The sequence below is a fragment of the Curtobacterium sp. NPDC089991 genome, from assembly GCF_044748425.1.
Classification (GTDB): Bacteria; Actinomycetota; Actinomycetes; order Actinomycetales; family Microbacteriaceae; genus Curtobacterium.
Genome location: NZ_JBIVGB010000002.1, coordinates 395,862 through 622,049 on the forward strand (window position 1 = coordinate 395,862; position 226,188 = coordinate 622,049).

Annotated in this window: 213 protein-coding genes and 3 tRNA genes (1 of these 216 cut by a window edge); 110 read left to right on the top strand and 106 right to left on the bottom strand. The window is 70.9% G+C overall.

Annotation, left to right across the window (positions count from 1 at the left end; genetic code table 11):
* Positions 1-70 precede the first annotated feature (70 nt).
* Both ACIPV1_RS07050 and ACIPV1_RS07055 read left to right on the top strand, forming a co-directional pair.
* Complete coding sequence (locus tag ACIPV1_RS07050; protein WP_221182563.1) at positions 71-826, top strand: SGNH/GDSL hydrolase family protein; 756 nt, start codon at positions 71-73, stop codon at positions 824-826.
* Positions 827-943: 117 nt separating this feature from the next.
* Positions 944-1,531 carry a VOC family protein gene (locus ACIPV1_RS07055; RefSeq protein ID WP_123292003.1) on the top strand — a complete coding sequence of 196 codons (588 nt, stop codon included), beginning with the start codon at positions 944-946 and terminating at the stop codon, positions 1,529-1,531.
* Positions 1,532-1,535: 4 nt separating this feature from the next.
* Here ACIPV1_RS07055 and ACIPV1_RS07060 read toward each other — a convergent pair whose 3' ends face one another.
* From ACIPV1_RS07060 to ACIPV1_RS07070, 3 genes are all read right to left on the bottom strand, one after another.
* Positions 1,536-2,039 (bottom strand): GNAT family N-acetyltransferase, encoded by a 504-nt coding sequence (locus ACIPV1_RS07060; protein WP_123938546.1) that lies wholly within the window; start codon positions 2,037-2,039, stop codon positions 1,536-1,538.
* A gap of 4 nt (positions 2,040-2,043) precedes the next feature.
* Entirely contained in the window at positions 2,044-3,447 is a 1,404-nt protein-coding gene (locus tag ACIPV1_RS07065; protein WP_220036386.1) for an LLM class flavin-dependent oxidoreductase, read from the bottom strand.
* A gap of 66 nt (positions 3,448-3,513) precedes the next feature.
* Positions 3,514-3,882, bottom strand: a complete 369-nt coding sequence (locus tag ACIPV1_RS07070) for a VOC family protein (RefSeq protein WP_123292001.1) — start codon at positions 3,880-3,882, stop codon at positions 3,514-3,516.
* A gap of 61 nt (positions 3,883-3,943) precedes the next feature.
* Here ACIPV1_RS07070 and ACIPV1_RS07075 point away from each other — a divergent pair, with 61 nt between their 5' ends.
* From ACIPV1_RS07075 to ACIPV1_RS07085, 3 genes are read left to right on the top strand one after another with little or no spacing between them, the layout of a single operon-like run.
* Positions 3,944-4,408, top strand: a complete 465-nt coding sequence (locus ACIPV1_RS07075) for a MarR family winged helix-turn-helix transcriptional regulator (RefSeq protein WP_402726019.1) — start codon at positions 3,944-3,946, stop codon at positions 4,406-4,408.
* A 52-nt stretch (positions 4,409-4,460) separates the two neighbouring features.
* Positions 4,461-4,703, top strand: a complete 243-nt coding sequence (locus ACIPV1_RS07080; RefSeq protein ID WP_402726020.1) for a hypothetical protein — start codon at positions 4,461-4,463, stop codon at positions 4,701-4,703.
* Positions 4,704-4,755: 52 nt separating this feature from the next.
* A complete protein-coding gene (locus tag ACIPV1_RS07085) occupies positions 4,756-5,331 on the top strand; it encodes an HdeD family acid-resistance protein (protein WP_173169265.1) in 576 nt (191 codons plus the stop codon).
* Between the two features lie 24 nt (positions 5,332-5,355).
* Here the strand turns inward: ACIPV1_RS07085 and ACIPV1_RS07090 are convergent, their stop codons facing one another.
* Positions 5,356-5,925: a uridine kinase gene (locus ACIPV1_RS07090; protein ID WP_123938543.1), complete on the bottom strand. Its 570-nt coding sequence runs from the start codon at positions 5,923-5,925 to the stop codon at positions 5,356-5,358.
* A 63-nt stretch (positions 5,926-5,988) separates the two neighbouring features.
* On the opposite strand from ACIPV1_RS07090, the gene ACIPV1_RS07095 reads away from it, so the two are divergent.
* On the top strand, positions 5,989-6,420 hold the full coding sequence (locus ACIPV1_RS07095; RefSeq protein ID WP_208320966.1) for a GNAT family N-acetyltransferase: 432 nt from the start codon (positions 5,989-5,991) through the stop codon (positions 6,418-6,420).
* Positions 6,421-6,436: 16 nt separating this feature from the next.
* Positions 6,437-6,589, top strand: a complete 153-nt coding sequence (locus ACIPV1_RS07100) for a hypothetical protein (protein ID WP_165901119.1) — start codon at positions 6,437-6,439, stop codon at positions 6,587-6,589.
* A 7-nt stretch (positions 6,590-6,596) separates the two neighbouring features.
* Here the strand turns inward: ACIPV1_RS07100 and ACIPV1_RS07105 are convergent, their stop codons facing one another.
* From ACIPV1_RS07105 to ACIPV1_RS07135, 7 genes are all read right to left on the bottom strand, one after another.
* Positions 6,597-7,064, bottom strand: coding sequence for a GNAT family N-acetyltransferase (locus ACIPV1_RS07105; protein ID WP_402726021.1), 468 nt, complete (start codon positions 7,062-7,064; stop codon positions 6,597-6,599).
* A 135-nt stretch (positions 7,065-7,199) separates the two neighbouring features.
* Entirely contained in the window at positions 7,200-7,649 is a 450-nt protein-coding gene (gene sufU, locus ACIPV1_RS07110; protein WP_402726022.1) for a Fe-S cluster assembly sulfur transfer protein SufU, read from the bottom strand.
* On the bottom strand, positions 7,646-8,938 hold the full coding sequence (locus ACIPV1_RS07115; protein ID WP_402726248.1) for an aminotransferase class V-fold PLP-dependent enzyme: 1,293 nt from the start codon (positions 8,936-8,938) through the stop codon (positions 7,646-7,648). Before ACIPV1_RS07115 ends, sufU begins: the two co-directional genes overlap by 4 nt.
* Before the next feature lie 134 nt (positions 8,939-9,072).
* Positions 9,073-9,327, bottom strand: a complete 255-nt coding sequence (locus ACIPV1_RS07120; RefSeq protein WP_402726023.1) for an antitoxin — start codon at positions 9,325-9,327, stop codon at positions 9,073-9,075.
* A gap of 54 nt (positions 9,328-9,381) precedes the next feature.
* Positions 9,382-10,665 carry a chloride channel protein gene (locus ACIPV1_RS07125; RefSeq protein ID WP_123338757.1) on the bottom strand — a complete coding sequence of 428 codons (1,284 nt, stop codon included), beginning with the start codon at positions 10,663-10,665 and terminating at the stop codon, positions 9,382-9,384.
* 60 nt (positions 10,666-10,725) lie between these two features.
* The gene (locus ACIPV1_RS07130) at positions 10,726-12,840 is read right to left on the bottom strand and encodes an alpha-galactosidase (protein WP_402726024.1); all 2,115 of its coding nucleotides are present in this window, start codon (positions 12,838-12,840) and stop codon (positions 10,726-10,728) included.
* Positions 12,841-12,854: 14 nt separating this feature from the next.
* Positions 12,855-13,838, bottom strand: a complete 984-nt coding sequence (locus ACIPV1_RS07135) for a magnesium and cobalt transport protein CorA (protein ID WP_243698069.1) — start codon at positions 13,836-13,838, stop codon at positions 12,855-12,857.
* A 164-nt stretch (positions 13,839-14,002) separates the two neighbouring features.
* Between ACIPV1_RS07135 and ACIPV1_RS07140 the strand changes: the two genes are divergently transcribed.
* Positions 14,003-14,803, top strand: a complete 801-nt coding sequence (locus tag ACIPV1_RS07140; protein ID WP_402726025.1) for a tryptophan-rich sensory protein — start codon at positions 14,003-14,005, stop codon at positions 14,801-14,803.
* 101 nt (positions 14,804-14,904) lie between these two features.
* Here the strand turns inward: ACIPV1_RS07140 and ald are convergent, their stop codons facing one another.
* From ald to ACIPV1_RS07160, 4 genes are all read right to left on the bottom strand, one after another.
* Positions 14,905-16,005 carry an alanine dehydrogenase gene (gene ald / locus ACIPV1_RS07145; RefSeq protein WP_402726026.1) on the bottom strand — a complete coding sequence of 367 codons (1,101 nt, stop codon included), beginning with the start codon at positions 16,003-16,005 and terminating at the stop codon, positions 14,905-14,907.
* A 128-nt stretch (positions 16,006-16,133) separates the two neighbouring features.
* The gene (locus tag ACIPV1_RS07150) at positions 16,134-17,522 is read right to left on the bottom strand and encodes an FAD-binding oxidoreductase (protein WP_402726027.1); all 1,389 of its coding nucleotides are present in this window, start codon (positions 17,520-17,522) and stop codon (positions 16,134-16,136) included.
* A 54-nt stretch (positions 17,523-17,576) separates the two neighbouring features.
* Entirely contained in the window at positions 17,577-18,536 is a 960-nt protein-coding gene (locus tag ACIPV1_RS07155) for an AraC family transcriptional regulator (protein ID WP_133937936.1), read from the bottom strand.
* Between the two features lie 49 nt (positions 18,537-18,585).
* Positions 18,586-19,548: a sugar-binding transcriptional regulator gene (locus ACIPV1_RS07160; protein ID WP_165901120.1), complete on the bottom strand. Its 963-nt coding sequence runs from the start codon at positions 19,546-19,548 to the stop codon at positions 18,586-18,588.
* 191 nt (positions 19,549-19,739) lie between these two features.
* Between ACIPV1_RS07160 and ACIPV1_RS07165 the strand changes: the two genes are divergently transcribed.
* Positions 19,740-21,518, top strand: a complete 1,779-nt coding sequence (locus tag ACIPV1_RS07165; protein WP_402726028.1) for an FAD-dependent oxidoreductase — start codon at positions 19,740-19,742, stop codon at positions 21,516-21,518.
* A 100-nt stretch (positions 21,519-21,618) separates the two neighbouring features.
* Here ACIPV1_RS07165 and ACIPV1_RS07170 read toward each other — a convergent pair whose 3' ends face one another.
* Both ACIPV1_RS07170 and ykgO read right to left on the bottom strand, forming a co-directional pair.
* Entirely contained in the window at positions 21,619-22,275 is a 657-nt protein-coding gene (locus tag ACIPV1_RS07170; protein WP_402726029.1) for a histidine phosphatase family protein, read from the bottom strand.
* Positions 22,276-22,303: 28 nt separating this feature from the next.
* Positions 22,304-22,426 carry a type B 50S ribosomal protein L36 gene (ykgO, locus tag ACIPV1_RS07175; protein WP_022905672.1) on the bottom strand — a complete coding sequence of 41 codons (123 nt, stop codon included), beginning with the start codon at positions 22,424-22,426 and terminating at the stop codon, positions 22,304-22,306.
* A 57-nt stretch (positions 22,427-22,483) separates the two neighbouring features.
* On the opposite strand from ykgO, the gene ACIPV1_RS07180 reads away from it, so the two are divergent.
* A complete protein-coding gene (locus ACIPV1_RS07180; RefSeq protein ID WP_402726030.1) occupies positions 22,484-23,512 on the top strand; it encodes a GTP-binding protein in 1,029 nt (342 codons plus the stop codon).
* A gap of 232 nt (positions 23,513-23,744) precedes the next feature.
* On the opposite strand, the gene ACIPV1_RS07185 is transcribed toward ACIPV1_RS07180, so the two are convergent.
* Positions 23,745-25,277: an MFS transporter gene (locus ACIPV1_RS07185; protein ID WP_123338750.1), complete on the bottom strand. Its 1,533-nt coding sequence runs from the start codon at positions 25,275-25,277 to the stop codon at positions 23,745-23,747.
* Between the two features lie 210 nt (positions 25,278-25,487).
* Here ACIPV1_RS07185 and ACIPV1_RS07190 point away from each other — a divergent pair, with 210 nt between their 5' ends.
* Positions 25,488-26,012 (top strand): DinB family protein, encoded by a 525-nt coding sequence (locus ACIPV1_RS07190; RefSeq protein WP_402726031.1) that lies wholly within the window; start codon positions 25,488-25,490, stop codon positions 26,010-26,012.
* 126 nt (positions 26,013-26,138) lie between these two features.
* Here the strand turns inward: ACIPV1_RS07190 and ACIPV1_RS07195 are convergent, their stop codons facing one another.
* Positions 26,139-27,101 (bottom strand): sugar-binding transcriptional regulator, encoded by a 963-nt coding sequence (locus ACIPV1_RS07195; RefSeq protein ID WP_402726032.1) that lies wholly within the window; start codon positions 27,099-27,101, stop codon positions 26,139-26,141.
* 25 nt (positions 27,102-27,126) lie between these two features.
* Positions 27,127-27,999 carry a GolD/DthD family dehydrogenase gene (locus ACIPV1_RS07200; protein WP_402726033.1) on the bottom strand — a complete coding sequence of 291 codons (873 nt, stop codon included), beginning with the start codon at positions 27,997-27,999 and terminating at the stop codon, positions 27,127-27,129.
* Between the two features lie 105 nt (positions 28,000-28,104).
* On the opposite strand from ACIPV1_RS07200, the gene ACIPV1_RS07205 reads away from it, so the two are divergent.
* Genes ACIPV1_RS07205 through ACIPV1_RS07220 form a run of 4 tightly spaced genes read left to right on the top strand, consistent with a single transcriptional unit; the run spans position 28,105 to position 32,812 of the window.
* Positions 28,105-29,235, top strand: a complete 1,131-nt coding sequence (locus ACIPV1_RS07205) for a zinc-binding dehydrogenase (RefSeq protein WP_123672438.1) — start codon at positions 28,105-28,107, stop codon at positions 29,233-29,235.
* Positions 29,236-29,262: 27 nt separating this feature from the next.
* A complete protein-coding gene (locus tag ACIPV1_RS07210; protein WP_207895492.1) occupies positions 29,263-30,579 on the top strand; it encodes an MFS transporter in 1,317 nt (438 codons plus the stop codon).
* An 11-nt stretch (positions 30,580-30,590) separates the two neighbouring features.
* Complete coding sequence (locus tag ACIPV1_RS07215) at positions 30,591-32,333, top strand: dihydroxyacetone kinase family protein (protein ID WP_402726034.1); 1,743 nt, start codon at positions 30,591-30,593, stop codon at positions 32,331-32,333.
* Positions 32,330-32,812 (top strand): ribose-5-phosphate isomerase, encoded by a 483-nt coding sequence (locus ACIPV1_RS07220; RefSeq protein WP_123938530.1) that lies wholly within the window; start codon positions 32,330-32,332, stop codon positions 32,810-32,812. The genes ACIPV1_RS07215 and ACIPV1_RS07220 overlap by 4 nt, the downstream gene beginning before the upstream one ends.
* An 86-nt stretch (positions 32,813-32,898) precedes the next feature.
* On the opposite strand, the gene ACIPV1_RS07225 is transcribed toward ACIPV1_RS07220, so the two are convergent.
* Positions 32,899-34,368, bottom strand: a complete 1,470-nt coding sequence (locus tag ACIPV1_RS07225; protein WP_131921827.1) for an FGGY-family carbohydrate kinase — start codon at positions 34,366-34,368, stop codon at positions 32,899-32,901.
* A gap of 533 nt (positions 34,369-34,901) precedes the next feature.
* Between ACIPV1_RS07225 and ACIPV1_RS07230 the strand changes: the two genes are divergently transcribed.
* From ACIPV1_RS07230 to ACIPV1_RS07240, 3 genes are read left to right on the top strand one after another with little or no spacing between them, the layout of a single operon-like run.
* Positions 34,902-35,978: an outer membrane lipoprotein carrier protein LolA gene (locus tag ACIPV1_RS07230; protein ID WP_402726035.1), complete on the top strand. Its 1,077-nt coding sequence runs from the start codon at positions 34,902-34,904 to the stop codon at positions 35,976-35,978.
* Between the two features lie 38 nt (positions 35,979-36,016).
* A complete protein-coding gene (locus ACIPV1_RS07235; protein ID WP_402726036.1) occupies positions 36,017-36,979 on the top strand; it encodes an ABC transporter ATP-binding protein in 963 nt (320 codons plus the stop codon).
* Positions 36,966-37,844, top strand: coding sequence for an ABC transporter permease (locus ACIPV1_RS07240; protein WP_173169249.1), 879 nt, complete (start codon positions 36,966-36,968; stop codon positions 37,842-37,844). The genes ACIPV1_RS07235 and ACIPV1_RS07240 overlap by 14 nt, the downstream gene beginning before the upstream one ends.
* A 25-nt stretch (positions 37,845-37,869) precedes the next feature.
* On the opposite strand, the gene ACIPV1_RS07245 is transcribed toward ACIPV1_RS07240, so the two are convergent.
* From ACIPV1_RS07245 to ACIPV1_RS07260, 4 genes are all read right to left on the bottom strand, one after another.
* On the bottom strand, positions 37,870-38,931 hold the full coding sequence (locus ACIPV1_RS07245) for an NADP-dependent oxidoreductase (protein ID WP_402726037.1): 1,062 nt from the start codon (positions 38,929-38,931) through the stop codon (positions 37,870-37,872).
* A gap of 228 nt (positions 38,932-39,159) precedes the next feature.
* On the bottom strand, positions 39,160-40,074 hold the full coding sequence (locus ACIPV1_RS07250) for a metallophosphoesterase (protein WP_402726038.1): 915 nt from the start codon (positions 40,072-40,074) through the stop codon (positions 39,160-39,162).
* 108 nt (positions 40,075-40,182) lie between these two features.
* Positions 40,183-42,762: a family 78 glycoside hydrolase catalytic domain gene (locus tag ACIPV1_RS07255; RefSeq protein WP_402726039.1), complete on the bottom strand. Its 2,580-nt coding sequence runs from the start codon at positions 42,760-42,762 to the stop codon at positions 40,183-40,185.
* 62 nt (positions 42,763-42,824) lie between these two features.
* Positions 42,825-43,685, bottom strand: coding sequence for an AraC family transcriptional regulator (locus ACIPV1_RS07260; RefSeq protein WP_402726040.1), 861 nt, complete (start codon positions 43,683-43,685; stop codon positions 42,825-42,827).
* Between the two features lie 143 nt (positions 43,686-43,828).
* Here ACIPV1_RS07260 and ACIPV1_RS07265 point away from each other — a divergent pair, with 143 nt between their 5' ends.
* The 7 genes from ACIPV1_RS07265 (at position 43,829) to ACIPV1_RS07295 (ending at position 52,725) form a co-directional block, all read left to right on the top strand.
* Positions 43,829-44,020 (top strand): ferredoxin, encoded by a 192-nt coding sequence (locus ACIPV1_RS07265; RefSeq protein ID WP_402726041.1) that lies wholly within the window; start codon positions 43,829-43,831, stop codon positions 44,018-44,020.
* Positions 44,021-44,022: 2 nt separating this feature from the next.
* The gene (locus tag ACIPV1_RS07270) at positions 44,023-45,255 is read left to right on the top strand and encodes an NAD(P)/FAD-dependent oxidoreductase (RefSeq protein WP_402726042.1); all 1,233 of its coding nucleotides are present in this window, start codon (positions 44,023-44,025) and stop codon (positions 45,253-45,255) included.
* A gap of 28 nt (positions 45,256-45,283) precedes the next feature.
* Positions 45,284-46,594: a cytochrome P450 gene (locus ACIPV1_RS07275; RefSeq protein ID WP_402726043.1), complete on the top strand. Its 1,311-nt coding sequence runs from the start codon at positions 45,284-45,286 to the stop codon at positions 46,592-46,594.
* A 165-nt stretch (positions 46,595-46,759) separates the two neighbouring features.
* On the top strand, positions 46,760-48,127 hold the full coding sequence (locus ACIPV1_RS07280; RefSeq protein WP_165918785.1) for an extracellular solute-binding protein: 1,368 nt from the start codon (positions 46,760-46,762) through the stop codon (positions 48,125-48,127).
* Positions 48,124-49,101 carry a carbohydrate ABC transporter permease gene (locus tag ACIPV1_RS07285; RefSeq protein ID WP_208320968.1) on the top strand — a complete coding sequence of 326 codons (978 nt, stop codon included), beginning with the start codon at positions 48,124-48,126 and terminating at the stop codon, positions 49,099-49,101. Before ACIPV1_RS07280 ends, ACIPV1_RS07285 begins: the two co-directional genes overlap by 4 nt.
* Entirely contained in the window at positions 49,098-50,042 is a 945-nt protein-coding gene (locus ACIPV1_RS07290; protein ID WP_131879473.1) for a carbohydrate ABC transporter permease, read from the top strand. Before ACIPV1_RS07285 ends, ACIPV1_RS07290 begins: the two co-directional genes overlap by 4 nt.
* Before the next feature lie 13 nt (positions 50,043-50,055).
* Positions 50,056-52,725, top strand: a complete 2,670-nt coding sequence (locus ACIPV1_RS07295) for a family 78 glycoside hydrolase catalytic domain (RefSeq protein ID WP_402726044.1) — start codon at positions 50,056-50,058, stop codon at positions 52,723-52,725.
* Between the two features lie 93 nt (positions 52,726-52,818).
* On the opposite strand, the gene ACIPV1_RS07300 is transcribed toward ACIPV1_RS07295, so the two are convergent.
* From ACIPV1_RS07300 to ACIPV1_RS07310, 3 genes are read right to left on the bottom strand one after another with little or no spacing between them, the layout of a single operon-like run.
* Complete coding sequence (locus ACIPV1_RS07300; RefSeq protein WP_402726045.1) at positions 52,819-53,250, bottom strand: hypothetical protein; 432 nt, start codon at positions 53,248-53,250, stop codon at positions 52,819-52,821.
* A gap of 36 nt (positions 53,251-53,286) precedes the next feature.
* On the bottom strand, positions 53,287-53,625 hold the full coding sequence (locus tag ACIPV1_RS07305; protein ID WP_402726046.1) for an L-rhamnose mutarotase: 339 nt from the start codon (positions 53,623-53,625) through the stop codon (positions 53,287-53,289).
* Positions 53,622-54,977, bottom strand: a complete 1,356-nt coding sequence (locus ACIPV1_RS07310) for an MFS transporter (RefSeq protein ID WP_402726047.1) — start codon at positions 54,975-54,977, stop codon at positions 53,622-53,624. The genes ACIPV1_RS07305 and ACIPV1_RS07310 overlap by 4 nt, the downstream gene beginning before the upstream one ends.
* A gap of 390 nt (positions 54,978-55,367) precedes the next feature.
* On the opposite strand from ACIPV1_RS07310, the gene ACIPV1_RS07315 reads away from it, so the two are divergent.
* From ACIPV1_RS07315 to ACIPV1_RS07365, 11 genes are all read left to right on the top strand, one after another.
* Positions 55,368-56,378, top strand: coding sequence for a LacI family DNA-binding transcriptional regulator (locus ACIPV1_RS07315; protein WP_123938523.1), 1,011 nt, complete (start codon positions 55,368-55,370; stop codon positions 56,376-56,378).
* A gap of 79 nt (positions 56,379-56,457) precedes the next feature.
* Complete coding sequence (locus ACIPV1_RS07320; protein WP_123938522.1) at positions 56,458-57,543, top strand: LacI family DNA-binding transcriptional regulator; 1,086 nt, start codon at positions 56,458-56,460, stop codon at positions 57,541-57,543.
* A 332-nt stretch (positions 57,544-57,875) separates the two neighbouring features.
* Entirely contained in the window at positions 57,876-59,225 is a 1,350-nt protein-coding gene (locus tag ACIPV1_RS07325) for an ABC transporter substrate-binding protein (RefSeq protein WP_123938521.1), read from the top strand.
* 4 nt (positions 59,226-59,229) lie between these two features.
* A complete protein-coding gene (locus ACIPV1_RS07330) occupies positions 59,230-60,165 on the top strand; it encodes a carbohydrate ABC transporter permease (protein ID WP_243649937.1) in 936 nt (311 codons plus the stop codon).
* Between the two features lie 89 nt (positions 60,166-60,254).
* Positions 60,255-61,058, top strand: coding sequence for a carbohydrate ABC transporter permease (locus ACIPV1_RS07335; RefSeq protein WP_243648916.1), 804 nt, complete (start codon positions 60,255-60,257; stop codon positions 61,056-61,058).
* A 120-nt stretch (positions 61,059-61,178) separates the two neighbouring features.
* Complete coding sequence (locus tag ACIPV1_RS07340; RefSeq protein ID WP_402726048.1) at positions 61,179-63,485, top strand: family 78 glycoside hydrolase catalytic domain; 2,307 nt, start codon at positions 61,179-61,181, stop codon at positions 63,483-63,485.
* A gap of 335 nt (positions 63,486-63,820) precedes the next feature.
* Positions 63,821-64,993, top strand: coding sequence for an L-rhamnose isomerase (gene rhaI, locus ACIPV1_RS07345; protein ID WP_123291971.1), 1,173 nt, complete (start codon positions 63,821-63,823; stop codon positions 64,991-64,993).
* 4 nt (positions 64,994-64,997) lie between these two features.
* Positions 64,998-67,097, top strand: coding sequence for a bifunctional aldolase/short-chain dehydrogenase (locus ACIPV1_RS07350; RefSeq protein ID WP_402726049.1), 2,100 nt, complete (start codon positions 64,998-65,000; stop codon positions 67,095-67,097).
* 51 nt (positions 67,098-67,148) lie between these two features.
* Complete coding sequence (locus ACIPV1_RS07355) at positions 67,149-68,627, top strand: rhamnulokinase family protein (RefSeq protein WP_402726050.1); 1,479 nt, start codon at positions 67,149-67,151, stop codon at positions 68,625-68,627.
* 128 nt (positions 68,628-68,755) lie between these two features.
* Positions 68,756-69,949, top strand: coding sequence for an alpha-hydroxy acid oxidase (locus ACIPV1_RS07360; RefSeq protein WP_123672509.1), 1,194 nt, complete (start codon positions 68,756-68,758; stop codon positions 69,947-69,949).
* Positions 69,950-70,224: 275 nt separating this feature from the next.
* Entirely contained in the window at positions 70,225-71,208 is a 984-nt protein-coding gene (locus ACIPV1_RS07365) for a glycoside hydrolase family 16 protein (RefSeq protein WP_402726051.1), read from the top strand.
* An 85-nt stretch (positions 71,209-71,293) separates the two neighbouring features.
* On the opposite strand, the gene ACIPV1_RS07370 is transcribed toward ACIPV1_RS07365, so the two are convergent.
* Complete coding sequence (locus ACIPV1_RS07370; protein ID WP_402726052.1) at positions 71,294-71,815, bottom strand: hypothetical protein; 522 nt, start codon at positions 71,813-71,815, stop codon at positions 71,294-71,296.
* Positions 71,816-71,928: 113 nt separating this feature from the next.
* On the opposite strand from ACIPV1_RS07370, the gene ACIPV1_RS07375 reads away from it, so the two are divergent.
* Both ACIPV1_RS07375 and ACIPV1_RS07380 read left to right on the top strand, forming a co-directional pair.
* Complete coding sequence (locus ACIPV1_RS07375; RefSeq protein WP_402726053.1) at positions 71,929-72,759, top strand: siderophore-interacting protein; 831 nt, start codon at positions 71,929-71,931, stop codon at positions 72,757-72,759.
* Positions 72,760-72,893: 134 nt separating this feature from the next.
* Complete coding sequence (locus ACIPV1_RS07380; RefSeq protein ID WP_402726249.1) at positions 72,894-73,616, top strand: NUDIX hydrolase; 723 nt, start codon at positions 72,894-72,896, stop codon at positions 73,614-73,616.
* Here ACIPV1_RS07380 and ACIPV1_RS07385 read toward each other — a convergent pair.
* Positions 73,522-74,778 carry an ROK family protein gene (locus tag ACIPV1_RS07385; protein ID WP_402726054.1) on the bottom strand — a complete coding sequence of 419 codons (1,257 nt, stop codon included), beginning with the start codon at positions 74,776-74,778 and terminating at the stop codon, positions 73,522-73,524. The two genes, ACIPV1_RS07380 and ACIPV1_RS07385, sit on opposite strands and share 95 nt — an antisense overlap.
* A 168-nt stretch (positions 74,779-74,946) precedes the next feature.
* Here ACIPV1_RS07385 and ACIPV1_RS07390 point away from each other — a divergent pair, with 168 nt between their 5' ends.
* From ACIPV1_RS07390 to ACIPV1_RS07415, 6 genes are all read left to right on the top strand, one after another.
* Entirely contained in the window at positions 74,947-76,209 is a 1,263-nt protein-coding gene (locus ACIPV1_RS07390) for an ABC transporter substrate-binding protein (RefSeq protein ID WP_243692426.1), read from the top strand.
* A gap of 11 nt (positions 76,210-76,220) precedes the next feature.
* Positions 76,221-77,168: a carbohydrate ABC transporter permease gene (locus ACIPV1_RS07395; RefSeq protein WP_123291962.1), complete on the top strand. Its 948-nt coding sequence runs from the start codon at positions 76,221-76,223 to the stop codon at positions 77,166-77,168.
* Entirely contained in the window at positions 77,168-78,073 is a 906-nt protein-coding gene (locus ACIPV1_RS07400) for a carbohydrate ABC transporter permease (protein WP_123291961.1), read from the top strand. Before ACIPV1_RS07395 ends, ACIPV1_RS07400 begins: the two co-directional genes overlap by 1 nt.
* A 68-nt stretch (positions 78,074-78,141) precedes the next feature.
* Positions 78,142-79,803, top strand: coding sequence for a glycoside hydrolase family 13 protein (locus tag ACIPV1_RS07405; RefSeq protein ID WP_402726250.1), 1,662 nt, complete (start codon positions 78,142-78,144; stop codon positions 79,801-79,803).
* A 145-nt stretch (positions 79,804-79,948) separates the two neighbouring features.
* A complete protein-coding gene (locus tag ACIPV1_RS07410; protein ID WP_123338726.1) occupies positions 79,949-80,875 on the top strand; it encodes an ABC transporter ATP-binding protein in 927 nt (308 codons plus the stop codon).
* Positions 80,872-82,095 carry an ABC transporter permease gene (locus tag ACIPV1_RS07415; protein WP_123291959.1) on the top strand — a complete coding sequence of 408 codons (1,224 nt, stop codon included), beginning with the start codon at positions 80,872-80,874 and terminating at the stop codon, positions 82,093-82,095. Before ACIPV1_RS07410 ends, ACIPV1_RS07415 begins: the two co-directional genes overlap by 4 nt.
* Here ACIPV1_RS07415 and ACIPV1_RS07420 read toward each other — a convergent pair.
* Together ACIPV1_RS07420 and pnuC are read right to left on the bottom strand one after the other, a co-directional pair.
* Positions 82,092-82,802 carry a hypothetical protein gene (locus ACIPV1_RS07420; RefSeq protein WP_123291958.1) on the bottom strand — a complete coding sequence of 237 codons (711 nt, stop codon included), beginning with the start codon at positions 82,800-82,802 and terminating at the stop codon, positions 82,092-82,094. The genes ACIPV1_RS07415 and ACIPV1_RS07420 overlap by 4 nt on opposite strands.
* Before the next feature lie 127 nt (positions 82,803-82,929).
* A complete protein-coding gene (pnuC, locus tag ACIPV1_RS07425; RefSeq protein WP_402726055.1) occupies positions 82,930-83,595 on the bottom strand; it encodes a nicotinamide riboside transporter PnuC in 666 nt (221 codons plus the stop codon).
* 356 nt (positions 83,596-83,951) lie between these two features.
* Between pnuC and ACIPV1_RS07430 the strand changes: the two genes are divergently transcribed.
* The 6 genes from ACIPV1_RS07430 (at position 83,952) to ACIPV1_RS07455 (ending at position 87,482) form a co-directional block, all read left to right on the top strand.
* A complete protein-coding gene (locus tag ACIPV1_RS07430; protein WP_123291956.1) occupies positions 83,952-84,506 on the top strand; it encodes an alternate-type signal peptide domain-containing protein in 555 nt (184 codons plus the stop codon).
* A 151-nt stretch (positions 84,507-84,657) separates the two neighbouring features.
* Positions 84,658-85,254, top strand: a complete 597-nt coding sequence (locus tag ACIPV1_RS07435; RefSeq protein WP_402726056.1) for a TasA family protein — start codon at positions 84,658-84,660, stop codon at positions 85,252-85,254.
* Positions 85,251-86,135 (top strand): hypothetical protein, encoded by an 885-nt coding sequence (locus ACIPV1_RS07440; RefSeq protein ID WP_402726057.1) that lies wholly within the window; start codon positions 85,251-85,253, stop codon positions 86,133-86,135. Before ACIPV1_RS07435 ends, ACIPV1_RS07440 begins: the two co-directional genes overlap by 4 nt.
* The gene (locus ACIPV1_RS07445) at positions 86,132-86,785 is read left to right on the top strand and encodes a signal peptidase I (RefSeq protein ID WP_402726058.1); all 654 of its coding nucleotides are present in this window, start codon (positions 86,132-86,134) and stop codon (positions 86,783-86,785) included. Before ACIPV1_RS07440 ends, ACIPV1_RS07445 begins: the two co-directional genes overlap by 4 nt.
* Positions 86,786-86,796: 11 nt before the next feature.
* Entirely contained in the window at positions 86,797-87,324 is a 528-nt protein-coding gene (locus ACIPV1_RS07450; RefSeq protein WP_402726059.1) for a hypothetical protein, read from the top strand.
* A 17-nt stretch (positions 87,325-87,341) separates the two neighbouring features.
* The gene (locus ACIPV1_RS07455) at positions 87,342-87,482 is read left to right on the top strand and encodes a hypothetical protein (protein ID WP_165901085.1); all 141 of its coding nucleotides are present in this window, start codon (positions 87,342-87,344) and stop codon (positions 87,480-87,482) included.
* Here ACIPV1_RS07455 and ACIPV1_RS07460 read toward each other — a convergent pair.
* The 3 genes from ACIPV1_RS07460 to ACIPV1_RS07470 form a co-directional block, all read right to left on the bottom strand.
* On the bottom strand, positions 87,476-88,324 hold the full coding sequence (locus tag ACIPV1_RS07460; RefSeq protein WP_402726060.1) for an ornithine carbamoyltransferase: 849 nt from the start codon (positions 88,322-88,324) through the stop codon (positions 87,476-87,478). The two genes, ACIPV1_RS07455 and ACIPV1_RS07460, sit on opposite strands and share 7 nt — an antisense overlap.
* Before the next feature lie 52 nt (positions 88,325-88,376).
* Entirely contained in the window at positions 88,377-88,760 is a 384-nt protein-coding gene (locus ACIPV1_RS07465) for a hypothetical protein (RefSeq protein ID WP_402726061.1), read from the bottom strand.
* 116 nt (positions 88,761-88,876) lie between these two features.
* Positions 88,877-89,002 (bottom strand): hypothetical protein, encoded by a 126-nt coding sequence (locus ACIPV1_RS07470; protein ID WP_402726062.1) that lies wholly within the window; start codon positions 89,000-89,002, stop codon positions 88,877-88,879.
* Positions 89,003-89,073: 71 nt separating this feature from the next.
* Here ACIPV1_RS07470 and ACIPV1_RS07475 point away from each other — a divergent pair, with 71 nt between their 5' ends.
* Positions 89,074-89,580 (top strand): hypothetical protein, encoded by a 507-nt coding sequence (locus ACIPV1_RS07475; protein WP_402726063.1) that lies wholly within the window; start codon positions 89,074-89,076, stop codon positions 89,578-89,580.
* Between the two features lie 6 nt (positions 89,581-89,586).
* On the opposite strand, the gene ACIPV1_RS07480 is transcribed toward ACIPV1_RS07475, so the two are convergent.
* Entirely contained in the window at positions 89,587-90,264 is a 678-nt protein-coding gene (locus tag ACIPV1_RS07480; protein ID WP_402726064.1) for a DUF402 domain-containing protein, read from the bottom strand.
* Between the two features lie 76 nt (positions 90,265-90,340).
* Between ACIPV1_RS07480 and ACIPV1_RS07485 the strand changes: the two genes are divergently transcribed.
* Genes ACIPV1_RS07485 through ACIPV1_RS07495 form a run of 3 tightly spaced genes read left to right on the top strand, consistent with a single transcriptional unit; the run spans position 90,341 to position 93,015 of the window.
* The gene (locus tag ACIPV1_RS07485; RefSeq protein ID WP_402726065.1) at positions 90,341-91,351 is read left to right on the top strand and encodes an ATP-binding cassette domain-containing protein; all 1,011 of its coding nucleotides are present in this window, start codon (positions 90,341-90,343) and stop codon (positions 91,349-91,351) included.
* Complete coding sequence (locus ACIPV1_RS07490) at positions 91,341-92,174, top strand: ABC transporter permease (protein ID WP_402726066.1); 834 nt, start codon at positions 91,341-91,343, stop codon at positions 92,172-92,174. The genes ACIPV1_RS07485 and ACIPV1_RS07490 overlap by 11 nt, the downstream gene beginning before the upstream one ends.
* On the top strand, positions 92,167-93,015 hold the full coding sequence (locus tag ACIPV1_RS07495; protein ID WP_123938497.1) for an ABC transporter permease: 849 nt from the start codon (positions 92,167-92,169) through the stop codon (positions 93,013-93,015). Before ACIPV1_RS07490 ends, ACIPV1_RS07495 begins: the two co-directional genes overlap by 8 nt.
* A 56-nt stretch (positions 93,016-93,071) precedes the next feature.
* Here ACIPV1_RS07495 and ACIPV1_RS07500 read toward each other — a convergent pair whose 3' ends face one another.
* Both ACIPV1_RS07500 and ACIPV1_RS07505 read right to left on the bottom strand, forming a co-directional pair.
* On the bottom strand, positions 93,072-93,251 hold the full coding sequence (locus ACIPV1_RS07500) for a hypothetical protein (protein ID WP_131845817.1): 180 nt from the start codon (positions 93,249-93,251) through the stop codon (positions 93,072-93,074).
* A 110-nt stretch (positions 93,252-93,361) separates the two neighbouring features.
* Positions 93,362-95,494 carry an acyltransferase family protein gene (locus ACIPV1_RS07505; protein ID WP_123291945.1) on the bottom strand — a complete coding sequence of 711 codons (2,133 nt, stop codon included), beginning with the start codon at positions 95,492-95,494 and terminating at the stop codon, positions 93,362-93,364.
* A gap of 135 nt (positions 95,495-95,629) precedes the next feature.
* On the opposite strand from ACIPV1_RS07505, the gene ACIPV1_RS07510 reads away from it, so the two are divergent.
* From ACIPV1_RS07510 to ACIPV1_RS07525, 4 genes are all read left to right on the top strand, one after another.
* A complete protein-coding gene (locus ACIPV1_RS07510) occupies positions 95,630-95,992 on the top strand; it encodes a hypothetical protein (protein WP_402726067.1) in 363 nt (120 codons plus the stop codon).
* Between the two features lie 38 nt (positions 95,993-96,030).
* Positions 96,031-97,506, top strand: coding sequence for a cryptochrome/photolyase family protein (locus ACIPV1_RS07515; RefSeq protein ID WP_402726068.1), 1,476 nt, complete (start codon positions 96,031-96,033; stop codon positions 97,504-97,506).
* Positions 97,507-97,535: 29 nt separating this feature from the next.
* Positions 97,536-98,855 (top strand): GNAT family N-acetyltransferase, encoded by a 1,320-nt coding sequence (locus ACIPV1_RS07520; RefSeq protein WP_402726069.1) that lies wholly within the window; start codon positions 97,536-97,538, stop codon positions 98,853-98,855.
* Between the two features lie 134 nt (positions 98,856-98,989).
* A complete protein-coding gene (locus ACIPV1_RS07525) occupies positions 98,990-99,967 on the top strand; it encodes a squalene cyclase (RefSeq protein ID WP_402726070.1) in 978 nt (325 codons plus the stop codon).
* Position 99,968: 1 nt separating this feature from the next.
* Here the strand turns inward: ACIPV1_RS07525 and ACIPV1_RS07530 are convergent, their stop codons facing one another.
* The 11 genes from ACIPV1_RS07530 to ACIPV1_RS07580 all read right to left on the bottom strand — a co-directional run bounded on the left by ACIPV1_RS07530 (position 99,969) and on the right by ACIPV1_RS07580 (position 114,343).
* Positions 99,969-100,967, bottom strand: a complete 999-nt coding sequence (locus tag ACIPV1_RS07530; protein ID WP_132099965.1) for an ABC transporter permease — start codon at positions 100,965-100,967, stop codon at positions 99,969-99,971.
* Positions 100,964-101,899 (bottom strand): ABC transporter permease, encoded by a 936-nt coding sequence (locus ACIPV1_RS07535; protein ID WP_402726071.1) that lies wholly within the window; start codon positions 101,897-101,899, stop codon positions 100,964-100,966. Before ACIPV1_RS07535 ends, ACIPV1_RS07530 begins: the two co-directional genes overlap by 4 nt.
* The gene (locus ACIPV1_RS07540) at positions 101,896-103,584 is read right to left on the bottom strand and encodes a dipeptide ABC transporter ATP-binding protein (RefSeq protein ID WP_402726072.1); all 1,689 of its coding nucleotides are present in this window, start codon (positions 103,582-103,584) and stop codon (positions 101,896-101,898) included. Before ACIPV1_RS07540 ends, ACIPV1_RS07535 begins: the two co-directional genes overlap by 4 nt.
* The gene (locus tag ACIPV1_RS07545) at positions 103,581-105,245 is read right to left on the bottom strand and encodes an ABC transporter substrate-binding protein (protein ID WP_402726073.1); all 1,665 of its coding nucleotides are present in this window, start codon (positions 105,243-105,245) and stop codon (positions 103,581-103,583) included. The genes ACIPV1_RS07540 and ACIPV1_RS07545 overlap by 4 nt, the downstream gene beginning before the upstream one ends.
* A 217-nt stretch (positions 105,246-105,462) precedes the next feature.
* Complete coding sequence (locus ACIPV1_RS07550) at positions 105,463-106,401, bottom strand: cation-transporting ATPase (protein WP_402726074.1); 939 nt, start codon at positions 106,399-106,401, stop codon at positions 105,463-105,465.
* Positions 106,402-106,906: 505 nt separating this feature from the next.
* A complete protein-coding gene (locus ACIPV1_RS07555) occupies positions 106,907-107,371 on the bottom strand; it encodes a DUF2510 domain-containing protein (RefSeq protein ID WP_123938488.1) in 465 nt (154 codons plus the stop codon).
* An 88-nt stretch (positions 107,372-107,459) separates the two neighbouring features.
* Positions 107,460-108,725: a D-arabinono-1,4-lactone oxidase gene (locus ACIPV1_RS07560; protein ID WP_402726075.1), complete on the bottom strand. Its 1,266-nt coding sequence runs from the start codon at positions 108,723-108,725 to the stop codon at positions 107,460-107,462.
* A 26-nt stretch (positions 108,726-108,751) separates the two neighbouring features.
* Entirely contained in the window at positions 108,752-110,281 is a 1,530-nt protein-coding gene (gene araA / locus ACIPV1_RS07565) for an L-arabinose isomerase (RefSeq protein ID WP_402726076.1), read from the bottom strand.
* Complete coding sequence (locus ACIPV1_RS07570) at positions 110,278-111,036, bottom strand: L-ribulose-5-phosphate 4-epimerase (protein ID WP_402726077.1); 759 nt, start codon at positions 111,034-111,036, stop codon at positions 110,278-110,280. Before ACIPV1_RS07570 ends, araA begins: the two co-directional genes overlap by 4 nt.
* The gene (locus ACIPV1_RS07575) at positions 111,033-112,724 is read right to left on the bottom strand and encodes a xylulokinase (protein WP_402726078.1); all 1,692 of its coding nucleotides are present in this window, start codon (positions 112,722-112,724) and stop codon (positions 111,033-111,035) included. The genes ACIPV1_RS07570 and ACIPV1_RS07575 overlap by 4 nt, the downstream gene beginning before the upstream one ends.
* A 605-nt stretch (positions 112,725-113,329) precedes the next feature.
* Complete coding sequence (locus ACIPV1_RS07580; RefSeq protein WP_123938485.1) at positions 113,330-114,343, bottom strand: LacI family DNA-binding transcriptional regulator; 1,014 nt, start codon at positions 114,341-114,343, stop codon at positions 113,330-113,332.
* A 172-nt stretch (positions 114,344-114,515) separates the two neighbouring features.
* On the opposite strand from ACIPV1_RS07580, the gene ACIPV1_RS07585 reads away from it, so the two are divergent.
* The 4 genes from ACIPV1_RS07585 to ACIPV1_RS07600 are packed head-to-tail and all read left to right on the top strand — an operon-like array spanning position 114,516 to position 119,809.
* Positions 114,516-116,513, top strand: a complete 1,998-nt coding sequence (locus ACIPV1_RS07585) for a glycoside hydrolase family 127 protein (protein ID WP_402726079.1) — start codon at positions 114,516-114,518, stop codon at positions 116,511-116,513.
* A gap of 4 nt (positions 116,514-116,517) precedes the next feature.
* Positions 116,518-117,825, top strand: coding sequence for a sugar ABC transporter substrate-binding protein (locus tag ACIPV1_RS07590; protein ID WP_123938483.1), 1,308 nt, complete (start codon positions 116,518-116,520; stop codon positions 117,823-117,825).
* Between the two features lie 58 nt (positions 117,826-117,883).
* Complete coding sequence (locus ACIPV1_RS07595) at positions 117,884-118,852, top strand: carbohydrate ABC transporter permease (protein ID WP_123938482.1); 969 nt, start codon at positions 117,884-117,886, stop codon at positions 118,850-118,852.
* A gap of 3 nt (positions 118,853-118,855) precedes the next feature.
* Positions 118,856-119,809 carry a carbohydrate ABC transporter permease gene (locus ACIPV1_RS07600; protein WP_123291928.1) on the top strand — a complete coding sequence of 318 codons (954 nt, stop codon included), beginning with the start codon at positions 118,856-118,858 and terminating at the stop codon, positions 119,807-119,809.
* Between the two features lie 53 nt (positions 119,810-119,862).
* Here ACIPV1_RS07600 and ACIPV1_RS07605 read toward each other — a convergent pair whose 3' ends face one another.
* Positions 119,863-120,912 carry a substrate-binding domain-containing protein gene (locus ACIPV1_RS07605; protein ID WP_123938481.1) on the bottom strand — a complete coding sequence of 350 codons (1,050 nt, stop codon included), beginning with the start codon at positions 120,910-120,912 and terminating at the stop codon, positions 119,863-119,865.
* 181 nt (positions 120,913-121,093) lie between these two features.
* Between ACIPV1_RS07605 and chvE the strand changes: the two genes are divergently transcribed.
* The 3 genes from chvE (at position 121,094) to mmsB (ending at position 125,045) form a co-directional block, all read left to right on the top strand.
* On the top strand, positions 121,094-122,224 hold the full coding sequence (chvE, locus tag ACIPV1_RS07610; RefSeq protein WP_123938480.1) for a multiple monosaccharide ABC transporter substrate-binding protein: 1,131 nt from the start codon (positions 121,094-121,096) through the stop codon (positions 122,222-122,224).
* A 102-nt stretch (positions 122,225-122,326) separates the two neighbouring features.
* On the top strand, positions 122,327-123,877 hold the full coding sequence (gene mmsA, locus ACIPV1_RS07615) for a multiple monosaccharide ABC transporter ATP-binding protein (RefSeq protein ID WP_123338695.1): 1,551 nt from the start codon (positions 122,327-122,329) through the stop codon (positions 123,875-123,877).
* Positions 123,864-125,045: a multiple monosaccharide ABC transporter permease gene (gene mmsB, locus ACIPV1_RS07620; RefSeq protein ID WP_111086259.1), complete on the top strand. Its 1,182-nt coding sequence runs from the start codon at positions 123,864-123,866 to the stop codon at positions 125,043-125,045. The genes mmsA and mmsB overlap by 14 nt, the downstream gene beginning before the upstream one ends.
* Before the next feature lie 78 nt (positions 125,046-125,123).
* Here mmsB and ACIPV1_RS07625 read toward each other — a convergent pair whose 3' ends face one another.
* Complete coding sequence (locus ACIPV1_RS07625) at positions 125,124-126,461, bottom strand: alpha-amylase family glycosyl hydrolase (RefSeq protein ID WP_260154930.1); 1,338 nt, start codon at positions 126,459-126,461, stop codon at positions 125,124-125,126.
* Positions 126,462-126,689: 228 nt separating this feature from the next.
* Between ACIPV1_RS07625 and ACIPV1_RS07630 the strand changes: the two genes are divergently transcribed.
* Both ACIPV1_RS07630 and ACIPV1_RS07635 read left to right on the top strand, forming a co-directional pair.
* Positions 126,690-126,941, top strand: a complete 252-nt coding sequence (locus ACIPV1_RS07630) for a DUF3253 domain-containing protein (RefSeq protein WP_235035881.1) — start codon at positions 126,690-126,692, stop codon at positions 126,939-126,941.
* A gap of 37 nt (positions 126,942-126,978) precedes the next feature.
* The gene (locus ACIPV1_RS07635) at positions 126,979-128,079 is read left to right on the top strand and encodes an SDR family oxidoreductase (RefSeq protein ID WP_123938478.1); all 1,101 of its coding nucleotides are present in this window, start codon (positions 126,979-126,981) and stop codon (positions 128,077-128,079) included.
* A 22-nt stretch (positions 128,080-128,101) separates the two neighbouring features.
* Here the strand turns inward: ACIPV1_RS07635 and ACIPV1_RS07640 are convergent, their stop codons facing one another.
* Positions 128,102-128,449 carry a DoxX family protein gene (locus ACIPV1_RS07640; RefSeq protein WP_123938477.1) on the bottom strand — a complete coding sequence of 116 codons (348 nt, stop codon included), beginning with the start codon at positions 128,447-128,449 and terminating at the stop codon, positions 128,102-128,104.
* 92 nt (positions 128,450-128,541) lie between these two features.
* Between ACIPV1_RS07640 and ACIPV1_RS07645 the strand changes: the two genes are divergently transcribed.
* Positions 128,542-129,198 carry a TetR/AcrR family transcriptional regulator gene (locus tag ACIPV1_RS07645; protein ID WP_123938476.1) on the top strand — a complete coding sequence of 219 codons (657 nt, stop codon included), beginning with the start codon at positions 128,542-128,544 and terminating at the stop codon, positions 129,196-129,198.
* Here the strand turns inward: ACIPV1_RS07645 and ACIPV1_RS07650 are convergent.
* Complete coding sequence (locus ACIPV1_RS07650; RefSeq protein WP_123938475.1) at positions 129,186-130,259, bottom strand: spore photoproduct lyase family protein; 1,074 nt, start codon at positions 130,257-130,259, stop codon at positions 129,186-129,188. The two genes, ACIPV1_RS07645 and ACIPV1_RS07650, sit on opposite strands and share 13 nt — an antisense overlap.
* 44 nt (positions 130,260-130,303) lie before the next feature.
* Between ACIPV1_RS07650 and ACIPV1_RS07655 the strand changes: the two genes are divergently transcribed.
* Positions 130,304-130,603 carry a biopolymer transporter Tol gene (locus ACIPV1_RS07655; RefSeq protein ID WP_123938474.1) on the top strand — a complete coding sequence of 100 codons (300 nt, stop codon included), beginning with the start codon at positions 130,304-130,306 and terminating at the stop codon, positions 130,601-130,603.
* Positions 130,600-131,064 carry a hypothetical protein gene (locus ACIPV1_RS07660; RefSeq protein WP_123938473.1) on the top strand — a complete coding sequence of 155 codons (465 nt, stop codon included), beginning with the start codon at positions 130,600-130,602 and terminating at the stop codon, positions 131,062-131,064. The genes ACIPV1_RS07655 and ACIPV1_RS07660 overlap by 4 nt, the downstream gene beginning before the upstream one ends.
* A gap of 88 nt (positions 131,065-131,152) precedes the next feature.
* Here ACIPV1_RS07660 and ACIPV1_RS07665 read toward each other — a convergent pair whose 3' ends face one another.
* The 4 genes from ACIPV1_RS07665 to ACIPV1_RS07680 form a co-directional block, all read right to left on the bottom strand.
* Complete coding sequence (locus tag ACIPV1_RS07665; RefSeq protein WP_402726080.1) at positions 131,153-132,982, bottom strand: beta-galactosidase family protein; 1,830 nt, start codon at positions 132,980-132,982, stop codon at positions 131,153-131,155.
* A 277-nt stretch (positions 132,983-133,259) separates the two neighbouring features.
* Positions 133,260-134,594 carry a sugar ABC transporter substrate-binding protein gene (locus tag ACIPV1_RS07670; protein WP_173169216.1) on the bottom strand — a complete coding sequence of 445 codons (1,335 nt, stop codon included), beginning with the start codon at positions 134,592-134,594 and terminating at the stop codon, positions 133,260-133,262.
* Between the two features lie 100 nt (positions 134,595-134,694).
* On the bottom strand, positions 134,695-135,684 hold the full coding sequence (locus ACIPV1_RS07675) for a carbohydrate ABC transporter permease (protein WP_228504860.1): 990 nt from the start codon (positions 135,682-135,684) through the stop codon (positions 134,695-134,697).
* Positions 135,681-136,628 carry a carbohydrate ABC transporter permease gene (locus tag ACIPV1_RS07680; RefSeq protein WP_131846757.1) on the bottom strand — a complete coding sequence of 316 codons (948 nt, stop codon included), beginning with the start codon at positions 136,626-136,628 and terminating at the stop codon, positions 135,681-135,683. Before ACIPV1_RS07680 ends, ACIPV1_RS07675 begins: the two co-directional genes overlap by 4 nt.
* A 191-nt stretch (positions 136,629-136,819) precedes the next feature.
* Between ACIPV1_RS07680 and ACIPV1_RS07685 the strand changes: the two genes are divergently transcribed.
* A complete protein-coding gene (locus ACIPV1_RS07685; RefSeq protein WP_123938317.1) occupies positions 136,820-137,851 on the top strand; it encodes a LacI family DNA-binding transcriptional regulator in 1,032 nt (343 codons plus the stop codon).
* 450 nt (positions 137,852-138,301) lie between these two features.
* Here the strand turns inward: ACIPV1_RS07685 and ACIPV1_RS07690 are convergent, their stop codons facing one another.
* Complete coding sequence (locus ACIPV1_RS07690) at positions 138,302-139,807, bottom strand: alpha-N-arabinofuranosidase (protein ID WP_131880615.1); 1,506 nt, start codon at positions 139,805-139,807, stop codon at positions 138,302-138,304.
* Between the two features lie 308 nt (positions 139,808-140,115).
* Between ACIPV1_RS07690 and ACIPV1_RS07695 the strand changes: the two genes are divergently transcribed.
* The 3 genes from ACIPV1_RS07695 (at position 140,116) to ACIPV1_RS07705 (ending at position 143,473) form a co-directional block, all read left to right on the top strand.
* Positions 140,116-141,471: an extracellular solute-binding protein gene (locus ACIPV1_RS07695; RefSeq protein WP_111086245.1), complete on the top strand. Its 1,356-nt coding sequence runs from the start codon at positions 140,116-140,118 to the stop codon at positions 141,469-141,471.
* Positions 141,472-141,585: 114 nt separating this feature from the next.
* Positions 141,586-142,557 carry a carbohydrate ABC transporter permease gene (locus ACIPV1_RS07700; RefSeq protein WP_111086244.1) on the top strand — a complete coding sequence of 324 codons (972 nt, stop codon included), beginning with the start codon at positions 141,586-141,588 and terminating at the stop codon, positions 142,555-142,557.
* A 1-nt stretch (position 142,558) separates the two neighbouring features.
* A complete protein-coding gene (locus ACIPV1_RS07705) occupies positions 142,559-143,473 on the top strand; it encodes a carbohydrate ABC transporter permease (protein ID WP_133937585.1) in 915 nt (304 codons plus the stop codon).
* Positions 143,474-143,656: 183 nt separating this feature from the next.
* Here ACIPV1_RS07705 and ACIPV1_RS07710 read toward each other — a convergent pair whose 3' ends face one another.
* Positions 143,657-144,496, bottom strand: a complete 840-nt coding sequence (locus tag ACIPV1_RS07710) for a siderophore-interacting protein (RefSeq protein WP_402726081.1) — start codon at positions 144,494-144,496, stop codon at positions 143,657-143,659.
* A gap of 28 nt (positions 144,497-144,524) precedes the next feature.
* Between ACIPV1_RS07710 and ACIPV1_RS07715 the strand changes: the two genes are divergently transcribed.
* Genes ACIPV1_RS07715 through ACIPV1_RS07730 form a run of 4 tightly spaced genes read left to right on the top strand, consistent with a single transcriptional unit; the run spans position 144,525 to position 148,568 of the window.
* The gene (locus tag ACIPV1_RS07715; protein ID WP_402726082.1) at positions 144,525-145,604 is read left to right on the top strand and encodes a FecCD family ABC transporter permease; all 1,080 of its coding nucleotides are present in this window, start codon (positions 144,525-144,527) and stop codon (positions 145,602-145,604) included.
* Positions 145,601-146,677: an iron ABC transporter permease gene (locus ACIPV1_RS07720; protein ID WP_260215155.1), complete on the top strand. Its 1,077-nt coding sequence runs from the start codon at positions 145,601-145,603 to the stop codon at positions 146,675-146,677. Before ACIPV1_RS07715 ends, ACIPV1_RS07720 begins: the two co-directional genes overlap by 4 nt.
* Positions 146,674-147,546 (top strand): ABC transporter ATP-binding protein, encoded by an 873-nt coding sequence (locus ACIPV1_RS07725; protein WP_402726083.1) that lies wholly within the window; start codon positions 146,674-146,676, stop codon positions 147,544-147,546. The genes ACIPV1_RS07720 and ACIPV1_RS07725 overlap by 4 nt, the downstream gene beginning before the upstream one ends.
* A gap of 11 nt (positions 147,547-147,557) precedes the next feature.
* A complete protein-coding gene (locus tag ACIPV1_RS07730; protein WP_123938322.1) occupies positions 147,558-148,568 on the top strand; it encodes an ABC transporter substrate-binding protein in 1,011 nt (336 codons plus the stop codon).
* 98 nt (positions 148,569-148,666) lie between these two features.
* Here the strand turns inward: ACIPV1_RS07730 and ACIPV1_RS07735 are convergent, their stop codons facing one another.
* Both ACIPV1_RS07735 and ACIPV1_RS07740 read right to left on the bottom strand, forming a co-directional pair.
* Positions 148,667-150,721 carry a transglycosylase domain-containing protein gene (locus ACIPV1_RS07735; protein ID WP_402726084.1) on the bottom strand — a complete coding sequence of 685 codons (2,055 nt, stop codon included), beginning with the start codon at positions 150,719-150,721 and terminating at the stop codon, positions 148,667-148,669.
* 148 nt (positions 150,722-150,869) lie between these two features.
* Positions 150,870-151,316 (bottom strand): NUDIX hydrolase, encoded by a 447-nt coding sequence (locus ACIPV1_RS07740; protein ID WP_123938323.1) that lies wholly within the window; start codon positions 151,314-151,316, stop codon positions 150,870-150,872.
* Between the two features lie 42 nt (positions 151,317-151,358).
* On the opposite strand from ACIPV1_RS07740, the gene ACIPV1_RS07745 reads away from it, so the two are divergent.
* On the top strand, positions 151,359-151,589 hold the full coding sequence (locus tag ACIPV1_RS07745) for a hypothetical protein (protein ID WP_123938324.1): 231 nt from the start codon (positions 151,359-151,361) through the stop codon (positions 151,587-151,589).
* On the opposite strand, the gene ACIPV1_RS07750 is transcribed toward ACIPV1_RS07745, so the two are convergent.
* Positions 151,586-152,542 (bottom strand): phosphotransferase, encoded by a 957-nt coding sequence (locus ACIPV1_RS07750; RefSeq protein ID WP_402726085.1) that lies wholly within the window; start codon positions 152,540-152,542, stop codon positions 151,586-151,588. The two genes, ACIPV1_RS07745 and ACIPV1_RS07750, sit on opposite strands and share 4 nt — an antisense overlap.
* A 62-nt stretch (positions 152,543-152,604) precedes the next feature.
* Between ACIPV1_RS07750 and ACIPV1_RS07755 the strand changes: the two genes are divergently transcribed.
* Positions 152,605-152,844 carry a hypothetical protein gene (locus tag ACIPV1_RS07755; protein ID WP_123938326.1) on the top strand — a complete coding sequence of 80 codons (240 nt, stop codon included), beginning with the start codon at positions 152,605-152,607 and terminating at the stop codon, positions 152,842-152,844.
* A 4-nt stretch (positions 152,845-152,848) separates the two neighbouring features.
* Here ACIPV1_RS07755 and ACIPV1_RS07760 read toward each other — a convergent pair whose 3' ends face one another.
* Positions 152,849-153,097 (bottom strand): hypothetical protein, encoded by a 249-nt coding sequence (locus ACIPV1_RS07760; protein ID WP_123938327.1) that lies wholly within the window; start codon positions 153,095-153,097, stop codon positions 152,849-152,851.
* Positions 153,094-153,600 (bottom strand): MarR family winged helix-turn-helix transcriptional regulator, encoded by a 507-nt coding sequence (locus tag ACIPV1_RS07765; protein ID WP_402726086.1) that lies wholly within the window; start codon positions 153,598-153,600, stop codon positions 153,094-153,096. The genes ACIPV1_RS07760 and ACIPV1_RS07765 overlap by 4 nt, the downstream gene beginning before the upstream one ends.
* 92 nt (positions 153,601-153,692) lie before the next feature.
* On the opposite strand from ACIPV1_RS07765, the gene ACIPV1_RS07770 reads away from it, so the two are divergent.
* Positions 153,693-154,622: an NADP-dependent oxidoreductase gene (locus tag ACIPV1_RS07770; RefSeq protein WP_185094218.1), complete on the top strand. Its 930-nt coding sequence runs from the start codon at positions 153,693-153,695 to the stop codon at positions 154,620-154,622.
* 6 nt (positions 154,623-154,628) lie between these two features.
* On the opposite strand, the gene ACIPV1_RS07775 is transcribed toward ACIPV1_RS07770, so the two are convergent.
* Positions 154,629-155,489, bottom strand: a complete 861-nt coding sequence (locus ACIPV1_RS07775) for a pentapeptide repeat-containing protein (RefSeq protein ID WP_123938329.1) — start codon at positions 155,487-155,489, stop codon at positions 154,629-154,631.
* A 224-nt stretch (positions 155,490-155,713) separates the two neighbouring features.
* On the opposite strand from ACIPV1_RS07775, the gene ACIPV1_RS07780 reads away from it, so the two are divergent.
* Entirely contained in the window at positions 155,714-155,905 is a 192-nt protein-coding gene (locus ACIPV1_RS07780; protein ID WP_123938330.1) for a hypothetical protein, read from the top strand.
* On the opposite strand, the gene ACIPV1_RS07785 is transcribed toward ACIPV1_RS07780, so the two are convergent.
* From ACIPV1_RS07785 to ACIPV1_RS07800, 4 genes are read right to left on the bottom strand one after another with little or no spacing between them, the layout of a single operon-like run.
* The gene (locus ACIPV1_RS07785) at positions 155,902-156,558 is read right to left on the bottom strand and encodes a response regulator (protein ID WP_402726087.1); all 657 of its coding nucleotides are present in this window, start codon (positions 156,556-156,558) and stop codon (positions 155,902-155,904) included. The two genes, ACIPV1_RS07780 and ACIPV1_RS07785, sit on opposite strands and share 4 nt — an antisense overlap.
* Entirely contained in the window at positions 156,555-157,841 is a 1,287-nt protein-coding gene (locus tag ACIPV1_RS07790; RefSeq protein WP_402726088.1) for a sensor histidine kinase, read from the bottom strand. Before ACIPV1_RS07790 ends, ACIPV1_RS07785 begins: the two co-directional genes overlap by 4 nt.
* A complete protein-coding gene (locus ACIPV1_RS07795) occupies positions 157,838-158,704 on the bottom strand; it encodes an ABC transporter permease subunit (protein ID WP_402726089.1) in 867 nt (288 codons plus the stop codon). Before ACIPV1_RS07795 ends, ACIPV1_RS07790 begins: the two co-directional genes overlap by 4 nt.
* Positions 158,701-159,612, bottom strand: a complete 912-nt coding sequence (locus tag ACIPV1_RS07800; RefSeq protein ID WP_132099929.1) for an ABC transporter ATP-binding protein — start codon at positions 159,610-159,612, stop codon at positions 158,701-158,703. Before ACIPV1_RS07800 ends, ACIPV1_RS07795 begins: the two co-directional genes overlap by 4 nt.
* A 113-nt stretch (positions 159,613-159,725) precedes the next feature.
* Between ACIPV1_RS07800 and ACIPV1_RS07805 the strand changes: the two genes are divergently transcribed.
* Both ACIPV1_RS07805 and ACIPV1_RS07810 read left to right on the top strand, forming a co-directional pair.
* Positions 159,726-160,721 (top strand): alpha/beta hydrolase, encoded by a 996-nt coding sequence (locus ACIPV1_RS07805; RefSeq protein WP_402726090.1) that lies wholly within the window; start codon positions 159,726-159,728, stop codon positions 160,719-160,721.
* A 9-nt stretch (positions 160,722-160,730) separates the two neighbouring features.
* A complete protein-coding gene (locus tag ACIPV1_RS07810; protein WP_402726091.1) occupies positions 160,731-161,297 on the top strand; it encodes a GNAT family N-acetyltransferase in 567 nt (188 codons plus the stop codon).
* 170 nt (positions 161,298-161,467) lie between these two features.
* Here the strand turns inward: ACIPV1_RS07810 and ACIPV1_RS07815 are convergent, their stop codons facing one another.
* The 7 genes from ACIPV1_RS07815 to ACIPV1_RS07845 form a co-directional block, all read right to left on the bottom strand.
* Entirely contained in the window at positions 161,468-162,028 is a 561-nt protein-coding gene (locus ACIPV1_RS07815; RefSeq protein ID WP_402726092.1) for a TetR family transcriptional regulator, read from the bottom strand.
* Positions 162,025-162,876, bottom strand: a complete 852-nt coding sequence (locus ACIPV1_RS07820) for an MBL fold metallo-hydrolase (RefSeq protein ID WP_402726093.1) — start codon at positions 162,874-162,876, stop codon at positions 162,025-162,027. The genes ACIPV1_RS07815 and ACIPV1_RS07820 overlap by 4 nt, the downstream gene beginning before the upstream one ends.
* The gene (locus tag ACIPV1_RS07825) at positions 162,873-163,601 is read right to left on the bottom strand and encodes an alpha/beta fold hydrolase (protein ID WP_402726094.1); all 729 of its coding nucleotides are present in this window, start codon (positions 163,599-163,601) and stop codon (positions 162,873-162,875) included. Before ACIPV1_RS07825 ends, ACIPV1_RS07820 begins: the two co-directional genes overlap by 4 nt.
* Before the next feature lie 38 nt (positions 163,602-163,639).
* Positions 163,640-164,011, bottom strand: coding sequence for a VOC family protein (locus ACIPV1_RS07830; RefSeq protein ID WP_402726095.1), 372 nt, complete (start codon positions 164,009-164,011; stop codon positions 163,640-163,642).
* Positions 164,012-164,118: 107 nt separating this feature from the next.
* Positions 164,119-164,826, bottom strand: coding sequence for a helix-turn-helix transcriptional regulator (locus ACIPV1_RS07835; RefSeq protein ID WP_402726096.1), 708 nt, complete (start codon positions 164,824-164,826; stop codon positions 164,119-164,121).
* The gene (locus ACIPV1_RS07840; RefSeq protein WP_402726097.1) at positions 164,823-165,323 is read right to left on the bottom strand and encodes an AAA family ATPase; all 501 of its coding nucleotides are present in this window, start codon (positions 165,321-165,323) and stop codon (positions 164,823-164,825) included. Before ACIPV1_RS07840 ends, ACIPV1_RS07835 begins: the two co-directional genes overlap by 4 nt.
* A 96-nt stretch (positions 165,324-165,419) precedes the next feature.
* On the bottom strand, positions 165,420-166,901 hold the full coding sequence (locus tag ACIPV1_RS07845) for a mannitol dehydrogenase family protein (RefSeq protein ID WP_402726098.1): 1,482 nt from the start codon (positions 166,899-166,901) through the stop codon (positions 165,420-165,422).
* A gap of 184 nt (positions 166,902-167,085) precedes the next feature.
* Between ACIPV1_RS07845 and ACIPV1_RS07850 the strand changes: the two genes are divergently transcribed.
* From ACIPV1_RS07850 to ACIPV1_RS07880, 7 genes are all read left to right on the top strand, one after another.
* The gene (locus ACIPV1_RS07850) at positions 167,086-167,724 is read left to right on the top strand and encodes a TetR/AcrR family transcriptional regulator (protein ID WP_165901448.1); all 639 of its coding nucleotides are present in this window, start codon (positions 167,086-167,088) and stop codon (positions 167,722-167,724) included.
* A 75-nt stretch (positions 167,725-167,799) separates the two neighbouring features.
* Complete coding sequence (locus ACIPV1_RS07855) at positions 167,800-170,493, top strand: MMPL family transporter (protein WP_402726099.1); 2,694 nt, start codon at positions 167,800-167,802, stop codon at positions 170,491-170,493.
* A 301-nt stretch (positions 170,494-170,794) separates the two neighbouring features.
* Positions 170,795-171,235, top strand: coding sequence for a MarR family winged helix-turn-helix transcriptional regulator (locus ACIPV1_RS07860; protein ID WP_111086213.1), 441 nt, complete (start codon positions 170,795-170,797; stop codon positions 171,233-171,235).
* A 52-nt stretch (positions 171,236-171,287) separates the two neighbouring features.
* On the top strand, positions 171,288-171,500 hold the full coding sequence (locus ACIPV1_RS07865) for a hypothetical protein (protein ID WP_173169183.1): 213 nt from the start codon (positions 171,288-171,290) through the stop codon (positions 171,498-171,500).
* A 41-nt stretch (positions 171,501-171,541) separates the two neighbouring features.
* Positions 171,542-172,633 carry an alkene reductase gene (locus tag ACIPV1_RS07870; protein ID WP_132099918.1) on the top strand — a complete coding sequence of 364 codons (1,092 nt, stop codon included), beginning with the start codon at positions 171,542-171,544 and terminating at the stop codon, positions 172,631-172,633.
* Positions 172,634-172,874: 241 nt separating this feature from the next.
* The gene (locus tag ACIPV1_RS07875; protein ID WP_402726100.1) at positions 172,875-175,001 is read left to right on the top strand and encodes an acyltransferase family protein; all 2,127 of its coding nucleotides are present in this window, start codon (positions 172,875-172,877) and stop codon (positions 174,999-175,001) included.
* 207 nt (positions 175,002-175,208) lie between these two features.
* Positions 175,209-175,532 carry a DUF4190 domain-containing protein gene (locus ACIPV1_RS07880; protein WP_402726101.1) on the top strand — a complete coding sequence of 108 codons (324 nt, stop codon included), beginning with the start codon at positions 175,209-175,211 and terminating at the stop codon, positions 175,530-175,532.
* A 47-nt stretch (positions 175,533-175,579) separates the two neighbouring features.
* Here the strand turns inward: ACIPV1_RS07880 and ACIPV1_RS07885 are convergent, their stop codons facing one another.
* Entirely contained in the window at positions 175,580-175,954 is a 375-nt protein-coding gene (locus ACIPV1_RS07885; protein ID WP_123938347.1) for an HIT family protein, read from the bottom strand.
* Positions 175,955-175,990: 36 nt separating this feature from the next.
* Here ACIPV1_RS07885 and ACIPV1_RS07890 point away from each other — a divergent pair, with 36 nt between their 5' ends.
* Positions 175,991-176,152 (top strand): hypothetical protein, encoded by a 162-nt coding sequence (locus ACIPV1_RS07890; protein WP_165901078.1) that lies wholly within the window; start codon positions 175,991-175,993, stop codon positions 176,150-176,152.
* Between the two features lie 97 nt (positions 176,153-176,249).
* On the opposite strand, the gene ACIPV1_RS07895 is transcribed toward ACIPV1_RS07890, so the two are convergent.
* The 3 genes from ACIPV1_RS07895 to ACIPV1_RS07905 form a co-directional block, all read right to left on the bottom strand.
* Positions 176,250-176,322, bottom strand: a tRNA-Arg gene (locus ACIPV1_RS07895).
* A 110-nt stretch (positions 176,323-176,432) separates the two neighbouring features.
* Positions 176,433-177,218, bottom strand: a complete 786-nt coding sequence (locus ACIPV1_RS07900; protein WP_123938348.1) for a dienelactone hydrolase family protein — start codon at positions 177,216-177,218, stop codon at positions 176,433-176,435.
* Positions 177,219-177,246: 28 nt separating this feature from the next.
* Positions 177,247-178,668, bottom strand: coding sequence for a glucose-6-phosphate dehydrogenase (locus tag ACIPV1_RS07905; protein ID WP_123291881.1), 1,422 nt, complete (start codon positions 178,666-178,668; stop codon positions 177,247-177,249).
* Between the two features lie 76 nt (positions 178,669-178,744).
* Here ACIPV1_RS07905 and ACIPV1_RS07910 point away from each other — a divergent pair, with 76 nt between their 5' ends.
* The 3 genes from ACIPV1_RS07910 (at position 178,745) to ACIPV1_RS07920 (ending at position 183,294) form a co-directional block, all read left to right on the top strand.
* Positions 178,745-179,902 (top strand): Gfo/Idh/MocA family protein, encoded by a 1,158-nt coding sequence (locus ACIPV1_RS07910; RefSeq protein ID WP_165901077.1) that lies wholly within the window; start codon positions 178,745-178,747, stop codon positions 179,900-179,902.
* Positions 179,899-180,822 (top strand): sugar phosphate isomerase/epimerase, encoded by a 924-nt coding sequence (locus ACIPV1_RS07915; protein WP_123938349.1) that lies wholly within the window; start codon positions 179,899-179,901, stop codon positions 180,820-180,822. The genes ACIPV1_RS07910 and ACIPV1_RS07915 overlap by 4 nt, the downstream gene beginning before the upstream one ends.
* Positions 180,823-180,933: 111 nt before the next feature.
* Positions 180,934-183,294 carry a bifunctional metallophosphatase/5'-nucleotidase gene (locus ACIPV1_RS07920; protein WP_402726102.1) on the top strand — a complete coding sequence of 787 codons (2,361 nt, stop codon included), beginning with the start codon at positions 180,934-180,936 and terminating at the stop codon, positions 183,292-183,294.
* Between the two features lie 329 nt (positions 183,295-183,623).
* Here ACIPV1_RS07920 and efeB read toward each other — a convergent pair whose 3' ends face one another.
* Genes efeB through efeU form a run of 3 tightly spaced genes read right to left on the bottom strand, consistent with a single transcriptional unit; the run spans position 183,624 to position 187,724 of the window.
* Entirely contained in the window at positions 183,624-184,925 is a 1,302-nt protein-coding gene (efeB, locus tag ACIPV1_RS07925) for an iron uptake transporter deferrochelatase/peroxidase subunit (RefSeq protein ID WP_402726103.1), read from the bottom strand.
* Complete coding sequence (gene efeO, locus ACIPV1_RS07930; RefSeq protein WP_402726104.1) at positions 184,922-186,142, bottom strand: iron uptake system protein EfeO; 1,221 nt, start codon at positions 186,140-186,142, stop codon at positions 184,922-184,924. Before efeO ends, efeB begins: the two co-directional genes overlap by 4 nt.
* Positions 186,129-187,724, bottom strand: a complete 1,596-nt coding sequence (gene efeU, locus ACIPV1_RS07935) for an iron uptake transporter permease EfeU (RefSeq protein ID WP_402726105.1) — start codon at positions 187,722-187,724, stop codon at positions 186,129-186,131. The genes efeO and efeU overlap by 14 nt, the downstream gene beginning before the upstream one ends.
* Before the next feature lie 69 nt (positions 187,725-187,793).
* On the opposite strand from efeU, the gene ACIPV1_RS07940 reads away from it, so the two are divergent.
* Positions 187,794-188,579 (top strand): trimeric intracellular cation channel family protein, encoded by a 786-nt coding sequence (locus ACIPV1_RS07940; RefSeq protein WP_123291876.1) that lies wholly within the window; start codon positions 187,794-187,796, stop codon positions 188,577-188,579.
* 258 nt (positions 188,580-188,837) lie between these two features.
* Positions 188,838-189,446: a TetR/AcrR family transcriptional regulator gene (locus ACIPV1_RS07945; RefSeq protein ID WP_159573171.1), complete on the top strand. Its 609-nt coding sequence runs from the start codon at positions 188,838-188,840 to the stop codon at positions 189,444-189,446.
* Between the two features lie 105 nt (positions 189,447-189,551).
* Here ACIPV1_RS07945 and ACIPV1_RS07950 read toward each other — a convergent pair whose 3' ends face one another.
* The 5 genes from ACIPV1_RS07950 to ACIPV1_RS07970 all read right to left on the bottom strand — a co-directional run bounded on the left by ACIPV1_RS07950 (position 189,552) and on the right by ACIPV1_RS07970 (position 196,611).
* Entirely contained in the window at positions 189,552-191,897 is a 2,346-nt protein-coding gene (locus ACIPV1_RS07950) for a transglutaminaseTgpA domain-containing protein (protein WP_402726106.1), read from the bottom strand.
* The gene (locus ACIPV1_RS07955) at positions 191,894-193,225 is read right to left on the bottom strand and encodes a DUF58 domain-containing protein (RefSeq protein ID WP_402726107.1); all 1,332 of its coding nucleotides are present in this window, start codon (positions 193,223-193,225) and stop codon (positions 191,894-191,896) included. The genes ACIPV1_RS07950 and ACIPV1_RS07955 overlap by 4 nt, the downstream gene beginning before the upstream one ends.
* Positions 193,225-194,217: a MoxR family ATPase gene (locus tag ACIPV1_RS07960; RefSeq protein WP_235035938.1), complete on the bottom strand. Its 993-nt coding sequence runs from the start codon at positions 194,215-194,217 to the stop codon at positions 193,225-193,227. The genes ACIPV1_RS07955 and ACIPV1_RS07960 overlap by 1 nt, the downstream gene beginning before the upstream one ends.
* Before the next feature lie 172 nt (positions 194,218-194,389).
* A complete protein-coding gene (locus tag ACIPV1_RS07965) occupies positions 194,390-195,394 on the bottom strand; it encodes a sugar phosphate isomerase/epimerase (RefSeq protein ID WP_194646862.1) in 1,005 nt (334 codons plus the stop codon).
* Positions 195,391-196,611, bottom strand: a complete 1,221-nt coding sequence (locus ACIPV1_RS07970; RefSeq protein ID WP_123673881.1) for a Gfo/Idh/MocA family protein — start codon at positions 196,609-196,611, stop codon at positions 195,391-195,393. Before ACIPV1_RS07970 ends, ACIPV1_RS07965 begins: the two co-directional genes overlap by 4 nt.
* A gap of 98 nt (positions 196,612-196,709) precedes the next feature.
* Between ACIPV1_RS07970 and ACIPV1_RS07975 the strand changes: the two genes are divergently transcribed.
* The gene (locus tag ACIPV1_RS07975) at positions 196,710-197,705 is read left to right on the top strand and encodes a LacI family DNA-binding transcriptional regulator (protein ID WP_402726108.1); all 996 of its coding nucleotides are present in this window, start codon (positions 196,710-196,712) and stop codon (positions 197,703-197,705) included.
* 64 nt (positions 197,706-197,769) lie between these two features.
* Here the strand turns inward: ACIPV1_RS07975 and ACIPV1_RS07980 are convergent, their stop codons facing one another.
* On the bottom strand, positions 197,770-198,219 hold the full coding sequence (locus tag ACIPV1_RS07980) for a MarR family winged helix-turn-helix transcriptional regulator (RefSeq protein WP_123291868.1): 450 nt from the start codon (positions 198,217-198,219) through the stop codon (positions 197,770-197,772).
* A gap of 171 nt (positions 198,220-198,390) precedes the next feature.
* On the opposite strand from ACIPV1_RS07980, the gene ACIPV1_RS07985 reads away from it, so the two are divergent.
* Positions 198,391-199,587, top strand: coding sequence for an MFS transporter (locus ACIPV1_RS07985; RefSeq protein ID WP_402726109.1), 1,197 nt, complete (start codon positions 198,391-198,393; stop codon positions 199,585-199,587).
* Positions 199,588-199,728: 141 nt separating this feature from the next.
* Here ACIPV1_RS07985 and ACIPV1_RS07990 read toward each other — a convergent pair.
* From ACIPV1_RS07990 to ACIPV1_RS08005, 4 genes are all read right to left on the bottom strand, one after another.
* Positions 199,729-199,817 (bottom strand) — tRNA-Ser (locus ACIPV1_RS07990).
* Between the two features lie 477 nt (positions 199,818-200,294).
* Complete coding sequence (locus tag ACIPV1_RS07995; RefSeq protein ID WP_402726110.1) at positions 200,295-201,629, bottom strand: LCP family protein; 1,335 nt, start codon at positions 201,627-201,629, stop codon at positions 200,295-200,297.
* A 170-nt stretch (positions 201,630-201,799) separates the two neighbouring features.
* Positions 201,800-202,480 carry a GntR family transcriptional regulator gene (locus ACIPV1_RS08000; protein ID WP_131846694.1) on the bottom strand — a complete coding sequence of 227 codons (681 nt, stop codon included), beginning with the start codon at positions 202,478-202,480 and terminating at the stop codon, positions 201,800-201,802.
* A gap of 170 nt (positions 202,481-202,650) precedes the next feature.
* Complete coding sequence (locus ACIPV1_RS08005; RefSeq protein WP_311316753.1) at positions 202,651-204,105, bottom strand: MFS transporter; 1,455 nt, start codon at positions 204,103-204,105, stop codon at positions 202,651-202,653.
* A gap of 284 nt (positions 204,106-204,389) precedes the next feature.
* Between ACIPV1_RS08005 and ACIPV1_RS08010 the strand changes: the two genes are divergently transcribed.
* Complete coding sequence (locus tag ACIPV1_RS08010) at positions 204,390-205,775, top strand: AAA family ATPase (RefSeq protein ID WP_123291862.1); 1,386 nt, start codon at positions 204,390-204,392, stop codon at positions 205,773-205,775.
* Complete coding sequence (locus ACIPV1_RS08015) at positions 205,768-207,768, top strand: VWA domain-containing protein (protein ID WP_402726111.1); 2,001 nt, start codon at positions 205,768-205,770, stop codon at positions 207,766-207,768. Before ACIPV1_RS08010 ends, ACIPV1_RS08015 begins: the two co-directional genes overlap by 8 nt.
* Before the next feature lie 362 nt (positions 207,769-208,130).
* Here ACIPV1_RS08015 and ACIPV1_RS08020 read toward each other — a convergent pair whose 3' ends face one another.
* The 5 genes from ACIPV1_RS08020 to ACIPV1_RS08040 are packed head-to-tail and all read right to left on the bottom strand — an operon-like array spanning position 208,131 to position 211,981.
* Positions 208,131-208,889 carry an SCO1664 family protein gene (locus ACIPV1_RS08020; RefSeq protein WP_123291860.1) on the bottom strand — a complete coding sequence of 253 codons (759 nt, stop codon included), beginning with the start codon at positions 208,887-208,889 and terminating at the stop codon, positions 208,131-208,133.
* Positions 208,886-209,413, bottom strand: coding sequence for a DUF3090 domain-containing protein (locus tag ACIPV1_RS08025; RefSeq protein WP_123291859.1), 528 nt, complete (start codon positions 209,411-209,413; stop codon positions 208,886-208,888). Before ACIPV1_RS08025 ends, ACIPV1_RS08020 begins: the two co-directional genes overlap by 4 nt.
* 33 nt (positions 209,414-209,446) lie before the next feature.
* Positions 209,447-210,169, bottom strand: a complete 723-nt coding sequence (locus tag ACIPV1_RS08030) for an MSMEG_4193 family putative phosphomutase (RefSeq protein ID WP_123291858.1) — start codon at positions 210,167-210,169, stop codon at positions 209,447-209,449.
* 10 nt (positions 210,170-210,179) lie between these two features.
* Positions 210,180-210,881 carry an ABC transporter ATP-binding protein gene (locus ACIPV1_RS08035; protein ID WP_402726112.1) on the bottom strand — a complete coding sequence of 234 codons (702 nt, stop codon included), beginning with the start codon at positions 210,879-210,881 and terminating at the stop codon, positions 210,180-210,182.
* Positions 210,878-211,981 carry an ABC transporter permease gene (locus ACIPV1_RS08040; RefSeq protein WP_402726113.1) on the bottom strand — a complete coding sequence of 368 codons (1,104 nt, stop codon included), beginning with the start codon at positions 211,979-211,981 and terminating at the stop codon, positions 210,878-210,880. Before ACIPV1_RS08040 ends, ACIPV1_RS08035 begins: the two co-directional genes overlap by 4 nt.
* Before the next feature lie 150 nt (positions 211,982-212,131).
* On the opposite strand from ACIPV1_RS08040, the gene ACIPV1_RS08045 reads away from it, so the two are divergent.
* From ACIPV1_RS08045 to ACIPV1_RS08065, 5 genes are read left to right on the top strand one after another with little or no spacing between them, the layout of a single operon-like run.
* Positions 212,132-213,301, top strand: coding sequence for a sensor histidine kinase (locus ACIPV1_RS08045; protein WP_132099875.1), 1,170 nt, complete (start codon positions 212,132-212,134; stop codon positions 213,299-213,301).
* Positions 213,298-213,918, top strand: coding sequence for a response regulator transcription factor (locus ACIPV1_RS08050; RefSeq protein WP_123291854.1), 621 nt, complete (start codon positions 213,298-213,300; stop codon positions 213,916-213,918). The genes ACIPV1_RS08045 and ACIPV1_RS08050 overlap by 4 nt, the downstream gene beginning before the upstream one ends.
* Positions 213,919-213,964: 46 nt before the next feature.
* On the top strand, positions 213,965-215,179 hold the full coding sequence (locus tag ACIPV1_RS08055) for an MFS transporter (protein ID WP_131921481.1): 1,215 nt from the start codon (positions 213,965-213,967) through the stop codon (positions 215,177-215,179).
* Positions 215,180-215,238: 59 nt separating this feature from the next.
* Positions 215,239-216,384, top strand: a complete 1,146-nt coding sequence (locus tag ACIPV1_RS08060; RefSeq protein WP_402726114.1) for an AI-2E family transporter — start codon at positions 215,239-215,241, stop codon at positions 216,382-216,384.
* 12 nt (positions 216,385-216,396) lie between these two features.
* Positions 216,397-216,825: a BLUF domain-containing protein gene (locus ACIPV1_RS08065; RefSeq protein WP_123338593.1), complete on the top strand. Its 429-nt coding sequence runs from the start codon at positions 216,397-216,399 to the stop codon at positions 216,823-216,825.
* On the opposite strand, the gene ACIPV1_RS08070 is transcribed toward ACIPV1_RS08065, so the two are convergent.
* From ACIPV1_RS08070 to ACIPV1_RS08085, 4 genes are all read right to left on the bottom strand, one after another.
* A complete protein-coding gene (locus ACIPV1_RS08070) occupies positions 216,788-217,420 on the bottom strand; it encodes a ScbR family autoregulator-binding transcription factor (protein WP_165932394.1) in 633 nt (210 codons plus the stop codon). The two genes, ACIPV1_RS08065 and ACIPV1_RS08070, sit on opposite strands and share 38 nt — an antisense overlap.
* 96 nt (positions 217,421-217,516) lie before the next feature.
* The gene (locus ACIPV1_RS08075; RefSeq protein WP_123938368.1) at positions 217,517-218,890 is read right to left on the bottom strand and encodes a sugar ABC transporter substrate-binding protein; all 1,374 of its coding nucleotides are present in this window, start codon (positions 218,888-218,890) and stop codon (positions 217,517-217,519) included.
* Between the two features lie 27 nt (positions 218,891-218,917).
* Entirely contained in the window at positions 218,918-219,859 is a 942-nt protein-coding gene (locus tag ACIPV1_RS08080) for a carbohydrate ABC transporter permease (RefSeq protein WP_123291849.1), read from the bottom strand.
* A 15-nt stretch (positions 219,860-219,874) separates the two neighbouring features.
* The gene (locus ACIPV1_RS08085) at positions 219,875-220,822 is read right to left on the bottom strand and encodes a carbohydrate ABC transporter permease (RefSeq protein WP_123292300.1); all 948 of its coding nucleotides are present in this window, start codon (positions 220,820-220,822) and stop codon (positions 219,875-219,877) included.
* A gap of 230 nt (positions 220,823-221,052) precedes the next feature.
* Here ACIPV1_RS08085 and ACIPV1_RS08090 point away from each other — a divergent pair, with 230 nt between their 5' ends.
* Entirely contained in the window at positions 221,053-222,285 is a 1,233-nt protein-coding gene (locus tag ACIPV1_RS08090; protein ID WP_333925394.1) for a Gfo/Idh/MocA family protein, read from the top strand.
* Positions 222,286-222,359: 74 nt separating this feature from the next.
* Complete coding sequence (locus ACIPV1_RS08095) at positions 222,360-223,373, top strand: LacI family DNA-binding transcriptional regulator (protein WP_243692417.1); 1,014 nt, start codon at positions 222,360-222,362, stop codon at positions 223,371-223,373.
* Positions 223,374-223,430: 57 nt separating this feature from the next.
* Here the strand turns inward: ACIPV1_RS08095 and ACIPV1_RS08100 are convergent, their stop codons facing one another.
* Positions 223,431-223,886, bottom strand: coding sequence for a helix-turn-helix domain-containing protein (locus ACIPV1_RS08100; protein ID WP_131880498.1), 456 nt, complete (start codon positions 223,884-223,886; stop codon positions 223,431-223,433).
* A gap of 85 nt (positions 223,887-223,971) precedes the next feature.
* Here ACIPV1_RS08100 and ACIPV1_RS08105 point away from each other — a divergent pair, with 85 nt between their 5' ends.
* Both ACIPV1_RS08105 and ACIPV1_RS08110 read left to right on the top strand, forming a co-directional pair.
* Positions 223,972-224,667, top strand: a complete 696-nt coding sequence (locus ACIPV1_RS08105; RefSeq protein WP_402726115.1) for an SDR family oxidoreductase — start codon at positions 223,972-223,974, stop codon at positions 224,665-224,667.
* A gap of 41 nt (positions 224,668-224,708) precedes the next feature.
* The gene (locus tag ACIPV1_RS08110) at positions 224,709-224,963 is read left to right on the top strand and encodes a hypothetical protein (RefSeq protein ID WP_123938372.1); all 255 of its coding nucleotides are present in this window, start codon (positions 224,709-224,711) and stop codon (positions 224,961-224,963) included.
* Between the two features lie 42 nt (positions 224,964-225,005).
* Here the strand turns inward: ACIPV1_RS08110 and ACIPV1_RS08115 are convergent, their stop codons facing one another.
* The 3 genes from ACIPV1_RS08115 to ACIPV1_RS08125 all read right to left on the bottom strand — a co-directional run.
* Positions 225,006-225,569, bottom strand: a complete 564-nt coding sequence (locus tag ACIPV1_RS08115) for a GrpB family protein (protein WP_402726116.1) — start codon at positions 225,567-225,569, stop codon at positions 225,006-225,008.
* Positions 225,566-226,108 carry a GNAT family N-acetyltransferase gene (locus tag ACIPV1_RS08120; protein WP_402726117.1) on the bottom strand — a complete coding sequence of 181 codons (543 nt, stop codon included), beginning with the start codon at positions 226,106-226,108 and terminating at the stop codon, positions 225,566-225,568. The genes ACIPV1_RS08115 and ACIPV1_RS08120 overlap by 4 nt, the downstream gene beginning before the upstream one ends.
* Positions 226,108-226,188, bottom strand: a tRNA-Ser gene (locus ACIPV1_RS08125) (it continues 7 nt past the right edge of the window). Before ACIPV1_RS08125 ends, ACIPV1_RS08120 begins: the two co-directional genes overlap by 1 nt.

Here is a 226,188-nt window from a genome sequence, read left to right on the forward strand (position 1 = left end):
TCGTGGTCGCTGTCCTGAAACGCTCGTTCCACACCAGAACGTGCACAGACATGTGCACGATGATGGCCGCATGCCCGACACCATCCGTTACGTCGCGATCGGCGACAGCTTCTCGGAGGGCATCGGCGACGCCGGCGCCGTACCGTTCCCCGGCTGGACCGGCCGACTCGCGAGCGGCATGGCCCGTGCGCACGACGCAGACGTCCGGTACGCCAACCTCGCGGTCCGCGGGCGCCTGCTCGCCGGGGTCCTCGGAGAGCAGCTCGACGCGGCTCTCGCACTCGACCCCGCACCGACGCTGATCACGTTCTGCGCGGGCGGCAACGACCTGCTGCGGCCACGGTTCGACGCCCACGCCCTCATCGCACCACTCGAAGCGGCGGTCGACACGGTCCTGGGCCGCGGGGTCCGGCTGGCGCTGCTGAGCCCCGCCGACCCGAGCGCACGACTCCCCCTCGGACGCCTCATCAACGCGCGCGGCGACGCCTGGGCGGACGCCCTCGCCGACCTCGCCGACCGGTACGACCTGCCCTTCGTCGACGTGTCCCGTGATCCGCACCTGCGCCGTGCCGAGTTCTGGTCCGAGGACCGGCTGCACATGAACGACACCGGCCACCAGCGCGTCGCGGACCTCGCCCTGCACGCGATCGAGGACGGACCGGCACCGATCGAGCCGGCGTCCGAACAGACCGGCCGCACCCGACTCTCCGAGGAACTCCGCTACTACCGCGAGCACGTCCTGCCCTGGGTAAAGCGCCGCGTCACCCGGCGGTCCTCGGGCGACGGACGCTCGGCAACCTACCCGGCGTGGACCCCCGTCGACTGATCACGCACGATCGCGGCGGTTCTCCGCACGCGTCCCGCGCTCCGCTTGTCCTCCCCCGCGAACAGCCGTTCTACTCGGGTGATCCACGTCCGAGCCGAACTCAGGGGAGACGGCACCATGCACACTGCGCCACGCCCATCCGGCACCACCGCGACACGTCCTGCAACCGTCACCACCCCGACGGGCACCCCCAGCACCGCACACGGCATCGACCACATCGGCCTCACCGTGCCCGACATCGACCAGGCCACCGACTTCTTCGTCCTGGGACTCGACGCCGTCCCCCTGTACGACCGGTTCCTCCGGAGCGAACCGCTCCGCGGTGAACCCGACGTCCAGCGGCGCCTCGGCATCCCGAAGACCATGGCCCAGGGGGCACTGCGTATGCTCGCGCTGCCGAACGGGCCGGGACTCGAGCTCTTCGAGTACCACGGCCCCGACCAGCGCCCGGCCGTCCGCGCGAGCGACCTCGGCTGGCAGCACGTGGCGTTCTACGTCGACGACATCGACCACGCGCTGTCGCACATCGAGACGGCGGGCGGCCAGCGGTACGCCGACCCGCGTGACCTCGGCGGCAACGAGGGTGGGTTCGGCAACCGGTTCGTGTACGTCGGAACGCCGTGGGGATCGACGATCGAGCTGATCACCTACCCGAGTCGGCAGTCGTACGAGGACCACGCCCCGCGACCGAAGTGGCGCGTCTGACGGTTCAGCGCGCCGGGGCCGTCGCGATGTACGTCCGCGTCGGCCCGCCCGTCAGGGCGTGCGGGAACTCGACCCCGTCCGCCCGGAACCCGCCGGCTTCGTAGAGCCGCAGCGCTCGCTCGTTGCCGGCGAGTGCGTGCAGGACCACCGCGGGGTGTCCCGCCGCCGACGCCGCGTCGACCGACGCGGCCAGGAGCGCACGCCCGACACCCCGCGCCTGCACGTCCGGGCGGACGGCGAGCAGCGACAGGTAGGCGGCGTCGGACGGGTCGGTCGACCGCCCGGACCCCGGCGCCGTCACGAGCGCGAAGCCGTCGATCGCACCGGCCGCTCCGACAGCGACGAGCAGGGCGACCCGAGGCACGGCGAACTTCGACGCCGCGCGGGCTCGCACCGCCTCGGATTCCGGCACGCCGTCCCGTGCCGCGACCGCTGCGACCCACAGGTCGACACACGCCGACACTTCGTCCGGGGCCGCTGGACGCACGGACACGGACGGTTCGATCACCCGGTCAGCCTACGACCGCGCTGCTGCCGATCCTGAACGACGCCCCACGGTGCTCGTCGGGCAGCCGGTCACCGCGGCCGTGCAGCTTGTGCCGCAGCGAACCGGGCTCGTAGCCGGTCGGGTACGCCCCGCGCGCCCGGAGTTCGGGGATGACGAACTCGATGACGTCCTCCCACGTGCCCGGCGTCACCGCGTACGCCAAGTTGAAGCCGTCGACGTCGGTGAGCTCCTGGATCTCCTGCAGGCGGTCGGCGATGGTCGCTCCCCCGCCGACGGCGACCGGCCCGAGTCCGCCGATCGCGGTGTGCCGGGCGAGGTCGCGGATCGTCCACGAGCTGCCGTCCTCGCCGGTCGCCGCCGCGATGTTGGCCGCAGCCGACTGGATCGCGTTCGACTCGACATCGCCGAGGGGCTCGTCGAGGTCCCACTGCGACAGGTCGACGCCCATCCAGCCGGAGTTGAGCACCAGGGCACCGAGCTCCGACGCGTACGACAGGTAGTCCTCGTACTTCGCCTGGGCCAGCTCGTCGGTGGCGTCCGTGATCACGGTGAGCAGTGTGTAGACGCGAGCGGCGTAGCGGTCGCGACCAGCTGCCTCCAGGGCGTCACGGACCTTCGCGACGGTCGACGCGAGCTGCTCGACGGTCGGTGCGCCCACGAAGACGGCTTCGGCGTTCTCCGCTGCGAAGCGGATGCCGCGCGGCGACGCGCCCGCCTGGTAGATGACGGGCGAACGCTGCACCGACGGCTCGGACAGGTGGATGCCCGGCACGTCGAAGTGCGTGCCGTGGTGCTCGATCGGGTGCACCTTCGCCGGGTCCGTGAAGACCCCGGACTCGCGGTCGGCGACGACCGCGTCGTCCTCCCACGAGCCCTCCCACAGCTTGTAGAGGACCTCGAGGTACTCGTCGGCCACGTCGTAGCGGTCGTCGTGCGACAGCTGGTCGGTCTGCCCCATGTTCCGCGCGGCGCTCGGCAGGTACCCGGTGACGACGTTCCAGCCGACGCGCCCCTTGGTCAGGTGGTCGAGCGTGGAGATCCGCCGGGCGAACGGGTACGGGTGCTCGTACGCGGTCCCCGCCGTGATCCCGAAGCCGAGGTGCTCGGTCACCGACGCCATCGCCGACACCAGCAGGATCGGGTCGTTGACCGGCACCTGCGAGCCGGTGCGGAGTGCGGCCTCGTTCGAGTCGCCGTACACGTCGTACGTGCCCAGCACGTCGGCGATGAAGATGCCGTCGAACGCCCCACCTTCGAGCGTCTTCGCCAGGTCCGTCCAGTACGTCAGGTCGCGGTAGTCCCGCGATCGGTCGCGCGGGTGCCGCCACAGCCCGGAGGACTGGTGGGCGACGCAGTTCATGTCGAACGCGTTGAAGCGGATCTGCCGGGGTTCGCTGCTGCTGGTCACGCTTGGCGACGCTACGTGCGGGGTCTGCGTCCGTCATCCATCGTGACGAAGCGTGACGGCCGCAGCTCAGGCGCGGTCGTGGAGCGTGACCTGGTAGCCGTCCGGGTCGGCGAACGTGAACGTCCGGCCGAACGGGCCGTCGATCGGTGCCGACACGATCGTGTGGCCGTCGGCCACCAGGGCGTCGTGGATGGCCTGCACGTCGGTCGCGTGCAGCCAGATCGCCGCGCCGATGCCCGGCTGCGAGACCGCGTCGAGGTCGGTGCCGGGGACGACGTCCCGCAGCGCGAAGGCGATGGGCGTCGTCTCGAAGACGACGGCGTGTGGCGGGCCGGCCTGGGAGCGGACGAGACCGAGGTACTGCTCGTAGAACGCCTGCGACGCCGCCAGGTCGCGGGTCTGCAGGGAGATGAAGTCGGGGCCGGTGACGGGCATGTGGTGCTCCTTCGGTTGTGTCAGTCTTCTGACACGGAGCAATCTATGTCAGACTCCTGACATGAGTCAAGACGGTATCGACCTCGAGACGTCCCTCGGGTACCTGCTCAAGGAAGCCGCGAGCGCGCTCCGCGCCGCGATGGAGGCCGTGCTGCGCCCACTCGGCATGACGATGACGCACTACTCGTGCCTCGAACTCCTGGCACAGCGGCCCGGGCTGTCGAACTCCGAGCTCGCACGCGGCGCCTTCGTCACGCGGCAGTCGATGAACGTGCTGCTGCAGGCCCTGGAACGGGACGGCTTCGTGACGCGGGCCACCGAGGCGCCGGTGGGCAAGGCGCTCCCGACGCGGTTGACGGCGAGCGGGCGGGCGAGCCTCGAGCTCGCGAGCGCGGCTGTCCGCGGCGTCGAGGTCCGGATGCTCGACGGGTTGTCGGGTGAGCAGCAGGTGGCGGCGCGGGGGGCGCTGCGCAGCATGGTGCGCTCACTCCGCCGCACCACCAACGACGAGGCCGACACGGTCTGAGGACGCGCTACCCTTCGACCGGTATTGATGTATCTCTCGAAGGGAACCGTTCGTGCACGAGGACTTCACCGGCCTGTACCTGTCGAGCCTCTGGCTCAGCGTCGCGATGCTCGCCGGCGGGTACGCCCGGACCCGGAACCGATCGGCGTGGACCTGGTTCCTCCTGACGCTGCTGTTCGGCCCGCCCGCGGTGCTGCTGCTCGTCACGTGGCCAGCGCGTCCGCCACGCCGCATCAACCCCGCGCGGACCGATGCGTCCGTATCGGCACCGGACACGGGCAGTTCCGAGGAGTAGCCCTGACGCAGAAGCGCGCAGGACCAGATCCTCTCAGGGAAGGGCGGACGCCATGGCGCTGCAGGACGACGTCGTCACCGACGTCGGCGGGGATCGACGACTACGGACCGCGCTGCTGATCGTCGGCATCGTGGCGGTCCTCGTCGGTGTCGCCTCACTCGTGCTCCCGCACGCGACGCTGTTCGCGGTCGCGTGGGTGTTCGGCATCTACCTGCTGGTGTCCGGCCTGTCGATGATCGTCCGTGCGTTCGCCCACGGGATCGGCACCGGCCGCCGCATCGGCTTGGTCGTCCTCGGTGCGCTGATCCTCGCCGGGGGCATCGTGGCGCTCGTCGCCCCGCCGGTCGGGGTGCGGTGGATCGCGTTCGTGATCGGCTTCGCCTGGCTGGTCGAGGGCATCACCCTGCTCTACGCCCCGACACCGACGAACCGTGCCCTGACGATCGGCGCCGCGGTGCTCAGCATCGTCATCGGCGTGCTCGTCATCAACCTGCCGTCCATCGGGGCAGCGCTGGCCGTCGTCGCCATCGCGGGCTTCCTGATCCTGTTCGGCATCGTGCAGATCGCCCTCGGGGTCACCGTCGGACGCGCTCACCGGTCCGCCACGACCGCCGGTCGAGCGGCCTGACCACGGCCTCTGTGCGGGGGTTCGTCACCCGTCGAAGACGACGTCGGCAGCGTCCCTCGGGGCGAACTGCGCTTCAAAGTCGCGTTCGTTGGGGATCCACACGTCCTGCCACAGGTCGTCGTGGTCACGTCCGAGCTGGCGGTCGCGGGCCATGCCGCGACGAGCGGCGGTGTGGAGGTCCACGTCGCACCAGACCGCCACGTCGATGTGCGGCATCGCGTCGGGGTGGAAGAGGCCGATGAGGTCGACGACCACGACGTCCGTCGTCGGCAGTGGCTCCGCGGGACCGAGTGCCCGGACCGACCAGTCGAACCGCTGGAACGTGCTCGCTCGCCCCGTCCGGTGCGGTTCGAGGACGGACGACGTCAGACGCTCCCGATCGACACCGTCCCAGTCACCCGACCGCCGGTGGGACCGCTCCGGATCGAGGAAGTCGTCTCCACGGATCCGCACCGCGCCCGGCACCGTCCCGGCCAGACTGCGCGCCAGCGTGGACTTCCCGGAGCCGCAGTACCCCGAGATGCCGACGACGATGGGGTGCCCGGCCGAGGCGCGGCGTGCCGCCACGAGGTCGATGACACCGTCCTGATCCATCGGACCAGGGTACGAGCCGATCACCAGCACGGGATCCACGCCGACGACTCCTAGGCTCGACGGGTGGACGTCACACTGCGGAACAGCATCCCCGAGGACATCGAGTGGCTCGTCGAGCTGCGTGCGCAGGTCCTCCGTGCCGACCTGGAGCGTCTCGGCCGCTTTGACGCGGTCCGGGTCCGCGGGCGGATGCGTGATGCCTTCGCGCCCGAGCACACCCGTGTCGTCGTGGTCGACGGCCGCGATGTCGGCTCGATCGCCACACGGATCGACGACGACACCTGCTGGGTCGAGCACTTCTACCTCGCGCCGGAGGTCCAGGGGCGGGGCGTCGGATCGACAGTGCTCCGGACCGTCCTGGCCGAACCCCACGCGGGTGCGACGCGACTCAACGTCCTGCAGGGCAGCGCCGCGCGCCGGCTCTACGAACGGCACGGTTTCGTCGTCGACACCGAGGGCGACGTCGACGTCTTCATGACGCATCGTCACGTCTGAACGATAGGTTCGCCGCATGAGCCACGTCCTGCGATCCATCGGCCGGGTGGTGCTGACCACGCTGCAGTACCTGGCCGCCGTACTGAGCGCCATCGGTTCCGGCGGTGCCACCGCACCGGCCCAGCCACCTACCCGATCCACGAAGCCGCGAGACGAGTACCGCCCCTGAGCCGGGGCTACAGCACCTTCGCGTACCAGCGGTCGGAGTACGGGTCGTCGTTGAACGGCGCCACCCGCACGAAGCCGAGCCGTTCGTAGAGGGCACAGGCCTCGGCGAGCTCGGCCCGGGTGTCGAGACGCAGCGACGTGATCCCGCGCGCTCGGCAGACCTCCTCGACGTGTCGCAGGAGTGCCGAACCGACACCCCGACCGCGGCGATCCGGCAGCGTGAACACCTTCGTCAGCTCACCGACGGCAGCCACGAAACGCACGCCGGCACACGCGACCACCGCTCCCCCGTCCGAGGCGACGACGAACAGCCCGGAGTCCCCTTGCAGGTCGTCGAAGGGCTCGTCGAGCATCGCGCGGTCGACCTCGGCCGGCGTCGCCGCTCGCCCGTACCACCGCGACGCGACCTCGTTCAGGTAGTCCCGCACGATCGCGTCGGCCCGGCCTGCGCCGGGTCGCTCCGTCTCGAAGATCATCGCGCTCCTTGAACAGGCACACCGTTCAAGCCCTCCGGGGCCCGGTCGGCGACCGACTGCGGTCGGGAGGCGCGGGGCGGGCCCGCCACGGGCCTCCTGGCCGTCACGTGGTCGCGATCGCGAGCCGCACCCGGCTCAGCGGGACGCCGTCGCCTCACGCGCGGCGGCTTCCGCCGCGACCCAGGCGAGCATGCCGCACTTGACTCGCATGACGAACTTCGAGACGCCGTGGAAGGCGATGAGGTCCTCGAGGGCGTCCTCGTCGGGCTCGCCGACACCGCGGGAGCGCATCATCGTGCGGAACTCGTCGGTCAGTGCGAGGAGCTCCGGGACCGTGCGGCCGACGGCCATGTCGGTGAGGACCGATGCCGAGGCCATCGAGATCGAGCAGCCGTCGCCCTGCCAGGCGAGACCGGCGATGCGGTCGGTGCCCGGTTCGAGACGGATGCGAACGGTGATCTCGTCGCCGCACGTGGGGTTGCGCTCGAAGTGGGCGGCGTCGGCGTCGGGCAGGTCACCGTCGCCGTGCCGGGCCTCGGCGTGGTCGAGGATGACCTGCTGGTACAGGCTGTCGAGGGAGTTCATGCGGTCGCTCCGAAGTAGCCGCGGACCTCGCCGACGGCCGCGATGAACCGGTCCACGTCGTGCTCGGTCGTGTAGACGTAGGTGCTCGCGCGGCTGGTGGCGACCAGGCCGAGGCGGCGGTGCAGGGGTTGGGCGCAGTGGTGCCCCGAGCGGACGGCGATGCCCTGCGCGTCGAGGTACTGCGAGACGTCGTGGGCGTGCACGCCGTCGACGTCGAACGACACCAGGCCCGATCGCGGGACGCCGACCGGCGGACCGACGACGCGGATGCCGGGGACGGCGGCCAGGCCGTCGAGCATGCGCCGGGCGAGGTGCTCCTCGTGCGCGCGGACACGCTCCATGCCGATGCCCTGCAGGTAGCGGACGGCCTCGGCCAGGGCGACGGCCTGCGACACGGGCTGCGTGCCGGCCTCGAACCGCTCGGGGGCCGGCATGAACTCCGACGCCTCCATGGTCACGGTGGTGATCATGGACCCGCCGGTGCGGAACGGGGGCAGCGCGTTCAACAGCTCGCTGCGGCCCCAGAGCACGCCGATGCCGTTCGGACCGAGCATCTTGTGCCCGGAGAACGCGGCGAAGTCGACGCCGAGCTCCTGCACGTCGAGCGGCCGGTGCGGCGCGGACTGGCAGGCGTCGAGGACGACCAGTGCGCCGCGGGCGTGGGCGAGACCGACGATCTGCTCGACGGGGGCGACCATGCCGGTGACGTTGGAGACGTGCGCGAACGCGACGACCTTGGTGTGGTCGGTGATCAGGGCCGCGGCGTCCTCGGCGGTCCAGGTGCCGTCGTCGGCGACCGGGACCCAGCGGAGCGTCGCACCGGTCAGCGCGGCGAGTTCCTGCCAGGGCACGAGGTTCGCGTGGTGCTCGGCCTCGGTGACCAGGATCTCGTCGCCCGGTCCGATGCGGAAGCGAGCGGCGTCGACCCCGCCGCGGCCACGGCTGGCGTTCGCGATGCCGTAGGCGACGAGGTTGAGGGCGTCGGTGGCGTTCGCGGTCCAGACGACCTCGCTCGGACCGGCAGCGCCGATGAAGTCGGCGACGGTGGCGCGGGCATCCTCGTAGGCATCGGTGCTCAGGGCCGCGAGCGTGTGCGCGCCGCGGTGCACGGCGGCGTTGTCGTGCTCGAGGAACCGGCGCTCGGCGTCGAGGACCTGGGTCGGGCGTTCCGCCGTCGCCCCGGAGTCCAGGTACGCCAACGGTTGCCCGTTCACGTCCTGCGCGAGGATCGGGAAGTCCGACTTGATCGTCTCGACCTCGGCCTCGGTGAGCGGCTGGTTCGGCGCCACGACTGTCACGTCTCGTCCTCCTGGTGTTGCTGTCCGGAGCAACCCGTCAATGGTGGCCGTTGTTCCCGACGGCGTCCAGTCGGCACGGCAACGGCCCAGGACCACGCCGGGTCCTGGGCCGTCGCACGGTGGGGCTACTCGTTGCCGATCTTCTTGTCCGCAGCGTCGCGGGCACCGTCGATCTTGTCGTCGTACTTGCCGCCGGTGGCCTTCTTGACCGCGTCGGCGACGCCCCCGAGGACCTGGTCGCTGATGTCCTCGGCCTTCTCGCTCTTCAGGGCGTCCTGGACCTTGTTGTCCTTCAGGAAGTCCTGGGCCTTCTTCGTGATGTCGTCGAACCCCGCCATGGCCTGCTCCTCAGCTCGGTGCGGAGCCCGTCGCTCCGTCATGCCGCAGATCGTAGGCCGCAGAACCGTCGTCTGTCCCGGACCGTGACGAAGTGTTCACACCATCTGTGCGCTGCGTCGACGTGCCAGGACGTACCCGACCGCGACCGCCCCGGACACCGCGAGGAGCGACGGGATGAGGATGTCGGTGCCCTCCTGGGTGAACTCGACCACCAGGACGAGCGCCGTGAACGGGGCCCGCATCGTGGTCGCCAGGAACGCCGCTGCGCCGACGAACGCGAAGGCCGCCAGGCCCGGGCCGTCAGCCGGCCAGAGCAGGAGCCACGCGCCCCCGAGGCCGCCGCCGATCGCCGAACCGATCGCGATCGATGGTGTCAGGGTGCCGCCGACCGCGCCGGCACCGATCGTGGCCGACGTGGTGATCGTGCGGACGACGCCGAGCAGCAGGAGCAGCACGATCGGCGCCAGGCCGGCGACGGTGTCGTCGTCGAGCGAGGCGTTCATCGCGACGATGCCCAGCGCCCGCCCGTTGCCGAGGATCTCGGGGAACGGCACCGCGATGAGCCCGACCATCGCGAACACCACCGGCAGCACGACGAGCAGGTGCCAGCCCTTGGGCGCGATGCCCTGCAGCCGGTTGGTGAGCTTCACGAACCCGACGCCCGCCAGGCCGAGGACGGGCCCGACGATGATCGCCCAGACGAGCAGCGACGGCGACATGTGCATCGCCGGCACGTGGTAGAGCACCTCGTCCGGGATCACGAGCCGGGCGACGAACGCGGCGACGGCACTCGTGGCGAACGCGGGCAGGGCCGTGGCGAAGCTGATCTCGCCGAGCAGGACCTCGACGGCGAAGAGCGCACCGCCGAGCGGGACGTCGTACACCGCGGCGAGGCCCGCTGCCGCTCCGCAGGCGACCAGGATCTTCGTCTCGCGCGGGGTGAGACCGGCACGACGGGTGACGAGTTGGGAGAGCCAGGCGCCGACCTCGCGCGGGGCGACCTCCTTGCCGATCGAGGCGCCGAGCCCGACCGCCAGGATCTGCACGCCGGCGTTCGCCAGGGTCGCGAGTGCGGGCATCCGCTTGCCGCCGACCGCCGCGGTGACCGACACGATCGGACGCCCCCAGCGCCGGAGCGCCCACCAGGCGAAGCCCGTCAGGACACCGGCGGCCACGAGGGCGAGGAACCGGTTCAGCGCCGACGGTGCGTCCGCCGCCTCGAGGTGCCCACCGAAGCCGTACCCGAAGGCCACGAACTGGATGAGCTGCAGCGCGAGCCACACGGCGATGCCGGCGATGCCGCCGGAGACGCCCACCAGGGCGGTGACGACGGCGAGCTTGAGCGCCCAGACGGGGGTCGCGTGTCCGGAGCGCGGCATGTCGGAAACCCTAGCGGCTCCGATCACCGGCACCGGGCCTCCCGGTCGTCCCACCTGCCGTCAGACGGCCGTCAGACGGAACGGGACCACGCAGTCGGCGGGCATGAGCGGCGGGTGCAGGCCGACCGTGCCGAGCACCCGACCGCTGAACACCCGTGCGCCGCTCCACCAGTCCGGCCGGACGATCCCGTGCCCGTCACCGACCACGATCGGGTCGACGCGGTACGAGACGTCCGGGTCGAGGTCGCGGAAGGTGACCCGACCGGTGCCGGACACCTCAGACCGCCCGATGCTCGCCAGGAAGAAGACGGCCTGCTGCCGGTCCGGCGTGACCGTGCCGTACACGAGCCGGGAGTCGTCGACCTCGTCCATGCGCACCAGGTCGCCGCCGTGCAGCAGCCCGCGCAGCTCCTTGTACAGCGCGATCCACTCGGCCAGCGACGCCGACTCCTCCGCCGTCGCCTCGGTGAGGTCCCACTCGATGCCCAGGTGCCCGACGAGCGCGGTGCCGGCCCGGAAGGCCAGGTCGTGGACGCGGCCCGTCGAGTGGTTCCTGCCGCTCGCGATGTGCGCGCCGAGGAGTTCCGGGGGCAGGAGCTGCTGCGTCCACCGGTGCATCTGCTGCCGCTCGAGGGGGTCGATGTCGTCGGACACCCAGACGCGGTCGGTGTGCTCGATCACGCCGAGGTCGACCCGGGCGCCGCCCGACGCGCACGACTCGATCTCGAGCGTCGGGAAGCGCTCCTTCAGGGTCGCCATCAGCCGGTACGTCGCCAGGGTTTGCTCGTGCACCGCCGCGCCGCCACCGGGGAACCCGGCCTCCACCAGGTCGCGGTTGTGGTCCCACTTGACGTACTCGATGCCGTACTCGCCGATGATCGCCGTCATCCGCTCGAGCACGTACTCGTACGCCTCGGGGATCGCCAGGTCGAGCACCTGCTGGTCGCGGGACCGCATCGGCAGTCGGCCGTCCGCCTGCATGATCCACTCTGGGTGGGCGCGGGCGAGGTCGCTGTCCTCGTTCACCATCTCGGGTTCGAACCACAGGCCGAACTCCATGCCGAGCGCCCGGACACGGTCCACGATCGGCCCGAGCCCGTCGGGCCAGACGTCCTCGTCGACGTACCAGTCGCCGAGCCCGAGGTGGTCGTTCCGGCGGCCGCGGAACCACCCGTCGTCGAGCACGTACCGCTCGACCCCGAGGGCCGCGGCGCGCTCCGCCAGGTCGGTCAGCCGGGCGAGGTCGTGGTCGAAGTACACGGCCTCCCAGACGTTGATCGTCATCGGCCGCGGCGTCGTCGGGTGCTGCGGCCGGCTCCGGAGCCACTGGTGGAAGCGTCGGGCCTGCTCGTCGAGCCCGTCACCGTGGGCGAACCACACCCACGGCCCCTCGTACGTATCGCCCGTGCCGAGCCGGACCTCACCCGGCAGCAGCAGTTCGCCGCCGCCGATCACCTGGCGCCCGGTCGACAGGCGTTCGGCGTGGTGCCGGTGGTTCCCGCTCCACCCGGTGTGCACGCCCCAGACCTGCCCGCGGGCGAAGCCGAAGCCGGGCTCCCCCACCGTCAGGACGGTCGCGGCGTCGGCGCCGGTCCGGCCCTTCCGGCTCTCGCGCTGGTGGGTACCGACGACGAGCTCGCGGCGCTGCGGGGTGCGTTCCTTGCCCCATCGACCGGCGAAGTCCAGGACCTCGCGCGCACCGGACGGGATCGGCATCGCCACCGTCAGGTCGTCCACCGTGTAGACGCCGTCGGCGGTGTTCGTGACGGCAGCCCGGGCACGGACGAGTCCGGAGACGAGCACCTCGATCGTCAGCCGGACGGCGAGCCCCGCGGTGTCGTCGGCAGCCTCGGCCGTGACGGTCGTGTCGGTCACGTCGAGCGACCGCACGGTGAACGCCGGCGACCAGTCGTGGCCGTCGCGGTGTCCGGCCAGGCCGGGTCGTCCGCTCCACCCGCGGTTCGGCTCGGGCAGCACGGCGACACGGACGGGGTCGTCCATCTCGTTCTGGGCCACGGGGGCGACGTCCGCGTCGGCGAGTGCGACGAGCGCGTCGTCGTCGAGTGGCCCGAGAGCTGCTCCCCAGTGCACCACCGCGGGCAACGCGTGGTCACGGCAGTCGAGGACGAGGGAGACGCCCCCGGCGGTCAGGTGGACGAGGTCGTACGAGGTCACGGCCCCAGTCTTCCTCAGAACCAGCGCTTGACCTTGAACACGACCCACAGGATCGCGGCGAACAGGACCATCCCGACGATCGACAGCGGGTAGCCCCAGGTCCACGTCAGCTCGGGCATGTGCGTGAAGTTCATGCCGTAGATGGCGGCGATGAGCGTCGGGGCGAACAGGATCGCCGCCCAGCCGGAGATCCGCTTCGTGTCGTCGTTCTGCTTCTGCGCCGCCAGGGTGGAGTCGACGGTCAGCGCGTTCTGCAGCAGCTGCCGGAACGTGTCCAACCGCTCCACCGTGCGGATGGCGTGGTCGAGGACGTCGCGGAACCGGCGCTGCATCTCGATCGGCAGGTGGTACTTCTCGGCGCCGCGGTGCAGGTTCTCGATGATGTGGATGAGCGGGCGCGCCGCACGCTGGAAGTCGACGACCTCGCCGAACAGTTCGTAGATGCGCCGCGAGACCCCGGCCTCGCCCGCGAACAGCTGGTCCTCGATCTGGTTGATGTCCTCTTCCAGCCCGTCGATCACCGGCACGTAGCCGTCGACGATCGTGTCCATGAGCGCCCAGAGCTGCGCCTGCGGTCCGACCGTCACCAGGCCGGGCTTGCCGCTCATCCGCTGCAGCGCTCGCGGGACGGTCGGCTTGCCGCGCGGGTCGGCCTTCACCACGACGAGGAAGAAGTCCTCCCCGACGAAGGCGTGCACCTCGCCGAACGCCACCTCTTCCTGCCCGTCGTTGTAGAGCGCGGGCTTGAGGACCACGAAGAGCGTCGAGCCGTACCGCTCGAGCTTCGGTCGCTGGTGCCCCTCGGCGGAGTCCTCGACCGCGAGCTCGTGCAGGCCGAGCGCGACCGCGACGTCGCCGAGCTCCTGCGCGTCCGGTTGGTACAGCACGATGCACGCGCTCGCGCCCTGCTCGTCGAGCATCCGGAAGGTGTCGTCCAGCGACGGACTCGCCATCGGGGCGATCCGGTCGACGTACACGGTGTTCATCTCGACGCTCACGCGACCACCGTACGCAGGTGACCGGCTTTCGGACGGGAGGCCCGTGGCGGGCCCGCCACGGGCCTCCAGTCCGCCGTCCCCCACAGGCTGAACGCACGCTGCGCGCCCGACAGGACCGCCCGCCTACGGTGCAGGTCATCAGCATGCTGACGAAGGGAACGGTCATGAAGAGGATCTGGAAGCGCATCGCAGTCGGCGTGAGTGCCGTCGTCGCGGTGGTCGGGGCGTTCGTCGGGTCCGGCGCGGCCGGCGGGACGCCGATCCAAGACGCTGCCGGCGGAGCACTGTCCGCGTCGTCGACCGCCATCGCACCGGACGGCCCGGCGTTCTCGATCTGGAGCGTCGTCTACGTCGGCCTCATCGCCTACGCCATCCGCCAGCTCTTCCGCACGTCGGACGATGACCGGCACGCGAAGCTGGCGGTGCCGGCGATCTTGTCCCTGCTGCTCAACGCGGCGTGGATCCTGTCGGTGCAGTTCGGGTTCCTGTGGGCGAGCGAGCCGATCATCGTGGCCCTGCTCGCGGTGCTGGTGTGGACGTTCACGATCCTGCGACGGACGAAGCCCTCCGGCGTCGTCGAGGCGATCGTCACCGACGGCACGTTCGGCCTCTACCTCGGGTGGGTGTGCGTCGCGACGGCAGCGAACACGGCCGCGGTGCTGACGGCAGCGGGCTTCCGGGGCTTCGACCTCGGGCAGGACGTCTGGGGTGTGCTCGTCGCAGCGGTGGCCGGGCTCGTCGGGCTGCTGCTGGCGGTGTGGGGTCGGGGTCGCCTGGCGCCGATGCTCTCCCTGGCCTGGGGGCTGGCGTGGGTGGCGGTCGCGCGGCTCGACGGTCCGCTGGTGTCGACGCCGACCGCCGTGGCCGCGGTGGTCGCAGCCGCCGCGGTCGTGGTGGTGACGGTCGCCGTGCGGGCGCGTGCGGGCTGGTCCGGCGCGCGTGGCCTGGCGGCGCGCACGGCGTAGCCAACATTCGCGCTCAGCGACAGTTCACGGCCGCGAGGCTGCGTGAACTGTCGCTGAGCGCGAAACAACGCGCGCCAGCGCCGGGTCCGCAGGCGGCCGGCCTACCGCGCGGACGCCACGAGGCCGTGCGCGGCCGCCACGGCCTCGTTCGTGACCTGGCCGGCGTGCACGTTCAGGCCGAGGGCGAGCGACGGGTCGGCGGCCAGCGCGGCCTCCCACCCGCGGTCGGCGATCGCGACGGCGTACGGCAGCGTCGCGTTCGTCAGCGAGATCGTGCTCGTGCGCGGGACGGCACCGGGCATGTTCGCCACGCAGTAGTACACGGTGTCGTGCACCGCGAACGTCGGGTCGTCGTGGGTGGTCGGGTGCGAGCCCTCGAAGCAGCCGCCCTGGTCGATCGCGATGTCGACGAGCACCGATCCCGGCCGCATGTCCGCGACCATGGCGTCGGTGACGAGCTTCGGCGCGGACGCCCCGGGGATGAGCACGGAACCGATCACCAGGTCGGCGTCCCGCAGGGCTTCCGCGATGGCGTGCGCCGACGAACGCAGCGTCGTGATCCGCCCGTCGAACCGGGCGTCGAGCGCGCGCAGGCGGGGCAGGCTGATGTCGAAGACCGTCACGTCGGCCCCCATGCCGAGCGCCATCGTCGCGGCGTGCTCGCCTGCGACGCCACCGCCGATCACGACGACGCGGCCCTTCGGCGTGCCGGGCACCCCACCGAGCAGCAGCCCGCGTCCGCCGTTCGTGCGCATCAGGTTGTAGGCGCCGACCTGGGCGGACAGCCGTCCGGCGACCTCGGACATCGGCGACAGCAGGGGCAGCGAGCGGTCCGGCAGCTGGACGGTCTCGTAGGCGATCGCGGTGGCCCCGGAGTCGATGAGTGCATCGGTCAGCGGGCGGTCGGCCGCCAGGTGCAGGTACGTGAAGAGCACCTGGCCCGGACGGATGAGCGGGTACTCGGACGCCACCGGCTCCTTGACCTTCGGGATCAGCTCGGCGCGCGCCCAGACCTCGGCGGCGGTGTCGACGATCTCGGCGCCCGCGGTGCGGTACTCGTCGTCGGGGAACGCCGACCCGGTGCCGGCGCCGGCCTGCACCAGGACCTGGTGGCCGTGCAGCGCCAGCTCCGCGACACCCGCCGGGGTGGCCGCCACGCGGTACTCGTTGTTCTTGATCTCGGTGGGGACGCCGATGCGCATCGCAGACTCCTTCGTGGGTGGTGCTCTCGTCCACACCATTCAGCGCCGGATTCGTTGCGGTGACGTTACGGCCGAAGATCCTGACGACGCACGGCGCATCCGTGCGATGAGATTCGGCGATCAGTCGCTCAGAAGACCTTGCCCGGGTTCAGGATGCCTGCCGGGTCGAACACCCGTCGGATCCCCCGCTGCAGCTCGAGCACGTCGTCGCCGAGCTCGTCACCGATCCACCGACGCTTCAACACCCCCACGCCGTGCTCGCCGGTCAGTGTCCCGCCCAACTCGATCGCGGCACGGAACATCGCATCAGCGGCGTCCCAGACGTGAGCCGGCACCTCGTCGCCGTCGAAGACGAAGTTCGGGTGCAGGTTGCCGTCGCCGGCGTGCGCCACGGTCGGGATCGGGACACCGTGTTCGCGACCGATCTCCTCCACGCGGGCGAACATCTCGGCGAGCCGGCTGCGCGGCACCGCGACGTCCTCGATGAGCACCCGGCCTCGCGACTCCATCGCGGCGTGGAAGGACCGGCGGATCGTCAGCAGGCGCTCGCGTTCCGCCGCCGACCCGGCCAGGTGCACGGTTCCGCCCTCGGCCTGGAGGCGCGGCATGGCTCCCAGCGCGGCCTCGGTCGCGCCCGGACCGTCGAACTCCACGAGCAGGAAGACCCCGCCCGCCGCGGTGCTCCCCACCGTCTCGACGATCACTTCGGATCCCAGGTACGCCGCGATCCCCTCGAGGGCCAGGGCGTCCAGCAGCTCGACCGTCGACGGCCGGTCCGCTCCCGCCACCACGGCCGCTGCCGCGGCGGCGGCCTGCTGCACGGTCGGGTAAACGGCCCCGAGGGTCGCAGGCTCCCCCGCCGGGATGGGCACGAGCCGGACCGTCGCGCCGACGATGACGCCGAGCGTGCCCTCACACCCGACGAGCAGCGCCGTCAGGTCGAGACCGGTCACGCCCTTGACGGTGCGGTGGCCGGTCGACACGAGCCGGCCGTCCGCCAACACGACGTCGAGGCCGAGCACTGCCTCGCGCGTGACGCCGTACTTCACGCACCGCAGGCCACCGGCGTTCGTGGCGATGTTCCCGCCGACGCTCGCGATCGCCGCGCTCGCGGGGTCCGGTGCGAAGCGCAGCCCGTGCTCGGCGACGGCGGCGTTCAGCGCACCGTTGAGCACGCCGGGTTCGACGACGGCGAGTTCGTCCTCGACGGACACCTCGACGATGCGGTCCATCCGCGCGACGCTGAGCACCACCGTGCCCTCGGTGCCGTTCGCGCCACCCGCCAGACCGGTGCCGGCGCCGCGCGGGACGACGGGGACGCCCAGGGCCGAGCAGGTCCGGAGCGTCGCCTGCACGTGTTCGACGGTGCGGGCCTCGACGACGGCGACCGGACCGCCGGGTGCGATCCAGCCGGACTTGTCGGTCCGCGTGGCGTCGAGCACGCCCGGTTCGGTCCGGACGACGGTGCCGTCGGGGTCCTGCAGTGCGGAGCGGAGCGCGGTGACGACGGTGTCCATGTCGTCACGCTACCGCCGCCGGGTGGACTCCCCGGCCCGGTGCCCTCACGGCGGTCAGCGCGTGCGGAGCGACTCGCTCGGCAGCTCGCCGAAGCGGGCACGGTACGTCGCCGAGAACCGCCCGAGGTGCCCGAAGCCCCACGACCGGGCGATCTCGGCCACCGAGGTCTCGTCACGCGCACCGCCGAGCAGGTCCGCCCGCGCACCGTCGAGCCGCACCTCGCGCAGCAGGTCGCCGGGCGTCTGGTCGAGGTGCCGTCGCAGGGACTGCTGCAGCCCGCGCGGGCTGAGCCCCGCCGCCGCGGCGATCTCCGGTGTGCCGATGGGTTCGCGGGCGTGCTCGTGCACGAAGTCGAGCGCCCGGCGGACGCGGCCGTGCTCCGGACCGCCGCCGGCCACGGTCGAGCGCCAGCGATCGCGCTGCGGGAACGCACGGATCGCAGCGGTCGCGAAGGCCTCGGCGATGTCGCGCTGCGCGATCGGGTCGAGGTCGTGGTCCACGTCGAGCCACGTCGACGAGTGCGTCCGGACCACGTCCTGCCACGCGGCCGTGCCCGCAGCCGTCGGGCGCTGCATCGGCTCGAAGGCGAAGTCGTCCTCACCGACCAGCGCCCGGACGAAGTCGCGGTCCAGGTGCACGAGGTTCAGCGCGATGTCGCGGTGGTGCAGGGAGTACGGCTCGGCGAACGGCAGCACGACGGGCACGCCGGCTTCGAGCGCCCAGGTCTCGCCGCCGCAGGTGATCCGGCTGGAGCCACTCCGCATCCAGGCCACCAGGAACTCGTCGTCGACCTGGCTCTCGCTGCGCAGGTCGACCATGAACCGCGACGACCGCAGCGACATCCGGTCGTCGCCGACGCCGGCGAAGTCCCAGTGCGCGGTGGGGCGGGTGCGCCGGACCGCGGGTGCCCGGAAGTCGTAGTCGCGCCCGAAGAAGGCGAGCGCCTGGTCGACGTCCGTGCCGACCACGCGACGGGAGTACCGGCCGCCCGGTCGGTCCATCGAGATCACCATGGCCGAGACCGTACCCCGCACCCCCGACAGAACCGGGTCACATCCTGACTCAGGGCTGCAGGATCGCCTGCCCGACGCTCTCGTCCAGGATCAGGTCCGTGACGAGCCCGGACGCCAGCGCACCCCGCAACGACGCGGCCTTCGACCGGCCCGCGACGACGCAGACCCGACGCGGAGCGCGCTTGATGGTGTCGAGGTCCGGCCCGCCGGCGCGCGCGTTCACGCCGATGTCCCGCCACGACCCGTCGGCCCGGTAGAACACCGTCGAGACGTCCCCGACGACCTGGGCCTTCGTGAGCTCGTCGCGGTCGGCGGGGTCGAGGTAGCCGCCGGAGTACACGTGCGACGGCACCGGGGCCTGCGGGGCGCCGACACCGAACACGACCAGGTCCATCCGCTCGTGCAGGTCGAGCACACGGCGGATCGAGCGCTCGCGGAACAGCGCCTCCTTCGTGGCGGGGTCGTCGAAGAACGCGGGCACCGGGAACTGCTGCACGAACGCGCCGTACGCCTCGCCGAACCGCCGCAGGATCTCCGAGGCGTAGACGATGCCCGTGGTCCGTGTGTTCGCGGCGCCGTTGATCTGCACGATCGTCGAGCCGTGGGTGGTCTTCGGCACGAGGTACCGGCTGACCGCGCTCACCGTCGAGCCCCACGAGATCCCGATCACCATGTTCGACTCGACGTACTGCGTCAGGATCCGGGCGGCGGACAGGGCGACCCGTTCCAGCCTGTCGACGTCGCTCGTGTGGTCCGGCACCGGGACGACGTGCGCGTGCACGCCGAACCGCGAGCGGATGCTGCGGCTCAGCGCGGCCGCCTGGTCCAGGGGTGAGCGGATCTGGATGTCGACGAGACCGGTGTCCCTGGCGTACTTCAGCAGGCGCGACACCGAGGACCGCGAGGTCGCGAGTTCGTCCGCGATGGCGTCCATCGTCAGGTCCTGCAGGTAGTACAGGTGGGCGGCGCGCAGCGCCTGCTGCGTGCGCATGGGCTGAGCCGCATCGCTCATGGTGCTCCGATCTGTCGAACGCAACCATGCACGGACGTGCAGGGCCTCTGCAACCCCTGTCGCGCCTCCCGGCCCCCGGATCGGAGCGCACGACACGTGTGCTGCACGTTCGTGCACGCAAGTTGCCCGACCTCCCAAACCGGCGCACGATCGATCCTGACCACGAGAACAGACGAAGGAAGCGACGAACCATGTCGAAGAAGACACAGCCCCGGAACACGGTGACCGCCCTCACCGAGCGCCCGAACGCGCAGGTCCTCGTCGTCGGCGGCGGCATCAACGGCATCGCCACGTTCCGCGACCTCGCGCTGCAGGGCGTCGACGTCGCCCTGGTCGAGCGCGGCGACTACGCCTCCGGTGCGTCCGCCGCGTCGAGCCACATGATCCACGGCGGCATCCGCTACCTCGAGAACGGCGAGTTCCGCCTGGTGCGCGAGAGCGTCCAGGAGCGCAACGGCCTCATCCGCATCGCCCCGCACTACGTCAAGCCGCTGCAGACCACGATGCCGATCTTCTCGACGTTCTCCGGCATCATGAACGCCCCGCTGCGCATGCTGACGCACAAGCAGCGCTCCACCAAGGAGCGCGGCGCGATGCTCATCAAGATCGGCATGACGATCTACGACTCCTTCTCGCGCGACGGCGGCTCCGTCCCGAAGCACGTCTTCCGCACCAAGAAGGCCGCGCTCGAGGACATGCCCGCCCTCAACAAGGACCTGAAGTACACGGGCACCTACTACGACGCGAGCGTGCACGAGCCCGAGCGCCTGGCCCTCGACGTCCTCAAGGACGGCATCGCCGCGGGCACCGGGACCGGCTCCGCCGCGACCGCCCGCGCGACGAACTACGTCGAGGCCGCCGGCACCCGCGACGGCGGCGTGCTGCTGCGCGACCGCGAGACCGGCGAGGAGTTCGTGTTCACCGCCGAGGTCGTCATCAACGCGTCCGGCCCCTGGACCGACCTGACGAACGAGGCGTTCGGCGGCGAGACGAAGTTCATGGGCGGCACGAAGGGCTCCCACATCGTCGTCCAGAACGACGAGCTGCTCGAGGCCACCAAGGGCCGCGAGCTGTTCTTCGAGAACGACGACGGACGCATCGTCCTCATCTACCCGCTCAAGGGCCGGGTCCTCATCGGCACGACCGACATCGACGCCGACCCCTCGAAGCCGGTCACGACCACCGACGAGGAGATCGACTACTTCTTCGGGCTCGTGAAGCACGTGTTCCCGCAGATCGACGTCACCCGCGACCACATCGTCTACAGCTACTCCGGCATCCGCCCGCTCCCCCGCCACGAGGACACCGCCCCCGGCTTCGTGTCGCGTGACTACCGGATCGTGGACACCCAGATCGCCGGGCTGCCGAAGTCGACCGTGCTGTCGCTCGTCGGCGGCAAGTGGACGACGTTCCGTGCCCTCGCCGCGCACCTGTCGACCGAGGCCACCACGAAGCTCGGCATGACCCGCAAGGTCGACACGACCGGCATGGCGATCGGCGGTGGCAAGGAGTTCCCCACCACCGACGCGCAGCGCGCCCTGTGGATCACCTCGCACCGTGACGGCCTGGACGAGTCCCTGGTCGAGGGCCTGCTGGAGCGCTACGGCACCCGTGCGGCCGAGGTCGTGGACGTCCTGACCGACGGCCCCGTCGAGGCGCTCGAGTCCGACCCGTCGCTCACCCGCGCCGAGGTCGCGTACTTCGCCGAGCACGAGCAGGCCGTCCACCTGGTCGACGTGGTGCTGCGCCGCACGAACCTGGCGTTCGTCGGTGGTGTCACGATCGACCTGCTCGACGAGCTGGCCGACGTGCTCGCCGGGGCGCTCGACTGGACGCCCGAGGAGCGCGCGGACGAGGTCCAGCGCACGCTCGACGTGCTGCGCGAGGCGCACCGCGTGATCGTGCCGCTGACGTCCGCAACGGCACAGGCGTCCGCAACGGCACAGGCGTCGGCGTCGCAGCTCGCGTAGTCGACGCGACCGCATTCAGACGGGAAGCCCGGTACCAGCTGGTACCGGGCCTCCCGTCGTTCGTCTGGTCTCGTTCCGTTCGCCCGGTCGCGATCGCGCGTCAGAACCGCTCGCCGGTCGGGTCCAGCGCGGTGCGGTCGATGAGCTGGTCACCACCGATCGGCTCGCCCTCCCAGTCGACCAGGTGCCAGCCGTCGGCGAAGGACCCCTCGAGCTCGACGATGCCGGTGTTCTCCAGGTGGCGCTTGGTGCCGAAGTGGTCCGGGGTGTTCTGTGCGGCCGCGCTGGCCCACGTGCGGATCGCCGCCCCGTGACTCACCGCCGCCGCCACGCCGACGCCGGTGGCTTCGATCTGCCGCACGGCGTCGTCGTACCGCTCGAAGAACTCGAGCCCGCTCTCCGCCCCCGGCATCCGGGTCGTGCGGTCCCCGCCGGACCAGCCGTGCACCGTCGAGATGTACAGCTGCACGGACACCTTGTCGCTCTTGCCCTGGGTGTCCCCGGCCTCGATCTCACGCAGACCGGGCAGCACGACGGGCTCGAGCCCGAGCGACGCCGCCAGGGGTGCCGCGGTGATCTGCGTCCGGACCATGGTGGAGGCGAAGAGCCGCTCGATCCCCCGGTCGGCCAGGGCTGCCGGCAGGGCATCCGCCTGCTGCTGGCCGAGCTCGGTCAGGCCGGGTCCGGGCACCACGGCGTCGAGGACACCGTTCACGTTCGCGGGGGTCTGGCCGTGGCGGATGAGCAGCAGTCGCATGGATCCACCCTACGGACCACCGCCGACGTCAGCCCTGGCGGGTGTTCCAGCGGGGGTTCTGCTTGTTGATGACGTAGACCCGGCCGCGGCGACGGACGACCTGCGAGCCCGGGATCTTCTTCAGTGCCTTGAGCGAGTTGCGGACCTTCATGGTTCTCCTCCGTCGGCGCTCTCTTGTTGAGAACGGTTTTCAGGTAGGGTACCCGACATGCGTGCTGCTGCCATCACCCTCGTCACCGCCCTCCACGAGGCCGACGCCGACCGCGTCGCCGCCCGGATCACCACCGGGCACCGGATGCACGTGGACGGGAGCGCGTTCGCAGCGGCCCGCGCGGTCGCCGAGCGGGCTGACCACCTCGACCGCGCCTGCGGCCCCGACGCCGACCACGGCCTCGTCGTCACGCTGCAGCCCGGCTCCGACGCCCGCGCCGTGGGCATGATGCTCGCGAACGCCGCCCGGAGCGAGACCGGTGACGACCGGGTGCTCCGGCACGTGGTCGGGGTACTGCGCGCCGACGACGTCGCCCACCTGCTGTGGTCCGACGTCGACGACGCGTTCGTGGCCGCCGACCGGGTGGCGTCCCTCGTCGAGTACGCGACCGTCATCGCGCTCGACCGTCTCGCTCCGCTGTCCCTCCGCCGCCGTCGCGCACTGGTCGCACTGCTGCACCGGCTCGCGCCGCAGGCCGTGATCGTGGCGCTGCCCGCACTCCGGACCGCGCGCGACCTGCCCGCGTCGAACGGCGGGGCCGCTCGGGTCCTGGCCTCGGGCGCCGGGTGGATGCGCGCCCTGTCGAGCGGCGCCGACACCGGCCGGGACGCCCGCGACGACCTGGTCGCGATGCGCTACCGGGAGCCGCTGCCGTTCCACCCTGGGCGACTGGCCACCGTGATCGAGCGGGACCTGGCCGCCGGCAGCTCGGGCCGGGTGCTCCGCTCGAAGGGGTTCTTCCGGCTCGCGTCACGCCCGGACCACGTCGGCTCGTGGTCGAGCTTCGGGGCGATGCTCGCGCTCGACCCCACCGCGAACCCGTCGTGGGATGCCGACGCCCCGATCGGGCAGGCGCTGTGGTTCGTCGGCGAGCGGCTCGACGTGCGGGCGATCGAACGTGCCCTCGACGGGGCGCTGCTCACGCCGCCGGAGCTGCTGGCCGGGCCGGACCTGTGGCGCGGGTGGGCGGACCCGTTCCCCGTGTGGCCGGCGGTGGACCCGGCGTCGGAGCACCGGCACGAGTGAGGCGGGTGCGTGCGGGTGCGTGCGTGCGCATCTTCCGACAGGACACGAGTCGATCGACGCGTGGATCGTCGCAGCATGCACACGCATCCCGTGCGTGCGCATCTTCCGACAGAACACGAGTCGATCGACGCGTGGATCGTCGCAGCATGCGCACGCACAGACGGGAGGCGCGGTGCAGGTCGGACCTGCACCGCGCCTCCCGCCCGTGGTCGCGTCGCGAGCGCCCCCAGCGTCAGCGCGCCGGCACGGCCTCGGCCTCGGCGGCGTCGCCCGCGGCCCGGGCGGCAGCGTCCTGCGCGGCGAACGGCAGGTCCCCCAGGTCCAGGTTCGGGTTCGTGTCCTGCGTGAGCACGAGTTCCTTCGCCTCGGCCTCGGTCTCCACCGCCGGCATCGAACCCGGCAGCGGACGGCGCGAGGACTCCTTCATGCAGAAGACGCCGATCGCACCGACCACGCTCATCGCCATCAGGAAGTACGCCGGGGCGAGTTCGTCCCCGGTCACGGTCAGCAGCGCCTGCACGATCAGGGGCGTGGTCCCACCGAAGACCGCGATGGCGATGTTGTAGGCGAAACCCATGCCGCCGTACCGCGTCGAGGTCGGGAACAGCGCCGGCAGCGACGCAGCCTGGTTCGACACCCACAGCGCGGTCATCAGTGCGAGCAGCCCGAGTCCGGCCAGCGTGGACCACTGCGCACCGTGCCCGATCAGCATGAACGCCGGCACGACGAGCACCACGGTCGTCGCGGCACCGATCCACATCACGACGCGTCGACCGAGCTTGTCGGACAGCTTGCCGGTGAGCGGGAGCATGACCGCCAGCAGCAGGAGCACCGGGATCGTCAGCAGTGTGCCGTCGAGCGGGGAGTACCCGAGCGAGTCGGTCAGGTAGGTCGGCATGTACGAGGTCAGGGCGTACCCGACGGTGTTCGACGCCGCGACGAGCATGATCGCGATGACGATCGGCCGCCAGTGGTCCCGGACCATCACGAGCACGTTCGCGGGACGCTCTCCGTCGAAGGACGCGCGGGTCTCGGACGCGGCCTCCTGCGCCGCCTGGGTCGCCTGGAACACCGGCGACTCCTCGATGCGCAGACGGAACCAGATCGCGACGACGCCGATCACACCGGCCGCCAGGAACGGGAAGCGCCAGCCGTAGGCGACCATCGCGTCCTCGCCGAGGGTGATCTGCAGCACCGAAACCACGGTCGCTCCGAGCGCGAAGCCCAGGTAGCTGCCGAAGTCCAGGATGCTCGCGAAGAACCCGCGGCGACGGTCCGGGGCGTACTCGGTCACGAAGGTCGTCGCACCGGCGTACTCACCGCCGGTGGAGAACCCCTGCGCCAGCTTCAGCACGACCAGCACGATCGGTGCGAACACCCCGATCGTCGCGTAGGCGGGCAGCGCTCCGATGAGGAACGTCGACGCCGCCATCATGATGAGCGTCGTCGCGAGCACCTTCTGGCGCCCGATGCGGTCGCCGAGACGGCCGAAGACGATGCCGCCGAGCGGACGGGCGATGTACGTCGCAGCGAAGACACCGAGGCTGAACAGGATCTGCACGGCGGGCTCGGCGGTCGGCAGGAAGACCTTCCCCATCGTGACCGCCAGGTAGCCGTAGACGCCGACGTCGTACCACTCCATCGTGTTGCCGACGACCATGCCGCTCACCGCGCGGCGCATCATGCTCTTGTCGACCACGGTGACGTCGCTCTCGCGCAGACGTCGGTGCGGCCGGGTCGGGGTATGGCTGGGATCGGAGCCCATGTCTCTCCTCGAGGATCGTGACGAGCCGGCAGGGACCGGCTCGGGCCGGTGGAGACCGGCTCAGGAACAGCGAGCGACGCTACCGAGCGACCGAAATGTCATTGGCCGGTGATTCCCAGGCAGCGGCGTGTCACCCGAACGGGGGGAGGGCCCGATCCGCATGCGCCTGCGGATCCGGAAGGCTGAGTAACGAGGACATAACATCGGCGCATGGCGATCGAACCCGAGACGAAGAGCTGGACCTGGGTCATCGAGGGCACCTGCCCCGAGTGCGGCTACGACGGCACCACGGTGTCGATCCGCGACGTGCCGGGGATCATCGACGCGAACACGACCGCGTGGCCGACCGCACTCGGCCGGGATGACGTGCGCGAGCGTCCCGACGACCACACCTGGTCGGCACTCGAGTACGGCGCCCACGTGCGCGACGTGCACCGGAAGATGACCGAGCGGCTCGCCCTGATGCTCAAAGAGGACGCCCCGACGTTCCCGAACTGGGACCAGGACGCCACCGCGGTCCAGGACCGGTACGGCCAGCAGGACCCGGCCGTCGTCGTCCGGGAGCTCGGCGAGGCCGCACACCGGGCAGCGCGGGCGTTCGACGAGGTCCGTGACGACCAGCTCGAGCGCACCGGACTGCGGTCGGACGGCAGCGCCTTCACCGTCGCGAGCCTCGCGACGTACTACGCGCACGACCCCGTCCACCACCTCTGGGACGTGCGGCGCACACACTAGGTTCGGGCGTACCTGCCCGAATCGGGCGTACCTGCCACGAAGAAACGACCAGGTATGCCCGAAAGCGCCTTCCATCGCGCCCGTTCTGGGAAGGAACGCGCACCTGCCAGGCGTCGAGCAGACCGCTCAGGCGAGCGCGTCGAGCACGGCGCGGGCCGTCGCGGCGTCCGACACCAGCTCGTTGACGAGCCCTCCGCGTACCGCGCCGACGATGCTGCCGACCTTGGCGCTGCCGACGGCGACGCCGACGGCGTGCGGCACACCGGACAGGACCTCGCGTGAGGTCCGGACCATCCGGTCACTGCCGGGGAACTCGATGGGCGAACCGTCCGCGGCATAGAAGTTGAGGCAGACGTCACCGGCGGCCTGGTCGAACGCGGCGTCCTCGACGGGGACGCCCCGCGCCAGGGCGTCGCGCGTCGGGGTCGGCGCCCCGATGCCGAGGATCGCGCCCTTCGCCCGGCCCCAGAGCCCGACGACGTGCTGGAAGGCCGGGTCCTCGTCGAGCGAGGAGCGCATCGCGGGCGACGGCAGCGCCTGCGCGAACAGGAAGGCGGGGATCGCTCCGGAGTGCTCCGCGGCGGTCCGGGTGATCTCGTTCGTCTGGAACCACGGCATCGGGTCGGCTTGCCCGCCCACCGTCGGGACGAGCTGCACGCCGGGCAGGCTCGGCATGCCGGCGTGTGCGACGTCGTACACCGTGCGGCCCGACGACATCAGGACGGCGTCGCCGGGGACGAGTCCCATGCCCTCGACCGCTGCGGCCAGGGGCGCGGCGAGGTCGGCGCCGAGCGTGGCGGTGTGCGTGACGGCGGCCAGGTGCACCGCTCGGATGCCGAGCACGACCTGCAGCCGTTCGGCGAGCGCGACGGTCTCGTCCTGGAACGGGTCGACGACCTCGATGCGTACGAGTCCGGCCTTGCGCGCCTCGGCCACGAGCCGCGACACCGTCGGACGCGAGACACCGAGGCGCGAGGCGATCTCGACCTGGGTGGCGTCCTCGAGGTAGTACATCCGCGCCGCCTGGTACACGGTGTCGAGCGGGAACCGGGTCCGGGCACCCTCGGCGGCAGGGTTCTCGGCGGACATGCGCCGATCGTATCCCCGGCACACCTCAGCGGATCGTGAACCCGCCGTCCACCCGGAGGTCGGCGCCGTTCACCATCGCGCTCGACTCCCCCGCCAGGAACAGCACCGCGGCGGCGATCTCGTCGGGGGTGGCGAAGCGGCCGGTGGGGATCTCGTCCTGGTGCCGGATGCCGTTCTCGTTCGCCCACGCGGCACGGCCGAGGTCGGTGAGCACGACGGTCGGCGACACGGTGTTGACGGTGACGCCGCGACCGCCCCACTCGAGCGCGAGCACACGGGTGAGTCCGATGACGCCCGCCTTCGAGGCGCAGTACGCGGCGTGCCCGTCGATGCCGACGTGCGCGGCCTGCGAAGCGATGTTCACCACGCGCCCGTACCCGGCGGCGAGCATGTGCCGACCGACGGCCTGGGCGACGCGGAAGGTGCCGGTCAGGTTGACGTCGATCGTCCTCGACCAGGTCTCGGCGGACAGTTCGTCCGCCGGAGCGAGTGCGGCGATCCCGGCGCAGTTGACGAGCACGTCGACGCGACCGAAGTGCGCGACGACGTCGGCGACGGTGCGCGCCACGGACGTCTCGTCCGTCACGTCGCAGCCGAACCCGGCATGGAGGCCCGCGGCCGCGGCCGGCGCATCGGTCGCGGCGGGTGCGTCGGCCGCGCCCGGTGCATCGGTCGCGGCCGGCAGGTAGGCCGCCGCCGTCGTTGCGCCGTCCGCACGGACGTCGACGATCGCGACCCGCGCACCCCGTGCGGCGAGTGTCCGGGCGATGGCGTGCCCGATGCCGGAGGCACCGCCGGTCACCACTGCGGTGCGACCGGTGAAGTCGTTCGTCAGGTCGACGGTGTCCGGGCCCGGGCGCAGGGCTGCGGCGAAGTCGGTGGTGGTGCTGGTCGTCATGTTCGCTCCTTTGCGTCGGGTCGAACCTAGCAGAAATTGTGTTCTGGACAAACGTTCTGCGAGGTGTACAGTCGTCGCCGAAGCCATCCAACGAAGGAGCAGCGCATGTCGACGACGACCGAGAACGCGGCCACGACCGCCACCACGACCATCCCCACGACGATGCGAGCCGTCGTCGTCCACGGCCCGGGCGACTACCGGCTCGAGGAACGCCCCGTGCCGACGCCCGGTCCCGGCGAGCTCCTGCTCCGCACCGACGCCGTCGGCATCTGCGCGAGCGACCTGAAGTGCTACCACGGCGCCGCGAAGTTCTGGGGTGACGAGAACCGCGCCGCCTGGGCCGAGACGGACCGCATCCCCGGGCACGAGTTCGTCGGCACGATCGTGTCCGGCGACGACGACACCCTGGCGAAGCGGAAGGTCTCACTCGGCGACCGCATCGCGTGCGAGCAGATCGTGCCGTGCTGGGAGTGCCGGTACTGCCTCGAAGGCGCGTACTGGATGTGCAACGTCCACGACATGTTCGGCTTCAAGGGCTACGACGGCGCGATGGCCGAGTACGTGCTCGTCCCCGCCAAGGCCCTGACCCACCCGGTGTCGAGCGCCCTGCCCGGTCAGGTCGCCGCGTTCGCCGAGCCGCTGTCCTGCGCGTTCCACGCCGTCGAGCGGGGCGACATCAAGTTCGGCGACACCGTCGTGATCGCCGGCGCCGGACCGATCGGCCTCTCCGCCATCGCCGGTGCTCGACAGAAGAACCCGCTCCGGATCATCGCGCTCGACGTGGTCGAGGCGAAGCTCGAGCTGGCACGCAAGGTCGGCGCGGACCTGACGATCAACATCGCCGAGGACGACGCGGTCGCCCGGGTCAAGGAGCTCACCGACGGCTACGGCGCCGACGTCTACATCGAGGCGACCGGCCACCCGTCGGCGGTGCCCCAGGGCCTCAACCTGCTGCGCAAGCTCGGCACCTTCGTCGAGTACTCGGTGTTCAAGGACGCCGTCTCCGTCGACTGGTCGATCATCTCGGACGACAAGGAGCTCGACGTCCGGGGCGCCCACCTCGGCCCGCACACCTGGCCGGCGGCGATCAAGCTGCTCGAGGCCGAGACCCTGCCGATGTCGGAGATCTGCACGCACCAGTTCCCGCTCGAGCGGTTCCAAGAGGCCCTCGACCTGGTCGGCGACTCCGCCGGCGCGAGCGTCAAGGTCTCGATCCTCCCGTCCCTGCAGGCCTGAGCCCGCCGACCCCTGGAGTCAGCAAGCATGTCAACGACGACACAGCGCGCCACCGGTGCGCCCACGACCCCTCGCGCCGAGGGCCGCCTCGACCGGATGGGGATCCCCCGCCCGCTCGCCCTCGGGTTCGTCGCCGTCCTGGTCTTCATGACCGGGAACGGCGTCGAGTCGAACTTCATCACCCCGCACATGGTCGCGGTCCTCGGCAGTCCCGAGGCCACCGTCGCGACGATCGTGACCTTCTACAGCCTCGCCGCCCTGATCGGCAGCTACGTCTCCGGCGCCCTCTCCGACCTGATCGGGCCGCGCCGGGTGATGATCCTCGGGTTCGCCGTCTGGGTCGTCTTCGAGGTGCTCTTCCTGCTCGCGCTGAACATCGGCAGCGTGCCGTTCGCGGCCGTCGCCTACGCCGTCCGGGGCTTCGGCTACCCGCTCTTCGCCTTCGCGTTCCTGGTCTGGGTGAACATCACCACCCCGGTCGAGCGGAACGGTTCGGCGGTCGGCTGGTTCTACGTCGCCTTCACGGGTGGCCTGCCGACGCTCGGTTCCCTCTTCGCGATCGGCGCCATCCCGGTGTTCGGCGGCGGCACGATCGGTGAGACCGGCGCGATGGTCGCCTCGATCGGCCTCGTCGTGATCGGCTTCCTCATCATGCTGTTCGGCGTGCGGCTGCCGAACGGGTTCTCCCGCATCGCACCGGCCGGTGAGAGCGCCTGGCAGGTGCTGACGAGCGGCATCCGCCTGACCGTCACCCGGCCGAAGATCCTGATGGGCTTCCTGGTCCGCCTGATCAACACCGCGCCCGAGTTCGGCATGTTCGTCGTCCTGCCCGCCGTGATCGCGAACGAGCGCGGGTGGGGCCAGAGCCGCTGGCTGCTCATGACCGTGTGCGTCTACGCGACGAACATCCTGGTGAACGCCCTGTTCGGCTGGGTCGGCGACAAGATCGGCTGGCAGCGCACCGTCAAGTGGTTCGGCATCGTCGGGTCCGCCCTCGGCCTCATCGCCTGGTGGTATGTCCCACAGCTCGTCCCCGCCGGGTCGGACTGGGGCTACGTGCTCTCCGTCGTCGCCGGCTGCGTGTTCGGCTGCCTGCTCGCCGGCTTCGTGCCGATGGGCGCGATCATGCCGGCGCTCGCCCCCGAGCACAAGGGCGCCGCGATGGCGATGTACACGACGGCGGCCGGCGGCGCGGCGTTCCTCGGCACCGGTGTGGTCGCCGCGGTCTTCGCGCTCGGCGGTGGCGGTCAGGCCGCGACCTGGACGTTCGTCGGCCTGTACGCCTGCGCGTTCGTGATGATCCACTTCCTCAAGGTGCCGCAGGGCACCCGCACCTCCCACTGAAGGACTCCAGCATGACCACGATCCACGACGCCCCCGACGAGTTCGCCGAGGACCAGCTCGCCGGCTGGCTCGCGCTCTACGCCGACCGCGTCCGCGGCGTCCACGGCGGCGTCGTCACCCTGCCCACCGAGGGCGCCGACCCCCAGGTCGCGGTGGTCGTCGGCGGCGGTTCCGGCCACTACCCCGCGTTCTGCGGGATCGTCGGCCCGGGGTTCGCCACCGGCGCCGTCGTCGGCAACGTCTTCACCTCGCCGTCCACCGCGCAGGTGTACTCGGTCGCCAAGGCGGCCGACCAGGGGAAGGGCGTCGTGCTGTCGTTCGGCAACTACGCCGGTGACACGATGAACTTCGGGCTCGCCGCCGAGCGGCTGCGCGCCGAGGGCATCGACACCCGGATCGTCGTGGTCACGGACGACATCGCGAGCGCCGACGAGGAGTCGAAGCGCCGTGGCATCGCCGGGGACTTCTCGGTCTTCAAGGCGATGGGTGCCGCGGCCGCCGCGGGCGCGGACCTCGACGAGGTCGAGCGCCTCGGCAACGCATCGAACGCCGCCACCCGCACGATCGGTGTCGCGTTCTCCGGGTGCACCATGCCCGGCGCCACCGAGCCGCTCTTCACCGTGCCCGACGGCCACCTCGGACTCGGGCTCGGCATCCACGGCGAGCCCGGCATCGAGGACGTCCCACTGCTCCGCGCGACCGACCTCGCGGGGCTGCTCGTCGAACGGCTGCTCGCCGACCGACCGGCGAACGCGGGTACCCGGGTCGCCCCGATCCTGAACGGCCTCGGCGACACGAAGTACGAGGAACTGTTCCTGCTCTGGGGACGCGTCCTCCCGCTGCTGCGGGACGCCGGCCTCGAGATCGTCGAACCCGAGGTCGGTGAACTCGTCACGAGCCTCGACATGGGCGGCTGCTCGCTGACCCTGCAGTGGCTCGACGACGAGCTCGACCCCCTGTGGCGTGCCGACACCTACACGCCCGCGTACCGCAAGGCGGCCGCGCCGATCGCAGCGTTGCTGCCGGCCGACGCGGTGGACGACGCCGAGGACGAGGCGACGGTCGTGCCGGACGCGAGTGATGCCTCCCGGCAGGCCGCGCAGACGGCACGCGACGCGATCGAGGCGATCGACGCGCTCCTGCGGGAGCACGAGGAGGAGCTCGGCCGCATCGACGCCGTCGCCGGCGACGGCGACCACGGACGCGGCATGGTCAAGGGGATCGGCGCGGCTCGGAAGGCAGTCGACCGGGTCGGCCAGGAGGCAGGGGTCGCCTTCGTCCTCGGACGCGCCGGTGACGCGTGGGCCGAGTTCGCGGGCGGCACCTCGGGAGTCCTGTGGGGTGCGGCACTCGAGGCCTTCGGACGGTCGCTGCGCGACGACCGCTCCGCGTACGAGGCGTCCGACGTCGTGGAGGCCGCACAGGCCTTCGCCGACTCGATCGTCCACCTGGGCGGGGCGTCCCGCGGGGACAAGACGCTGCTCGACGCACTGCTGCCGTTCGTGGATGCACTGCGGACCTCGGTGTCGGCTGGCTCCTCGCTCACCGACGCGTGGCAGGCTGCAGCGGAAGTCGCTCGTCACGAGGCCGACAAGACAGCCGACCTCACGCCGAAGGTCGGGCGTGCCCGGCCGCTGGCGGAGAAGAGCCTGGGGACACCCGACGCGGGTGCCACCTCGATGGGGATGATCCTCACGCGGGTCGGCGAAGTCCTCGCTGCCCGTGCGAACGAACTGGAAGGAACACACGCATGACGTACCGTCTCGTGATCGGCTCGGACGATGCCGGGTTCGACTACAAGGAGATCATCAAGCAGGACCTGCAGGCCGACCCGCGGGTGGCGTCGGTCGTCGACGTCGGCGTCGACGCGGACGGGCACACCGCGTACCCGCACGTGGCCGTCGACGCAGCGCGACTCGTCGCGTCGGGTGAGGCCGACCGCGCGATCCTGATCTGCGGCACCGGACTCGGCGTCGCGATCGCGGCGAACAAGGTCCCGGGCATCCGCGCCGTCACCGCGCACGACTCGTTCAGCGTCGAGCGTTCGGTCCTGTCGAACGACGCCCAGGTCCTCTGCATGGGCCAGCGGGTCGTCGGCGTCGAGGTCGCCCGCCGGATGGCGAAGGAGTGGTTGGGCTACGAGTTCGACCGGACGAGCGCGAGCGCCTCGAAGGTCCAGGCCATCTGCGAGTACGACGGCAGCGCGCCCGCCGGCGTCGACGCCCAGGCGTAGGCGCGGCGGCACTCCCGCGGAACCAGGTTCCGGACACAGCACCGTGCATCTGCGCGGTGCTGTGTCCGTTGCGCGGTGTCGAACGGTCAGCTGCGCGCGGCTAGCCGGTGCACGACGGCCTTCGTCGCCTCGTAGAGCTCGCGGTAGTCGCGGTACCCGGGCTCGTAGGCCGCCGTCGCGACGGGGTCCGGCTCGATGACCGTGGCCGGCGGGTTCCACTGCCGGATGTCGACGTCGGCCACGAGCTGCGCCGCCAAGAACGCCGACCCGTACGACGCTCCCACGGTCACCGACGGCACCGTCTGCCGCAGCCCGGTCACGTCGCTCACGATCGTCGGCCAGAGCCGTCCGAGCAACCCGCCGCCGGCCCCGACGAGCTCGCGGACCTCGACCCCGGCCGCACGCAGTACCTCGATGTTGTGCCGGACCGCGTAGGCCGTCGCCTCGAGCGTCGCCCGGTAGATGTCCCCACGCGTGTGCCGCACCGTCAGCCCGGCGATCACCCCGCGCGCGTCCGGATCGGCGATGGGCGTCCGCTCCCCCGCGAAGTACGGCAGCATCAGCAGCCCGTTCGCGCCGATGCCCGCACACCGAGCCTCTTCGAGCATCGTCGGCCACTCGCCGTCGACCAGCCGACGCAGCCAGTCGGTGATCGCCCCGGAGGTCGCCATCCCACCCGACACGCTCGGCTGTCCCGGGTGCGTCCCGACCGTCGTCCACATGCCCGGCACCGGCGTCGGCTCGGCGGTCGGCGCGATCATGAACATCGTGGTGCCGTACTGCAGGAACATCCGGCCCGGCACGGACTCCCCGACGCTCACGCCCTCCGCCCATGCGTCGATGGTGCCGGCCGTCACGGGGATACCGACCGGGAGGCCCGTGGCCGCGGCCGCCTCGCGCGTCACCACGCCCGCCTGGTCGCCGGACCACAGCAGCCGCGGCAGGGGCAGGCCGGGCGCGAGCTGCTCGCACCACTCGGTGATCCAGGTGTTCTCGTGGACGTCGTAGAGCGGGGTGGTCTGGCTGGCCGAGTGGTGGTCGAGGACGTACTCCCCCGTCAGCAGCTCCACCACGCGTGACGCCGGCATCGTGAACCGGACCGCCCGCTCCCAGACGTCGGGCTCGTGGCGGGCGACCCACGCGAGCTTCGCGCCGGCGGCCTGGGTGCTCAGTCCGGAGCCACACCGGGCGCGGATCGTGTCCTCGCCCCCGAGCTCCGCCGTGACCTCGTCGAGCAGGTCGGCCGTCCGGGTGTCGATGCCGTACAGGACCGCCGGGCGCAGCGGATCACCCGCGTCGTCGGTCAGCAGGACGCAGGGGCCGATGCCGCTCACGCCCACGGCCTGCACGTCGGCATCCGGGACGAGCGCGAGGAGCTCGTGCGTCAACGTCGTGAACTCGTCCCACCACACCGCCGCGTCCATCTCGACAAGGCCTTGGGCCGGACGGTCGACGTCGTGCCGACGGCTCACCTCGGCGATCACGGTGCCGTCGAACCGGGCCAGCAGCGCCTTCGTGCTCGACGTCCCGATGTCCAGACCGAGCACCGCCCGCATGCCGCCTCCTTCGCCGCCACGCGACCGCCGTCGGTCGCGTCCCGAGTCTACGAACCTTCCGCGGGCCGCCAGATCGACTCCAGACCCCAACTCTCCGGCGCGCCGAGATCCGCAGCGCGCGGTCGAAGGCCATCAGGGAACGGGCGTGCTCGATCGACGCTCCGGTTCGGTACGTCTCACGCAGCGTGATGTGCCCCGCGACTTCGCATCCACGATCAACGGAGTCCGGCTGTCGGAGCGGGTGGAGGTAGCCCCGTCAGGCGGTAGTAACCGACTCTGCTCGACCTGCTGATCCAGCGTGAGCCAGGGCTTCGAGTACTCGACCACCACACCCCCAGGTGAAAAGAAAATCAGCCCGGGCCGAATGGCGACGGGCTGATCGTGATGGGTCCGATCATACCGGAGGTTGACGACGCGGTGGGGTCCGATGAACGAGTGTGGACAACATGTTCTCCCCAGTCGAGACGCCCAGCGTCCTGTCGGGGGCCGGACGTACCGTACTCACGACTCCGATGCTCCACGAGGGGAACCCGATGAAGAAGTCAGCCTGGCTGCCAGCAGTCATCGCGCCGGTGGTCGTCGCCGGCGCCGTCGCCGCCCCGATGATCGCGAACGCGGCGAACGACCCGATCGCGGGGACGAACCCGACCGCGGCCGACGTCATCGCCAGCATCGCGAAGTCCTCGGACGCGCAGTACTCCGGCAAGCTCTCGCAGTCGAGCGACCTGGGACTCCCCGAACTGCCGACCGGTTCCGGCGGCTCCTCGCTCGAGGGCGACGCCTCGGACGTGCTCGGGCTGCTCACCTCGTCGCACACCGCCCGCGTGTACGTCGACGGCGCCGACAAGCAGCGCGTGCAGTTGACGCAGCAGCTCGCCGAGCAGGACGTGGTCCGCAACGGGTCCGAGGTCTGGACCTGGGACTCGAAGGAGCGCACGGCCACGCACGTGACCCTGCCCTCCGACACCGCGAAGGACCCGCAGGACGGCACCACCACGCCGACCGACATCGCCGAGCAAGCCATCGACGCCATCACCCCCAGCACCACGGTCTCGAAGCCGACCGAGGTCAGCGTCGCGGGTCACGACGCCTGGCAGATCACGCTGACGCCGAAGTCCTCCGACACCCTGGTCGGCACCGTCCGACTGGCGGTCGACCAGCAGACCGGGCTCCCGCTGCGCGCGACGATCCAGGCCGCCGGGCAGGACGACCCCGCGGTGCAGGTCGGGTTCACGAGCCTCGACTACGGCGCCCCGGCCGCACGGCTCTTCGACTTCACTCCCCCGTCGAACGCGAAGGTCACCGAGAAGGACCTGTCCGACGCCGAGCACGGTGCGCACGCGAAGGGCGACCACGCCCGCGGCGCGCACGACGGTGACGAGCCGACCTTGACGGGCGAAGGCTGGGGCACGATCGCCGAGCTCCCCGCCGGCACGGTGGACCAGTCGTCCCTCGGTGACGAGGCGTCGGGCCTGCTCGGCCAGCTCACGAAGGCCGTCGACGGCGGCCGTGCCGTCCAGACCTCGCTCGTGTCGGTCTACCTGACCGACGACGGCCGGGTCCTCGCCGGCGCCGTGCCGGTGTCGTCGCTGGTCGCCGCCGCGAAGTGAGCACACCGGAACCCGCGCACACGACGGAACCGGCCGCCGTGGACGCGACCCGTCCGTCCACGGGCACCGAGCTCGCGATCCGCACCACGGGCCTCCAGAAGGTCTTCCGCAAGCAGCGCGCCGTCGACGGCATCGACCTGTCGGTGCCGCGCGGCGCGGTGTTCGGGTTCCTCGGGCCGAACGGTTCCGGCAAGACGACCACGATCCGGATGCTCCTCGGGCTGTCGAGCGCGACCGGCGGGACGATCGAGGTGCTCGGTCAGTCGATGCCGAAGGCGCTCCACCAGGTGCTGCCGCGCGTCGGTGCCCTGGTCGAGGGGCCGGCGTTCTACCCGTACCTGTCCGGGCGCGCGAACCTGCAGCGCTTCGACGCGGCCGACCCCACGTCGGACCCGCGCACCCGCAAGGCCCGCGTGGCCAGCGCCCTCGACCGTGTCGGCCTGACGCACGCGGAGGACAAGAAGGCGCACGCGTACTCGCTCGGCATGAAGCAGCGACTGGGCCTGGCGAACGCACTGCTCTCCCCGCGCGACCTGCTGGTGCTCGACGAACCGACGAACGGCCTCGACCCGCAGGGCACGCGCGAGGTCCGCAACCTCATCCGGTCCCTGGCGGACGACGGCACGACGGTGTTCGTGTCGAGCCACCTGCTCGCCGAGATCGAGCAGGTCTGCACCCACGCCGCGGTGATGCGCACCGGCAAGCTCGTCGCGCAGGGCGAACTCGACGAGCTGCGGTCCGCCGGAGCACGTACCGTGACCGTCCGCACGCCCGACGTCGGGCAGGCCGGCAGCGTCCTGAGCCGGCTCGGGCTCGTCCCCCGGCACGACGGCGGCGCGGACGTCCTGGTCGCCGACCTGCCGCACGAGCTGCTGCCCGAGACCATCACCGCCGAACTCGTCCGCGCCGACGTCCGCGTCCGTGGGCTGACGGTCGGCGGCGGCACGCTCGAGGACCTGTTCGTCGCGCTCACCGGAGAGGGCTTCGATGTCGCTGCCTGACACTGCCCGTGCACTGCCCGACGCCGAGGCCGATGCCGAGGCCCCGCGCCGCCAGCGTCCCTTCGCCCTGCTCGGCTCCGAACTCGCGCTGGTGTTCCGACGTCGCCGTACCTGGGCGATGCTCGGGGCGCTCGCGCTCGTCCCCGTCCTGATCGCGGTCGCCGTGAAGCTGACGACCGACGGTGACGACGGCGGCCCGGCGTTCCTCGGCGACATCACCAACAACGGCCTGTTCGTGGCGTTCACCGCGTTGACGGTGTCGATCCCGCTGTTCCTGCCCCTCACGGTGGGCGTCGTTGCGGGCGACACCGTCGCGGGCGAGGCCAGCCACGGCACCATCCGCTACCTGCTCGTCGCACCGACCGGCCGGGTGCGGTTCATCTTGGTCAAGTTCGCCGGCGCGGTCGCGTTCTGCCTGGCGGCGACGCTGCTCGTGGTGCTCGTCGGTGCGGCGATCGGTGCCGTGCTGTTCCCGATCGGTCCGGTCACGCTGCTGTCCGGCACCCAGGTCGGCGGAGCGTCGTACGCCGGTCGGGCACTGCTCCTCGCCCTGTACGTGGCGATGTCGATGCTCGGACTCGTGGCGATCGGCATGTTCGCCTCGACACTGACGAACGTGCCGGTCGGGGCGATGGCCGCGACGGTGGTGCTGGCCGGGGCCTCCCAGGTCCTCGACCAGCTGCCCCAGCTCGACTGGCTGCACCCGTACCTGTTCTCGCACCAGTGGCTGGGGTTCGGCGACCTGCTCCGCGACCCGATCTCGTTCGACTCGTTCGGGTCGAACGCACTGCTGCAGCTCGGCTACGTCGTCGTGTTCGGCGCGCTGGCGTACAGCCGGTTCGCCTCGAAGGACATCCTGAGCTGAGCCCGACCGCCGAGCCCGACCGCCGTCAGCTCGCCGGACTCGCTGAGCCGCCCGCCATCGTCTCCGCCTCCGAGCCGCGCGCATCCGCGTACCGGTCCCGCAGGTCGCGGGCCTTCTCGGAGCGGTACCAGTCGAGCCGTGCTCCGGTCTCGACCGTCTGCATCCCGATGACGACCTTGCCGCGTGACTTCATCTCGGCGAGGTCCTCGTACGCCTCGACGATGTACTCGAACGGGTAGAAGCCCGAGATGAGCACCTGGAAGCGACGTTCCTGCAGGGCCTTCGCCAGCAGGGTCAGGAGTTCCCGGGTCTCCTCGTCCTCTGCCGGGGCGCGCAGGAACCGCAGCTCGATGTCGCGCCGTTCCTCCGAGGACACGAAGCGCTCGTCCCTGACCCCGAGGCGTTCGGCCAGGAGCTCGGCATTGCTCTCCCCGTGGTTGTCGATGAAGGCGGTGATCGGTCGGCCGTCCGCGATCGCTCGGATGCGGTCTTCCTCGCCCTCGCCGTACACGACCGGCAGCGTGCCGATCTGCCGCAGGTAGTCGTGGTTGCGTGCACTGCCGAGGGTGATCACGGTCGCACCGGCGTCGTGCGCCAGCTGGCTCTCGATGTGGCCGACACCGCCCGCTGCAGCGGTGATGACGACCGTGTCGTCGGGTCCGAGGCGGAGCGATCGCACCACCGACACCGCCGTGCACCCGGCCAGGTACAGGCCACCGGCGACCTCCCACCCGACGTACTCCGGCTTCTTGATGACGGCACCACGCGGCACCGCGATCCAGTTCGCGTGCGAGCCTCCCTGGGGCGCGTGCCCCATGACCTCGTCACCCACCCGCAGGTCCTTCACGCCGTCGCCCCGCGCCCGGACGATGCCGGCGAAGTCGACGCCCTGCCGTGCCGGGAACTCGAGCTCGATGTGGTCCCGGAGCTTCCCCTCGCGCAGGAAGCGCTCGATGTGGTTCAGCCCGGCGGCGACGATCTCGACGACGATCTCGCCGGGGCCGGCCGTCGGCTTCTCCTGGGGGACGAGCTCGACCACGCTGAAGTCGCCGTACCGGTCGTACTGGACTGCCTTGCCGTTCCGCATGGGTGCTCCTTTGCTGGCGTGTGCCTCCGGCCTACTCGGTTTCCCCGCGTGCAGCCCGAGCAGGCGGGGTACCGGCCGTGGGCGGTACCGACGAGCGGACGGGAGGCCCGTGGCGGCGCCGCCACGGGCCTCCCGTCCGTCGGTCGCGCACGTCCAGTGCGCCTCGCGCGCCCGGTGCGCGTCGCGCGCTCACTGCACGCCGGCCGCTCGGTGCTTGCCGGCTGCCGCTCAGTGCTTGCCGGCTGCCGCGATGACGGACGCGACGGTCTCGGCGTCGAGGTGGAACGCGAGCGGGTCGGTGTCGGGGCGTGGGACGCGCAGCGGCGTCGACCAGACGGAGCCGTCCTCGGCGACGTCCACGACGAGGGCGCCGCTGTCGGCGTACGCGGATTCCTGGTCGTAGGCGCCGGTGACGTCCGTGTCGTTCGCGACCCCGGGGGCGACGAGGACCGGGACGCCGGCCAGCGAGCCGGCGAAGTGGTGGTGGTAGTGCCCGCCCAGGACCACGCGCACGTCGGAACCCCGGATCACGTCGGCGAGCGCCTCGGGGTTCTGCAGCCGGAGCGCCTCGTGCAGCTCGGTCGGGGCCGGCAGGGGCGGGTGGTGCAGGACGACGACCGTGCCGTGCGGGGCGTGGTCCCCGGCGAGTGCGGTGCGGAGCCGTTCGAGGCTGGCGTCACTGAGCTCGCCGTAGCCGGCACCCGGCACGCTCGTGTCGACCGTGACGATCCTCCGGCCGGCGACGAGCGACTGCCCCCACACCGGCACCGTCGGCGGGTGGTACTCCATCGTGTGCATGACGGGGCGGCCGCCCTCGCCGAGGACGTGGCCGTTGGACAGCACCTGGCGGAAGCCCTCGCGCAGGTCGTGGTTGCCCGGGACCGCGACGAGGGCGGCTCCGTGGCGTTCGGCCCATCCGCCGACCCGCTCGAGGACGGCGGCGTAGGACTCGGGGCTGCCGTCCTCGGAGACGTCGCCCGAGATGACGACGAGGCCGATGCCGGGCACTCCGTCGACGCGGGCGAGCACGCCGTCCAGCGCTGCTGTGGTGTCGACGGACCCCTGGTGCAGGGCGCCGTCGCCGGTCAGGTGGGTGTCGGAGAGGTGGAGGACGCGGAGGGTTCCTGCTGCGGGCGGCTGCATGGGGTCCACGGTAGCCACGGGGGCGATGGGCGGGCTGGGCGGGGCGGGGTTGGGTCGGGGGCGCTTCGTGAGCGGGGGCGCTTCGTGAGCAGGAATGGTCGGGTCGGGTCACCCCACCCGACCGTTTCTGCTCACGAAGTGACTCGTGCCGGGGCCGGCGACGTGCTGCGTGCCGTCGGGCAGGACGACGTCCGCGCCGGAACCGGGCGGCACCGTCACGGTGAGGGACACGGTGCCGTCATCGGCGGTCCACGCCACCGCGGCGTCGCCGTACGGGGTCCGCACCGTGCACGATGCCGACCCGACCGGGCCGCACACCGCGGGTGCCACGGTGAACCGCCGCCACCCGGCCTCGGTCGGTCGGATCCCCGCGACCCACCCGGTGAGCCAGTCGTCGACCGTCCCGAGGAAGTAGTGGCCGTGCGACCGTGCCGCCAGGTCCCAGTGCTCGAACATCGACGTCGCCCCGGCCTCGCGCCAGGCGCCCCACGACGGCGGCGAGGTCTGCCGGGCGACGGCGAGCGCGAGGTCCGGGTAGCCGGCGTCGGTCAGGACGGGCAGCAGCCACTTCGTCCCGATCGCCCCGGTGTCCAGGTGGTCGCCGCGGGCCCGGACGTCGGCGGCGAGCGCCGCGGCCACGGCTGCCCGGTCGGACGGGGCGCGCACGACGTCGAACGCGAGGGCGAGCACCTGGTGGGACTGTCGGAATCCCTCGTCGTGTTCGCCCCGGACCGCGCCGTCGTGCAGGAACGCCTCGGTGAACGCCGCGCGGACGTCCTCTGCGGCCGTTCGTGCCCAGGACCCGTCGCGCCCGAGCACGTCGTCGATCGCGGCGACGGTGTCGAGGATCCGGACGAGGAACGCGGTGGCCGGCACGCGGGAGTCCTCGGGTGGGTTGCCGCCGCCGGGGCTCGTGCCGGGGGCGACCCAGTCCCCGAGGATCGTGTCGGCGATCCCCCCGGGCGACCGGTCGGCCTCGAAGCGCGCGTACTCCTCGATGACGTCGACGTGCTGCTCCAGCACTGCGGGGTCCCCGGTGTGGCGGTACACGTCCCACGGCACGGTGACGAGCGCTGCGTGCCACACGGGTGCGCGGGTGTCGACGCCGAACACGCCGGCGTTGGGGGCGATCAGCGCGGGCGGGTGCCCCGGTGCGACGGTCTCCGCGAGGTCACCGACCCACTTCGTGAGCACCGCCGCGGTGTCGAGGTTCGTCAGGAACATGTCCGCGCCGACCGCTGCGTCGCCGGTCCACCCGTTCTTCTCGTACTTCGGGGTGTCGGTCGGGTACCCGTGCAGGTTGTTCTCCATCGTGTGCACGGTCGCGTCGTGCACCCACTGCAGCAGGGCGTCGTCGGTCCGGAAGTCCGCGCGCCGTGCGACGTCGGTGCGCACCACCCGGGCGACGACGTCGGACGGAGCAGGACCGGACGCGTCCGGCCACCCGGAGAGCTGCACGAACCGGAACCCCTTGTACGAGAAGCGTGGCTCCCACCACCCGCCACGGTCGTCGAGGGTGACCTCGTCGGTCTGGAACCCGTCGGCGAAGTAGTGGTTGTCGTCGTCGGCGTTCGGCAGTCCGTCAGCGCGCAGCCGTTCGCCCGAGCGGATCCGGACCGTCCGGCCCGCGGCACCGGCTGGCAACCGCAGACCGACCCAACCGGCGATCACCCGCGGGAAGGCCACGACCCACTCCCCCGGTGCGGCTTCGGTGACCGAGGTGGCCGCGAGCTCCTCGACGATCCGGATCGGCTGCTCACGTCGCGCCTCGAGCGCCCCGGCCGGGCCGGGGACGACGGTGGCTGGCTGCGGGACCGCTGCCAGCGACCCGCCGACGCGACGGCGCAGGTCCGCCAGCTCGCCGCCGTACAGGTCGTCCAGGAGGATCGTGCCGGCCCGCGCGGTCCAGTCCGGTCCGGTGGGCAGCACCTCCACCGCGCCGCCGTCACGCTCGATCCGGAGCACCGCACGGACCGAGGGCTCGGCGTGCCACGGCGCCCGTTCCCACGCCCAGACGTTCGCGTTCGTCATGCCGTGGAAGCCGCGGCCGAGTTCGAGACCGACCTCGTGCGCGTTGCCGTCGCCGAGCGCCGCCGTCAGGTCGTGCACGACCACCTGGACCCGGCGGTCCCAGTGCGTCGTGGTCGGCGCCAGGACCTCGTCGGTGGCGAGCGCCCCGTCGACGCGCACGTCGGCGTGGCCCCCGGCGGCGAGGGCGAGCAGTACCCGTTCGATCGGCGGTCCGGCCGGCACACCGATCGAGAGCACCGGTGCGGCGAAGCTGCCGTCCGCGCTGCGTTCGCGCGGACCCCGGCCGTCGTCGACGGCGTCACGCGCGGCGGCTCCGGCGCTGGCCGGGCCTCCGATCCAGCGTGCTCCGGACCACTCGGCGGCGGCGAGCGGTGCCGGGGTGAACCTGCCGCGTACCACGGCGACGCCCGTGGCGGACTCCACCCGGGCCTCCCAAGCGTGTTCGGTCCACGCGGTGAACCGCAGGTCGGACGGCGAACGCAACCAGGGTGTCGGCGTCTCCGTGCGGCCGGAGTCCCAGACGACGCGGTCGGCGTCCCGGACCACCACCTGCGCAGCGGTCTGGGTCTCGTCGGGACGCCAGGCGAACCGCAGGCCGCACTGTGCGGTCCCGATCGGGTCGTGTTGGCCGTCGACGTCGTGGTCCAGGAGCTCCATCGCACCTCCAAGGTCGGATGAAACGATTCAGGACGATCCGCGCGCTGTCAACCCGTGCGGCATCAAGGTCGGATGCGGTCGGTGCCGTAGCGACTCGGCGGGACTCCGAACGCGTCACGGAACGCCCGCGAGAAGTACAGCGGGTCGGCGAACCCGACTGCGGCGGCGACCTCGCCGACCCGGAGTCCGCTCGTCAACAGCAGTTCGGCTGCCTCTCGCATCCGGGTCTCGCGCACCCAGCTCGACACCGACGACCCGAGGTGCGCAGCGAACAGCCGGCCGGCCGTCGACTCACTGCAGTCGCCGGCGGTGGCGATCTCGGCGACGGTCATCGGGCGCTGCAGGTTCCGGAGCACGAAGTCCGTCATCCGGTCGAGCGCGACCGGGACCGTCTCGTGTTCGTCCTCGCGTGCGGCGCGGGTCTCGGCGAGCACGACCGCCCCGAGCGCGCGGAACACCGACTCGTCGAACGGGCCGTCGGCGAACCGTTCGACGACGTACCGGCCGAGCGACCCGAGGCGACGCGCAACGCTGCTGCGCCCGGGCCAGAGGATCGGGAGGTCCACGCCGTCGGGGTCGTCGGAGCGTGCGGAGTCGTCCAGCACCTGGTCACCGGGCGCGTGCGCGACCTCGGGGACGACCGGCCGACCGTGCGCATGGCGCGGGACGACGTGCACCGTCCCCAACCGGAACGGCGAGCGGTCGTCGGCGCGGTAGGCGACGTCGTGGCTCCACGGCAGCCGGAGGACGTCGCCGGCGGTCAGGTGGAACCGCTGCCCGGTGGACTCGACCACCCCGCTCCCGCTCAGCACCCAGAGGCAGCACACGCTGTGCACCCACAGGTGGTGGATCTGCTCACCCGGGCGGAAGCGGTACCAGTTCGCTGCGACGACGACGGGGCCGGCGGCAGCGCGTTCGTCCATGCGGACACTGTACGCATCGGTGCAGGTGGACCAGCGTTGACCGGATCGTCCATGTTCTGCCCGCGGAACCCATGCCGTCGCAACCCGGTCCGAACGTAGCGTCGGTGCACCGGTCGACGGCGATCGGTGACAGGAGGACGACCATGCGGATCACCGCGAACACGGACATCTGCGTCGGGGCCGGGCAGTGCGCCCTGGTCGCCGGAGCACTCTTCGACCAGGACGACGACGGCATCGTGGAGCTCCTCGACGAGCACCCGGGCGCCGCCGACGAACCAGCAGCCCGACGAGCGGCGGCGCTCTGCCCCGCACACGCGATCACCCTGCAGGACTGACCGTGCACGTGGTCGTCGTCGGCGCCTCGGTCGCCGGTCTGACGGTCGCCGAGGCGCTCCGGGCCGAGGGCCACAGCGGGCCGGTGACCCTGGTCGGCGACGAGCCCCACGTGCCGTACGGTCGCCCACCGCTCTCGAAGCAGGTCCTGACCGGAGCATGGGATGCCGATCGCGCGGCGCTCCGGACCGCCGCGGAGCTCGACGCCCTCGACCTCACGATCCGCAGTGGTGTCCGAGCCACCGGCCTCGAGCCGTCGGCGCACCGACTGCTGACCGATGCCGGCCCGATCGCGTACGACGTGCTCGTCGTCGCCACCGGGGCGACCGCGGTCCGACCCGCAGTACCGGGCGCCGAACGCGTGCACCTGCTGCGGACGCTCGACGACGCCGTGCGGCTGCGTGCCGCGTGGACGTCCGCCGAGCGGGTCGTGGTCATCGGCAGCGGGGTGCTCGCGTCCGAGATCGCCTCGGCGGCCCGGGGCAGCGAGCGCGCGGTCACGATGGTCGGACGTCGTGGCGGGCTGTCGTTCGGCACGGTCGGGCTCGCGCTGTCCGATCGGCTCACCGCGCTGCACCGGGCCGCGGGCGTCACGGTCGAACCGAACGCCGGGGCACGGGCGGTCGAGGGCACGCGGACCGACGGCACGGGGCGCGGCGGCACGGGGCGCGGCGGCACGGCGGTCGTGCTCGGCGACGGTCGGCGCGTGCCGGCCGACGTGGTCGTGGCCGCGACCGGCGGACGTCCGAACACGGCCTGGCTCGCTGGCTCCGGGCTGGTCGTCGACGACGGCGTCTGCTGCGATGCACGCGGGGTCGCGGCTCCCGACGTCTTCGCGATCGGCGACGTGGCGCGGTGGGCGGCGCCCGGGGTCTTGCCGGCACCCGCTCCCGCGTCCGGCACGTCGCTGCCGCCCCGTGTCGAGCACCAGACCAACGCGATCGAGCAGGCCCTGTCCGTCGCCGCGACCATCACCGGCCGCGACGACCAGACCGAGCGCGTGCCGTTCTTCTGGTCCGAGGTGCACGGCGTGCTCGTGCAGGCAGCCGGCACCTTCGACCCCGCCGCCCCGCTCGAACCGTGGGACGACGACCCGGCCGTCCTCGTGCAGCGCTCCGGCGACCGCGGTGGTACCAACGACCGCGCGACCACGGGTGCCGTCGGCTGGGGAGCACCGCGGTCCTTCCGACGCGCACGACGGCTCCTGGCGGCCGGCATCCCGACACCCACCCGATGACCCGCACCGCACCGACCTGGAGGTCCCCGTGACCACTTCGACCGAACCCGCCGCCTGCCCGTTCGCGCACGCGCGCACCCTGCCCGTGGACGGCACGCCGCTCGCCCCGTCGCCGACGATCGCCGCGTGGCGCGCATCCGACGCCGCGGTACCGCTCGAGTACCAGGACGGCCACGTCGGCATGGTCGTGACCCGGTGGGAGGCCGCGCGAGCGGTGCTCGGCGACCCGCGCTTCAGCCAGCTGCCCCACCGCATGCCGCGGAGCGACGCTGCACCGGCCCACGACCCAGCGCACGCAACCACGGCGCCTCCACCGGACACGCTCGACGACTCCGCACGCCGGTCGATCGACGCCGCCAACCTGCTCGCCCTGGACGGCGACGCCCACCAGCGCATGCGCCGCGGTGTGACCAGCCGGTTCTCGGTGAAGCAGGTCCGTGGTCGCGAGCCCTGGGTGCACGACACGGTGGCCGGCCAGCTCGCGGTGTTCCGGGCGCTGGGCCCCGGTGCCGACGTGTTCGCCGACTTCGCCCAGCCGATCGCCGCACGGACGCACTGCCGGGTGATCGGGGTGCCGGACGACCTGGTGCCGCAGTTCCGGGAACTGTTCGTCGACCAGGTGACGACAACCACCACCCAGCAGCGGTTCGACCACATCCGGACGGTCCTCGACCGACGGACGGGCGATCCCGGCGACGACGTCGTGAGCGACCTGCTCGCCTCGGACTTCGAGCGGTACGAGGTCGAGGGGCTCGTGTTCCAGCTCATGAGCGCGGGACACGACTCCGTCGCCTACCTGATCGCCACCGCCACGGTCGCGTTGCTCACGAACCCCGACCAGCTGGCCCTGCTCCGCGACGACCCGGACCGCATCGCGCCGGCCATCGAGGAGTTCATGCGCACCGGTGCGATGTTCCTGACCCTGTTCCCGCGAACGGCGACCGAGGACGTCGTCGTCGACGACCAGCTCGTCCCGGCCGGCACGACGGTGTCGGTCTCGCCCGTCGGTGCGAACCGGGATCCGGAACGGTTCCCGGACCCCGATCGCCTGGACGTCGGGCGGGACGCCTTCGGGCACCTCGGGTTCGGGCACGGTCCGCACGGGTGCGTCGGGCAGCAGCTCGCGCGGCTCGAGATCCGGCAGGCGCTCACGCAACTGCTCGCCGGCCTGCCCGGGCTCCGACTGCTCGACGCCGACCAGCTCCACCCGCTGCCGTTCGCGAACCCCGTCGCCACGTACGACGCGGGAGCGGTCCATGTCACGTGGGACCAGGAGACCGCGGGGACCGCGGGGACCGGCCCGAAAACCGATTCTCGTTCAATTTGTCCATCGATCTGAATTAATGCTGGCGCTCCGGCCCGGAGCGTCGTACATTTGTCGCCAGCCGCCCGGTGAAACGATTCACCTCCACCGGACGGTGTGCCGATTGTCAACGAAGATGACCGGAGGGACTCGATGTCGAGCCGACCACCACACCCACCCACCAGGCCCGCGCCACGCGACGTGTCGCGTCGGGCGTTCCTCGCAGCGATCGCCGCCGGCACAGCGACGATCGGGCTCGCGGGGTGCACCGTGATCAGCGGCGGCGCAGTTGCTGCCGACCAGCAGGGCATCCGACTCAGCAAGGACCCGGCACCGGGCCGCGACCACGTCATCGAGCTCTACAACATCTGGGGCGGCACCCTCGGCAACGCCTGGGTGCTGCTCGGGGAGCTCTACGAGAAGTCGCAGTCGCACACCGGCGTCCGGGTCACGTACGCGCCGCTGTCCGGCAACACCCAGATCCGTCTGCAGACCGCGATCGCCGCGGGCACCCCGCCCGACCTGGCCTTCTGCACGCCCGAGGAGTACCCGCAGTTCGCCGGGTACGGCGTCGTCACGAAGCTCGACGGCTACATGGCGAAGGCCGGCCTCGGCGAAGCCGACTACGCCCCGGCGGTGTGGAAGCAGATGACCGCGACCGACGGCATCTACGCGCACCCGATCCTGGTCGACGTCAACTTCCCGCTGTTCTGGAACAAGAAGGTCTTCGCCGACGCCGGCCTCGACCCCGAGACGCCGCCGACGACCATCGACGAGCTCGACCGGTTCTCGGACAAGATCCTGCGGAAGGACGGCCGGCGGATCACCCGCATCGGCACGATCCCGTGGGACTACTACGGCTTCAGCAACTCGATGTTCACGCTCGGCTTCGCCTTCGGCGGCAAGTTCATGAGCGACGACAACCAGGTCGCGACCCCGGACGACGACAACATCGTGCAGGGTCTGCAGTGGATGTGCGACTACGCGAAGAAGGTCGGCGGCGCCAGCCAGCTCGCCGTCACCGCTCCGTCGCAGACCCTGCCGTCCATCGCGAGCGGCAACGTCGGCATGGCGCCGATGACCACGACCGACAGCTCGAACGTCTACAAGCAGGGTGACGCGTCCAAGGTCGAGCTCGGCGCCGCACTGTTCCCCTACGCCGAGGGGCTCGGCTCCCCCGGCAGTGCCACCTGGCTCGGCGGCTACGACCTCTTCATCCCGAAGGAGTCGAAGGAGCACGACGCCGCGTGGGACTTCCTGCAGTTCGCGACCACGTCCGACGAGGGCACCCAGGCGAACTTCACGAACGGCACCCTGCTGCCCGGCTACACGAAGTCCCCGGTCCTGCAGGAGTTCCGCGACGACCCGACGGTCGCGATCTACCGCGAGGGCCTGCTGTCCGCGCGGAACATCCGACCGACGATCCCGGTCGCCAGCACCTACGCGACGGCACTCGACGTCGCCGTCAGCAGTGCCATCTACGGCAAGACGACCCCCGAGCGCGCCATGAAGAGCGTCGCCGCGCAGGTCAACTCCGCCCTCGACGAGTTCCGGAAGGAGCACCCGTGACCGTCACACGGAGCATCACGACCAGCGGACCACGGTCGCGCGACAAGGGGTCCAGCTGGCTCACCCACTGGATCCCCCGCACCCGCGCGCAGCGACAGACGTTCCTGTGGGGGCTCTTCTTCACCGCGCCGGCGATCATCGGCCTCGTCGCCTTCACGGGTGGCCCGATCATCACCAGCGCCGTGAACAGCTTCACGAACGCCAACCTGCTCGGCGGCAGCCGCGACTGGATCGGCTGGGACAACTACCGGACGCTCTTCGCCGACGGCCAGTGGTGGCTGTCGCTCGGCAACACGCTCTTCATCACGGTGATCTCCGTCCCGCTCGGCATCGCCGTCGCGCTCGGCCTGGCACTGCTGCTGAACTGGCGGGTGCGGGGCCTCGGCTTCTACCGCGTGGTCTTCTTCGTCCCGTCCATCGTGCCGATCGTCGCCAGTGCGGTGATCTGGGCGTACGTCCTCAACCCGCAGTACGGCGTCATCAACAACGTGCTCGGCCTGTTCGGCATCCAGGGCCCCGGTTGGCTCTCGGACCCGGACTGGTCCAAGCCCGCGCTGATCCTGTTCGGGCTGTGGGGCGTCGGCAACCTCATGGTGATCCTGCTCGCCGGCCTGCAGGGCGTGCCGCAGGACCTGCTCGAGCAGGCGTCCCTCGACGGCGCCGGCACCTGGCAGCAGTTCCGCAACGTGACGCTGCCGTTCATCAGCCCGCAGCTGCTGTTCGCGACCATCACGGGCCTGATCGCCGGGTTCCAGTACTTCACGCAGGCGTTCGTGATGACGGGCGGGTACGGCGATCCAGCCGGCTCGACCCTGGTGTCCGGCGTCTACCTGTACCAGTCCGCGTTCTACCACTACCAACTCGGCTACTCGAGCGCGGTCGGCTGGGTGCTCTTCGTGATCATCGCCGCCGTCTCGATCCTGGCGTACCGGATCATCGGCCGGCGCGTCTACTACGGAGGTGAGGCACGATGACCGCCATCGACAGTCCGACCGGCGCGGCCGCGGCCGCCCTCGAGCCGGGGCAACCCGGCCGCCCCGGCACCGCGGAGCCCAGCCGACCGGTCCCGAAGCACCGCAAGCGGACGTGGCCGCAGGTCGCCGAGTCGATCGCGAAGCACTCCGTCCTGATCGTGCTGAGCGTCGTCTTCCTGATGCCCCTGTTCTGGATGGTGACGGGCGCGTTCAAGACCCAGGCGGACATCGGTGCGTTCCCGGTGAAGTGGTTCCCGGACACCATCACGACCGGCAACTTCTCGTACGGCCTCGCCACGTTCCCGCTGCTGCAGTACTTCTGGAACACGCTCGTGATCTGCGTGCCCTCGATGATCGGCGCCGCACTGTCCAGCGCGATGGTCGGCTACGGCGTCTCGAAGATCCGGTGGCCGTGGCGGAACGGGATCTTCACGATCCTGATCGCGACGATGATGGTGCCGTTCTACGTCACGATGGTGCCGCTGTTCGTGGCCTACCGTGACATCGGCTGGACGGGCACGTACCTGCCGCTCATCGTGCCGACGTTCTTCGGCATCCCGTTCTTCATCTTCCTGATGCGCCAGTTCTTCCTCGGCATCCCCGAAGCACTGTCGGACGCCGCACGCATCGACGGCGCCGGCGAGCTGCGCGTGTTCTTCCAGGTGATCCTGCCGCTCTGCAAGCCCGCGCTGGCGGCCGTGATGCTCTTCCAGTTCCTGGCGTCGTGGAGCGACCTGCTCGGCCCGCTCCTGTACCTGACGAAGTCGAGCCAGTACACCCTGTCTCTCGGCCTGACGTTCTTCCAGGGCGCGCAGGGCGACACCGCGGTCGGCCCCCTCATGGCCGTCTCGACCATCATCCTCATCCCCATCGTGGTGCTGTTCTTCTTCGCCCAGAAGACCTTCATCCAGGGCATCACGATGTCCGGCATCAAGGACTGACGAAAGGAACCGCATGACCGACACGACGACCTCCACCGCCCGCCGTGTGGCCGGCTCCCACCCGACCGGGAGGCCCGCCACCGGCCCGCAGGACACGGTCGCCCCGTCGGGGCTCCGCGTCGAACACCTCCGCGAACCCCTCGGGATCGGCTCACCGACTCCGCGCCTGTCGTGGCTCGTACCCGACGCCCCCGCGGGCTGGTCCCCGACCGGAGCCGACGTCGAACTCGTCTCGCGGTCGGCGGGCGACGACGCCGGTTCCACCGCCCGGGTCGACGGCTCCGGCGTCCTCGTCGCGTGGCCGTTCGCACCGCTGGCGTCCCGCGAGCGCGCGGTCTGGCGCGTCCGTGTGGTCGGCGACGACGGCACCGGAGCCGAGCACGCGACGGGCTGGAGCGAGCCCCTGGAGGTCGAGGCGGGCCTCCTGGCCGACAGCGACTGGACCGCCTCGTTCGTCGCCGCGCCCTGGCGGGAGAACACCCGTGTCGACCAGGCACCGCCGGTGCTCCGGCGACAGGTCTCGCTGCGCGGACCGGTACGCCGCGCGCGGCTCGCGGTCGCGAGCCTCGGCCTGCACGAGGTGACCATCGACGGGGTGCGCGTGGGCGACGCCGAGCTCGCGCCGGGGTGGACGTCGTACGGACACCGCGTGCGGTACCTCGTGCACGACGTCACCGGACACCTGTCGCAGGGCGGCGACGTCGTCCTCGGCGCGCGCCTGGCGGACGGCTGGTACCGCGGCCGGATCACCTGGGACGACCGCATGCGGAACGTCTACGGCGACCGCCTCGCACTCATCGCCCAACTCGAGGTGGAGTACGAGGACGGCACGGCCGAGACCTTCGGCACCGATGACTCCTGGCGCGCCGCACGCGCCGGGATCCTGCTCTCCGGCCTCTACGACGGAGAGAAGTGGGATGGCGGAGTCGAGCCCGACGGTTGGCAGGCCGTCGGGTTCGACGACTCCGACTGGGACCCGGTCGAGGTCCTCGACCGCCCGTCCGCCTCGCTCGTCGCCGCCGACGGCCCCGTCGTCCGGGTGACCGAGGAGATCGAACCGACGTGGTCACGGCGTTGGGACGCCGGCGCGATCCAGCTCGACTTCGGGCAGAACCTGCCGGGCCGCCTGCGGATCCGGAACCACGCGGTCGGACCGTTCGGCGTCACGATCCGGCACGCCGAGGTCATGCAGGACGACGAGCTCGCCACCAGGCCACTGCGCACGGCGAAGGCCACCGACGTCTTCTACTCCGGGCCGTCCGACGACGGCACCGGCACGTGGCACCCGCGGTTCACGGTGCACGGGTTCCGCTACGCCGAGGTCGAGGGATGGCCGTCCGCGACGCTCGAGCCCGGGGACGTCGTCGCCGAGGTCGTGCACTCGGACATGCGCCGCACCGGGTGGTTCCACTGCTCGGATCCACGACTCGAACGGTTCCACGAGAATGTCGTCTGGTCGATGCGCGGCAACTTCGTCGACATCCCGACCGACTGCCCGCAGCGCGACGAACGGCTCGGCTGGTCCGGCGACCTGCAGGTGTTCACGCCCACCGCGGCGTTCCTGTACGACTGCGCCGGCGTCCTGCGGTCGTGGCTGCGGGACCTCGCGCTCGAGCAGCGACCGGACGGCGGCGTGCCGCACTACGTGCCGACGCTGCCCGGCGCCGACCCCGAGGGCAACCACGCCGCCGTGTGGGGCGACGTGGCGGTGCTCACACCCTGGGAGCTGTACCGGGCGTACGGCGACGTCGGGCTGCTCGAGGACCAGTGGGCCTCCGCCAAGGCCTGGGTCGACGGGGTGCACGCGACCTCGGACGAGTCGTTGGTGCGCGTCGACGGCTTCGAGTTCGGCGACTGGCTCGACCCGCTCGCCCCGCCGGAGGACGCCGCGGCCGCGAAGGCCGACAAGTACTGCCTGGCGACGGCGTACTCCTACCGATCGACGTCGGTGCTGGCGGCGTGGGCGGGGGTGCTCGGGGACCAGTCCTCGTCCGACCACTACGCGGCGCTCGCCTCACGGATCCGGGACGCATGGCGCGAACGGTTCCTGTCCGACGCCGGCGAGGTGCTCGACGACTCGCAGGCGTCCAGCGCGCTCGCGATCGTGTTCGGGCTCGTCGACGCCTCGGGGCCGGTCGGTGAACGGCTCGCTGCCTTGGTGCGCGCGAACGGACACCGGATCGGCACCGGGTTCGCGGGCACCCCCGTGGTCTGCGACGCGCTGCTGCAGGCCGGACACCTCGACGACGCCTACGCGATGCTGCTGCAGGACGAGTGCCCGTCATGGCTCTACCCGGTGGCGCAGGGCGCGACGACGATCTGGGAGCGCTGGGACTCGTTGCTGCCGGACGGCCGTGTGAACTCCGGCGGGATGACGTCGTTCAACCACTACGCCCTCGGGTCGGTCGCGGACTTCATGCACCGGGTGGTCGCCGGCATCGCGCTCGCGTCCCCCGGCTACGGGGACATCCTGTTCGCCCCGCGCCCCGGCGGTGGGTTGACCTCGGCGGGGGCAGCGCTCGACACCCCGCACGGACGGGCGGCGATCGACTGGGAGGTCGTCGACGGCACGCTGTCGGTCACGGTCACCGTGCCGGTCGGCGCGACCGCGGTGCTCGACCTGCCCGGCGCTCCGGCGACGCCACTGGCCCACGGCACGTGGCAGGCCTCGGTTCCCGTGTAGCGCGGGCGGGCGCTTCGTGAGCAGGAATGGTCGGGTCGGGTCATCCCCCCCGACCATTCCTGCTCACGAAGTCATCCGGGCACGCACTCGCGCTCAGTCCGGCAGCACCGCGTCCGGGATGTCCCGCAGGAAGATCTCGATCGTCTTCGGACCGATCCCCTTGAGCGTGCCGAGTCGGTCGCGCAGGTCCTTCCGCGATGCCGCGGTCTTCACCAGGTGCGACACGGAGCCCTCGTCGGCGTCGAGCGTGTGCATCGTCTCGTGCAGGGCATCGGTCATCTGGTAGTCGAACCGCGCGTAGCCGCCCTCGTCCAGGACCCTCCGCAACTGCTCCCGTCCGGCGCCCGCGAACTTCCCCGGGCTGTTGAACCCGTGGTCGATGAGGTCGCGGTAGGTCTCCGCCGCCTGCTCCTGCCGGATGGGCCTGCCGAAGAGCATGCTCGCGAGGAACCACCGGTAGAGCTGTTGGGGCTTGCCGTCGGACAGGTCGATCCCGAGGTCCGCGGCGTGGATCACGTCGGCCATGGACCGGACGCTACCCGCTCCCCGCTCCCCCGCTCCTCACTCGGCGGCGGCCAGCTGGTCCTCCAGGTTGAACACCTCGGGCAGCACCCGCGCGGTCTGGTCCGCCCGACCCGTGGCACCGTCGAACAGGTCCTGCATGTGCGCCTCCCATGCGGTCGCGACCTCGGAGGCCGCGAGGGACGCGTCGGCATCGGCCACCGAGTCGGTCTCGTAGTAGCCGATCAGCAGGCCGTCGTCGTCGAGGAACAGGGAGTAGTTCCGCCGCCCCGCCGTGGCGATCGCCCCGAGCATCGCCGGCCAGACCGCGGCGTGCCGCTCGCGGTAGGCGTCCAGGTGCTCGGCCTGCACCTGCAGTCGGAAGCAGACGCGGGTCACCGGTCGGCCTCGGCGCGGCGACGCTGTTCGGCGTCCTGCACGGCGCGCTCGTCGGCGGTGCGCACGGTACCGGTGGCGGTGGTCACGGTGCCGTACCGCTCGGCCTCGATCGCCTCGAGCGTCTTGCCCTGCGTGCGCGGCGCCCAGATGGTGCCGACCAGGAACGACATCGCGAGGAGCCCCAGGATGAGACCGCCGAGCGCACGGAGTCCGATGTCCGACAGCAGCAGCGGGAACCAGATGCTCAGCAGACCGACCATGACCCGCGCGGCGAGGAAGAGCACGCCCTGCGCACTGGCCCGGTACCGGGTGGCGAAGAGCTCGCTCGTCCAGAGGCCGTAGAACGCCTGGGCACCGATGCCCGACGAGATGCCCCACGTCACGGCGAAGAACAGCAGCGTGCCGAGGTTCGCCGGCGCGTAGATCAGGACGGCCCAGGCGACGATCGCGAGCACCGCGCCGAGGGCGAACAGCAACCGTCGACTGACCCGGTCGCCGTAGCGCATGAAGCCGAAGTAGGTCGCGGCGACGGTGCAGCCCCACACCAGGATCTGCAGGCCGTACTGCTCGGTGACGCTCGTGACCCCGGTGGCCGAGTACACCCGCGGCTGGAAGATGCCGGCCTGCCCGGCGACGGTGTTCCAGAGCGCGTAGACGCCGAACAGGAACAGCATCGCGGTCAGGTTCCGGCGCCGGCTGAACAGCTGGGTGATCCCGTGGAAGAAGTTCGCGGTGCCGGTCGCGGCGCGCTCGTCCTTCCAGATCGCCGACTCCGGCAGCCCGCGGCGAAGCCACCAGACGACGGCGGCGACGACGAACAGGTGCGCGAAGATGAGCCGGCTGCCGAGCAGTCCGAGGGGTGCCGCGGCGATGGCCAACGCGAAGCCGACCATCGGGCCGATCGACCAGGCGAGCTGCGCGGTGCCGACGTGGGCGGCGCGCTTGTCCGCTGGTGCCTGCTCGGCGATGTAGGTCCAGCTCGCCGGCACCCCGGCGCCGACCGCGATGCCGGTCAGGATGAAGCCGACCAGCAGCATGCCGTAGCTGCCGGCGAAGACCGCGAGCAGGATGCCGAGCATGTAGAGCAGCAGGTCGTAGGTGTAGATGAACTTCCGGCCGTAGCGGTCGCACAGCGGTCCGCCGATGATGGCGCCGGCGGCGGCGCCGAACGCGTTCGCCGACAGGCTCGCCAGGAGGCCGACCTCGAGGTCGCCGACGTGGAACTGCGCCTGCCACAGACTGAGGCTCGTGGCGATCGCGATGATCGACCCCGACTCGATGTAGTTCGACATGGCGACCGAGACGGTCGCCTTCCAGCCCGTGGTGCTCCGGGCTCCGATTCGGACCGCCATTGGTCCTCCGTTCGCGTGTTCGTCAGTGAATCGTTTCAACGGGACAGCGAGACGATAGTGCGACCCAGCGGGCGTTGGCAAGTCCGTGCTGTGCGCGTCCGCACGGTGCGCGGTCGCTCACTTGGTGCGAGGTTGCCCGCTCCGTGCGGCGCTGCAAGCGCGCACCGAGCGGCCAACCTCGCACGTTGCGGCGCAGCACGCACGGTGCGACGCCGGAACGGAGCACGCACGGGGCGCGGCCGCACCTACAATCTCGCACCGTGCGGTGGACCTGCCCACCCGCCGGACGGGAGGCCCGGGTCCAGCCCGCACCGCGCCTCCCGTCCGCCGTTTTCCACAGATCACGGCGCGCACCACCCGGAAGCGCAGGTGCGATGCCAGGATGGCCACATGGCGGTCAGTGTGCGAGAGGTGGCAGCGCTCGCCGGCGTGTCCCTGGGGACGGTGTCGAACGTCCTGAACCGTCCCGACAAGGTGGCCCCGACCACCGTCGACCGGGTGCAGTCCGCCATCGCCGCGCTCGGGTTCGTCCGCAACGACTCCGCGCGCCAGCTCCGGGCCGGCCGCAGCTCCACCGTCGGCCTGATTGTGCTCGACGGCGGCAACCCGTTCTTCACCGACGTCGCGCGCGGTGCAGAAGACGCCGCGATGGACAAGGGCCTGGCCGTCCTGATCGGCAACTCCGACGAGTCCACCGACCGCGAGCGCACCTACGTCGACCTGTTCGAGGAACGCCGCGTCGCCGGCCTGCTCATCTCCCCCGCCGGTGACGACCTGTCCCGCCTCGCCCGCCTGCGTGACCAGGGCACCGCCGTCGTGCTCGTCGACCGCCGCGCCGACGACGAGCACTTCGCCTCGGTGTCGGTGGACGACGTCGCGGGCGGTCGCATCGCGGTCGAGCACCTCGCGGCCATCGGGCGGACGCGCATCGCGTTCGTCGGCGGCCCGTCCAGCATCCGCCAGGTTGCCGACCGGCACGCCGGCGCACTGTCGGCGGCCCGGGCAGCTGGTATCGAGCTCGAGGTCCTGCCGACCGCGTCACTGTCGGTGCTCGAAGGGCGTCGCATCGGCGAAGAACTCCAGGCACGCGCCCGCGCCGAACGGCCGGACGCGGTGTTCGCGGCGAACGACCTGCTCGCGGTCGGCCTCGAACAGGCGTTCATCATGCGCGGCACGATCGCGGTGCCGGACGAGATCGCGATCGTGGGCTACGACGACATCGCCTTCGCCGAGGCAGCCGTCGTCCCGTTGACCTCGGTGCGCCAGCCTGCACAGGACCTCGGGCGCCAGGCGATCGAGCTGTTGACGAAGCAGGTCGAGCTCGGGCAGGGCATCGACCTCGAGCACGTCGAGTTCACGCCGGAGCTCGTGGTCCGGCAGTCCTCCGTCGCCGACGCGTAGCCGACCGCCTCGCGTCTGCCCACCAGCCTGACCGGCTCTGCGGCACGGATCGGCCGCCACTGCGGCCTACGATCGGAGCATGGTGCATGTCCCCCGGCGCGACGGCCCGCCGAGCGTGCACCACGTCGCAGCTCGCGCCGGCGTCTCGCTGGCGACGGTCTCGAACGTCCTGAACCACCCCGAGCGGGTCGCCGAGTCCACGGCCACACGCGTGCACGACGCGATCGCCGAACTCGGGTACACGCCGAACCGCAACGCCCGGGCACTGGTGTCCGGCAGCACCCGGGCGATCGGTCTCGTGGTCGCCTCGCTCCGCAACTCGCTGTTCACGGACGTGGTGAGCGGTGCGCACACGACCGCCCGCGAACGCCGGCGCACCCTGCTCGTCGCCAGCAGCGAGAACGACCTCGAGGCGCAGGGCGAACACCTCGCGTTCCTCGAGAGCACCCGGGTGTCCGGCATCCTGCTGGCCTCGATGACGGAGTCCCGCGCACAGGTCGAGGCGGCGAAGCAGCACGGCCTGCCCGTCGTCTACGTCAACTACGAGCCGACCGAGGTGGACGCCTGCTCGGTGGTCGTCGACAACGAGCAGGCCGGGTACGTCGCCGCGCAGCACCTCATCGAGCAGGGCTGCCGACGCATCGGCTTCGTGAGTGCCCGGCCCGACCTGCAGCCGGTGGCCCGTCGCCGCGCGGGGCTCCTCCGCGCGATCGCGGAACACCCGGGAGTCGAACTCGTCGACGTCGACGCCGGTGACATCGACCCGCCCGGCGGCACCGACGCCGGCGCGCGGATCGCCGCGATGCCGGTCGCCGAACGGCCCGACGGCGTCCTGGGCGTCACGGACCTGCTCGCGATGGCGGTCGTCTCCGAGCTCCGAGCCGCCGGCATCCGCGTGCCCGAGGACATCCCGGTGTCGGGGTGCGACCACAACTCGGTGGCGTGGGGCGGCGCGGTGCCGTTGACCTCGGTCACCATGCACGGCGAGGAGATGGGCGCCACCGCCGTGGCCCTGCTGCTCGAGGAACTCTCCGACCCGATGCACGTCCACCGCACCGTGGTGCTCGGCAGCGAGCTCGTCCCCCGCGAGAGCACGCTCGGCCGCGCCGGTGCAGCGGCCGCGCGGGCCACGGCGCCGAGCGACCCGCGCCGCACCGAGGCCTGAGCGCCCGAAAGCGACAGTCCTGCGGCACGGGACGCCGTCTGGTCCGGCAAAGCGACAGATCCACGCGAACAGTTCGCGGCACACTGTCGCTTTCGCGGGTGGGGCGGAGGCAGGGCGGGCGAAGCAGGGCGGGTGGGGCGAGGCGGGACCGCGCGCACCAGGCATGCGCGTTCCCGTAACGAAATCGGCACAGCGATTGACACGCTTCAATCCACGTGGTTCCATCCTGATTGAAACGTTCTAAACAGCAGCAACCGGAGCCCACGACGACGCGGGATCCGGGTCCGTTTCACCCGGGGTACCCCGCCCCGGGCCTTACGAGGAGGTAAGGAATGTCAGCTCGTTCCCTGACCACGAGGACGCTCACCAAGCGCGCCGTCGTCAAACGGCTCGTCGCCATCGGCGGCGCCACGGTCCTGATCGGCGGGCTCGCGGCGTGTTCGTCCGGCGGTTCCGCCGACGAAGGCGGCGGCAAGGTGCAGATCACCTACCAGGCCGACAACTCACCCGCGACCGCAGCCACCGCGAAGCCGCTCATCGAGGCGTTCGAGAAGGCCAACCCCGACATCACGGTCAAGTTCGACACCCGCCCGCAGGGCACCGACGGCGACAACCTGGTGAAGACCCAGCTGTCGACCGGCGAGATGGCCGACGTCTTCAACTACAACTCCGGTTCGCTCATGCAGGCCCTCAACCCGGACAACACCCTGGTGGACCTGTCCGACGAGAGCTGGACGAAGGACGTCGACGAGCAGTTCACCAAGGTCGTCAGCACCGACAAGGGCGTCTACGGCGCTCCGTTCGGCACGAGCTTCGGCGGCGGCGTCATGTACAACAAGAAGGTCTACGCCGACCTCGGACTCAGCGTCCCCACCACGTGGGACGAGTTCATCAGCAACAGCGAGAAGATCAAGGACGCCGGCAAGGTCGCCCCGATCATCCAGACGTACGGCGACACCTGGACCAGCCAGCTGTTCGTGCTCGGCGACTTCGCCAACATCACGGCGCAGGACAAGGACTGGGCGGAGAACTACACCGCGAACAAGGAGTCCTACGCCAAGGACCCCGCACTCGCCGGCTTCGACCACCTCGCCGAGGGCAAGGACAAGGACCTCTACAACGAGGACTACGCCTCGGCCACGCAGGCGAACGGCCTGAAGATGCTCGCCGACGGCACCGGGGCGCAGTACCCGATGCTGACGAACGCGATCTCGACCCTGCAGCAGGACAGCCCCGACGCGGTCGCGGACATCGGAGCGTTCGCGCTGCCGGCCGAGGACGCCGACGACACGAACCTGACCATCTGGGAGCCGAACGGCCTGTACATCCCGAAGACCACCGAGGGTGACGAGCTCGCCGCCGCGAAGAAGTTCATCGCCTTCGCGAACTCGGCCGACGGCTGCAAGGTGCAGAACGACACCGGAACGCCCGGTGGCCCGTACGTCATCTCGACCTGCTCGCTGCCGGACGACGTGCCCCCGATGATCGACGACCTGCAGAAGTACCTGGACGACGGCAAGGCGAGCCCGGCGCTCGAGTTCCTGTCCCCGATCAAGGGCCCGAACCTCGAGAAGATCTGCGTGCAGGTCGGCTCCGGCATCACCAACGCGGCCAAGGGTGCTGACCAGTACGACGACGACGTCGTCCAGCAGGCACAGCAGCTCGGCATCAAGGGCTGGTGACACGGTGACCGCGACACTCACGACGGCACTCGAGCCGGCGAAGACCCGAGCGGGTTCCGGCGGGACCGGTCCCGCGCGCAAGCGGATGCGCTCGTTCTACCCCGCGTGGTTCTTCATCCCCGCGATCGCGCTGTACGTCGTGTTCTTCGCGGTCCCCACCTTCGCCGGGTTCTACTTCTCCCTCACCCGCTGGACGCTGTTCGACCAGACCTTCATCGGTTTCGACAACTTCGTCCGGTTCTTCCAGGACCCGCAGCTCGTCTCCGGGTTCGTGCACACGTTCCAGTACGGCTTCGTGACGAGCGCGGCGAAGGTGGTCATCGGACTCGCCCTCGCCCTGCTCCTCACGTCGCCCGTGCTGGGGCGCGGCTACCTGCGGGCGGTCGTGTTCTTCCCGGTGCTCGTGTCGACGATCGGCATCGGCATCACGTTCAAGGCCCTGATGGACCCGTTCCACGGGATCATCAACGGCGTCCTCGGCTCGGTCGGCCTCCCCACTCCGGGGTGGCTGACCGACCCGGCCCTCGCCCTGTGGAGCGTCGCCGCGGTGGACGTCTGGAAGGGCGTCGGCATCGCGACGCTCATCTTCATCGCCGGCATCGTGGCGATCCCGCAGGAGTACTTCGAGGCCGCACGGGTCGACGGCGCGAGCGCGTGGTCGATCTTCCGGAACATCACCCTGCCGCTGTCGCGTCCCGCGATGGGCACCGTCATCATCCTGTCGCTGATCGGCGGGCTGCGGTCCTTCGACCTGATCTGGGCGATGACCGGCGGTGGGCCAGGGTTCACCAGTGACGTCATCGCGAGCGTCATCTACAAGCAGTACCAGGCCGGGTTCTACGGCCTGTCCACCGCCGGCAACGTGGTCCTGTTCGTGGTCGTCACGGCGATCATGGTCCCGATCTCGTGGCTCCTCAACCGCAAGGAGGCGGACCTGTGACCGCCGTCACCAGCCCCCGCCGGACCGCCGGCCGTGCGCCGACGCCGACGAGCCGGAACCGCCACCCGGGCCGGACCCGCCGGTGGGTCATCGGCTCGATCGCCATCGTCGTCAGCTTCGTGGTGTTCCTGGTGCCGTTCGTCTTCGTCCTGCTGCAGGCCATGAAGAACCCGGCCGAGGCGAACCAGCTCGGCTTCAGCCTGCCGACCGAGTGGCAGCTCTGGCAGAACCTGCAGGCCGTGTTCGGGTCCGGTGACGGCGTGATCGTCCGTGCGTTCCTGAACAGTGCGGTCCTGACCGTGGGCAGCGTGATCGTGATGGTCGTGTTCTCCGCGATGGTCGGGTACGTGCTGCAGCGTCGTCCGAGCAAGTGGAACGGTGTGATCAACTTCTTCGTCCTGGCGGGCCTCATCGTCCCGCCCGCGATCGTCCCGACGATCTGGGTGCTGCAGGGGCTCAACCTGTTCAAGACCATGGGCGGGATGATCCTCATCGAGGCGACCTTCGGCCTGTCGTTCTGCATCCTGCTCTTCCGGGCGTTCGTGGCGACGATCCCGAAGGAGCTCGACGAGGCAGCCGTCCTCGACGGCGCCGGACCGATCCGTCTGTTCTTCGGCGTCGTGCTGCCGCTGCTCAAGCCGGTCATCATCACGGTCGTGCTCGTGCAGTCCGTCACGGTGTTCAACGACTTCACGAACCCGCTGTACTTCCTGCCGGGGTCCGAGAACGCCACGGTGCAGCAGACGCTCTACTCGTTCCAGAGCCAGTCGGTCAGCCAGCTCAACCTGCTGTTCACCGACGTCCTGCTCATCACGATCCCGCCGCTGATCCTGTACATCTTCTTCAACCGCCAGATCGTCGCCGGCATGACCAGCGGCGCAGTCAAGGGCTGACGCCCGACCCCGGCCTGGAGGCGCGACCCGCCTCCGCCGCACCGCCCACCCGGGCGGGCGGCCGGGCCCCGGACCCCCGCACCGGTCGACGACGACCAGTCGCGTGAAAGGACACACCACATGACCGCCTGGACAGCACCGTTCATCACGAGCGACGCCGACCTCGGGAGCGCACCGATCCTGCGCCGTGAGTTCACCCTCGACGACGGCCACGGCGCCGTCACCGGAGCGACCCTCGACGTCAGCGCCCTCGGCGTCGTCGAGGCGTGGCTCGGTGGCGAACGCGTCTCCGACCACCTGCTCGAACCGGGGTGGACGAGCTACGAGTGGCGCATCCGCGTCGTCTCGCACGACGTCACGGCGCACCTGACCGAGACGGCCGCGGGCAGTGCCGCCGTGCTGGCACTCGTGCTCGGCAAGGGCTGGGCCGCCGGTCGGCTCGCCTGGGGTGGTGGCGGCGGCTGGTACGCCGACGAGCCCGCCGGGTTCGCCGAGCTCCGCATCACCTTCGCCGACGGCCACGAACAGCTCGTCGCCACCGACACGGACTGGCAGGCCCTGTCCAGCGCGATCACCGCCGACCAGCTGTACGACGGCGAGGACATCGACGCCCGACTCCGCGACGGCTCCTTCCTGACGCCCGGCGAGGTCACCACACCGAGCGTCGACGGCCACGAGGGACGCACCAGCGCCGTGCGCACCGTCGACATCGGCGAGCGCGAACTCGTCGCCGACACCGTGCCGCCGGTCCGACCCCTCGCCGAGATCGCCCCCGTCGAGGTGTGGACGAGCCCGTCCGGCGCGACGCTGATCGACTTCGGCGTGAACCTGGTGGGCTGGCTCCGCGTGGTCGCCTCTGGGCCCGCGGGCACGGTGCTGACCCTGAAGCACGCCGAGGTGCTCGAACACGACGAGCTCGGCACCCGCCCGCTGCGCACCGCGAAGGCGACGGACCACTTCACCTTGAGCGGCGGCGAGGACCACTTCGAGCCCCGCTTCACCTTCCACGGCTTCCGGTACGCCCAGGTCGACGGCTGGACCGGCACGCTCGACGAACTCCGCGCGGCCGTCACCGCGGTGCAGGTCGGCTCCGACCTGACCCGGACGGGCACGTTCGAGTCCAGCCACGAGCTGCTCAACACGTTCCACGACAACGTCATCCGGGGCATGCAGGGCAACTTCCTGAGCGTCCCGACCGACTGCCCGCAGCGTGACGAGCGCCTCGGCTGGACGGGCGACATCGCGGCGTTCGCGCCGACGGCGTCGTACCTGTTCGACACCCGCGCGTTCCTGGGCGACTGGCTCCGCGACGTGTGGCTCGAGCAGCAGCACGCCGACGGTGTCATCCCGTTCGTGGTGCCGGACGTGCTCAAGTACTCCCCCGCCGAGGACTTCGGTACCCCCGACGCCACCGCCATCTGGTCGGACGCCGGCGTCTGGGTGCCGTGGACCCTGTACCAGGCGTACGGCGACACCGCGGTGCTCGAGGAGCAGCTCGACTCGATGACGGCGCACCTCCGCCGCATCAAGGGCCACCTGTCACCCGAGGGCCTGTGGGACACCGTCTTCCAGTTCGGCGACTGGCTCGACCCGGACGCCCCGCCGGAGGACGCCGCCAAGGCGAAGGCCGACCCGGGCGTCGTCGCGACGGCGTGCGCGTACCGCAGCGCGACCCTGGTGGCGCAGGCGGCGCGGTTGACGGGCCACGAGGCGGAGGCGACGGAAGCCGAGGAGCTCGCCACGGGCCTCCAGGCCGCGTTCCGTCAGCACTACGTGACCGACGGCCGCATCCGGAGCGACTGCACCACCGTCTACGCGCTCGCGATCGTGTTCGGCATCCTCGACGAGGACGACGAGCGCCGTGCGGGCGACCGCCTGGCGGAGCTGGCCGAGCAGTCCGGGTACCGGATCTCGACGGGCTTCGCGGGTACGCCGTTCATCACCGACGCGCTGACGCAGACCGGCCACCTCGACGACGCGTACCGGCTGCTGCTGCAGACGGAGTGCCCGTCGTGGCTGTACCCGGTGACGATGGGTGCGACGACGGTCTGGGAGCGTTGGGACTCGATGCTGCCGGACGGCACCATCAACCCGGGTGAGATGACCTCGTTCAACCACTACGCACTCGGTGCCGTGGCGGACTGGATGCACCGGGTGGTGGGCGGCCTGTCGGCGCTCGAACCGGGGTACGCCTCCGTGCTCATCGCACCGCAGCCGGGCGGCGGCCTGACGTGGGCGTCGACGTCGCTCGACTCCGTGCACGGGCACATCGCGGTGCGGTGGGAGCTCGTCGACGGCGAGCTGCTCGTCCGTGCGACGGTCCCCGAGGGCGTCACCGCAGTGGTGCGCTTGCCGGGTGCCGCGGAGCAGCGGCTCGGCGCTGGCTCGCACGAGCTGCGCGCGCCGGCTGCGGTGCCCGCGGCGTAGCGCGGGGAGCGGACGGTGGGCTGGTCACGGTGGGTGCGCGGGACGCCTGACGGCGCTCGCCCGGCGTCGCGCCCCCGGGCGGTCTTCGCGCCCCGACTCTTCGGGGCGCGAAGACCGCAACGGGGCGCGCAGCCCGCGCCCGTCCCGCGCCCCCGTGCGCGCATCGCGCCCGCGCCCGTCCCGCATCGCGCCCCCGTGCGGTCATCGCGCCCCGACTCTCCGGGGCGCGAAGACCGCAACGGGGTGCGCGACGCAACACACCCCACACGGTTGCGGCAGCCCGCCGCGACCCGTACTCTATGAAACGATTCAATCGCACACGAGGAAGTGACACGATGACATCGACCCCGACCTTCACCGGCATCGCCGACCAGCTCGCACGACAGCAGATCGAGCTGCCCAGCTGGGCCTTCGGCAACTCCGGCACCCGCTTCAAGGTGTTCAGCACGCCCGGCACCCCGCGCGACCCGTACGAGAAGATCGCCGACGCCGCCCAGGTGCACAAGTACACCGGCCTCGCACCGACCGTGGCACTGCACATCCCGTGGGACCTCGTCGACGACTTCAGCGACCTCAAGCGGCACGCCGAAGAGCACGGGGTGTCGCTCGGCACCGTGAACTCGAACACGTTCCAGGACGACGACTACAAGTTCGGCGCCCTGACCCACGTCGACGAGACGATCCGGCAGAAGGCGATCGACCACCACCTGCGCTGCATCGACGTGATGGACGCCACCGGCAGCCGCGACCTGAAGATCTGGCTCGCCGAGGGCTCGAACTACCCCGGGCAGGAGGACATGCGCTCCCGCCAGGACCGCCTGCACGAGTCGCTCAGCACGATCTACGACCGCCTCGGTGCGGACCAGCGCCTGGTGCTCGAGTACAAGTTCTTCGAGCCGTCGTTCTACCACACCGACGTTCCGGACTGGGGCACGAGCTACGTGCAGACGGCCGCGCTCGGCGACAAGGCGATGGTCTGCCTCGACACCGGCCACCACGCCCCCGGCACGAACATCGAGTTCATCGTGATGCAGCTCCTGCGCCTCGGCAAGCTCGGCAGCTTCGACTTCAACTCGCGGTTCTACGCCGACGACGACCTGATCGTGGGCGCAGCGGACCCGTTCCAGCTGTTCCGCATCCTGGTCGAGGTCATCCGCGGCGGCGGCTACGACAACCACGACGTCGCGTTCATGCTCGACCAGTGCCACAACATCGAGGACAAGATCCCCGGTCAGATCCGCTCCGTGCTCAACGTGCAGGAGATGACGGCCCGGGCACTGCTCCTCGACCGCGTGGCCCTGACCGCAGCGCAGGAGGCCCACGACGTCCTCGGCGCGAACGAGGTCTTCATGGACGCGTACCAGACCGACGTCCGGGCGGACCTCGCCGCGTGGCGCGAATCCCGCGGCCTGCCGGCGAACCCGATGCGCGCGTACCTGGACTCCGGGTACCAGCAGTCGATCGCCGAGGACCGCGTCGGCGGCGTCCAGGCCGGTTGGGGCGCGTAGACACATGGCACACACACTGGAGGCTCGGGTGGACCCCGCAACGCACGGCACCGACGCAGACACCACGATCAGTGCGCTCATCGCGCGCTCGAACGCGCTCGGCTCGGATCCGCGGATCACGAACTACGCCGGCGGGAACACCTCGGCGAAGGGCACCGACACCGACCCGGTCACGGGCGAGCCGGTGGAGCTGCTCTGGGTGAAGGGCTCCGGGGGCGACCTCGGCACCCTCACCCCGGCGGGCCTCGCAGTCCTGCGCGTCGACCGCGTCCGTGCCCTCCAGGACATGTACGCATCAGACACAGGCCCGGGGGTGGATCGCGAGGACGAGATGGTCGCCGCGTTCGACTACACGCTGCACGGCAAGGGTGGTGCGGCTCCGTCCATCGACACGGCGATGCACGCCCTGGTCGACGCCGCGCACGTCGACCACCTGCACCCGGACGCCGGCATCGCCATCGCGACGGCGGCGGACGGACCGGCTCTGACGTCGACGATCTTCGGCGACACGGTGGTGTGGGTGCCGTGGCGCCGACCGGGGTTCCAGCTCGGGCTCGACATCGCCGCGATCAAGCGGGACAACCCGCAGGCGATCGGCACGATCCTCGGCGGCCACGGCATCACGGCGTGGGGCGAGACGAGCGAGGAGGCCGAGGCGAACTCGCGCTGGATCATCGACACCGCCGAGCAGTACATCGCGGCGCACGGGAAGGCTGACCCGTTCGGCGGGTCCCGGGCAGGCTTCGAGGCGCTGCCGACCGACGAACGCCACGCACGCGCCGCCGCCCTCGCCCCGACGATCCGCGGCATCGCCGGGCACGACAAGCCGGTGGTGGGGCACTTCACCGACAGCGATGTCGTGCTCGAGTTCCTGGCGTCGTCGCGCGCCGAGGAGCTCGCCGCGCTCGGCACGAGCTGCCCCGACCACTTCCTGCGCACCAAGGTGAAGCCCCTCATCCTCGACCTGCCCGCCACCGCGAGCGTCGACGAGCAGACCGCCCGCCTGCACGAACTCCACGAGCAGTACCGCGCGGACTACCAGGCCTACTACGACCGCCACGCGAACCCGGACTCCCCCGCGATCCGCGGCGCCGACCCGCTCATCGTGCTGGTGCCCGGCGTCGGGATGTTCTCGTACGGCAAGGACGCCCAGACCGCCCGCGTCGCCGGGGAGTTCTACGTGAACGCGATCAACGTCATGCGCGGCGCCGAGTCGTTGAGTACCTACGCCCCCATCGACGAGGCCGAGAAGTTCCGCATCGAGTACTGGGCCCTCGAAGAGGCGAAGCTGCAGCGGATGCCGGCCCCCAAGAAGCTCGCCACCCGCATCGCCCTGGTCACCGGAGCCGCGAGCGGCATCGGCAAGGCGATCGCGAAGCGCCTGGCCGCCGAGGGCGCCGCGGTTGTCATCGCCGACCTCGACCTGGCGAAGGCGCAAGACGCTGCCGCGGAGATCGGTGGCCCGGACCGGGCCATCGGCGTCGCGGCGAACGTGACGGACGCCGGCGCGATCGACCAAGCGGTCCAGCAGACGCTGCTGCACTTCGGCGGCCTCGACCTCGTCGTGAACAACGCCGGACTGTCGCTCAGCAAGAGCCTGCTCGAGACCACCGAACAGGACTGGGACCTGCAGCACGACGTCATGGCGAAGGGGTCGTTCCTGGTGTCCAAGGCGGCGGCGAAGGTCCTCATCGAGCAGGGCCTCGGCGGCGACATCGTCTACATCTCGTCGAAGAACTCGGTGTTCGCCGGTCCGAACAACATCGCGTACTCGGCGACCAAGGCCGACCAGGCACACCAGGTCCGGTTGTTGGCGGCGGAGCTCGGCGAGCACGGCGTCCGCGTCAACGGGATCAACCCCGACGGCGTCGTCCGTGGCTCGGGGATCTTCGCGAGCGGCTGGGGAGCGAACCGCGCGAAGACCTACGGCATCGAGGAGCAGGACCTCGGCGCGTTCTACGCCCAGCGCACCATCCTCAAGCGCGAGGTCGTCCCGGAGAACGTCGCGAACGCCGTCTACGCCATCTGCACCGACGACTTCTCGCACACGACCGGTTTGCACGTGCCCGTCGACGCGGGTGTCGCCGCCGCGTTCCTGCGCTGATGAACGACAAGCTGATGCACGACAAGCTGATGTCCGACAAGAGGTAAGAGCATGTCCACCAGCGGCACCGTCGCCGCCGTCGACCTCGGGGCCACCAGCGGCCGCGTGATCCTCGGGCACGTCGACACCGACGGCGTCCGGATGGAGCACGTCGCCCGGTTCCCGAACGGCCCCGTGACCCTGCACGAGCACGACCGCGAGGCCCTGCACTGGGACGTCGTCGAGCTCCACCGACAGGTGACCGACGGCCTCCGTCAGGCGTTCGCCACGCACCCGGCGATCGTGAGCATCGGCATCGACTCGTGGGCGGTCGACTACGGCCTGCTGCGCGATGGTCGGCTGCTCGGCCTGCCGTACCACTACCGCGACGAGCGGCACGAGGGCGGCGTCGACCGCGTGCACCGACGGATGGACGCGGCCGAGCTGTACGCCCGGAACGGTCTGCAGCACCTGCCCTTCAACACGGTGTTCCAGTTCGCTGCCGACCCGTCGCTGCAGCTCGCGCAGCGGGCGCTGCTCGTCCCCGACCTGCTCGGCTACTGGCTCACCGGTGTCGAGGCGGCCGAGCGCACGAACGCGTCGACGACCGGGGTCCTGAACGCGACGACCCGCGGATGGGACCCGGCGTTGCGGGCTGCTGCAGGCCTCCCGGCCAGCCTCTTGCCCACCCTGCGTGACCCGGGCGACCGACTCGGGCCCCTGCTGCCGTCCGTCGCCGACGCCGTCGGCGGGCAGGCACCCGTCACGCTCGTCGGCTCGCACGACACGGCCTCCGCCGTCGTCGCGGTCCCCGCGACCGAACCGGACTTCGCGTACATCTCCTCCGGAACCTGGTCACTCGTCGGCGTCGAGCTCGACGCACCCGTCCTGTCGGACGCGGCGCGCGACGCGAACTGCACCAACGAGGGCGGGGTCGACGGCCGCGTCCGGTTCCTGAAGAACGTGTCCGGACTGTGGTTGCTCTCCGAGAGCGTCCGCACCTGGGAACGTGACGGCGCGAGCATCGACCTGGAGGCCCTGCTCGCCTCCGCCGCGGCCGTCACGGCCCCGGTCCCCGTCTTCGACCCCGCTGACGAGTCGTTCAAGGCGCCCGGCGACATGCCCGCGCGCATCGCCGCCTGGTGCGGCGACCACGGGCTGAGCGCGCCCGCGTCGCGGGCCGAGTTCGTGCGCTCGATCCTCGAGTCACTGGCCGGCGCGTACGCGGAGACACTTGCGACGATCAGCACCATCACGGGGAAAGACGTCCGACAGGTGCACATCGTCGGCGGCGGATCGCAGAACCGACTGCTCTGCCAGCTGACGGCCGACCGCACCGGGCTGCCCGTCCTGGCCGGGCCCGTCGAGGCGACGGCACTCGGCAACATCCTGGTGCAGGCGCGGGCAGCCGGACTCGGTGGCCTGCGCGGCGCATCGCTCGAGGCCCTGCGCGCGACGATCGCGCGCACCGTCGAGCCCGTCCGGTACACCCCGCGTTCCTCCGACGCTTCCCTCCGCCAATCCACCTCGAGACGTAGGATGTCTGTATGACCTCGACCGACGACCAGCACCGCGTCGACCCCGCCACGGGCGCACCGGCAGCCACCCCGGGCACACCGTCGGCCCGGCGGACCCCGATCAAGCGGCAGCTGCCGACCGTGCGTGACCTCGCGCCGCTCATGCAGTTCAAGAAGCCTTCGCTGCCCGGTCGGCGTCAGCGCCTCGAACAGGCCCTGACGATCTGGGACCTGCGCGACATCGCCGCCCGCCGCACGCCGAAGGCCGCGTTCGACTACACCGAGGGCGCCGCCGAGGCCGAGATCTCGCTCGCGCGCGCCCGCCAGGCGTTCGAGGACATCGAGTTCACGCCCGCGATCCTGCGCGACGTGTCGTCCGTGGACACCTCGCGCTCGGTGCTGGGTGCGCCGGTCGCGTACCCGTTCGGCATCGCCCCCACCGGGTTCACGCGCATGATGCAGACCGAGGGCGAGCGTGCCGGTGCCCGGGCAGCCGGACGCGCGGGCATCCCGTTCTCACTCTCCACCATGGGCACCACGGCCATCGAGGACGTCCGCGACGCCAACCCGAACGGCCGCAACTGGTTCCAGCTGTACATGTGGAAGGACCGCGAGAAGTCGATGGCGCTGGTCTCCCGCGCCGAGAAGGCCGGGTTCGACACACTGCTCGTCACCGTGGACGTGCCCGTCGCCGGCGCGCGACTGCGGGACAAGCGCAACGGCTTCTCGATCCCGCCGCAGCTCAGCGCGCGGACCGTGCTGAACGCCATCCCGCGGCCGTGGTGGTGGTTCGACTTCCTGACCACCGAGCCGCTGGCCTTCGCGTCGCTCGACCGGTGGTCCGGCACCGTCGGGGAGCTCCTCGACCACATGTTCGACCCCACCGTCACCTACGAGGACCTCGCGTGGATCCGCGACCAGTGGAAGGGCAAGGTCGTCGTGAAGGGCGTGCAGTCCCTGGCCGATGCGCGTCGCCTGGCGGACATGGGCGTCGACGGGATCACGCTGTCGAACCACGGCGGACGCCAGCTCGACCGGGCACCCGTGCCGTTCCACCTGCTGCCCTCCGTGGTGAAGGAGGTCGGCATGGACACCGAGGTGCACCTCGACACCGGCATCATGTCGGGCGCCGACATCGTCGCCGCCGTGGCGCTCGGTGCGAAGTTCACGATGGTCGGCCGCGCGTACCTGTACGGGCTGATGGCGGGCGGCGAGGCCGGTGTCGACCGGATGATCCAGATCCTGTCGGAGCAGATCGAGCGCACGATGCGGCTGCTCGGGGTCACGTCGCTCGACGAGCTCGAGCCCGGGCACGTGACGCAGCTGCAGCGCTTGCAGCCGGTGCCGCGCGGCTGAGGCGGCGGGCAGCGGGCTGCCCGCCGTTCACCGCGCGTTCGGGTGCCGATTCAGGCGATTACCCCCGAACGGGGCACAAATGATGCAAGATGTCCGTGGACGCGTCACCGAACCCCTCGGCATCCTGCCCCCTGGCGCGCCGTCCCCTCCCCGCATCCTGCGCCCGAGCACCACGAGGAGCCCGACATCTCGACCCGAAGCACGTGCACGCCCATGCGCGGCACGACCCCCGCGATCACCACGCCCACCACCCCCACCACCGAACGGCACACCCGATGAGCCGCCGTCGCGCGATCCTGGCGGCCGCGACCGCCGGTTGCCTGGCACTCGGAGTCCCCACCGCCTCCGCCGCCTCCGCTGACAGCTGGTGGGGTTGGGGCGGACACCGCCACGGGCAGCACGCCCCGGTGACCCCCACACCCACCCCCTCGGACACGGCGACCCCGGCCCCGTCCGACGACGAGGAGTCGGACCCGACGCCGACGGAGACGCCCGCGCCGACCGCCGAGGCCGCGCCGATCGAGGACACCACCCCGACCGCGGAGCCGGAGGCAGTCGCGCCCACCGACGACGCCGAAGCCGCGGAGTCGGAAGCCGAAGACGCGGCCGAACCGCAGAACGAGGTCGCCGACACCTCCGCTGCGCCGGCCGCCTCGTTCGTCGAGGACTTCACCACCGACGCCGTCACCGGCCTCGTCTCGCGGCTCTACCCGCAGTCGTGGCAGCCCTACCCCGACGGCACCTCCGGCATCTACGCGCCGAGCAAGACCGTCTCGGTGCACGACGGCGTGATGGACGTCGCCCTCGGCACCGGAGCGGGCGCGGCCGGCACGTTCGGCTCCTCCGCCGGAGCCTGGGACCACGTCGGCGGCTCGTTCTCCGTCCGCGCCAAGGCGACCGGTGGCGACGGCAATGGCGCGGCGTTCATGCTGTGGCCGACGTCGGGCACCTGGTCCGACGGCGAGATCGACTTCCCCGAGGGCAACTTCGAGGACAGCCCCTCGGCCTTCCACCACTCGATGACCCCGGGCAAGGAAGCCGACCGCGTCCAGATCGGCACCGGCGTCTCGTGGCGCGACTGGCACACCTACACGGTGGACTGGGTGCCCGGACAGTCGGTCACCTACAGCGTCGACGGCAAGGTCCTCGACACGATCACCCACGACGTCCCGACGACCCCGCACCGCTTCATGTTCCAGGTCGGCAACTGGGGCGACCAGGGCAACCTGCTCATCGACTGGGTCTCCACCACGGAGTGAGCGTTCGGCCCACAGAGTGAGCAGAAGACGTCGGGTCCCCACCAGGGACCCGACGTCTTCTGCTCACTGGATCAGGCTCGCGACGTCAGCGCACGGTCCAGGTTCCGCGCAGGGTGGTCAGCAGGTGGTCGATGTTCCGCAGTGCCCGTCGGGTCTCCCAGACGGAGTACGCGCACATCCCCACGAACAGCACCAGGATCGCCCACCAGAACGGACTGACCGTCAGAGCTGCCCAGACTGAGAAGGCTGCGAAGACGACGACCATGATCGGCACGATGACCCGGTTGTTCCGGTACCGCTTGCGGGTCGACTCGAGCTCGCGGGTCCACACGACGTGGTCGACGTCGTCCGGCAGGTCTCCGGAGCGCACCGCTCGCTGGATCGCGGCAGCGCCCTCGGTGCCACCCGCTCGGCGGCGACGGTAGGCGATGAGGAAGCCGAAGAACACCCTCATCAAGACGGCGGAGAAGAGCGATCCGATCGCGCGGGCGGCCAGACCGGCACCGTCGGGGTTCGGAACCAGACCGATAGCGAAGTACAGTCCGCCGACCAGCACGAACAGGAAGGGCAGCAGCGCCGGCAGCGGCAGCCTTCGGAAGCGGTCCACGGTGTCTCCTCATCGAATGTTCGAGTGCTCCTCGGTTCTTCCACCATGCCGACGACTCCCGGGAGTCGACTGAACCATCCCACCGGAAATTTGGTTAGGTTAGCCTTACCTACATGGTACGGACGAACATGCAGGCGACCCGCACGAAGCCGGAACGCGTCGAGCTCCTCACCCTGCACGTCGTGCGGACCGAACGGATCTCGCCGTCCTTCATCCGCGTGGTGTTCGGCGGCGACGACCTGAGCCGATTCACCCACATGGGCTACGACCAGTGGTTCCGTCTGTTCCTGCCGGTGGACGGCGGTGACCTCGCGCGGGCCCCGCAGAAGCTCGACACGGTGAGCTACCTGAAGTTCCTGACGGTGGCGAAGGCGAGCCGACCGATCCTCCGCAGCTACACCGTGCGGAGCCTCCGCCGACTGCACCAGGGCGACGAGCTCGACGTCGACTTCGTGGTGCACGGCAGTGGCGACGACCACGCACCGACCGGGCCGACCGCGGCTGGGTGGGCACTCGGCGCACAGCCCGGCGACGTGGCCGGGCTCATCGACGAGGGCATCGGCTTCGACCGGGACGCCCTCGGTCGTCCGATCGTGATCGTCGCGGACGAGAGCGCCCTGCCCGCTGCAGCCGGGATCCTCGAGTCGCTCCCCCGTTCGACCAAGGGCACCGCGATCCTCGAGGTCCCGACGGACGCCGACGTGCGGACCATCGATGCCCCGACCGGCATCGACGTGACGTGGATCACCCGCGAACCCGGTCGACGTCCCGGAGCCGCGGCGCTCGACGCGGTCACCCGATCGTCGGTGAGCCCCGACCACGCTGCCTGGGTCGCCGGCGAGCAGTCCCTCGCCGGCGGAGCGCGACGCCACTGGGTCGGCGCGGGCATCCCGAAGGAGCGGATCGCCTTCACCGGGTACTGGCGCGCGGGCCGGTCCGGCTGACTGCGTTCGGGCACCTCCGGCGACTTCGTGAGCAGGAATGGTCGAGTGCCGATTCCCGACCCGACCATTTCTGCTCACGAAGCACGGCACGCGGCGCACGGCCACCAGCGCCGCGCGCCTAGGGTGGGCGGGTGATGGACGACGAGGGGCGAGCACGGGCGGCACTCGCGACCGTCGCAGCGAACGGGTGGGGCGACGCCGAGCCGCTCGTCGAACCCGGCGGCACGGCCACCCCGCGGCACGCCGCCGTCCTGATGCTCTTCGGCACGCTCGACCGCACTCCCAGCGACCGCCCGGCCGTCGCCGCCGACGTCCCGCGCGACCTGGACGTCCTGTTGCTCGCGCGTGCCACGACCCTGCGCGCGCACCCGGGCGAGGTCGCGTTCCCCGGCGGACGGATCGACCCGGGCGATGTCGACGCCGTCGCCGCAGCCCTCCGCGAAGCACACGAGGAGACCGGGCTCGACCCGACGGGCGTCGAGGTCCTCGGCACGCTGCCCGCGGTGCCACTGGCGTTCTCGAACCACCTGGTGCGCCCGGTGCTGGGGTGGTGGCGCGAGCCGTCCCCGATCCGGGTCGTCGACGAGCGCGAGTCGGCCGCGGTGTTCCGGGTCCCCGTGGCGGACCTGCTCGACCCGGCGAACCGCGGGGTCACGGTGATCCGACGCGGTGGTCAGGAGTGGCGCGGGCCGGGCTTCACCGTCGATGCGGAGCACGGCGACCACGACGACGACGACCACGACGACCACCTGGTGTGGGGGTTCACCGCGATGCTGCTGGATGCGTTGTTCGACCGGCTCGGGTGGACCGAGGACTGGGATCGGGAGCGGGAACTGCCGCTCGATCGTCGACACTGATCCGGTCGGCACCGCCCAGGGGGAACGACAGCGGGTCGGCACGGACCGCGTCCACCGCGTGGGCGACGGCCCCGATGACGACGACGTCGCCGCCGAGCGTCGACGCCACCAGGTCGGGCACGGGGTCGAAGTGCCAGCCGTCGAGCAGCGCGCGGGCACGGTCGATGACGGCGACGGCGGGCTGGGCGATCGCACCGGCGACGACCACGCGGTCGATGTCGAGCAGGCTGGCGAGCAGGACGCAGACGCGGGCCAGTCGGTCGCCGAGGCGGTCGACGATCGCCAGCGCCACGGTGTCGCCGTCCTGCGCCGCGCGGAACACGGCGGAGGCACCGGCGTCCACCGCGAGCGGACTGCCCGGCCGGACCTCGCCCGCAGCGACGGCCTCGGCGACCAGCGTCCGCGCCGTCGCGCCGATGCCGTCCGACGACCCGACCCCCTGGACGATGTCGAGCACGCGCATCTCCCCCGCGCCGCCGTGGGCACCGCGGAGCAGCACACCGTCGACCACGAGGCCGCTGCCGAACCGCTCGCCGGAGAGCAGTGCGGCGAACGAGGCGTCCCCCGATGACGGCCGCTCGGCGAGTGCGGCGAGGTTCGCGTCGTTCTCGACCACGACGCGGCCGTGCGGGACGGCGTCGGCGAAGCCCGGGTTCATCCGGTCCCAGAAGCCGCCGTCGTCCGGCGATGCCCCGCCGGCGTCGACCGGCGCGGGGATGCCGACGACGGTGACCAGGACGCGGGAGCGGTCGGCTCCGGCGGCGGCGAGCGCGCCGCCCACGGTGTCGGCGAGGACTGCGAGCCGGACGGGGACCTCGAGTCCCGACTCACCGAGTGCCCCTTCGGCGCGACCGAGCACGGTGCCGCGCAGGTCGGCAACGATGGCGGTGACCCGGTGCTGTCCGGCGTCCACGCCGACGACGACCCCGGCGGCGGTGTCGAGTTCGTAGCGACGGGCGGGCCGGCCGATCCGGTACTCCCCGGCGGCACGGGCGTCGTCGAGCTCGTGGAGCCAGCCGAGCCGGACGAGTTCTTCGCACGCGGCCAGCACGGTCGAGCGGGTCAGGCCGGTGGCGTCGATGGCTTCGGTCGCGGTGAAGGCGCCAGCGTCGAAGGCGTGCGCGAGCAGTGTCTCGGCGCTCGTTCGACGGGGTGGCGGCATGCCGTGACCTTATCGCGCAACGAGTTCCTTGCGTAATTAGATTTTGTCGCTAGATTTAGTCACGCGGTCGGCATCGGAGCCGATCGCAGGACGGAACGGCAGGGCTGCCGGGTCCGGACGGACGGAGACGACGTGCAACCACACGCCACGACCAGGACGGCGGCATCGGTGAGCCGACGCTCGTTCCTGCTCGGAGCCGGCGGCATCGGAGCGGGCCTCGCGCTCGCCGGGTGCGCCCCGATCGGGTCCTCGAGCGCCAAGCCGGAGACCATCACGTTCTACGTCTCGAAGCCCGAGGTCATCGGGTACTTCGACGGCGTCATCGCGCAGTTCCACGACAGCCAGTCGAAGGTGCGGGTCGTCCGCGACTCGACCTCGAGCATGTCCGCGAACTTCGTCCGGAACCGGCCGCCGGACCTCGGCTGCTGGAACTACAACTTCTCGGTCGTCCCGTTCGTCGAGCACGGAGCCCTGACGGACCTCTCCGACCTGTCGCAGGCCGACACGATCAACCCGGACCTGTGGCCGCTCATGCAGCAGACCGCCGACTACCCGGGTCGCAAGAGCGCGCTGCCGTACTCGGTGACCGCCGCCTCGGTGATCTACAACAAGGCACTGTTCGCCGAGCAGGGGCTCGAGGTGCCGACGACGTGGAGCGAGTTCGCCGATCTCTGCAAGCGGCTGCAGCAGGCCGGCATCGCCCCGATCTACGGGACGTTCAAGGACAACTGGACGATCGCGCAGGGCATGTTCGACTACACGGTCGGCGGTGCGATCGACACCCCGAAGACGTTCGACGCACTGCGACGCGAGGGCACGAGCGTCGGCAAGGACTCGTCGGTGTCGTTCGAGAAGGACCTCCGGACGCCGATGGAACGCATGACCCAGCTGCGCGCATGGCACCAGGACGGTGCCGCCAGCCGCGGCTACGGCGACGGCAACCTCGCGTTCGCACAGGGCAAGGCCGCGATGTACCTGCAGGGGCCGTGGGCGCTCGGCGAGATCGCCAAGACGAACAAGGACATGGACCTCGGCACGTTCCCGCTGCCCGTCACCGACGACGCCGCGGACAACAAGGTGCGGGTGAACGTCGACCTGGCGCTCTGGATCCCGGAGGCGTCCCGCAAGCAGGAGGCCGCCCGCGAGTTCCTGACGTTCCTGATGCAGTCGAAGGTCAACGACAAGTACAACGCCGACAACAACGGCTTCGGTGTCCGGAAGGACGCTCCCCCGGCGTCGAACCCGGCGCTGACCGGCATGCAGTCGTACTACGACGACGCCGCCTTCTACCTCGGTGCGTCGCAGCTCATCCCCGCCGAGATCCCGGTCGCGAACTACGCGCAGTCGATCGCCTTCGGCGGCGACCCGCAGCGCCAGCTCCGCACCCTCGACGCCGACTGGGCGCGTCTCGCGCTCCGCACGGCCGCGTAAGGAGACGTCCCATGGCAACCACGACCACCGAAGCCATCACGACGGCGGACCGCCGCCGACGTGGCGGAGCCGCCCCGGGCCTCCCGTCCGTCACCCACAAGCGGAAGCGGATCGAACCGCTCTTCCTCGCCTTCCTGCTCCCCACCCTGCTGCTCTTCACGCTCGCCATCACGCTGCCGGCCGTGATGGGCATCGTGCTCAGCTTCACGAACTCCGTCGGGTTCGGTGAGTTCCGCTTCATCGGGCTCACGAACTACGTCGCGGTGTTCTCCGACCCCGCGATCCTGCAGGCGTACCTGTTCACCCTCGGGTTCTCGCTCGTCACCGTGATCGTCGTCAACGCGATCGCGTTCCTGCTCGCCATCGCGCTGACGTCGAAGATCCGCGGCAAGATCGCCCTCCGCGCGGTGTTCGTGCTGCCGATGGTCATCTCGGGCATCGTCATCGCGTACGTGTTCTCGTTCCTGTTCGCGAACAGCCTGCCGGCCCTGGCCAGTGCGATCGGCTTCGGTCCGCTCGAGCAGAGCATCCTGGCGAACCCCGACCTGGCGTGGGTCGCCATCGTGATCGTCACCGCGTGGCAGGCGATCCCGTCGACGCTCCTCATCTACATCGCCGGGGTGCTGTCCATCCCCGGCGAGGTCTACGAGGCAGCTGCCCTCGACGGCGCGAGCGCGTGGCGGCAGCTGATCTCGATCACCGCACCGCTGACGGCCGGCTACATCCTGATCAACCTGGTGATCGGGTTCAAGAACTTCCTGAACTCGTACGACATCATCGTCGGCCTGACCGACGGTGGCCCCGGCACCTCGACCACGAGCGTCGCGATGTCGATCTTCAAGGGCTTCAACGGCGGCGACTACGCCTACCAGATGGCCAACGCCACGATCTTCTTCATCATCGCGGTCGTCATCGCCGTGATCCAGCTGCGGGCGACCCGCGGGAAGGCAGCGCTCTGATGACCATCCAGACACCCCTCCGTCCGGGGACGACGAAGACGGGCAGCATCAGATCGGTCGACGCCGACCGGACCGCCGGCCGCCGCGGCGGCAACGCCAACTGGCCCGTCACCGTCGTCCTCGTGCTCTGCGCGCTCTCGATCCTGGTGCCGCTCTACGTCACCCTGACGATGGCGTTCAAGACGACCGGCCAGGCCGTCGACGGCAACGCGTTCTCGCTGCCGGCACCGTTCAGCGTCGACGGCTTCGTGCAGGCGTGGGAGCTCACCGACTTCCCGCGGGCGTTCGGCGTCTCGGTGCTCGTCGCCGCGATCACCGTCGTCGGCACGATCCTGCTCGCGTCGTTCACGGCGTTCGCGATCGCCCGGAACTGGGACCGTCGGCTGTTCCGCTGGTCGTTCTTCTACCTGCTCGCCGCCATGTTCCTGCCGTTCCCGGTGCTCGCGCTGTCGCAGGTGAAGCTCACCGGCCTCGCGCACCTGGACAACCCGTTCGGCGTCGCGCTGCTGCACGTCATGTTCCAGCTGTCGTTCAGCGTGCTGCTCTTCACCGCGTTCCTGCGGTCGATCCCGGCCGAGCTCGAGGAGAGCGCCCGCATCGACGGCGCGAGCACCGGTCAGGTGTTCTGGCGGCTCGTGTTCCCGCTGCTGGCACCGATGAGCGCCACCGTCGGCATCTTCGCGTTCCTGGCGTCGTGGAACGACTTCGTGATGCCGTCGCTGATCACCTCGGACCCGGCGTTGCAGACCCTGCCGGTGCTGCAGCAGATGTTCCAGACCCAGTTCAGCAACAACTACAACGTGTCGTTCGCCTCGTACCTGATGGCGATGGCCCCGGCGATCATCGTCTACCTCGTCACGCAGCGATGGGTGATGGCCGGTGTGACCCAGGGCGCCATCAAGTGAGCAAGACGACCGACCCGGCCGGTACGACCGAACCGACCGACACCGCCACGAACCACGAAAGGCCCGTCGTGACCGACACCCTCGCCCAGCCCGCCACCACCAGCGCCGACGAGACCTGGTGGCGCCAGGCGAGCGTCTACCAGATCTACCCCCGCTCCTTCGCGGACGCGAACGGCGACGGCATCGGCGACCTGCCCGGCATCACCGAGCGCGTGCCGTACCTGGCGTCGCTCGGTGTCGAGGCCGTCTGGCTCAGCCCGTTCTACCCGTCCGCCCTCGCCGACGGCGGCTACGACGTCGACGACTACCGCGACGTCGACCCGAAGCTCGGCACGCTCGACGACTTCGACCGGATGGTCGAGGCGCTGCACGCCGCCGGCATCCGGGTGATCGTCGACGTGGTGCCGAACCACACGAGCGACCGGCACGAGTGGTTCCGCGAGGCCCTCGCCGCACCGAAGGGCTCCCCCGCCCGCGACCGGTACGTCTTCCGCGACGGCACCGGACCGTCCGGCGAGCAGGCTCCGGCCGACTGGATCTCGATCTTCGGCGGTCCGGCGTGGACCGCGGTCGGCGACGGCCAGTGGTACCTGCACTCCTTCGCCAAGGAGCAGCCCGACCTGAACTGGGCGAACCGCGAGGTCCGCGACGACTTCCTGCACACCCTGCGCTTCTGGTCGGACCGTGGCGTCGACGGCTTCCGCATCGACGTCGCCCACGGGCTCGCGAAGGACCTGCCCTCCGGCGCCCTGCCGACCTGGGCGGAGCTCGCCGAGATCCCGAAGGACGGTTCGCACCCGCTGTGGGACCGCGACGACGTGCACGAGATCTACGCCGAGTGGCGGACCGTGTTCAACGAGTACACCCCGGCACGCACCGCGGTCGCCGAGGCCTGGGTCGCCGCCGACCGCCGCGCCCGGTACGCCAGCGCCGACGGTCTGGGGCAGGCGTTCAACTTCGACCTGCTCGAGGCCGACTTCGACGCCGGTTCGTTCAAGGAGATCATCGAGTTCAACCTCGGTCTGGCCGAGCAGTCCGGCTCGTCGACCACGTGGGTGTTCTCGAACCACGACGTCGTCCGGCACGCGACCCGCTACGCGCTGCCTGCGCGGAACGGCTCCCCCGACAAGCAGGGCGGCAAGTGGCTGCTCGCCGGTGGGTCGCAGGACGCGCTCGACCGCTCGCTCGGGCTGCGCCGCGCTCAGGCGGCGACCCTGCTCGAGCTCGCACTGCCCGGCTCCGCCTACCTGTACCAGGGCGAGGAGCTCGGTCTGCACGAGGTCGGCGACATCCCCGACGCCGACCGCCAGGACCCCGCGTTCTTCCGGAACCCGGGCGTCGACGTCGGCCGCGACGGCTGCCGTGTCCCGATCCCGTGGACCCGGTCCGGCCCGTCGTTCGGCTTCGGCTCCGGCTCCGCGCACCTGCCGCAGCCGGCGTGGTTCGCGGACGCGAGCGTCGAGGCCGAGGACACCGACCCCGACTCGACCCTGAACCTGTACCGGAAGGCCCTCGGGCTGCGCGGGCAGCTGCAGTCCGAGGAGCACCTGGAGTGGCTCGAGACCGGCCGCGACGACGTGCTCGCGTTCCGACGCCCGAACGGGTGGACGAGCGTGACGGTGTTCGGTGACGAGCCCTACGAACTCCCCGCCGGCGAGCTGCTGCTCGCCTCGGCACCGGTGGCAGACGGTGCCCTCACGGGCGTGGGGACGGCCTGGTTGCGTTCCTGACGCAGGGTGCGCGTCGTGGACGCGACCAGGTGACGGACGGGAGGCACGGTGCAGGCAGGCACCGGGCCTCCCGTCCGCCGTTCGGTCACCATCTCGGGCCGCGACCGGCATCCGAGACGTCAGCCGCTGCCGGTAGGGTCGCCGCATGAGCGGGGCGACGATCAGCGTGCAGGACTTCGTCATGCGGTTCGGGGACCGGAACGTGGTCGACGGACTGTCGTTCGACGTCGCCGCCGGCGAGACGTTCGGCCTGCTCGGCAGCAACGGCTCCGGCAAGACCACGACGATCCGTGCCCTGCTCGGCATCACCACCCCGACCGCGGGCACCCTGACCATCGACGGCCAGCCGTACCGACCGGCCACCGGTGGCATCGGGTACCTGCCCGAAGAGCGCGGGCTCTACCGCAAGGAATCCGTCATCGACGTGATGTCCTACTTCGGACGGCTCCGCGGGCTCCGAGGTCCAGAGGCGACGGCCTGGAGCATGGACTACCTGGCACGCGTGGGCCTGGCCGACCGCGCCAAGCTCCGCGTCGACAAGCTCTCCGGCGGGCAGCAGCAGAAGGTGCAGCTCGGCATCACGATCATGGACCGGCCGCGGCTGCTCATCCTCGACGAACCCACCAAGGGCCTCGACCCCGTGAACCGACGGCTGCTGCTCGACCTGGTCGACGAACGCAAGGCCGACGGCGCGACCGTCATCCTCGTGACCCACCACATGGACGAGGTCGAGCGGCTCTGCGACCGGATCCTGCTGCTCAAGGACGGCACCGCCGCCGCCTACGGGTCGATCCCCGACGTGCAGGACGCCTTCGGCGGTGCCGTCGCCCGGGTCGGCCTCGACGGGCCGGTCCCCCGCTCGCCGCTGTACAAGCTCGCGCGGCACGAGGGCCACGTCGCCTACCTCGTGCCGACGTCCGCCGCAGCACCGGACGGTGCCGACATCCTCGCCGCGCTCGTGGCGGACGGTGTCCGCGTCACCGCGTTCGAGATGCGTCGGATCCCGCTCGACGAGATCTTCGTGCAGGTCTACGGCCACGACGCGCTCGCCGCCGCGGGGGCAGCAGCGTGAGCCGCCTCGGGACCGTCGTCCGGTTCGAGTTCGTCCGCGCGGTCAAGAAGCCCGCGTTCTGGATCGGCACGCTCGCGCTGCCGGTCGTCATCGTCATCGTGTCCCTGCTCGTCGGCATCGGACAGGCAGCCGGCACCGACTCGGTCGTCTCGGGCTCGTCGGCCACGAAGACCCCGTTCCGCTACGTCGACCACTCCGGGCTGGTGTCCGAGTCCGTCGCGGCGAAGTGGGGCGGGTCGCCGTCCACCGACGCCGACGCCGACCGCGCCGCCGTGCGTTCCGGGGACCTCGACGCCTTCATCTCGTTCCCGTCCTCCCCCTCGACCTCGCCGATCACCGTCGACGCCGCCGACCGCGGCCTGTTCGCGAACGGTGGCTACTCGTCGCTCGCCGAACGGGTGCTCGAGCAGAGCGTCGCCGCGACCGTCGACGACCCCGAGACCGTCGAGCTCCTGCGCTCCCCACCGGCCACCGACGTCACGACCTACGCCGACGGGCAGGTCGCGCCGGGTTGGCTGTCGATCGTTCCGCCGTTCCTGTACGTCGCCGCCTTCTTCGGACTCGTCATCCTGCTCGCGGCACGCATGGTGACCGTCGTGGTCGAGGAGAAGGAGAACCGCATCTCCGAGATGATCCTGACCGCCGTCACCGCCGGCGACCTGATCCGCGGCAAGGTGATCGCGATGCTGCTCGTCGGGTTCGTGCAGGTCGGGGTGTTCGTCATCCCGGGGCTGGTCGGGATGCTCGCCGTCCTGCCACTCGTCGCCTCGCAGCTCGGCGGGCTGACGATCGACCCGTGGCGGATGCTCGTCGGTGCCCTGCTGCTCGTCGGCGGCGTGCTGCTGGCGTCCGGGCTGTTCGTCGCTGTCGGTGCCGCGGTGCCGTCGATCAAGGACGCCTCGGCGCTGCAGTCCGCGGCGATCTTCGCCCTGATCATCCCGCTCTACGCGGCGTTCTTCGTGATGACCACCCCGACGTCGCCCGTCGCCGCGTTCTTCACGTACTTCCCGACGTTCACGCCCGTCACCGCCATGGTGCGGAACGCCGTCGGCTCGCTGAGCGTCACCGAGTCGGTGGTCTGCATCGTCGAGGTGTTCGTCGCCGCCGGCCTGCTGCTCTGGTTCGCCGAGTACCTGTTCCGGCACTCGGTCGCGCAGTACGGATCGAAGGTGACGCTGCGGCAGATCGTGTCGTGGCGGCGGCGGTCGGTCTCCCGTTAGGGACGGCTCTGGGGTTCCCGCTCGGCTTCGCGTGCAGTCTGCTGGTGTTCCGCCGGTCGCTGGCGCTGCGGCGTCTCGCGCTCGGGGACGTCGGCGTCGAGGTCCCACGACGGCAACTCGTGCTGCTTCCAGCCCTGGCGGAGCGTCCGGACCGACCGGTCGAACTCCACCATGACGTCGATGTGGGGCCGGACGAGCATCTGGATCTGCAGTCCCTCGTACACCGCGAGCAGCTGGGTGGCCGCCTGGTACGACGGGATCGCCGATTCCTCGGCACCGTTGTCGAAGTCGCGCTGCAGACCGTTGCTGAGCTGCTCGACGTACTCGTCGAAGCGCTTGCGGAACAGCTCGGCGAAGCCGGACTCGGAACTCGCGACCGTGATCACGCCCGCGAGGACGCGGACGAGCCCCGGGTCGGCGACGTCCTCGGCCAGGGTCAGCCGGACGTGGTCGATCGTGCACGCCGGCGGGGTCTTCCGACGGGTGCCACGCAGCTGCGTCCACCGGTCGTACGTCACCAGCAACAGGGCTTCCCACGCGGGGAACAACCGCTCCACGGTCTCGAGCGGGATGCCCGCGACCTCGGCCACCACCGAGGCGTCGACCGCGTCGAAGGAGTGCAGCCGGTAGGCGCGGATCGCTCCGCGGACGGTGCGCTCGGCGAGGGACTCATCGTCCTCGACGCGTTCGCCGTGCAGGGGTTCCATCCGACCATCCCATCGTGTGCGGTACCCCATTGTCTCGTCCCAGACCGGGGGCCGTCACATCCACGCCGGGTCGGCGTGGACCGGCTCGGCGTGGGCGGGCCGTTCAGCCGGGTCGTCAGCCGACTCGTCAGCCGACCGTGACGGGGGCCGCCGGGCGCTTCACCCGCTGCTTCGCCCAGACGAAGAAGCCGGTCAGCGTGAAGACGCCGTAGAAGACGTACATGAGACCCGACGCGTAGTACCCGGCCGAGAACAGGAGCGGGACACCGACCAGGTCGACCGCGACCCAGATGAGCCAGAACTCGACCCAGCCCTTCGCCATGCCGTAGGTGGCGAGCAGTGAGCCGACGAAGATCCACGCGTCACTCCACACCGGCTCGTACGACCCGAGGGCGCGGAACACCGGGGTGAGCAGGGCGGTCCCGCCGACCATGCCGACGACCAGCAGGACGCGGGTCCGCCACGACGCCCAGTGCGGTTCGATCACGGTGGACGTGTCGTCGGGGCGGTGGGTCCAGCGGTACCAGCCGTAGATGCTCACGATGATGAACATCACCTGGCGGCCGGCCTGGCCGAGCAGGTTGACGGGGTTCGGGGTGTCGAACAGTGCGCCCATGAAGACGGTGAACAGGAGCGCGTTGCCGACCAGCCCGACGGGCCAGGCCCAGACCTTACGGCGCATCCCGCCGAGCGCGCTGAGCAGCCCGAAGACGTTGCCGATCACCTCGCGCCAGAGCACCGTCTGGTCGCCGATGACGATCTGCGCGTCGAACAGCCAGCGCACGATGCCCATGGGCCCTCCTCGTTTCCGGTCGGTGCAACGGTCGGGGGCCGTCCGGCATTCCGGTGGTGATCGGGGTACAAACATGTCCTCCACAGGGTGGACAAAAATCACCCCCGTTTTGGGTCCATGCGAAAGCATGTTCCTACTTGTCCGCACTTTGGGGGACGAGTACCGTCGTCACCAGAGCGAGTCCAGCCCGCCCGAGCAGCAGATCTGCGCTCCGGAGCCCGGCGACCGCTCTCGGCAAAGGTCAGCCGCGACCCCTCACCCGCGAGGTCGATGACACCGTCCCACCGGCACGACGACCCGAATCACGAGCCGGTGGAATCCAGTGCGCCCCGAACGCACAGAACGGACCCGCCACCATGCACAAGATCGTCACCGGTGCCATCGCCGGCGCAGCCGGCATCGCCCTCCTCCTCGGTGGAGCAGGCACCTTCGCCCTCTGGAACGCCAGTGCCTCCAGCGCCGCGTCCTCGGTGAGCTCCGGCACGCTGACCCTCAGCGCGAACAACGACGGCGCCTGGACGGACATCACGAACGGCCGCTCGACCGCGATCAACCCCACCACCGCCCTGATGGTGCCGGGCAACACGTTCCAGTTCACGCAGACGCTGAACATCGGTGCGACCGGCCAGGACCTCAAGGCGAACCTGACCTACGCCAGCCAGTCGATCACCGGTGACTCCGCACTCCTCGCCGCGACGCAGAAGACCCTCGCCGTGACGTCCTCGAGCGCCACCGTCGTGCAGTCCACGTCGAACGCGAACACCTTCGTCGTCTCGCCGTCGGCGTCGACCTCGACCGTCAAGGTCGTCTTCACGATCACGCTGCCGTCCTCGGCGACGACCGGGCAGAACGGGTCGATCAACGTCGGCGCCCTGGCCTTCACGCTCACCCAGACCGCGATCGGTTCCTGATCCACCGATCGCACTGACGCTGGCCACGACCGGCCCCTGATCCGCCGGTCGTGGCCCGTGCTGGGCCCTTGTGGCCCGTCTGGGCCCTTGTGGCCCGTCTGGGCCCTTGTGGCCCGCACCAGCAGAGGCTCACGAGCACCAGGGGACGCACATGACCGGGACACCGAGGACGACGGGCCGCCACCGCGCGGCACGACGCCACCGGTGGATCCTGCCCATCGCGCTCGCCCTGGTCGTCGCCGTCGCCACGGCGCTCCTCGGCGTCGGCGGGACCTACGCCCTCTGGAACGGCACCGCCAGCACCGCGGCCACCACCGTGAAGTCCGCGACCGCGACGATCACCGTCGGCACCCTGTCGACGATGAACACCACCGTCCTCGGACCGGGTACCGGAGTCACCGGCACCTTCGCCGTGAAGAACACCGGTTCGATCCCACTGTCGATGCGCGTCGCCACGACGTCCACGAACGTCGCCTACGCGACGAACGCGTCGTCGGCGGCCGTCCTCGGCGAGCTGACGCTCCGTCTGACCAACGTGTCATCGGCTGCGGCCTGCGCCGCCGGGCTGTCCGGCGCGAGCGGCCGTCTCGCCGCCTTCGACACCGGTAGCGGTTCGTTCACGCTCCAGCCCGGTGCGAGCACCGTCGGCTGTGTCGAGCTGGTCCTCGACGCCGACGCGCCGCAGAGCGTGTCCGGCGCCGTCACCGACTTCACCCTCACCGTCACCGGAACGCAGGTCTCCGCATGAACCGCCGTCTCCGGCTCGTCGTCGCCGTGCTGCTCACCGCCGTGTTCGTCGGCGGTGGGTCGAGCGCCGCCTGGGCACTGTGGAGTGCGTCCGGCACCACGGCCTCGAGCGTCACGATCGGCAAGGTCTCCGCGTCGATCGCCGGCACGAGCGCGCTGACCACCACCTTCTCGTCCACGGTGACGTCGGTCACGAAGCCGATCACGCTCACCAACTCGGGCTCCATCGCCGGCACCGCGACGACCACCGTGTCCGTCGTCTCCGGCAGCTCGACGGCGCTCGCGCAGGCGGTCACCGTCGTCGCGTGGCCCGTAGCCACGACCGCGGCGTGCACGACGAACTCCGCGGTCGGCAGCGGCTCGGTCACCGGCACCTGGGCGTCACTGCCGAGCATGACGTCCAAGCTCGCCGCCGGCGCCTCGGCCATCTGGTGCACCCGCAGCACGCCCAAGTCCTCGGCGCCGGCATCCGCCACGGCCAACGTGAACGTGAACCTCACCGTGGCGAGCGGCAGTTGGACGTCGGGCGTCGTGCAGGGAGGCTTCTACTTGAACACCTCCGCAGCGGAAGCAGCGCTGACCTGCAACGACCACAGCGGCAACTACGTCGACGTCACCTGGGACGCCGCAGGCCGCCCCAAGGAGACCTGGTACGCCGCCTACGTCGGGACCACGCCGGTCGGACAGAAGGCCCAGGACTACTCGGCGTTCATCACCATCGCCCCGAGCGACATCCCGGCGAGCGCGGGTACCTCCGGCACGCTCACCGTCACCGTCAAGGTCCTCGACAGCGCCGGCAACCCGACCTCGACCGTCGCCGGGAGCGGCCCGGTCACGCTCTTCACGCAGAACAACGGCGCGGCGATCCGGTGCGGCGCGTGACCCGCGCGGCGGCTCGTCCCGAACGTGCGGAGCGCTCCGGTGGGCGTGCGGTCGTGCACGCCGTCGTCCTCGGTCTCAGCACCGGGCTGCTCCTGCTCGTCGCGGCCCTCGCCGTCGTGCTCATCGTCGTCCCCAAGGCCACCGGGTCGATGCCGCTGACGGTCCTGACCCAGTCGATGGAGCCGACGCTGCCCCCGGGCACCCTGCTCGTCGTCCGCCCGACCGCCGTCGACGACATCGAGGTGGGCGACGTCGTCACCTACCAGATCGTCTCCGGCCAGCCGGCCGTCATCAGCCACCGCGTGACCTCGGTGTCCTCGTCGTCGAACGGGGCGCGCACGTTCGTCCTCAAGGGCGACAACAACGCGAAGGCCGACCCGCACCCCGTCACCGCCGCACAGATCCGGGGAGTCGTCTGGTACAGCATCCCCGAGATCGGTGTCGTCAACCAGCTCGTCAACGGCTCGCGGAGCTGGCTCATCCCGACCGTCGCCGGCGTCCTGTTGGCGTACGGCGGCGTGATGATCACCATCGGCACGGTCACGGCCGCTCGCCGTCGACGTGGGGCGTCCGGGCGCGGGCGACGTGCGACGGCCGGTCACGGGCGCCGCAGGGCATCGCACCGGGGCTCGGGGCAGGCCCCGGTCTAGGCTCGGTGGACGTGACCGACGGAGTGCAGCGAGCGAGGGAACTGCTCGACGACGCCGCACGACGGCTCCGTTCCGCCGGGGTGCCGGACGAGGCGCTCGGCGAGTACGCGCAGCCGAAGGCGGTGCTCGGCATCCGCCGCGAAGCGACCATGCGGCCCCTCGGCCGTGTGTGGCGGGTCGGTGCGTTGCTGATCGGGTCGTCGCTCGAGTCCGGCGGTCGGGTCTGGGCCACCGGGGCGATCACCCGGGTCACCGATCCGGGCCGGGCACAGTTCCAGTCGGTCTCCGCCGAGGTCCGTCGGGCCTACCGCGCTGCTGCGGCGAAGGGACACTTCGCGGCCGGCGACACCGTCAACCACGGCGCCACGGCGATCGCGTTGGACGGAACGCTCGTCGACTCGACCGGTGTGCTCTTCGTCGAGGACGACGTGCCGCTCGTCCGCTGGTCACCGGCCGCGGGCTCCGCCGTCCCGCTCGCCGACTACCTCGCCGATCGCGTCGGGTTGCTCGTCGAACCGCCCCGGGGTGCGACCGACTGACCCGCTATCGTGACGGCATGGACGGACAGCAGCCGCGCGAACGACGCAACCCCTGGTGGGCGGTGCTGCTCGTCTTCATGTTCGGGGGCGTGCTGTCGCTGGTCGCCGGTCGGATGCTCCCCTGGCAGGACCAGGACCGGCAGGACCCCGACTACTGACGGCTGGCGGAGCCGCCCGACGGTCCGAGACCGAGGCAGAACGCCATCACTGCTTGCTGCACCGGGAGCAGTGCGGCCTTGAACCCGTGCCCGACGAACGCGGGGTGTTCCACGGCATCGGCGCTGACCTCACGGCCACGCACGAACGGCGGACACGGGTCGAAGCGGGCTCCCGTCGGCGCGAGGTCGAGGAGCGCCGCGGTGATCCGGTACGACTCGAGGGCGTCGGCGTGCGCTCCGGGGCCGTCCGTCAGGATCACGTCCGCCGACCGCACGGCAGTCTCGAGGTCGTCGGTCCATGCAGCGCCCGGCGTTGCGAGGCCGGCCGGGCAGCATTGGACCAGGTCGAGTCGCAGGACTCGAGCAGCTTCCTGCCATGCCCTGGCGATGTTGCCGTCCGCCCCGACGAAGAGGAAGCGGAGCGACGAGACCTCCCCACGCTGCTGCAGTGCGTAGAGGTCGGAGAGGACCTCGCACGGGTGGTTCTCATCGGTCATGGCGTTCACGACAGGCAGCGCATGCGCGGCAACCAGTCCCTCGATGACGGCGAGGTCACGGTGACGCACCACGATGATGTCGACCCAGTTGACGAGGTACCGGGCGACGTCTGCCAGCGCCTCTGGCTTGTCGAGCGTCGTGTCCGGGAACACGATCGGACCGAGCCCCATCAGCGAAGCACCCTGCTCGAACGTCACCCTGGTTCGCAGACTGGTCGGCGGGAAGAACATGGCTGCCGACCCCGCCGTCACCGGTCCCCGGCCGTGCTGGTACGCGTCAGCAAGCTCGAAGACCGCATGGACGTCGGACGGAGACCAGTCATCGAGCTTGGCGAGAGAACGCATCCCACCACCGTAGGGACTGTCCGGAACAGCGTGTGCTTGGAGGGTGTCAGCCTCAGCCGAACTCGTCCGATCGATACGCCACCGATGCGCCGCTGAGGAAGACCACCTGGGCACCAACGCCGACATCGGCTTGGATGCGCGCTGCCGTCCGGAGCCCGACGGCGCGGGTCTCGGCATCACCGAACGGCGTCCCGACTCGTTCGGTGAGGGCACGCCAGTGCACGATCGCCTTGGCGGTGCCATCACCAGCACCCGCGGCGCGTGCCGACCGGACGTCCCGCTCCCCGTCACGCACGAACTCGACATCGGTTCCGGGCCGTGCACTCGGCAGCACGACGGCAGTACCCGCCTCGGCCACCGTGTCGATGCCGGCGCCGGCTCCGCACCAGACATGAGCATCGTCACCGAGCTCGAGTTGCACACGGCTCGCGAGCACGAATGCTTCGACGCGATGAGCGTCACGGACCGCTCCGGAAGGCCAGTCGAAGTCGGGCTCCCCGTGGGAATCGAAGACGTCGTTCCACGCCCGGAGGTCGTCCCGCAGCGGCCTGCTCAGCCCGAGAGCTCCCGCATCAACGCTCCCGCATCAACGCTCCCGATGCACTCGCGCGACCCGCGGTACCAGAGCGGGGAGTCGTCGACCATGTACTCGGCCATCACGAGGACGATCGTGCTCACCACTCGCCCAGCGTACGACGCCAGAACGGGAGGGTGCGGGCACGGCCGGCGTGCACGACACTGTGATCGACATGATTGCTTCGTCTGTGCACGACCACCTTCGCCGCGGCCGATGGAGCACCGTCATCGGGCTGACGCTCGTGATCGTGGTGTCGCTCACCGCCTGCTCCGGCCGTGCGACGCCGGTTGACGACGTCGAGGTCGCTTCCGCCTGGATGGAGAACGTCCAGGATCGGTGGGCGGACCAGCCCGGCGAACTCGGCGCTGGTGCCGGGACCAACGACGCGTCGAGTCGGCTGTCTCTGGGCGTCGCAGACGGCGGCGAGCGCGCACACGTCCGCGTGTCCGTCGCCTGCCAGGGACACGGAACCATCCGCATGGCCGTCTGGGGCGGTCGCATCGCCGACGGCGCTGACACCGGCAGGGAGCTCGCGGCGCGCTCGGTCCAGTGCGGCCACGACGAAGACCTCTACGTCGTGACGTCGGCCGACTCGATCACCATCGGGCCCACGTCGGGCGACTCGACCGTCAGCTGGTACGCCGCCGCCTACGCCGGCCTCGCGGCGCAGACGCACTGAGCGGAGCTAGCGGACGGCATCCCACCCTGCGTGCACCTGCGGGGCAGACCAGTTCGGGTCCGGCACCCACCGCGACCAGTCGGTCTCGAACGGGAACGAACCCGCGTGCACGGCCGCGGCGGCATCCTCGCCGGTGCGTTCGATCATCGCGCGGTCCGCTTCCGTGACCAGGCCCTCGTCCGTGTAGAACGCGAGTTCGTCTTCGTCCTTGTTCCGAATCGACCAGCGGCCCGCATCGTCTCGGGTCGCGATGACGTCGAGGGTCCAGTCCTGGCTGTCGAAGCCGACGGAGGTACGCACCCACGGCAGCTCGAGGTTGATGTACCAGTCCGGCAGCCACTGCGTCCCATCGTGCCAGCGCCACACCGACCACGCTGCGCCCTTCGGGTGCACGCGGACCACGGTCGCTCCGAACCAGCTGTCCTCGACGTAGGAGCCGTCCCAGTCCGAGGGGAGGACGAGCCGCGCGTTCGGTCCGCTGCCGGTACCGGCCCGGCGACGGACCGCGGAACCGAGCGGACTCGCGACCACCGCGACGTCGTCGTCATCGACGAGGACTCGACCCGCGACGGCGAAGGCGACGGCTCGACCGTGCGAACCGAGCGCGTGCAGACTGCGGAGGACCACGGATTCACCGGCGCGGAACGGTTCGCTCCGCACGTCGTTCGCAACATCGTCGTGCATCCGGCGATGCTCTCACAGCGGCGTCGGGCGATGTCGGTTCCTCGCCACTGGGGGCTTTCCTCGATACGTTGGACGAATGTCGCTCATCGTCGCCGACAGTCTGGTCAAGGAGTTCTCACGCCCCGTCCGGGTGCAGGGTGCGTTCTCGGGTGTGCGGAACCTGTTCACCACGAAGACGGTCACGAACCGGGCCGTTGACGGCGTCTCGCTGTCGATCGAGCCGGGCGAGATCGTGGGCTACCTCGGCCCGAACGGCGCCGGGAAGTCGACGACGATCAAGATGCTGACAGGTGTGCTCGTCCCCACGAGTGGCGAGGTCCGAGTGAACGGTGTCGTGCCGTGGAAGGACCGTTCGGCGAACGCACGCACCATCGGTGCGGTGTTCGGGCAACGCACGCAGTTGTGGTTCGACCTGCCGCTCCGAGACTCGTTCGACGTCCTCGCGAAGCTCTACGGCGTCGCCCCGTCGGCGTACAGACGCACGCTCGACGAGTTCGTGGACCTGCTCGACCTCGGGTCCTTCATCGACCGGCCGGTCCGGACGCTCTCCCTCGGACAGCGGATGCGTGGGGACCTCGTCGCGGCGATGCTGCACGAGCCGCCGGTGCTGTACCTCGACGAGCCGACCGTCGGGCTCGACGTGGTCGCCAAGGCACGCATCCGCGAATTCGTCCGGGAGCGCAACCGCACCGCTGGCACGACGGTCATGCTGACCACCCACGACATCGGTGACGTGGAGCAGTTGTGCCGTCGTGTGGTGATCATCGACGACGGTCGGATCCTGTTCGACGGCGACATCGACGCGCTCCGCCGGGCGTACCTGCCACACCGAACCCTGCGCGTCGAACTGTCCGGGCCGGAGCCGCGCGATTGGTGGGTCGAGGGCGTCGAGCGAGCAGGGACGCACGAGCACGGTGATGCGCACCTCCTCGACCTCCGGTACGACCCGACCGAGGTGTCCACCTCGACCGCGATCGCCCGGACCACGGCCGCGCTGCCGATCGCGGACCTCACGGTCCACGAGCCGGAACTCGAGGACGTGATCACCGAGATCTACACGGCACGCTCGGTGCGCCGTGTCGGCTGACGTCCTGGAGGCCCGCGACCGGCCCGCCGGCCCGCTCGCGGTCCGCCTCGCGTTGGTCGGGCAAGGGCTGCGCTCCGTCCTTGTCTTCCGCGCCGATGTCCTCGTCGGCACGGTGAGCACGGTGATGCGGGTCGTCCTCGTGATGCTCGTGTGGAACGCGGTCTACGGCGACCGCACCTCGGTGAGCGGCGTCGACCGTGCCGACGCCGTCGGGTACGCGGTCCTCGGCGCCCTGTTCGCCGTCGTGTTCCAGCCGTGGCAGTTCTCGTCGCTGAACCGACGGGTGCGCGACGGCAATGTGGTGTTCGACATCATGCGGCCGGTCGGGCTGATCACGCAGACCGTCGCCGCGCAGCTCGGCAGCTCCCTCGCCAGCGTGCCGAAGGCGATCGTCGGGCTCGCCCTGGCGCTGCTGCTCGGAGCGGTTCCCGCTCCGAGCACCTGGTGGCAGACCCTCGTGTTCGTGCTCAGCGCCGTCCTCGGTCTGGTCATCGCGATCCAGTGCAACCTCGTCGTCGGGCTGACCGCGTTCTGGACCACCGACGTCGGCGGCGCCTACATGATCTACAGCATGGCGGCGGCGTTCTGCTCAGGCTCGCTCATCCCGCTGTGGTTCATGCCGGACGGCCTCGCCGCGGTGCTCCGTGTGCTGCCGTTCAGTGCGCAGATCTTCACCCCGCTCTCGATCTGGTTCGAGCGGACGCCGGGCTGGAACGTCCTCGGTGAGCTCGCCCTGCAGGCCGGTTGGATCGTCGCGCTCGCGTTCGCCGCCCACCTGGTGTGGTTGCGCGCCCTGCGGAGGACGGTGATCAACGGTGGCTGACATCGGACGCACGGTCGCCCCGGGGACCGCCACCGAGCCTCCCGGCTGGTTCCGCCAGTGGCGGATCCTGCTCGCCGCGGCGTTCCGGCAGTCCCTCATCTACAAGGGCAACCTGATCCTGATGATGGCGGGCAGTGCGGCCCTGCAAGGGACGCAGCTGCTGTTCATCGGCGTCCTGCTCGACCGGTTCGGCGTCATCGCCGGCTGGTCGACGGCGCAGATCGCTTTCCTGTACGGGCTGCGGCTCACTGCACACGGCGTCGGGACGGTGTTCTTCGGACAGCACCTGGCGACCGACATGGTGATCCGCGAGGGCGAGTACGACCGCTTCCTGCTCCGCCCCGTACCACCGCTGATCCAGCTGCTGACCAGGTGGTTCAACCTGGGCACCCTCGGCGACCTGGTGCTCGGGCTCGGGATCCTCGTGGCCGCCATCACGCTCGCGCCGATCGACTGGACGCCCTGGCTGGTCGCACTCACCGTGGCGGCCGCGATCGGTGGCGGTCTGCTCGAGGCCGGGCTGCAGATCGGTCTCGCAGGGCTGTCGTTCCGGCTGGGATCCACCCGTGACCTCAAGGTCAGCGTCGACAACACGCTCACCGACTTCGGGGCCTACCCGCTTCCCGTGTTCGGTCCCGCGGGCGTCTTCGCGCTGACGTTCGCGCTGCCGCTGGCGTTCATCGCGTACCTGCCTGCGACCGTCGTGCTCGGCAAGACCGACGAGCTGCTGGTCCCGACGTGGCTCGCTGACATCGCACCCATGGCCGGGCCGCTGATGCTCGCATTCGGATGGTGGTTCTTCATGCGGCAGTCCCGGCACTACACGAGCCCCGGGGCCTGACGCCCCTTGTAGCCGGGGACGTCCTCCTTCGCTTCGCTCGCTCGCCTGCGAGAGCCTCAGAAGTACATGCGCCCCCGCGCGATGTCGGACTCAGCCTGCCGAAGGGCTTCAGCGACTTCGGGGTCGCTCCCCTCGTACCGCGCCGCCCGAGAGCCGAAGTTGGTGTACCGGTGCATGACGAACCACAGCACGAGGAGCACAGCCAGGACCACGCCGGTTCCGATCCACCACCACATGCGGGCAGCGTAGGTGCGACCGATCGCGGGTGCAACCATTGCGAAGCGCCGTTGACGCTCAGGGGCAAGCCGTCGGCAAGAACGGGGGCTTCCTCCGCCGGCGGTTCCGATCAAGATCGCATCGCCGTCAACGCGGCGTCGATCTCGTCGCCGAGGTACGGCGCGAGTGTCGTCGCGAACGTGTTCGTCAGGTGTGTCTGGTCGCGGTAGACGAGTACGCCGCCGATCACGGCGGGGCAGACCGTGTCGGTGCAGTACGAGTCCGTGAGGTCGACGAGACGGGCAGCGCCGTGCACGCGGTCGACGGCCTCCGCGGATCCGTCGAACCGTGCGAGGGCGTCGGCACGCGAAGAGTCGCAGGCTGGGGTGGTCGGTCCCGACATCTGACCGACGCACGCAACGACATCGGGGCGTGCTGCAGGGTTGTCGCGGAGCGCGATGATCGGGATACCGGCTTCGGCGGCGGCGCTCCATCCTGTGACGAGTCCGTCGACGACCGTCTGCTCGTCCGTGCTCCCCTCCGGCACCACGACCGGGCCGTTACCGCTCGAGTGCGTCACGATCACGCCGTCCAGGTCGGGGTGTGACCGGAGGTGGTCCATGGCGTTCTGCTTCCAGCCGGTGCACGCGTTGACCTGGCGTCTGGACCCCGCCTGCTGCTCGGCAGTCGTCAGGTAGCAGCTCTGGTGACCGGCGACGTCGATGCGCCAGTTGCGCTGCTCCGCGATCCGCGCGTAGGCGTCCACCAGCACGTTGTTGTGCGAGTCACCGATCGCGATGAGGTGCTTCGAGTACCCGGTGGTCGGACCGAGGGAACACACTCGGAACGTGCTCGAGTCGTTCGACCAGCAGGCTGATCGGTTGGCGTCGTCGGCGACCGCGTTCGCTGCGGACGGCACGCGGACGTCGGCGAGGGCTGGGTTCACGCACGGGTCGGCCGAAGCGATCTCCGCCGCGGCTCCGAAGCACGCGACGTTGCCCGAGCCGAGGCGCTCCGCCAGCAGCGCTGTCCGGACCTGCTGGACGTGGAGGGCCGTGAGCGAGGTCGCGCCCAGCGCCACCACGACCAGGGTGCTCAGCACCCCGTAGACCGCAACCCGGCGGGGTCGGAGGCGCCGGACGCGCGCGGAGAACCGGAGCGGCTCCTCGACGAGCAGGGTGGTGGCCGCGCCGAGGGTCAGCGCACCGACGACGATCACGACCTTGTCCAGCGTGGTCGCTTCGTGGCGCGTGACGATCGGCAGGAGGACGATCGCGGGCCAGTGCCAGAGGTAGACGGCGTACGAGATCCGACCGGTGAAACGGACAGGGGCGACATGACCGACCAACTCGAGTCCCGAATGCGAACCGAGAAGCACGACCAGCGTCGCGGACACGACCGGCAGCACCGCCGCGATGCCCGGGAACGGCGTCGCAGCGGTGATGGCGAACAGCGAGACGACCAGCCCGCCGGCACCGACCCAGGCAACGATCGCCCGGGTCGTCCGCGTCCCACTCGACCGCGGCACGCCCAGGGGAATCGTCGCGGCGAGTCCGCCGAGTGCGAACTCCCACGCTCGCGTCGCCGTCGAGAAGTAGGCAATCCCGGACGCGGTCCCGGTCTGCACGATGCTCCACGTCAGCGAGAGCACCACGACGACGCCGAGCACGACGCGGGTCACGACGACCGGGTCGGCTTGTGCTCGGCGTGCGCGGTGCGCGAACCACAGGACCCCGAGCAGCAGCAGGGGCAGCGCGATGTAGAACTGCTCCTCGACCGACAGTGACCAGAAATGCTGGAACGGGGACGCGCCGTTGCCCTCGGCGAGGTAGTCCACCGAATCGGCCGCGAGCTGCCAGTTCTGGACGTAGACGGCCGAGGCGATGAGCTCCCGGCCGTACTGCCCCCAGAGCGCGCTCGGCACCCAGAGGAGGACCGCGACCCCAGTGGCGACGAGCGTGAGGAAGGCGCCGGGGAGCAGTCGTTTCGCACGACGAGCCCAGAACCCGGCGAGAGCGATCCGGCCGGTCGCGGAGACCTCGCGGAGCAGGTGCCCGGTGATCAGGAAGCCCGAGATCACGAAGAAGACATCGACACCGATGAAACCGCCGGGAAGCCTCGTCGGCCACAGGTGGTACAGCAGCACGGCGAGGACCGCGAACGCGCGGAGCCCCTGCACGTCCCACCGCGTGCTGTCCGCCGCAATGCCACGGCCTGTACGGCGCCCTCGCCGAGTCCGCGACGCCACGGTGATCCCAGCCATCACGAGGAGTCTACGAGCTCACACCCGCACATCGGGCTCCGCTTGTGGCACATGCCGCAGAGCGGAACTGTCGCGCGACCGGGCTCGTCCCCATCGCCGACGGCACTGAGCCCCGACAGAACCTAATCTTGTCGGATGCTCTCCCGACGCGACGCCGCCGTTCGACTCGACATCACCCTCGAGATGGCGACCCACCACGGAATCCCCCCGCGTCTCAGCGAAGCCGAACTCGACGCGATCGAACAGGATCCGCCCGCGTGGCTCGTGCAGTCCCGAGCGAACCGCACGGGTGCCAAGAAGGTCTGGGTTCGCCTCGAGTGCGTCGTCTGCGCGTTCGCCGAAGAAGCGCGGCCGAAGAAGTGGTGGCCCGAGTGGGACTACCTGATGTGCGACTACCACGAGCCGTACCAGGCGCCGGAACCGACCGCGGGGCTCACCCGACGTGAGGTCGAGGGCATCGGCAGCCGGTTCATCGCCCTCGTCGACGAACGTCCCTGACTGACAGCTCCACCCCACTCGCTGGGTACGGTCCACCCATGCCCTCCGAACGTCGTCGCCTGGTCCTCCCCGGCCAGTACGGCCCCCTGTTCGACGACGGCGGCCCGGCGCTCGTCGTCGAGGCACGCGAGTTCTTCACCGCTCGCCCCGTCCACCGGGCGAAGGCCCACCTCTGGTTGAGTGCCCTGCGCCACCGCGTCCACGAACTCGGTGACCGTGCCGAGCTCGTCCAGGTCGACACCCTCCGCGAGGCGTTGACCGGCCGCGACGACCTCGAGGCGATCGACCCGCCGTCCCGCACCCTCCGCGCGCAGATCCGGCACTGGGGCCGGGGCACCGTGATCCTGCCGAGCCGCGGGTTCGTGACCGACGAGGACGAGTTCGCGGAGTGGGCGGCGCAGGGCACGGGTCGGTTCCGCATGGAGGACCACTACGAGCGTGTCCGGCGCCGTGAGGGCTGGCTGCTGCGCGACGGCAAGCCGATCGGTGGGAAGTTCAGCCTCGACGACCAGAACCGCCAGCCGCCGCCGAAGGGCGCGACGACCCTCGGGCTGCCCGAGCCCTGGTGGCCGGACGAGGACGACATCGACGACCAGGTGCGGCACGACCTGGACCGATGGGAGCGGGACGGCACCGCCCGGTTCGTCGGCCGGGACGACACCCGTCGGTTCGCGGTGACGGCGGACGAGGCCCAGCGTGCGCTCGACGACTTCGTCGCGGTGCGCCTCGGCGACTTCGGGCCGTTCGAGGACGCCACGTTGACGAACGACTGGACGATGGCGCACTCGCTCCTCAGCGTGCCGATGAACCTCGGGGTGCTCGATCCGCGGCAGGCGATCGACGCCGCCCTCGAAGCGCACCGCACCGAGGCCGCCCCGCTCGCCAGCGTCGAGGGCTTCGTCCGCCAGGTCGCTGGGTGGCGCGACTACGTCTGGCACCTCTACTGGTGGTTCGGCGACGACTACGGCGCTTCGGAGAACGCCCTCGGCGCGCACGGACGCCTGCCCGACTGGTGGCGCGAGCTCGACGCGTCGGAGATCGACGCCGTCTGCGTGCGGACCGCGATCGAGGGCCTGCACGACCACGGCTGGCTGCACCACATCCAGCGCCTCATGGTGCTCGGCAACTGGGCACTGCAGCGCGGCTACGACCCGGTGCACCTGACCGAGTGGTTCACCGACGTGTTCGTCGACGGCACCGACTGGGTGATGCCGGCGAACATCATCGGCATGTCCCAGCACGCCGACGGCGGGATGGTCGCCACGAAGCCGTACACGTCGGGCGGTCGCTACATCGACCGGATGTCGGACCACTGCGGGGGCTGCCGCTTCGACCCGACGAAGCGGGTCGGCGACGACGCGTGCCCGTTCACCGCCGGGTACTGGGCGTTCCTCGCGCGCACCGAGCCGGCGCTCCGTGACAACCACCGGATGGCTCGCCCGCTGCAGCAGATGCGGTCGTTGGCGGACCTCGACGAGGTCATCGTGCAGGAGGCCCGTCGCACCTTGCCGTGACGTCACCCGGTCCCGATAGGGTCGTGAGCGTGAGCAACGAGGCATTCGACGACCGCTACGAGCTGCGCGAGTTCGCGCCCGGGACGGATGACGAGGGGGCACCGAACGCCGAGACCGGATCGTGGATGCAGGCCGTCGGCCTCGGGTTCCACGAAGCCGATCCGGACGCCGAAGGTGCAGCCCGTATGGCGTCCCACTTCATCGCCGACGAAGAGACGTTCCTGGGCGTCTACGTCCGGAAGCCCTTCCCCGGTTCCGTCGACGAGACCTGGCCCGCCGGCACCTTCACGTGGTTCCGCAAGGCGCTGAGCTGGGGCGACGGGTCGTCCGTCGACACGCAGGCCATCTCCGCGGTAACGGTCCGGCCCACCGAGCGTCGCCGCGGCATCCTGCGCCGCATGATGACGCACGCGCTCGAGCGCGGTGTCGCCGAGGGCTACGCCGTGGCGTCCCTGACCGCGTCCGAGGGCACGATCTACCGCCGCTTCGGCTTCGGCAGCGCGATCCGCGAGCGCGCGGTGCGCGTGCGTCGCGAACGCGCACTCCCCCTCCTCGCCCCGACGTCGGGCTCGGTGTCCGTCGTCACGCCGCAGTGGCTCGCCGACGGCCCCGGCAAGGCGGTCTTCGAGCGCTTCCACACCCGCACGCCCGGCTCGATGGTCCGCAACGCGGGCACCTGGCCGGTGGTCTTCGGACTGCTCGGCAACGACGGCCAGAAGGCGAAGGACGTCCGTGCGGCGGTGCACCGCGCCGAGGGCACGGACGAGATCGACGGGTACGTCACCTGGCGTGTCAAGGAGGACGGGTCCTCCGACACCGCACTCGAGATCGTCGACCTGGTCTACGCGAACGACCAGGCCTACACGGCGCTGTGGGAGTTCGTGCTGTCGGTCGACCTGAACGACGTCGTGAAGTACAACCGCTCGCGCCTCGACGACCCGATCGTCGCGGCGCTCGGCGACAACCGTGCGTACGACGTCGACCACGAGGAGGACCACGTCTGGCTGCGCGTCCTCGACGTGGCCGCGGTGCTCGAGTCGCGGCCGTTCGCCGTCGACGGCTCGCTGACACTCGCGGTCACCGATGCGCTCGGCCACACGACCGGCACGTACCGGCTGGACGTCCAGGAGGCCCGTGGCAGCGTCACGCGCATCGCCGACGACGCCGACGTGGCCGGTTCCGACGTCCAGCTCGACGTGGCAGAGCTCGGTGCCCTGCTCATCGGGTCGGTCTCGCCCGTCACCCTGGCGGCCGCCGGCCTGGTCCGCGCTGCGGACACCGCGTCGATCGAGCTGCTGCGCGCGATGCTCCAGCCCCCTCGGACCCCGCACGGCATCACCTACTTCTGATCCACCGCGCAGGCTGTTGCTCGGTGCGAGGTTGTTCACTCGGTGCGAGGTTGTTCCCCCGCACGGAGTGAACAACCTCGCACGAACCGCCCTCGCGCCACCGCGCGTGCGCCGCACGGCGTAGCCTCCGCGCCATGAGCGACGACGCGGTGGTCGAGTGGCTGCTCGACTCGGAGCCGGCGGTCCGGTGGCAGGTCGAGCGTGATCTGACCGGTGCGCCGCCGTCCGTGTGGCAGCAGACCCGGGCGCGGGTCGCGACCGAGGGCCTCGGGGCGGCGATGCTCGCACACCAGGACCCCGACGGGCAGTGGGCCGGTGGCGCGTACTTCCCGGCGGACTTCGACTTCGACGGTCCCGAGGCGGACGACCCGGGGCAGCCCTACACGGCGACGACCTGGTCGCTGAACGCCCTGCGCGACTGGGGGCTCGACTCCGCGGTCCTCGGGGACACGGCCGCCCGGCTCGCGACGAACAGCCGCTGGGAGTACGAGGACCTGCCCTACTGGAGCGGCGAGGTCGACTGCTGCATCAACGCCTTCACCCTGGCGAACGGCGCCTGGCTCGGTGCCGACGTCGGGCAGCTGGCGGACTGGTTCCTCGACCACCAGCTCGACGACGGCGGCTGGAACTGCGAGTGGATCGAGGGGTCGACCGTGTCGTCGTTCCACTCGACCCTCAACGTGATCGAGGGGCTCCTGCAGCACGAGCAGCTGACCGGCGGCAACCACCCCCGAGCAGCGGAACTCCGAGCGGCTCGACTCCGCGGTACCGAGTACCTGCTCGAACGACGGCTGCTGTTCCGGAAGCACGACGGCGAGCTCGTCGGGCCGTGGGCTACCCGGTTCGCGTACCCGCTGCGCTGGATCTACTCGGCGCTCCGGGTCACCGACCACCTGCGGGTTGCTGCGCTGCAGAACGGTACCGCGCCGGACGCCCGGGCGGCCGAGGCGATCGAGGTCGTCCGTGCCGCCAGGAACGACGACGGGACGTGGACCCAGGGAACGCGGCCGCCGGGTCGGCAGTGGTTCGAGGTCGACGTCCCCGAGGGCGAGCCGTCGAAGTGGCTCACGCTCCACGGCACCCGCGTGCTGCGCTGGTGGGACGCCACCTGAGCTACGCCCGGCGCCGCACCCGCGGGTCGACGAACGCGTAGACCACGTCGACGATCACGTTCGCGGTGACGATCAACAGCGCCGAGAACAACGTGAAGCCCACGACGACCTGCAGGTCGAGGGTGTGCACGGCGTCGATGAGCAGCGCGCCGAGGCCCTGCATCGAGAACACCTTCTCGGTGATGACCGCACCGCCGAGCAGCGACCCGAGGTCGAGCCCGAACAGCGTCACCACCGGCAGGATCGCGGTACGCAGTCCGTGCCGCACGACGACCTGTCGCTCGCGCAGGCCCTTGGCCCGAGCGGTCCGCACGAAGTCCTGCGACATCGACTCGAGCATCTCGCCACGGGTCAGTCGGGCGTAGATCGCGGCACTGATGAACGCGAGCACGCACCACGGCAGGATCAGGTGGGTGAACCAGCCGACCGGGTCGTCGGTGAACGCGACGTACCCGCTCGTCGGCAGGATGCCGAGCACGAACCCGAACAGCAGGATGCCGAGCAACCCGATCAGGTACGCCGGCGACGAGACCCCGGCGACCGCGACGGTCATCACGGCCCGGTCGACGAACGTGCCGCGACGGAGCGCCGAGACGGCTCCGCCGAACACCCCGGCGACGAGCCAGAGCACGGCGGCACCGACGGCGATCGACGCGGTGACGGGCAGGCGGGACAGGATCAGGTCGGTGACGCTCTCGTGCAGCTGGAACGAGTACCCGAAGCACGGTGCTGCGCAGGTGATCACGGACGTGCCGCTCCCGAACGTGCGGCCGGTGAAGATCCCCGCCAGGTAGGCGCCGAACTGCGCCAGCCAGGGCTTGTCGGTGCCCAGGAACGCCTGCACCTCGCGCAGCCGGTCCGGCGTGCAGGGCTTGTCGCAGATTGCTCGCGCGGGGTTCGTCGGCAGCAGCATGAACAGTGCGTAGGTGATCGCGGCGACGACGAGCAGCACGACGGCTGCACCGAGGACGCGGATCGCGATGAAGCGGAACGTGCTCATCGGCGTGCTCCTCTCGGGTCGAGGGCGTCACGCAGGGCGTCGCCGAGCACGTTGAACGCGAGGGTGATGAGGAACAGGGCCGCTCCGGGGAACACGAGGTACATGGGGTCGGTCTGCACCCAGCCGACGGCGTCGCCGATGCTGCGCCCCCACGAGGGCGTCGGCGGGGTCACGCCGACCGCCAGGAACGACAGCGCGGCCTCGGCGCCGATCATCGACGGGATCGAGATCGTCGCGTAGACGGTGATCGTCGCCGCGAGGTTCGGCAGCAGCTGGGTGCGGATGACGTGCCACCGGCCGGCGCCCATCGCCGTGGAGGCGACGACGTAGTTCCGACTGACGAGCGACAGTGTCTGGCCGCGGACCACGCGGGCGACGGACGGCCAGCCGAAGAACCCGATGACGAGCACGACCAGGACGGGCTTCGGGAACGACGTCGGCACGATCGCGGTCAGGGCGATCATGAAGACGAGCGACGGGAAGCCGAAGATCACGTCGACCACGCGGGAGAGCACGCGGTCGTACCAGCCGCCGAAGAAGCCGGTGGTGACGCCGACGAGCACCCCGATGACGATCGACTGGAAGGTCGCGGCGAGCCCGATGCCGAGCGACGTCCGGGCACCGTACGTCACGATCGCGAACAGGTCGCGACCGGTCAGCGGCTCGACACCGAACCAGTGCTCGCCGCTGATCCCCCCGCCGAAGCCCTTCGGTGCACCGAACGAGTTGAGCGCGTCGATGTCGTACCCGTACGGGTCCTGCCCGGTGACGGCACTGATGAGCGGCGCCGCGACGGCGACCACGAGGAACACCACGATGACGACGGCCGAGGTCACGGCCCAGCGGTCCTGCCGGATGCGGCGCACCACGGCGCGGAAGCCGGTGGTGCGTCCGGACGAGGCCACGGGGCGCTCGACGACGTTGGCGGTCACGAGGACACTCCTTCCCAGGCGCGCCAGGCTTCGCGGCGGGCCGCCTGTCGCACGGGATCGGCGACGGGCGCCGCTGCGAGCAGCATGCGCGTGTAGTCCTGCTGCGGGTCGTCGAGCACGGCGTCCGTGGTCCCCCGCTCGACCACGCGACCGTCGTGCAGGACGACGACCTCGTCAGCGAGCTGCCGGACGACCGCGAGGTCGTGGCTGATGAGGAGCATGCCGAACCCGAACTCGTCCTGCAGCTGCGCGAGCAGGTCGAGCACGGCCGCCTGCACGGTCACATCGAGTGCCGAGGTGGGCTCGTCGGCGATGACGAGCGCCGGACGGAGCGCCAAGGCCCGCGCGACGGCGACGCGCTGGCGCTGCCCGCCGGAGAGCTGGTGCGGGAACCGCTCGGCCCACGACGGGTCGAGCTGCACGGCGGTCAGCAGTTCACGGACGCGTTCCGCACGATCGGCCGCCGAGGCCGTCCCGTGCACGAGCAACGGCTCGGCGATGCTCCAGCCGATGGTCTGCCGCGGGTTGAGCGACGACGCCGGATCCTGGAAGACGATGCCGACGCGGCTGCGGAGCTCGCGGAGCCGTCGGCCCCTGGCGGTCCGCAGGTCGCTGCCGTCGACCTCGACCGAGCCCTCGACGACGGGCACCAGCCCCGCCAGCGCGCGGCCGATGGTCGACTTGCCAGACCCGGACTCCCCGACCAGGCCGACGGTCTCGCCGGCGCGCAGGTCCAGATCGATGCCCGACACGGTCGGTCCGCCGCGACGCGAGTACCGCACGGCGACGTCGCGCAGCTGCGCGACCAGCGATCGGGAGGCGCGGCTCGCCTCGGCCTCGTCGGCCCGGGCAGTGGACGGGTCCCCTTCGACATCCGCAGCAGCGTCGGCGGCGCCGCCACGGGCCTCCAGGCTGGGGACGGCGGCGAGGAGCTCGCGCGTGTAGTCGGCGGACGGGTGCGCGAAGACCTCGGCGACCGTGCCGTGCTCGACGGGGTCGCCGCGGCGCATCACCAGGAGCTCGTCCGCGACGTCCGCCACCACACCCATGTCGTGCGTGATGAGCAGGACGGCCAAGGAGCGCTCGCGACCGAGTCGGCGGAGCAGGTCGAGGATCCCGGCCTGCACCGTGACGTCCAGGGCGGTCGTCGGCTCGTCGGCGATCAGCGCGACCGGGTCCCCGGCCAGGGCCATCGCGATCATTGCGCGCTGCAACTGCCCGCCGGACAGTTCGTGCGGGTAGGCCTTGCGGATGCGCTCGGGGTCGGTGAGGCCTGCGGCACGCAGGAGCTCGTCGACGCGCGCGGAGACCGCCGCACGATCCAGGTCCGTCGGGTGCGCCCGGATCGCCTCGGCGACCTGCGTGCCGATGGACAGCACCGGCGTGAACGAGTTCATCGGTTCCTGGAACACGACGCCGATGCCGGCGCCGCGAACGGCACGGAGCGTGTCGTCGGAGGCGCCGACGAGCTCCTCGCCACGGAACCGGACGCTGCCGGAGACCCGCGCCTCGGGCGGCAGCAGGCCGAGCACGCTCATGGCGCTGACGGACTTGCCGGAGCCGGACTCCCCCACGAGGGCGAGCACACGACCGGGGGTCAGGGTGAAGGAGACGTCACGGACGACGGGCTCCGCGTCGCCGAACGCGACGTGGAGCCCCTCGACCTCGAGCAGCGGCGAACTCACTTCGCGAGCGAGACCTTGAGGTAGTTCGGGTACGCCGGGAAGTCCGCGATCTGGAAGTTCTGCACGTTCGAACCGGCCAGGAACGACTGCTTCGCGTAGGTCAGCGGGACGATCGGCGCGTCGGCCATGATCTTCTTGTCCGCTTCGACCCACAGCTTCTGCGCGTCCTGCTGGTCGACGGTGGCGCTGGCCTTCTTGATCAGCGCGTCGACCTCGGGGTTGCTGTACTTCGAGACGTTGTAGCCGCCGCCACCGATCTGCGACGAGTCGTAGAGCGGCTGGATGTTGGCGTTCGCGCTCGGGAAGTCCGGCTGCCAGCTGAACAGCGCCAGGTCGAAGTCGGTGCCGTCGGTCGTCGCGGTGTAGAACGAGTCCGCGTCGAGCGGCTTCAGCGTGACGGTGATGCCGGCGCGCTTGAGGCCGGACTGCAGCGCCTGCGCCTGGGCGAGGTAGGTCGGGTCGTTCTGGGTCGCCAGGGTCAGCTTGAGGTCGGACACGCCCGCGTCCTCGAGGAGCTGCTTCGCCTTCGCGACGTCACCGTTCGCGCCGGGCTTGTACAGGTCGTAGTCCTCGCGGCCCGCGATGCCCGGGGTGATGAGGGTCGTGGCGTACGAACCGGCGAGCGCGCCGCCCGCAGCGATCCGGTACGACTTCTTGTCGACGGCGTACTGCAGGGCCTGACGGACCTTGAGGTCCTTGAGCGATCCCTTCTGGGTGTTGATCGCCATGTAGTTGATCGGGCCGGCCTTCGACGTGGCGAGGCGGTCCTGGGCGGCGGGGTTGCTCCGCACCTGGTTCAGCTCGGCTGCGCCGAGGTAGCTCGCGCCGAAGGAGTCCTTCGCGTCACCGTTGTCGGCGATCAGCGTCTGCGTGACGGTCGACGGATCCTGGCTCTCCTTGAACACGACCTTCGACGGGCCGGCGGTGCGGACGTCGTCGGTCTTCGCGCTCCACTCCTTGTTGCGGACGAGGGTGATCTGCGAGCCCTGGGTGTTCGACTGCACCTGGTACGGCCCGGACGCGACCGGCTTGCTGTCGTACGCACCCGTGTCCGTGCCGTCGCCGTCGGGAACCGGAGCGAACGCCGGCATCGACACGAGCCACGGCCAGTCGCCGTACGCGGCGTTGAGCTTGAAGACGATGGTCGAGTCGTCAGGCGTCTCGATGCTGTCGAGGGTCTTGCCGTCGAACGGGCCCTTGTAGTCCTCGCCACCGACCAGGAGCGACTTGTGGTAGCTCAGGCCACCGGTCAGGGTCGGCGCGAACGAGCGCTCGATGCCCCACTTGATGTCCTTCGTGGTGATCGGCGTGCCGTCCTGGAACTTCAGCCCGTCCTTCAGGTGGTACGTCCAGGTCTTGCCGCCGTCGCTCGAGTCGCCGGTGTTCGTCGCCAGGTCCGGCACCACCTTGGCGGCCTTGCCGGGCTCGACGTCCCACGCCGTCAGCCGGCGGAGCACCAGACCCAAGGTGGTGATGTTCAGGTTCTGGCTCGTCGCCGGGTCGAGGTGCACCGCGGTGGCCGTCGTCAGGATGTTGAGCGTGCCGCCCTTGGCCGTGCCGTCACCGTCGTCGGACGAGCTCCCACCCGAGCAGCCGGTCAGGACCAGGGCTGCTGCTGCGGCGACGGCCGCGGTGATCGTCAGGCGGTTCGGGCGTCTCATGACGGTGGTGCTCCTCGTGGGAAGGGTGGTGGCGACCGTGCTGCAGCCGCTGTGGTTGCACGGACCGGGTCGCCGGGCGGCGTCCATCCTGACACCGCGGCGGTCGCCCGTCCGAATCACACGTGCGACAGACGTCGCACGACGAAACAATCCAAGTGCCGCGCGACGTCCGTCTATTCCCGATGGATCTGCACCGAGTCCACCCGAGGGGCGTGGGTCAGCGGTCGAACAGGCCCCCGAGGAAGTCGTTGCCCAGGTTCGAGGCCTGCTCGCCGAGGCCCGACGCCTGCTCACCGAGGCCGCCGAGGAGCTGCTCACCCTCGCCCGCGATCCCCTCGAAGCCGCCGCCGAGGTCAGCGCCGAGGTCGGCCAGTCCGAGGTCGCCGATGCCCGAGGCGATGCCCTCGAAGTCGACGCCGAGGTTCGCGGCCTCCGCGAGCACGGGCCCGGCTGCGGCGCTCAGCACCGCTCCCCCGGCGACCGCGACACCGATGCCGCCGAGCGCCATCGCACCGGCGCCGACCGCGGCACCGCCGGCGAAGGCACCACCACGCCCGCGGCCGTTGCCGTTGCCGTTGCTCGAGCCGCCGAGGACGCGGCGGATCAGGCCCGGACGGCGGACCTCGCCGCGGGTCATCGCGCGCGCCATGCCGCCCGCCGAGTCGTCGCGCAGGTGCTCGTGCGGCGGGAGTTCGGAGTTCAGGCGGTTGCGCACCTGCTGCCGCTGCGCCGGGGTGAGGCGGGCGAAGGCGTCGTGGTGGACCTGCTCGAGCTGGTCCGGCGACGAGGTGCGGAGCAGGTAGTCGTACTTCGCCAGGGCGACCTTGTCCGAGTCGGCCGGGCCGTGCTGCTGCGGCTCGCCGTACTGCTGCTGGGGCGCCTGCCCGTACTGCTGCTGGCCGTGCTGCTGCGGCTGGCCGTACTGCTGCTGGGGCCGCTGCTGCGGCTGGCCGTACTGCTGCTGCGGCCGCTGCTGCTGCTGGCCCCGGTCGTCGCCCGTCAGCCGGTCCGCTGCACCGCGGACGACGTCACGCCAGTCGGTCCCGCCAGCGCGCTGCGCTCCGTTGCCGGGCGCACCGTCCCCCTGCCCACGCTTCTGGAGCTGCTTGTCGATGACCTTCGAGGCCATGCCGAGGATGCGGTTGAAGTTCGCCATCCCCCGACCTTTGTGGATGCACATGTGCGCTCCCAGCGACGAACCGGCGGGTCGCCCGCACATCCGGCGGGAAACCGCTGTGAGCAACGACCGGAATGTCACCGGACAGTTCGTCGTAGGCTTGACCCGGTCGCGCCACCGCCGGAGCGCGATCCGGGCGAAAGCACGAAGCCCGGGACTGCGACAACAGTTCCGGGCTTCGATTTGCCTTCCGAGTGGAAAGCCAAGGGATGAACCAACCATCCCGAGTCCAACGCTCGGAACCGATGGTAGCCGAGCACGCTCGGCGACGCATCCCTTGGTCGAAGCTCCTCGTGTCAGCCGGCGACGACACCAGGAGGTCACCGATGTCGAACGACACCGATGATCGGTCCAGGCGTCGGGTGCCCTGGCTGGGGATCGCGAGCTTGCTCGTGACCGTGGTCAGGCTCCTGATCGACCTGTCCCGCAGGGACTGAGGACCCGGGTGTCCCGCATCGCGCTCAACGGTGCGGGACACCTGTCGTCACGCGAGCAGCTGTGCCGCTCGCACGACGAAGGCAGCCGACGCCGCCAGCCCGAGGATGACCGCTGCGAGTGATACTCCGAACCCGGTGATCCGTTGCCCGGTGAGCTGCCCGGCGCGTGCCAGACCGATCGCGCCGAAGACGATCCCCAGGATCCCGGGGATCGCGAACACGTTGACGATGAACCCGAGCAGCGCGAGGACCAGCCCGGCGTACCCGAACGGATTCGCTGCCCGGGTCGCCCGGTCCTTGGCGATCCGGGCCTTCCGCCCTCGGAGCGGTTGCTCGGTGACGGCCGCGCGGTACTCCGACGGCGCGGGCGGACGCGGTGCCGGCTCCCACTGTGGCGCGGGGACAGCTACAGCAGGTTGGGGTGCGAGTGCTCCCCAACGTGCTCCGTCCCACCACCGTGTGCGGTTCGAGTCTTGCGGGTCCGGGTACCACCCGGCGATCGGCAGCGTCACTGTGCTCCCCTCCGTTGCCTCCGAGGAGGCTACGGAACCGGTGTCGTCACGCGCACGCCCCAGTCGTGGTGCCACGCGGCACGCCCCGTCAGGACAGGACGCGCGCCAGGTACGCGTTGCGGAACCGGCCCGTGGGGTCGACATCGCGGGCGACCGCGGCGAAGTCCGACAGCCGCGGGTACGCCTCGTGCAGACGTTCGACGCTCACGCCGGACACCTTGCCCCAGTGCGGCCGCGGGTCGAAGGGCGCGAGCGCTTCCTCGATCCGCGTCACCGCGGCCGCCACGGCTGCGGCGTCCCGGCGGAACGTGAAGTGGATGCCGACCGACTGCCGACCGGACGACGGCGCCAGCCAGGCGGTGTCGGGTGCGATCGTGCGGATCTCGGCGGCGATGAGGATCGGCGCGAACACCGACTCGAGCGGGCGGAGGGCCTCGAGCGCGGACACTGCCGACGCTGCCGGGATCAAGTACTCGGCCTGGATCTCGGCACCGGTCGACGGCGTGAACGAGGACCGGAAGTGCGGCAGCCGCTCGGCCCACGGCCCGGGGACGCCGCCCTGCTCGGTGACGCCGGCGGGGTCGTTCTCCCCCGGGTGCACGGGGCCGGTGGCGGGCCGCGCTCCGAGGGCGACGAGGTCGACGGTGGGCGAGGGCTCGTCCACGCGGTGCTTCACCCAGACCTGCCGGGCACCGCGGTCGTCGAACGAGGTGAACATCGACACCGAGTAGGCGTCGGACATGACCTGGTCGAAGTGCTCGGACACCGCGTCCCACGGCAGGTCGAGGTGCACCGTCGTGGCGACCTCGAACGTCGGCTCGATCGCGAGCTCCACCGTGGTGACGACCCCGAGCGCGCCGATGGCCACCCGGTGGGCGTCGAGGGCCCCGTCCGGCGAGGACGCATCGACGTGCTCGATCGCGCCGGAAGCGCGGACGACGTCGAGCCCGACCACCGCCTGCGCGAGCGACGGGTTGCGGACGCCGGAGCCGTGCGTGCCCGTGGCGACGGCCCCGGCCGTGGAGATGTGCGGCAGGGACGCGAGGTTCCCGAGTGCCCAGCCACGGGCCTCCAGACCGGCCGCGACCCGATTGTGCGTCATGCCGGCGGCCACGCGGACCACACGACGCGACGTGTCGATGTCGAGGACCGGCGGCAGGTCCTGCAGCGACACCTGCACGGCGTCGGTGTCGGCGATCGTGTTGAAGGAGTGCCGTGAGCCGAGCGCCGTCAGGCGCGGGGTCGACGCGACCAGTTCCTGCAACGCGGCCACCGACGTCGGACGCGCCAGACCGGACGCCCGGTAGGTGACGTTGCCCGCCCAGTTCGTCCGCGTGCGCTGCTCTGCGATCACGTCGCTCATCGTACGGTCCGCGTCCCTCAGAAGCCGCGGTCGAGACGGTGCCACGTCTGCTGGAGACGAAGCTCGTCACGGAAGCCGCGGGCGGTGGTGTGCTCGTCGATGACCAGGAACTCGGTGCCGACCATGGTCGCGAGGTCCTCGACCACCTGCAGACCGACGGCCGTCGTCATCACGGTGTGGTGGGCGGCGCCGGCGGTGAGCCAGGCCTCGGCGGCGACGGGGAACGACGGACGCGGCTCCCAGACGGCACGGCCGACCGGCAACTTGGGCAACGCGGAAGTCGGCGGCACGACGTCGACGACGTTCGCGGTCAAGCGGAAGCCGTCGCGGGTGTCGGAGAGCGCGACCACCACGGCCTCGCCGGAGTCGGCGGTGAAGACCAGGCGGACCGGGTCGTCCTTGCCGCCGATGCCGAGCGGGTGGATCTCGAGCGTCGGCTTCGTGGTGGTGAGCGTGGGCGAGACCTCGAGCATGTGGGCACCGAGGATCTTCTCGGCCCCGGGCGTGAGGTCGTAGGTGTAGTCCTCCATCAGGCTCGCACCACCGGGCAGTCCGGCGCCGGCGACGTTCATCGCACGGACCAGGACGGCCGTCTTCCAGTCGCCCTCGGCGCCGAAGCCGTAGCCGTCCGCCATCAGGCGCTGGACCGCGAGGCCGGGCAGCTGCTTGAGCGTGCCGAGGTCCTCGAAGTTGGTCGTGAAGGCGGCGGAGCCGTTCTGCGCCAGCAGGGTGCGGAGGCCGATCTCGATGGCGGCGCCGTCGCGGAGCGCCGAGTGTCGTTCGCCGCCGGCGCTGCGGAGTGACGGGTCCACGTCGTAGTCGCGCTCGTACGTCGCCACGAGCGCGTCGATCTCTTGGTCCGACGCGGCGGACACGGCCGCTGCCAGCTCGTTCACCGCCCAGGTGTTCACCTGCACGCCGAGCTCGATCTCCGCCTCGGTCTTGTCGCCCTCGGTGACGGCGACGTAGCGCATGTTGTCGCCGAAGCGGGTGAGCTTCAGCTCACGGACTGCTGCGGCACCGGCTGCGGCACGGGTCCAGTTCGACACCCGCTGCTGGACGCGGGGATCCGAGACGTGCCCGACGGCGGTGGCGTGTCGGACACCGAGGCGTGCGAGCGCGTAGCCGAACTCACGGTCGCCGTGCGCGGCCTGGTTGAGGTTCATGAAGTCGAAGTCGATGTCCGCCCACGGCAGCGTGACGTTCGCCTGCGTGTGCAGGTGCAGCAGCGGCTTCGTCAGCGCCTGCAGGCCACCGATCCACATCTTCGCGGGGCTGAAGGTGTGCATCCAGGTGGTGACGCCGATGACCTTGTCGTCGGCGCTGGCCTCGATCAGGGCGCGCCGGATGCCGTCGGCGTCCTTCAGGACCGGCTTCCAGACGAGCTTGACCGGCAGGGCGCCGGCCAGCTCGGCGTGCACGGCCTTGCTCTGCTCCTCGACCTGGCGCAGCGTCTCCTCGCCGTACAGCCCCTGGGAGCCGGTGAGGAACCAGACCTCGTAGCCGTCGAGCGTGGCCTGGGGGTCGACGGTGGTCTCCTGAGTCATTGCATGGCTCCTTCGGGGTTCTGTCCGTAGACGTTCTGGTAGCGATCGAAGAGTCGATCGATGTCTGCTTGCGCGATCGGGACCACGTCCCCGCCCTGCTTCGCGATGTGCACGGTGCGGGCGACGTCCTCGCACATCACGGCGGCCTTGACGGCGTCCTTCGCGTCCTTGCCGATCGTGAAGACGCCGTGGTTCTGCATGAGGACCGCGCGGGATCGGTGGCCGGTCAGCGTCTCGACGATGCCGTGGCCGATGGAGTCGTCACCGATGATCGCGAACGGCCCGACCGGGATCGGCCCGCCGAACTCGTCGGCCATCGCGGTGATCACGCACGGGATGGGTTCCGCTCGTGCGGCCCACGCCGTCGCGTACGTCGAGTGGGTGTGCACGACACCGCCGACCTCGGGCATGTTCCGGTAGACGTGGGCGTGCGCGGCGGTGTCGGAGGACGGGCCGTGCGCGTTGCCCCAGCCGTCGGCCGGCTCGCCGTCGAGGGTGCAGACGACCTGGTTCTCCGGGGTCAGGTCGTCGCTCGAGACACCGCTCGGCTTGATGACGAACAGGTCGGTGCCGGGCACGCGCTCGGAGACGTTGCCGCCGGTCCAGATCACCAGGCCGTAGCGGACGAGTTCGCCGTGCAGGCGGGCGACGCGTTCCCGGGTGGTCGCCACCGCCTGGCGTGTGGTCGGGTCGGTCGCGTCGGCGTGCTGGGTCGCGTCCTGCTGGGTCGCGTTCTGCTGGGTCGCGTCGGTCATCGGGTCGCTTCCTGCTCTGCCGGGAGGCGCGGGTCGGCGCCGTCGGTCTGCTCGGTCGGGCGCGTGGTCGCGCTGGGGCGGGTCGCCGCCGCCGCCACGTCCTGCACGGGCAGTGCGGCCCGGTAGCGGCCCAGGTAGGTCTGGAAGCCGTCGACGTCGGCCGGCTCGGGCTCGGCCACGTGCACGGCGTCCCCGCCGAACACGGTGTCCGACAGGAAGTCGGCGAGCTGCTGGTCGGTGTGCTCGAGGTAGGCGGCCAGGACGGCGATGCCCCACGCTCCGCCCTCGCCCGCGGTCTCCTCGAGGGCGATCGGCACCCGCAGTGCCGCGGCGAGCAGACGCTGCGGGGCGCCGGGCGTGCGGAAGAGCCCGCCGTGCGCGGTCATCCGGTCGACCTGCACCTGCTCGCCGTGCAGCACGTCCATGCCGATCGCCAGGGTGGCGAACGCGCCGTGCACCTCGGAGCGGACCAGGTTGCCCAGGGTGAAGCGGGCGTCGGGGGTGCGGAGCAGCAGGGGCCGGCCGTCCTCGACGTGGGTGACGGGTTCGCCGGCCAGGTAGTTGAACGAGAGCAGGCCGCCGGCGTCGGGGTCGGTGCTGTCCGCGATCGATTCGGTGAGCAGTGTCGCGTAGACGGTGTCGACGTCGAGGGGCTGCCCGGCCGCTTCGGCGAACCGTCCGAAGACCTTCGCCCAGCTCGCGATCTCGCTGGCGCCGTTGTTGCAGTGCACCATCGCCACGGCGTCGCCAGCCGGGGTGGTCACGACGTCGAGTTCCTCGTGCGGGGTGCTGAGCGGGTGCTCGAGGACCACCATCGCGAAGATGCTCGTGCCGACGCTGACGTTGCCGGTGCGGGGTGCGACGGCGTTCGTCGCGACCATGCCGGTGCCGGCGTCGCCCTCGGGCGGGCAGAGCGGCGCGCCGGGTTCGAGCGTGCCGGTGGGGTCGAGCCAGGCGGCGCCCTCGGGGGTCAGCTCACCGGCTTCGGCACCGGCGACGAGGACCTCGGGCAGCAGGGACCGCAGGTCCGGCACGCCGATCAGGTCCTGCGCGGTGGCGAGCATGGCCTGGTCGAAGTCCTTCGCGCCCGGGTCTCCAGGACCGCTGTCGACGGGTCCGCCCTCGATCGGGAACACGCCGGAGGCATCCCCGACGCCGAGCACGTTCCGTCCGGTGAGTCGTCGGTGCACGTAGCCCGCGAGGGTCGTGATGCCCGCGACCTCGGCCACGTGCGGTTCCTCGTCGAGGACCGCCTGGTACAGGTGTGCGATCGACCAGCGGAGTGGCACGTTGAAGGCAAGTGCCTCGCTGAGCTGTTCGGCTGCGGGCCCGGTCGAGGTGTTCCGCCAGGTCCGGAACGGCACGAGCAGGTCGCCCGCGGCGTCGAACGCCAGGTAGCCGTGCATCATCGCGCTCACGCCGACCGCGCGGAAGGTGGTCGGACGCACGCCGAACTGCGCTTCGACGTCGGCGACGAGCGCGGCGTACGCGGCCCGGAGACCGGTCTCGACGGCGTCGAGCGAGTAGGTCCAGCGGCCGTCGACGAATTCGTTCTCCCACTCGTGGGAGCCGGCGGCGATGGGGACGAGGTCCTCGTCCACCAGGCATGCCTTGATGCGGGTGGAGCCGAGCTCGATCCCGAGTGTCGTGCGGCCGTTCGCGACCTGCTGGGTGGGGTCGTCGCCCATGCGTTCCTCCAGAACTCCGTCGTCCTCCGTGAGCGCTCACATCCTGGCACGTGAGCGCTCACTCTCGCAACGTCCGGGCGCGCCGCCGGTCTCGCCTCCCCCACCAGTCGAGACACCCCGCTCAGTTCTCCCGGCCGGTCACGAACTGTCGTCCGGAGCAACTACAGCCGACCATTCCTGACCGGTCGACGTCCTACGCACGACAGGTCGTGACCGTGCGACGAACGAGGGCGACGACGACGTGCGATCCATCGGCGCCCCGCACCCGCGCACGTCCCGACCACCCGCTGCCCCGCACCCGTGCACGTCCCGACCACCCGCTGCCCTGCACCCACGCGTGTCCTGACCACCCACTACCCTGCACCCGCGCATGCCGGCTCGCCGGACCGTGCCACTCCGAACGGCCGCGCCCGGTGCGGTCACGACACCCCGCTGCCTCCCCGCGGCGCGGTCACGAACTGTCAGCTGGAGGCACCCCGGGCGCCGGTTCGTGACCACTTGGGCATGGAGGACGGGGTGTCGTGACCGCTCAGTGCAGACCGCAACGCGAACCGCAACGCGAACCGGAACCGGCACCGGCATCGGCGCGCCGGACCACGACCGCCCTACGCGCCGGCGGTGCTCTCGCGGATGACGAGGGACGGGGTGACCGTCGCCGAGGCCGCCGCACCGCCGTCGATCAGACCGAGCAACGCCTGCCCGGCCACGCGCCCGAGCTCCTCGAGCCGCAGGTCCACCGTCGTCAGCGGCGGCCTCGAGGCGAGCGCCATCACGTCCCAGTCGTCGTACCCGGTGACGGCGACGTCCTCGGGGACCGATCGCCCGAGCTCCCGCAGCCGATCGCACACGCCGCGGGCGATCTGGTCGCTGCCGCACACGATCGCGTCGACGTCGGGCGACTGCCGCGCGAGCACGTCGACGGCCTGGCGCCCCCACCGCTCCGACCACTCGCCGAACAGCGGCGGCGTGACCAATCGTGACCCGAGCACGGAGGCCGCTCCCGCCACCCGACGTTCGGCGGAACGGTGCCGCGCGGGCCCGGTGACGACGGCGACCCGCTGCCGCCCGAGCGTCAGCACGTGCGAGGCGACGAGCGCGGATCCGGCGGAGTCGTCGAGGGTGATCGACACGTCGTCGGCCGAGGTCGACGGCGTGAACGCGTACACGACCGGGATCGCCACGTCGATCGGCGGTCGCGGGTCGGCGGACCGTCCGGTCACGATGATGCCGTCGACCCCGCGGGCTGCGAGCGAGCGGAGGTAGTGGGCCTCGCGGACGTGGTCGTCGCGGGTGTCGCAGAGCAGGACCGCCATCTGCCCGGCGGACAGGGCGTCCTCGGCACCGAGGAGCACCGGGATCGAGAACCGACCGAAGGAGTCGGTGGTGATCATGCCGACCGTGTAGGTCCGACCGGAGGACAGCGCACGGGCCCGGGCGTCGCCGACGAACCCGAGCTTCTCGGCGGCGTCCTTGACCCGTGCCCGGGTGGAGTCGCGGAGCTGTCCGGTGCCGTTGAGCGCCTTCGACGCCGTGCCGATCGACACCCCGGCGAGCGCGGCGACGTCGGTGATCCGGACGGGCTGCGTGCTGCGGTCGGCACCGGTGCGCTCGAGGGTCACGGCAAGTTCCTTTCCGGATCGCGGGACGTGACGATGAGCATACGCAGAAAAACGCCCAGAACTCTTGCGGACGCCGGACCGATGTCGTAGCGTCCCCGCCAGAAACCGTTTTCCGGAACACTGCACCAACGGCGGCACCGGGACGGTCCCAGTCACATCGCAAGGAGGCGACATGACCACCACGCTCGCGACCGACAGCCGTGCGCACACCGCGACCCCGGTCCTCCCGACCGCCGACGCGCACCTCACGCTCCGACCCCTGCCGACGGGAGACGCCCGGATCACCGGCGGCTTCTGGGCACTCCGGCAGGAGCGCAACGGCCGTGACGCGGTCCGCGGCGGGTACGCCCTGCTCGAGACCGCCGGCAACTTCCGGAACCTGCGCATCGCCGCCGGGCTCGAGGAGGGCGAGGCCACCGGCCCGATCTTCATGGACTCGGACGTGACGAAGTGGCTCGAGGCGGTGGCGTGGGAGTACGGCCGCGCCCCGTCCGAGGACCTGCTCGAACTGCAGCGCGAGGTCACCGCCCTGTACGCCCAGGCGCAGGCCGACGACGGCTACCTCGACTCCGTGCAGCAGATCCGTGGGAAGGGCGAGCGGTACACGGACCTCAAGTGGAGCCACGAGATGTACTGCGCCGGCCACCTGTACCAAGCGGCCGTGGCGCAGCACCGTGCGACGGGCGACACCGGCCTGCTCGAGGTCGCGGTCAAGAACGCGGACCACCTCGTCCGCACGTTCGGCGACGGGACCGCACCGGACGGCACGCCGAAGACGCGCGACGTCGACGGCCACCCCGTCGTCGAGATGGGCCTCGTCGAGCTGTACCGCGAGACCGGCAACCGTGAGTACCTCGGCTTGGCGCACTGGTTCGTCGACGCCCGCGGCACGGGCATCATCGAGCGCGCAGGCGGCGAGCCGACGTACTTCTCCGACCGGGTGCCGAGCCGACAGGCCACGACCGTCGAGGGCCACGCCGTCCGCGCCGTGTACCTGGCAGCCGGCGCCGTCGACGTCGCGATCGAGACCGGCGACACCGAACTGCTGGCCGCGAGCGAGGGACAGTTCGCCGACATGATGGCGACGAAGGCGTTCATCACCGGCGGCCTCGGGGCGCGCTGGGACTGGGAGGCGTTCGGCGACCCCTACGAGCTGCCCACCGACCGCGGCTACGCCGAGACCTGCGCCGCCATCGGCGGCGTGCAGTGGGCGTGGCGCCTGCTGCTCGCCACCGGCAAGCCCGTCTACGCCGACGCGATCGAGCGCCTGCTCTACAACGCGTTCCTGGCCGGCGTGAGCCTGGCGGGCACCGAGTACTTCTACGTGAACCCCCTGCAGCAGCGGGACCACGCGCACCAGGACGAGAACCGCTCCCCCGCCCACGGGCGTCGCGGCTGGTTCGACTGCGCCTGCTGCCCGCCGAACATCATGCGCACGTTCGCGAGCCTGGACGGCTACCTGGCCACCGCGACCGACGGCGGCCTGCAGATCCACCAGTACGCGACGGCGGACCTCGGGCCGGTGTCGGTCGAGACCGGGTACCCGCACGACGGCCGCGTGGTCGTCACGGTCACCGAGGACGGCCCGCTCGCCCTCGGCCTGCGGATCCCGGTCTGGTCGGACACGACGACGGTGCAGGGACCGGACGGTACGGCGCACCCGGAGCCGGGCACGCTGCACGTCGTCGACCGGCACTGGACGGCCGGGGACACGGTCGAGCTCGTCTTCGACACGACGCCGCACCGGTACGTGGCCGACGCCCGCATCGACGCCGCCCGCGGTCAGGTCGCCATCGAGCGCGGCCCCCTCGTGTACGCCGTGGAGCAGGCGGACCAGCAGGGCTTCACGGTCGACGACCTGACGGTCGACGCGGTCGCACCGATCACCGAGGAACGTCGCGACGACCTGCTCGACGGCATCGTCACGCTGCGCGTGCCCGGACACGCCCCGGCCGGACACGAGCAGGCATCGTGGCCGTACCAGCGGCTGGACGCGACCCGGTCTGGAGGCGCGGATCACGCCGTGGACGCGACCAGCGTCGACGACGCGGCCGGCTCGCAGGGCGCCACCACGGACCTCCCGGCCGTCACCGCGACCGCGGTTCCCTACTACGCCTGGGCGAACCGGGGCGCGGCGCCGATGCGCGTGTGGCTCCCGCTGGCGCGGTGACGTGATGGACCGCAGAGCGTTCCTGGTCGGCGGTGTCGCCGGCGGCGCAGCACTCGCCCTGGCGGGGTGCTCCGGCACCCTGCCCAAGGTCGACGCGAAGGTGGCGAGCTTCGGGAAGGACGCGACCGGCACCGTGCACGTCTGGTGCCGGTCCGCGACCCAGGCCGGGCTGACCTCGGCCGTGGCCGGGTTCAACAAGGCGAATCCGAAGCTGCAGGTCGAGCTGACCCCGGTGCCGGACGGGCAGTACGTGACGAAGCTCGCGACGGCCATCCGCGGTGGTGAGCCGCCGGACGTCGTGGACATCGACGACATCAACTCGCAGCTGTTCATCTTCCGTGAGGCGTTCGCCGACCTGACCGACGTCGTCAAGGGCCTCGACTACTTCGACGCGATCTCGCCGGGTCACCTGCGGCTGCTCGAGTACCGCGACCGGTACTACGGGCTGCCCTACCTGGCGGACAACTCGCAGCTGTTCGTCAACACCGAGCTGTTCGACCGGGCCGGGCTCGACGTCGAGGAGTCGACGAAGGACCTCTCCACGCTGCTCGACGCGGCGAAGGCCATCCGGAAGCTCGACGACGACGTCTACGGGTGGTCGATCTCCGGCAACGCCGCCGGCATCATCGGCTTCGTCACCCAGCCGCACGTCTGGGCGACCGGCGTCGACATGATGTCCGGCGAGGTCGGCAAGCAGACGGCGAACATCACCGGCAACGAAGCGCTGGAACGGATGCTCGAGTTCTACCGGCAGCTCTGGAAGGACGGCGCGCTGTCGAAGGCGACCTACTCGGATGCCGGCACCACGTGGGGCGCGGACTTCCGGGCCGGCAAGGTCGGGATCTTCCCGACCTCGTACGGCGCCACCGTGCCCGCGGCCACCAAGGCGATGCGGGCGAAGATGCAGACGGTGCTCATCCCGTCGTGGGACGGCCAGCGGTCGTTCTTCGACGGCGGCGACAACATGTGCATCCCGAACGGGGCGGCGAACCCGTCCGGGGGCTGGGCGTTCATGCAGTACGCGAACGGCCTGCAGCAACAGCAGGCCCTGCCCGACGGCGGGTACTTCCCCACCCGATCCGACGCCGCGACGCCCGAGTACCGGAAGCGGTTCCCGTTGGCGTTCGGCCCGCTCGACGCCATCGACAAGGGCTACGCGCCACAGACCCTGGCGTACAACCTGCTCAACAACCAGCCGTCGTCACCGTACTTCGCGATGTTCCGCGAGGCCGTGTTCGGCTCGGGCACCGCTGCCGCGATGAAGACGGCGCAGGCGGACTACACCCGCATCCTCGGCCAGGTCCAGGCCTGACCGTCGCTCGCTCGCCTGTTCGCTCGTTCGTTCGCTCGTTGCACAGAGAGGTGCAGACATGACCACCATCTCCAACCGACGGACCGGCGCCGGCCGCCCCACCGTCGGCCGCGGCGCCGGCCGCCCGGGCCGCCAGGGTCGCTCGGGTCCGTCCCGCGGGTCGCTCACGCACCCGCCGCGCGCCGGCGCCGTGCTCGTCACCCCGGCGATCGTCTTCGTCGCGGTGTTCGTCCTCGCCCCGCTCGTGTTCGCGCTCTACATCTCGTTCACGAACTGGCCCCTGATCGGCCCGTACCGGTTCATCGGGCTGCAGAACTACCTGACGCTGTTCCAGGACCCGACGTTCGTGCACGCCATCGGGTACACGCTGCTGTACACCGCGATCGTGACGGTGCCGATCCTGGTGCTCGGCTACTTCCTGGCGGTGCTCATCCGGGCACGGCGTCGGGGCAGCACCCTGCTGCGGACGGTGTTCTTCCTGCCGTACGTCGTCGGCCTGACGACGCTGTCGTTCATGCTCGTGCTCGAGGCGCAGCCGAACTCCGGAGCCGTCAACATGGTGCTCCGCTGGCTCGGCATCACCGACGGCAGCACCGCTTGGCTCGTCAACGGCCCCCTCGCCACGCTGCTCATCTGCGTGCTCGTGGTCTGGGCGGTGTCCGGCCTGACGATGGTGCTCCTGATGTCGGCCATGCAGGGCATCCCCGACGAGGTCTACGAGTCGGCGCAGCTCGAGGGCGCGTCCTGGTGGCAGACCGAACGACTCATCACCCTGCCGATGATCCGCTCGACCATCGCCCTCAGCGCCATCATCTCGGTGATCGGCTCGCTGCTCGCGTTCAACCAGTTCTACATCCTGACCCAGGGCGGGCCGGGGACCGAGACCACGACGATCGTCAACGCGATCTACAACCGTGGCTTCGTCAACCTGCAGCTCGGCGCCGCGACCGCCGAGTCGATCGCCCTGGTCGTCGTCATCGCCGCCGTCACGGTGTTCCAGTTCTGGGCACTGCGAGAGAAGGACTGAGCCATGAGCACCACGACCTCCCGTGCCGGCCTCGCGGCGCCGGACCTGTCCACCCGCACGCTGACCACCACCGGTGACGGACGCCGCCGGCGCCACCACCAGGGCAGCGTCCGGCACCCCCGCGACACCGCCGTCAAGCGCACCCTGTACGTGATCGCCGGCGTCGGGTCGGTGCTCGTCTTCGGCGTCCCGCTGCTGTGGTCGATCCTGCGGGCGTTCCAGTCCGAGGCCGTCATCACGCAGGCCGCCGACCCCGCGACCTTCTTCCAGCTCGGCTGGCAGAACTTCGCCGCCGTCTTCAGCTCGTCGTCGCATCTGCTGACCGGCGTGTTCAACTCGTTGATCGTGTCGATCGCCACGGCGGTGCTGACAGCGGTGATCGCGACGATGGCCGGGTACGGGTTCGCCCGCTTCCGGTTCCGCGGGTCGGGCATCGTGTTCGGCCTGGTGCTGCTGACGATGATGGTGCCGTTCCAAGCGATCCTCACCCCGCTGTACCTCGAGATGAACGCCATGAAGCTCACGAACTCACTGCTCGGGCTCGTGCTGTTCTACACGACGGTGAACCTGCCGTTCGGGGTGTTCGTGATGCGGAACGCGTTCGAGTCGATCCCGACCGAGCTCGAGGACTCGGCGTTCGTCGACGGGGCCTCACGCTTCCGGGTCGTCGTGTCGGTGCTCCGCCCGCTCCTGCTGCCCGGCGCGGCCACCGCTGCGCTGTACGCGTTCCTGGCGTCGTGGACGGAGTTCCTCGGGGCGCTGACCTTCCTGACGAAGGACTCGCTCTACACGCTGCCGGTGGCGCTGCTCAACCTGCAGACCGGGGCGTACGGGCAGGTGTCGTACGGCAACCTCGTCGCCGGGTCGGTGGTGGCGATGATCCCGTGCATCGCGCTCTACGTCGGACTGCAGCGGTTCTACGTCGCAGGCCTGTCGTCCGGCGCGCTGAAGGGCTGACGGTCGGGTCAGCCTCGCACCATCCGCGCAAGCTCGGCCGCGCTCCGCGCGGGCTACGCCGACCGGCGCACCACGAGCTCGGGCGCCAGCAGGGTCTCGTCGCGGGGCTCGCCCTCGACCAGGGCCCGCACGGTGTCGAGCACCCGCTCTCCCATCGCCCGGAAGTCCTGCCGCACGGTGGTCAGCGGCGGGGTGAAGTGCGCGGCCTCGGGGACGTCGTCGAACCCGACCACCGCGATGTCGTCGGGCACGCGCAGGCCCTCGTCGGCGAAGGCGTGGAGCACCCCGAGCGCCATCTGGTCGTTGCCGGCGAACACCGCGTCGACGGCCGTCACGTCGATGTGCCGTGCGGCCGCGAACCCGCTCCCCGGGGTCCAGTCGCCGTCGAGCACGACGGGCTCGAGGCCGGCGTCCTGCATGATCCGGACGTACGTGGCACGGCGCACCTCGGACTCCTGCGACACCGGTGGTCCGGCGATGTGCACGATCCGCCGGTGCCCGCGCGCGAACAGGTGTTCCATCACGAGCGACGTCCCGGCGGCCTGGTCGATCGCGACCGCGGCGACGGTCGACGCCGCCGGGGTCCGCACGGCGTCGCGCTGCACGGCGTTGGACACGACGACCGGCACGGTGACCGGCACGGTGAGCGACCCGAGGGCGTCGAGCACCCGGTTGTCCGCGGCGACGAGCACGATCGCGGCGACGTCCTGCGCGAGCAGCGTCGTGAGTGCACCGGACAGGTCGGACGGCGTCGGTTCCTCGGGCAGGGTGGAGAGCAGCACGTGGTACCCGGCCGACCGGGCCGCGCGTTCGAAGCCGATCGCGGTGCTCGACGGACCGTACAGCGCGTCGCCAGCGGTGATGATGCCGAGCGCGCGGCTCCGCCCCCCGGCGAGTGCGCGGGCGGCGGCGCGGGGTCGGTAGCCGAGGTCGTGGACGGCGTCGGTGACCTGCGTGCGGAAGGCGTCGCGGACCGTCGGGTCGCCGTTGATCACGCGCGAGACGGTCTGGTGGGAGACGCCCGCACGCTCGGCGACGTCGAAGATCGTCGGAGCCTTCCGGCGTTTGCCGCCCGTGCCCCCTGGGGCGGTCGTGGTCGTCACGAGGCCAACCGTACCGCGCAGTCCGGCCCGCGCGGCAAGATCGCGAAACGGTCAGGTCGAGTTGACACCCCGTTACGAAAGCCCCAGTATGTGAGCGCTCACACGAGCACATCCCTCGGGGCACAGCAGCCCCGGCACCTGAGCGCGTCGAGGACGACGCGAGAGGAACAGAGGTACTTCGATGACGAAGCGCAGGATCATCGCGGGCGTTGCAGCCCTCGGCATCGCGATCGCACTCGCCGGCTGCTCGGCCGGTGGCCGCGCGTCCACCGACGGCGGCGGCAACAGCAGCGACAACAAGGGCGCCCTCGTCGGCGTCGCCATGCCGACCAAGGTCTCGGAACGCTGGATCAAGGACGGCGACGCCGTCAAGAGCGACCTCGAGAAGGCCGGTTACAAGGTCGACCTCGAGTACGGCGACAACAAGGTCCAGCAGCAGGCCCAGCAGGTCAGCAACATGATCACGAAGGGCGCGAAGGTCCTCATCATCGCGTCGATCGACGGCGGAGCCCTCTCCGACCAGCTCGACGCCGCCGCCAAGGCCGGCATCAAGGTGATCTCCTACGACCGCCTGCTGACGGGCAACAAGAACGTCGACTACTACGTGTCGTTCGACAACGAGAAGGTCGGCGTCGACCAGGCGACGAGCCTGCTCACCGGCCTCGGCGTCCTCGACGACAAGGGCGAGAAGACCGGCGAGAAGGGCCCGTTCAACATCGAGGTCTTCGCCGGCTCGCTCGACGACAACAACGCCAGCTTCTTCTTCAACGGCGCCATGAAGACCCTCAAGCCGTACCTCGAGGACGGCACGCTGAAGATCCAGTCCGGTCAGGACCAGCTCTCGCAGGCCGCCACGCAGCAGTGGGACCCGGCGACCGCCAAGGCCCGCATGCAGAACCTCGTCGCGAAGTCGTACTCGGGCGGCACCACGCTCGACGGCGTGCTCTCGCCGTACGACGGCATCTCGATCGGCATCATCTCGGCGCTGCAGGGTGCCGGCTACGGCACCAGCGACCGTCCGCTGCCGATCGTGACGGGCCAGGACGCCGAGGCGGCCTCGGTCAAGTCGATCATCGCCGGTCAGCAGTACTCGACCATCTACAAGGACACCCGCAAGCTCGCCAAGCAGTCGGTCACCATGGCCGAGGACCTGCTCACCGGTGACAAGCCCGAGGTCAACGACACGAAGAGCTACGACAACAAGGTCAAGGTCGTCCCGACCTTCCTGTTCCAGCCGACGGTCGTCACCAAGGACAACTACAAGGAAGTCCTCGTCGACTCGGGTTACTACACCGAAGCCGACCTGAAGTAGTCGCAACCCACCTGTCGGACAGGAGGCACGGGTCGACCCCGCCCCGTGCCTCCCGTCCGCCCCATCCGCGCGCCACGGCGCGCACCACGGAAGGCGGTCGACGTGACGGACACGATCCTCGAGATGCGTGACATCACCAAGACGTTCCCCGGCGTGAAGGCCCTGCAGGGCGTCTCGATCGAGGTCGAGCGTGGACAGGTCCACGCCATCTGCGGCGAGAACGGCGCCGGCAAGTCGACCCTCATGAAGGTGTTGTCGGGCGTCTACCCGCACGGCTCCTTCGAGGGCGAGATCCTGCTCGACGGGTCGCCCGTCGCGTTCCACGACATCAACGGTTCCGAAGCAGCCGGCGTCGTCATCATCCACCAGGAGCTCGCGCTGAGCCCGTTCCTGTCGATCGCCGAGAACATCTTCCTCGGCAACGAGCGGTCCAAGGGCGGCTTCATCGACTGGAACAAGACGAACCTGGCAGCCGCCGAGCTCCTGCAGCGCGTCGGCCTCAAGGACAACCCGGTCACGAAGATCGTGGACATCGGTGTCGGCAAGCAGCAGCTCGTCGAGATCGCGAAGGCGCTGTCGAAGAAGGTCAAGCTCCTCATCCTCGACGAGCCCACAGCCGCCCTGAACGACGACGACTCCGCGCACCTGCTCGAGCTCATCCGCTCGCTGCAGGCCGAGGGCATGACGGCGATCATCATCAGCCACAAGCTCAACGAGATCAAGGCGATCGCCGACAAGGTCACGATCATCCGCGACGGCAAGACCATCGAGACGCTCGACATGCACGCCGACGACGTCTCCGAGGACCGCATCATCCGCGGGATGGTCGGCCGCGACCTGTCGAACCGGTACCCCGAGCACGAACCGAAGATCGGCGAGGAACTCCTGCGGATCGAGGACTGGACGGTCCACCACCCGCTCGACGGGTCGCGCGAGATCATCCACCAGGTCGACCTGAACGTCCGCGCCGGCGAGATCGTCGGCATCGCCGGGCTCATGGGCGCCGGGCGGACCGAACTCGCGATGAGCGTGTTCGGCCGGTCGTACGGATCCGGGATCAGCGGGACCGTGTACAAGCGCGGCGAGCCGATCAAGACCCACACGGTGTCGCAGGCGATCGACCACGGCATCGCGTACGTCACCGAGGACCGCAAGCGCTACGGCCTGAACCTGATCGACGACATCAAACGGAACATCTCCGGGTCGGCGCTCGGCAAGCTCGCCAGCTGGGGCTTCGTGAACGCGTCCGAGGAGACCACGGTCGCCGGGCAGTTCCTGAAGAACCTCAACATCAAGGCACCGAACGTCGACGTCATCACGGGCAAGCTCTCCGGCGGCAACCAGCAGAAGGTCGTCCTGTCGAAGTGGATGTACACCGACCCGGACGTGCTCATCCTCGACGAGCCGACCCGCGGCATCGACGTCGGTGCGAAGTACGAGATCTACACGATCATCAACAGCCTCGCGGACCAGGGCAAGGGGGTCATCGTGATCTCCTCGGAGCTCCCGGAGCTCCTCGGCATCTGCGACCGCATCTACACACTCTCCGAGGGCACCATCACCGCCGATGTGCCCCGCTCCGAGGCCACCCCAGAGGTCCTCATGCAGTACATGACCCAGGAACGGGAGACCCCTGTCAATGAACGCGCTTAAGTCCGCCGCCGGCTACCTCACCGGGCAGCTCCGACAGATCGGCCTGTTCATCGCGCTGATCGTCATCGTCGTCTTCTTCCAGGTGACGACCAACGGCATCACCCTGGCCCCGATCAACGTCTCGAACCTGATCGTCCAGAACAGCTACATCCTCATCCTCGCCATCGGCATGGTGATGGTCATCATCGCCGGGCACATCGACCTGTCCGTCGGGTCGGTCGTCGCCTTCACCGGCGCCATGGCCGGCGTGATGATCACGCAGTGGCACATCCCGTGGCCGATCGCCGTCGTGCTCTGCCTGGTCGTCGGTGCGCTCGTCGGCGCCTGGCAGGGGTTCTGGATCGCCTACTTCGGGATCCCGGCGTTCATCGTCACCCTGGCCGGCATGCTCGCCTTCCGCGGTGCGGCGCAGATCGTGCTGCACAACCAGCAGATCTCGCCGTTCCCGGACGGGTTCCGTGCCCTCGGCTCCGGCTTCCTGCCGTCGTTCGGCACCACCGGGTACGAGCCGCTCACGATGATCCTCGGCTTCGCCGCCGCGGCGGTCATGGCCGTCACGGCGTTCCGCGGCCGGGCCACCCGCCGCAAGTACCAGCTCGAGAGCGAACCGTTCGCCTGGTTCATCGTGAAGCTCGTCTTCGGCGTCGTGCTGGTCGTCTACGTGGCCCTGCTGCTCGCGAGCTACAACGGCACCCCGATCGTGCTCGTCATCCTCGGCGCACTCGTGGTGATCTACTCGGTCATCATGCGGAGCGCGGTGTTCGGCCGCCACGTCTACGCCATCGGCGGCAACGCCCTGGCCGCGCAGCTGTCCGGCGTGAAGACGAAGCGCGTCACGTTCATGCTGTTCGTCAACATGGGAGTCATCTCGGCCCTGGCCGGCGTGGTCTTCACCGGTCAGCTCAACCTGGCGGCACCCGGTGCGGGCAACGGCTTCGAACTCGACGCCATCGCCGCGGTGTTCATCGGTGGCGCAGCGGTCACCGGCGGCATCGGCACGGTCCCCGGCGCCATCGTCGGTGGTCTCATCATCGGGCTGCTGAACAACGGCATGTCGATCCTCGGGGTCGGCACCGAGTACCAGTCGCTCATCAAGGGCTTGGTCCTGCTCGCCGCCGTCGCGTTCGACGTGTTCAACAAGCGTCGGGCGGCCGCCGCGCGCAAGTAGGGGCGTCCTTCCGGGGTCACCCCCGCGAAAGCGACAGAGTGCTGCGGAACGTCCGCGCACTTCTGTCGCTTTCGTGCGTCAGCGGGACAGGACCGCCCACCCCCTGGCCGGGAGGCGCAGGGTTCCGTCCCCGAGATCCGCGCCGCCCGCCTCCACCTGCGTCGCATCCGCCGCGGGCACCTCGACGGGATCGGCCGACAGGTTCAGGGCGGTCACCACGGCCGCGTCCGACGTCGCGGTCCGCAGGACGACCGCAGTGTTCGTCAGGTGCACCACGTCGGTGTGCGCCCGGTGCAACCACGGGTTGCGGCGGCGCAGGGCGATCAGGGCCTCGTACGCGTGCGTCAGATCGCCCGCTGCGGGTGGTGCGTCCGGGAACTCCGGTCGGACCGCGTCGTCGCCACCCTCGCGTTCCTCCTTCACCCCGGTCCAGCCGTACTCGTCGCCCGCGTAGACGATCGGGGTGCCGGCGACGGTGAACAGCACCGCTGCCGCGTGCCCGGCGAACTCCTCCCCCACCGCGCTCGCGATGCGGGTCACGTCGTGGTTGCCGATGAAGGTCGTCGGGGCGAACGTCTCGAGCAGGGCGTCGTGCCGCTCGATCGCGTGCGCCAGCTCGTGGCCGTTGCCGTCCGCGATGCCGTGCCAGATGCCCTGCCACAGTTCGTACTGCGTCAACGAGTCCATGGTCGACTCCCGCGCGATCGCCGCCGCGTCGCCGTGGATCACCTCACCGCTGAACCACGCGTCCGGGAACCGCTCGCGCACCCGTGGCAGCACCCTGGCCCAGAACGCCGGTGGCACCGCGTACGCCGCGTCGAGGCGCCAGCCGTCGATCCCGCGCTCCAGCCAGTGCGTCATCACCTGGACGACGAGGTCCTCGGTCGCTCGGCTGTCGTGGTCCAGCGCCACGAGGATGTCGTGTCCCTCGAACAACCCGACGGGCACCGGCTGCCCCGGCGTCCACCCCGACCAGTCGATCGCGAACAGGCCAGCGGTCGCCCCGTCCGGTCCCTCTTCTCCGAGCGCCCGGAACGCCGGGTGCTCACGGCCGACGTGGTTGAAGACACCGTCGAGCAGGACCCGGATCCCCCGCTCGTGCGCCCCGGACACCAGACGGTCGAAGTCGGCCTCGTCGCCGAGCCGAGGGTCGATCCGGAAGTGGTCCACCGTGTCGTAGCCATGGGTGGAGCTCGCGAACACCGGCCCGAGCACCAGGCCGTTCAAGCCGAGGTCCACCACGTGGTCGAGCCAGGGTTCGATGCGGCCGAGACGGTGCTCGACCGCGCGCTCCTCGACCGGCACCCCCGGGCGGACGTCCGCCCCGACGAACCCGAGCGGGTACACGTGCCACCACATGACGTGCGGCACCCAGGCGGGCTCGGGCGGACGGGAGGGTGCGGTGTCGGTGCTCACCGCTCCGATGCTGCCAGCCGCGCCTGTGCTGGGCGCTCCCGTGCTGGGAACGGACAGGGACGGCAGGACGAGGATGTGGGCATGGGACGTGCGATCAGGACGGAAGCGGACGCTGCGGCGTCGGAGTCGGCACAGGCCGATCGGACCTGTGTGTCGTGCGGCCGTCGGATGCCGTCGTCGGCGGCGCCTGAAACCAAGTGGTGCTCCCGTGCCTGCCGTCGCCACGGAGTGGACCGGACGGACCTGGCACTCGAGCAGCGCATCGACGAGCTGCTCGCTGCACGGGCACGCACCTCGAGCATCTGTCCGTCCGAGGTCGCTCGGTCGCTCGAACCGGACGACTGGCGCCCGCTCATGGAACCCGCCCGTCGAGCAGCCCAGCGCATGATGGCGCGCGGCGAGGTCGAGATCACCCAGGGCGGCTCCGTCGTGGACCCGTCGACGGCGAAGGGGCCGATCCGCATCCGTCGCCCGCGGTGAGGGAACACCTGTCGTGCACCGTCGGTTGGGGACGGGGATGACTGCAACCGGATCGACCGAACCGACCCCCGTCCAGCCCCGAGCCCTCGTCGTGGGGGCGAGCGGCATCACCGGCTCCGCCCTGGTGAGCCACCTGCTCGACCTCGGCTGGGACATGACCGCGCTGTCGCGCCGCCCGCTCCCCCAGCAGGACGTCCGGACCGTCGCCGCGGATCTCCGCGATCCCGACAGCCTCGGCGCCGCGCTGGCCGACGAGCGTCCCACGCACGTGTTCTTCACCGCGTGGCAGCGCCAGGGGACGGAGGCGGAGAACATCCGCGTGAACGGCGGCATGGTCCGCGACCTGCTCGCCGCACTCGCGCATGCCCCGCTGGCGCACGTCGCACTGGTGACCGGGCTGAAGCACTACCTCGGCCCGTTCGAGGCCTACGCCGCGGGCGAGATGCCGGACACGCCCTTCCACGAGGAAGAACCCCGCCTGGACACCCCGAACTTCTACTACGCGCAGGAGGACGAGCTGTTCGCCGCCGCCGAGCGCCAGGGCTTCACGTGGTCGGTGCACCGCTCGCACACCGTGATCGGGCACGCCGTCGGCAACGCCATGAACATGGGCCTGACGATCGCGGTGCAGGCGACGCTCGCGAAGGAGCTCGACCTGGACTTCGTGTTCCCGGGCAGCGAGGCGCAGTGGAACGGCCTGACCGACATGACCGAGGCGGGGATCCTCGCCGAGCAGATGGTGTGGGCGGCGACCGCACCCGAGGGCGCCGACGAGGCCTTCAACATCGTGAACGGCGACGTCTTCCGGTGGCGCTGGATGTGGCCGCGGCTCGCTGCGCACCTCGGCGTCGACCCGGCGCGGGTGGTCGGGTACCAGGACGAGCCGCGACCGCTCGAGCAGCAGATGGCGCCGCACGAGTCGGAGTGGGCCGGCATCGCCGAGCGACACGGTCTGGCAGAGGCGGACATCACACGGCTCGCCTCGTGGTGGCACACCGACGCCGACCTCGGTCGCGCGATGGAGGTCGTCACCGACATGGGGAAGAGCCGCGAGGCCGGGTTCACGGCCTTCCGCCGGACCGAACGCGCGTTCGCCGACCTCTTCGCGCGCTACCGGGCCGACCGACTCATCCCCTGAGTCGTCGGCCCGGAACAGCGGGCTACAGCGCGAGCAGGAGCACCACGAGCGTCGCGACCGACAGCACCAGCAGGACGACGGCGCCCTGCAGGTCCTTGTCGTGCGCTCGGAGGTGCGCCACCACGGCGCCGACGAAGTAGACCACCGCGCCGATGGCCGCGGCGATGGCGAGGGGCACCCACCAGATGCCGATGACGAGCCCGGCGGCAGCGGCGACCTCGAGCACACCGAGGACGGTCATCTGCGCGGGAGTGACGTGGACGGCCTGCATCGAGGCGACGATCTTCGGGTTGCGGACGAGTTTCATGACGCCCGAGCCGAGCAGGGCCACGGCGAGGACGAGGGACAGGACGACGGCTGCGATGTGCACGGGGAACTCCAGGTGATGAAACGGATGGTTGTCCCCGTTTCAAACCGGGGACTGCTCCCCGTATTCCCGGCCACGCGATCTAGGCTCGGTGCATGACCCGCCGAGACGTCGCCCGGAACCGTCAGGCGCTCGTCGACGCGGCCCGGTCCGCGTTCACCGACCACGGCCTCCAGGCTGCACTGGAACCGATCGCGGTCGCAGCGGGACTCGGCAACGCGACCCTGTACCGGCACTTCCCGACCCGAGCGGCGCTGTGGGAAGCCGTCCTGGTCGAGCCGATGCACGAGGTGCTCGACCTCGTCGAGCACTGCCGCGAGCTGTCCGCCTCGGACCCGTGGGAGGGCTTCGCGACCTTCGTCCGCGAGACGGCGGCGATCGAGGCGCGCCGCACCGGCTTCAGCGAGCTCATGACCACCGACTACCGCGACGCTCCGGAACTGCTCCGGCTCCGCATCGCCGTGCAGGACGGGATCGACGCCCTCTTCACAGCCGGACAGGCGGCCGCGGTCATCCGCGCCGACGCCACCCTGGCCGACGTCGCACTCCTGCAGCTGTCGATCGCGGAGACGATCCGCACGTTCGGCCGGGTCGCACCCGAGGCGTACCGACGCTGGGTGGACCTGGTGCTCGACGGGTTCCGGGCAACGGACGTCCCGCGCGGCGTGCTGGCCGGACGCCCCCTGCGCGGCGATCAGGTCCGTCGGGCCCTGGCGGAGCGCCACCAGCCCGCCGGCCGTCAGAAGGCGTAGCGGATCCGACAGGACGGCAGGTGCTCGGCGACGAGCTCGCGGAAGCGCTCGACGAGCTGCCCCTTCATCCCGGACCGGTAGCGGACGTTCACCGCGCCGTTCTGCGACACCTTCTGCTCCTGCAGGTCGGGGCGCCAGAGCAGGTCCTCGGCCTTCGGGTGCCAGCCGAGGTTGACCTCGTGCAGGGGTTGGTTGTGCGTGAGGAAGATCACCTCGGCCGCGATCTGCGCCTTGGCGGCCGGTGACAGTACGTCGTCGACCTGCCGCAGCAGCTCGGTCCAGTCGGACTCCCACGTCGGGGTGACGATGACGGGCGAGAAGTTCAGGTGGACCTCGTAGCCGGCGTCGACGAACTCGTTCACCGCAGCGATCCGCTCGGCGACGGGACTCGTCCGGATGTCGGTGACCTTCGCGGTGTCGTGCGGCATGAGCGAGAACCGGATGCGCGTGCGGCCCATCGGGTCCCAGTCGAGCAACTCGCGGTTGACGTACTTCGTCGCGAAGGACGCCTTCGCGGTCGGGGTCATCCGGAACAGGTCGCACAGGTCACGGACGTTGTCGCTGATCATCGCGTCGACCGAGCAGTCGCTGTTCTCGCCGATGTCGTACACCCACGACCCGGGATCGCACTGGTTCGGCTCGGTCTTCGGCCCCTGCTTCGCGATGTTGCGAGCGACGTGCTTCGTGATCTGGTCGATGTTGGCGAACACCGTGACGGGGTTGCTGTAGCCCTTGCGCCGCGGGACGTAGCAGTACGCACACGCCATCGCACAGCCGTTCGCCGTCGAGGGCGCGATGAAGTCGGCGGAGCGGCCGTTCGGTCGCGTGATCAACGACTTCTTCACGCCGAGCACCAGCGCCTCGGTCTTGATCCGGACCCACCGCTGCACGTTGCGCTCGTCGCCGTGCACCTCGGGGATGTTCCAGTGGGACTCCACCGGCACGATCTCGGCGTCCGGCCAGCGCCCGATCACCTCTTGCCCGCGCTGCAGTTCGAGGGCAGCGGGCTCGGCGTAGATCCGACGGACGTCGAGCATCGGGCGGGCGCGGTCGTTGCTCATCGACTCCTGTCTACCGGGGACCACTGACGGTGCAGACTCGGGGCATGACCGCCGAAGCCGACGACCATTACTTCGTGGTGAACGGCCGACGCTGGCGCCGCACCGACCCGGCCCTGCCCGAGGAACTCGCGGCCGCGCTCCGCTCCCACCTGGGGCGCGGGCGCAACGCGGTGAAGACCGCGAAGCGCGCCGGCGACGACGCTGCGCTGGCCGCGGCTCGGCACCGGAACGGGCTCGCGAAGCACGGTCTGGGCGAACGCGGCCCGGAGTGGTGGACGCGCCCCGAGGCCGATCGGATCGCCGACGCCGAGCGGGCACTCGCCGATCTGGACGCCCTGCCGTGACGACGATTCGTCCGCCGCGCCTGGATCGCATCCTGAACCTCATCGTGTTCGGCCCGGTGATGATCGGGACAGGAGTCGCACTCGCGAGCGTGGCCTTCGTTCCCGGAGCATCGGCGCGGGTGTTCGTCTTCGTCCTCGGTGTCGCCTTCATCGCCGGTGGGACCTGGGCCACGGCCAGGCTCCGTCGCGTCGCCGTGCACCTGTCCGACGAAACCCTCCGGTACTCCGGCTTCCTGTCGTCGTGGACCGCACCGCGTGCGGGCATCACCGCGGTGCTCGACGACGCGTACGTCGAGTGGCGCGATGATCGCGGGGTCGGCCACCGACGGCAGATCTGGCTGCTGACCCGGGCTTGGGCGGACGACGGCACGAAGTTCGCCCCGCTCTGGCGCTGGCGACACGAGGCGCTCCTCGAGGTGCGGGCGTGGGCAGCGACTCACGAAGTCCGAAACGTCCCATGACGCCCGCGGTGGAAAGCGGAATCGGGCGTACCTGGTCGGAAGTTCCGACCAGGTACGCCCGATTCGACCAGGTACGCGGCGAGCCTCGTCAGCCCTCGGTGTGGCCTAAGGACGGCTCGAGGAGCAGGTGGGCCGTGCGGGATGCCGACGCGTGCAGCTCGAGGACGAGGAGGTCGTTCCGGCCTGAGCGCAGGACCGGGCCGGGGATCGCCAGGGTCTGCTGCGGGCCGCGCGACCAGTACCGGCCGAGGCAGAACCCGTTCACCCAGGCGACCCCCTTGCGGAAGCCGTCGAGCGCCAGGTAGCGGTCGTCCACCGCGTCGAGGTCGAACGACCCTGCGGCGAACGTCGGCCCGGCGAGCACCTCGCCGTCCGTCGGCTCCACCGCGGACAGCGCATCGAGGGCGGACGGTGCGATCGGGTCGAGCGCCAACGGTGCCGCGGTCCAGCGCGACAGCGGGACACCGTCGACGGCGACTCCGCCGATCAGGCCCTTCGGTTCGCCGATGCGGATGCCGTAGTCGACCCGGCCCTGGTCCTCGACGAGCAGTTCGAGCGTGCCGGTCACCGGCGGCAGGACGACGGCGCGGTCGTGGTGCTCGCGCTCCAGGACGCCGACGACGACGCCGTCGACGGACACGATCGCGCGGTCGCGGACCTCTTCCCCGATGGTCAGCACTCCGCCGGTCGGCAGGTCGACCTCGGCGCGGTACAGGACGAAGCCGCTGGCCGCACCGAGGGCGTCGAACGTCGGCGGCTCGTCGTGCGCCGACCACGTCGTGAGCGTGGGCAGCAGGGAGCGGAGCGACGCGACGCGGTCGAGGCGGACGGCGACGTCCGTGGCGGGGGCGACCCGGGCCTCCAGGCCGACTCCGTCCGCCGCATCGGACGCGAGTCGACCCGACCCACCCGGCTCCATGGACGCCGGCAGCGGCGGGACGGGCGCGTAGCGCTCGATGACCGCGCGGAAGGCGTGGAACTTCGAGGTGGGCCGACCAGCCTCGTCGAGCGGGGCGTCGTAGTCGTACGACGTCGCGATCGGACGGTACACGCCCTTGTCGTTGGCGCCGTTGGTGAAGCCGAAGTTCGTGCCGCCGTGGAACATGTAGATGTTGACCGAGCCACCGGCGGCCAGCAGGACGTCGAGGTCCGCAGCGCTGTCCGCGGCCGAGGTGGTGTGGTGGTGCTCGCCCCAGCTGTCGAACCAGCCGTCCCAGAACTCCGAGCACATCAGGGGGCCGGTGGGCTGGGCCTGCCGAAGGCGCTCGAGACGGGCGGCGGACCGGGAGCCGAACGAACCGGTCTTTTGCAGCGACGGCAGCGAACCGTCCTCGAGCATCGTGCCCATCGGCTGGTCGACGCTCGTGAACGGGACGGTCAGCCCGATGTCGCGGTGCATCTGCTCGAGTGCACGCAGGTACTCGGGGTCGGAGCCGTAGGCGCCGTACTCGTTCTCGACCTGCACCAGGACGATGGGCCCGCCCTGGTCGATCTGCCGCGGGACCAGCACGGGGGCCAGCTGCTGCAGGTACGTCTGGACCGCCGCGAGGAACCCGGGCTCGTTGCGCCGGACGCCCACGGAGCCGTCCGCGAACAACCAGTACGGCAGACCGCCGTTGGCCCACTCCGCGCAGATGTAGGGGCCGGGGCGGACGATGGCGTGCATCCCCTCGGCAGCGACCAGGTCGAGGAACCGGCCGAGGTCGAGCCCGCCGGTCAGGTCGAAGACCCCGGGCGACGGCGCGTGCGCGTTCCAGGCGACGTAGGTCTCGATGGTGTTGAGGCCCATCAGCTTCGCCTTGCGGATCCGGTCGGCCCACAGGTCGGGGTGTACGCGGAAGTAGTGGATCGCACCGGACAGCACGCGGTGCGGCTCGCCGTCGAGCAGGAAGTCGGTGTCGCCGATGGCGAATCGCATGAGATGACTCTTTCAGACAGCGGGGTGGGGGGGGGGGGGGGGGGCCCCCCCCCCCCGGGGGGGGGGGGGGGGGGGTGTTGGGGGGCGGGAGGGCGCCCGCCGGGGGGGGACGGTGGGCGGGGGGTGACGGGCGCCCCCCCGCCCGCCGGGGCGGGGGGGCGGGTGCCGTCCCCGCGGTTGGGGGGGGGGGGGGGGGGGGCGCCCGGGGGCCCCCCCCCCCCCCCGGGGGGGGGGGGCCGCCCCCCCCCCCCCCCACCCCGGGGAGTTGGTGCCGGTGCTACTTGGTCGAGACCGTGAAGCCCTGGTCCTTGCCGTACTTGGCGAGGGCCTTCTGCCAGGCCTCGAGGCCGGCGTCGAGCGAGGTGCCGTTCTCGTACGCCTGACCGACGGTGTCGGCGTAGACGCTGTTCGCGTACACCTGGTACGGCAGGTAGGTGAAGTCGTTGTCCGAGGACTTCGACGCGTCGACGAGCACCTTGTTGATCTGCTGCCCACCGAAGTAGGACGGCTTCTCGTCGAGGAAGGCCGACGAGTCGAGGTCAGCGGTCGTCGAGGGGAACCCACCGGACTTCATGAAGACGCCGGTCGACTCCTTGGACGAGTTCAGCCACTTCAGGAAGCCCGCGGCGAGGGCCGGGTTCTTCGACTGCTTCATGACGACCTCGGCGCTGCCGCCGTTGTTCGCGGTCTGGGCGGTGCCGCCGTCGTAGGTCGGCATCGGGGCGACGCGCCAGTCACCCGAGGCCTGGGCGACGCCGGACTCCAGGTTGCCGGGCATCCAGGCGCCGGTGATCATCGTGGCGATCTCACCGTTGCCGAGCTGCTTGTACCAGTCGTCGGTCCAGCCGACGGTCTTCGACAGCAGGCCCTGCTCGACGAGCTCGTTCCAGGTGCTCGTCCACTTCTTCGAGCCCTCGTCCTGCAGGTTGATGGTCACCTTGTCACCGTCGGTGGTGAACGGGGTGCCGCCGGCCTGGGCGATCATGCTCGTGGTGAAGCCGGCGTCGCCGGAGTCGGCCGCGATGTACGCGTTCGGGTCGGCCTCGTGCAGCTTCTTCGCGGCGGCGACGTACTCGTCCCAGGTCTTCGGCACGGCGATGTCGTGCTTGTCGAAGACCGTCTTGTTGTAGAACAGCGCCATGGGGCCGGAGTCCTGCGGCAGGCCGTAGACCTTGTCGTCGATCGACACCGAGCTCCAGGTGCTCTTCGCGAACTTGTCCTCGAGCGAGTCGAAGCCGTAGCCGGACAGGTCGAGGAGCGAGTCGGACAGGGCGAACTGCGGCAGCGCGAAGTACTCGACCTGGGCGACGTCGGGGGCGCCCGAGCCGGCCTTCACGGTGTTCTGCAGCTTGGTGTACTGGTCGGCGCCGGTGCCGGCGTTGACGAGCTTGACCTTCACCTTGGGGTACTGCTTCTCGAACGCGGCGACCTGGGCCTTGGCGGAGGGGGTCCACGACCAGTAGGTCAGGGTGCCACCGTCCTTCAGTGCCTTGGTGATGTCGTCGGACGAGCCACCGGAGGACGAGCCGCCGGTCGCGCAGGCGGCGAGGGCGATCGTGGCGGTGACGCCGATGGCGAGGGCGCTGAGCCCGCGCCGGAGACGCTTGTTCATGGGGGTGCCTTTCACTTCTTCGTGGAGAGGGGGTCGTGCTGCTGTGTTCCGGACCGGAGGGCGCGGGGCGGGGTCGCCACGGGCCTCCCGGTCCGACGGATCAGGCCTTGACGGACCCGGCTGCGAGGCCGGACTGCCAGAAGCGCTGGAGGAAGAGGAATGCGACCACGATCGGGATGATCGTGAGGAGCGATCCCGTGACGACGAGGTTGTAGATCGGCTGCGCGCCGGACCCGGTGGCCTGGGCGTTCCACTGGTTCAGGCCGACCGTCAGGGGGTACCACTTCGGGTCGCTCAGCATGATGAGCGGCAGGAAGTAGTTGTTCCAGGTGGCGACGACCGCGAAGAGCAGGACGGTGACGACACCGGGAGCGAGCAGGCGGAGCGCGATCGTGAAGAAGATCCGGAACTCGCCGGCGCCGTCCATGCGGGCGGCCTCGAGGAGTTCGGCGGGGATCGCGTCGACCGCGTAGGTCCAGATCAGGTACATGCCGAACGGGCTGATGAGCGACGGCAGGATGATCGACCACGGGGTGTTGGTCAGGCCGACCTGCGAAAAGAGCAGGAAGGTCGGGACCGCCAGGGCCGTGCCGGGGACCGCGATGGCACCGAGCACGATGGCGAACACTGCGCGGCGTCCGGGGAACTGGAACTTCGCCATGCCGTAGCCCGCGACGGTCGCGAGCAGGGTGGCGCCACCGGCACCGACGACCACGTAGAGCAGCGTGTTGCCGAACCACTGCAGGAAGATGCCGTCGTTGTAGGTGACGGTGTCGACGATGTTCTGCCAGAGGTTGAAGTCCCCGCCGAACCAGAGCCCGAAGGTGGAGAGCAGCGACGCCTGCGTCTTCGTGCTGTTCACGAGCAGGTAGAACAGCGGCGCGAACGAGTAGACGACGAAGACGACCATGACCGCGGTCAGCAGGCCGGAACGCTTCGGCTTGCGTCCGTCGACGTGCTGCTCGGCCTTCCGCTCGGCCTTCCTGGAGGCCCGGGTCGAGCGGGTGCGCGGGTCGCGCTGCGTCGTGGTCGCCTCGGTGACCGTGGCCGGTCCGGCGGCGCCGGCCGCGGGGTGCTGGATGGTGCTCATCGGTTCTCCTGGCGGGTTCCGCGGACCTGGACGACGTAGGCGATCACCGCGGTGATCACGCCCATCACGATCGCGACGGTGGCGGAGTAGTTGAACTGCTGGCCGCTGAAGGACAGCGAGTAGGCGTACATGTTCGGGGTGAAGGCGCTGCCGATGACGTTGGGGGCCAGGGTCTTCAGCAAGTTCGGCTCGTTGAAGAGCTGGAAACTGCCGATGATCGAGAAGATCGTGGCGATGACCATCGGGCCGCGCAGGGCCGGGAGCTTGATCGAGAAGACCGTGCGCAGGGGGCCGGCGCCGTCGAGCTCGGCGGCCTCGTACAGCTCACCGGGCACCGTGCGGAGTGCGGCGTAGAAGATCAGCATGTTGTAGCCGAGGAACTCCCACGTGACCACGTTGCCGATGGAGGTCAGCACCCAGGTGGGGCTGAACGGCTGCAGCAGGTCGATGCCGAGCGCGTCGTTCGCCGCACCGGTCAGGCCGAACTGGTTGCCGTAGATGAAGCCCCAGATCAGGGCCGCGACGACACCGGGGACGGCGTAGGGCAGGAACACCGCGATGCGGAAGAAGCTCGTGCCCCAGAGCCGTGCGCTGTCGAGTGCGAGGGCGGCGACGAGTGCGAGGCCGAGCATGATCGGGACCTGGACGACCAGGAAGATCGCGACCCGACCGAAGCCGGACCAGAACTTGGCGTCCTGGAAGAGCTGGACGTAGTTGGCGAACCAGACGAACTGGTTGCCGCCGATGAGCTGGTCGCGGAACAGGCTGAGCCAGAGGGCGTAGCCGATCGGGACGATGAGCATGGCGATCAGGACGACCACGAAGGGTCCGACGAACAGCCAGCCGGTGTAGCGCCCCCGCGCCTTGGTCCGGCGACCTGCCGGGCGGGGGGCTGCCGGCTGCGCTGCGGCTGCCTCGCCGGGCCGCGCTGCGAGCGTGCTCATGTGACTCCTTCGTCTGCTGCGTTCGGGTGTCCGGTGTCTCGGCCGCGACCCGGGCCCGGTGACGGGCGCTCTGGCGGTCGCAGATGTTGACGTCAACATCGAACGTCAGGACGATAGCATGGCAACGTCAACATGCGCTAGCGTCCGGGAACGCAGACTGCGTGATCCCGCAACGGAAGGAGCTCGAGCCGATGACGACCGAGTCCCCCGCCGGCACCCGCCGCTCCCCCTCGATGGCCGCCGTCGCCGACGCCGCCGGGGTCTCGATGCAGACCGTCTCGCGCGTCGCCCGCGGGTTCGACAACGTCAGCCCGGACACCCGCGACCGCGTGCAGCGCGCGATGGACACCCTGGGCTACCGGCCGAACCGTGCCGCGCGGGCCCTGCGATCGGGGCGCTTCCGCACCATCGGCGTGATCATGTTCACGCTCGCGTCCTTCGGCAACATGCGCACGCTCGAGGCGATCGCCGACGCCGCCGGCACCGCCGACTTCACGATCACGTTGCTGCCGATGGCCTCGCGCACCGAAGAAGGCGTGCGCTCCGCGTTCTCCCGCCTGCACGAACAGGCCGTCGACGGCGTCGTGATCATCATCGAGTCGCACATCATCGACACGGCCGAGGTCGTGCTGCCCGACGGCGTGCCCATGGTCATCATCGACTCCACCGGCAGCACCGACCACCCGGCGATCGACACCGACCAGACCGACGGCGCGCGCCAGGCCACCCAGCACCTGCTCGACCTCGGCCACGAGACCGTCTGGCACGTCGCCGGACCGACCTCGTCGTACTCTGCCGCGCGCCGGTTGGCCGCGTGGCAGGACACCCTCGAGCGCGCCGGACGGCTCGTCCCGCCGGTGTTCCACGGTGGCTGGAGCACCGACTCCGGCTACCGCGCCGGCCTGACCATCGCCGCACGCCCGGACATCACCGCCGTCTTCGCCGCCAACGACCAGACCGCGCTCGGAGTGCTCCGCGCCGCGCACGAGCTCGGGCGGTCCGTGCCGTCGTCGCTCAGCGTGGTGGGCTTCGACGACTCCCCCGAGTCCGACTCCTTCTGGCCGCCGCTCACCACCGTGCACCAGTCCTTCGACGAGGTCGGGCGCCGAGCCGTCGCGAACCTGCTCGCCCAGATCGACGGCGAGAGCGTGTCCTCCGCCCCCGACCTGGTGCCCGTGCGCCTGGTGGAGCGGGCGAGCACCGCGCCGCCGCCCGAGCGCTGACGCGCCCGGGCTCGGGCGCCGGATCGCGGCCCCGGTTCGCGGAAGCGACACTGTGCCGCCAACCTTCCGCGGAGAACTGTCGCTTTCGCGGGCCTGACGGCGCAGCGGGCCGCACATCTGTCGCTTTCGCGACCAACAGGCGGACGGGAGGCACGGTGCCAGCCCGCCACGGGCCTCCCGTCCGCCGCCCGGGGCACACCCGCGAAAGCGACAGTGTGCTGCCAACCATTTGCGGAGAACTGTCGCTTTCACGGACCGGACGCCGCAGCATGCCGGGAGACTGTCGCTTTCGCGGACCGGACCGGACCGGACCGGACCGACACACGACACGCGACACGCGCCCCGCGCCCCGCGCCCGCGCCCCGCACGAACGAGCAGAGGACGTCGGGCGCGAGCGCCCGACGTCCTCTGTGCTCACTCGACGCCCGCCGCAGCGAACGCCGAGGCGTCTCAGCCGATCGACACGGCGGTCCAGGACACGGGCGGCAGCTCGATCGTGATGGTGTCGCCGTCGCGGCTGACCGTCTCGTTCGTGCGGAGCCCGACGCGCTCGGTGGACGAGAGGTCGTTCACGGCGTGGATGTCGTCGTCCCAGACGCCCTCGGCACGGACGTCGCCCGAGGCCGCCAGGCCCGCGAGGTCGATCGTGACGGTGGTCGACTCGGACGGGTGGCGGTTGATGAGGAAGACCGCTGCCTTGCCGTCCTCGGTCACGGTGGCGGCCGAGTCCACGACCGGCACCTCGCCGTACTTGCCGCCGTCGACGGTGTCACCCGAGGCCTTGACCTGCAGCGACGTGCCGTTCGCCAGGCGCGACGTCACCGAGAACGGGAAGAACGTCGTCTGGCGCCAGGCCGGGCCGCCGGGCTCGGTCATGATCGGGCCGATGACGTTGACGAGCTGCGCGAGCGAGGCCGAGGCGACGCGGTCCGCGTGGCGGAGCAGCGAGATGAGCAGCCCACCCACGACGACGGCGTCGGCGACGGTGTAGACGTCCTCGAGCAGACGCGGGGCGACGGGCCACTCGTCGAGCGTGAACTCGGCGGCCTGCTCGTGCCACTTCGTGATCGACCAGACGTTCCACTCGTCGAACGAGATGTCGATGCGCTTGTCGGACTTCTTCTGCGCCTGCACGTGGTCGGCAGCGGTGGTGACCGTCTTGATGAAGTGGTCCATGTTGACGCCGGCGGCGAGGAACGACGGCAGGTCGTTGTCCTCTTCGTAGTAGGCGTGCGCGGAGATGTAGTCCACGTCGTCGTAGGTGTGCTCGAGGACGGTGCGCTCCCACTCGCCGAACGTCGGCATCGACGCTCCGGACGAACCGCAGGCGACCAGCTCGAGGTCGGGCTGGATCTGGCGCATGGCCTTCGCGGTCATGGCGGCGAGCTTGCCGTAGTCCTCGGCGTTCTTGTGGCCGAGCTGCCACGGGCCGTCCATCTCGTTGCCGAGGCACCACATCTTGATGGCGAAGGGCTCCTGGCGGCCATTGGACTTGCGGTACTCGGACAGTGCGGTGCCGGCGTTGATGTTCGCGTACTCGAGCAGCTCGATCGCCTCGGCGGTGCCGCGCGTGCCGAGGTTCACGGCGAGCATGAGCTCCGAACCGACCTGGTCGAGCCAGTGCTGGAACTCGTGCAGGCCGACCTCGTTGGTCTCGGTCGAGTGCCAGGCCAGGTCGAGGCGCTTCGGGCGCTGCTCGACGGGGCCGACGCCGTCCTCCCACTTGTAGCCGGAGACGAAGTTGCCGCCGGGGTAGCGGATGGCGGAGACGCCGAGTTCCTTGACGAGCTCGACGACGTCCTTCCGGAAGCCGTGCTCGTCAGCGGTCTCGTGCGCGGGCTCGTGGATGCCGTCGTAGACGTGGCGGCCGAGGTGCTCGACGAACCCGCCGAACAGGCGACGTCGCACCGGCCCCACGGTGAACGCGGCGTCGAGGACGAGGTGTGTGCGGGGCATGGATCTCCTTCGATCGTGCGAGAGCGGGTACTGCGGGTCGTGCGGTGCGCGTGCTCGGTCCGGCGCCAGGGGTAGCGAAGCGGACCGTCACGAAAGTGAGCGCTCACCTGCCTGAAACGCTACCGGGTTCCACGGCGACGCGAAAGGGGTGGCGGATGATCTTCGCGAGCGCTAATGTGAGCGCTCACGGAGCACCGACCCACGGCTCTCGTGCACGGAGCAGCAGTGTTCCGCGAACGGAGCAGCGATGCTCCGGCGGGAGCACCGACCCTGCTCCCGAGCCCGGCCCATCCCGATGGAGTGATGCCATGCCGAACCGCCCAGCAACACCCGCGTCGCGCCTCTCGCGCCGCGGCTTCCTCGCCGCAGGAGCGGCCGCCGCGACGGTGCTGCCGCTCGCCGCGTGCTCGAGCCCGATCGCAGCCGGCCTGGCCGGCAGTGCGCTCAACCCCGAGACGCTCGTCTTCTGGAACCTCTTCGGCGGCGGTGACGGCCTCCGCATGCAGGCGATGGAGGACGGCTACGCGAAGCAGCACGGCGGATCGAGCTCGCTGCAGGCCACCACGTTCGCGTGGGGCAACCCGTACTACTCGAAGCTGACGCTGGCCACCGTCGGGAACAAGCCGCCGGACGTCGCGGTCGCCCACCTGACCCGCGCGAAGCCACTGTGGGACGGCGACCTGCTCGACCCGATCACGTCCGAGGATCTGGCGAGCGTCGGCCTCAGCGCCGCCGACTTCAACCAGAAGGCCTGGACGGCGCAGAAGACCGACGGCAACAACATCGCCATCCCGCTCGACACCCACCCCTTCGTGCTCTTCTACAACGTTGATGTGTGCAAGAAGGCGGGCCTGCTCGACAGCGACGGCAACCTCAAGGACCTGTCCGGCATGGACACGTTCGAGAGTGCCCTCGCCGCGGTCGCGAAGGTCACCGGCGGCACCGCGCTCAACGTCGCCAACGTCGTGCCGGAGACCGCCACCCCGTGGCGCTTCTTCTGGACGATGTACAACCAGATCAACGACGCGACCCCGTTCATCAGCGACGGCGGCGCGAAGCTCACCGTCAACGAGGACGCCTACAACGAGGTCACCAGCCGCACCCAGAAGTGGGTCAAGCAGGGCTGGATGAACAAGGCGCTCGACTACGCCACGGCACAGTCCCTGATGTTCGATGGCAAGGCCGGCTTCTTCATGCAGGGCGAGTGGGAGATCAGCACGGCGCAGTCCATCAAGGGACTGAAGTTCGGCATGGCCCCGATCCCGCAGCTCTACGACAAGCCCGCGACGCAGGCGGACTCGCACACCTTCGTGCTGCCGAAGAAGGACCGCACGCCGGAGCAGCGCAAGCAGCACATGCTCTTCATCAAGCAGATGCTCGAGCAGAGCCTGACCTGGGCCGAGGGTGGGCACGTCCCCGCCTACATCCCGACCTTCGACAGCAGCGCCTACAAGGAGCTCAAGCCACAGTCGAACTACGCGGCCGCAGCCGAGACCGCCGTGTTCGACGACCCCGCCTGGTACGGCGGCTCCGGCTCGACCTTCGAGGGCACCGTCGGCGCCCAGCTGGCACTCGTGCAGCAGGGCAGCTCGTCGCCCGCACAGGCGCTCAGTGCCATCAAGTCGCAGCTCGCGACCTACCTGAACACCCCGAGCCCGCTGTGACCGGGCACACGACCGCCCGGCTCGTACGCTCCGGGCACACGACCGCCCGGCTCGTACGCTCCGGGCACACGACCCACGCGATCGCCGTGAACACCGCGCGAAAGGCACGATGACGTGACCACAGCACCTGTCCTCGACCGGCCCACGGACGCGGCCACCGCGTCGCGTCCGCGCCGGAACCGCACCTACGGCACCAGCCTCACCCGTGGCCAGGGCCGCAGCGGCTGGCTCTTCCTCGCCCCGTTCGGCTTGTTCTACGCGGCCTTCCTGCTCGGCCCGACGGTCTGGATGATCGTCTCGAGCTTCTTCAACACCTCGACCGTGCGCACGGGCCTCGGCAGCTTCGCCGGGTTCGCGAACTACGCCGAGATGCTCGGACGCTCCGACTTCTGGTCGTCGCTCTGGCACACGCTGCAGTTCACGCTGTACACGACGCCGCCGCTCGTCATCCTGGCGTTCGTCTTCGCCGTGCTGACGAACCGGATGAACCGCGGCCAGTGGTTCTTCCGACTGGCGTTCTTCCTGCCGTTCATCCTGCCGTCGGCGACGATCTCGCTCATCTGGGTGTTCATCTTCACGCCGGCGACCGGCCTGTGGGCGAGCATGCAGTCGGCGATCGGCCTCACCCCGGGCTCCGGCATGCTGTCCAGCCCGAACACCGCGATGATCGGTGTCGCGATCGCCACCGTCTGGTGGACCCTCGGCTTCAACTTCGTGCTCTACCTGGCCGGCCTGCAGGAGATCCCGCGCGAACTGTACGAAGCGGCCGCCGTCGACGGTGCGTCGAACTGGCAGCAGATCAAGTCGATCACGCTGCCGCTGCTCGGCCGCACCACGACGCTGGTCATCCTGTTGCAGATCATCGCGAGCCTGAAGATCTTCGACCAGGTGTACCTGATGACGAACGGCGGACCGGGCATCTCCACCCAGGTCTCGCTGCAGCTCATCACGGGCGTCGGCTTCACCGACAACCGACTCGGTGCCGCCTCGGCAGCGTCGGTGCTCCTGTTCATCGTGATCGTCGCGATCGCGGTCATCCGGCAGCTCGTCGAGCGCGCTGCCGCCAAGCGAGAGATCGGGGCCTGACATGACCGCCACCGAGAGCATCACCACCGGCCGCGCCAAGCTCCGCACCGGCGTCTCGGCCGCCGCGCCCGCGAACGCCGCCAAGATCGGCGTCTCCGGCAAGGGCTTCAACCTGGTCGCCGGGATCATCCTGATCGTCTTCGCGATCATCTGGCTCATCCCCAGCCTGTTCGCCCTGAAGACGTCGCTGTCCGACAACGGCGTCGCCGCCCTCGGCGCGAACTCGATCCTGTCGAACTGGAACCCGACGCTGCACTCCTACGCGGCACTGTTCCAGGCCGGCGACATCTGGAACTGGTACCTCGCCAGCGCCATCACGAGCGTGATCACGGCCATCCTGACGGTCATGTTCGCCTCGATGGCGGCGTTCGCGCTGTCCCGCCTGGTGTTCCGCGGTCGGAACATCGCGTTCCTGCTCATCATCCTCGGGATCATGATCCCGACGCAGGTCCTGATCATCCCGATCTTCCAGGAGCTCAACGCCGTCGGCCTGCTGAACACCTACTGGTCGGTCATCTTCCCGCAGGTGCCCGCCGTGATCGCGGTGTTCATCTTCAAGCAGTTCTTCGACGGGATCCCGAAGGAGCTGGAGGAAGCGGCTCGCATCGACGGCGCCAACATCTGGAAGATCTACTGGTCGGTCATCCTGCCGCTGTCGCGTCCGGTGATCGCCGCGGTGACGATCCTGACGTTCGTCGGTGTCTGGAACAACCTGCTGCTGCCGCTGTTCGTGCTGTCGAACCCGGACCTCATGACGATCCCGGTCGGGCTCGCCACGGTCCAGGGCAGCTTCGGTCAGCGCTACGCGGACATCCAGGCCGGAGCGATCCTGGCGGCGTTGCCGCTGATCATCCTCTACCTGATCTTCCAGCGGCAGATCGTGGAGGGCGTGACGGGTTCCGGCCTCAAGGGCTGACGCAACCCCACGACGGACGGGAGGCCCGGTGCCAGCTGGCACCGGGCCTCCCGTCCGTCGTGCTGGTCGCGTCTCAGGCGCGGGCGTACCTGGCAGAAACGGGCGTACCTGTCGAGAAGTTCCGTGACGGTACGCCCGGAAGCACCAGGCATCGCACGCGTCATGGGAAGGAACGGGCGCGGCTCAGGCGGAGACGGACTCCTTGGCCTCGTGCTTCCAGAAGCCGGAGAACGTGATGCGCGCCTTCGGAAGACCCGCACGGTGCAGGTGCCGGCGGCCCTCGGTGGCGAGGGTCGACTCGCCGACGACGAAGGCGTACCCGCGGTCGTCGACGCGCACGTGCCGCTGCAGTTCGGCGAGCGCCGCGCGGCCCGGGACGGCGTGGTGGTCGACCTCGTCGCGGACGATCCACGTGACCGTGACCCCGGCCGGTGCGTCGATCTCGCGGACGTCGCCAGCGGTGGGGACCTCTTGGATGATGCGGCCGACGGCGTTCCGGGGCAGCGACGCGGCGATGCCGAGCACGCCGGGCAGGCCGGTCTCCTCCGCCGCGATGACGATCTCGCTGGTGTCGTCCGGGCAGTCGAAGATGCAGCCCTGGTCGAGCATCGCGAGCTGGTCGCCGGGGCGGGCACCGCAGGCCCAGATCGCGGCACGGCCCTCGGGCTCGCCCTCGGCGTCGGTGTGCACGACGAAGTCGATGTCCATCTCGGCGGTGCCGTCGGGCATCGGGCGGAACGCGGCGACGGTGTAGTTCGCGCAGTGCGGGCGGACGTCCTCGGGGATGGCCAGGAACGTCGGCCACCACTTCTTGCCGTCGAGGTCCGGCATCCGAAACGCGTCCTGGTCCGGACGCCCGGTGAACAAGCGGAACCAGTGGTCGAAGCCGAGGAACGGGAACTCGTGCAGGTCGTCGCCGGTGACGGTCACGCGCTGCATCGACGGCGTCGTGCGCTCGGTCCGCAGGACCCGGGCACGGAAGAGCCGGGGATTCTCGGGCAGGAGCCGCGGAGTCTTCGCCATGAGGCAAGGCTAACCTAAGATGTTCTCCGTGCCAGCCCCCTCACCCGCCCTGGCTTCCGTCTCGGAGGCCCGCACCGCCGATGCGTCAGCAGCCCTCGGTGTCCACCGCACCGCCGTCCGTCGCCGCGTCCTGGTGATCGCCGGACTGGTCGTCGTGCTGGCCCTGGTGGCGGTCGCGAGCATGCTCCTCGGCAGCAACCGGATCGGCGTCGACCGGGTGCTCGACGGCCTCTTCCGGACCGGGTCGACCACCGACGAGGCGATCGTCTGGGGCTCCCGGGTCCCGCGCACGCTCATCGGTGCCGCGGTCGGTGCGGCCCTGGGGATCGCGGGGCTCCTGATGCAGGGACACACGCGCAACCCGCTCGCCGACCCCGGACTGTTCGGGGTCTCGTCGGGTGCCGGGCTCGCGGTCGTCCTCGGCGTATACGTGTTCGGGGTCACGAGCACCGGCGCGACGGTGTGGTTCGCCCTCGGCGGCGCACTGGTCGCGAGCGTCGTGGTGTTCTCGGTGACGATCGCGGGCAGCGGGACGGCGAGCCCGGTGCCCCTCGCCCTCGCGGGCGCTGCCGTCTCGGCCCTGTTGGGCGCGCTGACCTCGTTCGTCGTCCTGACCGACCAGGACTCGCTCGACGCGTACCGGCTGTGGGTCGTCGGTTCCCTCGCCGCACGGCAGCTCGACATCCTCGGCGCGGTGTGGCCGTTCCTGGTCGCCGGGCTGGTGCTCGCGATCCTGAACGTCCGGGCACTCGATGCGCTCGGGCTCGGCTCGGACCTGGCCAAGGGCCTGGGCGAGAACGTGCTCGTCGCGCGGCTCGTCGGGCTCGGGGCCATCACGTTGCTCGCAGCCGGTGCGACCGCCGCCGCCGGGCCGATCGGCTTCGTCGGCCTGACCGTGCCGCACGTCGCCCGAGCCCTCGTCGGCACCGGGCACCGGTGGACCCTGCCGGTCTCCGGGCTCGTCGGAGCGGCGCTCGTGCTGCTCGCCGACGTCGTCGGACGCCTGATCGGCGGGTTCTCGGAGGTCGAGGTCGGCATCGTCCTGGCCGTCATCGGCGGCCCCGTGTTCGTCGCCGTCGCCCGTCGCCGTTCGCTGGTGTCCCTGTGACGGGCGCAGCGGTCCGCGCGCCCGGCCGTTCCGGGGTCCGCATCGGTCCGATCGGCCTCGCCTGGCGCCCGCGGGTGTTCTGGTACACGGTGGCCTCGCTCGGTCTGGTCCTGGTGCTCGTCGTCCTCGGTGTGGCGATCGGCTCGACCTGGATCGCCCCGGGCATCGTGCTCCGCTCCCTGGTCGGGCTCGAGACCGGCCCGGACGGCTTCATCATCACCACACTCCGGCTGCCCCGTGTCCTCACCGGAGCGCTCGTCGGGCTGACCCTCGGCATCGCCGGCGCACTGACCCAGACCTTCACGCGGAACCCCCTGGGCACCCCGGACATCATCGGCGTGACGTCGGGCGCGAGCGTCGGCGCCGTGGCGGCCATCGTGCTCGGCGGGGGCACGTACTCGGTGTCCTCGATCGTGCTCAGCGGCGGGATCCCGGTGGCCGCGACGATCGGTGCGCTCGTCGCCGCCGCCGTCGTCTACGGGCTCGGCTGGCGCGGCGGGGTGCAGAGCTACCGGCTCATCCTGGTCGGCATCGGCGTGAGCGCGACCCTCGACGCCGTGACGAGCTACCTGCTCGTCCGCGCCAAGATCACCATCGCGACCGCGGCGTCGCAGTGGCTCGTCGGCAGCCTGTCGAGCACCTCGTGGTCGAGCGTCTGGCCGCTGCTGATCGTCGCCGCGGTCGCGGTGCCGATCGCCCTGGCGACGAGTGCGGCGCTCGGCATCGGACAGCTCGGTGACGAGGTCGCGACCGGGGTGGGGCTCGCCGTCCAGCGGCACCGCCTGCTCGTGATCGCCCTGGCCGTCGTGCTCACCGCCGCCGCCGTCGCCGCCGCCGGACCGGTCGGTTTCGTCGCGTTCGTGGTACCGCAGGTCGGACTCCGGCTGGCCGGGACGAACCGGCCACCGCTGCTGCTCGCCGGTCTGCTCGGCGCCGCGCTGGTCCTCGCCGCGGACCTGCTGTCCCGATCGGCGTTCCCGTGGCAGGTGCCCGTCGGCATCATCACGACCGTGATCGGCGCCCCGTACCTGATCTGGCTCCTCATCCGTCACCGCAAGGAGATGTCCCGATGACGACACCCCCGTCCACCCCGCCGTCCACCCCGGTCCTCGAAGCCCGCGGCCTGTCCGTCGGCTACGACCGGCACCCCGTGCTGACCGATCTCGACCTGCGCATCGAGCGCGGCACCGTGACGACGTTCCTCGGCGCGAACGGCTGCGGCAAGTCGACCCTGCTCAAGGCCTTCGGGCGCGTGCTGAAGCCGCAGTCCGGCGAGGTCCTGCTCGACGGCGCCCCGATCCGCAAGGAACCGAACCGCCAGGTCGCGCGGAAGCTCGCGATCCTGCCGCAGTCCCCCGTCGCACCCGCGGGCACGAGCGTGCTCGACCTGGTGATGCGCGGCCGCAACCCGCACCAGTCGTGGGCGAAGCCGTGGACCGCGGAAGATGCCGACGTGGCGGAGCAGGCCATCGCGGCGACCGGGCTGACCGACGTCGCCCACCGCGACGTCGCGAGCCTGTCGGGTGGCCAGCGACAGCGTGCGTGGATCGCCCTGGTGGTGGCGCAGCAGGCCGACACGTTGCTGCTCGACGAACCGACGACCTACCTCGACCTCGCGCACCAGCTCGAGGTCCTGCGCCTGGTGCGCCGGCTCAACCGCGAGCAGGACTCCACCATCGTGATGGTCCTGCACGACCTGTCGCTCGCGGCCCGGTTCTCCGACCGGCTCGTCGTCCTGCACGACGGCGGCGTCGCTGCCGACGGCGCACCGCACGAGGTACTGACCCCCGCGTTGCTCGAGCACGCCTTCGGGCTGCACGCGCGCGTGTTCCCGGACCCCGTGACCGGGGCCCCGATGATCGTGCCCGAGGCCGACGAGCACGACCCGGCGCCGCATGCCGAACCGGACGTCGAACTGGCGGGTGCCGCGCACTTAGGTTAGCCTCTCCTAACGTGAAGCTCTCCCGACGCGGCTCCCTCCGAGCCACTCTCCTGACCTCCGTGGCCGTCTCGGCCCTCCTCCTCGCCGGCTGCTCGAGCACCGACTCGAACGACTCCGACGGTGACACCGCGGCGTCGAAGGCCTGGTCCTACGAGGACGCCACCGGCACGACCGTCAAGGTCGACCACACGCCGAAGCGCGTCGTCGTGCTGAACGACATCGCGATCTCGTTCATCGAGTACGGCCTGAAGCCGGTCGGCACCTTCGGCCAGCTGACCATGGCGAAGGACGCCCGCTTCGACGACCTGGACACCGACGGCATCACGCAGCTCGGCACCGGGTACGGCGACGTCGACCTCGAGAAGCTCGCCGCGCTGAAGCCCGACCTCGTCGTGACCTCGGTCTACCCGACCGACGAGAAGGGCACGCTCGACGACACGCAGCCCGGCTACGGCTTCAAGGACAACGAGCAGGAGAAGCAGATCGAGGCCATCGCGCCGGTCGTCCAGGTCAAGTGGGGCGGCAAGGGCGAGGACGTCATCGAGAAGATCGCCGACCTGTCCGAGTCCCTCGGTGCGAAGGAGTCGACGATCGAGGCCGCCGAGAAGCGCTTCGACACCGCCGGTGACGAGCTCGAGAAGGTCGCGAAGGAGCAGGACCTGTCGGTCGTCTCCATGTACGCCGACGGTGACGGCGCCTACGTCACCCGCCCGACCGACGAGCCGCTGCTGCAGATGTACTCGTCGTTCGGTGTCGACTTCGTGAACCCGAAGCCGAAGGGCTTCTACTGGGGCATCTACTCGTGGGAGAACGCGGGCCAGATCAAGGCCGACGTCCTGCTGCTGTCGCAGCAGGGCTACCAGGTCGCGGACCTCGAGAAGCAGCCGACCTTCGCCGACAACGCGGCGCTCGAGGCCGGCCAGGTGCACAGCTTCACCTTCCCGGCGCTCGACTACGCCTCGCAGGCCGGCTACATGACGGAGCTGGCGGGCTGGCTCGAGGACAGCAAGAAGCTGTCCTAGGACGCAACCAACGATCGGACGGGAGGCACGTTGCCAGCTGGCAACGGGCCTCCCGTCTGTTCGGTGTCGCGTCTCGTGCACGTGACCCGCTGCTGTCGTCAGCCCGCCGGCAAGGCGGCGTTTACAGCGGTCTGCGCATCGCGCCAGACCGCTGCGCGGGACCCCGCGTAGGTGCCGCCCTGACCGTTCGAGTAGTACCGCAGGTTGTGCTTCCCGCCGTCGGTGTTGCCCTGCCAGTACGCGGTCACAGCACGCGAGCTCCCGCCGACCAACCACACCTGGTCGGCGGCGTCGGCCGTCCCGGTCTTGCCGAACAGCGTGGTGCCGTCCGGGGTCTGGCCGCCGCTCGCCGTGCCGCCTCGGAACGCGCCCTGCATGACCTCGAACGCCGTCGCCGCAGTCTGCGGCGAGACGGCCTGCGAGCAGGTGCGCGGCTGCCCGCCGAGCTCCGTGCCGTCCGGTGCGGTCACCTGGTCGATGACGACCGGCGCGCAGTACCGACCACCGTTCGTGACGCCCGCGTACGCCGCCGCCATCGTCAGCGGCGCGATGCTCTCGGTACCGAGCAGCGACGCGGGGTTCCACGGCAGCTCGCCGCCGGCGGCCAGGTGCACACCGAGGCGCTTCGCGACGTCGCGGATGTCGCACAGGTCGAGCTGCGCGGCCATCGACTGGTAGGCGGCGTTCACGGACTGGGCCGTGGCCGAGCGGACCGAGTACGGCCCCTTCTGGCCCGGCGAATCGTTCTTCGGCTGCCAGAAGGCCGTCGTCTGCTCGCCGCACGCCGTCCACGTGCTCTGCGGGTGCGGGGTGCCGTTCACGACCGTGTCCGGGCTGCGGCCGGCCTCGAGCCACGCCAGCAGCGTGAACATCTTGTACGTCGAGCCGGTCTGGAAGCCCGTCGAATCTCCGTCGGCCTGGTCGACGGCGTAGTTCAGCGACGTCGCCGTCGGTGGCGCCTGCTCCGACCGGTCGTAGTCGGTGTTCTGCGCCATCGTGAGCACCCGGCCGGTGCCCGCCTCGACGGTGTTCAGCGTCGCGCCCAGCGCCAACCGGGTCTCGGTCTTCGGGTCGTACCGGTCGAGCAGTTCCTTCTGCTTCGCGTTCAGGTCGAGATCGAGCGTCGTCTGGATGCGGTACCCACCCGTCCGCCAAGCATCGGCGCGCTGCTGCTTCGTCGCGCCGAGCTGCGGCAGACGTTCGGCGACGCGCTTGGCGTAGTCGCAGAAGAACTCCGCCCCGGTCTCGACGGCCTCGCACCCCTGCTGCGGTGCGGTGATCCGGACGGAGTCGGCCAGCCGCGACAGCCGTGCCGTGCGGTACTCGTCGGTCGTCAGGTGCCCCTGCTCGTGCATCGAGCGGAGGATCACGTTCCGCCGCGCAGCGTTGTCGCGGTAGTGGTCCGGCGTGGACAGGTCGCGGCGCTCCGGCCACTGCACGATCGCGATGAGCGATGCCGCTTCGGCCGGGGTCAGGTCGGTGGCGGACTTGCCGTAGTAGTGCTGCGCGGCCGACTGCACGCCGTAGGTCTGGTCGCCGAAGTAGGCGATGTTCAGGTACGCCGTCAGGATCTGCTCCTTGGTGTACTTCTTCGCCAGGCCGATCGCGAGCTTCATCTCGGCGAGCTTCCGCTGCGGCGACCGCTTCGTCGCCTCCTTGTAGCCGGCCTTCTGCTCCTCGAGCGTCGGCAGCTCGCTCGCCCGCTGGATCTTGATGTTGCGGACGAGCTGCATCGTGAGCGTCGAGCCACCCGAACCGCCCTCGCCCTGCGACGCGGCGACGCTCACCAGGGAGCGGACCATCGACGTCGCGTCCACACCACCGGTCTCGTAGAACCGCTTGTCCTCACCGTCGACCGCGGCGTGCTTCAGCTGGTCGCTGATCTGGTCGAACGACAGCTCCTGCCGGTCCTGCGCCCACACGTTCGCCAGGTGCACCGGTTCGCCGCCGCGGTACGCCCAGACCTGGTTGCGCTGCGGCAGGTCCCCGATCTCGATGTGCTCCGGCAGCGACTCGAACACCCCGATCGCCGACGTCGTGCTCACCCCGGCGACCGCGATCATCGGCGTCACGCCGACCCCGATCATCAACCCGGCGAGCACACTGCCGCCCACGAAGCCGAGCGCGGCTCCCCCTGCACGTCTCATCGTCATCGCTCTGGATCCCCCGTGGTGCATCACCGCACCGATCTGGTGCTGTCGTTCGGGAGCGTCCCAGCCGATCTCGGGCGGTCGCCGGGACTTCGCCGCGGAACACCGCCGTGTCCGCTGGGAATGCGCCCGTCGTGACGGGATCGTGACGTCAGCGGGTCGAGTGGTCACCTTGCGTCGCCGGGATGGTGCCTGCGAGCAGGTCGAGCACGCCGTCCGGGAACACCGGGACGTCCGTGTCGACGGGTACCCAGCGCACCGGGCTGCCCTCGTCCAGCACCACGAGTTCAGCGTCCAGCGGCACCGCGTCCAGCTCCGCCGACCGGACGGCGAACACGTGGACGTACTCGTGTCCGGGCTGCCCCTCGTACTCGAACAGGTTCTCGAGGACACCGAGCAGCCGGACGTCGTCGAGGGCGACGTCGAGCTCCTCGCGGAACTCCCGGCGGAGCGCCTGGACCGCGGTCTCGCCGAACTCGATGCCGCCGCCGACGGCACGGTGGAAGCGGAGGTCCCGCACGCCGTCGAACGACTCGGACAGCAGCACGTGGCCGTCCTTGACCGGCAGCCCGACCGCGATGTTCCGGATGCTCCCCATCACGCCACTCTGCCACCGGTTCGGGTTCGGTAGGTTCGGACCATGCACGCCATCCGCTCGATCGTCACCCTCGCGATCGTCTTCCTCGGTCTGGGCTTCCTGCTCACCGCCGGTGGTTCCGTCTGGACGATCCTCACCCCGGACGGCACCGGCGTGAACTTCGCCGCGGGGTTCATGTACATGGGCGGCATGGTCGTCGGCATCGCCGGGATCGCACTCGGGGTCACCGCGCTCGTGGCCGTCGCCCGGTCGGCGAAGCGCTTCGTCCGCTAACCGGCGAGCGCCCCGGCGGCAGCGCCCCACCCGGTGGGGTCATCCCCCGGCGGGACGAACAGCATCGTGTTCCAGAGCACCAGGACGTCCCACCACGCGAGCTCGTCGGCAGTGAGCGCGCTCACCGAGCGGTAGCCGTCGAGCAGCTCTCGGTGGACCGCCGCGGGGACCGGGCCCCAGTCGTGGAAGAGCGTCCCGAGCAGGACGGCCGAGCGTGCCAGCTCGACGATCCGGTGATCGAGGCGCAGGTCCTCGAAGTCGATGACGGCGACGACGTCCGAGTCGGCGCACAGGACATTCGCCGCTCGGTAGTCCCCGTGCACGATCTGGACCGGCAGCTCGTCGGACGGCGCGGCCGCCAGCAGCCGTCGCAGTGCCACCCGGGCACGGTCCGCCATGTGCGTCGGCCCACCGTCGAGCCACCCCTCGACCTGCTGCACGAGCGGGGTCGGTGGCGGGCGCACACCGGCTGCGCGCGCCCGATCGGGGCTGTCCCGCAGGGCGTCGTGGATGCGGGCGAGCGTCGCACCGGCGGCGTGGACCTGTGCCGGGTCGCGGACGTCCAGCAGGGTTCCGCCGATGACGTGCTGGAGACCCATCGAAACCCCGTCGTCCTCGACCTGCACCCGTCCGTCGGGTGTCGGCACCGGGGCGGAAACGGGCAGGCCGCGCTCCGTGAGCCACGCCGTGAGGTCCGCCGCGAACGCCAAGCGCTCGAACCCCTCCGGTGCGATCGACCACTTCAGGAGCATCCGGCCGCCAGCGGTCGAGACCCAGGCGAGCGCGTTGTGGTCGCTCATCACGATGCGCTCGCATACGACGACGCGCACGTTCCACCACCGCTCGAGCGTCCGGATGAGCCAGTCCTCGGCAGCGGCGACGTCCGTGAACCCGAAACGGCTCCGCAGCACCTCGGTGGGATCGGCTCGTTCCCAGAGCATCTCGAGGGTCATCGCTCCACCCTCGCAGGTCGCGCTACCATCCGGTACCGGTCCACGCACGGAAGCGAGCCACCATGACCTCCCAGAGCACGAGGGTCCTGCACGTGATGTGCACGGTGTTCCTGTTGGGCGCCTTCCTGTCGGTCGGGATCGGTGGGTGGTCGCTCGCGAACGACACCGGGGGCGGTGCGAACATCGGCGGCGGAATCCTGATGCTGTTCGGCTACCTGCTCGGTCTGATCGGGATCGCGCTCGGCGTCGCCACGCTCGTCGTCGGCACCGTGTCGCGGCGACGGTCACGCACGCGCAGCTGACGCCTCAGCGGCGGCGGGTGCGGAGCCGCTGCACGCCCACCCATCCGGCGACCGCGAAGCAGCCGAGCGCGAGGATGTACGAGACGAGCAGGTCTGCCCATGCGCGCGGGTTGATCGATCCGTCGGGCAACCGCTCCTGGAGTTGGAACGACGTCGGGAACAGCCAGTAGGACGTCGCGTAGACGGTCAGCGCCAGTCCGACGACGACCGAGCCGACGACGATCCACCGAGCGGCGCGCGCTCCGACGGTCACGCGGACGCCCCCTTCACGGATCGTCGCGACGCCGACCGCGGTGGGTTCGCTCGCAGGTGTTCGCTGATGCGTCCGAGGACCCGGGCGAGGTCACTCGCGTCGTCGTCCGTGATCGGTGCGAACAGGAGTCCGTGCACGGTGCCGATGTGGCCGGGGAACACGTCGGCAAGGACTTCGCGCCCCGCGTCGGTGATCGCGACGACGGTGCTGCGTTCGTCGTCCGGCGACGGTGACCTCGTGACGAGGCCGCGCTGTTCGAGCAGTTGCGCCTGGTAGGTCAGCCCGCTGCGGCTGTACACGACACCGTCGGCCAGGTCCGTCATGCGCAGGTGCCCCTCCGGAGCGTCCCCCAACCGCGCCAGGAGCTGGAACTGCACGGTGCTCAGCCCGCCGACGTCGCGGAGCTGCTTCTCGACCGCAGGGCGCAGGAGCGCACTCACCTCGGTCAGCGCGAAGTAGGCCCCGAGCTGTGTCGGGGTCAGTGCGGTGGGGGTGTCGCTCATGGAGCCATCCTACCTGTTGCTTCGAGTTCGAAGCAGTGCTAGCGTCTCCGACAAGCGCTTCGAATTCGAAGCAAATCCGAGAGGACATCACCATGAAGGCAGTGCAGTTCCACGAAGTCGGCGGACCCGAGGTCCTCCAGTACGGCGAGGTCGAGCAGCCGACTCCGGCAGCAGGACAGGTGCGACTGCGCGTCGCGGCGTCCGCGTACAACGCCGCGGACAACGGCATCCGGGCCGGCTTCCTGCCGATCCCGATCCAGCTGCCGCACGTCCCCGGATACGACGTCTCCGGCACGGTCGAGGCGATCGGCGAGGGCGTGACCGGGTTGACCGTGGGCGACGCGGTCATCGCGTTCCTCCCCATGGACCGCGACGGCGGGGCAGCCGAGTACGTCATCGCACCGGCGGACGCCGTGGTCGCAGCGCCGACGAGCATCCCACTGGCCGACGCGGCCGCCCTGCCGTCCGTCGCTCTGACCGCCTGGCAGGCCCTGTTCGACGACGGCCGGCTCACCGCCGGGCAGCGGCTGCTCGTCGTGGGTGCCGGCGGGGTCGTCGGCAAGTACGCCGTCCAGCTCGCCAAGCGCGCCGGAGCACACGTCATCGCGACCGCCAGCCCCCGCAGTGCCGATGCCGTGCGCGCGGCCGGTGCCGACCAGGTCATCGACCACACCGCCACCGACCTGCTCGACGCCCTCGACGGTCAGGTCGACGTGCTGCTCAACCTGGCGCCGATCGAGCCCGAGCAGTTCGCGGCGGATGTTGCTGCGGTCCGTGACGGCGGAGTCGTCGTGAGCACGACGGCGTTCATGGCCACGCCGGGTGACGCGTCCCGAGGCGTGCGCGCGTCGACCGTGTTCGTCCTGCCGAACCGGGAACGCCTGGCGAAACTCGTCGCGCTGGTCGACGACGGTGCCCTGACGGTCGAGGTCACGCGGCGCATCTCCCTGGCCGACCTGCCGGCGCTGCACGCCGAGGGCGCAGCAGGTCGGATCGCCGGCAAGGTCATCGTCCTGCCCTGACCCGGATCACGGGAGCGACCAGTGCCCTGGACGATCGAGGTCGTCGGGCAGCACCGTTGACGCATCGCCCTGAGCGGCGTTCACCTGCGGCTGGGTGAGGAACAGCGCGTTCGACAGGTCCGCTCCCCCGAGCCGGGCATCGCGCAGGTCCGCCCCGAGCAGGTCCACGCCCGACAGGTCGCATCCCCGCAGGTCCGCGGCGATCAGGACCGCACCGCGCAGATCGGCGCCGACCAGGACGCGAGATCGCAGGTCGCGGCCGGCCAGGTCGGTCGACGGGTGCAGGTCACCGGCCGAGTCGCCGGCAGCGGGGTACCCACCTCGGGCCTCCGCGCTGACGTCGATCAGGACGGAACGGACCTCGGACCGGAGCGACTCGACGTCCACCGCGAGGACGCCGGCCAACTCACCGTCGAGGACCTGCTGGACACGGTGCTGGCGCACGGTCGGTGCATCCGCTGACCCCAGAGTCGTCGAGCGGGACACCGCCTCGGCCAGGTACCAGAGCATCTCGTGGAGCTGCCGGGCGACGGCGAAGGCCCGGAACATCTCGGGCTTCGAGTCCGGCCGGTCCACCCAACTCGTGCCGTCGAACAGGACCTGCGAGACGTACTGGCCGGCCCCGAAGCAGTCGAACGTGGTGCACCCGGTGAAGCCCCGCGGACGGAGCGCCTGGTGGATCGTGCAGGAGAAGTCGTCGGCCAGGTTCCGGCACGGGGTGCCGGCGGGCTTGTCGATCGGGAAGTCGCTGGACCGCTGGAACCCGAAGGCGGTGCAGCAGAGCGCGAAGCAGTCACCGCACGAAGCGCGGAGCCCCGAGCGGTCGGAGGGAGCAGAAGGAGAGGATGAAGAAGAAGACGATGACATGGACGAACGGTCTCTCTGGAGTGGTCTCGACAGGGCGCCGGGGTGCTGGGGAACTCCGTCGGGAGTCCCCGTTCCGGGCGCACGAGATCACCGCCCCTCGTCCGAGGAGCGAACCGGTGTCGCTGGATGGGCTCTGCGTCACAGAGCGGGAGAACGTGTCACTGCGGCCAGGCTAGCGGCGCGCGACTGCGCCCGTCCGCAGTCCCGACGCGTACGGTGCACCTGTGACCAGAACCCACCCGGCAAGACCGCACCGCCTCGTGCTGATCGCCGCCGCCGTCGTGCTGGTGATCGGCATCGTGCTCCTGTTCACACCGTGGGACGGCTTGATCCCCGTGCTCGCCTGGGTGCTGATCGTCGCGTCCATCGCCCTCGGCGCGATCACCCTCTTCTTCGCGAGGGCCCCGCGCAGCTAGGACCGCGGCACGAGACCGTGCTCGTAGGCGAAGATCACCGCATGCACCCGGTCGCGCAGGCCCAGTTTGCCGAGCACCCGCCCGACGTGCGTCTTGACCGTGGACTCGCTCGTCACCAGGTGTGCGGCGATCTCGGGGTTCGACAACCCGCGGGCCATCGCGAGCAGCACGTCGCGCTCCCGCGGGGTCAGGGGCTCCAGCGGGTCCGGACCCGCCGGCCGGTCGTCCGGCAGCACGGAGCCGAAGAGCTCGAGCATCCGCTGCGTCACCCGCGGTGAGACCGCGGCCTCGCCCGCTGCCACGGACCGGACGGCGTCGAGGAGCTGCGCGGCGCTGACGTCCTTGAGCAGGAACCCGCTCGCCCCGGCACGCAGGCCACCGAACGCGTACTCGTCCAGGTCGAAGGTGGTCAGCACGAGCACCCGGGTCTCGGGGACCTGCTCGACGATCGCGGCCGTCGCCGTGACGCCGTCGACGTGGGGCATCCGGACGTCCATCAGCACGACGTCCGGACGCAGGGCACGCACGAGCCGAACTCCCGCACCGCCGTCGCCGGCCTCGCCGACGACCTCGATGTCGGACTGCGCCTCGAGCAGCAGCCGGAACCCCGTGCGGATGAGCTGCTGGTCGTCGACGATCGCCACGCGGATCACCGGTCCTCCGTCCTGACCGGGATCGTCGCCCGGATCTGCCAACCGTCAGTGCCGTCGCGGGAGCCCGCGCGCACCTGCCCACCCAGCGCGCGGATGCGCTCGTCGATCCCGATGAGCCCTCGACCCGACCCCGCTGGGGCGTGGGCCGATCCGCCCGGCCGAGTCGGGCCTCCTGTCCGTCCGTCGTCGGTGACGACCACGGTGACCTCGGTGTCGGACGCTGCCACGCGGACGTCGACCGATCGGACGCGCTGCGCGTGCCGGGCGGTGTTGGTGAGGCCCTCCTGCACGACCCGGTACACGGCGAGCTGCAGGGCGTCGTCGTCGGGGACGACGCCGACCAGTTCGAGGGCGACGGGGGCGCCCAGCGCGCGGAACCGGTCGACGAGCTGCGGGACGTCGTGGATGCCCGGTTGCGGCGCGAGCGCGGGTTCGCCGTCGCCTCCGAGCACCCCGAGCATGCGGCGCATGTCGCCCATCGCGCCACGGCCGACGTCGGCGACACCGCGCATGGCAGCGGCAGCGGACCCCGCCGAACCGGCGGGTGCACCAGCGGACGCCCCGGCCGCCGCGCCCTCGGCCAGCCGCACCATCACCGTGAGCGAGTGCGACACGATGTCGTGCATCTCCCGCGCGATCCGGGCCCGCTCCGCGGCGGTGGCGAGCTGCGCCTGCTGGTCGCGCTCCCGGGCCAGCTGGTGCGCGCGGTCGATGAGGGCCTGGGTGTAGCGACGGCGGTTCGACACGTTGACCCCGATCAGGACCGCTGCCAGCAGGAACGTCGTGGGCTGCGGGTACAGGACGTCCGCGAGTCCTCCGGACCCCGGCGCGACCACGAAGACGCGCAGCGCCGTCGCCCCCGCGGCCAGCACGACGGCGACCGCGGCCGTCCACCACCCGGCGGTACGCGACCACCACACGGTCGCGGCGTACACGGTGAAGAGCACCGGCGAGTACCCCGCCTGCGTCCACGTCATCGCGACGACGGACGCGAGCCCGAGCACCGCCGTCACCGCGGGGTGCGTGCGCCGGAGCGGGATGCCGGAGACGGCGATGACCACGAGGACGACGACCGTGACCCGCGCGACGGGGCTCCCGTCGACCTGCCACGCACTCCGGAACGCGACGACGACCTCGATCGCACCCCAGAAGACCATGAGCAGCGCGTCGGTCATGACCGGGTGGCGTGCCCAGAACCGCCGGAGCCGGCCGGGTGCGTCGGGCAGGGCGATGCCCCCGGCACCGTCCTGGACGGCACCGGGGGCGAGGTCGGCAGGGGTCACGCGTCCCGCTTCTCGACCAGGGCGAGCGCCGTCAGCGAGGCGACGACCACCCAGGCCAGCAGTACCGCGAATCCGCTCCATCCCCCCAAGGCTAGGACGCCGTCGTGCCACCCCGATGTCACCTCGGTGCCGAACTGCATGAGCGGCTGCCCGGCGTTCTGCGGCAGCAGGTTCGTCAGCGTGCCGAGCCAGTCCGCTCCGGTGAACGACTGCACCAGCTGCACGACGACCGGAGCGACCAGCATCAGGCCGAGGACCCCGGCGATCGCGCCAGCTGTGGAGCGCAGGACCACGCCGACCGCGAAGGCGAGCAGGGCGATGAGCGTCAGGTAGACGGAGGCACCCAGCAGCGGCATCGCGACGCTCGCGTCCAGCGACGCCTCGACGTTCTGTCCCGCGGCGATGGGCAGGGTGATGAAGGCGGTGGCCCAGACGCTCACGGCACTCGTGACGAAGACGGCCACGGCGAGGACGATCGCCTTCGCCGCCAGTGCGACCGACCGCCGTGGGACCGCCGCGAACGAGGAGCGGATCATGCCGGTGCCGTACTCGCCGGTGACGACGAGGGCACCGATCACCGCGACGATCAGCGACGAGAGCATCGTGCCGCTCGTGCTGTAGAGGACCAGCGCGTTCCGAGCCGCGTCACCCGTGAGCCCCTGACCACCGTTGTCCGCGAAGGCCGCCAGGAGCACACCGATGCCGATCGGCAGGACGAGCACCAGCAGGAAGCTCCACGCCGTCGACCGCAGCGAGCGGAGCTTGATCCACTCCGAGCGCAGGACGCCGGAGAAGTGGACGCCGGACGAGTGGCTGCCGGCTCCGTCGTGCCGCGGCAGGGTGTCGCTCGTGACCGCGCTCATCGGGCCACCTCCGATCGGTACTCGACCTGGTCGTGCGTGAGTTCGAGGTAGGCCTGCTCCAGGCTCGCCTCGGTGGTGGCCAGCTGGTGCAGGACGATCCCCGCAGCACCCGCCGCCTCGCCGATCTGCTCGGCGCCGAGGCCACGGACCTGCAGCGACCCGTCGCCCTCGTAGCCGATGGTGACGTCCGGTCCGGCGATCGCGTCGAGGAGCCGCTCGGGCTCCGGCGTCCGCACGGTGACCGACCGCTCCGTGGCGGCGGCGACCAGGTCCGCGATGTCCATGTCCGCGAGCACCCGCCCGCGACCCATCACGACGATGCGGTCGGCGGTCAGGGCCATCTCGCTCATCAGGTGGCTCGAGATGAACACCGCACGTCCCTCGGCGGCCAGGCTGCGGGCGAGTCGACGCACCCACACGACGCCCTCGGGGTCGAGGCCGTTGACGGGCTCGTCGAGGATCAGCGTCTGCGGATCACCGAGCAGTGCCGCCGCGATCCCGAGCCGCTGCCCCATGCCGAGCGAGAACCCGCCGACGCGCTTCTTCGCGACGTTCTCGAGACCGGTCATCCCGATGACCTCGTGCACCCGGGCCGTCGGGATCCGGTGCGTCGCGGCGAGCGCCGACAGGTGGTCGAAGGCGCTGCGTCCCCTGTGGACCGCCTTGGCCTCGAGCAGTGCGCCGACGCGACGCAGCGGGTCGCGCAGCTCGCGGTAGGGGCGTCCGTCGACGTGGGCGGTGCCCGAGGTCGGCCGGTCGAGTCCGACGACGGCGCGCATCGTGGTGGACTTGCCCGCGCCGTTCGGACCGAGGAAGCCGGTGACGACGCCGGGGCGCACCGTGAAGGACACGTCGTCGACGGCGACCTTCTCGCCGTAGCGCTTGGAGAGGTTCTGGATCTCGATCATGCGGCAACGGTACGGAGACGGCCGGGTCCGCCACATCGCCGTCGCAGACGATCTCCGCGGAGCGACCGTGGTACCCCGGTACCACCCGCAGCGGTGCCGGATACGGTGGGGTCATGGTCGTCCAGCGGTGGCACGAGGACGTCCTCGGAGCGCCCTACGAGCGACTCGAACTGCCGCTCGGCTCCGACTCCGAGGGGCCGGTCGTCGCCACCCTCGTCCGTCGTCGGCACACCCCGACGGACCTGCTGCTGCACGGGCGCGGGCCGCTGCACGGCGCTGACGTGCTGTACGTGCACGGGTGGTCGGACTACTTCTTCCAGACCGAGCTGGCGGAGCGGATCGAACGGCTCGGGGCCCGCTTCCACGCGCTGGACCTGCGGAAGTACGGCCGGAGCCTCCGCCCCCACCAGACCCCGGGCAACGTCGACGACCTGGCGGTGTACGACGAGGACATCGCCGCAGCGCTCGACGCCGTCTCGGCCGAGCACCCCGGCCCCGGCGAGCGGCGGCTCGTGCTGATGGGGCACTCCACCGGGGGGCTGACGCTGTCGCTGTGGGCTGCGCGCCACCCCGAACTCGTCGACGGCATCGTCCTGAACAGTCCGTGGCTCGAGTTCCAGGCGACCGCCGTGGGCCGGGCGATCGTCGCACCCGTCATCAAGCTCGGCGCCAAGCGGAACCCCCTCGCCCCGATGCCCGCCGTCGATCCCGGCTTCTACACGCGCACCGTGTCGGCCGCGGGCGAGGGCTCGTGGACGTACGACCAGCAGTGGCGGCCGGACCGGGGGTTCCCCCTGCACCCCGGTTGGCTCGCGGCGGTCTTCGCGGGGCAGGAGACGGTCGAGCACGGGCTCGACATCCAGGTCCCCGTCCTGGTCATGCTAAGCGACAAGAGCATGTTGCAACCCCGGTGGGACCCGGGGATGGCACACGCGGACGTCGCGTTGAACGTCGACACGGTGGCCCATCGGGCCCTGTCACTCGGCAACGAGGTGACGGTCCGGCGGTTGCCCGGAGCCGTGCACGACGTGGTGCTGTCCGCGCCCGACGTGCGCGAGCAGGCGTACGACGCGATCGGACGCTGGGCCACCACGCTGCACCCCCGCTAGCGTGACGGGATGACCGAGCGCTCCGTCCGGCTGACCCGGCTCGACCCGACCGGGATCGACCACGACGCACTCGTCGACTTCCTGTCGACCGAGGACTTCCCGTTCCACGTGCGGCGGACGTGGAGCCGTGCAGAGGCCGTCGAGGCAGTGGCGTCCGGCTCCTACCGCGACGACGAGCACGACTCGTACTGGGTCGACCACACGGAGCACGGCCGCATCGGGTTCGTCCGGCTCGAGGACCTGGAAGACCCGGTCCCGCTGTTCGACCTGCGCATCGCCGGCGCGTTCCGCGGTCGCGGCCTCGGCGTCCCGACACTGCGTGCGGTCACCGACCACGTCTTCGGCACCCTGCCGTCGGTGACCCGCTTCGAGGGCCAGACCCGCGAGGACAACACGGCCATGCGCCGGGTCTTCGTGCGTGCCGGCTGGGTCAAGGAGGCGCACTACCGCGAGGGATGGCCGATCGAGGGCGGCCGCGCGGTGGCGTCGGTCGGCTACGGGATCCTGCGCCACGACTGGGAGACGGGCGCGACGACGTCGGTGCCGTGGGACGACGACGTGCTTCCTGACGACTGACGGTTCTGGTTCGTGATCCACGGGGAACGTGAACCAGAACCGTCACCACACGAGGAACGTGCTTGCCCGGCGCGTCTCGCGTCACGGTCCAGAGCGGACGGGAGGCTCGGGTCACGCCCGCCACGGGCCTCCCGTCCGCCTGGTGGCTGCGTCCACGGCATGACGCGCGATCAGCCGCCAGTCGCCGCCCTCCGCAGCGCGGCGCAGGTCCGCCGGAACGCCGCGCTGAGCGACTCCCCCGCGCGGCGATCCGCCCACTCGTCGAACGCGGCGCGCAGCGCGAGCAGCGCCAACGGCACCGCGAACCGGTCGGCGCCCTGCCACGCCGACTGCAGCTCCAGCGTCTGCGCGGCGTCCCGTTCGAGGACCGCGGACAGCAGCACCGGATCGGCGACGAGCAGCGCGCGCACCCGGACCAGGCGGTCGAGGTCGTCGTGGCGATCGCGTTCGAACGTCGCGAGCACCTCGGCGATCACCTCGGTCAACGCATCGAACGGCACCGGGGCGGTCACGGCGGCGGTGACGGCGTCGTGGACGTCGCGTGAGACGAACAAGAACGCGTCGACCTTCGAAGCGCAGTACCGGAAGAACGTGCGCTCGGTGATGCCGGCCGCGGTCGCGATCTCGGCCCCGGTGACGACGTCGAACCCGCGCATGCCGACCAGCGCGACCGCGGCGTCCTCGACGGCACACTCCGTCGCCCGCCGGTGCTGCGCCCGGACCCCGGTCACGGCGCGGACCGCATGGAGACGGTCTCGCGCTGCCAGAGCTCCGGCAGCCTGAGGTCGACACCGTCGGCGTCCGCCAGGCGTGTGAACGCGCGCATCGTGACGTCGAGGCGGTCGAGCTTCTTCGGCAGCGGCCTGAGCGGACGGGTCAACGGCCGCCAGAACGCGTCCCAGTGCACCGGCCGGACGACGCTCGGACGCAGGGCACCGACGGTCTCCTGCCAGTACTGCTCGATCCAGGCCGTCGGCTTCGCACCGGCGGCGCCCGCACCCAGGTAGACGGTGTCGGCGTGGAGCCCCGCGAACGCTCCGGGGACGAAGTTCGCCGTCGGGTGCACCAGTACGGAGCCGTCCGGGTGCTCGAACAGGAACGAGGAGCACCCGCCGGTGCGGAAGTCGCGCATCCGGGCCGGCAGGGTGACCGGCTCGGTGATCTCGCCCGGCACCGCATCGCCGTCGCTGTGCAGCGCGTGCAGCGGCGTGACCGTGAAGGCCCCCACCGCGAACGACTCGCGGTCGTGGAGCTCCCGGAAGGGCACCCGGTCGAGCCCGTACCCGGTGGCGATCATCCGGGTGGACGCCGAGCCGCCGAGTTCCGCCCCGGTCCGGTCCGCGACCACGGGCGCGTCGAGGGCGTGGTCGGCGTGCGAGTGCGAGACGAGCACGGCATCGAGGTGGTCGACGTCGAACCGTGCGAGTGCGTCCTCGATCCGGGTGACGTCCGGTCGGAGCCGGCCGAGCATCAGCCGTGGGAACGAGGGACGACTGAAGAAGCCGTCCACGAGCAGCGAGGTCGTGCCGTCGGAGACGAGGACGTTGGACACCCCGCCGAACACCGTGGTGACGCTCATGCGTGCGCCCCGCCGAGCACGTCGTCGAGGAGCCGCATCGTGCGCGCGGCGCCCTCCATCGCGAGGTCGTGGTGCACGCCGCGCACCCGTTCGACGTCCCACCCGAGGCGCTCGTAGACCGGCACCTCGGCCGCGGGCACGACGTGTCGACCGTCGTCGGTGAGCACGAGCGTCGACGGCACGAACGGGGCCGCCGGAGCGACCGGTGTCGTCGCGACCGCTCGCAGGACGTCGCGCAGCATCGTGCGGTCCCAGTGCCGATGGCTCTCCTCGGCCCGGGCGACGTTCGCCGGACCCCACCGCGGATCGGTGCGGTCGTAGGCCTTGACGAGCAACGGCTGCAGCCCGGGCAGCGCCCAGAACGCCCGCCCGAGCACGCTCCGCCCCGGTGCCCGCAGGTGGAAGCCGGGGTCGAGGTACACCGCGCGGGCCGGGCGCAACCGGTCGACGGCGTCGAACAGCACCCGCCCGCCGAGCGAGTGTCCGACGACGGCGTCGAGCCCCTGCGGCAGCGTCTCGGCGAGGTCGTCGGCGAACGCGGCGAGTGTGTACGACGCCGCGTGGTCGCTCTCGCCGTGACCCCGCAGGTCCGGCACGAGGAACGTGTACCGGTCCGGGTCGGCATGGGACACGAGGTCGCGCCACACCAGCGCCGAGCCGAGGATGCCGTGCACGAGTCCGACCCGGACCGGGCCGTGACCGTGGGTCTCGACGTGGAGCTGCATGTGCACTCGATTCTGTCAGTGACTGACAGAATACACGGTCAAGCGGAGCGGCTGAAGAGGTTCACGAGGTTGCCGTCAGGGTCACGGAACAGCGCCGATCGATTTCCCCAGGGCATCGTCGTCGGCGGCAGCACCACGTCGTCGAGGTCACCACGCAACCCCGCGAACGCGGCGTCGACGTCGTCCACCGCGAACTCGAGGAACACGCCGCCGTTCGAGCGGGGCTCCACTGCGGCCGGTCCGAGCATCGCCACGGTCGCCGGGGTCGCGAGGGCGAGCACGGCGCCGCCGGTCACGATCTCGGCGAAGACGGGTGCGGGCCGCCGCGCCTCGGTCCCGGTGACGCGTTCGTAGAACCGCACCATCCCGTCGAGGTCGTCGGTGATGATCCGGACGGATGCGAACTGCACGGGAAGCCCTCCTGGCCGGCCACCGTGACCGGACTCGTCGAGCATGCGCGACCACCGCGACACCGTCCTGTCGGTGTTTCGGCGAACTACAAGGCGGATCTGGCGGTTCAGTCCCCGAGCAGGTCTCCGAGCACGGGGCGCAGCACGCCGTGCGGGATGTCGAGTTCGTCGAGGTGGACCACCCGTGGCGGTGCCGGCTCGTCGGTCTCCTCGACCGCCAGCACCCGGTCACCGCGGAAGGCCCGGACGCCGTCACGCAGCCGGCACCACGCGACGAGGTACCAGTCCTCGCCCTTCCCGATGTACCCGAGCGGTTCGACGACGCGGTCGGTCTCCGCGCCCGCTGCGTCGCGGTACCGCATCCGGACGACGCGCCCGCCCGTCAGCGCACCGGCGAGCGCCGTGGGAGCAGGCGTGCGCTCCCCTGACTCCAGCAGGTGCACGCGACTCGCGAGTCGCACTGCCCGTCGGGCGTCGTCCTCGGCGAGCACCGCGGTGACCTTGCGGGCAGCGCTGCGCGCCGCGTCGCGGAACGGGCTGGAGCCGAGCGTGCCGAGGCCGATCGCCACCGCGAGCGCTTCGTCGACGGTCAGCCCGAGCGGCGGGAGCGTCGCACGGGCGTCGATCGTGTACCCGCCGGTCCGCCCCGGCTCGGCCCAGATCGGCACTCCGGCTTGCTGCAGGGACAGCAGGTCCCGCTCGACCGTGCGCACACTGACCCCGAACCGCTCAGCGAGTCGGCGCGCGCTCCGCAGCGCGGGCGCAGCGGCGCGGAGCTCCTCGACGAGCGCGTACAGGCGGTCGGTCCGGTTCACGACGGAGCACGCAACCAGTCGACGACCCGCAGGAGCTCTGGGTCGTAGCCGTCGGTCGTGTCCACGTCGAGGCGTGAGACCCCGAGGTCGAGCGGCTCGGTGACGACCGGCGCGTTGCGTGCGACCCGGTCGTTCAGCTCCTGTGGGTGACCGCGGGCGACGAACCGGTCGAACGCCAGCGCGGATCGGCAGTGCACGTTCCGCACGTCCCCGACCGACACCAGGGCAGTGCGCACGTCAGCCTCGGACTGACCGCGGTACAGCGTCGCGTCGGCGATGACGCTGCACCCGGCTGCCGCGAGGTGCGCCGTCACAGTCCAGAACATCCGGACGCCGTGCGGCACGACCTCGTCGCGACCGAGGTCGGCACCGGCCATCAACCCGGCGTACAGCTGATCGCGGTCGACGCGCGGCCAGCCGAGTTCGGCGGCGAGCACCGACGCGAGCGTCGTCTTGCCACTCCCGGGAGCGCCACTGATGAGCGCGATCGTCGCCATGGTCTCGACGCTACCGGGCACCGGACGGGAGGCACGGTGCCAGCTGGCACCGGGCCTCCCGTCCGCCGTCCGGTCACGCGCAGGGCGCGACTCGCGTCAGGAACGCGACAAGCGTTCGACCGTGGTGTGGGCGCCGTCGGCGATGAGCCCGTCGAGGGCGTCGCGGTACGCCGCGACGAACCGTTCGTCGTCGATCAGGTCGCCGAAGACCTGCCGGTTCGCGATGAAGGCGAGCCGGTCGTCGCGCTGGGTGAGGGCGATGCGGTGCAGCGGTTCGGCCAGCCGGTCGACGATCTGGATCGGCTCGCCGGACTCGTCCGTGCCCTCGTCGTAGCGCGCCCACGACGCGACGATGCCGGCAGACAGCGTGACGGGCCGGCCAGCGGCGAGGTTGTCGCGGACCACCGGCAGCAGCCACTTCGGGATCCGGTCGCTCGACTCGGCACAGAGCCGGGCCAGGGTGTCGCGGACCTCGGGGTTCTGGAAGCGCTCGATGAGGGTGGACTTGTAGTCCTCGAGGTCGATGCCGGGCACGGGGTGCAGGGTCGGCGAGCCCTCGTCGTCCATGTAGCGGCGCAGGAACGTGGCGATCGCCGGGTCCTGCGTGGCCTCGTGCGCGTAGCGGTACCCGGACAGGTACCCGAAGTAGCACAGGCCCTGGTGGGACGCGTTCAGCAACCGGAGCTTCATCAGCTCGTACGGCTCGACGTCCTCGACGATCTGCACGTCGGCGTCCTGGTACGGCGGACGTCCGGCGGGGTGGTCGTCCTCGAGCACCCACTGGAAGAACGGTTCGGCGACGACGGGCCAGGCATCCTCGATACCGAGCTCGTCGCGGACCCAGGCACGGTCCTCATCGGCGGTGACCGGGGTGATGCGGTCGACCATCGAGTTCGGGAACGACACGTGCTCGTCCATCCAGTCGGCGAACGCCGGGTCCTGCAGGCGTGCGTAGGCGGTGAACATGTCGCGGGCGACGTGGCCGTTGCCCTGGATGTTGTCGCAGGACATCACGGTGAACGGTTCCAGCCCGCGCTCCCGGCGCCGCTGCAGCGCTGCCACGACCAGGCCGAACACGGTGCGGGGCGGTCCGTCGCCACGCAGGTCGGCCGCGACGCCGGGCTCGTCCGCGACGAACTCGCCGGTGACGTGGTCGAAGTTGTAGCCGCCCTCGGTGATGGTCAGGCTGACGATCCTGGTGTCCGGGTGCGCCATCTTCTCGACGACGGCGTCCGGGTCGTCGACGGCGAGCAGGTAGTCGACGATGCTGCCCACGACGCGGGACTCGCGCGTGCCGTCAGGGTGCTTGAGGACGAGCGTGTAGAGGCCGCCCTGCTCCGCCATCGCCGTGGCCATCCGGCGGTCCTGCTCGAGGACACCGACGCCGCAGATGCCGTACTCGCGCGCCTCGCCCTGCTGGAGCAGCCGGTCGATCACCATCGCCTGGTGCGCGCGGTGGAAGCCGCCGACGCCGAAGTGCACGATGCCAGCGGTGATCCCGCTGCGGTCGTAGGTCGGGACGGCGACACCGCTCGCGGCGATCTCGTCGAGGGTCTCCGGGGACAGGCGGACGGGCATCGGGTACTCCTTCGTACGGCGGTCATTCTGGCGGTCGCGCCGCCGGTCGCACCGGCGGTCGTGCTGGGTGCAGTCAACCATGCGCACATCTGTTCAGAACCGAGTTTCCACCGTGGGGTACGAACCTGAAGATGTACTCCTCGTCGTTGCACCGAGTGCATCGATGCACCTAGTGTTCTCATTCGTGACCCTCACGACCGACCGCCGCGCCGCCCTCAAGGCGAAGCACCGTGCGGCGATCCTGCAGGCCGCACGCGACCTGGTCGACGAACGCGGCGGCCGTGAGTTCAGCGTCGACGACCTGGCAGCACGGGCCGACATCGCGCGGCGGACGGTGTTCAACCACTTCGCCTCGCTCGACGAGGTCCTGCTGGCCGTGTGCGAGCAGGAGCTGTCCGTGATCATCGACCGGTTCCTCGCCGACATGGCACGCACCCCGGTCGGCGACGGCAGCCGCGCCTCGATGTTCGACGAGCTCGAGTCCGCCGCACGCGGGGCCGACCTGGCAGCCGCGATCTCGAGCATGTACCGGATCCTCGGCGACCCGGGCAAGGACGACCCGAAGGCCGCGGTCCTCACCCAGACGGCGTTCTCGCGGGTCACCGAACGACTCCGCGACGAGGTCGCACGCCGCTACCCGGCGGCGGACCCCCTCGACGCCGCCCTGCTCGTCGAGTCGCTCATGAGCGGCATCGTCGTGATCGCGGAACACTGGCTGGCCACCTCCGGCCCCGCGATCGACGAGCAGTCCGTCGCCGACTGGGACGCCCTGCTGGCACGACTCGTGCACAGCGTCCGCAGCGGCTACATGCCCACCGACTGACACTTCCCTCCCCAGGGGTCCACCGGCGCACCCCGCTCCACACAGCACCTGCAACGAAAGGAACGGGGCAACCGCATGGCCGGTCTCCTCTACCGTCTCGGACGGTTCTCCGCACGACGCCACTGGCTCGTGATCATCACCTGGGTGGTGATCATGGCCGTCGCCGGCGTCACCTACAGCCTGTTCTCGGGCACGATCTCATCGGCGATCTCGATCCCGAACACCAAGACCAGTCAGGTGCAGGACGAGCTCGCCGACAAGTTCCCGTCGGCGAACGGCGGCAACGGCACGATCGTCTTCGAGACGACGAACGGCAAGGCGTTCACCGACGCGCAGAAGTCGGAGGTCGCGGACTTCCTGACCAAGGTCGAGAAGCTCGACGGCGTCAAGGGCGCGACGAGCGGCTTCGACACCCAGGACCAGCTCGACGAGCAGCGCCAGAAGATCGTCGACGGCCGCAAGGAGATCACCGACGGCCGCGCGAAGCTCGAGACCGGCCAGGACCAGCTCGACGCCCAGAAGGCGCAGCTGACCTCCGGCAAGCAGCAGATCGAGGACGCCCAGGCGCAGCTCGACGCCCAGAAGGCCCAGGCCGAGGCCGCCGGCGCAGCACTCCCCGCAGCGCAGGCGCAGGCCGCAGCGGCGCAGCTCCAGCAGGCGCAGGCCCAGATCGACGCCCAGCAGGCGCAGATCGACGCCGGTGAGCAGCAGATCGCCGACGCGCAGAAGACGATCGACGCCAACACGAAGAAGCTCGACGACAGCGCCGACGAGCTGGAGCAGGGCTCCAAGCTCCTCGACCTGTCGAAGGACGTCCGCTTCGTGTCGTCGAACGGCAGCGCCGCCATCGGCACGGTCCAGTTCACGAAGTCGACCTACGAGGTCCCCGCCGACACGAAGACCGCCATCGCGGACGACGCCGACTCGGCCGACATCAGCGGCGTGAACGTCTACGTGTCGAACGACATCGCGCAGGGCGTGCCGTCGATCCTCGGACCGGGCGAGATCGTCGGCGTCATCATCGCCGCGCTCGTGCTCTTCCTGATGCTCCGCACCGTCATCGGTGCGGCGATCCCGCTCGTCAGCGCCGTGCTCGGTGTCGGCGTGGCGTCACTTGCCTCGCTGTCGTTCTCCGGCCTGGTCGAGTTCATCTCGGTCACGCCGGTGCTGGGGGTGATGTTGGGCCTGGCGGTCGGCATCGACTACTCGCTCTTCATCCTGAACCGACACCGCACCCAGCTGAAGCAGGGCATGCAGGTGCACGAGTCCATCGGCCTCGCGAACGGTACCTCGGGCAACGCCGTGGTGTTCGCCGGTGCGACCGTCATCGTCGCGCTGCTCGCGCTGAACATCACCGGCATCCCGTTCCTCGGGCTCATGGGCACGGTCGGTGCGGTCGCGGTGTTCTTCGCGATCCTCATCGCCACCTCGTTCACCCCGGCGCTGCTGTCCCTGATCGGGATGCGGATCCTGCGGAAGAAGGAGCGCGCGAAGATCGGCAACACCGGCTCGACCCGGGTGCCGAACAAGCCGATGAAGACCTGGCGCGCGATCGTCACGCTCGTCGCCGGTGTCGCCGTGCTCGGTGTCATCGCGCTCCCCGCGACGCAGATGCGCCTCGGCCTTCCGACCGGTGCGTCCGAGTCCGTCGACTCGAGCCAGTACAAGGCGTACAAGGCCCTCGACGAGGAGTTCGGTGCCGGCCAGAACGGCCCGCTGCTCGTCGTCGCGACCCTGCCGGAGTCGATCAGCAAGTCCGACGTCACCGCGACCGAGGTCACCATCGGCGAGGCCCTGGCGAAGAACGACGACGTCAAGGCCGTCCTGCCGATCGGTACCTCGTCGGACCGCGACATCATCGCGTTCCAGGTGAAGCCCGGCGGCGGCCCCGACAGCATCTCCACCGAGAACCTGGTCAAGGACCTGCGCGAGCAGACCGTCACGACCGACGACGGGACGGTCACGCTCGGTGTCGCGGGCAACGCGTCCGCCAACATCGACGTGTCCGAGAAGCTGTCGAACGTCCTGCCGCTCTACCTCGTGGTGGTCGTCGGCCTGTCGCTCATCATCCTGATCATCGTGTTCCGGTCCTTCCTGGTCCCGATCACGGCGACGGCGGGCTTCATCCTGTCCGTGATGGCGTCGTTCGGTGGCCTGACCGCGATCTACCAGTGGGGCTGGCTCGGCTCCGTGTTCGGCGTGCACGACCCGGCGCCGATCCTGAGCTTCCTGCCCATCATCGAGATCGGCATCCTGTTCGGCCTGGCGATGGACTACCAGCTGTTCCTGGTGTCCGGCATGCGTGAGGCTTACGCCCACGGCGCCTCGGCGAAGGTCGCGGTCCAGCGCGGGCTGCACGCCGGTCGCGCGGTGGTCACGGCAGCGGCGATCATCATGATCTCGGTGTTCGCGGGCTTCATCTTCTCGGACTCCTCCACCATCAAGCCGATCGGCTTCGGGCTGGCGTTCGGTGTGCTCATCGACGCGTTCGTCGTCCGCATGCTGCTGATCCCGGCTGCGATGCACCTGCTCGGCCAGAGCGCGTGGTGGTTCCCGAAGTGGCTCGACCGGATCGTGCCGGACGTCGACGTCGAGGGCGCGAAGCTCGAGCGGTCGCACCCGGTCGCCGGTCAGCCCGGCCAGCCCGGTCAGCCCGGTCAGCCCGGTCAGCCCGGTCACGAGGACACCCACACGGGGTCGCACGCCCTCCCCGTGGCGCCGGACGCCAACGCGCACGAGTCGGGGCACCCGCCCGCGCACCGCGCGTAGTCGACGCACCCAGCCTGGAGGCCCGGGGCCGGTCCACGAGACCGGCACCGGGCCTCCCGTGCGTGCGCCCACTCCGCGCCCGGCGGCCGGACGCATGCGTCCGCACCTTCCGACGATCCACCCGTTGATCGACGCGTGGAACGTCGGAACATGCGCACGCATCTGATGCGGCCGCAACGTGCGACAGAACACGCGTTGATCGACTGGTGTTCTGTCGGATCCTGCTCACGCATGGAAGCGCCCGCGCGGCATCGTGAGCAGACCCCGGGAACACTTCGTGGGCGAACGGTATCGTGGGCGCATGACCTCCGCACCCGACCCACTCGCGCTCGATCGGCAGCTCTGCTTCGCCCTCGCGGCCACGAGCCGGAGCGTCATCGGGCTGTACCGCGACCTGCTCGAGCCGATGGGCCTGACGCATCCGCAGTACCTCGTGATGCTCGCACTCTGGGAGCAGGACCCCCGGTCGGTGCGCGAGATCGCCGGCGAACTGCGGCTCGACTCGGCCACCCTCAGCCCCCTACTGAAGCGACTCGAGGCCTCCGGCTACGTCCGCCGGACCCGCAGCGCCGCCGATGAACGGCAGCTCGAGGTCTCGCTCACCACGGCCGGTCGGGCACTGCGCGACCGCGCGCGAGCGGTCCCCCTGGCGGTCGCGGACCGGCTCGGGTGGCCACTGGAACGCCTCGAAGCGCTCAAGGACGACCTGACGGAACTGCTGGAGCGGGTCGACCAGGTGTGATCCCGGGGCCGATGGTGCCATAATGGTTCGTGCACGAACGAAAGGATGCACCGTGGGGCGCTTCGGCAAGTGGTACGAACGGTGGAACACGACGCTCATCAACAAGATGGGACCGTCGCAGATCGGCGCCGGACACCCCGAGGGGGTCGACGACCGGTCAGTGGACCGCGGCTGCCCGATCTGCGGCAAGCCCCTCTCGCTGCACCAGGTGATCCGCCCCGAGGGCCAGGTCCGTTCGTCGACCCTGGTCTGCCCGCGCGACTGACGGCGGGAATTGCACCGAGCAACACGACGTTCCACTCCCTCGTGAAGCTCTTCGAACCCACCTCCTTCGGCGCCCTGCGCCTGTCGAACCGCGTCGTCATGGCCCCGCTCACGCGCACCCGCGCCGGTGAGCACGGCATCCCGAACGACCTGCTCGTCGAGCACTACCGTCAGCGTGCGGGCCTCGGCATGATCATCACCGAGGGCACCTGGCCCGTGCAGGAAGGCCGCTCCTACCCCGGGCAGCCCGGCATCGAGACCGACGAGCAGATCGCCGGCTGGCGCCGCGTCGCCGACGCCGTGCACGCCGAGGGCGGCACCATCGTGATGCAGCTCATGCACGGTGGCCGTGTCTCGCACCCCGACATCTCGCAGACACCGCGCATCGTCGCCCCGAGCGCCATCGCCGCTCCCGGACAGACCCACACCGCGACCGGCAAGGCCGACATGCCCGTCCCCCACGAGCTGACCACCGCCGAGGTGCAGGACGCCGTGCAGGGCTTCGCGCAGGCTGCCCGAAACGCCATCGCCGCCGGACTCGACGGCGTCGAGGTCCACGGCGCCAACGGCTACCTGGTGCACGAGTTCATGTCCCCGGTGTCCAACACCCGCACCGACCAGTACGGCGGCTCCCCCGAGAACCGCGCCCGCTTCGCGATCGAGGTCACGACCGCCGTCGCCGAGGCCGTCGGCGCGGACCGCACCGGCATCCGCCTGTCGCCCGAGCACGGCATCCAGGGCGTCATCGAGGACGACGCGGCCGACGTCCGCGCGACCTACACCGCGATCGCCGAGGGCCTCGCGCCGCTCGGACTCGCCTTCATCGACGTCCTGCACGCCGAGCCGACCGGCGACCTGGTGCAGCACGTCCGCCGCACCGCGGGCGCACCCTTCATCGTCAACTCGGGCTTCAGCGCGATGACGACGCGTGAGGAAGCGATCACCGTCGTCCACGACCAGGACATCGCCGACGCGATCGCCGTCGGCCGTCCGGCGATCGCGAACCCGGACCTCGCCCACCGCTGGGAGCAGGACGCGGAGCTCAACGAGCCCCGCCCCGAGCTCTTCTACGGCGCGACCGCCGAGGGCTACACCGACTACCCGTCGCTGGCCGAGGTGCGCGCGACCGTCTAGGGCTGCGCGCGGATCCACGACACGCAGCGCGCTGTGCGTCGAGGTTCCACGACACCCCGCGTGCGTTCCGTCGAGGTTCCGATCAGGACGGTGCGTGCCCGCGAGGTTCCGAGGTCTCGGAACCCCACGGGGTGGGGGCGAGCGAACGACGGACGGGAGGCCCGTGGCGAGACCGCCACGGGCCTCCCGTCTTCTCGCGTGCCGTCCCAGGGCGTGACGCGCTTCTCGTAGGATCGTCGCAGTGAACACTGCAACGCCGGGCGAGCGGGGCCCCGCGCACCGCGCGCGCGACACGACGCGGTGGGACATCCAGGGTCTCCGCGCGTTCGCGGTGCTGGCCGTCGTCGTGTACCACCTGTGGCCGCACGCCCTGCGGGGCGGGTTCGTCGGGGTCGACGTCTTCTTCGTGATCTCCGGGTTCCTCATCACCGGACTCCTGCTGCGCGAACAGGTCGCCACCGGCACGATCCACCTCGGCCGGTTCTGGTCACGCCGGGCCAAACGCCTGCTGCCGGCCGCGTTCCTCATCATCCTCACCACCGGCGCAGCGGTGCTCGTCGCCGTGCCGAGCGCCCTGTGGGGGCAGTACGGCCGCGAGCTCATCGCGTCGACGGTCTACCTGCAGAACTGGGAGCTGGCGGCGAACTCGGTCGACTACCTGGCCTCGGCGGACGACCCCTCACCGTTCCAGCACTTCTGGTCGCTGTCGGTCGAGGAGCAGTTCTACATCGTCCTGCCGCTGCTGCTGATCGGGTTGGCCGTCGCCGTGCGCGGGCGCCTCTCGACGCTGACCACCGCACGCCTGCTGCTCGGCGCGGTCGTCGTGCTGTCCCTGGTGTGGAGCATCGTGCAGACCAGCACGAACCCCGGCGTCGCGTACTTCTCCACCGGCACCCGCGCGTGGGAGTTCGCACTGGGCGGCCTCGCCGCGACCGTGCACCTGCCCGAGGTCCGCACCGAGGTCGCCCGGCGGGTGCGCATGATCCTGACGAGCATCGGCGCCGTGGCCCTCGTCCTGTCCCTGTTCGTCATCGGGGCGGAGACGCCGTTCCCCGGGATCGCCGCGCTGCTCCCCGTCGCCGGTGCGACCCTCGTGGTGCTGTTCGGCGGACGCACCGTGTTCGAGTCGATCGGCGCGCTCGGACCGGTCGCGTTCACCGGACGGATCTCGTACGCGCTGTACCTCTGGCACTGGCCGCTCGTCGTGATCCTGCCGATCATGCTCGGAGGCCCGCTGGACTGGGCGACCAGCACCTCGGTGCTCCTGGTGTCGGTCGGACTGGCAGCCGTCACGACCATCTGGTTCGAGGAACCCGTCCGCTTCTCGACCTGGCTGCGCGACCTGCGGCCCCGCGGGGTCGTCGCGCTCGGCGTCATCTGCACCTTCACGGTCGTCACGCTCGGCGCCTCGACCCTGACCGCCGTCTACGTGCAGGAGGTCCACGCCGAAGGCGCCACCGAGCAGCTCACGAAGCGGCTCGCGACCGAACGGGCACAGAACGACGAGTCCTGCATCGGAGCAGCCGCACGGATCAGCTCCGCCGCCCCCTGCGTCGACCCGGCCCTCGCCGACACCCGGATCCCGGCCCCCGCCGCAGCCGAGGACGACGACGCGAACCGCCCCGAGTGCTGGAACGGCACCTTCCGCACCTGCGTGCTCGGCAAGGCGACCGGCTGGTCGAAGCACCTGATCGTCATCGGCGACTCGCACAGCAACGCCCTGCTCGGCGCCTACGAGAAGATCGCCGACGACAACGGGTGGCGCATCGACATGGCCGGCATCGGCGGCTGCTACCTCACCACGGCGCAGCAGAACTCCGTGAACGCCGGCGCGCTGCGCGGCTGCAACGCGTGGAAGCACGCGGCCATCGACTACGTCCGCGCCCACCGCGACGCCGACGCCCTGGTCGTCACCCACTCCGCCACGCAGATGCCCGTCAGCCTGCCGGCCGGAGCCTCACGCGACATCGCGACCCGTAACGGCCTCGTCGACGCCTGGGAGCAGGCCGCCGGAGACGAACTCCCCGTCATCGCGATCCGCGACAACCCGGTCCCCCGGCCCGACGTCATCGCCTGTGTGAGCAAGATGTCCGGGCCGACGAACGCGTCGTGCGACCGCCCCCGCTCCGAGGCGCTCGCCCAGACCGACTCCTCGATCGAGGCCGTGCGGGCGTTCAAGGCCGCCGGAGGACGAGCCGGGGTGATCGACCTGACCGACTACTACTGCACCGAGAGGACCTGCCCCGCGGTGATCGGCGGCGTGCTGGTCTACCGGGACACCACGCACATCACGGCGACGTGGGCGACGTCGTTGGAGCCGTACCTCGAGCGCGGGTTGCAGAAGCAGCTCACGGCGCTCGGGCGCTGAGCGCGTGCGCCTCGTGAGCGCGTGCGCTTCGTGAGCACAAATGGTCGAGTCTCGTCGACGAACCCGACCATTTCTGCTCACGAAGTCGCCCGACCGGGCAGCTGGACCCCGAATGCGGGCCTCCGCTCCGGGCGCCGTCGCTCTACTCTTGAGCGGACCTCGCACGCCCGCAGCTCGCCACGTGCGCCGACTGAACGGAAGACACCCGTGACCGACCACGCCCCCGAGCGTTCCGCGCCGGCCGCCTCCGCACCGGCAGCCTCCGCCCCGAGCACGGACGGGACGCCCGGACTCGCGCCGCTGAGCCTGCTCGCCGTCGTGGCGATCGCGCTCGCCTTCGTCGCCCCGATCGGCGGCGTCGTCGTCGGGTTCATCGCGCGGCACGAGGTGCGACGGACCGGCGAGCGTGGAGACGGACTGGCGTTCGCGGCCATCCTGATCGGCGCGACGCTCACCCTGTTCGGCGTGCTCGTCCCGGGAGCCCTCGCGCTGTCCGGCGTCATCGACTCGACGATCCACCTCTGGGGCTGACTCGTCGCCCCGTCGTTCCACTGGCCACTGGCCACTGGCCACCGCGCTCAGGAGTGGCCGCGCCCGACGACGGCGTGCCGCACCCCGCCAGCCGGCGCCGGGACATCGCCGTCGAAGCGCGGGATGACGTGCAGGTGGGCGTGGAAGACGGTCTGGCCAGCGGCCGATCCGTCGTTGAACCCGACGTTGTAGCCGTCGGGGTGGTGCTGCTCGTCGAGCCGGGCCTTCAGCAGCGCCACCATGCGGGTCATCGCGGCGAGCTCTCCCTCGGTCGCATCGAACCAGCTGGTGATCCGCCGCTTCGGGATGACGAGCGTGTGACCAGGTGACACCGGGTGTGCATCGAGGATCGCGAAGACGAACTCGTCGTCCGCGACCCACTGCGCTCGTGGTACCTGTTCGAACACGGACGTCGTCGTCATGTTCCCCATCCAACCTCGCCGTGCTTCACTCGGACCATGACCGCGACGACCGTCCTCGCCTCCTGTGCCGTCGCGAACGTCGACTGCCACGACGACACCGCGTCGATCAACCTGCTTCCCCTGCTCGTCGTCGTCGGGCTCGTCGTCGTGGCGCTGGTCGTACTGGGGATCGCGCTGCTCGGGCGTCAGCGCCGGTGAAAGACGACTCGCGCACGAACCACCAACGACGAAGGGCCCCGGCGGAATCCGCCGGGGCCCTTCATCTGTTCGGTGTCATGCCGTTCAACCGGCACTGTGCGCTCGAAGGGACTCGAACCCCCAACCTTCTGATCCGTAGTCAGATGCTCTATCCATTGAGCTACGAGCGCGTGGCCTTGCGGCCGTGGAAGACTCTACAACAGCTCCGGCCCGGGCGCCAATCGAGGCCGCCCGACCGCTCCACCCGGCGTGTCGCGAGGCGACAGCCGAGCCACCGACGTCACAGCGCCGCGGCCTCCTCGCCGAAGACCTCGGCCAGGAACACCCGCAGCGCCTGCCACGATCGGCGGTCGGCGCGCTCCTGGTACTGGGCGCCGTGGTCGGGCGCGTCGGTCCCCGGCACGGCGAACGCGTGCATGGCCCCGGCGTACGTGACGACCTGCCAGTCGACGCCGGGCTCGGTGCGCATCTCGTCCTGCCAGGCGTGCACGGCGTCGTCGGGCACGACGGGGTCCGCTCCCCCGGTCAGCACGAGCAGCTTCGCCTGGATCGCCGAGGCGTCGGCGGGGTCGTGCGTGATGAGCCCGCCGTGGAACGACACCGCACCGACGAGGTCCGCGCCGGTGCGTGCGAGCTCGATCGCGGTGGAGCCGCCGAAGCAGTAGCCGATGACGACGATGCGGGCCGGATCGACGTCGGGGTCCTGTCGCAGCCGGTCGAGGCCGGCGGTTGCACGTGCCCGGAGCAACGGCAGGTCCTGGTAGTACGACCCGGCGACCTGGCCGGCGGTGTCGTCACCGGGCCGCACGCCGGCACCGTAGATGTCCGCACCGAAGGCGACGTAGCCCAGGCGGGCGAGCATCGTCACGCGCGCTTCGACGTGCTCGTTCACGCCGTGCCAGTCGTGCACGACCAGGACGGCCGGGCGAGGACCGGCGACGGCCGCGTCCTTCGCGAGCACGCCGAGCAGGTCGGTGCCCTCGTGGTCGTAGTGGACGGGCTCGACACGGATGTCGGCGCCGGCGGGTTCGGGAACGGTCTGCAGGACGTCGTCGATGGTGGTCACGTCGTCCGACGCTACGCCGCCGTCCGGCTCAGGCGTCGATGTTGTCCCAGTCCTCAGGACCGCTCGACCCGGCCGGGTACTCGTCGAGCGGCGTCGTGCCGGCCTTCCACGCCTCGAGGAACGGTCCGACGACCTTCCAGCCCTGCACGGCACTGTCACCGCGGACCGACAGCGTCGCATCGCCCTCGAGCACACCGGCCAGGACCTCGCCGTAGGCGCTGAGTCGTCCGGGGTTGAACGTCGTCTCGAGACTCGTGCGGTCGATCGTGTACGGGTCGCCGGGCCCGTTGACGTTCAGCTCGAGCTGCATCTCGTCCGGGGCGATCCAGATCCGGAGCCGGTCCGGGTGGGCGGCACCGGACAGGCCGACGGGCACCTGCGGGGAGTCCTTGAACGTGATGACGATCTCGCGGCGCTGCTTCGCGAGCGCCTTGCCGGAACGCAGCGTGAAGGGGACGCCGGCCCATCGCCAGTTCGCGATCTCGAGGGTCAGCTGGGCCAGGGTCTCGGTGCCGAGCGACGGGTCGACCCCGTCCTCGTCGGCGTACGACGGCAGCTTGCGGTCGCCGACCGTGCCCGCGGTGTACCGGGCGCGCTTGCCGGCGGCGACGACGTCGCCGCCCCACGGCCGCACGGCGCGCAGCACGAGTTCCTTCTGGGTCCGCAGGTCGTCGGCGTCGATCGACGCCGGCGCCTCCATGGCCACGACGGCCATGACCTGGAGCAGGTGGCTCTGGATCATGTCGGTGAGGGCGCCGGCCTTGTCGTAGTAGCGGGCGCGACCCTCGAGCCCGAGGGTCTCGTCGTACACGATGTCGACGCGTTCGACGTGCTGCGAGGACAGCAGGGGCTCGATGATGCGGTTCGCGAAGCGCAGCCCGATCAGGTTGAGCACCGTCGAACGGCCGAGGAAGTGGTCGACCCGGTGGATGCGCTCCTCGGGGATGAACGAGTGCAGCAGGTCGTTCAGGTGCTCGGCGCTGGCGGCGTCGGTACCGAACGGCTTCTCGAGCGCCAGGCGGGTGCGCTTCGGCAGGTCGAGGTGGGCGAGCTGTTCGCAGCTCTTCTCGGTCACGGCCGGGGGCAGCGCGAAGTAGATCGCGGGGTCGTGGTCGCAGGCTCCGAGCAGCGCGCGCAGGTCGTCGGCGCTCGTGACGTCGGCCTTGCGGTACGAGGACGCGTCGATCACGGCCTGCAGCCGCTCCGACAGCGACGACTCGCCCTCCGCGCCTTCGTCGCCCTCGTTCTTCGACGCCTGCGCGTTCTCGAAGGACTCGCGCACCTGCGCCTTCCAGTCGGCGTCGGAGAGGTCCTCGACACCCGCCCCGATGAGCTGGACGTCCCAGTCGTCCTTGACCTCGAGCAGGGTCGCGAGACCCGGCAGGAGCAGGCGCTTGGACAGGTCGCCGCTGGCTCCGAGGATGAGCAGGCTGGTCTGGAGGCTCGACATGCCTCCGACCGTACTCATCGGCCCCGGTGGACGGCCGGGCCGCTACGGTGGTGACAGTTCGGCGCGAGGGAGCACCATGAGCAGTGGGTACGAAGGACGACGCCTCCGCGTCGTCGTGATCGGCACCGGCATGATCGCGGGGGTCCACGCCCGCGCGGCCCGGGCCGCTGGTGCCGAGGTGCTCGGGGTGCTCGGCCGGAACGCATCGCGCTCCGAGCAGGTCGCGGCGCAACTCGACCTGCCTCGTGGGTACGCCTCGCTCGACGACGTCATCGCGGACGCCCCCGACGTCGTGCACATCTGCACGCCGAACGACCAGCACCACCCGCAGGCGATGGCGGTCATCGCCGCGGGCATCCACGTGGTGTGCGAGAAGCCCCTCGCGATCGACCCGGCGCAGGCCGCCGAACTCGTCGCCGCGGCGGCGGACGCCGGTGTCGTCGCCACGGTGCCGTTCGTGTACCGCTACCACCCGATGATCCGTGAGATCCGCGCGCGCATCGCCGACGGCGACCTCGGTCGACTGCTCGCCGTGCACGGCCACTACCTGCAGGACTGGATGCTCGACGAGGACGCCTCGAGCTGGCGGGTCGACCCGACCTCGAGCGGGTTGTCCCGCGCGTTCGCCGACATCGGCTCGCACTGGTGCGACCTGGTCGAGTTCGTCACCGGTGAGCGCTTCACCTCGGTGTCCGCGGCGACCGACATCGTCTACCCGACCCGCCCCGCGGCCTCGGGGCCGTCGTTCTCCGGCTCGCCGGACCCCGACCCGGTCGCCGACGCCGCGGAACGGGCCGAGGTCACCACCGAGGACACCGCGGTCGCGACGTTCCGCACCGGCACCGGGCGCATCGGCAACGTGGTGATCTCGCAGGTGGCGTCCGGTCGGAAGAACCGCCTGTGGTTCGAGGTCGACGGCACCCGGGGCAGCGCCGCCTTCGACCAGGAACAGCCCGAGTCCGCGTGGTTCGGCAACGAGCGTGGTGCGCAGATCGTCGTGCGCGACCCGTCGCAGGGGTACCCGGACCAGCGGCGTCTGGCGGTCGTGCCGTCCGGGCACCCGCAGGGCTACCTCGACGCCTTCGCCGCGTTCGTCGCCGACACCTACACCGCGGTCCGCACCGGTGTGGCCCCCGACGGCCTGCCGACCTTCGCGGACGGCGCACGTTCCGCCGACATCATCGACGCCGTGATCACCAGCGCGGCCGAGACCACGTGGCGGGAGATCCGGTGAAGCTCGGCATGCTGACGGCCTGCCTGCCCGGCTGGCCCCTCGACCGCATCGCGGACTTCGCCGCCGAGCAGGGGTACGAGCGGCTCGAGGTCGGCGTGTGGCCCGGCACCGGTGGCCGCGACTTCGAGGCGGCGCACCTGCCGGTGGCGACGTTCACCGACGAGGACGCCGCTGCGACCCGTGACCTGCTCGACCGCACCGGCCTCGAGATCTCGGCGCTCGCGTACTACGAGAACAACCTGCACCAGGACCTCGACCGGCGCGAGGAGGTCCGCACCCACCTCAAGCACGCGATCGATGCCGCGCAGGTGCTCGGCGTGCCGTACGTCGGCACGTTCATCGGCCGCGACAACAGCAAGTCGGTGCGGGAGAACATGGCCGAAGGGAACCAGGTCCTCCCCGAGCTCGTCGACTACGCCGGCGAGCGCGGCGTGCGGTTGATCATCGAGAACTGCGTGATGGAGGGCTGGCACCCGGACGGCTACCCCGGCAACCTGGCGTACTCCCCCGAGCTCTGGGGTTGGGTCACCGGCCTCGGCTTCGGTCTGAACTGGGACCCGTCGCACCTGACCTGGATCGGCATCGACCCGGTCGAGACGATCCTGCCGTTCGCCGAGCACATCGTGCACGCGCAGGCGAAGGACCTCGAGCTCTTCCCGGCGAAGCGCGACGCGTACGGGTTCTTCGGCAAGGTCGACAAGGGCGGCGACCCGTGGGACATGGGCTGGTGGCGCTTCCGGGTGCCGGGCCGTGGCGTCGTGGACTGGCCGCACGTCGTCGACCGCCTGTACGAAGCGGGGTTCGACGGCACCCTGTCGGTCGAGCACGAGGACCCGCTCTGGGGCGGCACCGACGAGAAGGTCCTCGAGGGGCTGCGCATCGCCCACCGCACGCTCCGCCCCCTCATCGCCGCGGAGTGACGGCACGTCGAGCAGCACGCAGCACGACGGGTGTTGCTCATGTGAACGTCGTGTGACGACTTCGACCCGACACTGGCGGGTCGGCTGTGCGTCCTCATAGGTTCTCCGACGATGAACCTCCACTCCTCTCCGCGCCGCCGACGGCGCATCATCAGCGGCGCGGCCTTCGCCACCGCGGGTGTGCTCGTCGCACTGTCCGTCCCCTCCACCGCCGTCGCCGCCGAGGGCGACACGACGATCGACATCATCGACGTCAACGACTTCCACGGCCGCATCGAGTCCGAGGGCACCGCCGTCGACAAGGCCGCCGGTGCCGCCGAGCTCGCCGGTGTCGTGCAGTCGTACCGCGAGGCCAACCCGAACACGATCTTCGCCAGCGTCGGCGACAACGTCGGTGCCTCGACGTTCACCTCGCTGATCCAGCAGGATGCCCCGACGATCGATGCGCTCAATGCCATGGACCTCGACGTCAGCGCGATCGGCAACCACGAGCTCGACAAGGGCCAGGACGACCTGACCGGGCGCATCGAGGACCGGGCCGACTGGCCCTACGTCTCGGCGAACATCGTCAAGCAGGGCACGACCGACCCCGCGTTCGAGCCGTACTCCATCGTGGAGAAGGGCGGCGTGAAGGTGGGCTTCATCGGCGCGACCACCGAGGACCTCATCCCGGGGCTCGTCAGCCCCGGCGGTGTCGAGGGCCTCGCGATGGCCCCGATCGTCAGCCAGGTCAACAAGTACGCCGACCAGCTCACCGACGGTGTCGACGGCAACGGCGAGGCCGACGTGCTCGTCCTGCTGGTGCACGAGGGTGCTCCCACGAACGCCCTCGCCGACGCGACCGGGTCCGGCGTGTTCGGCACGATCACCTCGGGCGTCTCGTCGAAGGTGTCCGCGATCGTCTCCGCACACACCCACGCGACCTACAACCACCAGATCGCGGGTCCCGACGGTACGACCCGCCCGGTGATCCAGACCGGTTCCTACGGCGTGAACTACGGACACCTGCAGCTCACCGTCGACGCCGACAAGCAGCTCACCGGCATCACGTCCGAGGTCAAGTCGGTCAACGGTGAGAACCGCGTGCCGGCCGACTCCACCTCGGTGGACGCGGTGGCCGACATCGTGACGGCTGCGAAGGCCGTCGCCGACGTCGAGGGCAGCAAGAAGCTCGGTGAGATCACCGGCGACCTGCGTCGTGCGGTGCAGTCGGACCGCACGACCGAGAACCGCGGCGGCGAGTCCGTCCTGGGCAACTACATCGCCGAGGTGCAGCGCTCCGCGACCGAGCGCAACGGCTCGCAGATCGCCTTCATGAACCCCGGCGGGCTGCGCACGGACATGGTCTACGCGTCGAGCGGTGCCGGCGACCCGGACGGCACGGTGACCTACAAGGAGGCCGCGCTCGTCCAGCCGTTCGCGAACACCCTCGTCACCGAGGACATGACCGGCCAGCAGATCAAGGACGCCCTCGAGCAGCAGTGGCAGCCGGACGGCCTGCCGCGTCCGTTCCTCAAGCTCGGCGTCTCGGACGGCTTCGCGTACACCTACGACCCCGCGAAGGGCCGTGGCGAGCGCATCACCGGCATGACCTTGAACGGCGAGTCGATCGCCCTCGACGACACCCTCAAGGTGACGGTCAACTCGTTCCTGTCGACCGGTGGCGACAACTTCGCCGCCTTCGCGACCGGCGCGAACATCGCCGACTCGGGCCAGGTCGACCTGCAGGCGCAGGTGGACTACTTCCTGGCCAACCCGACGGTCACCCCGCCGTCCGACCAGCGTGCCGTCGGCACCACGGTCACGCCGACCCCCGAGGGCGGGTTCCAGCCCGGTGACGAGATCAGCATCGACCTGTCGTCGCTCGTGTTCAGCAGCGACGACCCCGCTGCAGCCGGCACCGTGTCGGTGAGCGCCGGTGACGTCGAGCTCGCCACCGCCGAGATCGACCCGACGATCGTCGACACGAACGACGAGCAGGGTCGTGCGACGCTGACCTTCGCCGTGCCGACCGTCGAGTCGTCGGCCGACGCAGCGACGGTCCGGACGGCTGCCCGTGCCGCCGCGACGACGGACGAGCCGCTCGTCGTCACCCTGCCGGGCGGCCAGACGATCACGCTCGCCGTGACCATCCCGCTCGCCGCGGCCGTCGACCCGACGGACCCGACCGAGCCCACGGACCCGACCGACCCCACGGACCCGGCCGACCCGGGCGCGGGCAACGGGGACGCCCCGGGTGCCGGCAACGGCAACGGCAACGGCAACGCTCCGGGAACGGACACGGGCACCGGCACGGACCTGGCGGGCGACCCGTCCGACTCGACGAACGCCGGCGGTGACCTCGCCTACACGGGCGCGGACCTGACGGCGCCGGGGATCGCAGCGGGCCTGCTCCTGCTGGCGGGCATCACCGCACTCGTCGCCGTGCGCCGGAAGCGCGCACGGACCGACGCGAGCGTCCAGACCGACTGACACCGGGCCTCCAGTCCGACACGAACGGGCCGTCTCACCACCGTGAGGCGGCCCGTTCCGTCGCGCCGGGAGGCACGGATCGCGTCCGGCGCGCACCGCGCGCGGATCCGCTGCCGCGCTCCCTGTCCCATAGCAGCGCTCGCACTGCGGATCCGGGGATCGGCGGGGTACTCTCGGGGCTGTCGCATCGCGACGCGTCGCGCCGGGTCGCCTCTCAGGTCGGCGGTGGTTCCGTTCGACGAGACCCCGCGGCGCGGGTGCCCTCCGCCTCCAGGGAAACGGCGGAGGGCGCCCTCTCCCCCAGCGGCGTCAGCGCGCTCCGGACACGGTCAGCGGAACAGCTGCTCGCCGATGTACGACCCCTTGCGCGGTGCCGGTGGGATCGCGAACACCGCGGAGCCGATGTGCGAGACGTACTCGTTCAACCGGTCCGAAGCGCCGAGCTTCCGCTGCAGCCGGGTGAAGTGCTCCGGGTCGTTCATGTACGCCAGGAACAGCAGCCCTGCGTCGAGCTGGCCGTACTCGTTGAGGCCGTCGGTGTAGTTGTACGGACGACGCAGGATCTTCACGCCGCCGTTCGCCTCGTGGGCGGCCAGGGCGATGTGGGACGTCGCGTCGATCTTCGTGGCACCGTCCTTCCCGGTCGCCGCGAAGTCCGGCGTCGTGTGCTCGGTCCCGCCGGACAGCGGTGCGCCCTCGATCTTGGTCCGACCGAACACGCGCTGCTGGTCGCTGACGACGTCGGCGTCCCAGATCTCGATGTTCATCCGGATCTTCCGCACCACCTGGTAGGTGCCGCCGGTCATCCACTCCGCACCGTCGCCCGGGTCGTCGACCCACACGAAGCGGTCGTGGTCCTCGTCCGTCGTGATGTTCCTGGTGCCGTCCTTGAAGCCCATCAGGTTGCGCGGCGTCGTCTGGTGCGGGCCGGCCGACGCGCGACCGAAGCCGAGCACGGTCCACCGCACGGTGGCCGTCCCCCGCGCCATCCGGGCCAGGTCGCGGACCGCGTGGTACGCCACCTGCGGGTCGTCGGCGCAGGCCTGCAACGACAGGTCGCCGCCGGTCAGTCCGGCCTGCAGGTTGTCGCTCGGCAGCCGAGGCACGCCGGCGAGGGCCGCCGGACGCTTGTCGGCCAGACCGAAGCGCTCGTCGAACACGCCGGGGCCGAACCCCACCGTGACCGTCAGGGACGCCGGGCCGAGGTCGAGCGCCTCACCGGTGTCCGCGCCGACGCCGTCACCGTGCGCGGGCTCGACGCTGCCGACGGTCTTCCCCGCCTGCAGCTGCGCGATCGCCGCTGACCAGCGGGCGAGGAGCACCTGCAGCTCGGTCGCGACGCTGGTGGACAGGTCGAAGGTCATGAACACGCAGTACCGCTGGGGTGCGGTCTGCACCCCGCCCTGCGGCTGCCGTGCGGTGGTCGCGTAGAACGGGTGGCTCTGGGACAGGTCGATGGACTCGTCACCGTTGGCGGCCGCCGTGAACGGGTTGACCCCCGTCGCGGCCGTCGCGCCGCCGATGCCGACCGCGGCGCCCGCTCCGGCTCCGGCCGCGGCGAGTCCCGCGCCGAACAGCCCGCGCCGGGAGACCCCGGTACGGGCTGCGCGGTCGTCGTCGGGCTGCGTCACGCGGTGGCGACCTTCTCGGCGAGGCGAGACAGCGGGTCCTGCAGGGCCTGGATCTGCTGCGAGATGCGGTTCGCGTCGGACTTCTTGGTCGCCGCGTCCCACGTGTCGAATCCGCCGAGGTCGTCGGCGTTGCGGTAGCCGTCCATCATCGCGTTCGTCGCGTCGAACTGCTTCGCGATCTGCTTCGTCAGGGTCGGGTCGAGCTTCGTCAGGCCCGGCTTGAGGTACGCGAAGGCCTGACGGGCACCCTCGACGTTGGCGGCGAGGTCGACGAGGTCGATGTGGCTGTACGCCTCTTCCTCACCGGTGACCTTGTTCGACTGGACCTCCTCGAGCAGGCCGGCGGCGCCGTTCGCCAGGTCCTCGGGCTTGTAGTCGAGCGTCGGGACGAGCTTCGCGAGCAGCTGCACGTTCTCGGTCAGGTCGGCCGCGGTCTTCTTGGTCGACGCGGTGATCTCCCCCGCCTGGAACAGGTCCTTCTCGACGGCGTGGAACCCGCTCCAGCCGACGGCCGGGTCGAGATTCGAGGCGCGCATGTCGATCAGGTAGTCGAGGTTGCCGGCGTTGTCGGTCGCCTTGTGGCCCTTCTTGACGAAGCCGTCGACGTCGCTCTCGACGTGCTCGTAGAACGGGCGGGCGTTCGCGTAGTCGGTCTTCGCGGCGTCGAGGTCGCCGGCGTCGATGTCCTTCTGCAGCAGTTCGACCGCGGTGACCATGTCGGTGACCTGGCCGTCGACGTAGTCGGCGTAGCCCTTCGTGCCCTCGTCGAGCAGGGTGGCGGCGCTGCTGTTCGCGGTCGAGGTGACCTTGCCCGTGACCGTGAAGTCGGTGAGCTCGGTGTCGGCTCCGGGGCAGTACACCTGGTACTCCCCACCGGTCAGGGTCGCGGTGAACTGCACGGCGTCGAGGCCGGGTGCGAGGTTCTCCTTCTCGCCCAGGATCCGCTGGTCCTGCAGCAGTTCGACCTCGGTGATGGCGGTCGAGGACTCGTTCTTCACCGAGAACGTGACCGGCCCGGCGGGGACCTTCGTCTCGGAGACCTTGCACTGGTCCGAGCCGTCGTTCGTCAGGGTGATGGTGACACGCGAGACCTTCGCGGCGTCGGTGGAGCTGTCGGAGGCACCGTCGGAGCTCGCGCAGCCGGTCAGTGCGAGGGCGGTGACGACGCCGAGAGCGCCGAGGGTGATCAGGGGTCGAACGGGCTTACCGAACGGCATAGTCGTTGCTCCTTGCAGGGTCCCCGGCGGGTGGGCCGCGTGTCGGGACGGTTTCGGGGGTGGGGTTCACGGGTGCCGTCCGACGACGGCGGTCACGGAGCGCGAGCAGCGCCTGGGCGGCAGCTGCGACGCCGAGGGCGATCGGCAACCAGGCCTTCCAGAGCAGCAGCTCGGCAGCCCGCGTGTCCGCGGCCGCCACCGAGGTGGCTGCCTGCTCGACGCGGGAGTCGGGGACGGACCACACGGAGCGGTCCAGGGTCGTGGTGCGGGCGGACGGGAGGCCCCCACCGCTCAGCGTCAGCACCGTGCGTTCGTCGCGGGTGGCGTCCAGGACCCCACCACGGACCGTCCAGAGGGTCACGGTGTCGCGCACCGCCCAGCGGGCGGTGAACGGGCCGGGGTTCGTCGACGGCGAGACGCCGACGGGGATCCGGCCGAACAGGTCGACGAGGTCGTCGAGCGTCAGCGTCGCCGGGCGGTCCGCGGCGGTGGCCGACGTGCGGATCCGCCACCGGTCGGCGGCCACGCCCGCACGGGTCACGCGGCGGTGGGCCGACGTCGGCAACGTGAGCCGTGCCTCCTGGCCGGTGGTGGTGCCGGCGACGCGGAGGACGCCGGACGCGCCGTGGACGTCCGCCGAGACGGAGGTGGCGTCCCCGCTGACCGCAGCGGTGCGCGGCAGGTCGACCTCGCCCGTCGGCACGGCGATCGCCAGTGCTGCGGCGGCGACCGCGAGCGCACCGGCGACCGTCGCGCGGATCGCGGGGACGCGTGCCGACGACGGACGCCAGGCGCGGGGCCAGAGCGTCAGGGCGAGGACGGGCACGACGTACAGGACCCAGCCGAGCACCTCGATGACCCGGGGATCCGGCGGGATGCCGAGCACGCCCGTGACGAGCGCACCCTGCACCGACCCGTTCGGGGCGAGCCAGGACAGGTCGACGGTCCGCTGCTGCCCGATGACGATCCACCCGGCCTCGTGCGCGCGCCGGAGCACCGTCAGCACGAGCCCGCCTGCGACGAACACCAGGAAGACGCCGGTGCCGGTGAAGAACTTCGACAGGTTCAGCCGGACGCCGCCGGTGTAGATGCCGTAGCCGATGACGACGGCGCCCGCGATGCCGATGACCGCGCCGAGGGCGGCGAGACCGGTGTCCGACGACGCCTGGAAGGTGGCGAGGAGGAAGACCGCGGTCTCGAAGCCCTCCTTGAGCACGGCGAGGAAGGCCATGCCGGCCAGTGCCCACGCGGTGCCGCGGCCGAGCGCCTCGGTCGCGCTCGCCTCGAGTTCCTTGGTCAGGGTGCGCGCGTGGGTGCGCATCCAGACGATCATGCCGGTGACGAAGACCACGGCGACGATGCCGATGATCGCCTCCATGCCCTCCTGCTGCGCCTGCGGCAGGGCCTGCTCGACGACCTGCAGGCCGAACCCGACGCCGATGCTGAGCACGACGGCGACCCCGACGCCGAACCACATGGGGGCGAGGGGGACACGGTTGCGACGCAGGAACGCGGCGATGATGCCGACGATGAGCGTCGCTTCGAGGCCTTCACGGAGGCCGATGACGAGAGTGGCGAGCATGACGTAGGTGAGGCTAACCTAACCGCCGTTCGGCCCGCCAGTCGTTCGGCGTGGGGTTTGATGGTTCTCATGAACCTGCTGTCCGTCGATGGCCTGGCGTCGGTCACGAACGTGCTCGACCTCGCCGGGGTGTTCGCGTCCGCCCTGCTCGGTGGATCGATCGCCCGCGCGATGGACTTCGACCTGTTCGGGTTCCTGGTCGTCGGCTTCGTCTCGGGGCTCGGCGGCGGCATGCTGCGCGACACCCTGCTGCAGAACGGCCCCCCGGTCGCGCTCGTCGACCCGCTCTACGTGCCGGTCGCCTTGGCCGGGGCACTCATCGCCTTCTTCGTGTCGTTCTCCGAGATCACCTGGGACCGGCTGTTCACCGTGCTCGACGCCGCGGTGATCGGGTTCTGGGCGGTGGTCGGGGTGCAGCGCACCTACGACGCCGGCCTGGAGTGGCCCGCCGCGATCATCATGGGCACGATCACGGCGGTCGGCGGCGGCGCGATGCGGGACCTGCTGCTCCGCCGGGTACCCGCGGTGTTCGGCGGGAACGCGCTGTACGCCACCGTGGCCGTCGCGGCGTCGGTGGTCATGGTCGTCGCGTCCGCCCTCGGGTCGCCGTCGATCGGGATCGTGGCCGCGATCGCGCTGTCGCTCGGTCTGCGCTGGGGCGCGGTCCGCCGCGGCTGGGGACTGCCCAACGGTCGTGACTGGCAGCCGAAGTCGACGCTCGGCTCGCTGCTGCGGCGCGGGCGGAGCCTGCGACCCGACGCGCTCCGGCTGCTCCGACGCCCCGGACGGCGGACGGGAGCGGGCAGTGTCCGCGAAGAACACGACACGGCAACGGATTCCTCGTTCGACGACTGAGGGGTGTCATCTGTCGGTGCTCCGGCGTAGCATCCCTACCGTCGGGTATCGACCCGGCTCATGTCGTCCGCACCGAACCGACGCGACCCGAACGCGCCGGTTCCGCGCAGACGTGGTGATGGGGGCTTCGCTGATGCCGCGCGTGATCAGACGCGCGGCGCGGCAGGTCTCCCACCCCAAGCTCGCCCGCCCCAAGCTCGCCCGCCCCCAGCTCGCCCGCCCGGGTTCCAGCCCCGGTGCCCCGCCCCGGCAGGAACGATGAACGACGACGTCTCCGACTCCCCCACGCCGCGGACACCACGGGCCGAGGTCCGAGAACGTCTCCTCATCGCCGGCGCTGCCGTCTTCGCCGAACAGGGCGTGCACGGAGCACGTCTCGACGAGGTCGCCGCCCGTGCCGGGTTCAGCAAGGGCGCGGTCTACTCGAACTTCTCGTCGAAGGAGGACCTCCTCGCGCAGGTCATGCAGCGCGGGACGAACCTGGTGCTCGGGTCGCTGCAGGAGCTCATCCGCGCCGACATCGCCGCGGCGGACATCGCGGACGTCGTGCGGGCGGCCTTCGGACGGCACGACCAGCGCGCGCAGTTCGCCCTGCTGTCGGAGTTCCGCGCCTACGCGATCCGGCACACCGATCTGCTGCCCGAGTTCGTGCGGCAGCGACGGGTGCTGCAGGACGGCGTGCACGAGCTGGTGCGATTGTGGTTCGGGGCGCACCCGGAGGTCGACGCCGGCATGCCGCTCGACGCCTTCGCCACGGCGCTCGTCGCCGCCAACGTTGGGGTCGTGTTCGACGGGCCCGCGCTGCCGGGGGTCGACCCCGGCGAGGTCATCGCCGCCCTGGTCGAGGCGGTCGTCCGCCGCCGCTGACCCGGCGGCGGCATGGTGCTGCGGCGTGGTGCGGCGTTGACCACTCGGTGCGAGCTTGTTGCGCCGCACCGAGTGGCCAACCTCGCACCAGCCGAGACTCCGCGGTCAAGCAGGGCGACGGGAGCGGCGACGGCCCTCGTGCGACCACGCGGACGACGGCAGCAGGCTCGGCGGCAGCAGGCGCGACCGCAGCACCCGTCCACCGGAGACCGAGGCGTCGAGGGCGTCCCGCGCCTGCTGCACGTGCTGCACGAGCGCCTTGCCGTCGACCGCTGCGACCCCGCCGGCCGCGAACCGTTCACGGTCGACGGCGTCGACCACGGCGTCGAGGTGCGGGAGCGCCGAGGCCGGCAGCACCGGACGGAGTCGTCCGAGGACGGCCCGGGCGGTCCGGGCCGCAGCCCCTGCGTCACCGGGTGGCGCCAGCCCGGGGGCGTAGCCGTGGTCGGCGACGTCGTCGAGGGCCTCACGCCAGGCGTTCACCGCGGGTGAGTGACCAGCGGCGACGGCCGACAACCGCGACCGCCGTCGGAGTGCTCGGACGAGTCCGGGGGCGATGAGCAACGCGAGCACGAGCGCCGCGCCGAACAGCAGGCCGGCCGGACCGCTGCCGCCCGAGGCACCGGCCGCACCGGGCTGCGCCGACGCCGAGGGGGTCGGCGTCGCCGAGGACTCGGCGGGGGCGGACTGCTCGGGCGCGGGCAGCGGGGACTCGGGCGTGGCGGCGGTCGGGGTCTCCGTGGGTTCGGTCGAGGGCTGCGCTGCCGCGTCGGAGTCCGGCGTGGGCTCGAACGCGACCCAGCCGGCCCCCTCGATGTACAGCTCGGGCCAGGAGTGCAGCTGCCGGTTCGACACCGCGTACTCGCCGTCTGGCTGCGCCGCCCCGGCCCGGTACCCCACCGCGATGCGGGACGGGATGCCGAGCGTCCGGGCCATCACGGCCATCGCCGACGAGAAGTGCACGCAGTAGCCCTCGCGCACCTGCAGGAAGGTCGAGACGACGTCCATGCTGTCGCCGTCGTAGCCCTGCTCGACTGGGGCCGTCTCGGAGTAGGTGAACAGGTCGCTGCGGAACCACTGCTCGAGGGCGCGGGCCTGGGCGTAGTCGTCGGACGCGGCCCCGGCCACCCGCTCCGCGGTCGACGTGATGTTCGCGGGGAGGTCCTTCGGCAGCGTCAGGTCGGTCTGCAGCTGGTCACCGCTCGGCTCGCGGAACCCCCGGCCGTCGGCACGGGACAGGACACCCGAGGCCGCGACGGCGTCGAGGTACGCGTTCGCGAAGGTCGAGGCACCGTAGACCTCGTACGTCGCACCGCGCGGCGTGGCCGGACCGGTGGACCGCACGGTGCTCGAGGACCCCATCCAGCGCCACTGCGACAGGTCGAGGTTGGTGGAACGCGACTCGATCGACACCGCCCCGGACGGCACCGGTAGGTACGTGCTCGACAGCCCGGTGATCCGGACCGTGACGTCACCGCGCGTCGCCAGGCGGGGGTTCACGCCCTCGGCCCACTGCTGTTGGTCGGCGGTGTCGGCCTCGGCGGCGTTCGTCACCGTCGGCACCCAGTCCCCGGTGCCGAACTCGTCCAGGTCGGCGAGCTTGAGGTACTCGGGCTGGCCGTCGGACGACCGGTACCGGAGCACCTCGAGTTCGCTCGGCTGCCGCAGGTCGTTGCCGAGCTCGAGCAGGGTGCCGGGTCGCCCGGGTTGGATCGGCGACTGGATGGCCCCGGTGACGCCGGACAGCCAGCTCGCGTTGAGCGGCACGATCGCGGGCAGGCCGATCGCGACGACGAGCCCGATCGCACCGACGACCGCGGCCGGGACCACTCGCTGCACGGGTCGGACTGACAGCCACAGCAGGGCGAGGAAGGCGACGGCCGTGGTGATCACGAGCGCGGTGCCCGCCGGCTGTCCGGTGATGATCCCCGGCACGATGAGGATGACGAGTGCGGGCGCGGCGGCGAGCGACGGGATCCGGGCGATCGCGGCCAGGAACAACGAGACGCCCGCCACCCAGGCGATCGACACGGTCACGACCAGTCGGATCGCGTCGGTCTGCGGCAACGGCGCGGGGTTCAGGCGGATGGCGGCGAGCGTCTCCCCCAGCGCTCCGTCGGCGTCGAGCCAGCCGAGGGGTTGCACGTCATTGACCAGGGCGGCGGCGCACGAGCACAGCACGAGGGTGGCGACGAGTGCCACGAACCGGACCCCGGGGGCACGGCGACGCACCGCGAGCATGACGGCCACGAGCACCGCGACGACCACGACGCCGGACACCCACCAGGCGGTGCCCTGCACGAGCGGGCGGATCGCGAGCGCGGCGATGAGCACGGGCACCGGGGCGAGCGCGACGACCCAGGTGCTCGGGGTGTCACGGGTGTCGTCGTCGCGGTCCAGGACCTCGCGCACGTCGACGGGCCGGCGCGACGACGCAGCGGCGCCGCTCACCGTGCGGCTCCGGACGCGGTCGCCCCGGCGACCGGCACCACGAGGGTGCGCCAACCGCCGCGGTCGAGAATCCCCCGGACCACCGGGTCCGGCGGCACGATCGTCGCCATGATCCCGCGGCTCGATCCGCTCGTCGCCGTCACGAGTTCAGCCGCTTGCTCGGCGGTGCAGTTGCCGGTGACCACCGCGGTCATGCCGTGCACGTCCCGCCCACGCACCTCGGGCAGGACCTCGGTGACCGGACGGGCGTCGCTGCGGAGCCGGACGTCCGCGAGTCCGACGAGCACGTCGGTGAGGCCGCCGACGTCACCGGCGTGCCGGGTGCTGCCGGACGGTCCGTCGCTCACGAGGACGACGCGCGAGGTCCGGGCGGCGAGGGCGCGGGCGACACTGGCGGCGACGACGACCGCGTGTTCGAAGGCCTGGTCACCGCCCAGGTCGGACAGCTCCGCCAGGTCCTCACGCCCGAGGCCCTGGTAGGACTCGCGCCGGACGTCGAGCGCGATGACGGCCTCGGGCGGTTGCGCCTGCGTGGTCTGCCGGACGTGCAGTTCGCCGCGGCGAGCACTCTGCGCCCAGTGCACCCGACGGATGGGGTCGCCGGGACGGTACGGCCGGAGTTCGCTGTCGTCGGCGGACCCGCCCTGCCCGACCCGTCCTTCGTCGGCGGAGACGGCCCCGGCGAGGGCGCCGGTGTCGATCGCGGCGAGGGGTGCGCTCGCGGGGACGACGACGACCTCTTCTGCCGGCACCACCGGGCGGTCGATGCGGAGCAGGCCGAAGGGGTCCTCGACCCGGATGGTGACGGGCCCGACGAGCGTGCGACCCCGGTGCATCGCGAGTGCCTCGACGTCGAGCACCGCTGGCGGCAGGCCCGGGCCGACGAGCGCGTAGGTCTCCGCCTCGGACGCACTCGCGAAGGCGTCCTCGAGCTGTTCGCGGACGAGCAGGGTCGACCGCGGGCCGATCGGCAGACTGGTGCTGCCGAGGGTGATCCGCTCGCGGTACACCTCGCCGACCTGCACGATCGCGCGGGCCGTGCTCCGGCTGCCCCGGAGCGGTGCGGCGACCACGAACGCCATCACGATGCCGAGCACGACGAGCACGAGCAGCAGCAGCCCGGCCGAGACGGCGACGCTGGTGGTGCCCACGAGTCCGCCCCCGATCAGCCCGATGCCGATCGCGATGACGGTCCAGCCGCGCACGGTCGGACGGGGGAACGGCGTGCGCCGGAGCAGGGACAGCCCACGGCGGCCGAAGCGCCCGAGCGTCGAGCGCGCGGCACCGGTGCGCCGCAGCAGCGACGACGGTGCCGATCCGCCGGGCATCAGGAGCGGACGGGGGTCGCCGTGAACGGCACGGCGGTGTCGGAGACGATGCGGACGACGATCTCGCGCACGGTGTCCTCGCCCGTGCCACCGAGTCCGCGCGCCACCGGCACGAGCCGGTGGGCGAGCACGATCGGTGCCAGCGCGGCGACGTCGTCCGGCGTGACGAACGGCCGGCCGAGCAACGCCGCGTGGGCACGGGCCGCCTGGGCCAGGTGCAGCGTGGCGCGGGGGCTGGCACCGAGCACCAGGTCGGGGTGGGTGCGGGTGGAGCGGACGATCGCGATGACGTACGCCTCGACGTCGGGGGCGATGTGGACGTTCGCCACGGCCTCGATGATCCCGCGCAGCGTGGTCACGTCGACGATCGGTCGCAGGTGCGACAGCGGGTCGCCGCCGCCGCGGTTCGCGAGCATCTGCCGTTCGGCGTCGACGCTCGGGTACCCCATCGTGATGCGCGCCATGAAGCGGTCACGCTGGGCCTCGGGCAACGGGTAGGTGCCCTCCATGTCGATCGGGTTCTGCGTCGCCACGATCATGAAGGGGCGGTCGAGCAGCCGGGTCACGCCGTCGACCGTGACCTGCGACTCGGCCATCGCCTCGAGCAGGGCGGACTGGGTCTTCGGGCTGGTGCGGTTGATCTCGTCACCGATGACGACGTTCGCGAACACCGGCCCCGGTGAGAACCGGAACGTGCCAGAGGACTGGTCGAAGATGTTCACCCCGGTGACGTCCGACGGCAGCATGTCGGACGTGAACTGGATGCGGTTCACCGAGCCGCCCACCGAGGCGCCGAGTGCCTTCGCCAGGACCGTCTTGCCGACGCCGGGGACGTCCTCGACGAGCAGGTGTCCCTCGGCCAGCATCACGGTGAGGGCGGTGCGGATCGCCTCGGTCTTGCCGTCGATCACCGTCGAGACGGACGCGACGATGGCGTCGCCGACCTCTCGGATGCGCTCGAGGGGGAAGGCGGGGTCGGTCGGCTCCGGCACGCAGGGCTCCTCGTCTCGGGACAGGTGTCGTGCATGCTACATCGGTCCGGTGACAGCGCCCGGTGGGCGTGTCACCGATGCGCACTGGACGGGAGGCCCGTGGAGCGTGCGCCGATCAGCGCACGTCCCACGGGCCTCCCGTCCGGATCACGTGGTGCGTCTCAGACGCGACTCACGCGCGCGTCGTGAGCGCCGTGTCGGCTGCGAGCAGGACCTTCGCGGCGACCGCGACCCCTTCTTCGCGACCGAGCTCGGTGTCCTCGTGCTCGATGTTGACCCACATGTCCGGGTCCACCTCGCGCAGGGCCTCGAGGAATGCCGACCAGTACGCCTCGTCGTGACCCTTGCCGAGCGCGACGAAGTCCCACGCGGACGGCTTCGGCCACTCGTTGGCCCACTCGTCGCCACCGAGGTTCGTGCGCGGCTCGTCCGGCGACAGCCGACGGAACGAGTTGTCGAGCACGCCGTTGATCGCCGCGTGCGGGTTGATCCGGACGTCCTTCGCGGCGGCGTGGAAGACCAGGTCGCCGAGGTCGCGGACGACCGCCACCGGGTCCATCTGCTGCCAGAACAGGTGACTCGCGTCGAGTTCGACGCCGATGTTCGTCAGGCCACCGCGCTGCACGAGCTCGCGGATCGTCGCCGGGTTGAACACCACGTTCTGCGGGTGCAGCTCGAGTGCGACCTTGACCCCGTGCTCCCGCGCCAGGGCATCGATCTCCTGCCAGAACGGCACAGCGACGCTCCACTGGTACTCGATGACGTCGAGCGCGGCGGAGTTCCAGGCGTTCACGATCCAGTTCGGTCGGGTGCCGCCGGGCTCGCCCGCCGGCAGCCCGGACATCGTGACGACGCGGTCCTGGCCGAGGCGTGCGGCGAGGCGGATGCTGCGCCGGATGTCCTCGGCGTGGGCCTGGCCGATCGCACGGTCCGGGTGCAGCGGGTTGCCGTTGCAGTTCAGGCCGGCGATGGACACCCCGGTGCCCTCGAACCGGGCGAGGAAGGCGTCACGTGCTGCGTCGTCCTCGAGGATCGCGTCGATGTCCGGCACGTGCACCGGCGGCAGGAACCCGCCGGTGTTCAGCTCGATGCCGGTCAGGCCGTTGCCCGCGATGGCCGTCAGTGCCTCGGCGAGCGGCCGGTCGTGGAAGATCGCGTTGTACAGACCGAGCTTCATGCGTGCGCTCCTTCGGTGGTGCGGACGGACGGCACGTCGAGGGAGGCCCCACCGGCCCCGGCGGACCGTGCCACCGCGTCGAGGATCTCCATGTTGTGCACGCCGTCGTCGAACGTGGCGTTGGCCGGCAGCGGGTCCGCGACGCCGGCGACCTCGTCGAGGAACGCGCGTGCCTGGTACTCGAACATCTGGTTCTGCCCCCAGCCGACACCGGGCGCGTCCATCGCCATGCCACCGGCGACGTAGGGGTGGTCCGGGCCGAGGACGACCTGGCGGTAGCCACCGAGGCGGGAGCCGTCGGACTGCAGCGCGAGGCCGATCTCCGAGGCGCGCTCCTGGTCCCAGCGCGCTGCACCGTTCTCGCAGAAGACCTCGATGACCAGGCCGTTCGGGTGCGCCGTGGCGACCCGGGACACCTCGAGCGAGCCCACCACGGAGCCGTCGCCGAAGCGTGCGTTGAAGGTGGCGTAGTCGTCGTTCTCGACGTCGGCGAACTCACCGGTCAGCGGGACGGCCTGGCCGCGCAGGGCGAACCCGGCGGCGATCGGGCGCTTCGTGATCGCGGTGGTGAACATGCCGCCGTTGACGCTCTGCACCTCGCCGGCCAGGAACTCGGCGACGTACGCCAGGTGCGAGCCGACGTCGGCGAGGGCTCCGGTGCCGGGGGCACCCGCGAAGCGCCACGAGAAGGGCACGTCGGGCGACGAGCCGTAGTCGGTCCAGTAGCGGGCGGAGACGTGCAGGACGCGGCCGAGCGTGCCGTCCTCGACGAGCTGCTTGATCGCGGCGAGGCCCGGGGCGCGGCGGTAGGTGAAGCCGACGCGGGCGACGAGCCCGCGCTGCGATGCCTCGGTGGCCGCGGTGGCCATCGCCCGTGCGTCCTCGAGCGAGTCCGACAGCGGCTTCTCGCACAGGACGTGCTTGCCGGCGGCCAGCAGCCCCTCGACGATCTCGCGGTGCAGCTTGTTCGCGACGACGACGCTCACGACGTCGATGTCGTCGGCCTCGGCGATGGCTCGCCAGTCCGTGTCGTGGCGGGCGTAGCCGAACCGCTGCGCAGCCTCGGCCGCGAGGGGCTCGTACACGTCGCCGATCGACACGAGCCGCACGGGCGGCAGCGTCGGGGCGAAGAGTGAGGGTGCGTTCCGCCACGCGGCCATGTGGGCCTTGCCCGCCATGCCCGCCCCGATGACGGCGACGCCGATGCTGTCGCTCATGGTTCTCTCCTTCGAGAAGTCCGGTGCCGATTCTGGAACGTTCCAGGACATGTCGGTAGACTGTAGCCCGACCACCCCATGTCCTGTCAAGGAGCCGCGTGTCACGACCCCCGACGATCATCGACGTCGCGACCCGTGCCGGCGTCTCGAAGTCACTCGTCTCGATGGTGCTCCGCGACGACCCGGGCGTCTCCGACGCACGCCGCTCGGCCGTGCTCGCGGCCGCCGCCGAGCTCGGCTACCGCCCCAACCGCGCCGCCGCGATCCTCGCCGGCACCCGGACCCGCACCGTCGGCGTCATCGTCGACGACTTCCGCAACCCGTGGTTCGTCCCCCTGCTCGACGGCATCCGCGACGCGCTCGCACCGCACGGCCTGCGGCTCACCCTCGCGGACACCCGTGCGAACGCCCACCTCGACTCCTCGCCGTTCGACGACCTCGTCTCACTGCGGGTCGACGGCGTCGTCCTCGCCGCCGAGGGCTTCCCCGACCTCGTCGTGCCGGCCGACACCCCCGTCGTCGTCGCCGGCGCCCGCGCGGACGTGCCCGGCGGACTCGACGTCGTCGCCTCGGACGAGGCCGCCGGCGGCCGGTTGGCAGCGGATCACCTGATCGGGCTCGGTCACCGCCGCATCGTCCACGTCACCGGTTCGGGAGGCCCGGCTGCGGTCCGCCGCGAGGGCACCGTCGCGCGGATGGTCGCGTCCGGCATCGCGCCGCTGGTCTACGGCGACGGCCCGACGTCCGAGACGACCGGGTACGAGGGCACCCGCCGCGCACTGCGGGACCACCCGGAGCTGACGGCGGTGTTCGCCGCGAACGACGTCATGGCGATGGGCGCGATCGCCGCCGTGCGCGAAGCCGGACTCCGGGTCCCCGAGGACGTCTCGGTCGTCGGCAACGACGAGACCCCACTCGCCGCCTCACCACTGCTGCGCCTGACCACGGTCGACCCGCACAACGACGAGGTCGGGCGGCTCGCGGCGAACCGGCTCGTGGAGCTCGTCGGCGCGGCCGAACGACCCGCTCCGAGCCGGGTCCTGGTGCCGCCGTCGCTCGTCGTGCGGTCCACGACGGCGCCGCCGCGGGCCTGAGACACCACCACCCCGCGACCGCAGCGCGCGGGGCGGCGGTGATCCGGGCCTCCCGGCCGACGGATCAGACGCTGGCACCCTCGAGCCGGTCGACCGCGACCGCGAGTTCTTCGAGTTCCGGGACCTCGCGCGCTTCGGCGAGCGCCCCCTCGAGCGCAGCGGCGTGGATCGGCGTGGCCGCATCCAGCAGCCGCTGACCGGCATGGGTGAGCTCGGTGTAGAGCCCGCGGCGGTCGTCGGCGCAGAGCACGCGGGTGAGCAGCGCACGTTCCTCGAGTCGGTTGACCAGCCGGGTCGTGGCGCTCGGGCTGAGGGCCGCTGCGCGGGCGAGCTGCTGCATGCGCATGTGGAAGCCGTCCTGCCGGCGCAGCGCATCGAGCACGGTGTACTCGACCACGGACAGGTCGACGTCGCGCAGCGCGCGCTCGAGTCGCGTCTCGATCAGGCCGTGCAGTGCCGCCAGGGTGCGCCAGCCGTGGGCACGGACAGCGGTGGAGGTGTCGTCGACGGACATCGGGCTCCTTCTGGTCGGCTGCGCGGTCGGTCGCCGCGGTCGGTCGCCGCGGTCGTTGCGAGCGCGTGCAGTTGCTTGCGCGGATACCCCGCGTGTGCAACTATCGATACCGCGCGTCTGCAACAACCAGCGTACGCGGCACAGCGCCACCGCACAACGGAAGGAACCCCCATGCCCGCGGGACTCATCGCCCTCGCACTCGGCGGATTCGGCATCGGACTGACCGAGTTCGTCATCACCGGCCTGCTGCCGGAGGTCGCCGCCGACTACGGCGTCACCGAGACCACGGCCGGCTGGCTCGTCACCGGCTACGCACTCGCCGTCATCGTCGGCGCCCTCGGCCTGACCGCAGCCACCACCCGGCTCCCCCGCAAGCCCGTCCTGCTCGGGCTGCTCGTGCTGTTCATCGTCGGCAACACGCTGTCCGCGATCGCACCGACCTACGAGGTCATGATGTCCGGACGCGTCATCGCCGCCCTGTGCCACGGTGCGTTCTTCGGCATCGGCTCCGTCGTTGCCGCGAACATGGTCGAACGGTCGAAGCGTGCCTCCGCGGTCGCCCTGATGTTCACGGGACTGACGGCGTCGAACGTGCTCGGGGTGCCGTTCGGCACGTTCCTCGGCCAGGCGCTCGGCTGGCGTTCGACCTTCTGGGCCATCGTCGCGATCGGTGTCGTCGCCCTGGTCGGCGTCCTCGTGCTCGTCCCCGCCGTCCGTCAGACCGAGACCCCGTCACTGGCCCGCGAGCTCGGGGTCTTCCGCTCCGGCCAGGTGTGGCTGTCGCTCGGCATGACCGTGCTCGGCTACGGCGGGATGTTCGGGGCGTTCACCTACATCGCGTACACGCTGACCTCGGTGTCCGGCTTCCCGTCCTCGGCGGTGCCGTGGCTGCTCGTGGTGTTCGGCCTCGGGCTGTTCGTCGGGAACTTCGTCGGCGGCAAGCTCGCCGCACGCTCGATCGACCGGACCCTGCTCGTCGTGCTCGTCGCCCTCACCGTGGTGCTCGGGCTGTTCGCCCTCGTCGCGACCTCGCCCGTGCTGACCGTCATCGCGCTCGTGCTCATGGGCGCCTTCGGGTTCGCGACCGTGCCGGCCCTGCAGACGCGCGTGATGCAGTACGCGGACCACGCGCCGACCCTGGCGAGCGGGGCGAACATCGCGGCGTTCAACCTCGGGAACGCGCTCGGTGCCTGGATCGGTGGGCTCACCATCGCCGCCGGGCTCGGCTACACCTCGCCGATCTGGGCGGGCGCCGGGATCACCCTGGCCGCCGTGGCCCTGACGCTCGTCGCCATGGGTGCCGTGCGGCGTGGGCGTTCGCGCGGCGCTGGCGAGCTGACCTCGACAGGGAGCGTCGCGACGGCCTGACGGCAGCCCGGCGGAACCAGGTTCCGGACACAGCACCACGCCGTTCCGCGGTGCCGTGTCCGGAACCTGGTTCACGCGGCGTGCAGACCAGCACGGAGACGACGAAACCCCGGTCCGATCGGACCGGGGTTTCATGGAGTGCGGAGACGGAGGGATTTGAACCCTCGGTCCCCTAAAGGGGACTCCACCTTAGCAGGGTGGTGCACTCGGCCGGACTATGCGACGTCTCCAAGCACTCTCGCGAGCGCTCCGACCACCATACAGGAGGACCGGGCCACTCTCGACCCGACCGCACCCCGCGCGTGGCACGGTCGCAGAACGCGGGTCCCCCGAAGTGGGGACACCTCGGGGTTGTCCCGACGTACCCCGGTGAATAGCATCATCGAGACGCGGCGATCACATTCCGGGGCTCGTCCCCGTAGTCGCGACACAGCACCGACGTCGCTCTCCGAGCCGGGCCCGGCGCGCCCGGTTGTCTGGCGCCCGCTCGGGGAGCGGCTTCCGGGGGCGCGGTCCACCACCGCGCCCCCGTTTCTGCGTCCGGGCATGGCGGCCGGGCATGGCGGCCGCCCAGTACGCGAAAGCGACAGTGCCCCAGCACGGCCCGTGGTCTGTGCCGTCAGCGCGACAGTGTGCCGCCGATGTTCGGCGGCACACTGTCGCTTTTGCGTGGGCGGGAGCCCGGCGGGCCCAGAGCCCCAGCCGGGTCAGTAGCCGAAGGCCTTCGAGCAGGTCTCCTGGTCGGCGGACTGCCCCTCGAGCCCTTCGATGGTCTCCGGCGTCGCGGATGCCGTCGGAGCAGCAGCGGGTGTGGACGGAGTACCGGCGGCAGGCGACGACGGCGCAGCAGCCGCGGGTGAGGACGCCGGAGCCGACGGTGCCGCAGCAGCCGGCGACGAGGCCGCTGCCGACGGCGCCGCGTTCGCCTCGGACCCGATGCCCGTGCTGTCCTCCCCCAGGGAGAACGACTGGTCCGCCTTGATCTTCGCGAACAGCTGGTCGGCCAGGTACGTCGTCGGCTGGACCTTGCCCTCGTAGACCCCGGTGCCGCCGGTCGTGCCCGGGTACTGCACGAAGTTCACCTGCGACAGCGGGAGGTCCTGCAGCGCCCGACCCATCTGCACCATCGTCCCGATGTCGTTCAGGCTCTGGGACAGCTGCATGTTCGACGCCGCGGCGCGGGCCAGCTTGTACAGGGTGGTCGGCGACGTGAGGGTGTCGTTCGACTTCACGGTCCGGAGCAGCGACGACAGGAACACCTGCTGGCTCGAGATCCGGCCGAGGTCGGAGCCGTCACCGACGCCGTGCCGGGTCCGGAGGAACGCGAGGGCTTCGTCGCCCTGCAGGGTCGAGGTGCCGGCGGGCAGGTCGAGCCCGGTGTAGGGGTCCTCGATCGGCTGCGCCACGCAGACCGGCACACCACCGATCGCGTTCGACATCTCGATCACGCCGTTGAACGAGACCGCGGCCGAGTACTGGATGTCCAGGCCGGTGAGCCCCTGCACGGTCTGGGTCACGCAGTTCAGCCCGCCGTCGCTGAACGAGGTGTTGATCGGCTGCGCAGCCATGGCCGGCGCGGTGCCGGAGCCGTCGGTCTTCTTGCACGCGGGGATCGGGGTGACGAGGTCGCGGGGGATGCTCACCGCGGTCGCGTTGGTGTGGTCCGCCGAGACGTGGAGCAGGATGTTGACGTCGTTGAGCGTCGCGTCGCGCTCCCCGAACTCCGCGGACTGGTCCGGGTCGTTGTCCGTCCCGACGACGAGCATGTTGAAGCCGCCCTTGTAAGCGCTGAGCGATGGGGCCTTGGTGCCGTTCGACCGCGGCGCGGGCTGCCCCTCGATCTGCACGCCGTCACCGAGGTCGTCGGTCACCTGCTTCGCGGCGATCGCGGCGACCGAGGCGGTGCTGACGAGCGCGACTGCGGCGACGCTCGCGACCAGCGCAGCGACGGTCCGGAAGGGTCCGGACCGACGGAGACGTCCGTGCCGTGCGATCCCGTCGGCTCGGTTGAGACGGTGGGAGCGATCGCGGACGTCGTTCACGGGCTCTCCTGTCGTCGGTGGACGCGCCGGGGTGGCAACCGGTCAAGGCTGCCACGGAGGTCCCTGGCGATCCAGTGCGAACGACGTCGGAGCGAGGCCACCGGGCCACCGTCGACCCCCGGATCCGTGCGCCGTGGCGCCGACCTGTACGAACCCGCAGCCGGGACGGCTCAGGAGGCCACGGCCACCCGGAACCGGTCCGGCAGGGCGATGAGCGCCGCCGCGAGCTCGAGCAGCACCACGGCGCAGTCGTCGAGCGCGTCACGCTCCGCTGCCCGCACGGCCTGGTCGACGAGGTCGAGTCGCCGCGCCCGGTCGACCACGGCGTCGATCCCGTTGGCCAGTGCGACGTCGTCGGTGAAGAACGTGTCGAGCACGGTGCGCTGCGACAGCATCCAGTCGGCGCTGACCGAGGCGCCGCGCCGCCGGAGGAACCACGCGGCGAGTTCGACGAAGGCCCCGGCTTCGGTCCAGCACTCGCGGAGCCAGGCCGGGTCGAAGCGGTCGTCGTGGCCCGTGCCGCTCACCGGCGGGTCGACGACCAGCGCCCGGGCGATGCGCAGGCGCTCGGTCATCTGCCCGACGGACCACTGCGTGATCACCACGCCGACGTACCGCTGCACGGTGACGAGCTGATGGGACTCGAGGGAGACGAGGGCTTCGCGCACCGGCGTGCGGGAGACCCGCATGTCCTCGGCGATGGTGTCGAGGCGCAGGCGCTGCCCGCGGCGGTACTCGCCGCGCAGCACGCTGTCGAGCAGGCGGAGGAAGACCGCGTCGCGCAACAGACTGCGCCGGAGGCCGTGGGGATCGCGGTCGCCCCGGCCGACACGCATCGGTGACTGCTCCATCGCGCCAGTTTCACGCACGGCGGTCACCCTGGCCGACCGCACCGGCACCGTCGTGGATCGTCGTGGTGGGTGTCGCGCTGTGGAGGAGTGCCATGCCAGCACCGTGACACCACGACGACGGCCGTGCTAAACACTCTGAATACAGAATGTTGCATGGCCGCCGTCGCTGTTCAGCGCCGCTGCTGTTCCGCGTCCCCGGTCAGGACGGACAGGGGCTGGGTGACGTCCTCGAGCCCCTTCCGCGCGGCATCGACCCCGAAGACCAGGGCTATCACCCCACCGCCGATCATCACCGCGGACCCGAGCAGGTACCCCCAGAAGAGCGGTTCACGCGAGGACCCGTCCCCGATGAAGGCACCGTAGATCAGCGGCGCGACCGCACCGAAGACCTGCGCGAGCGCGAAGAAGTACGAGATGGCCTGCGACCGCAGCTCGAGGGGGAAGATCTCGCTGACCGTCAGGTACGCACTCGAGGCCCCGGCGGAGGCGAAGAAGAACGACACGCACCAGAAGGCCACCTGCACCGTCGCCGAGATCGCGTCGGCGCGGAACAGGAACGCCGAGGTCGCCAGGACGAGCCCCGACACCAGGTACGTCAGGAAGATCATCTGCCGACGGCCCCACGTGTCGAAGAACCGACCGAGGATGATCGGTCCGAGCAGGTTCCCGATCGCGAACGGGAAGAAGTAGATCGACGTCTGCGCGGTCTTCAGGCCGAAGAAGTTCGTCAGGACAAGCGCGTAGGTGAAGAAGATCGCGTTGTAGAGGAACGCCTGCGTGATCATCATCGACGCCCCGACCAGGGTGCGCGTCGGGTACTGCTTGAGCAGCACGCGCGCGATGGTCAGGAACCCGACGCGGTCGGTCGGCGTGACGGTCATGGCCTTCGACTCGTCGACGTCCGGCAGCCGCTTGCCGGTGGATTTCTCGACCGCCTCCTCGATCTGGGTGACGGTCGCTTCGGCCTCTTCCTCGCGCCCGTGGGTCATGAGCCAGCGCGGACTCTCGGGGATGTGCCGCCGCAGGAAGATGATCGCGATGCCGAGCACCGGGCCGAGGAAGAAGCCGATGCGCCAGCCGATGCTCTCCGAGAAGTTGGCCGTGTCGAGCAGGTAGATGTTCGCGAAGGCGCCGAGTGCGGCGCCGCCCCAGTAGGTGCCGTTGATGGCGATGTCGACGTGGCCGCGGTACTTCGCGGGGATCAGTTCGTCGATCGCCGAGTTGATCGCCGCGTACTCGCCGCCGATGCCGAGGCCGGCGACGAACCGGAACGCGGCCAGGAACCAGAAGTCCTGGGCGAGACCGGCGACGCCCGAGCCGATCAGGTAGATCGCGAGCGTCAGGATGAAGAGCTTGCGCCGCCCGAGCCGGTCGGACATGCGCCCGAACACCAGCGCTCCGACCACCTGGCCGACCAGGTAGATCGTGCCGAGGGAGGTCACCTGTTGCGTCGACAGGTTCAGGTCGGCCTGGAAGCCCGCGTTGGAGACGATCTGGATCTCCAGACCGTCCAGGATCCAGGAGACCCCGAGTCCGACGACGACACTCCAGTGGAACCTCGTCCACGGCAGTCTGTCCATCCTGGCGGGGACCAGGCTCTTGATCGCCCCGTTCGTGCTGCTCACGAGAGGGGAACCTACGCCGAGATCGGCGAGATGGTTCACATTCGGTACGACGGGGCCGGCTCGGAGCCGGATCCCCCTATCGAATCCGGCTCCGATGCCGGAGCCTCAATCATTGCGGTTGCTATGGAAACCCACAAGCGGACGGGCGCGCCCCGCTCAGCGGCAACGCGAAGCGTTGCGCGGGGCGCGCCGACCGAGCCTGCGAGGGAGGACGGGGCGGGCCCGCCACGGGCCTCCCGTCCGCCTTCCGGTCGCTTTCGCGATCGCGGCGTAGCGTCGAAGCGGTGACCCGACCCGACATCCGCACGGTCGGCGAGCTCCGCACTTCTGGCCACGTCCAGAAGACGGTCCGCGCCGAGATCCGCGACAACCTGCTCACCGCGCTGCGCGCGGGAGACGACCCCTGGCCCGGCCTGCACGGGTTCGAGACGACCGTGATCCCGCAACTCGAACGTGCCCTCATCGCCGGACACGACGTCGTCCTGCTCGGTGAGCGCGGCCAGGGCAAGACCCGCCTGCTCCGCACCCTGCAGGGCTTGCTCGACGAGTGGACCCCGGTGATCACCGGCTCCGAGCTCGGCGAGCACCCCTACGAGCCCATCACCACCGCGAGCGCCCGCCGAGCCGACGACCTCGGTGACGCCCTGCCGATCTCGTGGCGGCACCGCGACGACCGCTACGTCGAGAAGCTCGCGACGCCGGACACGAGCGTCGCCGACCTGATCGGCGACGTCGACCCGATGAAGGTCGCCGAAGGGCGCAGCCTGGGCGACCCGGAGACCATCCACTTCGGACTCGTCCCCCGCGGCCACCGCGGCATCGTCGCGATCAACGAGCTGCCCGACCTCGCCGAACGCATCCAGGTGGCGATGCTCAACGTGATGGAGGAACGCGACGTCCAGATCCGCGGCTACGTGCTCCGACTCCCCCTCGACGTGCTCGTGGTGGCCAGCGCGAACCCGGAGGACTACACGAACCGCGGCCGGATCATCACGCCGCTGAAGGACCGCTTCGGCGCGGAGATCCGGACCCACTACCCGATCGAGCTCGAGGACGAGATCGCGGTCATCCGGCAGGAGGCGCAGCTCACCGCCGAGGTGCCGGACGCGATCGTCGAGATCCTCGCCCGCTTCACCCGTGCCCTGCGCGGGTCGAGCGCGGTCGACCAGCGCAGCGGTGTCAGCGCCCGGTTCGCGATCGCCGGCGCCGAGACGGTCGCCGCGGCGGCCGTGCACCGTGCAGCACGCCAGGGCGAGCCGGAGGCCGTCGCGCGACCGATCGACCTCGAGACGGCGGTCGACGTGCTCGGCGGCAAGATCGAGTTCGAGAACGGCGAAGAGGACCGCGCGGACGAGGTCCTCGAGCACCTGCTGCGGACCGCCACGGCCGAGACGGTGCGTGCCCGGTTCCGCGGACTCGACTTCGGGGTGCTCGTCGAGGCGCTCGACGGCGGGACGATGGTGACGACGGGCGAACAGGTCGGCGCACGGGCGTTCCTCGAGGGGCTGCCGTCGATCGGCGAGTCCGACCTGTACGACCAGGTGTGCGAACGCCTCGGCGCCACGAACGACGGTGAGCGCGCGGGTGCGATCGAACTCGCGCTCGAGGGGCTCTTCCTCGCCCGCCGCATCAGCAAGGAGTCCGGCGGGGGCGAAGCCGTCTATGGCTAGGCAGAACCGACGACTGACGCGGGACACCCGGTACGGCGCCTACACCGACGGTCCGGACCCGCTCGCGCCGCCCGCTGACCTCGCCGAAGCACTCGACGCCATCGGGCAGGACGTGATGGCCGGCACCTCACCGGAGCGTGCCATGCGGGAGTTCCTGCGCCGAGGCGGCCGGACGCAGCGCGGACTCGACGACCTCGCGCGCAAGGTCGCGGAACGGCGCCGCGAACTCACCGCGAAGAACAACCTCGACGGCACCCTGCAGCAGATCCGCGAGCTGCTCGACCAGGCGCTCCGCGCCGAACGCGGCGAACTCGCCCGCAACGTCGAGCTCGACGACGGCGACCGCGCCCTGGCCGAGATGCAGCTCGACAGCCTGTCCCCGTCGCCGGCCGCCGCGGTGCAGGAGCTCGGCGGGTACGACTGGACGAGCCGCGAGGCCCGGCAGAAGTACGACGAGATCAAGGACCTGCTCGGTCGCGAGGTGCTCGACCAGCGCTTCGCGGGCATGAAGCAGGCGCTCGAGGGCGCCACGGACGACGACCGCGCCGCGGTCAGCGCGATGATGCAGGACCTCAACCAGCTGCTCGAGGACCACCGCGCCGGCACCGACTCGCAGGAGCAGTTCGACGCGTTCATGGCGGAGCATGGCGAGTACTTCCCGTCGAACCCCGCGAACGTCGACGAGCTGCTCGACGACCTCGCGGCACGGGCCGCCGCCGCCCAGCGGATGCGGAACTCGATGACCGAAGAGCAGCGCGACGAACTCGACGCCCTCGCCCAGCAGGCCTTCGGCTCCCCCGACCTGATGGGGCAGCTGTCCCAGCTCGACGGCAACCTGCGGTCCCTGCGGCCCGGCGAGGACTGGGGCGGGTCCGAGCGCATGGAGGGCGACCAGGGGCTCGGACTCGGCGACGGGACCGGGGTGTTCCAGGACATCGCCGACCTCGACGCCCTCGCGGACCAACTCGCCCAGTCCGGCCCCGGCTCCGAGCTCGACGACCTGGACCTCGACGCCCTGACCCGGCAGCTCGGTGCCGAGGCCGCCGTGGACGCCAGGACCCTGCAGCAGCTCGAGAAGGCCCTGCGGAACTCCGGGGCGATGCGCCGCGGAGCGGACGGGCAGCTCCGGCTCACCCCGAAGGCCATGCGGCAGCTCGGCAAGAGCCTGCTCCGTGACGTCGCCGAGCGGATGTCCGGCCGACAGGGTGCCCGCGACATCCGGCAGTCCGGTGCGGCCGGCGAACCCTCGGGCGCGACCCGGCAGTGGGCGTACGGCGACACCGAGCCGTGGGACGTCACCCGGTCGATCACGAACGCGCTGACCCGGACCGCGGCCGACGGGCGGGTGGGCCCCGGCGTCCGCCTGACCATCGACGACGTCGAGGTGCAGGAGACCGAGTCCCGCACACAGGCCTGCGTGGCACTGCTCGTCGACACGTCGTTCTCGATGGCGATGGAGGACCGGTGGGTGCCGATGAAGCGCACGGCCCTGGCGCTGCACACGCTCGTCTCGACGCGGTTCCGCGGCGACGACCTGCAGCTCATCGCGTTCGGACGCGAGGCCGAGGTCGTGGACATCGAGCAGCTCGTGGGTCTCGACGCGATGTGGGACAAGGGCACGAACCTGCACCACGCGCTGCTCCTCGCCAACCGGCACTTCCGGAAGCACCCGACCGCCCAACCCGTGCTGCTCATCGTCACCGACGGGGAACCGACGTCGCACCTCGAGCCGAACGGACAGGTGTGGTTCGACTACCCGCCGGACCCCGTGACGATCGCACTGACCGTTCGGGAGCTCGAGAACGCCGGTCGGCTCGGCGCCCAGACGACGTTCTTCCGCCTCGGCGACGACCCGGGGCTCGCACGGTTCATCGACGCGATGGCGAAGCGGGTGGACGGCTCGGTCGTCGCTCCGGAGAACGACGACCTCGGTGTCGCCGTCGTGGGGTCGTACCTGGGGTCGCGCCGCGGCGGGCCGTCGTTGTTCGACTAGCCGCCGGATCGGTCCCGGCAGGGACTGTTGCGCGGGGTTCCGCAGTCGTATGCTGAGCGCCACCACAGTTGCCCCAGACCCCGGCCGCCGTGATCGTTCTTCCTGCGCCGACGTCGTCGGCGTGCCGGAAGCGGTCGGCCGAGTGCACCTGATCCGTTCTCGACCGGTCGACTCCCGCGGGGTCCCGGAGTGCAACGGCGCACGCCACCGGACGCCACGGGTCTCCGCGTCCACGGATCACGGACGCGGACCGGTCGGTGGGGTCCGGACCCGACGGGCCCCACCGTCCCGGACCGGGGTGTCCACGGCCGGCCGGGTCGCCACGGCAGGCCGAGCCGGGGCGCCGGCTCACGACGGGTGCGTCAGAACAAGGGCCACGGCACCGCGGGGCCGTGCCCCGGCGGTGGCGGGAAGATGCCGACGGCCCGCAGCGCCGCACACCGCGCGCGCACCGTGTCGACTTCCTCCGGCGTCAGGTGCTCGGCGAGTTCGTCGCCCAGGGCACCGCGGAGCGCCTCCGACACCCGGTCGAGCCCCTCGAGTTCGTCCGGTCCGAGCGGCTCGCCGATCCACCCCCACAGCACCGTGCGGAGCTTGTGCTCGACGTGGAAGGCCAGCCCGTGGTCGACACCGAACCGGTGTCCGTCGGGCATCGCCAGCACGTGCCCGCCCTTGCGGTCGGCGTTGTTCACCACGACGTCGAAGACGGCCATGCGGCGCAACGCCTCGGAGTCCTCGTGCACGAGCGTCACCGGCTGGTCGTGCTCGTCGATCGCCTCGAGCACGGGCAGCCACGGCGAACCGTCCGCCTCGGCGGCCTCGGGGGTGACGAGGTCGACGGCGTCCTGGTCCGGGTCGATCGTCTGCCAGCGCTGCACCATGCCGGGGCCGAACGGGCCGTCACCGAGCCACGTCGGTGGCACGATGCCCCAGCCGAACGCCTCGGACACCAGGTGGGCCGCGACCTCGCGGCCGGCGAGCGTGCCGTCCGGGAAGTCCCAGAGCGGGCGTTCCCCCTCGATCGGCTTGTAGACGACCGCCTCGCCGTCCAGCTCGGCCAGGAAGGTCGCGTTCGAGGCCTCGCGGATCCGCGCCGTGATGCTCAGTGAGCCGTCGCTCATGCGTCGCCGGGCGGACGGCCGGCGGCGACGATCTCGCGGGTGCGCTCGACGAACGCGCGAGCGGTGCCGACCGGGATCTTGACCTGGAAGAGCTCGTCGGGTTCGGGGATCTCGACGACCGCCTCGATCTCGAGGCCGTCCTCGCTCTCCTCGGACACGATCTCGACGTCGTCGTCGATCGGGTACGCCTCGATGACCACCTGCGCCGTCGACGGGTCGAAGCCCAGGCTCAGGGCACCGGCACGGAACTCGGGCTCCACCGGCTGGTCGAGCGGCTCCGGGTCGCGGAGCTCGACGGGGGCGGTGTCCGGCACGCTGAAGCGGTTCGCCTCGACCGTGGCGACCTCGTCCAGCAGCTCGTCGATCTTCTCGGCGAGCACGGCGGTCTGCTCCTTCTCGAGGGCGACGCTCGTGACGCGCTTGCCGGAGCGGGCCTGCAGGTAGAAGGCGCGCTCGCCCGGACGGCCGATGGTGCCGACGACGAGGCGGTCCGGCCAGTCGAAGCCGTGGACGATGGAGGGCATACCCGCATTGTAGGAGTGCGGGCCTGCGCCCGTTCAGGGTCTGGCAGGGCCTGCCTCGGACGGGGCCTCCGGATGTCCGGCTCCGCCGCCGACCGCTGCGTCCCCGCTGGGCGCCGGAGCGGTCGCGAGCCACGACAGATCGCCGGACTCGGTGTTCGTCGCGACCACCTCGGGCCGGTGCTCGCCGTACCGCACGACCGACACCGACGCCGGCCCGACGCCGATGCGTTGGAACAGGTCGAGGTGCATGCCGAACGCGTCGGCCAGGACGGACTTGATGATGTCGCCGTGGCTCACCGCGACCCAGACCGCTCCGGGCCCGTGCTCCGCCTCGACCTCGGCGTCGATGCGCCGGACGGCCGACACCGCCCGGGACTGCATGGTCTGCATGGACTCGCCGCCGGGGAACACCACGGCGCTCGGGTTCGCCTGCACCGTCCGCCACAGCGGCTCCTTCGCCAGGTCGGCGAGCTTCCGCCCCTGCCACTCGCCGTAGTCCGCCTCGGTGATCGCCCGCTCGATGGCCGACGCGGGGTCGCCCGGCTGTCGCTCGAGGATCGCCCTCGCCGTCTGCCGGCATCGCTCGAGCGGACTCGACACGACGGCGACGACCGGCACGGCCGCGATGCGCTCCGCGGTGCGGTCGGCCTGCTTCCGGCCGACGGCGTCGAGTCGCACGCCGGCGGTTCGTCCGGCGAGCACGCCCGTGGCGTTCGCGGTGGTGCGTCCGTGTCGGACGAGGAGGACGGTCGCCATGTGCCCGATCCTAGGCGGCGATCACCGACGCCCCGGCCAGCCGACCGTCCACCACCGTGACGAGTTCGTCGAGGGTCCCGCGGTGCACCAGGTCGTGGGTGACCAGCATCGTCGCGGTGTCCCGCTCGCGCGTCAGTTTGGCGATGAGCTCCATGATCGCCGCGCCGCGCTCCTGGTCCAGCGCACTCGTCGGTTCGTCCACGAGCAGGACGTCGGGTTCGTGCACGAGTGCCCGGGCGATCGCGACGCGCTGCCGCTGCCCGCCGGACAGCTGCGCAGGCCGCTTGTCCAGGTGGTCGGACAGCCCCACGGCGTCCAGCAGGTCGTCGGCCCGGTCCCGGAGCCCTCCCGCGCGACGACCTCCGGCGGGGTGCCGGCCGCCGAGGTGCGCCATCACGAGCACCTGCTCCCGTGCGGTCAGCGACGGCAGCAGGTTCGACTGCTGGAACACGATCCCGATGTGCGCACGCCGCAGGGCGGTGGCTTCGTCCCGGGACAGCGCGGCCGCGTCGACGTCGCCGATGAGCACACGACCGGAGTCCGGCCGGATGAGCGTCGCGGCGACCGCGAGCAGCGACGACTTGCCCGATCCGGAGGGGCCGGTGATGCCGGTCACGACGCCGGGCCGGGCGACGAGGGACACATGGTCGACCGCGGTGATCCGCCGGTCGCCGTCGGGGAAGGTCAGGGTGACGTCGTCGAGGGTGATCATCGGTTGCTCCCGAGTGCGGTGAGGGGGTCGGCGGAGGTGACGGTGCGGAGCGCGACGGCGGCGCCGGCGAGTCCGAGGACGGCCATCGCGGCGGCCGGCACGACGGTGGTGACCGGGCTGAGCAGGAACGGCAGTGCACCGCCGGCGAGCGCGCCGAGTCCGACGACGGCCAGCATCCCGACGCCGATCCCCAGGACGAGCACGACGAGCGCCTGTCCGAGCGCATCGCGGACGAGTGATCCGGTGCTCGCGCCGAGGGCCTTGAGCACGGCGACGTCGCCGGCTCGCTGCATGGTCCAGACCGTGAAGAACGCCCCGACGACGAGCGCGGACACCCCGAAGAGCATGACGATCATCAGGCCGAGCGACCCGATCTCGGACCGGAAGGTCTCGAGGGCGGTCAGCGACCCGAGCGGCGACGCGGCGGACGTGCCGGTGGACGCTGCGACGGCGTCCCAGTCCGGGCTGCCGCTGACGGCCAGGACGGTCGGCGCGCCGTCGCCGCCGAGTCGCCGGTCGGCCGCGGCCCACGCTTCCGGGGTCATGGCGAGCACCGGTGTGTGGCTGTACCAGGCGTCGCCGCCGACGACGGCGACGCGGTAGTCCGTCCCGGTGACGGTGATGCGGTCGCCGACCTGCACGCCGAGGTCGGCCGCAGCACCGGACGACAGCCCGACCTGGTCGTCGCGACCGGGTGCGAGATCGGTGACGGGGGTCGACCGTGCTCCCGTCGGCAGCCCGACCAGCGCGACGCCGACGGCCGCGCCCGACGCCGCAGCACCCGACCCCGCGCCCGGTGCCGTCGCCCGGCCCTGGACGATGCCCACCGGCACCACGTCGTCGACCCCGGGGGCCGCCTGCCAGCCGTCCACGGCCCGCTGCCCGATGGTGGAGTCGCCGAACGACGGCTGCCCGGTGGACGGCTGCTGCAGGACCAGGCGGTCGCCGGGCAGGTCGAGCACCGCGGAGACGTTCTGCGACGCGAGGCCGCCGGTGAGCCCGGCGAGGAACCCGACGAGCAGGGTGATGAGTGCCACGACGGAGCCGATGAGGACGAACCGGCCACGGGCGAACCGGAGATCGTGCCAAGCGACGAACACGGGGTTCCCTTCCCGGGTCGCAGACCTTCCGCGACCACGACTCCCAGCCTCGCCGCGGTGCTCCCACCCGGCATCGCCGGAGGGTTCGGTCCTCCGATCGAACTTTCGGTTGATCCCCACCGGCCGACGCCTCCGTACGCTGGGGAGCACATGGCGCACAGCACCCTCACCCCGGTCTTCGTCGGTCTGCGGACCGGCCTGCACGTGCTGTCGGCCGCGCTGCTCGCCCTGGTCGTCGTGCGGGTGCTCGTGGACGGTGGCGCCGGCACGTGGGTGCGGTTGGCCCTGGCTGCGGTGTTCGCGGGCGTGTACCTGCTCGGGGCGGTCGTCGCGCGCGGCGACGGCCGCCGTCGGACGGTCGCCGGTGCGGTCTGGCTCGTCGCCCTGACCCTCGTCTGGATCGCCCTGCTCGTCGGCGTCCCCGAGGCCGCCTACCTCGTCTTCCCGCTCTTCTTCCTGTACCTGCACGTCCTGCCGCGCATCGTCGGACCGGTGGCCGTCATCGCCGCGACCCTGGTCGCCGTCGTCGCCCTCGGACTGCACGGCGGATTCACCGTCGGTGGTGTGGTCGGTCCGCTCGTCGGAGCGGGTGTCGCACTGCTCATCGGACTGGGGTACCGGGCGCTCGCGCGCGAGGCGGTCGAACGCGAGGCCTTGGTCGCCGAGCTCCTCGCCACGCGCGACCGGTTGGCCGTCACCGAACGCGAGCAGGGCGTCCTCGCTGAGCGGGCCCGGTTGGCCCGTGAGATCCACGACACCGTCGCGCAGGGGTTGTCGAGCATCCAGATGCTGCTGCACGCGGCCGAACGCGCGGACGGGGAGCGTCCGGGGACGGAGCACATCCGGCTCGCCCGTGAGACCGCTGCCGAGGGCCTCGCCGACACCCGGCGGTTCATCCGCGAACTCGCACCACCGGCGCTCGAACGCGGACTCGGAGCAGCTCTGGAACGGTTGGCCGGCTCCCAGTGGTCGCGCGACGGCCTCGACGTCACGGTCGACGTCGCGGAGGCCTCGCTGCCGATGGACGTCCAGACCGCGCTGCTCCGCATCGCCCAGGGCGCCGTCGCCAACGTGGTGCAGCACGCCGCGGCCACCCACGTCCGACTGTCACTCACCGTGGACGGTCAGGAGGCCCGGCTCACCATCGCGGACGACGGCGTCGGTTTCGACCCGGTCGCCGTCCACGACCGGTCGGGCACGACGGACTCGTTCGGGTTGCGTGCCACCGAAGAGCGCGTCGAGCAGTTCGGCGGCCGGCTCGAGGTCGACTCGGCCCCTGGCCGCGGGACGACGCTCGTCGCGATCCTGGAGGTCCGGTGATCCGCATCCTCATCGCCGACGACCACCCGGTGGTCCGCGCCGGGCTCCGAGCACTCCTCGACGGCACGGACGGCATCGTCGTCGCGGGTGAGGCGTCCACCCCGGACGAAGCCGTGGACCTCGCCGCCCGGCTCTCGCCGGAACTCGTGCTCATGGACCTGCAGTTCGGGCAGGACCTCACCGGGGCGGACGCGACGCGACGGATCCGCGCGCTCGACGCCGCGCCGTACGTGCTCGTGCTGACGAACTACGACTCCGACGGGGACATCCTCGGTGCGGTCGAGGCCGGGGCGAGCGGGTACCTGCTCAAGGACGCGCCCCCGCACGAACTCGTCGCGGCCGTCCGCGCCGCCGCGTCCGGACAGAGCGCCCTCGCGCCGACGATCGCGGGTCGGCTCATGGCGCGGATGCGCGCCCCGTCGGTGAGCCTGTCGGCGCGGGAGCTCGAGGTGCTGCGCCTCGTCGCCGAGGGGGCGTCGAACGGCGCCGTCGCCGCGCGCCTGCACATCAGCGACGCCACCGTGAAGTCGCACCTGGTGCACGTGTTCTCGAAGCTCGGGGTGTCCTCGCGCACGGCCGCGGTCTCCGAGGCCCGCGCCCTCGGCATGCTCCGCTGACGACCGCACCCTTGACGGGCCGTCGGCGGACCGATCAGATGGTCACATGACCCGGCACCCTCGAGGGGCCCTGTTCGCCACGTCGACGATGACCGGCTTCGGCATCGCCACGTGGGTGACCAGGACGCCCGCCATCCGCGACGAACTCGGGGCGTCGATCGAGGCGATGGGGCTCGTGCTCCTCGGGCTGTCGATCGGGTCGATGATCGGGATCCTCGGCGCCGGTGCGCTCGTCCGACGGCTCGGGACACGACCCTTGATCCTGCTCGGTGGCGCGCTGCCCGTGGTGGGGATGGTCCTCGTCGCCCTGCTCGCCCCGGCACAGGTGCCGGCGGGTGTCTGGGCGGGGCTGTTCCTGATCGGGTTCGGGTCGGGGGTCGCCGAGATCGGGCTGAACGTCGAGGCCGCCGCGGTCGAGCGGCGCATCGGCCACCCGGTGGTGCCGGTGCTGCACGCCTGCTTCAGCCTGGGGACCGTCGTCGGCGGTGTCGTCGGCATCGCGATGACGGCTGCCCGGACACCGGTGCTCGTGCACCTGCTCGTGGGGGCTGCGGTGATGGCGGCACTCGCGGCGTTCGCTGCCCTCAACCTGCAGCCGCTGCCGCGTGCCGGAGTGCAGACGGAGGGAGCCGACACCGCAGACGCCGCCGGCACGTCCCGCGTCACCACGGCCACCCGCCGCTCCGTCATCACCGTGCAGCTCGCGCTCATCGCGGTGATCACGCTCGCGATGGCCTTCGCCGAGGGTGCCGCCAGCGACTGGCTCCCGCTCCTGATGACGACCGACCACGACGCCCCGGAAGCGGTCGGCTCGCTGGTCTTCACCGGGTTCGCGCTCGCCATGCTCATCGGCCGGTCGGCCGGCACCCCGCTCGTCACGCGGCTCGGGCGGGGCCCGGTCGTCCGGCTCTGTGCCGCGGTCGGCGGGATCGGGGTCCTGCTCGTGGTCGTCTCGCCGAGTCCGGTCGTCACGGCGATCGCCGCGGGCATCTGGGGGCTCGGCATCGCGCTCGGGTTCCCGCTCGCGATCTCGGCAGCGGGTGACCACCCGACCGACGGGGACCGCCGGGTGTCGGTCGTCGCGACCGCTGGCTACATCGCGTTCCTGGTCGGACCGCCCCTGCTCGGCTTCGTCGGCGAGCACCTCGGGCTGCAGGCGGCGATGCTGGTGCCCCTCGTGCTGCTCGTCGCCGCCTTCGTCGTCGCGCCCGCCGCACGGGACTCCCACGACGTCGACGTCCGGCGGACCGTCTCCACCTGATCCGCGACGCCGGGCGCGGGTCCGGGCGCGCCGCCCCGCGGATCAGTACGGTCGATCCCATGCCGTTCTTCCGCGACAGCCCCCAGCCGTCCACCCCCTCGAAGATCCAGGCGGCGTGGTCCGACTCGACGGGCCGCCTGGCGACGCGGTGCCTACAGGTGATCATCGTCGTCGTGGTCATCGCCGGCGTCGTCTACGCCGGCAGCGTGCTGAGCGTCGTCACCATCCCGGTGCTCCTCGCGCTCATCATCGCTTCGGCCATGCACCCGATCGTGTCCTGGTTGCGCAAGCACAAGGTGCCGTCGGTCCTCGCGACCCTCGCGGTGCTCATCGGCGTCCTCGCGGTGCTCGGGCTCATCGGGTGGCTCATCGTCGTCGCCGTCGAGAACCAGTGGTCGCAGCTGCAGAAGTCGGCCGTCGACGGGTTCCAGCAGTTGCAGGACTTCGCGAAGAACCTGCCGATCTCGATCTCGGACAAGCAGGTCGACGACGCCGTGGCGTCCGTCACCGACTTCATCACGAGTGCGCAGTTCGGCTCCGGCGCCCTGGCCGGCGCCTCGGCCACCGCGAACTTCCTGACCGGCCTCGTGCTGATGATCGTGGTGCTGTTCTTCTTCCTGAAGGACGGCCCGAGCATCTGGGAGTTCCTGCTCCGCCCGTTCACCGGTGAGCGCTACGACCGAGCACGCCGGGTGGGCGACCGCGTGGTCTCGACCCTCGGCGGGTACGTCCGCGGCACCGCCACGGTCGCCGCCGTCGACGCCATCGGCATCGGTGTCGGCATCGCGATCGTCGGCGTCCCGCTGGCACTCCCCCTGGCCGTCGTCGTGTTCATCACGGCCTTCATCCCGATCGTCGGTGCGACGGCAGCCGGCATCCTGGCCGCGCTGGTGGCGCTCGTCGCCCTCGGACCGGTCCAGGCGCTCATCGTCGTCGGGATCGTGATCCTCGTGAACCAGCTCGAGGGCAACCTGCTCCAGCCGGTGCTGATGGGACGCACCCTGAAGCTGCACGGCCTGGTCATCCTGATCGGCCTGACCGCGGGCACCGTCCTGGCGGGCATCACCGGTGCCATCATCTCGGTGCCGCTGCTGGCCGCCGCGTGGGGCGCGATCCTGGTCTGGGACGGCCCGAACACCCCCGCGCGTCCGTGGCGCAAGAAGCGCAACGAGGACGTCACGGCCCACGAACTCCCCGCCGACTGACACCATGGACCCGTGCTCGTCTCCATCGTCTACATGAGTCGCGCCGTCGTCCCCTTCGACGACGGCGACCTGGCGACGCTGCTGGACGGCTCACGACTCCGCAACGAGGCGCTCGGTGTCTCCGGGCTGCTCGTCGTGAAGGGCGGCCGCTTCATGCAGTTGCTCGAGGGCCCCGCGTGGAGCGTCGACGACCGGTTCGCCGCCATCAGCCGTGATCCGCGGCACGGCGAGGTGAAGTCGCTCATCCGCGAGGACATCGAGCGACGACGCTTCGACGGCTGGTCGATGGCCTACCGCTCGCTCGACGACGCGGACGTCCAGGCGGAGCCGGGCTTCAGTCCGTTCCTGTCCGGCGAGACGGACTTCCCGCGGTCCTTCGACCGCACGAGCGCCGCGTGGCTGCTCAAGTGGTTCCGCGACCGCGAACTCCACGACCGCTGAACGCGTCGTCGACGACCCCGAGCAGCCGGTCGCGGTGTGCCGGGTCCGCCGTGGCCGTCAGGACCACCCGCCACATCGTCGCGACCGCGGGGAACAGGTCGGCCCGCCCGGTGCGGACGTCGGACACCAGTTGCACGCCCGTGAAGTACGGCACGACGGTGGCGCCGAGCTGTTCCGCGGTCAGGTCGGTGCGGAGCTCGCCGCTCGCGATCGCCAGCCGGAACACGTCGACGATCCCGCCGATCCACTGCTCGTAGAAGCTGACCGTCGCCGCGTGGAACTCGCCGCGCTCCAGTGACAACCGGATGCCCGCCCGCACGATCGGGTCGGTCCGCAGCAGGTCCGCGATGGCTCGCGAGGCGCCGACCAGGGCAGCTGCTGGTGACTGCTCGGTGTGGCTCACGACGTCGAAGGTCCGGACGTTCTGCTCGTCGATCACACCGAGCGCGAGGGCCAGCTTGGTCGGGAAGTGGAAGTGCAGCGCCCCCTGCGAGACGCCCGCCCCGCGGGCGATGGCCGCGATCGTCGCGGCGGCGAAGCCGACGCGGTCGAACTCCTCCGCAGCGGCCACCAGGATCTGCTCACGTCGTTCCACGTGACCAGTCTCACGGACGGGAGGCGCGGGGCGGGCCCGCACCGCGCCTCCCGTCCGATCCTGGTCGCGTCAGACCGCGTCAGGCGACCCGCGCACTCAGGTGAGCGCCAGCAGGTTGTTGACCTGCTCGTTGATGCCGGTCAACGTCGAGATCGGCTTGCCGTTCGCGTAGACGTTGTCGAAGGCCGGCTGCAGCAGCGCCTGCACGTCCGCCGGGTTGCGGGTGACGGGGAACAGGAACGTGGTCTTCTCCTCGACCTGCCGGGTGAACGCCGACACGTCCAGCCCGCGTTTCCGGAACGACGCGACCGCCGCCTCGGTACCGGCGGGACGGGCCGGGAACACGACGCCTGCGCGGCCGACGATCTCCTGGGCGGTGTCGCTGCCGAGGAACGCGACCCACTTCGCCGCCGCCTCCGGGTCCTTCGCCTGCTTCGTGATCGAGTCGCCGAGCCCGTTGAACATCGACGCCCGCTTGCCCGTCGGCCCGATCGGCGTCGGGGCGACGGCGATGTCGAGGTCCTTCATGTTCAGGTACGTGCCGATCATCCACGAACCGTTGAACGACAGCGCACACTTGCCCGCGCCGAGCTGCACGTCCGGACCGGTCGTCGTCGAGAAGACGCCGTACTTCGCCATGTAGCCCTTGTCGGCCAGGCGGTAGTACCAGGCGAGGGTGTCCTGCACGGTCTTCTCGTCGTAGCGGAACTTGTCGCCCCACGGGTTCTCGTTCGTGTAGAACCAGTCGGTCGACCCGGTGAAGGGCGACCACTGCGTCTGGCCGAAGCCGTCGCCGCCAGACCCGTTCGACGAGATGCCGTAGACCTCGACGTTCTCCTTGTCGAAGCCGGGCTCGTCACCCCGCCGACCCTTGGAGTCGATGGTCAGGTGCGCGAGCATCCGTTCGAACGAGCCGCCGTCGTCGGGGTTCCACTCGAGCGTGGCGAGCTCGTCGTCGGAGACGCCAGCCTTCTGCATCGCCTTCCGGTCGTAGAACATCCCGATGGTGTCCCAGTCCTTCGGCGAGCCGTAGCGGTGCCCGTCCTGGCCCTTCCACAGCTCGGCGAGGCCGGACTGGTAGTCGTCGTCGCTGATGGACTTCGTCGCGTCGAGCTCGTCGAGCTTGTAGAGCACGTCGAGGTCGGAGAACTGCGGGAACTTCGTCAGGTGGTCGGTGAAGACGTCCGGCGCGGTGCCGGCGATGAACCCGGCCGTCAGCTTGGTCCAGTAGTCGGCCCACCCGAGCTGGGTGATCTGCACCGTGATGTCGGGGTTCTCGCGGTGGAAGGCCTTCGCGACCTGCTGGTAGGCGGGCAGCTGGTTGGAGTCCCAGAGCCAGTAGCTCACGGTGCGGGCGCCGCTCTTGGACGCGGTCCCACGGCTCGGGGACGAGCAGGCGGCGAGCGCACCGAGGGCGAGGGCTGAAGCGCCGCCCGCGAACAGTGCGCGGCGGGAGAGGTTGTTCGTCATGGTGTGGTGGTCCTGTCCGAGCCGGGGCTACTTGATCCCGGAGAAGCCGATGGAGTTGACGATCCGCTTGGCGAAGACGCCGAACAGCACGATCATCGGGAGCGCCGCCACGAGGGTCGCGGACATCAGCCCGGCCCAGTCGGTGCCGGACTGCGGGGACTGCGACTTGAAGACACCGAGGGCGACGGTGAGCACCCGCGAGCTGTCCGTGTACGACACCATGAGCGGCCAGAAGTAGTCGTTCCAGCTCGTGATGTACGTCAGCACGGCGAGCGTCGCGATCGGTGCGGCGGCCATCGGGATGACGAGCCGGAAGAACACCCGGACCTTGCCCGCGCCGTCGATCAGCGCGGCCTCCTCGACCTCCTTCGAGATGCCGAGGAAGAACTGCCGCAGGAAGAACACCGCGAACGGGGTCATGAACATCGTCGGCAACGCGATGCCGAGCAGGTTGTCGACGAGCCCGAGCTGCTTGATGAGCGTGAAGTTCGGCAGCAGCGTGAAGATCGCGGGCACCATCAGGCCGGCGAGGAACACCCCGAAGACCTTGTCGCGTCCGGGCCAGCGCAGGCGGGCGAAGGCGTACGCGGCAGCGGCCGAGAAGAACACCTGGCCGACCGTGACGAGCGTCGACACGATCACCGAGTTGAGCAGGTACCGCCAGAAGTTCAGGGCAGCGCCGGAGCCACCCTGGGCGAGCGCCTCTTCGGTGGACTGCAGGCCGAGGACGCGCTCGAACCCACCCAGGCTGAACCCGACGGGCAGCAGCGACGTGGGGTCGGAGTTGATCGCACCGTTCGACGACAGGGCGGTGCGCAGGATCCAGTAGAACGGGAACAGGGTGACGACGATGACGATGATCATCGCGACCCAGGCGAGGACGCGGCCGACCGACGGACGGCGACGGTGGCCGGCTCCGGGTCGGGGCGGACGCTTCGTGGTGACGGAACGGGTGAGGGTCGTGGTCATGGTGCGGCGCTCCGTTCAGTCCAGGTCCGACTCACCCGAGCGGGTGAGGCGGTACTGGATGATCGTGATGATGCTGAGGACGATGAGGAGCGCGACCGAGACCGCGGATGCGTAGCCGAACTGGAACCGGCCGAACGCCAGGTTGTAGATGTAGTTCTGCACGACGTTCGTGGCGTTCGCGGGGCCGCCCTGCGTGGTGACGGCGACGGTGTCGAACACCTGGAACGACCCGATCACCGTGATGATGAGCACCAGCGACAGGATCGGGCGGAGCAGCGGCACCGTGATGCGCCAGAACATCTTCCACTCGCTCGCGCCGTCGATGCGGCCGGCTTCGTAGACCGTCTCGGGCAGCGACTGCAGGCCGGCGAAGATCAGGAGCGCCGTGTAGCCGACGTGCCGCCACACGTTGATGAGCGCGATCGACGGGATGCCCCAGACGTCGCTCTGCAGGAACGGGATGCGGTCCAGGCCGAGGGCCGCGAGCATCTCGTTGCCGATGCCGAGCTGAGTGTCGAGGATCCACAGCCAGACGAGCGCCGCGACGACGTTCGACACCAGGTAGGGCGCCAGGACGATGCCGCGCACGAAGGTCGACTTCGTCAGGCGGTGCATCATCACGGCGATGAACAGTGCGACGACCGTCTGGATGACGATGTTGATGAGCACGTACTCGATCGTGACGACCATCGAGTGCCAGAAGATCGAGTCCTGCACGAGCCGCGCGTAGTTCTGCAGCCCGGTGAACTCCGGCTCGGTGAGCAGGTTGTAGGACGTGAAGCTCAGGTAGATGCCCCGCACGGTCGGCCAGGCGAGGAACACCACGAAGCCGATCGCGGCCGGCGCGATGAACAGCAGCGCGAGCCACAGGTCGTTCCGGGGACGGCGGCGGCGTGGGACGGTGGTGCTGGCGAGCGGGAGGTCGGCTGCCCGACTCCTCCGTCTCGTGCTGGCGGTCGTCAAGGGTGACGACACAGGGCTCTCGGTGGCCATCGCGACTCCTTCGTCTGCGGTGGACTGACGTGCAGCAGTCCGTGAGCCGGGAATCTACACGTGGTGACACCGGGTGGCAAGAGGCTCTTTCACGCTCCGAATCCGGGGTTGTCACGTGTAGACAATCGTGTCAGGATGGCGGTCGATCGCATCGGCGCGACCTGCCCGGCGACGCATCCCTCACCCTGGAAAGGTCACTGATGATCTCTGTCGGAATGGTCGGCGCGGGCCAGTTCGCCCCCCAGTTCGCCAAGCTGTTCAAGCTCCACCCGGACGTCGACCGCGTCTTCGTGACCGACCTCGTCGACGACCGCGCGTCGGAGCTCGTCGAGTCGCAGCACCTCGACGGAACGTTCGCCGACTTCGACGCCGTGCTCGCCTCGGACGTCGACGCCGTCGCGATCTTCACGCAGCGCTGGACGCACGGTCCGCTCGTCGTCAAGGCGCTCCGCGCCGGCAAGCACGTCTACTCGGCGGTGCCGATGGCGATCTCGGTCGACGAGATCCGCGACATCATCGAGGCCGTCCGCGAGACCGGGCTCACCTACATGATGGGCGAGACGAGCTACTACAACCCCGCGACGGTGTTCGCCCGCAAGCAGGTCGCCGACGGCGCCTTCGGCCGGGTCTTCTACTCCGAGGGCGACTACGTGCACGACATGGACCTCGGGTTCTACGCCGCGTACCAGTTCAGCGGTGGCGAGGACTGGAAGCGCACCGCCAGCTACCCGCCCATGCTGTACCCGACCCACTCGGTCGGCGGCGTCCTCGGCGCCATCCCCGGACACGCGGTCAGCGTCAGCTGCATCGGCGTCAAGGACGACCGGGGCGACGGCGTCTTCGACAAGGACGTCAGCCAGTTCGACAACGACTTCTCGAACGCCACCGCCCTGTTCGAGCTCGACAACGGCGGCGTCATGCGCATCAACGAGATGCGCCGTGTCGGCTACCCGTCGCACATCCGCGAGTCCCGCTTCCGCTACTTCGGCACCGAAGCGAGCTTCGAACAGCTCGCGAAGACCAGCGTCTGGCAGGACAAGGAGGACTCGCACGACATCAGCGACAAGATCAACACGCAGGCGACGATGGACCTCGACGACCCGCGTCTCGCCGGCGTCGACCCCTCGCTGCGCGACGCGTTCGTGTCCGGGTACGCCGAGGTGCACGACACCGACCGCCTGCCCGCCGAGTACGCCGGCGTGCCGACCGGGCACGAGGGCTCGCACCAGTTCCTCGCCGACGACTTCGTCCGCGCCGTCGTCGACCGGACGCTGCCGCCGGTGAACGCCTGGACCGCCGCTCGCTTCACGCTGCCCGGCATCATCGCCCACCAGTCGGCCCTGCAGGGCGGCGCACGCCTCGAGGTGCCGGACTTCGGGGACGCCCCGGAGACGACCTCGGCGGTGCCCTCGTCTAGTATCGCCAGCGAATAGCAAGTGGTGTTCGGGTGTCGGTCCACACGGGCCGGCACCCGAACGCGACTTCCGAGCCGACGAAGGTGGCACCCGTGAGCGTCCCGACGACCCCGAGGGCGGTCACCCGCGCCGACGTCGCCCGGTACGCCGGCGTGAGCACCTCCGTCGTCAGCTACGTCGTGCACGACGGCCCCCGCCCCGTCGCGGCGGCCACCGCCGCCCGGGTCCGTGACGCGATCCGGGTCCTCGGGTACCGCCCGAACGCCAGCGCCCAGGCCCTGCGCACCGGGTCGTCGAAGATGCTCGGGCTCATCGTGCCCGAGCTCGACAACCCCTTCTGGTCCGAGCTCGCCGTGGAGGTCACCCACGCCGCAGCAGCCCGCGGCTACGACGTCCTGCTCGCCAACAGCGACGGCGACGCCAGCCAGGAGCGCGAGCGGCTCCGCAGCCTGTCCGCCCGCCAGGTCGACGGGATCATCGTGACGAGCATCATGACCCACCCGGACCTGTCCACCGTGTCGGACCCGGGCATCCCGATGGTCCTGCTCAACACCTTCTTCGAGGTGCCCGAGTACGCCAGCATCGGCGTCGACGCCCTGCGTGGCGCGTACGACGGCACCCGCCACCTGGTCGAGCACGGCTACGGGTCGATCGGCCTGGTCATGGGGCACGCCGGCTCCATGGAGCTCCGCGAACAGGGCTGGATGCGGGCCCTGCGCGACGCCGGGCTGCCGGACGGCCCGATCGTGCGCTGCGACTTCACCCGGCGGGGCGGGTACGAGGCCGGCCTGCGCATGTTCGCGGACGGGACGGGACCCCGCGCCGTCTTCGTCAGCTCGGACATGCAGGCCGTCGGTGTGCTGCGGGCACTGTGGGAACTCGGGCTGCGCGCACCGGAGGACGTCGCGATCGTGTCGTTCGACGGCGGTGCCGAGGCCGACTACACGAACCCGCAGCTCACGACGGTCCGGCAGCCGATCGAGACGATGGCGACCGCCGCCGTCGACCGTGTGCTCGGGCTCGACGCGGACAACCAGTGGCACCGCGACCTGGTGCCCGCCGAGTTGGTCCTGGGCGCGAGTTGCGGGTGCGACGTGCGTCGCTGACGCACCACCAAACCGTCCTGGAGGCGCGGGGCGGGGCCGCCACGGGCCTGCCGTCCGTCAGGTGGCCGGGTCCATGACGGCGGTGAGCCGCTGGAGCGGCACACGCTGCTGGGACTCCTGCGTCACCGCGACCGCTTCGACCGGCTCGCCGGAATCGGTGTCGACGAAGCGCAGGTCCGACGTCAGCTCCGTGGGGCGGTACCGATCCGCCCAGCCGCCGAGCGCCAGGAGCACCAGCGAGAGATCGCGGCCGGCGTCGGTGAGGACGTACTCCTCGCGCGCCCGGGCACCCTCCGGCTTGTAGGTCGTGCGCTCGAGCACTCCCCCGTCGACGAGGGAGGCCAGTCGCGCGGTCAGGACTTCGCGCGGGACGCCGAGGCTCTGCTGGAACTGGCTGAAGCGCGTGGAACCGGCGAGGGCGTCACGCACGATCATGAGCGTCCACTTCTCGCCGAGGACGTCGAGGGACCGTGCGATGGGGCAGCGCTCGTCGCCGCCGAGGATGCCGAGCATGCGTTCATCCTAGCTGGGTTCGATATCCGGACACAACGTGCTAGGTTCGGTTTCCGTACTCAACTTCTCTCGTCTGGAGCCCCTCATGACCGACCTCACCAACGCCATCGTCCTCGTCACCGGAGCGAACGGCGGCCTCGGCGCCGAGTTCGTCCAGCAGGCCCTGGACCGCGGCGCCGCCAAGGTCTACGCGACCGCCCGCACCCCGCGCACGTGGGACGACGAACGCATCGTGCCGCTCGCCCTCGACGTCACCAGCCAGGAGAGCGTCGATGCCGCAGCCCGTGCCGCAGCCGACGTGACCGTGGTGGTGAACAACGCCGGGATCGCCGGCGCCGACCCGCTCGTCGACACCTCCGTCGCGGAGGTCGAGCGCATCTTCGCGACGAACGTCTTCGGCGCGCTCCGTGTCGCCAAGGCCTTCGCCCCCTCGATCGGCGGCGGCGCACTGATCGACGTGCACTCGGCTCTGAGCTGGGTCGCTCTCGCCGGCGCGTACTCGGCGTCGAAGGCAGCGTTCTGGTCGATCACGAACTCGCTCCGCCTCGAGCTCGCACCCCAGGGCACCCAGGTCGTCGGCGCGCACCTCGGCTACACCGACACCGGCATGACGGCAGGGCTCGACGTCGAGAAGTCCGACCCGGCCGACATCGTCCGGCTGATCTGGGACGCGGTCGAGGCCGGTGAGCACGAGGTCCTGGCGGACCAGGTCAGCCGTGACGTCCGCGCCGGGCTCAGTGCGCCGCTGGCGGCGCTGTACCCGGCGCTCGCGACCGCTTGAGGTCCGGTCGCGGGCGCGGCGTCCGCCGTACGGTGGAGGACGTGCAGTTCCTGGCGTCCGCCCTCCGAGTCCCGATCACCGGCTTCGGCGCGCTCGCGCTCTGGCTGCTGGCGACGTCGGACGGCGAGCTGCTGAAGATCCTGCTCGGGGTCGGCTCGGCGCTGCTCGCCGTCGCTGGCTACGTCGGTCAGACCGCGGCGGAGCGTGCCGTCAGGAACCAGCAGCTCGACCAGGCGGTGGCGCGGAAGGACGAGTGGGAGCGCGAACACGGCGACGTCGAAGACCGGGCCGGTTGACGGTCCTGGTTCGGGAACCTCGCGGTTCCCGAACTAGGACCGTCAACCGCGGGCACCGCGATCGGTGATGTCGCGATTGACGGCGGTGATCGCGGCGCGCTCCTCGGCGGAGATGCCCGCCGCAGCCAGGACACGACCGAGCACGCCGCTCTTGCGCTCGATGTAGTCGTCGATGTCCTCAGCCTCGGCAGCCGCCCGGCGCTTCACGGCGGCGTACTCGTCGCGCAGCCCCGGGTCGGCGCGCAGCACGTCACGAACAGCGAGGTGGTTGCGCAGCGAGAGCGATCCGGCGGTGGCGACGTAGGTGTTGCTCGGGGCGAAGCGCTCGGGTGTCCGGAAGGCCTGCCGGTCGGGGACGCCGAGGTCTCCTCGTGGCTCGAAGCCGATCACGGCCAGCGCTGCGACCGCCGCCGCGACGTCGCCGGCACCGACCACGATGTCGACGTCGATCACGGGCTTCGCCGCGAGGCCGGGCACCGACGTGCTGCCGACGTGCTCGATGCTGCGGTAGGGCGCACCGGCGGCGTCGAGGGCTGCGGCGTACGCGTCCCGCAACACCGCGAACCGCACGGGCCACGACGGCTGGTACTCGACGACCTCGATCATCGAGTGCGCCGTGTGGCAGGAGGGGGTGCGAGGAGCTGGAACATGACGTGGTCGCGCCAGGCTCCGTTGATCGTGATGTACTCCGGCGCGAACCCGTAGCGCTCGAACCCCGCGGACTCGAGGGCACGCTGCGACCCCACGTTCTCCGGCAGCGTCTCGGCCTGCACCCGGTGGAGTCGGAGGACGTCGAACGCGTGGCCAGCGGCAGCGGCGACGGCGCGGGAGGCGTGGCCCTGGCGGAGTCGGTCGGCGCGGATCCAGTACCCCATCGCGCACGACTGTAGGGCGCCGCGGGTGATGCCGCTCAGCGTGATGCGCCCGAGGAGCTCACCGTCCGTCGACTCGATCACGAACGGGACCGCGGTGCCCGCGCGCTCTGCAGCGAGCGACTGCACGATGACGTCGTGCTGGCCCTGCTCGGTGAAGTACGCCGGCGCCCGGGACGGCTCCCACGGGCGCAGGTGCTCGGCGCTCGCGGTGATGACGGCGGCGAGCGTCGCCGCGTCGTCGACGCGGAGCGGGCGCAACCGGGTGTCCATGGCGGAGGGTGTGGGATTCGAACCCACGAGACATCTCTGCCCACCTGTTTTCAAGACAGGCTCCATCGGCCGCTCGGACA

Bases quoted from the DNA above. Each gene is read 5' to 3' on its own strand.
- ACIPV1_RS07810 (WP_402726091.1), top strand. From the start codon at position 160,731: ATGACCGAGCGCTCCGTCCGGCTGACCCGGCTCGACCCGACCGGGATC.
- ykgO (WP_022905672.1), bottom strand. From the start codon at position 22,426: ATGAAGGTCCGCAACTCGCTCAAGGCACTGAAGAAGATCCCGGGCTCG.
- ACIPV1_RS07890 (WP_165901078.1), top strand. From the start codon at position 175,991: ATGACCGCGACGACCGTCCTCGCCTCCTGTGCCGTCGCGAACGTCGAC.
- ACIPV1_RS07525 (WP_402726070.1), top strand. From the start codon at position 98,990: ATGAGCGACGACGCGGTGGTCGAGTGGCTGCTCGACTCGGAGCCGGCG.
- ACIPV1_RS08120 (WP_402726117.1), bottom strand. From the start codon at position 226,108: ATGGACACCCGGTTGCGCCCGCTCCGCGTCGACGACGCGGCGACGCTC.
- ACIPV1_RS07410 (WP_123338726.1), top strand. From the start codon at position 79,949: ATGAGCGGGGCGACGATCAGCGTGCAGGACTTCGTCATGCGGTTCGGG.
- efeU (WP_402726105.1), bottom strand. From the start codon at position 187,724: ATGCTCGCCACTCTCGTCATCGGCCTCCGTGAAGGCCTCGAAGCGACG.
- ACIPV1_RS07160 (WP_165901120.1), bottom strand. From the start codon at position 19,548: ATGAGCGATGCGGCTCAGCCCATGCGCACGCAGCAGGCGCTGCGCGCC.
- ACIPV1_RS07205 (WP_123672438.1), top strand. From the start codon at position 28,105: ATGTCGACGACGACCGAGAACGCGGCCACGACCGCCACCACGACCATC.
- ACIPV1_RS07220 (WP_123938530.1), top strand. From the start codon at position 32,330: ATGACGTACCGTCTCGTGATCGGCTCGGACGATGCCGGGTTCGACTAC.
- ACIPV1_RS07635 (WP_123938478.1), top strand. From the start codon at position 126,979: ATGACTGCAACCGGATCGACCGAACCGACCCCCGTCCAGCCCCGAGCC.
- ACIPV1_RS07590 (WP_123938483.1), top strand. From the start codon at position 116,518: ATGGACCGCAGAGCGTTCCTGGTCGGCGGTGTCGCCGGCGGCGCAGCA.
- ACIPV1_RS07595 (WP_123938482.1), top strand. From the start codon at position 117,884: ATGACCACCATCTCCAACCGACGGACCGGCGCCGGCCGCCCCACCGTC.
- ACIPV1_RS07435 (WP_402726056.1), top strand. From the start codon at position 84,658: ATGACCGGGACACCGAGGACGACGGGCCGCCACCGCGCGGCACGACGC.
- ACIPV1_RS07195 (WP_402726032.1), bottom strand. From the start codon at position 27,101: ATGTCCGCCGAGAACCCTGCCGCCGAGGGTGCCCGGACCCGGTTCCCG.
- ACIPV1_RS07200 (WP_402726033.1), bottom strand. From the start codon at position 27,999: ATGACGACCAGCACCACCACCGACTTCGCCGCAGCCCTGCGCCCGGGC.
- ACIPV1_RS07240 (WP_173169249.1), top strand. From the start codon at position 36,966: ATGTCGCTGCCTGACACTGCCCGTGCACTGCCCGACGCCGAGGCCGAT.
- ACIPV1_RS07985 (WP_402726109.1), top strand. From the start codon at position 198,391: ATGCCCGCGGGACTCATCGCCCTCGCACTCGGCGGATTCGGCATCGGA.
- ACIPV1_RS07070 (WP_123292001.1), bottom strand. From the start codon at position 3,882: ATGCCCGTCACCGGCCCCGACTTCATCTCCCTGCAGACCCGCGACCTG.
- ACIPV1_RS07695 (WP_111086245.1), top strand. From the start codon at position 140,116: ATGCCGAACCGCCCAGCAACACCCGCGTCGCGCCTCTCGCGCCGCGGC.
- ACIPV1_RS07215 (WP_402726034.1), top strand. From the start codon at position 30,591: ATGACCACGATCCACGACGCCCCCGACGAGTTCGCCGAGGACCAGCTC.
- ACIPV1_RS07750 (WP_402726085.1), bottom strand. From the start codon at position 152,542: ATGACCCTCGAGATGCTCTGGGAACGAGCCGATCCCACCGAGGTGCTG.
- ACIPV1_RS07510 (WP_402726067.1), top strand. From the start codon at position 95,630: ATGCTCTCCCGACGCGACGCCGCCGTTCGACTCGACATCACCCTCGAG.
- ACIPV1_RS07600 (WP_123291928.1), top strand. From the start codon at position 118,856: ATGAGCACCACGACCTCCCGTGCCGGCCTCGCGGCGCCGGACCTGTCC.
- ACIPV1_RS07325 (WP_123938521.1), top strand. From the start codon at position 57,876: ATGTCAGCTCGTTCCCTGACCACGAGGACGCTCACCAAGCGCGCCGTC.
- ACIPV1_RS07980 (WP_123291868.1), bottom strand. From the start codon at position 198,219: ATGTCCGTCGACGACACCTCCACCGCTGTCCGTGCCCACGGCTGGCGC.
- ACIPV1_RS07475 (WP_402726063.1), top strand. From the start codon at position 89,074: ATGATTGCTTCGTCTGTGCACGACCACCTTCGCCGCGGCCGATGGAGC.
- ACIPV1_RS08060 (WP_402726114.1), top strand. From the start codon at position 215,239: ATGCCGTTCTTCCGCGACAGCCCCCAGCCGTCCACCCCCTCGAAGATC.
- ACIPV1_RS07485 (WP_402726065.1), top strand. From the start codon at position 90,341: ATGTCGCTCATCGTCGCCGACAGTCTGGTCAAGGAGTTCTCACGCCCC.
- ACIPV1_RS07125 (WP_123338757.1), bottom strand. From the start codon at position 10,665: ATGCCGCGCTCCGGACACGCGACCCCCGTCTGGGCGCTCAAGCTCGCC.
- ACIPV1_RS08000 (WP_131846694.1), bottom strand. From the start codon at position 202,480: ATGGAGCAGTCACCGATGCGTGTCGGCCGGGGCGACCGCGATCCCCAC.
- araA (WP_402726076.1), bottom strand. From the start codon at position 110,281: ATGACTCAGGAGACCACCGTCGACCCCCAGGCCACGCTCGACGGCTAC.
- ACIPV1_RS07250 (WP_402726038.1), bottom strand. From the start codon at position 40,074: ATGCAGCCGCCCGCAGCAGGAACCCTCCGCGTCCTCCACCTCTCCGAC.
- ACIPV1_RS08100 (WP_131880498.1), bottom strand. From the start codon at position 223,886: ATGCTCGGCATCCTCGGCGGCGACGAGCGCTGCCCCATCGCACGGTCC.
- ACIPV1_RS08115 (WP_402726116.1), bottom strand. From the start codon at position 225,569: ATGATCGAGGTCGTCGAGTACCAGCCGTCGTGGCCCGTGCGGTTCGCG.
- ACIPV1_RS07460 (WP_402726060.1), bottom strand. From the start codon at position 88,324: ATGCGTTCTCTCGCCAAGCTCGATGACTGGTCTCCGTCCGACGTCCAT.
- ald (WP_402726026.1), bottom strand. From the start codon at position 16,005: ATGCGCATCGGCGTCCCCACCGAGATCAAGAACAACGAGTACCGCGTG.
- ACIPV1_RS08055 (WP_131921481.1), top strand. From the start codon at position 213,965: ATGACCCGGCACCCTCGAGGGGCCCTGTTCGCCACGTCGACGATGACC.
- ACIPV1_RS07655 (WP_123938474.1), top strand. From the start codon at position 130,304: ATGACCGCCGAAGCCGACGACCATTACTTCGTGGTGAACGGCCGACGC.
- ACIPV1_RS07255 (WP_402726039.1), bottom strand. From the start codon at position 42,762: ATGGAGCTCCTGGACCACGACGTCGACGGCCAACACGACCCGATCGGG.
- ACIPV1_RS07180 (WP_402726030.1), top strand. From the start codon at position 22,484: ATGCGTGCTGCTGCCATCACCCTCGTCACCGCCCTCCACGAGGCCGAC.
- ACIPV1_RS07740 (WP_123938323.1), bottom strand. From the start codon at position 151,316: ATGGGGAGCATCCGGAACATCGCGGTCGGGCTGCCGGTCAAGGACGGC.
- ACIPV1_RS07340 (WP_402726048.1), top strand. From the start codon at position 61,179: ATGACCGCCTGGACAGCACCGTTCATCACGAGCGACGCCGACCTCGGG.
- ACIPV1_RS08080 (WP_123291849.1), bottom strand. From the start codon at position 219,859: ATGACCACGACCCTCACCCGTTCCGTCACCACGAAGCGTCCGCCCCGA.
- ACIPV1_RS07165 (WP_402726028.1), top strand. From the start codon at position 19,740: ATGTCGAAGAAGACACAGCCCCGGAACACGGTGACCGCCCTCACCGAG.
- ACIPV1_RS07375 (WP_402726053.1), top strand. From the start codon at position 71,929: ATGGTACGGACGAACATGCAGGCGACCCGCACGAAGCCGGAACGCGTC.
- ACIPV1_RS07225 (WP_131921827.1), bottom strand. From the start codon at position 34,368: ATGCGGGCGGTGCTCGGTCTGGACATCGGGACGTCGAGCACGAAGGCG.
- ACIPV1_RS07120 (WP_402726023.1), bottom strand. From the start codon at position 9,327: ATGACGGAGCGACGGGCTCCGCACCGAGCTGAGGAGCAGGCCATGGCG.
- ACIPV1_RS07970 (WP_123673881.1), bottom strand. From the start codon at position 196,611: ATGAGCGACAGCATCGGCGTCGCCGTCATCGGGGCGGGCATGGCGGGC.
- ACIPV1_RS07295 (WP_402726044.1), top strand. From the start codon at position 50,056: ATGACCGACACGACGACCTCCACCGCCCGCCGTGTGGCCGGCTCCCAC.
- ACIPV1_RS07085 (WP_173169265.1), top strand. From the start codon at position 4,756: ATGGCGCTGCAGGACGACGTCGTCACCGACGTCGGCGGGGATCGACGA.
- ACIPV1_RS07290 (WP_131879473.1), top strand. From the start codon at position 49,098: ATGACCGCCATCGACAGTCCGACCGGCGCGGCCGCGGCCGCCCTCGAG.
- ACIPV1_RS07480 (WP_402726064.1), bottom strand. From the start codon at position 90,264: ATGCACGACGATGTTGCGAACGACGTGCGGAGCGAACCGTTCCGCGCC.
- chvE (WP_123938480.1), top strand. From the start codon at position 121,094: ATGACGAAGCGCAGGATCATCGCGGGCGTTGCAGCCCTCGGCATCGCG.
- ACIPV1_RS07090 (WP_123938543.1), bottom strand. From the start codon at position 5,925: ATGGATCAGGACGGTGTCATCGACCTCGTGGCGGCACGCCGCGCCTCG.
- ACIPV1_RS07500 (WP_131845817.1), bottom strand. From the start codon at position 93,251: ATGTGGTGGTGGATCGGAACCGGCGTGGTCCTGGCTGTGCTCCTCGTG.
- ACIPV1_RS07965 (WP_194646862.1), bottom strand. From the start codon at position 195,394: ATGAAGCTCGGTCTGTACAACGCGATCTTCCACGACCGGCCGCTCGCC.
- ACIPV1_RS07265 (WP_402726041.1), top strand. From the start codon at position 43,829: ATGCGGATCACCGCGAACACGGACATCTGCGTCGGGGCCGGGCAGTGC.
- sufU (WP_402726022.1), bottom strand. From the start codon at position 7,649: ATGAACTCCCTCGACAGCCTGTACCAGCAGGTCATCCTCGACCACGCC.
- ACIPV1_RS07710 (WP_402726081.1), bottom strand. From the start codon at position 144,496: ATGGCGAAGACTCCGCGGCTCCTGCCCGAGAATCCCCGGCTCTTCCGT.
- ACIPV1_RS07155 (WP_133937936.1), bottom strand. From the start codon at position 18,536: ATGGTGATCTCGATGGACCGACCGGGCGGCCGGTACTCCCGTCGCGTG.
- ACIPV1_RS07945 (WP_159573171.1), top strand. From the start codon at position 188,838: ATGAACGACGACGTCTCCGACTCCCCCACGCCGCGGACACCACGGGCC.
- ACIPV1_RS07515 (WP_402726068.1), top strand. From the start codon at position 96,031: ATGCCCTCCGAACGTCGTCGCCTGGTCCTCCCCGGCCAGTACGGCCCC.
- ACIPV1_RS07585 (WP_402726079.1), top strand. From the start codon at position 114,516: ATGACCACCACGCTCGCGACCGACAGCCGTGCGCACACCGCGACCCCG.
- ACIPV1_RS07545 (WP_402726073.1), bottom strand. From the start codon at position 105,245: ATGAGACGCCCGAACCGCCTGACGATCACCGCGGCCGTCGCCGCAGCA.
- ACIPV1_RS08025 (WP_123291859.1), bottom strand. From the start codon at position 209,413: ATGCCCTCCATCGTCCACGGCTTCGACTGGCCGGACCGCCTCGTCGTC.
- ACIPV1_RS07805 (WP_402726090.1), top strand. From the start codon at position 159,726: ATGGTCGTCCAGCGGTGGCACGAGGACGTCCTCGGAGCGCCCTACGAG.
- ACIPV1_RS07420 (WP_123291958.1), bottom strand. From the start codon at position 82,802: ATGGAACCCCTGCACGGCGAACGCGTCGAGGACGATGAGTCCCTCGCC.
- ACIPV1_RS07380 (WP_402726249.1), top strand. From the start codon at position 72,894: ATGGACGACGAGGGGCGAGCACGGGCGGCACTCGCGACCGTCGCAGCG.
- ACIPV1_RS07505 (WP_123291945.1), bottom strand. From the start codon at position 95,494: ATGGCTGGGATCACCGTGGCGTCGCGGACTCGGCGAGGGCGCCGTACA.
- ACIPV1_RS07260 (WP_402726040.1), bottom strand. From the start codon at position 43,685: ATGGACGAACGCGCTGCCGCCGGCCCCGTCGTCGTCGCAGCGAACTGG.
- ACIPV1_RS07355 (WP_402726050.1), top strand. From the start codon at position 67,149: ATGTCCACCAGCGGCACCGTCGCCGCCGTCGACCTCGGGGCCACCAGC.
- efeO (WP_402726104.1), bottom strand. From the start codon at position 186,142: ATGCCGTTCGGTAAGCCCGTTCGACCCCTGATCACCCTCGGCGCTCTC.
- ACIPV1_RS07685 (WP_123938317.1), top strand. From the start codon at position 136,820: ATGACGACCGAGTCCCCCGCCGGCACCCGCCGCTCCCCCTCGATGGCC.
- ACIPV1_RS07245 (WP_402726037.1), bottom strand. From the start codon at position 38,931: ATGCGGAACGGCAAGGCAGTCCAGTACGACCGGTACGGCGACTTCAGC.
- ACIPV1_RS07920 (WP_402726102.1), top strand. From the start codon at position 180,934: ATGAACCTCCACTCCTCTCCGCGCCGCCGACGGCGCATCATCAGCGGC.
- ACIPV1_RS07905 (WP_123291881.1), bottom strand. From the start codon at position 178,668: ATGTCGAGCCTCCAGACCAGCCTGCTCATCCTCGGAGCCAGCGGCGAC.
- ACIPV1_RS08030 (WP_123291858.1), bottom strand. From the start codon at position 210,169: ATGGCGACCGTCCTCCTCGTCCGACACGGACGCACCACCGCGAACGCC.
- ACIPV1_RS07795 (WP_402726089.1), bottom strand. From the start codon at position 158,704: ATGAGCGCGGTCACGAGCGACACCCTGCCGCGGCACGACGGAGCCGGC.
- ACIPV1_RS07575 (WP_402726078.1), bottom strand. From the start codon at position 112,724: ATGGGCGACGACCCCACCCAGCAGGTCGCGAACGGCCGCACGACACTC.
- ACIPV1_RS07775 (WP_123938329.1), bottom strand. From the start codon at position 155,489: ATGTCATCGTCTTCTTCTTCATCCTCTCCTTCTGCTCCCTCCGACCGC.
- ACIPV1_RS07190 (WP_402726031.1), top strand. From the start codon at position 25,488: ATGGCGATCGAACCCGAGACGAAGAGCTGGACCTGGGTCATCGAGGGC.
- ACIPV1_RS07955 (WP_402726107.1), bottom strand. From the start codon at position 193,225: ATGCCCGGCGGATCGGCACCGTCGTCGCTGCTGCGGCGCACCGGTGCC.
- ACIPV1_RS08045 (WP_132099875.1), top strand. From the start codon at position 212,132: ATGGCGCACAGCACCCTCACCCCGGTCTTCGTCGGTCTGCGGACCGGC.
- ACIPV1_RS07360 (WP_123672509.1), top strand. From the start codon at position 68,756: ATGCAGTTCAAGAAGCCTTCGCTGCCCGGTCGGCGTCAGCGCCTCGAA.
- ACIPV1_RS07770 (WP_185094218.1), top strand. From the start codon at position 153,693: ATGAAGGCAGTGCAGTTCCACGAAGTCGGCGGACCCGAGGTCCTCCAG.
- ACIPV1_RS07315 (WP_123938523.1), top strand. From the start codon at position 55,368: ATGGCGGTCAGTGTGCGAGAGGTGGCAGCGCTCGCCGGCGTGTCCCTG.
- rhaI (WP_123291971.1), top strand. From the start codon at position 63,821: ATGACATCGACCCCGACCTTCACCGGCATCGCCGACCAGCTCGCACGA.
- ACIPV1_RS07860 (WP_111086213.1), top strand. From the start codon at position 170,795: ATGACCTCCGCACCCGACCCACTCGCGCTCGATCGGCAGCTCTGCTTC.
- ACIPV1_RS08035 (WP_402726112.1), bottom strand. From the start codon at position 210,881: ATGATCACCCTCGACGACGTCACCCTGACCTTCCCCGACGGCGACCGG.
- ACIPV1_RS07440 (WP_402726057.1), top strand. From the start codon at position 85,251: ATGAACCGCCGTCTCCGGCTCGTCGTCGCCGTGCTGCTCACCGCCGTG.
- ACIPV1_RS07140 (WP_402726025.1), top strand. From the start codon at position 14,003: ATGAAGAGGATCTGGAAGCGCATCGCAGTCGGCGTGAGTGCCGTCGTC.
- ACIPV1_RS07665 (WP_402726080.1), bottom strand. From the start codon at position 132,982: ATGCGATTCGCCATCGGCGACACCGACTTCCTGCTCGACGGCGAGCCG.
- ACIPV1_RS07855 (WP_402726099.1), top strand. From the start codon at position 167,800: ATGGCCGGTCTCCTCTACCGTCTCGGACGGTTCTCCGCACGACGCCAC.
- ACIPV1_RS07680 (WP_131846757.1), bottom strand. From the start codon at position 136,628: ATGAGCACGCTCGCAGCGCGGCCCGGCGAGGCAGCCGCAGCGCAGCCG.
- ACIPV1_RS07670 (WP_173169216.1), bottom strand. From the start codon at position 134,594: ATGAACAAGCGTCTCCGGCGCGGGCTCAGCGCCCTCGCCATCGGCGTC.
- ACIPV1_RS07840 (WP_402726097.1), bottom strand. From the start codon at position 165,323: ATGGCGACGATCGCGCTCATCAGTGGCGCTCCCGGGAGTGGCAAGACG.
- ACIPV1_RS07170 (WP_402726029.1), bottom strand. From the start codon at position 22,275: ATGCGACTGCTGCTCATCCGCCACGGCCAGACCCCCGCGAACGTGAAC.
- ACIPV1_RS07050 (WP_221182563.1), top strand. From the start codon at position 71: ATGCCCGACACCATCCGTTACGTCGCGATCGGCGACAGCTTCTCGGAG.
- ACIPV1_RS07530 (WP_132099965.1), bottom strand. From the start codon at position 100,967: ATGAGCACGTTCCGCTTCATCGCGATCCGCGTCCTCGGTGCAGCCGTC.
- ACIPV1_RS07705 (WP_133937585.1), top strand. From the start codon at position 142,559: ATGACCGCCACCGAGAGCATCACCACCGGCCGCGCCAAGCTCCGCACC.
- ACIPV1_RS07310 (WP_402726047.1), bottom strand. From the start codon at position 54,977: ATGGCGGTCCGAATCGGAGCCCGGAGCACCACGGGCTGGAAGGCGACC.
- ACIPV1_RS07385 (WP_402726054.1), bottom strand. From the start codon at position 74,778: ATGCCGCCACCCCGTCGAACGAGCGCCGAGACACTGCTCGCGCACGCC.
- ACIPV1_RS07725 (WP_402726083.1), top strand. From the start codon at position 146,674: ATGACGACACCCCCGTCCACCCCGCCGTCCACCCCGGTCCTCGAAGCC.
- ACIPV1_RS07690 (WP_131880615.1), bottom strand. From the start codon at position 139,807: ATGCCCCGCACACACCTCGTCCTCGACGCCGCGTTCACCGTGGGGCCG.
- ACIPV1_RS07185 (WP_123338750.1), bottom strand. From the start codon at position 25,277: ATGGGCTCCGATCCCAGCCATACCCCGACCCGGCCGCACCGACGTCTG.
- ACIPV1_RS08015 (WP_402726111.1), top strand. From the start codon at position 205,768: ATGGCTAGGCAGAACCGACGACTGACGCGGGACACCCGGTACGGCGCC.
- ACIPV1_RS07400 (WP_123291961.1), top strand. From the start codon at position 77,168: ATGACCATCCAGACACCCCTCCGTCCGGGGACGACGAAGACGGGCAGC.
- ACIPV1_RS07940 (WP_123291876.1), top strand. From the start codon at position 187,794: ATGAACCTGCTGTCCGTCGATGGCCTGGCGTCGGTCACGAACGTGCTC.
- ACIPV1_RS07075 (WP_402726019.1), top strand. From the start codon at position 3,944: ATGAGTCAAGACGGTATCGACCTCGAGACGTCCCTCGGGTACCTGCTC.
- ACIPV1_RS07455 (WP_165901085.1), top strand. From the start codon at position 87,342: ATGGACGGACAGCAGCCGCGCGAACGACGCAACCCCTGGTGGGCGGTG.
- ACIPV1_RS07350 (WP_402726049.1), top strand. From the start codon at position 64,998: ATGGCACACACACTGGAGGCTCGGGTGGACCCCGCAACGCACGGCACC.
- ACIPV1_RS07820 (WP_402726093.1), bottom strand. From the start codon at position 162,876: ATGAGCGTCACCACGGTGTTCGGCGGGGTGTCCAACGTCCTCGTCTCC.
- ACIPV1_RS07650 (WP_123938475.1), bottom strand. From the start codon at position 130,259: ATGAGCAACGACCGCGCCCGCCCGATGCTCGACGTCCGTCGGATCTAC.
- ACIPV1_RS07210 (WP_207895492.1), top strand. From the start codon at position 29,263: ATGTCAACGACGACACAGCGCGCCACCGGTGCGCCCACGACCCCTCGC.
- ACIPV1_RS07430 (WP_123291956.1), top strand. From the start codon at position 83,952: ATGCACAAGATCGTCACCGGTGCCATCGCCGGCGCAGCCGGCATCGCC.
- ACIPV1_RS07570 (WP_402726077.1), bottom strand. From the start codon at position 111,036: ATGACCGACGCGACCCAGCAGAACGCGACCCAGCAGGACGCGACCCAG.
- ACIPV1_RS07055 (WP_123292003.1), top strand. From the start codon at position 944: ATGCACACTGCGCCACGCCCATCCGGCACCACCGCGACACGTCCTGCA.
- ACIPV1_RS07150 (WP_402726027.1), bottom strand. From the start codon at position 17,522: ATGGACACCGTCGTCACCGCGCTCCGCTCCGCACTGCAGGACCCCGAC.
- ACIPV1_RS07230 (WP_402726035.1), top strand. From the start codon at position 34,902: ATGAAGAAGTCAGCCTGGCTGCCAGCAGTCATCGCGCCGGTGGTCGTC.
- ACIPV1_RS07105 (WP_402726021.1), bottom strand. From the start codon at position 7,064: ATGATCTTCGAGACGGAGCGACCCGGCGCAGGCCGGGCCGACGCGATC.
- ACIPV1_RS08090 (WP_333925394.1), top strand. From the start codon at position 221,053: ATGATCTCTGTCGGAATGGTCGGCGCGGGCCAGTTCGCCCCCCAGTTC.
- ACIPV1_RS07550 (WP_402726074.1), bottom strand. From the start codon at position 106,401: ATGGCGAACTTCAACCGCATCCTCGGCATGGCCTCGAAGGTCATCGAC.
- ACIPV1_RS07845 (WP_402726098.1), bottom strand. From the start codon at position 166,901: ATGCCCGTCCGCCTGTCCCCGGAGACCCTCGACGAGATCGCCGCGAGC.
- ACIPV1_RS07765 (WP_402726086.1), bottom strand. From the start codon at position 153,600: ATGAGCGACACCCCCACCGCACTGACCCCGACACAGCTCGGGGCCTAC.
- ACIPV1_RS07825 (WP_402726094.1), bottom strand. From the start codon at position 163,601: ATGCAGCTCCACGTCGAGACCCACGGTCACGGCCCGGTCCGGGTCGGA.
- pnuC (WP_402726055.1), bottom strand. From the start codon at position 83,595: ATGGGCATCGTGCGCTGGCTGTTCGACGCGCAGATCGTCATCGGCGAC.
- ACIPV1_RS07755 (WP_123938326.1), top strand. From the start codon at position 152,605: ATGACCTCCCAGAGCACGAGGGTCCTGCACGTGATGTGCACGGTGTTC.
- ACIPV1_RS08105 (WP_402726115.1), top strand. From the start codon at position 223,972: ATGACCGACCTCACCAACGCCATCGTCCTCGTCACCGGAGCGAACGGC.
- ACIPV1_RS07100 (WP_165901119.1), top strand. From the start codon at position 6,437: ATGAGCCACGTCCTGCGATCCATCGGCCGGGTGGTGCTGACCACGCTG.
- ACIPV1_RS07395 (WP_123291962.1), top strand. From the start codon at position 76,221: ATGGCAACCACGACCACCGAAGCCATCACGACGGCGGACCGCCGCCGA.
- ACIPV1_RS07300 (WP_402726045.1), bottom strand. From the start codon at position 53,250: ATGGCCGACGTGATCCACGCCGCGGACCTCGGGATCGACCTGTCCGAC.
- ACIPV1_RS07885 (WP_123938347.1), bottom strand. From the start codon at position 175,954: ATGACGACGACGTCCGTGTTCGAACAGGTACCACGAGCGCAGTGGGTC.
- ACIPV1_RS07320 (WP_123938522.1), top strand. From the start codon at position 56,458: ATGGTGCATGTCCCCCGGCGCGACGGCCCGCCGAGCGTGCACCACGTC.
- ACIPV1_RS07745 (WP_123938324.1), top strand. From the start codon at position 151,359: ATGCACGCCATCCGCTCGATCGTCACCCTCGCGATCGTCTTCCTCGGT.
- mmsB (WP_111086259.1), top strand. From the start codon at position 123,864: ATGAACGCGCTTAAGTCCGCCGCCGGCTACCTCACCGGGCAGCTCCGA.
- ACIPV1_RS07365 (WP_402726051.1), top strand. From the start codon at position 70,225: ATGAGCCGCCGTCGCGCGATCCTGGCGGCCGCGACCGCCGGTTGCCTG.
- ACIPV1_RS08075 (WP_123938368.1), bottom strand. From the start codon at position 218,890: ATGACGAACAACCTCTCCCGCCGCGCACTGTTCGCGGGCGGCGCTTCA.
- ACIPV1_RS08020 (WP_123291860.1), bottom strand. From the start codon at position 208,889: ATGAGCGACGGCTCACTGAGCATCACGGCGCGGATCCGCGAGGCCTCG.
- ACIPV1_RS07675 (WP_228504860.1), bottom strand. From the start codon at position 135,684: ATGAGCACCATCCAGCACCCCGCGGCCGGCGCCGCCGGACCGGCCACG.
- ACIPV1_RS07735 (WP_402726084.1), bottom strand. From the start codon at position 150,721: ATGACGATGAGACGTGCAGGGGGAGCCGCGCTCGGCTTCGTGGGCGGC.
- ACIPV1_RS07800 (WP_132099929.1), bottom strand. From the start codon at position 159,612: ATGATCGAGATCCAGAACCTCTCCAAGCGCTACGGCGAGAAGGTCGCC.
- ACIPV1_RS07910 (WP_165901077.1), top strand. From the start codon at position 178,745: ATGAGCAGTGGGTACGAAGGACGACGCCTCCGCGTCGTCGTGATCGGC.
- ACIPV1_RS07645 (WP_123938476.1), top strand. From the start codon at position 128,542: ATGACCCGCCGAGACGTCGCCCGGAACCGTCAGGCGCTCGTCGACGCG.